Source organism: Capnocytophaga cynodegmi (assembly GCF_002302475.1).
Classification (GTDB): domain Bacteria; phylum Bacteroidota; class Bacteroidia; order Flavobacteriales; family Flavobacteriaceae; genus Capnocytophaga; species Capnocytophaga cynodegmi.
In genome coordinates, this window is the sequence record NZ_CP022378.1 from 858,186 (window position 1) to 1,088,871 (window position 230,686).

Sequence of the window (230,686 nt, forward strand, 5' to 3'; positions counted from 1 at the left end):
AACTTGGTGTTTTTGCTGAAATTCTTTGGGAATATTGATTTTATGTTGTTTTTTGCTCAAATCAATATCATAGATTTTAAAGCAATCTTTACAATCACCCTCTATAAAGTCAAATTTTTCAGTTTTTAAGGGTAAAGGTTCAAAAACAAGTTTGAAAGAGGCTTCTCCTGACTTTGGCATCCAAAAAAGAGAATCCAATACGATACCTTCACCTTTTTGGATTTTGTATTTTTTGTCTCCTGCTTTTAAATATGTATCTGATGCAATTCTAATCCAATAACCTGGAGTAAAAAATGCATCAACTTCAAGTAAGGTTTCTTTTTCGGAAAGACTCACCTTACGGATTTCTATTGTTTTAGTGTTGGCAAACCCAAAAGGAGGTAAATCTATCGTTTTGTTTTGTGCCTGTGTGTTTACAATGATACAAGTAAACAAAATGGTAAAAATTAAAGATAGTGATTTCATAAAATTAATGGTTTAGTTGATTGTCTATTGAACAATAATTATTTTTTGTTTTTATAAAACTTTGATACAAAGCCCAAAGATAGTTATTTTTTATTAATCAAATAGATATCGAAGCCTAAATTTTAGCTTTAAAGTTCAAAATTTGTTGTTTTTGGTTTATTATTGGTTTTCCCAAAGGCAAAAAAAGAAAAGCGATACACTATTTTCGTGCATCGCTTTTCTATAGTTATGGAAAAAACAACATTATTTCAATTCCTGAAAATTGCGTTTGATGAAATCGGTAAGTTCTTTTCCTTTCAGAAGTCCTTGCGAAAGTCGGGCTAAATCAAAGGCTTGTTTGATGAGGCTTTGTTTTTCGTTTTCGTCCGCTGTATTTAGTATCGAGGTTGCCAAAGGCGAATTGGTATTGACTACCAAATGATACATTTCGGGGAAATTCCCCATTCCGAACATTCCGCCACCGCCCGTAGCACTCATTTCTTTCATACGACGCATAAATTCAGGCTGATTGATGCTAAAAGGTGTGCTATCGCTGTCCAAATCTTCCAATTGCACCACAAAACCTTCACTCGGAATGCTTTTTTCAATGCTTTCTTTAAGTGATGTTTTTTCTTCTTCCGAAAATTTGGAAATTGTAGTATCCTCTTTTTGAATGAGTTTGGAAATCGGAGCCGAATCCACTCGAGCAAAAGTCAAGTTTTCGTTATCGTGTTCCAACTTCTGAATTAAATGCGATACAATGGGCGAATCCAAAAGCAACACTTGGTATCCTTTTTCTTTCGCCTGTTCAATAGCAGCGTGTTGCACCTCTTTATTTTGGGCGTAAAGCACCACCAATTTTCCGTCTTTGTCGGTTTGTTGGTCTTTTAAGGCTTCTTTAAGCTCCGAAAGGGTATAATATTGGTCATCTACCGTTGGATAAAGCACAAAATCCCCTGCTTTTTCGTAGAATTTCGGTTCAGAAAGCATTCCATACTCCAAAACAATCTTAATATCGTTCCATTTTGATTGAAAATCCTCACGATTTGTATTGAAAAGCGATTTTAATTTATCAGAAACCTTTCGAGTAATATAATTTGCGATTTTTTTAACGTTGCCATCGGCTTGTAAGTACGAACGTGACACGTTCAGCGGAATATCTGGCGAATCGATAACTCCTTTAAGCATTGTCAAAAACTCTGGAACAATTCCCTCCACATTATCCGTTACAAAAACCTGATTTTGATACAACTGAATGCGGTCTTTTTGAATTTGCATATCCATTGATAGTTTTGGGAAATACAAAATTCCCGTTAAATTGAACGGATAATCCACGTTGAGGTGAATGTGAAACAAGGGGTCGTCAAACTGCATCGGATAAAGTTCACGATAGAAGTTTTTATAGTCCTCGTCTTGCAAATCGGCAGGTTGTTTTGTCCACGCCGGATTTGGGTTATTTACAATATTGTCAACGGTTTGATATTCGGTTTTGTAATTTTCATCGGCATTTTCAGGACGAGGAAGCGGTTCTTGTTTGGTTCCGAATTTAATCGGAATTGGCATAAATTTGTTGTATTTACGCAACAATTCTTCGATGCGATATTCCTCCAAAAACTCGGTAGAATCTTCGGCGATGTATAAGATGATTTCCGTACCTCTTTCTGACTTTTCGGCAGGTTCAAGCGTGTATTCGGGAGAACCATCACACGTCCATTTTACGGCAGGAGCGTCAGTGTACGATTTGGTGATGATTTCCACTTGGTTTGCCACCATAAAAGCAGAGTAAAACCCAAGCCCGAAATGCCCAATTACACCTGCATCTTTGGCAGTATCTTTGTATTTTTCTAAAAATTCTTCTGCTCCTGAAAAAGCAATCTGATTGATGTACTTTTCCACCTCTTCGCCCGACATCCCAATACCTTGGTCGATGATATGTAAGGTTTTATTTTCCTTATCAATCTTCACTTCGATGATAGGATTTCCGTACTCCACTTTTGCTTCGCCAATTTGGGTTAAGTGTTTTAATTTCAGCGTAGCATCGGTAGCGTTAGAGATGAGTTCCCGAAGGAAAATTTCGTGGTCGCTGTATAAAAATTTCTTGATAAGTGGAAAAATATTTTCCACCGAAACATTAATATTTCCTTTCATTTCTTATGAGATAATTTAATGATTAAAAGATTAAAAAAGCTCAAAAAATCAAACGATTTTTGACTTACGAAAATTGCTTTGGCAAAAAAAATACCAATATCTTAAAAATGTCAATTTGTCAGTAATCATCAATATAAGTTTCTTTCAAAAAAGCAGAAAGAAGGTTGTTTTGTTTTCGTATTTACTTCACTTCTTTCTTTAGATTACGTGTATTTTTTGCATATTTAAAAATATTTTTTACATTTGCCCCGATGAAATTATTTAACAATACATATTGGTGGTGGCTTTCAAAATCTTGTTCAAGGTCTTGAAAGGTTACTTATTGTTTTGAATTCCATTAAGAAAATTAAACTTTTAATAATATAGGCTTTGACATTAATTTGTTGAAGCCATTTTTTTTTACACAAAAATTATGTTTGAAAGAAAAATACACTTAAAAACCATTGTAAAATCCGCGTTGGGAGATTTATTTACTCCTGTGGGAATTTATCTTAGGCTTCGTGACCAATTTCGAGATACAATTCTTTTAGAAAGTGCAGGAAAACAAGGAGAGGATAACAATTTTTCCTTCATTGCTATCAACGCTATTGCTGGAATTGAAATACGCAACTATAATGAAGCTGAAATAAAATTTCCAAATGAGAATGCTGAAAAAATAAGCCTTAAAGGCGAAAAACTAACCGATATATTACAAGGTTTTTCGAGTAGTTTTATATGTGAAAAACCCAATCACGACATCGGAAGAACAGCTCAGGGGCTTTTCGGTTACACGTCGTACGATGCTATTCCTTTCTTTGAAGGAATAAAGTTTAAGGAACAATCACAGGAAAATAAAATCCCGTTGCTTCGTTATCGTCTTTATCAATACGTCATCGCAATTAATCATCATAACGATGAACTTTTTATAATAGAAAATATCATAAAAGGTTTAAATTCAGAAGTTTCAATTATTGAAAACATTATTCATCAAAAGAATGCTCCTGTCTTTCCTTTTGAAAAAGTAGGTGAAGAAAAATCCAATTTAAGCGATACTGACTTTTTGGAAATGGTGGAAAAAGCACAAATGCATTGTAAAAGAGGTGATGTTTTTCAGTTGGTTTTGAGCAGAAGATTTCATCAGAAATTCCGTGGAGATGAATTCAATGTGTATCGAGCCTTACGTAATATCAATCCTTCTCCTTATTTATTTTTCTTTGATTATGGAGACTACAAACTCATTGGTTCAAGCCCTGAAAGTCAGATTATTATAAAAGATAAAAAAGCTATAATTCACCCAATTGCAGGTACTTTTAAACGAACTCACAGCATCGAAAACGACTTAAAAGCAGCTGAAAGGCTAAAACAAGACCCTAAAGAGAATGCCGAGCATATTATGTTGGTCGATTTGGCAAGAAATGACCTTAGCATATACGGAAAAAATGTAAGAGTTTCAAAACTCAAAGAAATTCACTTTTTCTCACACGTAATCCATATGGTAAGTGAAGTGGTCGCTGATGTTTCATCGGAGCAGAATCCTTACGAAATGATTTCCAGCACTTTCCCTCAAGGAACTCTCAGCGGAGCTCCCAAATTTCGGGCAATGGAACTCATCGACCAATATGAGAAAACATCTCGTTCTTACTACGCTGGGTGTATCGGTTTTGTAGGTTTCGATGGTAGCTGTAATCAGGCAATTATGATTCGTACTTTTTTGAGTAAAGAAAATACTCTTTTTTATCAGGCAGGAGCAGGAATTGTTTCAAAATCAATATCCTATAATGAACTTCAGGAAGTAAATAACAAACTTGAAGCTTTAAAAAAAGCCATTGAATTAGCACAGAAAATATATTAATCTCTTTAACTAGAAAAACGTATGAAAATCCTTGTTTTTGATAATTACGATAGTTTTACATATAATTTAGTTCAAATATTAGAACAAATTACTGATGGAGAAATAGATGTGGTTAGAAATGACCAAATTTCATTGGAAGAAATAGCAAAATACGACAAAATTATTCTCTCTCCAGGACCAGGCATTCCACAGGAAGCAGGTATTCTGTTGGATTTAATAAAAACTTACGCACCTACCAAACCCATCTTTGGCGTTTGCTTAGGGCAACAAGCAATTGCAGAAGCCTTTGGCGGAAGTCTCATAAATCTTTCAGAAACTTATCACGGAGTTGCAACAGAATCGCATCAAATTAAAGAACACGCCATTTTTAAAAATCTACCCCAAACTCTTGAAGTGGGCAGATATCACTCTTGGGCTGTAAATCCCGAGGATTTCCCCGATGAATTAGAAATTACCTCCGTAGATGACAAAGGAATGATAATGAGCTTAAAACATAAAATCTACAACCTACACGCTGTTCAGTATCACCCAGAGAGCATACTTACCCCTGAAGGCAAAGAAATATTAAAAAATTTTATGGAAATTTGATAATATAGCAATTTATGAAACAAATTTTAGGATATTTATTTAATCACCAAACACTTACCCGAGCTGAAGCAAAATCCATAATGCTTGAAATTTCTGAAAACAAATTCAATGAAAGTGAAGTTATGGCTTTCATCACCGTTTTTTTGATGCGAAACATCACAATTGATGAAATGGAAGGATTTCGTGAAGCTCTTCTAGAACTGGCCCGTCCTGTAGATTTACAAACTACTGATTTGATTGATATTGTAGGAACAGGAGGTGACGGAAAAGATACATTTAATATTTCAACGTTAGCAAGTTTTGTAGTGGCTGGAGCTGGGCAAAAGGTTGCTAAACAAGGAAATTACGGGGCCTCTTCTGTTAGTGGTTCTTCTAACGTATTGGAAAAAATTGGCTATCGCTTTAAGAACAACTCATCAGAATTACAAGAAGATTTAGAGAAAGCTAACATTTGTTTTCTACACGCTCCCCTTTTTCACCCAGCTCTAAAAAGCGTTTCCGCACTTCGTAAAAACTTAGGAATGAAGACTTTTTTCAACTTCTTAGGACCTTTGGTGAATCCTGCCAACGTTAATTTTTCCCTCATAGGTGTTGCGAATCTGGAAATAGCAAGGCTTTATCAGTATATCTTGCAAAGACAAAATATTTCTTTCACCATTGTAAATAGCCTTGACGGATATGATGAAATTTCATTAACGAATGAAACAAAAGTTATTAATAAAAATGGTGAGAAGATTTTTTCAGCCTCAGAACTTGGATTTGAAAACATATCACAAGAAAGCTTGTATTCAGGGGGAAGTCAAGAAGAATCTGCCAAAATTTTTATGAATATTTTGAACGGAAAAGGAACAAAAGAACAAAATTCTGTAGTGATAGCAAATGCAGCGATGGCTCTTTTTTCAACCGAAAAGTTTGGCTCGTATTCAAATTGTCTTGAAATAGCAAAAGAGAGTTTGGAAAGTAAAAAAGCTTTGAATGTTTTGAATGCTTTAATAAATTAAAATCAACTAAAAATGAATATTTTAGACAAAATAATTCAGCACAAAAAAGAGGAAGTTTCTATTTCGAAAAAGCGTATGTCAATTCAGGAATTAAAAAATTCGGAATTTTATGAAAGAGAGAGTTTCTCATTAAAACAAAGCATACAACAACGGACAGGAATTATAGCTGAATTTAAGCGAAAATCGCCCAGTAAAGGCATCATAAACAACGCTTCCAGTGTGCAAAATGTGTGTTTGGCATACGAAAAATTTGGAGCCAGTGGTATTTCAATTCTTACTGATAAAAACTTTTTTGGTGGCAATTCGGAGGATATTTTACAAGTCAGAAAAAGCATTAAACTGCCCATTCTTCGTAAAGATTTTATGATAGATGAATATCAATTTTATGAAGTTAAAGCAATGGGAGCTGATGTGGTTTTATTAATAGCTTCTTGTTTATCAGTTTCTCAAACACAGGAGTTTACACACATAGCCAAGGAATTAAATCTTGAAGTTTTACTTGAAATACACAACGAAGATGAATTAAAACATATAAATCAAAATATTGACATTGTTGGTATTAACAACAGAAATTTAAAAGATTTTAAGGTAGATTTGCAACATTCAGTCATTTTAAAAAATAGTTTACCAAAGGATAAACTTTCAGTTGCTGAGAGTGGCATCTATTCTGAAGAAGACTTTAAATTCCTCAGAAACAAAGGCTTCGATGCTTTTTTGATGGGAGAATATTTTATGAGAAATCAAAGTCCTGAAAAGGCATTCGAAAACTTTGTAAAGAACACAAAATGAGCTTAAAACTAAAGGTTTGCGGACTTACTCTCGAAAGCCAAATCGAAGATTTGATAGCCTTAAACATCGATTTTTTAGGATTTATTTTCTATGAAAAGTCTCCCAGATTTGCACTTAAAAAACTATCTTTAAACAAATTAAGGAATTTTGAGCATACAGGAAAAATCGGAGTTTTTGTTAATGAGAGTTTAGAAAAAGTTTTAGAAATTTCGGAAAAATCATCGCTTAACTTTGTACAGCTCCACGGCGATGAAACCCCAAATTTCGTAGAAAGTTTACGCAAGAAATTAAATCCTGAAATAAAAATCATAAAGGTTGTACGAGTTAATAGTGCAGGAATAAAAATTCCTGAAAATATTGATGAAATCGATTTTTTACTTTTTGACACGGATAGCAAGAATTACGGCGGAACAGGAAAAACTTTTCCTTGGCAATGGCTTGACAACATTGAAATCCCTTTACCTTTTTTCTTAAGCGGAGGAATTTCCTTAGGAAACATTAAAAACATAGAAAAAATAACTACAAAACCTTTTTCATTGGATATAAATTCTAAATTTGAAAGTGAAGCAGGAATAAAAGATTTAACAAAGATAAAGCAAATAAAACATTACATAGACAATTTCAACAAGCTAAAATAAATTGAACTTATGGACTTTAAAAACCCCGATAAATACGGCTATTACGGAGATTTTGGAGGAGCTTTTATCCCCGAAATGCTCCATCCGAATGTGGAAGAATTAGAAAATAAATATTTGGAAATTATTGAAAGTAAAGAATTTAATAAAGAGTTCAACCAACTTTTGAAAGATTATGTTGGTCGCGAAACACCACTGTATTTTGCTGAAAATCTTAGCAAAAAGTATCAAACTCAAATTTATCTTAAAAGAGAAGACCTCAACCATACAGGAGCTCATAAAATCAACAACGCTTTAGGACAAGCTCTTTTAGCAAAAAAACTGGGAAAAAATCGTATCATTGCCGAAACAGGGGCTGGGCAGCACGGAGTAGCAACAGCCACAGTTACAGCTCTTTTAGGATTAGAATGCATCGTTTATATGGGAGAAACAGACATAAAACGACAAGCATTAAATGTAGCACGAATGAAAATGCTTGGTGCAGAAGTTCGTGCCGTAACATCAGGCTCAAAAACACTAAAAGACGCTGTTAATGAAGCCCTTAGATATTGGATAAATAACCCAACATCAACACATTACATTATTGGAAGTGCCGTAGGTCCTCATCCTTTTCCAGATATGGTTGCTCGATTTCAATCGGTTATTTCACAAGAAATAAAACTTCAGTTGAAAGCCAAAATTGGTAGAGAAAATCCCGATTATATAATTGCCTGTGTAGGAGGTGGAAGCAATGCTGCTGGGTCATTCTATCATTTTGTAAATGAGCCAAATGTAAAAATTATTGCCGCTGAAGCCGCTGGGTTAGGTTTGGAGTCTGGCAAATCAGCTGCTACAACTCAGCTTGGTTCGTTGGGAATTTTACACGGAAGTCAAAGCCTTGTAATGCAAGATAATGATGGACAAGTAATTGAACCTCACTCAATTTCTGCTGGATTAGACTACCCAGGTATAGGTCCTTTTCATGCCAATCTCTTCAAACAAAAAAGAGCTGAATTTTTAAGCATTACCGATGAAGAAGCCTTAAAATCAGCATTCGAAATTACCCAAATGGAAGGAATCATTCCTGCTTTGGAAAGTTCACACGCACTTGCTGTTTTATCAAAAAAGAAATTTAAAAAAGATGATGTTGTGGTTATAACACTTAGCGGAAGAGGCGACAAGGATATCGAAATTTATTCTAAAAACATAGATTTTTAAATTATTAAAAATGAGAAAGTTAAATATATATTTCACAGCAGGAATTCCAAAGTTGGAAGACACAGCGAAGGTAGCAAAATTGATACAAGAAGCGGGAGCAGATATGATGGAAATTGGAATACCTTATTCCGACCCAGTTGCCGATGGAAATGTAATTCAAAATGCACACGCACTCGCTCTGCAAAACGGAATGAATATCAACACATTATTTAAAGTTTTGGAAGATATAAAGGAGTCGGTAAAAATCCCTAAAATATTAATGGGATATTTGAATTCTGTGATTCAATATGGTTTTGAAGATTTCTGCAGAAAATGCAAAGAAGTAGGCGTTTACGGGCTCATCTTACCAGATTTACCTCCAATTGAATTTGAAAGGAAGTACAAAAAAATTGTGGAAAAATACGGATTGAATTTCACATTTTTAGTAACTCCCGAAACATCAATTGAAAGAATAGAATATTTGGATTCAATTTCTTCAGGATTTTTGTATGCCGTTAGTAGTTCCTCTACAACAGGTAAGGTAGATAATAACTTAGAAAATAATCCCTACTTGAAAAAGTTAGCTGAGTTAAAACTTAAAAATCCTATTTTTGTAGGATTTGGCATTAAAAACAAAGCTGATTTCTCAAATGCTACTAAACATACACAAGGAGCAATAATTGGCACTTCTTTTGTGAAAATTCTATTGGAAAATTCAACAAATTGGGAAGAAAAAGCCGAAAGTTTTATAAAATCAATAAGAGAATAATTTTAGAAAAATATGGTTACTAAAGATTTTATCATCTTTTAAAGAATTTAATAAATTATCAACTAAAAAATTAATCGTGAGTTACTTAATAAAACCTAACAACTACAAACCTCTTTTGGACTTGCAACAAACCGAATTAGGTATTCAGAAAATCAAAGACTTTTTCCAAGTAAATTTATCATCTGAACTTCGTTTACGGCGAGTAACCGCTCCGCTATTTGTTCTGCAAGGTACAGGATTAAACGACGATTTAAGTGGGACCGAACGTGCCGTCAATTTTCCTATCAAAGATATGAACGAACAACGTGCTGAAGTGGTACATTCACTCGCCAAATGGAAACGCGTAATGCTTGCCGACTATAGAATTGAAAAAGGTTATGGAATTTATACCGATATGAATGCCATTCGTGCTGATGAAGAACTCGGAAACTTACATTCTCTTTATGTTGACCAGTGGGATTGGGAAATGGTAATTTCAGAACAACAACGTAATGTTACGTTTCTCAAGAATATCGTTCAACGCATCTACGCCACACTATTGCGGACAGAATATTTGGTTTGTGAGAGTTTTTCCAAAATAAAACCCATATTACCTCCAGAAATTCATTTTATCCATTCGGAAGAATTATTACAGCGTTACCCACAACTAACTCCTAAAGAACGAGAAGCCGCCATTGCTAAGGAATTCGGAGCTGTATTCATTATGGGTATTGGAGGAAAACTTTCCAATGGAGAAAAACACGACGGACGTGCACCCGACTATGATGATTGGACTACATCAACAGGGAATTATGCAGGTTTAAATGGTGATATTATACTTTGGAATCCTATATTGGAACTTCCTTTTGAAATTTCCTCAATGGGAATACGTGTAGACAAAGAAACTCTATTACGACAATTACAATTAGAAGGCAAAGAAGACCGACTGAATTTATATTTTCACAAGCGATTAATAAACAATACCTTACCTCTTTCCATTGGTGGAGGCATCGGGCAATCCAGATTGTGTATGTTTTTGCTACATAAAGCTCATATTGGTGAAATTCAAGCAAGTATATGGCCAGATGATATGCGTAAAGAATGTAACAAACACAATATCCCGCTGATATAAGTAAGTTTTTCAATCTCAAGTTAGATGGTTCTGTTTTTTTAATTCATAATAAATTTGTACCTTTGCCCCAAGTTCATACGAAGAACCTGAATGGGGTCGATCGGTTTTGACAGTAAGTCGAATTGAAATGTAAGCATACCGAGCTATGAAATTAATGCTCGTTAATCTCTATTTCAAACTTTTTAAATGGCGAGAATAACTACGCTCTTGCTGCCTAATCTGAAGTTTAGTAGGATTTCTGGCTAAGTCTCTACAAGGTAGGGAAGCGAGATGTCTCTGAAAAGCCCTTGTTGACGGCGGTTCGTACAGAGGCACCACGAAAGTCAACATTGAATCGGATGATGGTTTCCGCTGAAGATTTGGATTTTAGGGAACTAAGCGTGTTGTGGGCGGTTTTTGGTCAGCAACCCGACGAAAATCAAACAAAAACTAAGTATGTAGAAAGCCTTTGAATTGCTTATTTGGACGAGAGTTCGATTCTCTCCGACTCCACAGTATAGATTAAAAATCAAATACTTATCGTTTAGAAGGGACTAAAATAGAAACTTGTTTGTTTTAGTCTTTTTTATTTGTAAATGTTGCTTTTTTAGAAATATAAGAGACTAAAAACTACATTTATTAGTTGATATGTAAAAATAAGAACATTTAAACAAATAAACTGAGATAGAATTACCTATTTCAGTTTATATTAGACATTACAGAAAAGATTATTCCATTTGTTTTTTTAATATAATTAACTCAACTTGCTAGTTTTTAATAAAAAAGCAAGTTGAGTTACATTACATAAAGCCCACAGCTTTGATACGATTTCTTGATTATTCACGGGGGTAATGATTAATTATTAATTGTTAGTTGTAAATTGTTAGTTGTATTCATCTCCGAAATAGGGTAAACGCATCAAATTTATAATAAATTAATAATCAAATACTTGAATTTCAGCCTTTTTTTTGTAAAAGTAATTAAGGGCGTATTGATATTCAATTGTTTTTTATTGAGCACCCTATGAAAATAGGATTTCGTGCGTTTGACCTATCTCCTAAATTGAGTTTTAGTATGCTTTTTTAATTTGTTTTTTTAGATAATTGGACTATTATTAAAAATTTATCAATTAATATCTACTATTTATTGAATCATAAATCATCTTATAAATCTCTACAATTAAATTGATGACTATGAGAAAATAATTATAAAGGAATACGATACAAATAGATTGTAATATGTTTAGCAATATACTTTTAACAGGTGTTAACTGCTCTTTATGAGAATACAAAAAATCTTTAATAAGTTCATAATCGATATTGGTTAGTCTAATTTGTGAAATAAATATCGTAGTGAATAACATAACAATACAAGCCATTGCAATAACTATTGAAAATAAAATAATTGTAGTTGTTTTACTAGTAAATTTTTTGTAACGGTTTACATATTTTACTAACTCATCTGCTGAATCTTTATTGATTTTTTCTTTCCTTTTATTATAATTTTCAAGAAGAATAAAAATCACTGAAAATAATAATCCCGAAAAAATACTTATCGAACTTATAATGTTAGAAATTACTTCGTTACCAATATCAATTTTCAATAAGATAAATACTGCTGAAATACAAATAGGTATTATAAAATGAAATATTACCGAGATAATATTATTTTGACTTACCTTTATTTCAGAATATCCATCTTTTATCAGTTCAAAAGGGTTAAATTTTGATAACATCTTACTTATATTTTATTTCATCTTGAATTTGTTTCAACATACCATCAGTATATTTTTTAATTTTATCAAAATCAAAATGATTATTTTCCTGTTTCAATTCATCAGGTAGAAATATTGTAGGAGAGAATTTAGAAATATCTTTTATATTTACATTCGCTTTATGATTATTCTCATCTTTATAATAAGCCTTTATTTCATAGTTATTTTCATCATTTATATCTAAATCATCTAAATTAGCTCCTATTAATTGATTAGCTTTCTTATCGTTTCTCAATCTCTCCCAAAATCTAGTCACAGGCTCTTTAAATCCGGTTATTCTTACTTCAATTTTCAAATTTTCATATTCCGCAAAAATGGGATTTAATATTTCTCTTTTCCCTCTTGAAACTTTATTGTTGATAATAGCGAGTTGATATACTTTACTTTTTTTTAAATATTCTTCTTTTATTATTTTTGGGATAAAAGTAGTAACTATCAAAGTATAACCATAAGTTTTAAAAAGGTCTCTAAGTTTTCTTTTTACAAGTTCTGTAACAGTGTAATTTGTGTAACTTTGTACCATTAGGATTCCCGAATTATGATCATAAGGAGTCCATAGTTTTAAATAAAAAGGTAAAGAAGCAACCTGAGTTTCCGTAATTTCTCCAATAGGTTCATTGGCATTGTCTTGATTATAAATGGTTTGAACAGAACCAATAGCGCCTCCAAGTATATCACTATCAATAATATTAAATTTGCTACTAAATAGATTATTCCCATTTTGGGGAGATGTAATAGTTTTGTTTTTTTTAATATCTGACTGAAATTTTCCATCAAAAAGATTTCTAAAATCAGAAATAAATTTATGATAGGCTTCATCTTTATTCTTACCTATTTTATCTAATAATTCACTGAAATTCAGAAGTTGCTTATGTTTTGAGTTATAAGACTTTATGCCTATACTAAAAATTTCAAGTTGTAATCCTTGTGCCATATTTAATTATTATTTCTTTTCCTACAAATTTACAATTCCTTTTTTTCTCTACAATCCTGTAAAACTATTAATCATTTATAATTTACAATTATAAATGTTTTTTCTTCGTGATTTTTAATATTCTTGTAATTATTTTTATGATTTCAACAGCATCGTTATTTATGCTTTCATATTCAGTTTTATTGATATATTCAGTTGCAAATAACAATTCTAACCAATATAACACTTCGTTAATTTCCTTCTGAGCAATGGAAAGTTTATGAACAAAATCATTGGTAGATTCAGAATGCTCTGCCTCTCGTACCATTGCTCCTACACTCGTGCCACTTCTTAATAATTGTTTAGACAAAACAAATTCCTTCTTGCTATCTTGTAAATATTGATAAAGTTTTACAATACGAATAGCAAAAGCAAAACTTTTCTCTTTTATAATATTCTCTTTCATTTACAATTAACAATTAAACAACAAAAAGATACTCCTTCAACTCATCTACAATTTCATCTAACTGATTTTTAAAGGCTTTGTTAATTTTTTCGTAACCGCCTTCGTTTTTGAATGCTCCCATGTCAAAACTTTCGTGGTTAATGAATTGTTCTTTGACGAGATATTTTTCGATGCGGTCAAGCCATTTTTTTTTCAATTTTTGTGAATTGACGATGGACTTTGAGCCTCTTAAACGCATTTTCCAAGCGAACGGCATAATCCACCAAAACATTGCCCAACGCCAAAGTACGGACGATGCCGATAATATCCGTGGTGATGTCCACATTTTTGGCTTTGTTCCAAGCATGGTTGATTTCCCTGATGGAATAGCCCGCCTGTTCCATTTCCAATCGGAGGCTTTTCAGTTCGTTGCGTGTCAGCTCCTTTGGTCGGGTGCAGAGGATGTTGAGAGCGGCTATTCGGTTTTGATTTTCTGTGATAAAAGCTCTGAAGGCTTCGATGTAATCCTCGGGGCGTTGTTCCGTTCCGCCGTAGCCTTGGTAGCGTTCGGCAACTTGGTCGGTTTTATCGCTGATGATTTTGTAATGATTTGATTTTGATTTAGAATGAAACAAAAATTCAATCGCTTTTTTATGGTTTTGGATAAAGATTTTTACCTCATCAATGGGTTGTTCTTTCAGTTCTCGGATAAACTCTTGTGGTGTTGTTTTCTGTAAATTAAGAAAATAATCTTCATCTTGTTTTGTGATGTTTTTAGCTCGTCTTTGCAATCTTCCAATGAGCTGATTTACATATTTTTTCACAGAAGAAGTCTCGCCGTTGTGGTTAATTCCATCGATAATATCCTCAAAAGAGGCAGACGGATTGGCAGCTACGGGCGTCATTTTTGTAAAATATACAATGCTTTCAAAAACGCCCACAGGGTCGTAAATTTCAAAATTTTCTTTATTAATTTTCGGACAAAGACGTGTGGCTCTCCCTAACATTTGTTCAAATAAAATCCTTGATTTCACACGGCGTAAAAACACCAACGAGGTGATTTCAGGTACATCAATTCCTGTGGTGAGCAAATCCACCGTAACGGCAATGTTCGGATATCTTTCGTTCTTGAATTGCTTGATGGCTTCTGAAACGCGTTTCTTATCGCCGATACTTCCCGTGATTTTCTTCACCGCATCATTATCAATGCCTTGCTCAGCGTAAATTTCTTTCAGAATTTTTACGATGAGGTCGGCGTGTTGGTCATCTACGGCAAAAATCAGCGTTTTTCCTTGTCCTTCAGGGTCAAGGCCTTGGGCGATTTCGGTAAGTACCACTCGATTAAAATCTTCTACAATAACTTTTTTATTAAATTGTTCGATGTCAAAATTCAGTTCGTCTTCAATTTCTGAAAAATCGGTAATTTCGTTTTTTTCAGGGCCAAAAATTTGAATAATATCTCCTTTTTGGTAATGAATGCCTTCTTTTCGCAATTGCGTAATGATTTGATGCGGAAGATTATAATCCACTAAAAATCCGTCTAATACCGCCTCACGGTACGAGTATTCAAATACCAGTTTTCCGAAAATTTCAGTGGTATGGAGGGCAGGGGTAGCGGTAACGGCGATTTTCACGGCATCGAAATAGTCAATCACGCTTCGGTATTTGCTGATAAAATCGTCCTGATTGCGGAACTCCAATTCATCGTCTGCCATCTCTTTATCAAGGGTATAGCCTCGGTGGGCTTCGTCGATGATAATCAAATCATAATCGGAAACCGACGGGATATTTTCGCCTTCGTTGTACAAAATCCGTTTGACCATCGCCTGCACCGTACTCAAGTGAATTTTGGTTTCTCGCTCGATGGTTTTATTTTCCAATCCTTTGATATTGTGTAACAAATTATAGTCTTCTGGTAGATATATAAATTTAGAGTTCACAGTTATTTTTTGGTATAGGTCTATTTAAAGAAAAAACTTCTTATAATCTTATATTATAGGAAGTTTATAAATGCAAAAATACAAATTATTTGTATAAATTACTTTAAAAAGTATTATTTTAATACTTCTGATTGCATACAATAAACCTGTCTAAACTTTTACTTTTTAAAAGTTTAGACAGGTTTTAAATTTCATTGGAAATATTTGCAAGTTTTTAAGAATTTTGTACATTAGCCAAGTGAAATTTTTAAAATCAAGAATCTATGGGAGAGTTAACAACATTTATTCCTTTTGCTATTATCCTAATCATTGTTTTAGGAGCATTTTTTACAGTCAAGCAACAAACTGCCGTTTCAGTTGAGCGTTTTGGTAAATTTCAAAGTATTCGTCATTCGGGGTTGCAGATAAAAATTCCAATAATTGATAAAGTAGCTGCACGTATTAGTTTGAAAATTCAGCAGTTAGATGTTATTGTGGAAACAAAAACACTTGATGATGTTTTCGTGAAAATAAAAGTTTCAGTACAATATGTGGTAATTAAAGATAAAGTTTATGATGCCATTTACAGATTGGAATATCCTCACGATCAGATAACTAGTTACGTGTTCGATGTGGTACGTGCCGAAGTTCCAAAAATGCGTTTAGATGATGTTTTTGTTAAGAAAGATGATATCGCCATTGCTGTAAAACGTGAGGTGCAGGAAGCTATGGAAACATACGGGTATGATATCATAAAAACTTTGGTAACAGATATTGACCCCGATGCACAGGTAAAAGCCGCGATGAATAGGATTAATGCTGCTGAACGTGAGAAAGTTGCTGCTCAATATGAAGGAGATGCACAGCGTATTTTGATTGTAGAAAAGGCAAAAGCTGAAGCCGAAAGTAAACGTTTACAAGGGCAAGGTATCGCCGACCAACGCAGGGAAATTGCACGTGGATTGGTGGAAAGTGTTGATGTGCTTAACAAAGTGGGTATCAGTTCACAAGAAGCATCAGCATTGATTGTGGTTACACAACATTATGATACCTTACAGGCTGTAGGTCAGGAAACTAACAGCAATTTAATTCTGTTGCCAAATTCTCCACAGGCAGGAAGTGATATGCTTAATAATATGATTACTTCTTTTACTGCATCAAATCAGATTGCAGAAAAAATGAAAAATAAGGATAAGAACTCATAATACTCAAATTTAATAACAAGTAATTCAGCAAGAGAGAATTATCTTTCTTGCTGAATTATTTTTTTGATAGGTTTGTGAAATAAATATTAATTAATTACTTTTGTTTGCTCCAATTAAAATAGCTATGGCAAGAGTATTGAATATTTTTTACCTTTTGGTTTTATGTTTCACTTTTTTCAGTTTTTTTAATTTGTCTCACTACGATATTATACTTTCACTATTTGGAATTTTGGTCTTTATATCAGTATTTTATGCTCATTTTAAAGATTACCGAAAGCAAGTTCGCTGGGGTTTGGTACTAATGTTTATCATTCCGTTTTTTCTAATTTTTTTGAAGAAATAGAGTTACATTTGAATAATAACAATTAATTATAGAATAAGAATAAAAACAATGAATCATTTTACAGCAGAAGATTTTGAAAAATTATTGAAGGAGTGGATTACTGAACTCATTAATTTTGTTCCAGCATTAGTTGGAGCAATCGTCGCTTTTATTGCGGGTAGATATATAATTCGTTTTTTGTTAAATCTCACTAAAAAGTTAATGATAAGAAGAGAGGTTGATGTTACTTTACAAACCTTTCTTTTACAATTAATTAAATGGACTCTTCATATAGCATTGTTTTTAATAATTATTCAGATTATTGGGGTTCCTGCAACACAATTTTTTGCCATTTTAGCCAGTGCAGGTGTTGCTATTGGTTTGGCTTTACAAGGTTCCTTATCAAATTTTGCAGGAGGGATTATGATATTGATTTTTAAACCTTTTAAGGTAGGAGATAACATTGAAGCCAAAGGCGAAAGAGGTACTGTAAAGCGTATTGGGTTGGTTTCTACCACATTAAATAAGTTTAATAATGAGGAAGTTATCATCCCTAATGGTCCTCTTTTTGGAGATAGTATCATCAACTATACCCGTGAAGACAAAAGAAGGGTTAAGGTATTAGTCGGCATTGGATATAATTCTGACCTTCAGAAAGCTAAGGAAATTTTGTTGGATATCGCCAAAAGTGATAAACGTGCTTTTGAGGAACCTGCTCCGTCTGTTTTTGTTGAAGAATTGGCAGATAGTTCGGTAAACATTTCGGTACGTTTTTGGTGTAATAATGATGACTATTGGGATTGCTATTTCAATGCTATTGAGTCAGTTAAGACACGATTTGATGCCGAAGGTATTGAAATTCCTTTCCCACAAAGGGTTCTCAATATTGTTAGCGATACCAGCAAATCTTAAAAAAACGGAAATAAAATATATTTTTGACAGATATGAAAAAAATAGTTGTAACTGGCGGATTGGGATTTATCGGTTCGCATACAGTAGTAGAATTGCAAAACTCAGGTTTTGAAGTAGTTATTATTGATAATTTATCAAATTCATCGGAAGATGTACTTCCACGTATTGTAAACATCACGGGGAAAAAGCCAATTTTTGAAAAGTTCGATTTGCGTGATAAACAGGCAGTTATTGATTTTTTCCAAAGACATCACGATATTGCCGGAATGATTCACTTTGCAGCATCGAAAGCAGTTGGAGAAAGTGTGGAAAAGCCTTTGTTGTATTATGAAAATAACTTAACGACTTTGGTTTACCTTTTGCAAGAATTAAGCAAAAAAGAAAAAGCACATTTTATATTTAGTTCATCTTGTACGGTTTATGGTCAGGCTGATGAACTTCCGATTACAGAAAATGCACCTGTGAAAAAAGCGGAATCTCCTTATGGAAATACCAAACAAATCGGGGAAGAAATCATTGCTGATACTTGTAAGGTAACCCCTCATTTACAGGCAATTTCTTTACGATATTTTAATCCGATTGGGGCACACCCTTCTGCCGAAATTGGCGAATTGCCCATAGGAGTTCCACAAAATTTAGTGCCTTTCATTACTCAAACAGGTATCGGTTTGCGTGAAAAATTGTCTGTTTTTGGTGATGACTATCCAACTCCTGACGGAACTTGTATTCGTGATTATATTCACGTGGTGGATTTGGCAAAAGCTCACGTGGTGGCTTTGCAACGCTTGTTGGAAGGCAAAAACACTGAAAATTACGAAGTTTTCAACGTTGGAACAGGAACAGGAAGTAGCGTTTTGGAAGTAATCAATAGTTTTGAGCGAGTTTCAGGCGAGAAACTGAACTACCAAATCGTGGGCAGACGTGCGGGTGATATTACCGCTGCTTACGCAAATACGGATAAAGCCAATAACGTACTCGGCTGGAAATCAAAATCTACATTGGACGAAGCTATGGCTTCAGCTTGGAAATGGGAAAAGAAAGTTAGAGGAAAATGATAATCTTAATCAATTGAAAACTATATAATTATCAGATAAAATTATTGAAATTGATAATTTTTGTAGTGTTGTATGATGAAGATGATTATGTTGCAGATAGCGAGATTTTAGTAAAAACAAGAGCCAAAGACGAACGATTTTCTTTGGCTCTTGTTTTTTTAATTATATAACTTCAAATATTTTACCGGGTAATGGGCGAATTACATTCTTCATTTCAAGTTGAAATAGTAAATTAGAAGTTTGATAAACAGGAATTTGACATTCAAAAGCAATTATATCAAGTTGCTGTTTTCCGTTGTTTTTTAGGTAATTATGGATTTTTTCTTCTTCAAAAGAAAGTTCTATAAAAAGTTGTTGTTGTATAGGTTTTGATGTAGGTTTATCCCAATTCAGATGATATAACAAATCTTTGGCGGATGTTAAAATTCGAGCCTTTTCCACACGGATTAAATCATTACACCCCACGCTATAAGTATCTGTTGCTCTTCCAGGTACAGCAAAAACTTCACGATTGTAGGAGAAGGCAATATCTGCAGTTACCAGACTTCCTCCTTTGGCACCTGATTCAATAACAATGGTTGCTTCTGATAATCCTGCAATAATTCGGTTGCGACTGAGAAAATTTTTCCTGTCAAATTTACATTGAAATCCGAAATCTGTAATGAATCCGCCATATTCTTCTATTGCCTCACAATATTTACTATGCGCTTGTGGATAGACCATATTTAACCCGTGAGCCAAACAAGCAATGGTTTGTAGGTTTTGGTCGACAGCAGCTTTGTGAGCAGTAATATCAACACCATAGGCAAAACCACTGACAATCACAACGTCTAAAGAAGCTAAATCTTCTATTAGTTTTTCGCAAAAGGCTTTTCCATAAGGAGTTATATTTCGGGTTCCAACGATGCTTAAAATTCGTTTGTTTTTCAAATCAATATTACCACGTTGGTAGAAAAAAATAGGACCATCAACACACTGTTTTAATAAATCAGGATAGTCGTCGTCTGTGAAGCAACAAATTTTGATATTATTTTTCTGAGCGAGATTTAGTTCAGTTTCTGCTTCGTGTAAGTATTCTGATTTCAATAAATTTCGGGAAATTTTTTCTCCAATACCATCAATGTTTTCGAATGTACTTTTCTTTTGAGAAAAAATATTTTTCGCACTTCCGAAGTGAGTAATGAGTTTTTTGGCAGTGATGTCACCTATCAGAGGTGTTTTTTTTAAAGCTATTAGGTAGAGAAGTTCCTCTTCTTTCATCTTTATGGTAAAACGTGTTAGCTGTAAAATTAATAAATCAGACATCTTCTCCCAAAAAGAAAAGATGTCCGAAATAATATTAATCCAAAAAATGTCTTGACTTGTTATAAAACTATTTATTGGCAAAATAATGGTAAAACCACGGAATAGTTTCGATTCCTTTCAAGAAATTGAAAACTCCGAAATGTTCATTAGGTGAGTGAATAGCATCGCTATCCAAACCAAATCCCATTAGGATTGACTTGCTTCCTAATTCTTTTTCAAAAAGAGCTACAATTGGAATACTTCCTCCCGAACGCACAGGAATTGGGTCTTTCCCGAAACTCTGTTTATAAGCTCTTGCTGCAGCTTTATACCCTGCAGAATTTGTAGGGGTTACATAACCTTGTCCTCCGTGATGAGGTTTAACAGTTACTTTTACTCCTGCTGGAGCTATACTTTCAAAATGTTTTTTGAAAAGTTCTGTGATTTCTTCCCAATCTTGATTAGGGACTAAACGCATTGATATTTTTGCGAAAGCCTTGCTCGGAATCACAGTTTTTGCACCTTCTCCTGTGTAGCCACCCCAAATTCCATTAACATCTAAGGTTGGACGAATTGAGTTACGTTCATTGGTTGAGTACCCTACTTCTCCGTAAACATCTGCGATATCCAAGGCTTTTTTGTAATTTTCCAGTGAAAATGGAGCTTTTGCCATTTCGCTTCGTTCTTCTTGAGTAAGTTCTTCTACTTTGTCATAAAAACTAGGAACTGTAACTTTGTTGTTTTTATCGTGCAGAGAAGCTATCATTTTGGTTAACACATTGATAGGATTTGCTACTGCTCCTCCGTAAAGTCCTGAATGTAAATCACGATTAGGACCTGTAACTTCTACTTCAACGTAACTAATTCCACGAAGTCCCGTAGTTATGGAGGGCGTGTCGTTAGCAATCATTCCTGTGTCTGAAATTAAAATGATATCATTTTTAAGCTTTTCGTGATTTCTTTTCACAAACCAACCTAAGCTTTCTGAACCAACTTCCTCTTCGCCTTCAATCATAAACTTCACATTACAAGGTAGATTATTGGTTTTTACCATATACTCCAGAGCTTTTACGTGCATATACATTTGTCCCTTATCATCACAAGCTCCTCGTGCGAAGATAGCTCCTTGTGGGTGTTTCTCTGTGGTTTTTATAACGGGTTCGAATGGGTCGGAATGCCACAAATCAAGTGGGTCGGCAGGTTGCACGTCATAATGCCCATATACCAGTACAGTAGGTAATTTTGGGTCGATGATTTTTTCTCCGTAAACAATTGGATATCCAGGAGTTTCACAGATTTCAGTTACATCACAACCCGCTTCAAATAATGCTTTTTTTACTGCTTCAGCTGTATTTATAACATCTTGTGAATAAGCTGAATCGGCACTTATTGATGGAAGTTTTAGCAAGTCAATAAGTTCTGAAATGAACCTTTCTTTGTTTTCTTCGATATAATTTTTTACTGAATCCATAAAATTTGAGATGAAAATAATTTCCCAAAGGTAAAATAAAAATCAGATTAATCAAAGTTTTTTTGAAAAACTCACCAAATGAATGCAATAAAAAAAGCTCAAAACTTTGTAAAGTTTTGAGCTTTTTTATGAGTGATAAATTCGTATTATAATTTATAGCTTAATCCTAAACCTAATACTTCACGGATTTGGAATCCTTTAGCAGCATTATCATCATAGATAGCTTGGAACGTGAAGTTTGCTGATAAATATTTGTTGATTGCCATAGCCACATTTGCTGTGTAATCAATATCAACATTTTGAGGTTTTTCTAAATAGTTGCTATACAATGTCAAAATATTCTCCATTGAAACATTTTCCATCAAATTGAATTTTGCATAACCAGCCAATGAAAGACCCATTTCGTAACGGAAAGTTTTGTTGTCTTTCACTCCGTAGTAGTCTTTTTTATAGATTGCATTTCCTGGAGTCGTGAAATCTTTGTTAACAAAAACAAATTTTGATGTAAGTGGAGCGATATTTACTTTCAAGTTATCGCTTTTTTTCCATAACATACCTGGACCTACTTGAATGAAAGCAGGAGAGAAGAACTTGCTAATAAGGGTTCTGTCTGTTTTTCCGTAGTTGTATCCTTTATCAAATTGTGTTTTGAAATTGAATAAAAGTGAATAAAACCAAGTTTCAGAAGCTTGTTTTCCTAAAACTGAATTGAATTCCAAACGGTCTGTAGTTTTTCTAGTGTACTCATCACCTTTTAATTTTGTAATTCCGTAATCAACGAAAAGGTTGTTGTCCCAAGTCCAGCTATCTTTTTTGTAATTGAAAGCATAACTAACGGCTAAGTTTGCTGCAACGTTATTAGTTCCTCCACCTTGCCACTCATTGTTGAAAGCAGCTTGGCTGAACATTAACGATACATTCCCACCACGTGTCCAATTTGATGTGGGTTCTGTCATTTCTTGAGCAAAGCCGCTCAATGAAGATAAAAATAAAACTGATAATAAAATTTTTTTCATCTGTTAAAAATATTTAAATTAATTTTGTTTATTTACTTTTTTTGAAAATAGGCACTGTTGAACAAGCCTCTCCATACATTATGCTTTTTGCAACAGGTTGAATTTTTTGTAAAGCTGCAACATATGCACTTTCAGGAATTGATTTTTTTGAACATCCTTTAATTATTACAGGTTTTCCTTCGAAAATCGAAAAATCTATCTGAGAAATAATTTCTTGAAAAATAGAATTTTCTAAATCTTTCAGGTTTCCCTGAACTATTTTTTTGGCGTGAGGTTGCAATTTTGAAGTTACGAGTATGAAAGCCCACGCAGGAATTATCGCGTCGGCAGAGTTGTCAATTGCTACAAAACAATTCTTGTAATCAGTCCAAGGATGGTTTTCCAACTGCTCTCTGAAGTCTTTTTCTCTCAGGATAAGTCCTTCAAAAAGAAAATCTTTCAAGTCGAATAACACACGCTTTTCCGTTGGATAAAAGTCTTCCAAATCAAAAACTTCCAACGGACTTTTGGAAACTCTATTTATAATTTCGTCAGCCAAAAAAATAATATTTATAAAAATCCTAACTCTAACTTAGCCACTTCACTCATCATATCCTGATGCCAAGGCGGGTCGAATGTGATTTCTACTTCCACATCATTGATTTGGTCAATACTTTTGACTTTTTCCTGAACTTCCACAGGCAAGATTTCTGCTACAGGGCAGTTAGGTGTGGTGAGTGTCATCAGAATTTTCACATCAAAATTCTCATTTACAAACACGTCATAAATCAGTCCTAATTCATAGATGTCAACAGGAATTTCTGGGTCATAAATTGTTTTCAATGTTTCAACAATCTTTTCTCCTAAGGCTTCTGTATCAATGGTATTTGACATATCTTTTAAGATTCTTTTAGTTGATAAACAAGAGCATACTGCTTCATTTGCTCAATCATACTTACCAAACCATTGGCACGTGTGGGCGAAAGATGCTCTTTTAATCCTATTTGGTCAATAAAAGCAGTATTTGCCTTTACAATGTCTTCTGGTTTTTGGTTTGAAAAAACACGGATAAGCAATGCTACAATTCCTTTTGTGATAATAGCATCACCATCAGCTGTGTACACTACTTTTCCGTCCTGTAAGTTAGCAAATAACCAAACTTTGCTTTGGCAACCTTTGATTGTGTAATCATCAGTTTTATAAGTATCATCAATCAAAGGTAAGGATTTTCCAAGTTCAATCAGATACTCATATCGTTGCATCCAATCATCAAAGAAGGAAAATTCTTCTACAATTTCATTCTGAATTTGTTGAATTGACATATTAAAAATTTGTGGGCAAATGTAATAAAATTTTTTAAGTACGCAAAAAATTAACAAAAAACGTGAAATTCAAAAAATAAAAACCTAACCTTATCGTTTTTTGCTTATCAGTAATAACGTTAGGAAGCTTATTTTTGTTCTATCTTCGGTTGTTATTTTGTTGTGTCAAAAAATCAGTAAATTCGTTGGCTGTACTTCTGAAGGAAAAGTTCTCGTGTAATTTGTAGTAATTTTCAGGGTCAACCACATTGTAAAAGGCTTCTTTGGCTAAAGTCAGTTTATTGCTATCAAAACTTAAACATTCCATCATATCAGCAATTTGTTTTGAAGTAAAAGATGTCGTATTTTTCTGCATTCTGAAGAATTTTAGCTTATCATCATCAAATGATTGGTCTTCAAACATTTTTAAGAAAGAATGGAAATTATTGTTACTCATCATATTTCTCATTCCGTAAGCATTATTCCAGACATCATTCCATCTTCTGCCATAATATACTTCTTGTACATTAGTAAGGTCTATTTCCTCCAGAAGGAACAATCCTCTTTGAGAGAAAAAGTCCAATACCAAACGCGTGTTATTACGTGGAGCTATTGTAACACGATATATTAGCCTACGCCCGTACCAAATATTAAGTTCTTGATTTTTGGCGTACACATCAAAAAAACGAAACATTCCTGTACTGCTGGAAATCTCTTGTTCTCCCAAACTGATGGTAAAACGTCCCATCTCAGGTATGCGAATGAAAACTTCGGCGTAACCAGCATCATAATTCATTTCCCACCGATAGGCGTGGTTTTTATTTAGTTCGTGTTCGATGGCTATATCTCTTCGGTTTTCATTCTTCAACCAACGTCCTGCACTACCTATTTCCTGAGCATTTCCGAAAATAGTGGTAAACAAAAATAATAGAAGTAAACTTAATTTTTGCATAAAATTGTTCTTTTTGGTTTATTTAAGAGGTATCTAAATCTATGCCAAATCCTGTGATTTTATTATTTTTTTTACAAAAATCTTTTTCCTTATGTTTAACATTTTTGACAAAGATATATACTTGAAAGTGAATTAAAAAATAAAATAAGATGATATTTCAAAAAATATTTCTACCTTTGTGGTATTTTAAAAGAAGATTATGAATAATTATACTACAATGTGGAGTTCAGCCACACCAGGTTTCATTATTTTTTTGATAGACCAATCTGCCTCAATGCAAGAGGAGTTTACCGCAGATAAAAACAAAGCTGAATTTACAGCTTCTGTTATCAATGAAACAATTAATGATTTGATTCTGCAGTGTAGCAGTGGTAATATGGTAAAGGATCGTTTGTTTGTTTCTTTGATAGGCTACGGAGGCAAGGGAGGAACTTCAGTAGATGATATTCGTTCTGGTTACATAGGTTCTTTTGCTGAAAGTCCTTTGCGTTTTGAGGCTGTTAAAAAGAATATTCCTGATGGTGATGGTGGCTTTATAGAGATAGAGGAGGAGATTCCAATTTTTATTGAACCTACCAGTCCTGAAAATGGGCTTACTCCTATGGCAGAGGCATTTGAATTTGCAAAACAACTTGTTACTGCTTGGATAGAAAAGAAACCAAAGAATCCTGCTCCTGTAATTATCAATATTTCAGATGGCTTTCCTTTTACAGGCAAAGACGACGATGATGAGGATATTCGTAATACCACCAACAAGGCTTACGAGATAATGAGTATGCATATGGATGATGGTAATCCTCTGGTTTTCAATATTCATTTAGGAATAGGAAAAGAATGTCGATTTGAGGAAAGTTCATTGGAATTACCTGATGAAAATGCAAAATTTCTGTTCAGCATTTCAAGTAAAGTACCAAGAGCTTATAAAGAAGTAGGAAGAAGATATGATTTCGACATACGTCCTAATTCTCGAGGTTTTATTTCCAATGCAAGTGCAGATAGTTTTATCAAATTTATTAGCTTCGGTTCAAGCTCCAAATAATTCATACATTTCATAATGAAATTTACCATAAAAGGATTTGTAACTAATAAGCAATCAGAGCTTTATTCAGATTGTGCAGATAGTTATGCTTTTGATACGAAAAAGCATCGTTTTGCAATTTCTGATGGGGTATCAATTTCTTTTTTTTCCGAAATATGGTCGCAAATTTTGGTTGATAACTATGTGAAAGATAGTTGTGAAGTAAATTCGGAATTTATAAGTGAATGTCAGAAAGAATGGCAAGAAAAAATTGAAGAAATCGTTCACCTGCCAAATGTGAAATGGTTTGTAAAGACGAAGTATAGTAAAAAAGATTTTGCAGCAGCAACTTTTATTGGTTTGGAGTTTTTACAAGACGAAAAGAAGTGGATTGCACAATTCATAGGTGATAGTTTTTTATTTTTTGTTCCGAAGAATTGCTCTGATTTTCAGTATGTATTAAAATATCCCAGCAAAAGAGATTTCGTTTTTGATAACTACCCTGATTATTTGGCGAGTACTGAAAATAATCAGCGTGGAGAATTATATACTTCAGTTGAAGAAAAAATTAAAGAGGGAACTTTTTTCCTTATGACAGATGCTCTTTCGGAATGGTTCATCTCAGAAATGAAAAAAGACATCAAAAATGCTGTAGATTTATTGGTAAATATTGGAAATCAGGAAGATTTCTTGAAAATTATTCAAGAACAAAGAGATGAAAATTTGCTAAAAAATGATGACTCTACTGTTTTAATCATTGAAGTTGCAAATGATGAGCAGGAGGAATTCAGCTATTCTGTAGCTCATTTTACCAATCTGAAAAATAGAGATTTCAAAGAACAAAAAATTGATGAGCAAATTCCTAACAGGCAAAAAGAAAATCAAGAATTAAGTGTGTTTGATAAGTTTTAGACGATGGCTTTCAATATGCAAAATATAATCACTTCAGTTAAAAATCTGGAGAAGTTTCTTAAAGTTCCTGAATTACAGGGGGCTGTTGCTGTTAAAAAAGCAAACGGGCAACCCTTCTGTTATACGGGAGGCTTTAATATGGTTTTTAAATTGGAGCATCAAGGCAGAAAATGGGCTTTTCGGGTGTGGCATACTCCTTACGGAGAAAAAGAACGTTTTCAGGCAATTTCTAATTATCTGAATAGTAAAAAATTGCCTTATTTTGGAGAGTTTTTCTATGACCCAAAAGGATTGCTGGTAAATGGCGTTTTGCACGATACAATTCGGATGGAATGGGTTGATGGTCAGCTTCTTAAAGATTATATTAAAGAAAATCTTTATGATAAAGAGAAATTACTTGATTTTGCTGAAAAATTTCTGCAAATGGTGAAAACGCTTCACAGAAATAAAATTTCTCACGGCGATTTGCAGCACGGTAACATACTGATTGATAGCAATAATAATATTAGTTTGATTGATTATGACTCTGTTTGTGTGCCAGAGATGGAAGGGCAAGAAGAGGTTGTTTCAGGGCTTAAAGGATACCAACACCCATCACGTTTTGAGAGTAAAAAATCGTCTTTGGTAACGGATTATTTTTCCGAACTAATTATATATCTGTCAGTCTTAGCAATTATCGAAAATCCTGATTTGTGGGAAAAATACAGATTGGAAGAAAGTGAATATCTGCTTTTTTCGGAAAATGATTTCTTAAATCTGAAATCTTCTGAAATTTACAAAGATTTGCAGAATTTATCGCCAATAATTAAGGATTTGTTATTTGTTCTTGATGTTTATGTCAGAAATACAAACTATTTAACAATTCGCCCCATTGACGAATATTCTTTCTTAGAACTAAATCAGAAAGTTAAAAATGAGATTTTGTCATTCGAGTTGAATACTCCTCGACCGGTAATGATTCAGTTTTTAACCTCCAAAATTGTTGTGCTTGAGGGAGATGAAATTGAGCTAAATTGGAAAGTAAAAAATGCTTCAAAAGTATATCTTTTGGAAAATGAACAGGAAGTTAATGCGTTTAAAAATAATGATTTAGAAGCGATTTCGGAAAAAATAGTTCCTTTGCGTGGAGGCGTTCGTAAAAAAATGAGTAAAACCACTTTGTTCTCTCTCTATTGTATTCCAATTCAATATTTTGAGGGTCAGAAAGAAAATTCCCATAAGGCTATTGAAGTAGATGTATATCCAAGACCTGAAATAATTGATTTTGAGCCAAATAAATTTGATATAACATATGGGGAAACAGTTGATTTGGCTTGGGATATTAAAAACGCTATGAAAGTGTACATATGGTCTGGAGGTGTGTGTAACACTGTCAAAAATAGGGATGAAATCAAAATTAATTTGGCAAGAAATACCAAATATAAACTCGAAGCCATCGCTTTTGATAATGAAACAAAACTTGAAAAAGAAATTGAAATAGCGGTACATCATAAAGTTCAAATAATTGATTTTGAATTGATTTATGGTGATGTGTCAAAAGGAGAAACACCAATGAAGCTTCGTTGGAATGTTATGAATGCTTCTGAAGTTATTTTAAAATCGGATAAAGAGCCAGACCAAAATGTATCTACTGTGAAGGAAATAGCGATAAATCCAACCAAAAAAACAAAATATTGGATTGAAGCTAAAAATAAATGCTTTACCATAGAAAGTCACAAGATAAGTGTTGATAAACAGACTTCTATTGTTCAAAAAATGACAAATTTCTTTATTAAATAATTTATAAAGTTTTTTAGTTCTCTATCTTTCAAAAACTATTTACGAAAATTAAATTAAAAATGACAGAAAAAAAACATTACAAAGGTCTTTCAGATGCACAGGTGCTTGAAAGTCGTCAAAAATTTGGTAGTAATTCGCTTACTTCAGTGCAAGGAGAGCCTCTTTGGAAACAATTTTTAGAAAAACTTTCCGACCCTATCATAATTATTTTGCTTGTAGCTTTAGTTGCTTCTTTTGGGGTTTCGTGTTATGAATTTTTTGCGGGGGGTGAAGGTTTTCACGTATTTTTAGAACCTATAGGAATTCTGTTTGCTATTTTTTTAGCAACAGGTGTGGCTTTTTATTTTGAACTAAAAGCCAACAAGCAATTTGAAATTCTCAATAAAGTAAATGACGATATTTTATACAAAGTTATTCGTAATGATAATATTACGCAAGTTCTTAAGAATGATATTGTTGTAGGAGATGTTGTTGTTTTAGAAACAGGTGAAGAAGTCCCCGCTGATGGTGAACTTCTGGAAGCTATTTCTCTGCAAATCAATGAATCAACTCTCACAGGAGAACCCGTTGTACATAAAACGACAAATCCTGAGGAATTTGAATCGGAGGCTACGTATCCTTCCAATTACGTTTGTAGAGGCACTTCGGTTGTAGATGGACATTGCATTTTTGAGGTAAAACAAGTAGGAGATAATACAGAGTACGGAAAAGTTTTTGAGGGAGTTCAAATAGATAATTCAATAAAAACGCCTTTGAATGAGCAGCTTGACAGACTTGCTGGTATCATTACCAAGTTGAGTTATGGTATAGCACTTATGGTGATCGTTGGGCGATTATTGGTTTATTTCTCAAACTCATCAAACTTGCCAATTGATTGGATTAGTTTTGGAGGATATTTCCTTAATACTGTGATGATTGCTATTACTATCATTGTGGTAGCTGTCCCAGAAGGGTTGCCTATGAGTGTTACTTTAAGTTTGGCATATAGTATGCGTAGTATGATGGCTACCAATAATTTAGTTCGTAAAATGCACGCTTGCGAAACTATGGGAGCTACTACCGTTATTTGCACTGACAAAACAGGAACGCTTACTCAAAATCAAATGAAAATCTATGAAGTTTTCTTTCCCAATTTCAAAGAAATGGGAGACGATAAGCTTTCTCAACTTATAGCCGAGTCAATGGCAATAAATTCTACTGCTTATATTGATTTTTCAGAGAAAGAAAAACCACAAGTTTTGGGAAATCCTACCGAAGGAGCATTACTACTTTGGTTAAATAAACAAGGAAAAAATTATCTTCCTATTCGAGAAGAAGCAGAGATTATCAATCAGTTAACCTTTTCTACGGAACGTAAGTATATGGCAACTTTTGTGAAGTTACCCGAGGCTGGAAAAGGCATATTATACGTAAAAGGAGCTCCTGAAATTGTGATGAGCTTCTGTCATTCATCCAGTGGATTAAATTCTTCCGTTTCACAAAAGGATTTTGAAGAGCGATTGTTGCAATATCAGTCACAAGCAATGCGAACCATCGGTTTTGCTTACAAAGTTTTTGATGAAAAAACAACTGTTTTTGAAAACGGAAAATTAGCTGTGAACGATTTGCAATTCATCGGTATTTGTGCCATAAGTGACCCTGTAAGAGATGATGTGCCACAAGCAATAGAAGAGTGCTTAAATGCTGGAATTCAGGTGAAAATAGTAACGGGTGATACCTCAGGAACGGCTAAAGAAATTGCTCGACAAATAGGGCTTTGGGACGAAACTTGTTCCGATAAAAATATGCTTACAGGAGCTGAGTTTGCTGAGATGAATGATGAGGAATTAATAAAGAGATTAGGCGACTTACGAGTACTTTCAAGGGCTCGTCCGCTGGACAAAGCTCGTTTAGTTAATTTGCTACAACAGAAAAATGAAGTGGTAGCTGTAACAGGTGATGGAACCAATGACGCTCCTGCTCTCAAAGCGGCTCAGGTAGGGCTTTCAATGGGTGATGGAACTTCAGTGGCTAAGGAAGCCAGTGATATTACCATTTTGGATAATTCATTTACAAGTATCGGGAAGGCAGTTATGTGGGGGCGCTCTTTGTATTTGAATATCCAGCGATTTATTTTATTTCAATTGACAATCAATGTTGTAGCTTGTATTATAGTGCTTCTTGGAGCCTTTTTGGGAACAGAATCGCCACTTACGGTCACACAAATGCTCTGGGTAAACTTGATTATGGATACTTTTGCAGCATTGGCATTGGCGTCACTCCCACCAAGTAAAGAAGTGATGAATGACCTCCCAAGAAAGAGAAATACAAACATTGTAACTCCAGTAATGTCCCGAATTATTTTTGGAGTGGGAGGATTTTTTGTAGTATTGCTTTTTGGATTTGTGCAATATTTTAAACATACAGATATCCAATCACTTACACAATTTTCTATTTCGGATTATTTCCGATATTTTCTTGATTTTTCAAAAGTGCCTAATGGTCTTACGGCTTATGAGTTATCGTTGTTTTTCTCCATTTTTGTAATGCTTCAATTTTGGAATATGTTCAACGCTAAGGCTTATCGAACAGGAAAAAGTACTTTGAATCAAATGGGTAAAAGTCAAGGATTTATGTTAATTGCCTTGGTAATCGTTTTAGGTCAGATTTTTATTACTACTTTTGGAGGAGAAATGTTTAGCGTAACACCTTTGAAAACAATTGATTGGCTTATAATTATAGGAGGAACGAGCTTTGTACTTTGGTTAGGTGAAATAGGTCGTTTTCTCAATAAAGGAAAGAATTTATAAGTGAATAAATTGATGTTATTATAAATAAATGTTTAAAGAAGTCTTGAATTTTCAAGACTTTCTTTTTTATGAATTCAAATGGATTTTTTATAAATCGTGTATTCTTTATATAATTTATGATTGGGCAGACGTTCTATTTCACTACGCATTTTTAGGTTTTTCTCCATAATCAGGTGGCTGTCTATTTCTTGAAAACCAAGTGTCAGGGCAGAGGCAAACAATTTGGTCGCCAGCACGGCATCTAAGCCTTTGTTTTGCATTTCGGGGGCAATGGCACCCAGAAGCAACATCAATTTTTTTGATTTTCGGGAGGCTTGTAATATATGAAACCAACCTAATGGAAGTAAACGTCCTTTGGCTTTACGGACACCTTCGCTCAAATCGGGCATCGCAATTACAAAGGCGATGACTTTTCCGCTGAGGTCACAAATGATTTTTATAAGTTTGGGATTAAGCAGTGGTAAGAAGCGATTGGCAAACTCCTCGGTTTCTTTTTTTGTTACGGATGAAAATCCGTAAATATCTTTATACGAGTTGTTTATCAACTCAAAAACTCCTGCGATAAAGGGACGCTCCTGTCTGGTCCGGGTAAATTCGTGAACGTTGATATTTTGTCGGGCTTCTACACGTTGAGTGAATTTTTGGTAACGTTCCAGAACATTTTCTGTTAGCGGAACTTGATATTGACATAGTCTTACAAAAGATTCAAAACCAGCTTTTTCAATAAAAATCTTCATATACTCAAAACTACAATTGGTAATGAGCATCGTAGGCTCTGAAAATCCCTATTCTCATCTATTTCTGATAAAATATGTTGTTAATCAAATCTACACCGCACTGAACTGCAGCTATTTCAAGATTAGGCAAAGATAAATATTTCCTTTCAAAGAAAAATTTGAAAATGACATATTCAATGAAAAATAAAAATTATTTATTGTTTTTCAATAAATATTTATTATGTTCGCATCATAATTTTAAAATCAGATACAATGAAAAAGATTACATCTTCCGATTTTCAACTCATTAAATTAACTGTTTGGTTGATATTAGTGATATTTTCTTTTGATGCAATACGAATGTTGTTCGAATTCGTATCTCCTTTGATTTTTTCGAGAGAGAACAACACATCAAGCTGGGGTAGAAAATTGATTTTCTTCCAAGATCACCCAATTTATTACGGAATTATTGTTTTTTTTGAGTTAATTATTGCCTTTTCAAAAATTTATATGAGTTTGATAGCGGCTAAATCTGTCTCAAAATTAAATGTGAGCAACTCGTTTTTTAAAGAGAAATTAGCTGACAATTTTTTAAAAATCAGCAAAATAGCTATTTCTTTGAGTTGCTTCATATTTATTTTTCAAGCCATAAGTGATTTTATTTTTATTAACACCCCGTCATACCAAGAATTTAACCGTAGAACGGCATCGGATATGGGGATAATACTTCTTTTAGGGTCAACTATGTATGTACTTGCTTACATTTTTAAAAAAGGAACAGATTTACAAGAAGAAAACGATTTAACTATTTGATATTATGCGAAAAATATTTATTCTAAAAACTATTCTCGACTTGCTATTTATTTTATCAATTTTCGGGGTTTTGAGTTTTATTTCATTCTTTTTGGAAGAGACTATCAGAGTGAACGGTTATGATGTTACGGCTGACACATTATTCGCTAAAATTGTGCTTTGGCTTTGGTATATTGGTTATCTTTTGTTCATATATATTCTTTATCTTTTCAGAAAAACTGCATACTTATTTCTTCGAGTACGAATTTTTAACGAGAAAGTGGTTAAAAACTTGAATAAAATAGGAATTCTACTGATAATCATAACTATATGTACTGATATTTCTTTAATGATTTATAGCGTTATAGAACGCAAAAATATAGGATTCCGATTGGATACAAATCCTATGTTGTTTAAGATAGCTGTGGGCTTGTTATTTATGACTTTGAGTGAAGTGCTTAAAATAAGTACAAAAATGAAGGAAGAAAATGATTTAACTGTTTGATATTATGCCAATTATTGTAAATTTAGATGTAATGATGGCAAAGCGAAAAATATCGTTAAATGAGCTTTCGGAAAAAGTAGGTTTAACGCTTTCCAACCTTTCCATTTTGAAAACAGGAAAAGCCAAAGCCATCCGATTTAGCACCCTTGAAGCCATTTGTAAAGCACTTGACTGCCAACCTGCTGATATTTTGGAATATAAAGAAGAACTTTAAAAAACAAAGGGAATGTGATTAACTACATTCCCTTTGTTTTTCAATTTTCATTGTCAGGCTTCGACTTCGCTCAGTCTGACAAAATACTTGATGCCATATGCTTTCTTATCAATCCTTCAAATATTCTACTTTTAAATCGGTAATTTTTCCGTTGAAGTGTTCTAATTTTTTGAGTGGGAAAACTAAGGTTTGTATCCATTTTCGGGGTTTGTCCAAATGAGCATCATCTTTATGCGGAACAATTTCCAAAGTTTCGATAAGTTCATCATTTACGTATAACGAAGTCGATTTATTAGTTCCCTTAACAATGATTTTCAGTTTTTTGTTTGTCGGCAGAAAATAATTGAATTGATAATCGTATCCATCACGACTAAAACCTACTTTTCCACTTTTAGGGTCTGACAAATAGAAAGTTGCGTAATCAGAAGTAAATAAAGCAGTTCCTTTCGGATTGCTCTTGGCATTGATGTAGAAAGTTACTCGGTAATCATAGCCGATATCGGTTAGTTTTTGCCCCAATTCTTTACCTTTTTCAGGATTTTTGATTTCAAAAACTACACCTTTTTCATTTTTTTCAGGACGTCCTAATACGTTTACCGCAGGGGCTTCACTAAGTAAGAGACGTTTCTTGTTGAAGTCAGCAAAAGGGAGCGTTGTGTTTTTTCCGTTCCACATCTTTACAGAAAGCGTTTGCATTGCTGGAAATACTCGATGATAAACATCTTGCTGACTGATTCCGTTTCCGCAATGGTCATTCCAAACGGCAAACATTCCACCTTTAATTTGAGGATGATTTTCTTCAAAAACTTCTTTTCCGATGGTAGCTGGCGTCCAACTTTCATATAACTTTTTGATATTCAAGTAATCGTAATAATATCCTGCTTGTGGAACAATGTACACCAATCCATCAGGAATGCTAACCACATCATATCCCAAAGCAATCATATCGCGAGGTTCAGCATATCCGTTGTACCAGCAAAACATTAGCACATCTTCCACTTTTACAGGAGTTTTGCCCTTGGCGTGAGTCAAAGCTCCCCAAAGAGCTGCTTTTTTGCCAAAACTTTCGATATATTTGATATAATAGTCTGTGAAATAGCGAAATTTCTCTACTACTTCGGAGTCTTCATTATTGTATTCGTCTGTACCGATATGTACTAACAGATTTACAAAAACAGGATTTTCGCCTTCCAGATATTCTTTAAATAACTGATTAAGAAATTCATAAGTTTTCGGATTGAATAAATCCACATGGTCTTTGCCGTATTTATCACTTCCGATTTCGGGCAGATAATGAGCAAAAGCCAATGTGTGTGCAGGAGCATCAATTTCTGGAATGATGGTAACTCCCTGTTTTAGAGCATCTATTTGAAGTTCACGGAATTCATCTTTGGTGTAATGCCCATCTTTTGCAGCAAGATCAGGGAAAGAGGTGCTTTCCAACCGAAATGCAGAATAGGTTTTGTCCCAATCCTCATTGAAAAATTTCTTGAACCCATTGTCATTCAGGTGAATTTGAAAGGTATTCATCTTGTAGTAAGCCATCAATTTCACTACCGATTTGAGGTAATCAATGGTAAAGAATTTTCTGCCAACATCGAGCATAAAACCACGAAGAGGATATTGCGGATAGTCTATGATGGTTCCGCAAGGAAGGTCAAAAGATTGTTCGGAAAGTTGCAACAAAGTACGCGTAGCCCAATACAGCCCTTTGGTGGAATTTGCACTAACTTTTATCTGTTGCCCAATTTCGATTTGGTAGGCTTCTTCCCCTTTTTCTTTCAAAATATCTGAATGTATTTCAAAATGAATGTCTGATTTTGAGTTGTTTATTTTCAGATTTTTTCCAAACATCGTTTTGAAATCATCAGTAAAGGCTTGTGCCACTTCTGCCGATTTCATATCTGCTGAAATAGATGTTTTTTCGGAAATTGTGAAGTTTCCCTTTCCCTGTTGCCACTGGCTAAGTTCAGGAATTACAAAAGGTTTGGTGTTTTGTGCCGTGCTGATGCCAAAAAATAGACAAAAAGCAATAATCATAAAATGTTTCATATCAAGAAAAATGTTGGTTTCTTGGCAAAAATAGCGGAAAAGTAACAAAATAACAAGTTTTAAAGTTTGTTTAAATTTTATTAAGTAAAATTTAAACAAACTTTTAATATGAACATCTGACAATCATTTTTTTATGCTTATAAAATCACACTATACAAATTCCTGTAATATCTTTTTTAAACAGACGCTTAACTTTTTACTTCTAAATATTTTCCTCTTTCTTCAAAAAATGATATAATAATCGAATGCCCACACCAGTTGCACCTGCTTTAAAATAACGATAAGGAGCTGTAAGAAAGGCTGTTCCTGCAATATCTATATGCAACCAAGGATAGTTAGTAAAATGTTCCAAGAATTTTCCAGCGGAAGAAGCTCCACCTTCGGGTTTACCCAAATTTTTAATATCGGCAATAGGCGACTCTAAATCTTCTGCAAATTCATCCCAGAAAGGAAGTTCTGTCAATCTTTCAAATACCATTTCCCCAGATTGTTGCAAACTTTGCTTAATTTCTGTGGAAGCATTCCCCATAAAAGCACTTCCGTAATGACCTGTAACCCGAGCAGCTGCACCAGTCAGTGTTGCCAAATCAATCACTATTTTAGGATTCAAGTTCTGAGCGTACACCAAAGCATCTGCCAAAATAAGACGACCTTCCGCATCTGTATTTTTCACCTCTACGGTAGTGCCGTTCATCATTGTGAGCACATCATCAGATACAAAAGCGTTACTATTAATTCGGTTATCCGTTGCAGGGATTAATCCTATGACGTGAATAGGTAATTTATTTTGAGCCACAGCACAAAGTAATCCAACCACAGCAGCAGCTCCTGCCATATCCGATTTCATCGTATCCATATAGCTACCAGGCTTCACGTTATATCCTCCTGTATCATAAACAACTCCTTTTCCTACAAAAATATAAGGCTGTTGATTTTTAGCGTTTTGCGGTCTCCACGTCAGAATATTAAATGTTGGTGGCACATCACTTCCAGCATTAACACCAAGTAATCCTCCCATTCTGAGTTTCTTAATTTGTGATTTACTTAGCACATTAACGTCAAATCCGTAGTGATTTCCTAAAGTCTGAATTTCTTCTGAAAAACGAGTTGTTGTTAAAACAGATGGCGGCTCATTTACCAAATCACGAGCAATAGAAACCGTTTCCAACAAGCCAACAAGTTCATCTATCTTAGTTTCGTCAATTTCTGCGTAAATCTGAATATCTTTTTCCTTTTTATCTTCTTCTTTGGTTTTGTACTTCGTAAAATGATAATCTCCTAAAAGCATTCCTTCCAGAGTCGTCAAAGTAATCTGCTCTCCCACTGTTGAAATAAGATTTGCTGTGGAATAATCTTCTTTTTTTAACAAAGTAAGAATCTCATTTCCAAGAATTCTCGCTTTTTCATTGGTAACACTCTGTTTTTCTGAATTCTCCAAGAACAAAGCAATTATCAAAGGTTGTTCCGATGTTGGAATTGAAATAACAACATTTTTCTTCTTCTCAAAGTACTTTTCAAGATATGGATAAAGTGTAGCTGGCAGGCTGTTCAAACTTTCTGTAAGATATATCGTTACATCTACAGGTTGTTCTTCATTGATGTTTTTAAACGATTGAATTTTCATACTTTTTCTTTTTCAAAATTACAAAAAAAAGACGATGCATTACATCGTCTCATAATAAATTATTCTTTAACAACTTCTTCTTTTTCAGAAACATTCTCTTCTTCTGAAGTTTCTTCCAGATACCCTTTTTCAAGAAGTAGGTTGTACCATTGTATTACTTTTTTGATATCGCTTACATACACACGATTTTCATCATAATTAGGCAAAACATTGAAGAAATATTCTTCCAATGCAGTATCATCAGATTTATGAGAAATACTTGTTTTTCCGTTATTTTCTTTCTCCTTAATATTTTTAAATACCTCTCTTAGAGGAACTTCTGTTTCCAATGTATAGATAGCAATTTCCGAAAGCAAACTCACATTACTTCGTATTCCTACTGAAATACGTTTTCCGTCCAGCAACGATGTAGCTAAAAATCCTGTACGTGTTTGCGATTCCAAATGATATAATCCTGGTTTGCCCGAAATGGCTAAAATTTTGTTTAAATTCATTTTCTTATACTATAAAAATTAACTTCTTATTTCTTGTATATCAAACTTTTACGTTTATAATTCCTATCTTATCTCTTTTTCGCATCAGGGAAACGCATTCTGTAATCCACATTTACTTTCCCCTTACTAATGTCTGTAAGCTTTCCTTTCAACAATCGTTTTTTAAAAGCCGAAAGCTTGTCTGTGAATAAAATTCCCTCAATATGGTCGTATTCGTGTTGAATAATTCGTGCGGCAAGTCCATCAACCGTTAGCTCTTGAGGAACAAAATTTTCATCTAAATAACTAATTGTAAGTTGCTTATGTCGCAATACATCTTCCCTCACTCCAGGAATACTCAAACAACCTTCATTGAAGCTCCACTTATCTCCTGTTTCTTCAATAATTTTAGCATTTATGAATGTTTTTCTAAAACTTTTCAGAAATTCCTGTTCTTCTGCACTTAAATCCTCATCCTCTCCAAATGGTGATGCATCAATAACAAACAAACGAATCGGCAAACCAATTTGAGGAGCAGCCAACCCAACTCCGTGACTTGCTTCCATCGTCTCGAACATATTGGTTATCAATTCCTTCAAATTTGGATAATCTGCTGTAATATCTGTACCTACTTTTCTAAGTACAGCATCTCCATAAGCTACAATAGGTAGAACCATAATTTTTCAGTATTAAAGACTGCAAAAGTAATAAATAAAGTTGATATTTGTAATATTATATGCTCAAGTTTCCGATTAATCTGAGAGCTTATCAGTTTCATCTTCCTTGTTCTTAGCCTTTTTGATTACTCTATCTCCTTTTCTCAGTGTTTTACCTACCAAACTATAAGGTCCTACTATTATTTGTTCTCCTTTTTCAATTCCTGATAAAACTTCAATATTTGTATTATCCTGAATCCCAGTAGAAACGACTTTTAGTTCTGCTTTTCCATCTTTTAAGACAAAAACCGCTTCTTGCCGTTTTTCGGCTTCCTCTTTTGGCGTTTCAGGATTAATCTCTGACATTTTTTTAACAACTATGGCACTTATCGGCACCGCAAGTACATCTTTCTTAGTTTCGGTAAGGATATCCACTGTGGCTGTCATTCCTGGTCGGAAAGGCGAATAACCAGCTTTTTTATCCTTTAACAAATCCTGATAGGAACTTTCTTCAATACGAATTTTTACTTTAAAATTAGTAACTTGGTCAACACTCGTTGTTGCATTGGCTGTGTTTGCAATGTTAGTTACAGTTCCTTTGAAAACTTTCTTCAAATATGCATCAACCTCAACATTAACACTATCTCCTACACTCACTTTAACTATATCGTTCTCATTTACATCAACTTCCACTTCCATACGGCTCAAGTCAGCAACACGCATAATTTCCGTTCCAGTCATTTGCACTGTACCAACCACACGTTCTCCCAACTCCACGCCAAGCTTAGAAATGGTTCCATCAGTTGGTGAAAAGATAGTCGTTTTTCTCAAATTATCCCTTGACTCTGTTACACTTGCCATCGCACTTTGAACATTAAAACGAGCCGATTCTCTGTTCGCTTTTGCAATATCATAAGCAGATGTAGCTTTTTCCCAATCTGATTTTGAAATCACACCTTTTTCATATAAAACTTTGCTACGCTTGTAGCTTTCCTCGCTTTCTTTTAAAGTTGCTTCAGCTTGTTGTAATGAGGCTTTCACGGTCTCAAGCCCAGCAATACTTCTGTTCACAACAGATTCATACACATTGGGATTGACACGTACCAAAAGGTCTCCTTTTTTTACCATTTGTCCCTCAACTACAGGAAGTTCAATAATCTCACCTGAAACTTCGGAAGATAATTTAATTTCCAATTCTGGCTGAATTTTACCCGTTGCTGAAACCTTTTGCGTTAGTGTTTTCAATAAAACCTCCTGAGTTTCCACTTCTTTACCTTCTGGTTCTCCTCCAAACCATCCAGCTTTTTTGCCAACAATTAGCAATATTAAGCCCAAAACAATAGCTATTATTATGAATAAAGTCTTTCTTTTCATAGTTTTATCAACTTAAGGACAATTTTTATTAATATGAAAATCTCAAAATAATTATTCTCTATCTATTGATATTCAATCCATTAAAATAATATTGCAAAACTTTTATTTTAAATATATATTGATATTTTGCTCTAATACTTTCATTTTCAGCATTTTCATACTGATATTTCGCTTGATTAAAATCAAAAGTATTCATCAAGCCTACTGCGTGACGTTCGTTAGCATAGACGTACGATTGTTTCTTAGCCTGTAAGGTTTTCTCTGTAGCTTCAAATAATTTTTTAGCATTTGATGCATCTGTATAAGCCTGATATACATTCTTTTCTATAGTGAGTTCTGCCTGTTGCTTATTCCATTGACTTCTGAGTAAATTGATTTCTTGACGTTTGATGTTTCCTACTGTTGAAAAGCCGTTGAATACTGGAATTGTGAGAGATAGTCCCGCGTACATTCCTTTATTTTGGTCTATCTGTCTCCAAAAATTTTCAGGATAATTTTTCGACCAACGTGAGTTATATCCCCATTGTGCAGAAAGTCTTGGAGAGTACGCAGAACGAGCCAACTTCAAATTACTTTCTGCTAAATCCACATTTGCTTGAGCAATTTTCACATCTTGGGTGACTTCCTTCGCCCTTTCAAGAATTTCAGTTGGAGTTTTTGAAAGAATATCTGTTATAGGAATTTCGAGAGATGTGTCTGCGATTTCAAAATCCTGATAATTTTTCAGCAATAGCAACTGAGCCAATCCCATTTTTGAAATAAAAAGAGCATTTTCGGTAGCAATAATTTGTTGTTCCTGCGAAAAAAACTGCGATTCAGCCTCATATAAATCCCCTTTAGGCAAAGAACCCGCTTCGATTAAGTCCTGAGTTCTTTTCAAATTTTCTTTAGAAACTTCAAGCTGAATATTTAATTTTTTAATTTGTTCTTTGTTGGATAAAATTTCAAGATATGCATTGATTATCATCAAAATAATATCATCTTTCATTTTATCAAGTTTATACTGAGATGCTATCTTATTAAGCTCTGCAAGTTTTAATCTACGCCAATTCTGCAAACCAGCAAAAACCGTTACATCCATATTTACCCCTCCAGAAGCCGATTGAAAAAAAGCATTTTCATACTGGTTGGTAACAGGATTAATGTTCTTTCCCTCATTAAGATTGTAAGTGACATTCCCATTGAATGAAGGGAAAAAAGTACCTCTTGCCTGTAATTTATCAATATCAGTCGTTTTTAAATCAATTTCTGATTGTTTGATAGATATGTTATTTTGCAGGGCATATTCAATACAGTCTTCCAAAGTCCAAAGTTTTTGAGAATACATCGAAAAAGATGATATTAGTAAAAATATAAACAATAAATTCTTCATTTTCAATAATAAAAAAGTAAGAAACGATGATAAATAATTAAGATTTTTACCTCCCAAATCAAAATCTGTCTGCCAAGATATTAATTTTTTTCAGTATTGATTATATTTTTTGAAATTATTTTTAGGATTTTTTTGTAATAGACTATAAATCAAATAAAAAAAGAAGCCACCCTCACGGATAGCTTCTTCGAGTTTAATTTTAAAAATGTTTATTATGAAATCAAAATCTTTATTCGCTTTTTTCAGTGTTATCCACCAACACTTGACCACGATAGTACAATTTTCCTTCGTGCCAGTGAGCTCTGTGATATAAGTGATTTTCACCCGTTGTTGGGTCTTTTGCAATTTGAGGAACTACTGCCTTATCGTGTGTTCTTCTCTTATCTCTTCTTGTTCTTGACTGTCTTCTCTTAGGATGTGCCATTTCTTATTTTTCTTTATCAGTTATTATTATTTTTTTCAAACTTTCCCATCTCGGGTCTATATATTCACTTTCTTCAAGTTCTTCTTTAGGGGTTAACTCCTCTAATTTATCTAAAATATCGGAGTGTAATGTTCCTTTTTCAACCTCAGGATGAACACGCTTTACTGGTATTGAAAGCACAATAAGTTCATAAATGTATTGGGCTACATTAAGCAAATGTTCTCCGTGTGGCAAAATGAGTAGCTCATCATCTTCATCATTGTACTCCTCCCCAAATTTTACCACCAAAAAAAGTTCTCCCTCAACTTTCATATCAAAAGGCTCATTGGATAAATCACAATTAACATTCACAACTCCCTCATTTCTAAAATGCAACTCAAGTAAAGTGCTTTTTTTATCCAACTCAACAGTTACAACCTGATGAAGATTGTTCACATCATCATACCCAAATGAATCCAAGAACTTTTTATCAACCTCATAAACGAATTGATGTTTTCCTTGTTTCAACCCCGCAAAAGAGATATCATATTCCTTTAACTTCCTCATTTCCTACAAGTTTACAAAACCAAATCGTTTTTCAGCGAGTGCAAATATACAACTTTATTCTAAATATCAAATATTTTTAAAAGAAAATTACTATTTTTTGGATTTGACTTATTTGATAATTATTTCTCAATCCACTTGATGAGTTCTTGAACTAATACTTCTTGTTGGATAGGCATTGGGGGCTTTGTTGAAACAATATTTCCCTGTTTATCAATTATCATATACGTAGGAAAACTCTTAACTCCTAAACGACGTTCTAACATACTTTGTTGTTCATCAGGAAGATTGTAATGCACTACACTTTCGCCCGTCAGATTATATTGTTTTAAAATATTTTTCCAAGAATCTTCTGGGGAACGATTGGCAAAGTACATAAATACGACGTCTTTTCCTTTTAATTCTTCTTTTACTTTACCAATATACTTCATTTGTTCACGACAAGGTGCACACCAAGTGCCCCAAAAATCAATGTAAATCACTTTTCCCAGATAAGGTTCTGTTAGTTTTTTGAAAAGCTCATCGGCATTTTTAGCATCTTTTAAATGTTCAGTGCGTTTTAATGATTCTGAATATTTAACATCTTGACCTTGAACAGCATTGTATTTACTTTGTTCATCCTCTAAAATACTCAATATTTCACTACTTTTTATATTCGAAGCGAAAAATTCCCACTCTTTTTGCGTTAAAGAGCGACTTTCTCCTTCGTAAATGTTATACGCTCTTCCTGCATACATTATTTCCTTAACTTCTGGCGAGACTTTCAATGAATCCAAAGTTGAAAGCTCTCTTTTTAGCATTGGGATATACACAACTTCATCTTTTATTTTAGGAAATTGCTCAGTAAATAGCTTTTCATACGATTTTGTAAAAGCAAAAGCATTAAAATCATCAATATAAGGTTTAAATAAGGCAAAATGATTCGCAAACGTTGTCGAATCCGCTTTTTGCTGACGTAACTCAAATGTTTTCTGAGCCATTTCTTCTAATTTATGTGTTGCCGTGTACTCTTTCTCTGATAAATTAACCATTTTATGCTTATCGAAATACTTCATTACCTCCAAATTACCTATAAAATCTGGTTTTAGGAATACTTTTTCATTATAATAAGCTGTATAATCATTCAAAAAGGTATTTGATCGCATTAATGTTAATGGTTTCGGCATATTTTGAAATACAGAATCAGCAAGTGCCATATAATCAGCACTAAAATTACCCTCTTTACTTCTTTCTAAGTCAAATTTTCGTTGCATCATATCTCTTGCCATCACCGTAAGCTTAAATTTCTCAATAAAATACAGAGTTCTTTTAGAAATCACTTTATTTAATCTTACAAATTGCTTTATTTCCTTTAATTCATTTCTTAATGCCTCTCTACTTTTGCTTAGAAATACATCTGAAGGAAGGCTTCTATCAATATGAGGGAAAAAGTCTGATTTCGCAAAAGAAAAATAGCTTGTGAGTTCCCTATGAAGGCGTGCATTTTTACCCATTTGCCAAACAATAGCCTCTTTATTACCTCTAAAATCTTGATTTTTATAATCAATATATAAAAAATATTCTTCTCCAGGTTCAACTACATCAGGCAAATAAGTTCTCCCCCAATCCATCAAAATAAATGAAGTGTTCAATACTTCAAAAGTGATTGAAAAACAACCATTTTTATCAATATCAGCAAAAAACTCATCCTCTTCATCTGTAATTAAATTCGGAACAGTTATTTTAAAAGGCTTTTTATGAGGCATTTTCTGTAAAAACCCTCTAATCGTTACTTTTTCTTTTTTGTAATTGTTATCCAAAAACGAGTGTTTATCCTCTGTTAAATACGATTGAGGGCGATTTTCGTATTTTAAATCTATTTTTTGATTCCCATCAAGAAGCGTAAGTTCATTTTTGCATCTTCCTGTAAAAGAACACGTTATCGTTTCCTTTTTATCTTCTTGTGATAAAGTAATTTGATATGTATTTTCGTCTTTCTTACTATACTGATATGTCCAAGCTTCATTTTTATACACAACTATCTTGTCAAAGAAACCAATAACCCATTCATTGGTCGTAGGGTTGCACCACGTTCCGTAAAGATAGTTCGACTGAATCTTTTCCCCTATTTTATATATTTCATCATTGTTTTCAGTTCTGAATTTTATGTTATTATCAGAATGTGTAATATACACCATCTTGAAGGAATTATTATATTCAATCAAAGCACGATATTCCTTATCCAAGTATTTTCCTAACCAATGTATTTTCCAATCAGCATTATTCCAATGAAGTGTATCTTTAGTAATAGAAAGCTGTTTCCGAGGATTATTTTCCCTTGTCAAGATTCCTTTAATTACTTTTTTATAGTTTGAAGGTTTTAATAAAACAATATCAGGGTCAGCATTGTATTTTGTACACTCAAATTCTTTATTGCCAAAAACAAACTTTGCCTTATCTTGTTCTATTAAAGTTATACTTGCATCTAAAAATCTCCCATAAGCATTTAAAACTAATTCATACCTATTATCTTTTTGCTTTATACTTTCTATTGGAACAAGATTATAAAGCACTTCCACATAATTTTTACCTACGTGAATTCCATTCCAATCACCTTTCTTTTCCACTTGAAATTTCCAAAATCCGTGAAGATTTTCAGGAATTTCATTCAGAGATTGCGCTTTTATATTACATTGAAAAATGAAACATAAAAGCATTGTTTTAATTAAAAATAAGTGTTTCATAATTTAATTTTTTATTTTATTGATTAATTTAATCCTTAAATTCAGAAAAATTATTTTATTCCATTCGTTGTATATATCTTTTTAATCGTGAAATAAAATTAATAAATAACTTTTGACATTGTCCTATCTTAATTTATACTAAATGAGAATATCTTATTTGTTATTTTGAAATAAATGAGATGATTTTTGTATAAGTAGCTTATTTTTATTTATAATTAAGAAAGAGTTATTCAAATTTTATATTATCTTTTTTACTATTATAGTAATCTATTTTGGTTTCTTTGCTTATATTTCCTGAAATATCCTTATAAATAGCTTTTGAAGAGAATATCGAGTTTCCTTTAATATCGACTTTAATCGTGTCGCTTGTTATTTCATTTAATATAAATTCGCTATCTATCCCATTTAGGATTATTTTTTGATAAGACATTTCATTTTTAACATTATGATATTTATAATCTTCTCCACTAAAGTCATATACATCAAAATAAATTCTACTTTTATTTAAATTAAATGTTGTAGTTGTTTTATTTCTGTATTTTGAAAGTGTATTAACTCTAAGCCATACATTATCAAGGGATACTGATTCTAAAACAGGAGAATGAATGCCAATAAAATGTAAATTTTTCCAATTACCTCCTATATTTTTATCAATTTTAAGTGTTAATGTATCGTTATTTGAAGTAAATGATATGCTTTCTTTATTCAAACTATAATCAATAAATGCATACGAAGTATCTTTATATACAAATAAAATTTCACCAATGCTATCTAACATTCCTCTTTCTCCTGTTATTTTTAAATGTTTAAAGTCAGGAAGTTTTTTTATCTCTAACGAATCTTTCACATAGCTCCATCTATACTTTACAGAAGGTTTTTTTACTTCTTTCATTGATTTTATGATGAAAAATTCTATTATTGGAAATATAATAATTATTGAAAATACCAATAATAATAATTTATTACTTGTTTTCATTCTATTTTTAATTTAAATTGTTTTTAAAATTTTCGTAATGTTGTTGTAATTCATCAAGTTCAATTCCTAATACATAAAGCGTATTGAATAAAACAGGAAGTTCGTTTTGTAAAAATTCTTGTTGGCGATATTTTCGTGCTTGTTCTATTCCATTTTTTTCCACAAAATACCCAATTCCACGTTTGTCAATGATAATTCCATTATTTTTTAAGAACTCATAACTTCGGGCTATCGTATTCGGATTGACACTAACCTGTATTGCCAATTCACGAACACTTGGTATTTTAGTTTCGGGCTGCCATTCACCTAATAATATCTTTTGGCAAACAAAATCAACGATTTGAAGGTAAATGGCTTGACCATTATTTTTAATTTCCATAGTCATCGTACTTCTTTTTCTTTAAATTTAAAATAAGAAACCATATAAAATAGTAAAGGAAGTCCTACTACAAACAAATTACTCTTCAAAATATAAAAAGCATAAGATGCTTTATAATAAACTTCATAAGAACCGTATGAATCTATTGTTATTCTATCTGTAACAAAGAAAATATCTTCTCTGCCTAAAATACCTGTAAGATAAAGATTAAAGATTATAAATAAAAATATGCCTAATGAAACTGTTACAAGAGATTTTAGAAAAGCAAAACGCTTAAATGTAAGTATTGATGAATAGAAAAAAGATTGTGTCATAAAATAAGTAACAATAGATGCAACAATAAAGCCGTCTAACGAATCTTTATCAAAAACACTATAAGGTTCTATGCTAATATTATTTTTTTCTATCATAAAAATACCTATTTTATACATCAGAAAGAATAATAACGAATAAAATATCAGATGAAAAATAGTATATACGACAAATTTAACTAACCACTTTTGAAAAATACTTGCCGGAAGGCTTATTTCTGCAATAATTTTGTTTTTCTTTTCTACAAAACGAAATGCCAAATAAGAAGATAAGATTCCAATAATCAAAATCATAAAGGGATATATTGATATAAAATTTACTTCATAAAAAACTTCTTCTTTTACTCTTATAAAATAAGAATATGCCATAATAGCAGGCACTATTAAGGTTGTAGCAATGAAAATATAAGTCAAATTCTTTGCATTTTCACTTAATTCTTTCCTAAATAAGTTGAAAAATTGTTTCATATTTTCGTAGTATTAGAGTTAAACCAATCATTTACTTTTTTTGGATTTGAAATAACAGCTTTATAGAGCAATTCCAAATCTATTTTGCTCTCATTGTAACCATTATTAGGCAAAACAAGCATATCTCCGAAGAAACTTTCTTCCAAATAGAAGGCTTCTTCACGCTGATTTTTGTTGTGTGTTGCTTTAAATTCTAAACACTGAGAAATTTCTTGCATTGACTGATTGAAAAGCACATTTTTTTCATCTAAAACAATCACTCGGTCGATGAGGTTTTCCAAATCCTTCGCCTGATGCGTACTGATGACAAAACAACGCTCATCATTCATTATTTCTACCATAATTTTACGAAACTGCGTTTTTGCATTAATATCCAATCCGTTAGTAGGTTCGTCCATCAACACCAACGAAGTATTTGCTGCTAATGCAAAGCTAATCAGCACTTTTTTTCTTTGTCCGTAGCTCAACTTATGGAGTTTATCTTTTTCCGAAACTTCAAAAGCGTGTAAAAATTTCTGGAATTGCTCTAAGCTAAATTTCGGATAAAATACAGATAGGTTCTTCTGATATTTTTCAACCGAAGTGTCAGGCAAATAAACCTCATCAGGGATTACAAAAATTTCTTGTAAAAAGCTCGTTTTTCTCTCCTTTGGAACAAATCCTAAAACTTGAATTGTCCCTCGATTAGGGAAAAGCAACCCTGCGATGTTGTACAAAAACGTGGTTTTCCCTACTCCATTTTTCCCAAACAAACCACAGATTTGTCCTCGCTCAATATGCAAATTCAAATCTGTAAAGATGGTTTTCTTACGAAAAGAAAAATCTAAATTTTTAACCGTTATCATAAAAAAAGTGTTTTAGTGTATTACTTTACTATTACACCTCAAAAGTAATACAAAAAATCATACTTGCAAACTTTTGAGACAAAAAATAGTTTTTCTTCGCTTCCAACACCTCGAACAGAAAGATTATCAGCATATTATTTTCTACAAAGGTTAAAAAACAATTCAATAAATTTCATTTCAAATTTTAACTCATTTAACTTTTGTTTTGCATCGAACAAAAACATCAAACAACTAAAAACTAAATAGTTAAACAAAAACACGCAAACAATTTAAGATTAATTTTACGAAAAATTTAACTAAATACTTAATTATGAATGTTTTGGTTGTTACATTCCAAAAGAAAAAACTTATCAACAATGTGGGAAAAAGTGGTAGAATGTGGGATTTTTTTTCTACTTTTGTCCTGTGATTATTTAGAAATGTATTACAGTGGGAATTCTTATAGGCACATATGAATGTAAAATAGACGCAAAGGGACGGATAACACTTCCAGCTCCTCTCAAAAAACAATTGGGAGATTTGGAGGCGGGGTTCGTACTTAAGCGTTCTGATTTTCAAAGATGTATAGACTTTTATACAATGACCGAATGGAATTTGGAAATGCAAAAGGTAAATAGCCTAAACAGATACGTAAAAGAGAATAATGATTTCATCAGAAAGTTTATGTCGGGCGTAAAACTCATTGAAATAGACTCTGTTGGAAGAATGTTGATTCCGAAGGATTTACTGGAATACGCACAAATTGACAAAGAAATCGTTATGTCAGCATTAGGAAACCGAGTTGAAATTTGGGACAAAACAGCTTATGAAAAAGCCATTTATACAAGTCCAGAGGATTTCTCGGCATTGGCTGAAAAAGTTATGGGAGGCTTAGGAAATGATTAATACAGAAGGATATCACAAACCTGTATTACTTACAGAAAGTATTGATGGTCTGTCAATTAAGAAAGATGGAATCTACGTTGATGTTACTTTTGGAGGTGGCGGACATTCTCGTGAAATCTTAAATCAACTGGGTGAAAACGGACGATTGTACGCCTTTGACCAAGATGCCGATGCTGCTAACAATGTTATTGATGACGAGCGTTTTACACTTATAAATCAGAATTTCAGATACATAAAACGATTTTTGAAATTCTATGGAGTTAAAAAGGTTGATGGTGTTTTAGGAGATTTTGGAGTTTCATCACATCAGTTTGATGTTCCCGAGCGAGGATTTTCAACACGTTTTGACGGCGTTTTAGATATGCGAATGAACCAAAACGCAGCGATTTCGGCTCAAAACATACTGAACGAATATTCTGAAAACGAATTAGTTATTCTATTTTCAAAATATGGAGAGCTGAAAAATGCTAAAGCTATTGCCAAAGCCATTTTTACCGCTCGTGTAGAACAAAGGATAATTACTGGCAATCAATTACAGCAAATTCTAAGACCTTTCTTGCAGAAATTTAAAGAAAATAAAACTCTCGCTCAAATCTATCAAGCCATTCGCATTGAAGTTAATGAGGAAATACAAGTTTTGGAAGAATTCTTATTACAACTTCCTGATATTGTGAAAACAGGCGGACGTATTAGCCTCATCAGTTATCATTCATTAGAAGACCGATTGGTAAAACGTTTCATTCGTGACGGGCAATTTGAGGGAAGTCCTGAAAAAGATTTTTACGGCAATGTTGCTGTTCCTTTTAAGAAAGTAGGCGGATTGATCGTCCCGACAGATAGCGAAATTGCTGAGAATAGCCGTGCCAGAAGTGCTAAACTCCGAATTGCTGAAAGACAATAAAAAATGGGAAAAGCTACAAATGAAATAAAGAATATCCTCAGAGGAAAGTTTTTGGTAGAAGGCAAAGAAGCTACCAAGAATTGGACGTTCATTGCTTTTCTGTTTGTCTTGGGAGTAATTATGATTACAAGTTCTCATAATGCAGATAATAAAGTACATCAAATCGCAAAACTCAATGAAGAGGTAAATGAACTGAAAAGCCAGTTTGTAGATGTTCGCTCACAATTGCAAAAGGTAAAATTAGAGTCTTCATTACTTAACAAACTTAAAAGCAAAGGTTTAAAACAACCTGAAAAACCACCTCAAAAGATAAAAGTAATTATAAAAGAATAATATTTGAAATTTTAAATTAAACTTAATTCATACAAAAATGGCAACAAAGAATGACAAAAGGATATTATCTCGCACATACATTGTTGCGACTGCTATGCTTTTGTTAGCGATTGTCATTTCTGTAAAACTTGTAAAAATTCAGATTGAAGGTGATGAATATCGGGCAAAAGCAGATGAAACTACACTGCGAGAAGCTGAAATAATTCCTAATCAAGGAAATCTATATTCTGATGATGGGAGCTTACTTGCCACATCGGTAGTACGTTATGATATCCGATGGGACGGAATTGCTCCTTCAGAAAAAAACTTCAATACGCACATAAAACCTCTAAGTGATTCACTTTCAAAGATGTTTGGTAAATCAAGCTCGTACTATCAAAACTTACTCAAAAAAGAACGCAAACTAAAAAATCGCTACCTACTAATTGCACCACAATTGGGGTATAGCGATTATCTGCGTATTAAAAAATTTCCTCTTTTTGAGAAAGGTCCATATAAAGGAGGTCTTATTATTGATAAAAAAGTAAAACGCGAATATCCTTTAGGTGGAATCGCTCACCGAAGTATCGGTTACGAACGAACTGATGAAAACGGATACACTATTCGTGTGGGATTAGAAGGAGCCTATTCTAACTATCTCTTGGGTACAAAAGGGCGTCGTTTGGAACAAAAAATAGCCAAAGGACAATGGAAACTTGCTAGTGGTTTCAATATAATCGAGCCAAAAGATGGATACGATGTCGTTTCAACCATAAATATTAATATTCAAGACATTGCTCATCACGCTTTACTTGCTCAGTTGGAAAAATTTAAAGCAAAGCACGGCTGTGTGATAGTAATGGAAGTTAATTCAGGAGAAATAAAAGCTATTTCAAATCTAGAATTGAATTCAAAAACAAATACTTATTCAGAACGATATAATTACGCAATCGGAGAAGTTCACGAACCTGGTTCAATCTTTAAATTAATGTCGGTTGTCGCTGCTATCGAAGAGCGTGGCATTGACACTACATACGTGGTTGATATCAAAAACGGAAGAGCCAATTACTACAAAGAAACTGTTGATGATTCACAAAAAAGATTTACAGGAAAGATAAATATTGCCAAAGCCTTTGCCGTTTCGTCAAACGTTGGTATGACCGAGATGGTTCATCATTTGTTTTCTAAAAATCCAAAAGAATTTACGGACAAACTATCGCAAATGGGATTAGACCAACCTTTAGGATTACCCATCAAAGGTGAAAGAACTCCGTACATTCCAAAACCAAAGGATAAAAACTGGAGCGGTATTTCCCTCGAATGGATGGCTTTTGGCTATGGCTTACATTTAACTCCTTTGCAAACATTAGCTTTTTATAACGCAATTGCAAACAACGGAGTAATGGTGAAGCCTCGACTCATAAAAGAAGTGCGTGAATGGAATAAAACCATCGAAAAATTCAATGTGGAAATTATCAACGGAAAAATTTGTTCAAAAGAAACCGCACAAAAAGCAAAAGGATTACTCGCCAGCGTTGTAGAAAAACCATATGGAACTGCACATAAATTATATTCTTCCGACTTTTCAATGGCAGGAAAAACAGGGACTGCACGAAAAAACTATGGTAGCAACGACAAATCGAAATGGAGTTACATCTCCTCATTTGCAGGATTTTTCCCTGTTGAAAATCCAAAGTATTCGTGCATCGTGGTAATTCACGAACCTGACAGAAACGTGGGATACTACGGAGCTGATGTTTCAGGACCTGTATTTAAAAGTATCGCTCAGAAAATTTACACAAATTCACTGCTTATTGATACAATCGAAGATGTAGATAACGCTTCAGAGAAAACCAACACAAACTACAATCAATATTATACAAAAGCTCAAAAATATAAAACCATAATGCCCGATGTTATAGGAATGGCTGCAATGGATGCCGTTGCTTTACTCGAAAATATGGGACTAAAAGTTCGATTAGTCGGCGAAGGAAAAGTGACAAACCAGTCGATTACAAGTGGACAAAAAATAGGAGCGAACAAAAATATCGTTCTTACGTTAGAAAATAGCTAATCTAATGTATTTTCATTACGATGGCTAAAAGTTCTTTGACATAATGGGAATTTAAAGTGATGCAAGACAGATTATTTATCGTGTTGGCTTATAAGAAAATAGGCTAACACTATTCATTACACATATATAGAAATTAATTTTTAACTGCGGTTGGGTGATTTCTGACCGCAGTTTTTTAATTTCGAGTTTAAAAAGGAAAATTATGAATAAAAAACTAACAGAAAACACATCAAAAACAGCTGATATTGATGCATTACAACAATTTTGGAGAAATGATAAGAAGAAATTACCTCCTACCAATTGTATTCTATATGCTGATGGAAGCTTAATTATATTAGATTTCGTTATTTTTTACGACCCCAATACAAAAAAGAGTTCTGCCCAAGTTAGTCCGCTATGCGACACAAACATAAGTAACATTTTGAAGTATAATCATTGGGACAATTGGATTTCAGTAGATGTATGGAACGAATTAATCGTTGATGATAATCAAAAGTTTGTGAGTGGTGACGGAAGCTATGGTAATGAAGGCTTTATCGCTCGTGAAGATTCGGAAGGAAATCTGGTCTGGGCAATGTTTTTCGACCACACTAACCCAATAAAAGAATTAAAAATTGAAAATAATTGGCTCATTGGCATTACAGAACACAGCGAATCACAAATAGAAATCAATTTAAATAACTTAACAGACATAAAATATACCTTTTATAATAAAAAATAACAATTTATGACCCCAAAACAACTACAAAACATTGCAGAAATGGAGGAAATCCTCAATAAAATAGAAGATTTCACTCCGAAAGCGGAAGAATTTCTAAAACAATGGCAGAAATTACTTCCCGAAGTACAAAAACTTAACGCCTATTACGGAAGCGACCAATGGCGACAAGATTATGATGATGCCAACGCGGGTAAAATCCCCGAAGGAATGCCCCACGGAGTACTCTCGGAAGACCTCGCATACAATGCTTTGGGCGACCAATATTTCTTGGCAGTGGATTTCTTGAAATTGGTAACCAAAATCATCTCAAGAGAAGAGTAATATGAAAAAAATCCTATTACTTTCAGAAAATCACACCGATTATCATTTGGGATTTGAAGTACAATCGCCTGAACCGAAATTCTTTTCGTGGGACGCTACCTACGAGGAAGTTATCGCATCGCCTTTGGTGGAATGGGACAGCCCTTTTGATTTGGATTATGAGGTGTATGAGTATTACTATTTTAAATATCCGGTGCGGGTGGGCAATTTGCTATTTTCCAAATTTGAATTTCGCATACACAACACCCAACGTAGGGATATAGCTGTACGAGAATACTATGCCAATGGAGACACACAAGTAGAAGAATTTCATTTTTGGCAAGTGCATCAGCAATTAGAAAAACATTTGTCCCTCAATGAACACTACGAGGCTTACGAAAACCTCTATTCATTTTTTCAGAAAGACGAAATGACATTTCTTAGCGTTTATTACGGAGAACCTCAGCATCAATATGTGTTTTTTAATATTATCAACGCTCGTAAATATCCCGAATTAATCACTCCAATTGAAAATGAGGAGAATATACAACTTACCGATTGGGTGTTATTTCCGAAAGAATATATCGGAATAGAGACCAACTATCAAGAAAACGAAATCGTAAAACGCCGTCCATCTTTACTAACGGAAAGGTTTGGCGACCAAGCCGTATTGTGGAAAGATGAGGTGAATAAACAAATTGGGATAAGTGTGGGTGAATTTTGCAATATTTTTCCGCTATCGAATATTAAAAAAGTGGACATTGACCGAATGCTACCAGCCAAAGGCGGTGGTGCCGATACTTTGCGGGTGTATTACAAAAAAAGAAAATACCCAATAGCAATTCTCAGTACCAAAGAATATGATTTGGACAATTATTTGCCCCAATTGGAAAAATTTTTTGATATGCGTATTGAAGTGACAGGGTTTTATTATAATTGTTAATTGAAAATCAATAGGTAATTAAAAAACATCATCATATTTTTTTAAAATATAAACAGAAATTATCTATCAATCATAAAAAAATAAATAAGCAAAAACAAAAAATCATTCTACAAGCCAAGAAAATAGATTATCAAATTTAGAAAATCATTTAGCAAGACAAAAAAATGAATTATCAAGATGAAAAAATGGCTCAGCAACATTGCTAATCCATTTCTTGAGAAAAATTAAAAACTTTTTCATTGATTTTTAAAAAATTAAAATGAATTTATAGCATAAAGAATGTATTTATTTTAAAAACATTATATCCATCTTTATTTTATCGTATTACAATGAAAGAAAACCTATTGAAAATCTACGAATTGATGCGTGATAACGACATCAGTAGAGAAAATATTTATAGCAGATTTGGTGCGTGGCTGGGTGATGTCAATTTTATGTATCTGCCTTTTGCGTCCGCACCTGATGATGTGCCTGATAATTATGATTATAGAGAGGAAATCAAGCATCTTAATCACATTTTTAGTATTTTCGGATTTGGCGAAGTTGACTCACAGGACGTAGAAGCCATTGGGCGTGGCGAGGGATTTATGTTGTTGCATTTTCTGTTTAAAGTGCGTAAGAATATAGGATTAGCAAAGACTTACTATGTTTCGTTTTCGTTGATGCAAATCGGAGACGATTTTGTATATATCCATTGCGATGATGTAGATGCACACCGTATGACTTACCGCGAAATGATGTTGAACAGCCATTATTTCGACCCTGAAACCGCCAATGAAATGGAAAAATATCACTTTGACGAATTGCTAAAATTCAGCGAAGTGGCGTATGAAACCTTGCAAAAGCAAATACAGCCAACCGACCCCATTTCCGATGAAGAGGCATTTAATGAGTTGGTTGGGTTGCTTAATCACGATAACTATCTTTCCGAAAAAGATATTGCCGAACTGAAAACCGATTGGCAAAACATCCACCAAAATCGTGAAGCATTTGCTCAAAGACTCATCGATGAGGGCATTTGGTTTGAGGAAGATTTGGAATACCTTGATGATTATCAGACAGATTACTTGCTGTATTGGGCTTTTGTTGAGAAGTTAGATGTATTTAAAGATGATTGGAAGTTTAGCGTTAAGGAGTTGTGTCGGTTCATTTCGGAGAAAATCGGTCAGCCTTTTAAAATGACCTTCAAGGAAGTGGGCAACGACTGGGAAATCGTCTGTGACAGATTAGAAAACTTAACCGATTACACCTTGCTCGACCTTAGCAGTGGCAACGACGACTGCAATTTCATCATCGCCAAAAAGCAGGATAAACAGCGTATTTACACCCTTGCCGACCAAATTGGTTTGTCGATAGTTTAAGTGTTGGGACAAATAATTTTGAAAATAAACAAATGAACAAAACCACAAAACTTTCGATTTATTTTATCATCACAATGTCGGTGTACTTACTGATGGTTTTTATCACCATCCCTACACTGAACCGCCTTGCCAACGGATTGGATATTATTGATGTCCTCCCCTTTTACGATAGCGAATATGTGGTGCGTCTTTTGGAATATTTGGGAAGTGAGGGCAGACATTACTATCTGTACAAGCAATTACCTGTGGATATGATATACCCGCTACTTTATGCCTTTACTTACAGACAGATATTAAAGCATTTCATTGATAAATTAGATTTTAAAAGAGTAAGATGGGTGGTCTTTTTACCCATTTTGGCGGCAGTGTTTGACTACTTGGAAAATATCGGTATCGGCATATCGCTTTACCGCTTTCCGTCACTTTCAGATGCTGTTTTATCCGTATTGCCTTTTTTCAGTTTACTAAAAAATCTCTTTGTAGTACTGTATCTGTTAGCATTTTTCGGATTGGGAATTATGGTTTTAGTGAGAAGAAAGAAATTATGATAATTAAAAAACTCAATTTACTTTTTTTATATGTTTTTATCAATTTAGATAGCAAAACTTAAAAAAAATGTGTTAAAATTATATAACTTTGTCCATTAGTAAAGAATTTAACAATGAAACTATCAAACAACACTATTTTAATTACGGGCGGTTCATCAGGTATTGGTTGGGCATTAGCAGAGCGTTTTTATGAACTTGATAATAAGGTAATTATCACAGGAAGAGACCCTAAAAAAATGGCTCAAATCAAAAGCCAATACCCAAACATTGAAACTTTTGCACGAACGATTTTCGGCAGAAGAAATAGAAGAACATCGCTATTTTTTACGCAATCGTTTTGAAATTGGCGGTTTGCGAAAAGACACGGGCAAAGCCGAAATTATTTTTCATTTTGAAAAAGAATTTAGCGACCTTTGCCACCGAGAACAGAAACAAAAAATCAGTGAATATTTTTTGACCGCCCTTCGTGTTTTTGCCCAAAAACAAAAGAAAATCAATTATAATTTTGAGTTGATGTTGGCTGATTTTGAGCGAATTGTGAAGGATTGGCAAAAATGAATTGAATCAAAACAAACAAGGAAAAAATGTACAAGACATCATTTAAAATATCAAAAATGGATTGCCCTTGCGAAGTGCAAATGATAAAAATGAAGCTTGCAGAGTTGCAAAATATTCATTCAATGGAATTTAGCATAGATAATAGACTGTTAATTGTTTTTCATAGTGGTAACTATCAGCAGATTTTTCAGCACCTTAAAAGCCTACAATTAGACACTTCTCTGATTGATAGCAGTGCTGCAGATGATTACTCAAAAACAAATGACACCAATGAAAGAGTATTGCTCTGGCGTGTTTTATATATCAATTTTTTCTTTTTTATTTTAGAAATGGCAACAGGATTTTTATCTGGTTCTATGGGGCTTATCGCCGATAGTTTGGATATGCTTGCTGATAGCTTAGTGTATGGACTTGCTTTATTAGCTGTTGGTACGAGTATCATTTATAAAAAACGTATTGCAAAAATAGCAGGTTATTTTCAAATATTTCTTGCCATTATCGGACTTGTAGAAGTCATTAAGCGATTTATTGGCAGTGAATCCATTCCTCATTTTCAAACGATGGCTTTTGTTTCGTTGCTGGCACTTATTGGTAACGCTCTTTGCTTGTATTTATTGCAAAAGAACAAAAGCCAAGAAGCTCATATGCAAGCCAGTATGATTTTTACTTCTAATGATATCATTATCAATATAGGGGTGATTATTGCTAGTGGATTGGTTTATTTGACTAATTCTAAATCTCCTGACCTTATCATCGGAGCCATTGTATTTTGCATTGTTTGGCAAGGGGCAATAAAAATTTTAAAACTCTCAAAATAATGTAAATTAACTTTAATTAAAAAAGGAAATCATATGACAAACGGATTTAAAATCATCGGGATAGCGGTACGCACGACCAATGCTAGCGGACAAGCCGCAACAGATTTGGGCAAACTTTGGGGACAATTTATGAGCGACACCATTTCAAAAATCCCCAATACCATTTCCGAAGAAATTATCGCCATTTACACCGATTACGAAAGTGATTATCAAGGAGCTTATACCGCGATTATCGGAAAGAGAGTCAGTTCGTTAGACGAAATTCCAAACGGAATGATTGGGAGAGAATTTCCTGCTACAAAGTTTCAGAAATTCATTGCCAAAGGAGAAATGCCCAATGCCGTTATGCAGACTTGGAAAACCATTTGGGAACAAGATGAAGTGCTGAATCGTGCCTACCAGTACGATTTTGAAGTCTATGGCGAAAAATCCCAAAACGGCAGTGAGTCCGAAGTAGAGATTTTTATAAGCGTAAAATAAACAACTAAGAAATGAACACCTACCTTTCACTACTTAGAAAACTTGTAATCATTGGATTACAAAAAACAGCTTCGTTTGTTAATAAGAATTATTTAGATGATGGAATTAAAATTTTCAGTTACAGGAACCATTGTTGATTTTCCATATAGTCATACATTGAGGCAGAATTTTCAGATTTTTTTTGATCAAATTAAGCCACAATTATGTCATGAGAAACTGAATGATTGGACAATAGAGTTTCATATAAATCCAACTAATATTTATTGGCTTGAAACCAAAGAAGATGACAAGAATTTTCTTGGTATATATAAAAAAGGTTTTACCTACTCTAATGTAAAAGATAAGGTCTTTTCAGTTATCATACCAATTCCTAATAGTAATCAAATATCTTGGGGACTGCCAGAAGAAAGATATTTGCATAGACCTAAGGCGAATCCTAATAATTTTTTTCTTATTGAATGTAATATTAAAGAATTTACAAATTTAGAGGACTATTTTTTAGAATCTACTAAAAAGATAATTAATAGTTTTCTAAGCAAAGGTTTTACAATACAAGGAATTAAGTTGAGGTTGGTATTTAACTAAGTATAAGGAAAGAAACCATGAACACCTACATCGCACTACTCAGGGGCGTGATGCCCAGCGGGAAAAATAGCATTCCCAAAATGGCTTTTCTGAAAGAAATTTTGGAAAAAGGCGGCTTTGCGAATGTAAAAACTTATATTCAGAGTGGAAATATCGTCTTACAAACGGAGCTTTCCTCTGCGGAGGTGAGCAGGAAGGTACACGAACTCATCAAGGAAAACATTGGAGCAGAACTTCCTGTGATTGTAAAAACCGCTGATGAAATTGCACAAGTTTTAAGCGAAAATCCATTTACCGAAAATCACGACAGCAAACGCGTTTTCTTTACCCTTTTTAATGATGAATTATCGCTGCCATTGGCAAAGGAACTCAAAAAGCAGGATTTTGGCGAGGAAAAATTTGACTTTACCGAAAAAGCATTGTATATGTATTTACCCAAAGATGCCAGTCGTAGCAAACTCAGTAACAATTTTTTAGAAAAGAAACTTAACATCACCGCTACCACACGCAATTTGAATACACTAAGCAAGTTAGTGGGAATGGTGAAGGAAAATATATAAACAACTGAAACTATGAACCTAAAAGATGTATTACAAAACATAGAAATCATCTCCCTTTCGGGAGAAATCAATACCGAAGTAGGCAATTTGGTGCAAGATTCTCGGTTAGTTAAGCAAGGCGATGTTTTCGTTGCTATAAAAGGTACGGCATCAGACGGGCATCAATTCATTAGCAAAGCCATCGAAAAGGGAGCAAAAGTCATCGTTTGTGAGGAAATTCCGCAAGAAACTATTTCGGAAATCGTTTATGTAAAAGTAAAGGATAGCGTTTCTGCTTTGGCAACGATGGCGAGTAATTTTTATGGAAATCCGTCGGAAAAACTCAAGTTAGTAGGGATAACAGGTACAAACGGAAAAACCACTACCACGAGTTTGCTGTATCAGTTGTTTAGAAAAGTGGGCTACAAAGTGGGGCTTATTTCTACTATCGCCATTTATGTAGATGAGCAGAAGTACGACACCAAAAACACCACGCCCGACATTCTTACACTCAATAAGTATCTGAAAATGATGGCTGATGCAGGTTGTGAATATTGCTTTATGGAAGTGAGTTCGCACGGCGTGGAGCAACGACGCATCGAAGGCTTACAATTTGCAGGGGGCGTGTTTACGAATTTAACGCACGACCATTTGGACTATCACCAAACCTTTGCCAACTATCGTGATGCTAAAAAGAAATTTTTCGACCAATTGCCAAAAACGGCTTTTGCTCTTACCAATATCGACGACAAAAACGGCAGTGTGATGCTCCAAAACACCAAAGCTCAAAAGAAATCTTACGCTTTGAAATCGTTTGCAGATTATCGTTTGCAGATTTTGGAAAATCAGTTTTCGGGCTTGGTGGTAAAAATAGACGGACAGGAAGTTTGGACAAACCTCATCGGGCAGTTCAACGCTTATAATCTTTTGGCGGTTTATGCTGTCGCCGATTTGCTCGGAATCGAAAAAATTCAGAACCTAACCGCTTTGAGTACTTTGCAGTCAGTGGGTGGCAGGTTTCAGTATTTTGTTTCGAAAGATAAAATTACGACGATTGTGGATTATGCCCACACTCCCGATGCCTTGCAAAATGTGTTGGACACCATCAACAACATTCGCACCAAAAACGAACAACTCATCACAGTAGTGGGTTGCGGAGGCAATCGTGACAAAAGCAAACGCCCCGTAATGGCGGATATTTCCACGAAGGAAAGCACCCGAGTGATTTTTACCTCGGACAATCCGCGAGACGAAGACCCACAAACGATTTTGGAAGAAATGGAAGCAGGCGTATCAGCAGAGCATTACAAAAAGTTTGTTACCATAGCCGACCGCCGTCAGGCAATAAAAACCGCTTGTCAGTTTGCTAAATTGGGAGATATTATCCTCATTGCAGGAAAAGGACACGAAACCTATCAGGAAATCAAAGGCGAACGCACCCATTTTGATGATATGGAGGAAGTGAGACGATTTTTAAAATAGACAAAATATGAAACTAATCATAAACGAAAAATTATATCTCGAATTGGTACAATTATCTGATGCTGAAATCATTTTCAATACAATAGATACACAAAGAAAATATTTGGGCGAGTGGTTGCCTTTTGTTCAGTATATTAAGGAGGTTACTGATGAGGAATATTTCCTAAAATCAGCTTTGGAAACGATGGAACAGACCAAAGATTATGTGTTTTGTATCCGAAAAGAAGGCAATTTTGTCGGGCTTATCAGTTTTATCAAAACGGACAAACTCAATCAGAGAACTGAAATCGGTTATTGGATTTCAGAAACATACCAAAAACAAGGGATTGCAACCCAAGCCACTAAGCGAATGTGTGAATTTGCCTTTAAAGATTTGGGAATGAACCGCGTACAAATCCGTTGTGCTGTTGGGAATTTGCCAAGCAAAAATATTCCAAAGCGATTGGGATTTACCTTTGAGGGCATCGAACGGCAAGGCGAACGCGTTTCGGAAAATGTATTCCGAGATTTGGAAGTGTATAGTATTTTAAAATCGGAAATGGTAAAATAACTCAAATTGATTGGTAGAAATGATAAATAGTTTCAGAAAAATTAACTGAGTTTTTTTCTTAAAGAATAGTAACTTTGGAAAAATATAAATAATTGTAAATGAAATTTTTGTTTAAAATACTGCCTTCACTTTTAAAAATAGTGGCTTGCTTGTATATTTTTTATATTTTTCTGTTTGAAAAAGACTTGAGAAGAAGCAGTCCCATAAACTGGGAAACGTTAATGATGATAGGCATTATGATTTGGTTTGTTGATATCATCAGCGATTCTTGGAAAGAAATTAAATCACTTTGGCGGAAAAGAAAATAACGTTTTTCTCCGAATTTATCAAAAAACAATAAATAACAAACAAAATGAAACAAGAACTATATAAAAGCCTAACGAAAATCGAAGAAAGTATCGTTGGTGTTCGTCAGTTTACGATTCATAATTCGGCTTTCAAATCGAGTATTGAGGTGTATGATTATGCCTATCCGTTTGATTTTATCGAAGATATAGAGAAGTATCAAACTGAATGTAAACGAGAGGGTTATGAGAGTTTGTATCAGCTTGTTGCAGAATTTATGAAAAAGTGCAACATCACGCCTTTTGATGAATCGGAGTTAAATGAGAAAAAAAATCATACCTTTTTGCTGTTTTATTTTCTGGTCAAACCTTCCGAAGAAATAAAGAAAAAAGGGTTCAATGCCGAAGTGAGAACTTTTTTTGCCGTGCCTTTTACGGAAAATGGCGAGGAAGCATTCCAAATTTTGGTTTCAAAAAATCGTTTTAGTGGAATTGTTGAAGAAATGAAATACGCCGAGCCTCTTTCGGAAGACAATGATAAAGAACATTGGGCGATATTTGAAAAAGCTGTAGCAATAGTAGAGCGAGAACTAAACCTCGTTACGAATGCAGAACATATCGAACTCAGTAGTTTTGACGATGCGTTGAATGATTTTGTCGCTATTGCCAATATCAAAAAGCAGAAAACCTTTAAAAATCAGTGGAAAAAGCTAAAACAAAACCCTAAAAAGTATATCGACAAAATATTAAAAGCGGGGTTTTACGGCAATGCCAATCAGCAGCAAATCAATTATGAATTTCTCCTCAAGGAACATCTCGAAACTTATAATGACGACTTTCCTATTGAGATTGATGCCCTTACGAATTATATAGAAGAGCATTTGGGAGAAAAAATTCACATTACCGAAGAGGATATATTGTACCCCAAAAGTATTGCCGAGAAAATCGAAAAACAAACCGATTATACCCTTTTAAATGTAGAAAATCAGCTGGGCTATTATACTTTCTTTCTATGCCATAAAGAATATAAAGACTGGATTTTATCTCTGGCAAAACAACTAGATTTACCAATTGACGATGATTTTTAGCATTTTACATAAATACATCATATGTAAACATAACAAATAGTACAAAATCTTTAAAACCAACAATAATATGACAAAACAAAGAATAAAAATCGTAACCCTTATAATTCTCTTTATAGGATTATTACAATCTTGTACCGTGAATATGGAAATGACCTTTCACAAAGATGATGCTACAAGCATTCTTATGGAGTTTGACTCAAAAGAAATGATTGATATGATGCAATCAAAATCGGATTCTACAAGTAAAAAATCGAACCTTAACAAATTTTCCAAAGAATGGAAAAGCATCTACCAATTATCTGAGGAAGAAGGAAAACCTATCAGTAAAGATTCTATGGAAGTAGCGAAAAAGATTTTCTTGAAAGGCATTTTCGACCAAGAACAAGAAACTGGTTTTGCTATCAAAATGGAACGACTAACCAAAAAAGAATTAGAGGGATTTTCTGATTCCAAAAATGAAGAGGCAAAAATGGTTTCTCCGTTCGTAAAATCGGGAACAAACTGGGACGGAAAGAGATTAATCATTGATATGAAAGAAATCTCTTCAAAAAAAGAAGAAAAAGAACAGGAAAAAGATAAAAAAGAAGAAAAAATTGATGAACTATTTAGCTCAATAGAAAATATGCTAAAAATGATTGATGTTCAATTCAATACTACATTTAAGTTTGAAAACAAAATAAAATCAATTAAAGGAAAACATCAGAATTTCAAAAAAATTGACAATCATACGGTTCAAATAAGTATGAAACTCAATGAGGAATCTGACAAAAACAAAAAAAATGATGACAAAATCATCATTACAACTGAGTGATTTTTCAAAAAATCTCATCAATTAATTGCTCGAAGAAAAGACAAAACTTTTCTATATAGAAGCAAAAAATACAGAAATATTAATCCTGAATAGGAACCGATCCCTATTCTTTAATTACCAATAACTAAATGTTATATTATCTATTTGATTACTTAGAAAAAGAATACAATTTGGCGGGAGCAGGATTGTTTCAATACCTTTCGTTCCGTGCGGGGATTGCGGCGATTCTCTCACTTTTAATTGCTACAATCTTTGGAAAGAAAATTATCCATAAGCTGTACGCACTTCAGGTGGGAGAAATCATTCGTGATTTAGGTCTGCAAGGACAAAACGAAAAAGCAGGAACACCTACAATGGGAGGCGTGATTATCATCTTGGCAACGCTCGTACCGGTACTTCTGTTTGCTGAACTGGCAAACGTGTACATCATTTTACTTGTAGTTTCAATGATTTGGATGGGAATCATTGGGTTTGCAGACGATTACATCAAGGTTTTTAGAAAGAACAAAGACGGACTTAAAGGCAAATTCAAAGTTTTGGGACAAATAGGTCTCGGACTTTTTGTCGGAGCGATGCTTTATTTCAACCCTAATGTAACCGTGAAGAACGAAAGCACAAAAGCAAGTACAGTAACCGAAGTTCAAATTCAGCAAGAAGAAATAAAATCTACCAAAACCACTATTCCGTTTATGAAAAACAACGAATTTGACTATGCCGACCTGATTTCGTGGGCAGGTGAAGGAAGTAAAGACTGGGTTTGGGTGGTTTTTATTCCGATAGTTATTTTAATTGTGACGGCAGTCTCCAACGGAGCTAACCTCACCGACGGAATTGACGGACTGGCAGCAGGAAGTTCGGCAATCATTGTACTAACACTCGGGATTTTCGCTTGGGTATCGGGAAACATCATTTTTTCGCAGTACCTCAACATAATGTACATCCCCAATGTAGGAGAAATGACCATCTTCATCGCTGCATTTGCTGGGGCTCTCATCGGATTTTTGTGGTATAACACCTATCCTGCTCAGGTTTTTATGGGCGATACAGGCAGCCTGACCATTGGAGGCGTAATTGCTGTGATTGCCATTTCAGTTCGTAAGGAATTGCTCATTCCATTGCTGTGTGGTATCTTCCTGATTGAAAATCTATCGGTTATGATGCAAGTTTCTTACTTCAAATACACAAAAAAGAAGTACGGCGAGGGCAAACGCATCTTCCTGATGTCGCCTTTGCATCATCATTATCAAAAAAAGGGCTACCACGAAAGCAAAATTGTGATGCGATTCCTAATTGTGGGCATCATTCTGGCAATAATGTCCTTCGTAACCTTAAAAATTAGGTAATCGAAGTTCAGAAAGAAGTTCTTTATCGCTATAAAGAATAGAAAAAAGTCCGTAGAAAAGAGAAAACGAATGATAAATCTGCTAAAATATTCGTCTTTAACACATAAAATGTTTTCCGATGCGAAGAAAAGGGAAAATAGTATCTACAAAAAGTGTGAAGATAGCACTCAAATTGCAGGATTTTCCTCCCAAGACGAACTAATTATCATTGGGAAGAAGTATTACTATCACTTTAATGAGGTAAAACCCGAATATCAGAAGGAATTGCATAACATTTTCTCTTCCGAATGGAAAAATGAATTGTATTATGGCTTTGCTAAGTTTTACGCCAAGAGCATCAAGAGGGAAAAGAAGCTCTATATGTTGATGCTTTTGGGAATAAACACAGAAAAACTTTCAGAAGAGAACCTACAAAAGGCAAAAGACATCGGATTTGAGAAAAAAGGCAGCATTTTTTGCGAAGAAGATACAGGAAACTTCATCTATAAGTCAATTCACATTGCTGGAAAGTTCGCACCAAAGCAACAATGGAAAGAAAAGCTAAAAAATGAATTTCCGCTGAAGCAAAAATTTCATTTTACGATAGAAAAAGAATCAAAATTACCTAAAATAGGATTGTATATAAAAGCCATCGTGTTGTTGCCTTTTGCTTTATTGTCCGATTTGATAGCAATTACCTTATTATATGGAACAATTGGGCTTGTTTTTCTCATTCTGAAGCTAAAAAATCTTTTAAAGAAGGATTAAATCAACAAAAATATACATATACAACATAAAATTGAGCTTGTAGAATAGAAAATTAAGTCCGTAGGATACAAAATAGAGCTCGTACAGAACAAAATGAAGCCCGTACATAACAAAATGAATTCCGTACAATGCAAAATAAAGTCGGTACAATACAATATGAAGTGCGTACAGAGCAAAATGAAGCAAAAAACGATTAATAATTTTAATATAAAAGAAAAAATGAAACAAAAAATACTATTCATCATACTTTGTGCAAACATCTTTGCCTCGTGTGAGAACGTCAATCAATTGGTAAATAACATCAGTGACGAAATATCGGAAAGCTCTGAACGCATTGAGACAGAAATTTCTAAAAGTACAAACCAAATTAAAGACGAAGTTTTGAAAAACGTCAATTTGGAAGCCATCACCAACGAGTTACTGAACGTAAAGCATCTGGAAAGTATTGAAAATGTAGCTTTAAAGGTAGTTGAATATCAAAATATTGCCGAGAGAATTTCTCTTCTGCAAGAAAACATCACTGGAGGAGAGTTGGGAGCGTTGGAAATACTCGCAATCACGCAATTTACTAAAAATGCTCAGCAAGAACTTATGAAATTGAAGGAAGGAAATACCTCAATTGAAACCAAACAGAAGATAGATTCTCTTTTAATTAACTATGAAAATGTTTTAAACAACTATTCTCAGCAAAATATGAGGGGAAATAGTGAGTTTAATAATCGTTTTCAGGAAGATATGGAAGAAGATGAAGACTTTGATAACTAACTTAACAATCAATGTATGAAAAATGACATCGATTTATAGTTCAAAATACAAAAAATGAAAAAATTAGTAATTTTAGGAGGAGGCGAAAGCGGTGTTGGGGCTGCAATTCTTGGTAAAAAGAAGCATTGGGACGTGTTTCTGTCCGACAAAGGCAAGGTAGCAACCAAATATGCTGAGGTACTCAATCAACATACCATTCGATGGGAGGAAAATAAGCATACCGAAAGTGAAATCCTCTCGGCAGATTGTATCATAAAGAGTCCAGGAATTCCTGATACGGTAGAAATTATCAAAAAAGCAAAGGAAAAACATATCGAAATTATTTCTGAAATTGAATTTGCTTATCGCTATACCAAAGGGAAGATTATTGCCATCACAGGTAGCAACGGAAAGACCACCACAACCAGCCTAACGTATCACATTCTGAAAGAAAGCGGACTGAATGTGGGCATAGCAGGAAATATAGGGAAGAGTTTTGCTCAAATGGTAGCAGAAGATGATAAAGAATATTATGTTCTGGAAATCAGCAGTTTTCAACTGGACGGAATTACGAGTTTTAAGCCGCACATTGCCATTTTACTGAACATCACCCCCGACCATCTGGATAGGTATGATTACAAAATGGAGAATTATATCGCATCGAAATTCAGAATTACTGAAAATCAGACCGAAGATGATTATTTCATTTACGACATCGACGACCCAATCATAGCCCAATGGCTTGAAAAGAACGAAATAAAATCACAAAAAATCCCATTTTCAATAGAAAAAGAATTAAATAAAGGAATTTATAGTTTAAAAGACATAATACATATGAATATTGACAACCAGACATTTGAAATTGAAGTAAAAGAAATGAGTTTGAAAGGAAAACATAACGTTAAGAACTCTATGGCGGCTTCGGTATCTTCACGACTTCTTAAAGTTCGTAAGGAATCTATCCGCGAGAGCCTGAAAGGTTTTGTTGGTGAGCCACATCGTCTGGAATTTGTTAAAACAGTGGAAGGAATCACTTATATAAACGATTCAAAAGCGACCAATGTAAACTCTGTTTTCTTTGCTTTGGACACAATGAAAACGCCTGTGGTGTGGATTGTAGGCGGAGTGGACAAAGGAAACGATTATTCTCCCCTACTGCCTTACGTACACGAAAAAGTGAGAGCAATTGTTTGCTTAGGGAAAGATAATTCGCCCATCTTAAAATCTTTTGGAAACGTCATTGATAACATTGTAGAGACCCAAAGTATGGAAGAGGCTGTATTTCTTTCAAAACAATTTGCAAAAAACGGAGATACTGTGCTACTTTCACCTGCGTGTGCAAGTTTTGACTTGTTCAAAAACTATGAAGAACGAGGAAATGAGTTCAAAAAAGAAGTAGAAAAACTATAACAAATGCGAAACTGGTTAGCACGAAATATAAAGGGAGATAAAGTCACTTGGGCTATCATACTGATATTTACGTTATTCTCATTTTTGGCTGTTTATAGTGCCAGTACAAATTTGGTTTACGTTATCGGTAAGGGAACCACGTTCGGACACTTTTTAAGGCACGGACTCATTGTCTTTATTGGCTTTGTCATCATTTATGTAATTCATAAAGTTCCGTATCGTTTCTCTCGTCCAGTTTCAAAGTTAGGATTATTCCTTTCGGCTTTGTTTTTGATTTTTGCCGCTCTTAAAGGAACCACCATTGAAGGAGCCAATGCCAGTCGATGGATTCAAGTGCCTTTTGTGGGTATTTCATTTCAGCCTTCTACATTCGCTTTGGTTATGTTGATGACGTATGTAGCCTCGTATTTAGCTGAAAACTACGGCAAAAAGCCCACATTCTCGGAATCTTTTCTTCCTTTGTGGCTACCTGTGGCGATTATCCTTGGGCTTATCGTGCCCTCTAACCTTTCTACGGCTGTACTGGGAGCAGGTTCGGTAGGGATTTTAACCTTTATTGGGCGACATCCTCTGAAAAATATCTTTACAGCTCTGAGTATCGGTATAGCTCTTATGGCGATTTTCATTCTTACGGTGAAAGCATTTCCTGATAATTTTAAAAATACGCGGGTAAGCACTTGGGTAAGCCGTATTGAATCCTTTACAGCAGGAGAAGACGAGAAAGAAGGCTACCAAATTGAACGAGCTAAAATGGCTATTGCAAAGGGCGGACTAATGGGTGAAGGAGCTGGAAAAAGCACGATGAAAAACTTTCTACCACAGAGTTCTTCCGATTTTATTTATGCTATTATTACGGAGGAATATGGCTCGTTTGGGGCATTAGTCATAATGGCTCTTTATGTACTTTTACTTCTGCGGATTGTCATCATTTCTCAAAATGCAAGAACGATATTTGGGCAGTTATTAGTTTTGGGAGTAGGTTTTCCAATTATTCTACAAGCCCTTATAAATATGGGAGTTGCGGTAGAATTATTTCCCGTTACGGGACAGAACTTACCGCTTATTAGTAGTGGAGGAACTTCCATTTGGATGACGTGTTTGGCGTTAGGATTAATTCTTTCGGTAAGTACAAGCAAACGCAATAATAAACAACAAGCTATGGAAAAAGACAAAAACTTAGCCGAAGTTGAGGAGGAACTAGCTGAAGAAATTATGGAAGAAATCCAAAAGGCAGAAAAAAAGAAATTGGTAAAATAGTTTAAATTTTAATACTCAAACATTCAAACTATTATGAAAAGATTTATCATATCAGGTGGCGGTACAGGCGGACATATTTATCCTGCTATTGCTATTGCGAATGAAATAAAGCGTCGTTTGCCTGATGCCGAAATTCTGTTTGTGGGAGCTAAAAACCGAATGGAAATGCAAAAAGTGCCTCAGTCGGGGTATCCCATCAAAGGATTGTGGATTTCGGGTTTACAACGCAAACTAACGCTTGACAACTTGATGTTTCCGCTGAAACTTGTCAGTAGCTTGTGGAAGGCTCGGAAAATCATCAAGAAATTTCGTCCTGATGTGGTTATCGGAACAGGCGGATATGCCTCTGCCCCAACCCTTAAAGCGGCTCAATGGCTCGGCATTCCTACGATAATTCAAGAACAGAATTCCTATGCTGGAGTGACCAACAAATGGGTATGCCAAAAAGCGGAAAAAATATGTGTGGCTTATGAGGATATGGGAAAATTCTTCCCGAAAGAAAAAATAGTGAAAACGGGGAACCCTGTTCGGGCAGATTTGCTCAACATTTCCGAAAAAAGAAAAGAAGCTCAAACTTTTTTCTCTCTGAATCCAAATAAAAAAACGCTTTTGGTTTTGGGCGGAAGTTTAGGAGCAAGACGTATCAATCAGCTTATTGAAAGTAATTTACCTCTTTTTGAAAAACTTGATATCCAAGTACTTTGGCAGTGTGGGAAACTCTATTTTGAAGAATATAAAAAGTACGACTCTGAAAACATTAAAGTATTGCAATTCATTGACCGAATGGATTTTGCGTACGCCTCAGCAGATGTGATTATTTCCCGAGCAGGAGCAAGTTCCGTAAGTGAACTTTGCATTGTGGGCAAACCTGTGATTTTCATTCCGTCACCCAACGTAGCGGAAGACCATCAGACTAAAAATGCACAAGCAATAGCAAAAAAGCAAGGTTGTGTTTTAATCCGTGAAAGCGAGTTAGATAGCCAATTTAAAACAATATTTTCACAGCTAATTCTTAACGAAAATCAGCAGAAAAATCTCTCTGAAAACATCAAAAAATTAGCTCAACCCAACGCAACTAAGGACATCATAGATATTATTTTTAAATTATTCAAAGATTAAATGATTTAAAGATTGAAAAATTGAAATAATCAAAAAAATTGAAAAGAAATACAAAAAGAATAACTAATCATTTAATTTTTTAATCTTTCAATCTTTTAGAACCTTAAACAAAAACGCAATGAAAGTCAATTTCAATAACATACAAAACGTATATTTCATCGGGATTGGTGGAATCGGAATGTCGGCATTGGCTCGTTATTTCAAAGCCATCGGGAAGAATGTCTGCGGATATGACCGAACACCAACAGAAATTACCGATACACTTGAAAACGAAGGAATTAAAGTCCACTTTACGGAAGATGAAGCAAATATCCCATCAGATTTCAAGAACGTAGAAAATACTCTTGTGGTGTACACACCTGCCGTCCCGAAAATGCACGTTGAACTTGTTTTCTTCCAAAAGAATGGTTATCAAGTTTTTAAGCGTTCCGAAATTTTAGGAATGATTACTGAAAATAGTTTTTGTTTAGCGGTGGCAGGAACGCACGGAAAAACCACAACATCAAGCATTTTGGCTCATATTTTAGTGGAAAGTGGAGCTTCAGTAAGTGCTTTTTTAGGTGGAATTGCTGAAAATTTCAACAGCAATTTAGTTCTTAACGGAAGTAAATTTACCGTTGTTGAAGCCGACGAATTCGACCGCTCTTTTTTAAGGTTATCTCCTGATATTGCGTGTATTACTTCAATGGATGCCGACCATTTGGACATCTACGGAAGTAAAGAGGAATTTGAAAAAGGATTTCGTGATTTTGCCGACAAAATTAAATCTGATGAAAATCGGATTATATGTAACGAACTGAAAATAAACGGAAAAACATACGGATTGGAAGATAATTCTGATTTCAGCTTTCAAAATATTCGTATCGAAAATGGTTTGTATCACTTTGATTTCCATTATGCAAACAACGTTCTTAAAAATTATGTGTTTCCAAAACCGGGCAGACACAATTTGTCGAACGCTTTGGCGGCGGTGGCGATGGGTGTACAAGCGGGGTTTCCTGCTGAAAAATTATTGTCTGCATTGGCAACTTTTAAAGGAGTAAAACGTCGATTTTCATACATCATCAAAGAAAAGGATTTCGTTTTCATTGACGACTATGCACATCACCCATCGGAAATCAATGCACTTTTCCAAGCGGTGGACGAAATGTATCCAAAAATTGAAAAAACTATTGTTTTTCAGCCTCATTTGTTTACTCGAACTCGCGATTTTATGGACGAATTCGCAGAGAGTTTATCCAAATTTGACGATGTAGTATTGTTGGATATTTATCCTGCAAGAGAATTGCCCATTGAAGGAATCACGTCAGAAGTATTGTTAGAAAAAATTCAAAGTAAACGGAAAGTTTTGGTCTCAAAATCGGATTTAATTCCGTTACTAACCAAAAAACAGCCCAAGTTATTGCTTACTGTCGGAGCAGGTGACATCGGAGCTGAAGTTGAGAGAATTAAACAAAATTTCTCTTAGACAACTGGATTTCAATCATTTATTTAAGAAATGAAAAATACACTAAGAAAAATATTAAAGATAGTAACCATTATTTTGCTACCTGTTTCACTGCAGATTTTCGCGTCAAACAGAAATCAAACTCGGACTATCAAGGAAGTAAAGGTTGACCATCAAAGTTCGGATATGTACATCACAGATGAAACAGTTCGTAGAATGGTGCTTAATCCACAAAGTAAAACAGAAATAGGTTCCTTGAAAATCAACGAGATAGAAAAATTACTGGATAATCACGCAATGATTGAGAAATCAGAAGTTTTTTGCACAATTGATGGAATACTGAACGTGAAGATAAAACAACGTCAGCCCCTTGCAAGATTTTACGAGGAAGGAAAATTCTTTTATATGGATTCACAGGGTAAGAAAATGCCTCTTTCTGATTCATTTTCTGCAAGAGTGCCTCTTGTTACTGGAAATATTGATGAAAAACATTGGGAAAACACTTATAATTTAATAAAATTCATACAAAATGATGAATTTCTCACAAAAAATATCACAAAAATAAATATAAAACGAAATAGCGAATACGAATTTGATATGCGAATAGCTAGTTTCGTTGTGATTTGGGGAGATTTGGAAGAAATGGAACAAAAAAAGGCGAATCTAAAAGCTTTCTACAAACAAATGGAAAAAAGCAATACCTTAAATGTTTATAAAATTGTTAATTTAAAATATTCAAATCAGGTAGTTTGTACGAAATAATTGTTTATTTTTGCGTTTTTGGAGTTTTTATGTTACTGAAAAAGTTAATTTTTTCAGAAAAAGGTCAGAATTTAACAGATAAATTCACTTATCACCTGTAATTTAACATCTTAACACAAAAAAAATATGAAACATAATGATATGAAACATAAAAAATATTACGTTGGCTTGGACATCGGAACAACAAAAATTGTTGCGATGGTTGGAGTCAAGAATGAATATGGAAAAATTGAAATATTAGGCTACGGACAAGCTAAAAGTGAGGGAATAAACAAAGGTGTAGTTCATAATATAACAAAAACAACACAATCCATTCTTGAGGCAATTCGTGATGCAGAAGAAAAAACAGGATTACAGATTAAAGATGTTGTTGTAGGAATCGCAGGGCAACACATTTTAAGTCGTTCACATAGTGATTATATCATTCGTCCTGACGCAGAAAAACTCATCGACATTGAGGATATTGAACAACTCAAACAGCAAGTATATCGCATAGGCTTATCTCCTGGTCAAAAAATAATTCACGCATTACCACAGGAATACAAAGTTGACGACCAAGACGATATCAGAGAACCTATTGGAATGATTGGCTCCCGCTTAGATGCTTCATTTCATCTTGTTATTGGGCAGTTAAATTCCATCAAAAGCATTACGCGTTGTGTGCAACTTTCAGGGCTTACATTTACGAATCTTACGCTTGAGCCTCTTGCCTCTGCTAATGCTGTTCTTAGTGAAGAAGAAAAAGACGTAGGTGTTGCTTTGGTTGATATTGGTGGAGGAACAACTGATGTGGCAATTTTTAAAGATGGAATTATCAGACATACAGCGGTAATCCCGATGGGGGGAAATATTATCACTGAAGATATTAAGGAAGGATGTGGTATTTTGGGAAGGCAAGCTGAAATGCTAAAGGTAGAGTTCGGTTCGGCTTGGCCAGGAGAAAATCGTGATAACGAAATCGTTTCAATTCCTGGAATTAAAGGAAAAGAACCCAAAGAAATCACACTAAAAAATCTTTCAAAAATAATTCACGCTCGTGTTAGTGAAATTATCAATTTGGTTTTCAATACGATAAAAAGTTACGGACACGAAGAACACAAAAAGAAATTAATTGCAGGTATTGTGCTTACGGGTGGTGGAAGCCAATTAAAACACATCCAGCAATTGGTGGAATACATCACAGGAATGGACACTCGTATTGGTTATCCTAATGAACATTTAACGAATAATTCAAACGGAAAGGTAGTTTCTCCAATTTATGCAACCTCCATAGGACTGGTAATGAGTGCTATTGATTATGAAGCAGAAGAAATTATCCGACAGAAGTTAGAGGCTTTCAAAGAAGTTTCAACTCCCCAACCCGAAATTGAGCAACAAGAAATTCCTACTTCCCCAGATTTTGATATTTCTCAAGATGAAGATGCGGAAAATGAGAAAGAAATTAAGAAGAAAAAAGTAGGATTTTGGGAAGGAGTAGGCAAACGAATTAAAGATTTTTTAGATAGTAGCGACGAATAAATAATAAAACAAATAGTTATGAGTACAAATGATATGAACAACACAGGATTAAAATTTGACTTACCCAAAGGTAAAAGTAATATCATCAAAGTTATAGGCGTTGGCGGTGGCGGTTGTAATGCTGTAAATCATATGCACATTCAAGGAATAAAGGGAGTGGATTATGTAATCTGTAACACAGACGCTCAAGCCCTTGAAAATAGCCCAGTTACTAACAAAATCCAATTGGGAGTAACACTAACCGAAGGATTAGGTGCTGGTGCTGACCCTGAAATCGGCGAAAAAGCAGCTGAAGAAAGCTTGGAAGAAATCCGTAAGGTATTGGAAGGAAATACTCAAATGGTTTTTATCACAGCAGGAATGGGCGGTGGAACTGGAACTGGAGCAGCTCCCGTAATTGCCAAACAAGCAAAAGAAATGGGAATTTTGACCGTTGCTATTGTTACATCTCCTTTTACCTATGAAGGCTTAAAACGAAGCAAACAAGCACAAGCTGGAATTAAAAAACTAAGAGAATGCGTTGACTCTCTTATCGTTATAAACAATAATAAAATCTCCGAAATTTATGGTGATTTAGGCATCAGAGATAGTTATGCCAAAGCTGATGAAATCCTCTTAAAAGGAGCCAAAGGAATGGCAGAGGTAATCAGTAAACACTACATCGTAAACATCGACTTGAATGATGCTCGTACTGTACTTGGAGAAGGAGGAACAGCAATTATGGGATCAGCAATTGCTGATGGCGAAAACAGAGCTTTTGAAGCTATTTCAGGAGCGTTGAATTCTCCTTTACTAAATGACAACAAAATCACTGGAGCGAAAAATGCTTTATTGTTAATTGTATACGGAAGTAAACAAGCGACAACCAAAGAGATTGAAGAAATCAGCAATTACGTTCAGATGCAAGCAGGTGAAAATATGGCTGACCTAATTACTGGTATTGGTGAAGATGAATCATTGGGTGATGCTTTGTCAGTTACTGTAATTGCAACGGGATTTGATGCCAATCAACAACACGAAATAGTAAATGGCGAAACCAAAAAAGTAATTCACGTACTTGATGATACACAACCAGTTGTGCACGACCTAACTGAACGAAATACACCAGTTGTAAACACAAATGATTGGCAACCAGCTTATTCAACTCCTGTCGTTACACCTTCTCCAGAAAAGAAACCAACCTCTCAGGCTTCTCTTTCTGAGCTATTTAACATCTGGGTTGATTGTGAGGTACTTTCTCCCGAGCAATTTTTTACCATTGTTGAAAAACCTAAAGCTACGTTGAACAACACTTCACACATAGCAAAAGAAAGAGTTCAACCACAAAGAGTTATCAAACAAGAACCTATCAGAGAAGAAATTAAAAAAAATTCTGATGCTCCTGTTTTCTTCCATTTGAGTAGTGATATTAACGACGATTATGAAGAACCAAAACAAATCACTCCAACTATAAGCCAAAGTGGAGAAATTCGTCACTCATTGGAAGATTATATGGAATTGGAAAAAAACCTTAATGAGGCTAAACCATTCTCTTCCAATATTACAATAGAAGAAAACGGAAATGAGTTCATACTTTACAAAAAAGAAGAAACTGAACCCACGCCTTCAAACATTGACGAGCAGGGACAAATAAGTATGTTTCTAGATGAAGAGCCACAGGAAATTGACCCCATAAATAGCAGAATTTCAGACGTTATGGCTAAACGTTCGAATCGTTTGCAAAATTATAATCATATTTTTGGTTCTTCAAACAATTATTCTGAAAACAATCAGTCGAGAACTTCAATTAGTAAAGACAGCTCTGGCGAATACCAAATACGCAGAAATAATTCGTTCCTGCACGACAACGTAGATTAACAAATACCTCATAACAAATAAATTTTTAAATTTTTCTAAGCTTTCCAGTACAAGTAGTACTGGAAAGCTTATTTTATTACCACAACAAAATGAAAAACAATACGTTACCAAAATAAAATTAAATAACTTTTATTGATTCTTTCCTCAATAATCTTAAAAAAGATTACTATTTATTTTTTTATTTTTAAAAAAGCAGTAACTTTGGAGGATAATTTTTAATCTTTCTAAAAATAGAAAACTATGTTTAAAGAAAATAAGAAAGTTATGGCTGAAAACACATCATCAGGAAGCAGTAACAGAATTGTTGCTGAAACAAAATTTAAAGGAGATATAATTTCTAAAACTGATTTTAGAATTGATGGTGAAATTGAAGGAAACTTCCAGACAAGCGGAAAATTAGTTGTCGGAAAGACAGGGCTTATCAAAGGCGTTGTTATTTGTGAAAATGCAGATGTTGAAGGAAAAATTGAAGGAACCTTGCGCGTAAGTGGCGTACTGAGCTTGAAATCAACTTCAGTTATTGAAGGAGAGGTTTTTACAGAAAAATTATCAATTGAACCGGGAGCTATTTTCAATGTTTCGTGTACTATGAAGGATTCTAAACCTCATATTTCAAATGAAAAATTACAAATTGCCGACAAAGCAACTAAATAAGTGGATAAAATTCTCCCAAGCGGGACTTCAAATGGCTATTACTATAGCCATTTGTGTTTTTCTGGGCGATTGGTTGGACAGAAAATTCCCCAATCTTTATCCTCTTTTTACTGTGGTTCTCTCTCTTTTGGGAGTTTTTGTAGCTATTTATTCCGTAATCAGGCAGGTAATGAATATGTCTGACAAATCTTAACTATATGAACATTTTTTTTCGTTTTCTTCTTCTTATAATTGCTTTAAGTGCTCTGACGTATTTTTCGCTTGAAGCCATTGTCAATAAATATGAAATCTCATCATTTTTAGGAATTAGCCAGATTAGTTTGTTTCATTTCAGTCTGTCGGTATGTGTCATAAGTGTTATCTACACAATTCACTCATTTTTAAAAAAATACACTGCCTTTGCCTTTCTGGGAACGGCTTTGATACGTATGATAGCCATCATCATATTCATTTTTCCTTTAATAAAAAACACAGAAAAAACACCTATTTCTGATGCCTTGTTTGTAGTAATTCCTTACTTTATTTTCACAATTGTAGAAGCTATCTTCACGATAAAATTAATCAAACCGAAAGCAGAAAAGTAAATTTATCACGCTTAATTTTCTTTATATCCAAACCTTCTTAATTGCCTTGTATTGGAACGCCAATCTTTGTTTACCTTTACAAATATTTCAATATGAATTTGTTTACCAAAGAATTTCTCTAAATCTGCTCGAGCTTGTGTTCCCACTTTTTTGAGAGCTTCGCCTTTATGACCAATAATAATTCCTTTTTGGGTTTCGCGTTCCACCATAATCACTGAACGAATATGAATAATTTGCTCCGACTCTACAAAAGCCTCTGTTTCAACCTCAACCGCATACGGAATTTCTTTTTTATAATTTAATAGAATTTTTTCGCGTATGATTTCATTTACAAAAAATCGTTCTGGTTTGTCTGTTAACTGATCTTTTGGGAAGAATGGAGGTGACTCGGGCAATAATTCCACTATGCGATTGAAAACTTCTGCAGTTTGAAAGCCTTCCAAAGCCGAAATCGGAAAAATTTCTGCCTTTGGGACTTGTTCTTTCCAATAAGCGACCTGATTTTCTAACTCTTCTTGCGATGATTTGTCAATTTTGTTAATGAGAAGAAGAATTGGAACATTCATTTTATTTATTTTCGCGAAAAATGCTTCATCTTTGAGCTGCTTTTCCCCTACTTCCACCATATAAATAAGAATATCAGCATCTTCCAAAGCACTTTTCACGAAATCCATCATCGAATGTTGCAGTTCATACGCTGGTTTGATAATACCTGGAGTATCCGAAAATACAATCTGGAAATCGTCTCCACTAACAATTCCAAAAATACGATGCCTTGTTGTTTGTGCTTTTGACGTAATTATAGATAATCTCTCACCCACAAAGGCATTCATTAAAGTAGATTTTCCAACATTTGGATTTCCTATAATGTTCACAAAACCTGATTTATGCATAAAATAAAATATTTGAAAGCAAATTTAGCAAAAAAATAAACATAAAAAATGGTTTGCCGTTAAAAACAAACCATTTTAAACTTTAAAAATCACACATCTTATGATGGCTCTACACCTCCAACAAGAAAGTCTTGCCATTCTTTGAGTTCCTGCCATTTACCTTGATATGCCAACTCTGCCTGACGAGACCACGTACCAGGATTATGAATGATAAATCGGTCTCCTCCAATTGTAAGAATTTCTTTAAGTCTTTCCACAGACGTTTCTGAAAGTATCTTCCAAGTAGAAATTCCGTTTTCCTTAAATAATTCCTGAATTTTAGGACCTATTCCCTCAACAATTGTCAAATCATCTTCTTTTATTTTTTTGCCAAAAGCAAGTCTTGCTGCTTCCTCATTGAACAAAAATGCTGTTATTGGCGTTTTTTCTAATTCTTTAATTTGGCTTTGGAATCCGAAAATCTCATTTTCTTTGGATTTGAGCTTCTCCTCCAAATCAAATTGTATTTTCTGAAAATCAGAACGTTCTCTTTCAAAATCATTCAGCATATTTTTACGAAGCGACTCGCAATTATCAACTTTGGTTTGAAGCTCTAAAACTTGATTTTCTTTGTTTTTTAATTTTGCTTCCAACTCAGTTTTCATCTTACCGAAATCAGAGCGTTCCTTTTCAAAATCTTTCCGCATACTCTCACGGATTGATTCGCAATCATCTAATTTTTTACACACACAATTTCTGCCAAGTAAATAACCTAACAAAGCACAAATAAGTCCGACGATAATAGGTATAATCCAACACAACATATTTTTTGTAATTTAGTTATTAATAATTTATTTTGATTATTCTAAAGTGATTTCAACTCTCCGATTTTTAGCTTTTCCTTCTTGAGTTTTATTACTCGCAATAGGTTTGTCTGGTCCGTGAGAAATTACCTCAACAAGTGATTCAGGAAAGTGATTTTTAACCAAATACGATTTCACAAAAGCTGCTCTTTCTTCTCCCAAACGTAAATTTGAAGGTCGTTTCCCCACATTATCTGTATGCCCAATAACTTGCACACAAGCTCCTTCCACCTGCGAGATGTAGTCATTCAATTTCTGAATTTTCTTACGCTCCTCCATTGTAAGATTAATATGAGATTCGCCCGTTTCAAAATACAATCGGATAGGATTTTCGCGAATATCTTTGGCAAAAGCCTTAAAAGATTCCATCTTTTCAGATTGGCTTTCAGGAGTTAATTCCATTACCTGAAAAAGTGTTGCGATATCGATATATTCCAGATTATTTTCTTTTGTTTGTTCCTCCAACTTATCTGATATTTTGATTTGTTGAGAAGGAAAGCCTCTTTTTTCGAAGTACATTTTTACAGCGTTAGCCCTTGCCAAACCGATTGTGGGAAAAACAGAACGATTTGTTTCATCTGCAGAATACAAGCCAACAATTTCTAAAACTTTGAAATTATTCACTTTAAAATGCTCTTTTGATTGGTCAATTAAAGCATTTATTTCTGTATTTATGGGATTAATTTCGTAGGAATTTCTCGCAAACTTAAAATTATCCACGTGTTCTAACTTTAAGTAATCTGTCACAATTGAGAAGCCCAATGTTTTTTGTTTTTCTTTAGGAACTTCCTCTTTTACAATCTGTTCAGAAACATTATCCGTGTAACAAACTGCCTGACAACAAAAATGATACTGTAGATATGCACCAAAAACAATGGTCAGTAAAATACCAAGTAAGTAAAAAAGTTGTTTCATAATCTTTTTGTTAAAATATAGTCACAAAGTAACAAAAGATATACTAATAAAACAACCCAATTTTAACATAAAACTACTGAATAACAATATTTTAAGAAAATAATAAATTTAAAAACCTTGTTTATCAGTAAAGTACAGAAAATAAGCTAAAAATCAGTAGATAAACTTTAACATTACTTTATGTTATATTTCTGTTTTTCAGCACATAAACTCACGAGAAATACTAAAATATGATGATATCTTGAAGAGATTACCTACATTTCAAATAAAAAATCACACAGGTATTAATTATCTGTGTGATTTTTATTCTTATTAACCTATTAGTTTAGCGACATCTTTGGCAAAATAAGAAGCTATAATGTCTGCTCCTGCCCTCTTGATAGCGGTCACTTGTTCGAGCATTACTGCATCGTGATTAAGCCAACCTTTTTCGGCTGCGGCTTTAAGCATTGCGTATTCGCCCGAAACTTGATATACCGCCACAGGAACTTCCGACATATTTTTTACTTCCCGAACAATATCCAAATAGCATAATCCTGGCTTAACCATCACAATATCTGCACCTTCTTCAATATCCATTCGTGTTTCTCTAATGGCTTCCAAACGATTATGGTAATCCATTTGATACGTTTTTTTATCCTTTGGAATATCTTGAACGTCAACAGGAGCACTATCCAACGCATCACGGAAAGGACCATAAAAAGAAGACGCATATTTGGCACTATACGACATTATGCCAACATTCTGGAAATCATTGTCTTCCAGCATTTCACGAATGTTCAATATTCTTCCGTCCATCATATCGCTTGGTGCTACGAAATCGGCACCTGCTTGGGCGTGTGATAAACTCATTTGGCAAAGGGCATCTACGGTAGCATCATTGGCAATTTGCCCATTTTCGATAATTCCGTCGTGTCCGTAAACAGAATATGGGTCAAGTGCCACGTCGGTCATTACCAGCATTTGCGGAACAGCATTTTTCACCGCTTTGATGGCTCTTTGCATCAGTCCATTGGGATTTACAGCTTCTATTCCTTTGTTATCTTTCAAATTGTCAGGAACTTTCACAAACAATAGTACCGACTTCAAACCTAATTTCCAAAGTTCTTTTACTTCTTTTTCAAGCAAATCTAAACTATAACGATAATAATTTGGCATTGAAGCGATTTCTTCTTTTACACCTTTGCCTTCCACCACAAAAAGTGGCACCAAAAAATCATCAGGCGTAACGATAGTCTCACGAACCAAACTACGAATGGCTTCGGTGGTACGCAATCTTCTGTTTCTTCTTAATGGATACATATTTTTCTCAAAAAAATTAAAATATTCAAAAAATTAAACAATCTAAAAAAAGTATTTTTTAGTTTATTAACTTCTTGAAAGCAATTGCTTTATAATTATATGGAACAAGTTCTATCGCCTTATCGTATTGAAGTAATACAAGAGATTTATCTCCCTTAAATTCATACAACAGTCCCAAAAGAACATAGTACTCTCCTATTTGACTTTTTTGTGTATCATTCATTTTATTAATGTCAACTTCGTCTAATGTCTCTTGCATTTTCTTTATAAGCACTTCCACTTCTTTTTTGCTTTCAGAAGAAGCATCTTGTGTTGCTTTTTTGATGTAAAACGTCTTAAAATCACTCATTCCTTTCAGATAAATATCGCAATTATCAAGTGACTGTACAAGCATTTTTTTTCCTAATTGCCTTCCAAAAAGTCTTTCTCTTTCATAATCGGATAAGTTTGAATCAGGATAATTCAGTATTGCAAATTTACGTATATCAGCATACAGAATCTCATTTTCAGTGTATTGTTTCATTATTTTGGCTATACAATCCACCCATACTTGGGGAATTTGCTCTCCGTCTTTGCCTACAGATTCTTTTTCCAAGCAAGTACACCAATCCTTACTAAACATTATTTCCAATTCTGCCTGAGTCAATTGTTTTTGTGCACAACCAAGATAAATGGACAGTATCAATGTAACTAATACAATTTTTCTTTTCATTTTTATAAAGCTAAAAATTTGATTTTATTAATGCTTTGAAATAATACCAAATCAGTAAAAAAATAGACTTCCTAATAGCACAAAGGTATTAAAAAATTGTAAACTTTGTCCTTTTTAGGATTGTTTTTTTAATAATTTACCCTTTCTCAAGCTCAAAGATAGTAATTTCAGGACGAACATTCAACCGAATTTTCTGCGAATGCCCCAATCCACGATTGATATAGAGTGTCCTTCCATTAGATAGATTGAATTTCCCCGATGTGTAATTTTTATTTTTCACAGGGAGTATCGGTGGAGGAAGAAAAGGTGGTTTGCATTGCCCTCCGTGTGTATGCCCAGAAAGAATCCAGCCATCATAATCATTCCATACATCTAAGTCACACACATCAGGATTGTGACAAAGAACAACATTTGCTTTCGTAGGATTAAAATTTGAAAACGCTTTTTCTGCATTGGTTTGCTTTGCCCAATAGTCGTCAAGCCCTATAAAATTTAATCCCTCTATTTCTATGGAAAAATTTTTGAGTACAGAAATTCCTTCGTTTTCAATTATTTTCGTGATTTCATCGGCAACTTCAGGCTCACCCCAATCAGAACCGTAATCGTGATTTCCCAAAATGGCAATTGTACCGAACCTCCCCTGAACGCTTTGTTCGAATACTCCTTTGAGCTTGTCATACATTACCTCTTTCTGATGAAGTGTAACATAATCTCCTGTATATACCACAAAATCAGGATTATATTCTTTTGCTTTTTTTAGTGAATTTATTAGATAAGAATTATCTACCCGATTTCCTGTGTGAATATCACTTATTTGCATCAAGGTTTTCCCAACCAACGATTCAGGGAGATTTTTGATGGGCATTTTTACACGGACAAACTCCAACCAATGAGGTTCAATTCGCCAAGCGTATAACCCCGTCATAGCTGTAATTCCTACAATTCCCAAAAAACTTTTCTTTATAAAAATCCGTCTATTCACTTGCTGATTTTTTATTAAAAAACGAAAGAAAGCACAACAATTTTTATGCCATAATATATGAAATCCTTCAAAAATATAAAGTATGCTCAATCTTCTCTTTTTTTGATTTGGATAACATTTTTGACACTTTTCATATTCTTACAATTTTTCTTCAAAATAAAAATAGCTTGAAAAATCAAAATGACGTAAAAAAGGCGTATCAAAAATTAGAGCAAAAAGCTGAAATCCTCATATCTTTGCGAAAAATAGGAAAACTATGAATATTGAAAAACTATCACAAAAAATTAAGGAATTACGAAAAATGAAATGTCTTTCGCAAGAGGAATTAGCAACCCAAGCAGGAGTTTCTCTCCGAACCATTCAGCGTGTGGAAAAAGCAGAAAACACACCTTCAGGAGAAACTTTAAAACGTATACTAACCACTTTGGGCACTTCATACGAAACACTTATTGCTGAGACTATAAACGAAAAGCCCTTACGAACCCTACAAGGTGTAAAAGAGTATCTGCATATTTTTAGCGATAAACTGATAATCAATAGGTCTGTTATTCCTGAAAATATCACAAAAACTTACGAGAAATCTATTTCGTTTTTGTTTAAAACGCTAGGTGTTGTATTTATTGGAACATTATTATTTTCTATAATAGCCGTTGTACTTTTCTTTTTAGACAACACTGATTTGGCTATTTTTGCAACTGGTTTTGCAGCCATTTTTCTGATAGTGACTTTCCTCATAATGTGGTTTTCTTCGGGGACAGCTCCCTATATTGAACGTAAACATATTGTAGCAACAAAAATAGAGAACACGAAACTCGGAAATATTCATTTCATAATAACTTACCGAGACGGAAAACGTATAAAAGAAAGGTCAATTACTTTCGAAACTCGTGATTTAATGTATATTCAAGAAGGATTAATTTCTGAGAATCTTTTGGAAAATGATAAAGTAAGTCAAAATTACGATACTTTAATTATTATGTTCTCCATACCTATATTATCTTCCTTAACAAGATTTTCTGATAAATTTGATTTTCCTGTAGTTATTACCCTATGGAGTTTAACTGGTATCGTTTGTATAATAATCAAAGTCATAATAAAATCAATTCGAAATAATAAAAAATACGCCCAATCACTTTAATTTTTTAAAATACAAAACGCACCAAATAAATTGAGCTATTTGGTGCGTTTTTCACATTTATAAAATCGTTTTACTCCATCATATACGTAGCATCAATGAGTGTATTTTGCTGGCTTTTAGATTGTAAGGCATAGTTAAATCCTTTACGAACGCAAAATGCCCCAATTTCACCACTTTTACTCAAAGCAATAAATCCTACTTGCAGATGCTCCAATTCGGGGGTATTTTTATATAAATCATAAATGCGTTTGGTCACGATTTCACAAGCTTCTTGCGGAGATTTTCCGTGTCGCATCAGCTCTACCACCATCGCACTACCTGCCGTACGGATAACCGCTTCGCCCAAACCTGTTGCTGCGGCTGCTCCTACTTCATTGTCCAAGAACAGCCCTCCACCGATGATGGGTGAATCTCCCACTCTGCCCGCCATTTTCCAAGCCATTCCGCTGGTGGTACAGGCCCCTGAAAGATTTCCGTTTTCGTCCAATGCCAACATACTAATCGTGTCGTGATTTTCAATATTGATAATAGGCTTATATTGAGAGGTTTTTAGCCATTCTTCATAAGCCTTCTTTGACTTTTCAGTCAGTAAATCTTCTTCTTTAAATCCTTGTGAGAGAGCAAATTGCTTAGCTCCGTCACCCACGAGCATTACGTGAGGCGTTTTTTCCATTACCAAACGAGCCACCGAAATGGGGTGTTTGATATTTTTCAAACAAGCTACCGAACCCGCATTGTTTTGGCTGTCCATAATACAGGCATCGAGCGTCACGTTTCCTTCTCGGTCTGGATATCCGCCATAACCTACCGATGTTTCTTCGGGGTCGGCTTCGGCAGTCATCACGCCTTTTTCAACTGCATCTAAGGCACTTCCGCCCGAGGCGAGGATTTTCCAAGCAGCATCGTTGGCAGGTAATCCGTGATTCCAAGTACTGATAACCAAAGGTTTAACATTTACAGATTTGTCTTGTTCAGAAGTTTTTTCTGATGAATTTGACTTACAAGCCACTAATAATAAGGAAATTGTAAAAAAATAAAAGGTTTTCATTTTTATAAATTTTGGTGAATCATTTTTATGAAAAATTCTGTTTCTTTTCGGAAGATATCAATTGGGTAAGAATGGCTCATCTTGTTAATTAAATGAATTTCAATATTTTGATTTTCAGCAATATCATTGCGAAGTAATTCCAACGATTGCCAAGAAGGAAGCACTTCGTCCTGTAAGCCAATTACAATTTGCATATATTGGGTGTACGACCGATTGAAGCTGGTAGCTATAGGCATTTCATTGCGAAAAGTTAGTGCAGGATTGAAGAGTAAACAAGGTTTTTGCAAAGCTTGAGCCAAGTAGTAAGTCACTAATCCTCCGGCACTTGAACCAATTATAGCATCTACATCGTGATACGTTTCTTGTAATTTTTCAAACAGATTAGGTGTGCCTTTATAATCCAAAACAGGAGCATAAATCGTTGCGTATTGCTGTAAAACCACTCTTCGGTCGTCTTGCAAAAAGCTATCCAATCCGTGTAAATACAGTATTTTCATTTTTTATCCGTTTTTATCATCAGTTAAATAATGATACTTTTTCTAACTTTTTCTTATCCAATATTTTAATCTTTTTTACACGCGTTTCAATCCATTCATTTTTGCTGAATTCGGAAAGCATTCTGATAAGAGATTCTGTCGCTGAACCTATCATATTTCCAATTTCCTCCCGCGAAAGTTGAATATTGATATAACCTTGTTCATCAGTTCCAAAATTATCTTCTAAGAAAATTAGTGTATCCGCTAAACGCTGTTTCACAGTCTTTTGTGCCAAATCAACAATTGCGTTATCTGCTTTCTTTAATTCATCACACACATTACGAAACACTTCTACAGAAAATCCTGCGTTTGTAGCAAAAAAATTAAGCACCTCTTCCTTAGGGATAAAACAAACCTTCATATCTGTCAGAGCTACCGCACTCAGATTCACTGGATCACAAGCAATAACACTGCGTTGCCCCAAAATATCCCCCTTGCCAACAAAGCGAACAATTTGGCTTTTACCATTGGAACTCAACTTACTAAGTTTACAAATTCCCTCTTTAATACAATAAACACCTGCGAGTACGTTGCCTTCTTCAAAAATAGTTTTACCTTTTTTTATATTTGAAGCTGTCTTGCACTCAGAAATAACTCGAAGCTCTCCTTCACTGAGTGTTCTTAACATCTTTTGATGCCTGACAAAACAATGTTCACAATTTGTATCTGCTTGATTACCCATATGTTTTTGTATTTTATCGCAAAGATAAATTTTTTATGATAATTATCATATCTTTGCAAAGAAATAAAGCTTTGCTCAAATCAATTTTTTCATACGTACAAAGTGAACAAATACCCTAATTATGAATTGCTATCATTGTGGAAATGAATTTGATAACGAACCTCTTTCGGCTGATGACAAAATTTTTTGTTGCTTGGGTTGCAAAACGGTTTACGAAATTTTATCTGAAAATAATTTATCTTCATACTACGACATTGAACAAACACCTGGGGCTCGTCCTGAGGAATCTTTAGAGAAATATTCCTTTTTGGACAATCAAAAAATTGTAGAGAAATTACTTGAATTTAATGATGGAAGCGTTCAAATTGTAAATCTGTATATCCCTCATATTCATTGTAGTTCCTGTATTTGGGTACTTGAAAATTTGGACAGATTGCACTTAGGTGTGGGAGGCTCTGTGGTTAATTTTCCTCAAAAAACGGTTCGTATCACTTTCAATTCTGAAAAGATTTCTCTAAAAGAATTGGTACTTTTGTTAGCTCATATTGGTTATTCACCATACATCAGTTTGGAAGATTATCAAACTAAAAAAAATAATCCTAACCGACAGATTTACTACAAATTAGGAGTAGCAGCTTTTGCTTTCGGAAACGTGATGTTGCTTTCTTTTCCTGAATATTTTGAAACTGACGAATTTTGGATTGAACAATACAAGCCTTTCTTTCGCTGGATAATGCTCCTTTTGTCTCTTCCTGTGATGTTTTACTCGGCTTCAGATTATTTCATCTCGGCATATAAGGGCATCAGAAGTAGAATTCTGAATATCGATATTCCGTTGGCTCTAGGTATTTTAGCGATGTTCGTACGAAGTTGCTATGATATTTTTACTGACTCAGGGCAAGGTTTTTTTGACAGCCTTAACAGCTTGGTTTTCTTACTTTTAATTGGAAAATTCTTTCAGCAAAGAACTTATAGTTTTCTTTCTTTTGAAAGAGACTATAAAAGTTACTTTCCTATCGGAATTACCAAAATACTCCCAGATGGCACAGAGGAAAGCGTTCAAGTTTATGACATCAAACAAGGCGATAGGTTACTAATTAGAAATCAAGAACTTATCCCCGTAGATGCTATCTTAATTCGAGGGGAAGCCAACATCGATTATAGTTTTGTTACAGGGGAATCTAATCCTGTACAAAAAGTTAGTGGAGATAAACTTTTTGCAGGAGGAAAGCAAACGCAAGGAGCTATTGAAATTGAAGTACTTAAGGAGATTTCTCAAAGTTATCTAACTCAACTTTGGAGTAATGAAATTTTCAATAAAGATAAAGATGATAAATTTAAAACGTTAACAGACAAAGTCAGTAAGTATTTTACAATCATTATTTTAGGAATATCTTTTATCTCCTTATTTGTGTGGATTTATTTGGCATACAAAAATCTTGCTGAGCCTATAATGCCCTTAAATGTTTTTACTGCAGTCCTGATCATTGCTTGTCCGTGTGCGTTGGCTATTTCTGCTCCGTTTACTTTAGGGAATATGTTACGAATTTTCGGACAACGCAAATTATATCTGAAAAACAGCAAAGTCATTGAAAAAATGGCAAAAATTGACACCATTATTTTTGATAAAACGGGTACAATTACCACTGCTAACAAATCAGATTTAACTTATTCAGGAACAGAACTAACAACTGAAGAACAGATAATTATAAAAAAAATATTACGAAATTCCAATCACCCACTTAGTAGACAAATTTATGACCATTTGGCTGTTTCAGATACTTCAACTTTCATTGGTAGTTTCACTGAAATTGCTGGAAAAGGAATCGAAGCCAATGTAAACAATATTTCTGTTAAAATAGGTTCAGCAGGTTTTGTTGGAAAACAAACAGACAAAGATAATCTGAAAACAAGCGTACACATTTCGTTGAACGGAATTTACAAAGGTTGTTTTATATTTAGCAATTCCTATCGAAAGGGAATTTCGGACTTATTCAACTCTTTAGCAAACAGATATAAATTAGTAATTCTTTCAGGAGATAATGAAAGTGAACGAGATACATTAGAAAAATTACTTCCTCCCAATTCTACAATTCTATTCAACCAAAAACCAGATGACAAGTTAAATTACATCGAATTATTACAGAAAGAAGGCAGAAAAGTAATGATGATAGGCGATGGGCTGAACGATGCCGGAGCACTGAAACAGAGCGATGTAGGGATTGCTTTGTCCGAGAATGTGAATGTATTTTCTCCTGCTTGTGACGGAATTATGGATTCTACAAAAATTAGCGACTTGAAAGCTTTTCTAAAACTCTCTAAAAAATCAATACAGATTATTAAAGGAAGTTTCGTCCTTTCATTCATATACAATGTCATTGGAGTTTCATTTGCTGTATTAGGGCACTTATCTCCTTTGGTTGCTGCAATTCTGATGCCTTTAAGCTCAATTACTATTGTGCTTTTCACTACTCTAAACACAAATGTAGCAGCAAGAAAATTAAAATAATACTCATACAGAAACAAAAAAAGCAACTTTAATATCAAAGTTGCTTTTTTAAAATCTTGTAGCGGGAACAGGACTCGAACCTGTGACCTTCGGGTTATGAGCCCGACGAGCTACCTACTGCTCTATCCCGCGATTTCTGGGTGCAAATATACAACAATATTTTATACTACCAAAATTATTTGCAAAAAAATCTGTGAAACTACTCCACATACACGCGTTTTATCCTCCTAGAAAGCGATGTAATTAGCTCATAAGAAATAGTTTGCGCCGTTTCTGCAAGAATTTCAGCGGTGTGTTTTTCATCAAAAATAATTACTTCATCGCCCTCTTTACAATCAATTTCTGTAATATCAACCATTAACATATCCATACAAACATTCCCTATAATCGGCGCTTTTTTACCATTAATATACACAAAGCCAATACCTTTGCCGTAAATTCTGTTTAACCCATCGGCGTGACCCACTGAAATAGTAGCCGTTCGAGTAGGAACATCTGCTTGAAAACCAAAATTATAGCCCACATATCCTCCTTTGGGAATATCGTGAATCTGAGAAATCAAACTCTTTAAAATCGTTATCGGACGAAAATTAGACTGATATTCAGCGTCATTCCCAAAACCGTACATTCCAATTCCACTACGAACCATATCAAAATGCGCTTGAGGATAGTTCAAAATTCCAGAAGTGTTACAGTTATGAAATAGTACTTTATAGGAGAAATATTTTTTGATAACTTTCTGACAATCTATAAATTGACATATTTGCTCTTGCATACAATCTTCAGCATTTTTATCTTCTGAGGCAAACAAATGCGAATATGCTGTCCTTACCCTAATTTGCTTTTTGTTGGATAAAATTTGACAGACATTTTCAATTTGCTGAGGAAGAAATCCTAAACGATTCATTCCTGTATTACACTTAATATGAATGGGATAACCATCTAAATTACATTCTTTAGCAAAGGCAAGGAATGCTTCTAAAGTTCGATATGAATACAAAGTAGGTTCCAACTCATACGTTACAATTTCTTGAAAATGTGCCACTTGCGGATGAAGCACCAAAATAGGTTTTGTCACTCCAGATTTACGTAATTCAACCCCTTCTGAGGCATAAGCTACAGCAAAATAGTCCGCTAAATCTTTTTTTTCTAAATACTTGGCTATTTCACAATGATTATTTCCGTACGAAAAAGCCTTCACCACCGCCATAAACAGCGTATTTTCTTTTAATTTGCTTTTCAGAAACTTTACATTGTGCTGCAAATTATCCAAACGGATTTCTAAAGTGGTTTCTTGTACCGATGTATGTTCGTTTTGGGCTTCTTTCTCTATATTCATATACTAATTATTGTACTTAAAATCTTTTTTCTCCTATATGCCTACTGATTTTTCACTTTTTATTTGGCTGGAAGCTCTTTTTCAAAGATGAGTTCCAATACATAATCGGGAGTTTCAGGTATTTTTGGGAATTTTAGCAAGATTCCATCATTGTCTTGAATAAATTTAATTGATTTTTTGCCGTTATACTCAACAGCTTTGATAAGTTTATTACCCGAATAAGGCAAAAACAAGGCTTTGTCGGTCAAATCCAGCACGTGAACGTAAAGTGTTTTTCCTTTCTGAGTAGTTACACCCCAATGGCTGGGAGCTACCACACCTCCTCTTGTACCTTGAATGGTTGGTGCGTATGTTTTCATCCACTCCCCCATTTCTTTTAAGCGTTGAACAGCAACAGCAGGTATATTTCCGTTAGGTTCTGGACCTACATTCATCAATAAATTCGCATTTTTTCCTGCCGCCTTAACCAGATACTGAATCAAAGTTTTAGTGGACTTATAATTCTGGTCGATGATTTTATATCCCCACATTCCGTTCATTGTTTCACAGGTTTCTAACGGCAAACGGCTGATGTCTTGTCCTGACAATCCAGCTTTGTTCTCACCAGGAAGGTCTCGTTCAAATATCTGGATATCTTCTCCAGCAAACGGCATGATGTGATGATTATTCCCGATGAGACAAGCAGGTTGTAATTTGTGTATCAAGGTGTATTGCTCATCAAGGTTCCACGTTTTAGCAGTCATTCCGTCTGGATAAATGTCTTTGTCCCACATTCCGTCAAACCAAATGGCACCTATCTTTCCATAATTCGTCAAAAGTTCAGTAAGTTGATTGTTCATAAATGCGTGATAATCTTCCCACTTGCCTTGTTTAGTTCTTCCTGTGCCTTTGCCAGTACGCCCAAGCGGATAATAGTCCTCCCGACGCCAATCCAAGTGCGAATAATACAAATGCAGACGTATTCCCTGATTTTGGCACTCTTGAGCAATCTCCTTGATGATATCGCGTTTGAAGGGTGTGGCTTTCACAATGTTATAATCACAATGTTTGGTATCAAACATCGAAAATCCATCGTGATGGCGTGTAGTTATCGTAATATATTTCGCTCCTGAAGCCTTAATGGCTGCAACCCATTCGGCTGCGTTGAATTTTGAAGGATAGAATCCAGCAGCTAACTTTTCATACTCTTGCCAATGCAAGTTTTTGTTGTGCATAACCCATTCCCCGTCGGCAAGCATACTATAAATTCCCCAGTGAATAAAAATTCCGAACTTATCATCTTGAAACGCTTCTCTTGCTTTCAAATTCTCTGCCGATGGTTTGTAACCTTTTTGCCCCCATACAAACATACAACTCAATAAAATTGCGATGTTTATAAAGATTTTCTTTGTTGCCATATGCTTTGTTTTTGGTTAATCAATATAAAATATTTCTATCTTCATACAGAAGTATTCGTAGGAGCTGTAAAAGTAGTAACTTTAGCTAAAAATCACAAATCTGATAAATAATATCATAAAAAAATCCCTCTCAACATTATCATTGAAAGGGATTTTAACGAAATGGAAAAATTATTTTTTATCTTCGAAGATATGTTTTGCGTAATTTACCTTCATTACATCAAAAATGTTACGAATAGATGTGATACGCTCTTTAAATTGGTCATAATTTTTCTGTGCTACAGGTGTCCATTGTACTTCAGAAAGAGCTGTCATACGTGGTGCAACCATATATTCGGCTTGTTCTGGGCTGTGGATATATTCTGTCCAGAGATTTGCCTGTACTCCCAAGATAAGTTTAGCTTGTTCGGGGGTAAACTCAGTAGGTACGGGGTCGTATGAGTACGTTTTTTCGACAGTGGTAAGGCAACAGATACTCAAGTAAGGTTGTTTGGTTTCTGCATCGACTGCATCTTGGTAATGGTCGAAATAACAATACCCACCTGGCGTCATAATTGCTTTATGTCCAGCTTTTGCAGCGGCAATTCCGCCCTCTACACCTCTCCAGCTCATCACGGTAGCGTTAGGTGCTAAGCCTCCTTCCAAAATCTCGTCCCAACCGATAATTTGGCGTCCTTTTCCGTTCAAGAATTTCTCCACACGGCTGATGAAGTAGCTTTGTAACTTCTCTTCCTTGCTATGTTTTCTTCCATCGATGGCACTCGGTTCTGTATCGTCTTTCAAACCTAATTGTTTTATTACTTCCTGAGCTTGTGCTGATTCTTTCCATTCTTTTTTAGGAGCTTCATCGCCTCCGATGTGTATATATTCGCTTGGAAAGATATCAATCACTTCGGTAAGCACATCTTCTAAGAATTGGAAGGTTTCTTCCTTCGGTGCTAAGACCTGATCGAAGATTCCCCAGTACTCTGCTACCTTGTAAGGACCTGTTCCGTTACCAAGTTCAGGATATGCTGCCAATGCTGCCAACATATGCCCAGGCATATCAATTTCAGGAATGACTGTGATGTGTCGTTCAGCGGCATATCTCACAATTTCTTTGGCTTCTTCCTGTGTATAAAACCCTCCGTAACGTTTTCCATCACCTTTGAAAGTAGCTCCCTCGTAAGCTCCAGGGAAATTCTTCCCGATGGCAGTCTGTTCACGCCACGCTCCCACTTCGGTTAGCTTTGGATACTTCTTAATTTCCAATCGCCAACCTTGGTCTTCTGTTAAGTGCCAATGAAACTTATTCATTTTGTGCAAAGCCAAAAGGTCGATGTATTTTTTGATAAACTCCATTGGGAACATATGCCTTCCAACGTCCAGATGCATTCCACGATACGCAAATCGAGGGGCATCTTCAATCTTTACAGATGGAATAACATAATGTACCTCGTTATTTTCAGCAGTTACTTGCTTAATCATCTGACGAAGCGTTTGCAGTCCGTAGAAAACCCCTTGTGCATTGTTACCACTAACGGTTATTAGCTTTGAATTTCCATCAATTTTGTAACCTTCCTTCTCAGTTACTTTCTGGTCGATATGTAAGAAAATACCTTTCTCGAATTTCCCTTCTGTTCCAAAGGTAACATCAACACCTGTTTGCAATTTGATGTATTCTTTCAAGAACTCGGCTTCTTTTTGAAGCTCTTTGTCGAAATAAACCTTCGTCTTTCCATTTAGAAGAAAGCGTCCGTTTTGGATTTCCAACTTCTGCGGAAGCGGAACAACAGCATAATCAGTCGTTACATTTTGAGTTTCAGCATACGGATTCTTTTCCTCGCAAGAAACCAACGCAAAAGCCAATGCAATGGCTAATATACATCTTTTCATACGTATTAATTTATATTGTTAATTACTAATTCCATTATAGTTTGAAGCCATTTAGCTCTGTTTTATTATCATTACAGATATATAATTAATTAGGCTGATAAGTTGTTTGATTTGTTAGGTACAAATCTACAATTTTTTATTAGTTTGTGAGGTGTATTTCTTATAAAATATTTTTAATACAATAAAAGACGCTCTATGGAGCGTCTTTACTTTAAATTAGTTCCTCATAAACTTGCCAAGACTTTCCAATAATTGAGGTTGGTCTTCCAGTGCGATTTTGGCAATGCTATAAAATTCACGTACCCACTTCTCTAACTCGGCAAATGCAGCATCTTTGTTCTTGGTTGCCTGTTGGCTTTCCCCTTTTTCATTGGTATATTGCAAATAGGCTTGTCGTACTTCCGTTAGAGCTTTGAGTTGCTCGGCAATATGCTCATCGGTGATTTTAAGTCTCTTTAAAGGTGTACGAAGTTCCTCCTTTGCTTGTAATTGCTTATAAAAAGTATCAATATCTTCAAGCAATCCATTAATTCGGATACTCATAACGCCTTTAATTACCAGTACGGTAAGGACAGTGTCTTCATCTTTGAAGATGATTTTCGCCTTTTTGCGGTCGGTGGTGTACCTTTTTTTCAACTCCTCAAACTTTTTGCTGAATGTGTCGTATGCCATTTTCTCTTCGGCAGATTCGGTTTTGTTAGGAACAGATTTTGTCTAAAACAGCTAACAACTCGTACATCTGTGGCGTACCCTTACTGCGATTAAACCTTCCAAAGAAATACAAACTAAACCAAATAACTACCATAATTCCCATCATCATTAAATCCAAAAAACTACTTTCTTTTAGGATATAATGCGAATAAGCCGCAACGCAAAAGAAAAGAAAAACACTTGCCACAACAAAATGCAGAAACATAAATAATGTCCATAGTGTAGGGTCAGGACCAAATAAAGCACGGATAAGCGTACCTCCATTCTCCTGAGGCTCAAACTCCAAGTGAAGATGTGGAGAATAAAATTTACGCCGTTGTTTGTGCAGGTAAATCCAAAGATGTTTATCGGAAATGGTAAACTCGTAATCATTTTTCAATTCTGATTTTAAAAATTTTACCCTTTCAAGAAGTTCTTCGGGCGTTTTCGAACTTTCTCTACGAAAACGCGGTCGCAAAGGAATGCTCTTATCTAAATTTTCCATTAGTTGGTATTGTTATGGTTTAACTATAAAAAGTATGATGATGACTCTTAGGTAAGGCTTAGACTTCGCTCAGCCTGACAGAAAAACCGTTTGAATCACTTTTAAACATTGATTTATTTTTTCATCTTTTTTGAAAAAACATTATCCTTGGGATTAACTTAATCTTTAAAATGAGTTTCATTTTTCATATCCCCTTACAACATCAATCAAGCATTTCGTTATCCTTTCCAGCTCGGTTCTTCATATAGGAATATAAGAGATATGCAAGTAGAGCAAGTACTACAAAAGGAAGCAGGTTACCTATAAAAAGTCCGATTTCATAAGAACTATCTGGGGCTTCGGCAATTTGCTTTTTAATTTCCTCCAAATGCTGTTCTTGCTTTGGGTTTTGTAATAAAAGTATCATCGATTTTTGAATTTTGCTAACATTTGTTTGGTTTGTTGGGAAAGTACGAGTTTTCCTGAGATTTCGGCATTCTTCGGAAGCTCCTCGAGCCAATGTTCGGTGTGTTGCCAAGTGATACGTTTCATCTCGGAAAGCGCTACTGGATTGGATTGCAACAATTTTTCTAAGAAATATCCGATAGCTTCGTCCATTTCTTTGGTATTTTCAAACACCCTTGCGTAAAGTCCTTTTTGCTGAGCCCAATAGGCGTTCTTCCATTGGTCAGGAGCCATAAAAAGCTCATTAAGTGCGGCTTGTCCAGCCTTTCTTAGGATTACGGGAGCAATCACGAAAGGACCAATACCCAGTGAAAGCTCCGACAAGCGAATGGTGGCAGCCTCAACCGCGAACACATAGTCACACGCTGCGATAAGTCCTACCCCTCCGCCAACAGCTTTGCCTTGTACACGCCCGATGATGAGCTTTTTGCATTCGCGCATCGCCAAAAAAAGATTAGCGAAACCATTAAAAAACCGATTTCCCTCAGCTTCGGTTTCTATTGCTAATAATTCATCGAACGAAGCTCCTGCACAGAAAGCTCTGTCGCCTTCGCTTTTGAGCAAGATGATAGCAACTTCAGGATTGTTGGAAAGTACGTTTAGCTCTTGAGCAAGTCGCTCCAAAAGTTCCAACGGAAAAGAATTCGCATTGGGATGCCCAAACTCAATAGTGGCAACTTTATTTTCAATTTTAGTATATAAAGAGCCGTTTTGTCTGTCTGTTGTCATAATTTCATTTTTTTTCAAAAGTAGTAATATTTTTACAGATTATCGTGCTTTGATTTATTTTTTTAGATTTATCAATTAAAACTCACTACTGAAATGAACAAACCCCTTAATGAAAAATCCCCAAGAGAAAAATTTATTTTCCTTAGGGATTTTCACGATTTATGAATATTTGTCTAAACTATACAGGCTTTATCTCGTAATTTCATTTCGTTGATTGTTTCTTACCTTAGTAAAGCCTTACTAAAAAACGATTTATAAAGTTGTTGGACAAACAAAAGGACTAATTTTCAACTCTTCTGAAGCTTTTATGCCTTTAAATCCTCCTTGTATGTCAATCAAATTGTCGTATCCTCTTGCCTTAAGGATAGAAATAAACACCATAGATCTATAACCACTTGCACAATGCACAAAATATGTCTTGTCTTTATCTATTTCAGAAATGTAGTTGTTGATATAATCCAATGGTGTATTCTTTGCACCTATTACGTGTTCAGAAATATGTTCGTTGGGCTTACGTACATCCAAAATTTGTACATCGGGATTGTCCTTCATTCTTTGCACTAACTCTTTGGGTGTAATTGACTCTATGCGATTTATCTCTTTTCCTGCTTGTTTCCACGATTCAAATCCTCCTTCAAGAAAACCAATGCTATTATCATAACCTACACGTGCCAATCGGGTCACCACCTCTTCTTCTCTTCCTTGCTCTGCCACGATAAGAATTTCTTGCTTGATATCTGGAATCAATGCTCCCACCCACGGAGCAAAACTACCATCAATACCAATATTTATCGCATTAGGAATGTGTCCTGTGGCAAATACTTGAGGTGCACGTGTATCCAACACTAAAGCCCCTGTGAAGTTCGCTTCCTTTTCAAAATCGTTTGGAGACAACGCCCTGAGCCCTTTCTTCAACACCTGATCAATACTCTCATATCCTTTGATATTCATCAACACATTTTCAGGGAAATACTCAGGAGGAGGCATCAATCCGTGTAATACCTTTACGATAAACTCCTCTTTTGTCATTGGCTGAAGGGCATAATTCTTTTTCTTTTGATTTCCAAGTGTATCACTTGTTTCTTTGCTAATGTTCTTGCCACAAGCCGAACCTGAACCGTGTGCTGGGTAGATGATGATATCATCAGAAAGAGGAATTATCTTATTTTGAAGAGATTCGTACAGATGCCCAGCCAATTTCTCTTGAGTTAAATCTGCTACTACCTTCTGAGCCAAGTCAGGACGTCCCACATCACCTATAAAAAGAGTATCTCCAGTGAATAGGGCAACTTCTTTTCCTTTCTCATCAATAAGTAAATAACAAGTGCTTTCCATTGTGTGTCCTGGCGTGTGAATTACTTTAATGCGAACTTTCCCTACTTTCAAAATCTCGCCATCCTCTGCTACGTGAGCCTTAAAATGAGGCTTCGCCGTAGGTCCAAAAACGATAGTAGCCCCCGTTTTTTCCGCCAAATCAATATGCCCACTTACAAAATCTGCGTGAAAATGCGTCTCCAGTACGTATTTTATTTTTGCTTTGTCCTTTTCTGCTTTTTCAATGTAAGATTTTACCTCACGAAGTGGATCAATAACAACCGCTTCTCCATCACTTTCAATGTAATAAGCTCCTTGAGCTAAACAGCCCGTATAAATTTGTTCTACCTTCATAGTATTTGATTTTATATTATTTTTCTGTGCTTGAAGTGTGCATAATCCCAGCAAACTTAAAATTGTGCAAATAACTTTCTTTGCCATAAATTTTCTTTATTAATACCTATTAACATTCTTCTGAATTGTATTTACATTGAATATTCTCTATAGGAATAATTCTTTTATAAAAATATACACCCCCATAACTAATACAAACCATCCAAAAATAGATTTTAGACGAGTACCATCAATTTTTCTGGAAAGAAACACTCCTACAAAAATCCCCAAAACAGAAAGAAATGAAAAAATTAGAAGTAATTTCCAATCAATAATTTCGGAATAATTTTGTAAATCACCTATAAAGCCTAATATCGACTTTATTGCAATGATAAACAGAGACGTTCCTATGGCAAGTTTAATGGGCATTTTAGCAAAGAGTACCAAAGCAGGAATTACCAAGAATCCTCCACCAGCTCCAACAAGTCCCGTAAGCACTCCAACAACTATACCTTCTAACAAAATCATAGGATAATTATAACGAATTTCAGTATCTTCATTTTCTTGATATTTCTTTTTTGGACTAAGCATTGAAACTGATGCTAAAATCATCACGATTGCAAAAAGAACCATCAACCCCATTGATTTGGTAAAAACTAATGAATCTATTCTGAAAAGAACATCAGGTATTAGAGGTAATAAAAAAGCTCTACTGAAATAAACCGCTAAAACAGAAGGCAATCCAAAAATTAATACACTTCTAAAGTCAATCCTTCTCAAAAAAGCATTTTTAATTCCTCCTACAAAAGACGTAACTCCAACAATAAACAACGAATATGCTGTGGCTAAAACAGGCTCTACACCCATCAAATATACTAAAATAGGTAGAGTAAGAATAGAACCTCCACTACCTACCAATCCAAGAGAGATTCCTATCAAAATAGCTAAAACATACCCTATAATCTCTGCTTCCATACTTTTTGATGTTTTACGGGGCAAAAATAAATCACATATTTAAGTTTGACAGCAACCAAAGTTACACATCAACATTTTTCTAATTTTATTTGCAAAAAGTGATTTAATTTAAATTTTTATCATACCTTTGTGCCTCACTGGGGATGTAGCTCAGTTGGCTAGAGCGCTTGCATGGCATGCAAGAGGTCGTGGGTTCGAGCCCCATCTTCTCCACAAAACGGATTTTTTGGAATACGTATTCGGTTTTGGCTGGATACGTATTTATGTTAAAACATATTTCTTTCTAACAATTAAACTACCTTGAAATGAAGCGTATTTTCATCTGTTTTCTATTTTTATTAAGTGGATTCTTACTTGCTCAAGACACACAAAAGCCCAACATTATTTTTATTTTGGCAGATGATATGGGTTATGGCGATACTGAGCCTTATGGGCAAAAAATAATTAAAACTCCCAATATCAGTAAGCTTGCTAATGAGGGTATGACTTTTACCGATTTTTATGCCGGAAGCACAGTTTGTGCTCCATCAAGAGCTTCTCTTTTAACAGGGCAACATACTGGACAAACAAAAGTTAGAGGAAATGGCGAATTCCCGTTGGAAAAGAACAAAAAGATTTTCCCTGAACTCCTAAAAGAAGCTGGCTATCAAAACGCTATTTTTGGAAAATGGGGAATGGGCTTAGAAAAAGGAAAAACAACACCTGAAAAGCGTGGTTTTGACGCATTTGCAGGTTTTTTGCACCATATGTCAGCACACTTTCAAACACCTGATTCACTTGATTGCATTGAAAATGGTAAAATCGTTCAAAAACCCATAACAAAAGGAACATACGTTAATGATATTTTTGTAGATAAAACTCTGAATTTCATCAAAGACAATGCAAATAGAAATCCCTTTTTCATTTATCTGTCATTAACCGTTCCACACGCTGAATTATCTGTACCTGAACGTTATATGGTAAAGCAATTAGATGAAAACCAAAATAGCATTCACCCAAATGAAAAAGATTTTAAAGGAGGTTATTACGGGGCTCAAAAGTTTCCAAAAGCGGCATACGCGGCAATGGTAAACGTAATTGATGATTATGTAGGACAAATCTCTTCCTTAGTAGAAAAATTAGGCATTGAAAAAAATACAATAATCATTTTTGCCAGTGATAATGGCACTCACATTGAAGGAGGACGAACGATGGATGATGTTGTTTATTTCCAAAGCAGTGGGATTTACAGAGGTGTAAAACGTGATTTGTACGAAGGAGGAATACGTGAACCTTTCATCGTACAATGGAAAGGAACGGTACCAGCCAATACTAAAAGTAATTTTCAAGGTGGTTTTTGGGATATTTATCCTACTTTTGCTGAGGTTGCAGGGATTGATATTCCAAAAAATGACCCTATCAACGGAATTTCATTCGTAAATACATTAAAAGGAAATAAAAAACAGAAAAAACATAAGTTTTTGTACTGGGAATTTTATGAATTTGGCGGAAAACAAGCCCTTCGATATAAAAACTGGAAGGCTGTTAAAGTAAATGTTGACAAAGATAAAAATGCGCCCATTGAACTTTATGATTTAAGTAAAGACCCTTCTGAGAAAAACAACATAGCTAATAAATATCCTAAAATAGTGAAACGAGTAGAGAAATTTATGAAACAAGCTCGTAGCCAATCTGATATTTTTAAATATTCTTGGGAGAAAGAATGATTTTCTCAATTTTATAAACGTTTTATTTCACTAAAAAACTTAACACACTATGAAAATAAGTTGGGGAACGGGAATTGTGATTGCTTTTGTGGCTTTCATCGCATTTATAATGTACTTTGTTGTTAATATGACAATTAACAGGAAATATGACCACGATTTTGTTACTAATGATTACTACAAAAAAGAATTCTCGTATCAAAATATGATGGTTAAAGCCCAAAAAACAGAAAAAGAACAAATGACGGTTCAAATACAATCATCTTTAGAGGGAGTTACATTAATTTTCCCAAGTAAGATAACTGATGAAAATGTTGTGGGAAGTGTTTCTTTTTATCGCCCTTCCGACCGAAAAAGAGACTTCAAAATTCCTTTACAATTGAAAAATAAACAAATGTTAGTTCCAATAAATGTTTTATCTGAAGGACGTTGGAACGTAGAAGTGAATTATACTTTTAACAACAACGATTATATTTCTATCAAAAATATTACCATAAAATAATGTTTTACACTGCCTTCATATTAGGGCTGTTAGGAAGCTTTCATTGCGTAGGAATGTGTGGTCCTCTGACTTTAATACTTCCGCTTGAACATCGAAAACCTATCAAAAAAGCCTTTCAAATTACTTCTTATCACGTAGGGAAAGCTATGGCTTATGTGTCTTTAGGCTTAGTGTTCGGACTACTTGGGAAAGGGCTTTTCATCAGAGAATATCAGCAAATCTTTTCAATAATTGTAGGTTCATTAATGATTTTAGTCGTACTACTTTCTTTTATAAATGTAAAAATGAACCTTTTAACCAAACCAATTTATTTTTTGATAGGAAAAGTAAAATACGCTCTTTCACAACAACTTAAACGTAAGAATTCTTTATCAATTTTTTTTATTGGTTTTTTTAACGGATTTCTCCCCTGCGGATTGGTATATGTGGCTTTGTTCGGAGCTTTAGCTCAGACCGAATTGAGCCATTCAGCGATTTATATGTTTGCTTTTGCGTTAGGAACCGTTCCATTGATGACCGCTACCATTTATTTGGGAAATTTTTTGAGCCAAAAAACAAAAAAATATATCCAAAAAGCAATCCCTTTTGTTATCATTATCATTGGTGGATTATTTATACTTCGCGGACTTGCTTTAGGAATTCCGTACATTTCTCCTTCAAATATGAATTTGATGATTAAGGCAGATGCAGATTGCATTGTACCCACTCCTAAATAAAATTCTGAGAACTTTTTCCCTTCTCTGAAGATAAATTTGTTTCCATATTTTTCTCTCATTTTTTAAAATAATTATATTTTTGTAAAAATCAATCTGCTTCCTTCTTTTGAAGCATTTATTTCTGACAAACAGATTAGTAGCCTTTACGAATGAATTATTTAAAAAATGTAGTCGTTGATGTGTTGGAGAATTTTTCCGACGAAATTGAAAATCTAATTTTTGTAACCTCAGGAAAACGCCCAGCCCTTTTCCTGAAGAAGTATTTTGCAGAACTCAATCGCAAAACAAGCATTACTCCTGAATTTATTGGCATTTCTGAGCTTTTCAGTAGAATTTCAGGTGTTGAAAATATTGGAGAATTGCCTCTTTTGTTTGAATTTTATAATACTTACAAATCTACTTGCAAAAAAGAACCCGATGATTTTGAAGCGTTTATTGGCTGGGGACAAACACTTTTGAAAGATTTTAGCGAAATTGACCAATATTTGGTTCAACCTGAGAAAATTTTTCCTTATATACACGCTCTCAAAGAAGCTGAACATTGGTCGGGAGCTGATGAATTAACCGAAATGCAGAAAAAGCATCTCGAATTTTGGAACACATTAGGTGATTATTATTTTGCTCTTAACGAGAAACTTACATCTTTAAACAAAGGATATTCTGGATTCATTGCCAGAAAAGCAGTTGAAAAGTTGCCTCATTATATTCAAAATAATGGCAATAAAATTCATATCTTTGTGGGATTCAATGCTTTATCAAAAGCAGAGCAAAAAATAATCCATTCTATATTAATGGACTCAAAATCAGAAATTTATTGGGATATTGACGAATACTTTATAAAAGCGAAAGAACACGATGCAGGTTATTTTATCAGAAAATACATAAAAAACTGGAAATATTACGAAACAAATAAACCCAAATGGCTGATAAATAATTATTTACAAGAGAAAGAAATTTACATCACAGGAGTTCCAAAAAGCATCAATCAAGCCCACACAGTCTCTGAATTACTCAAAAATACATCCAACAACGAACTGGAAAAAACAGCTTTAATCATTGCTGATGAAAATCTGTTAATTCCTATGTTGCAATCTGTTAAGCCCAACACATCGGTTAACATAACGATGGGATATCCTTTGCAACAAACTCCTCTTAATGACCTCTTTACAAGTTATTTTAGATTACATCTATCAAAAAACTTCTACTATAAAGATATTTTAAACCTTATTTCACAACCTTTTTTACAAAGTATTTTTACAGAAGAGGCTGTAAATGAGATTTCAAACTTTATAAAAGAACGCAACTTAAACTACTTAACTCGGGAAAAAATTCTGGAAGCAACTCCTGATTCTCAAAAAAATTTTATTGAAATTCTATTTCCAGAAAAAGACAAAAATCTAATCAATAAACTGATTGACAATGCTTTATTCCTAATTCATTGTATAAAACAGAAAACTGACAATGAAGATGGAAAACATACTCTAACATTGGAGTTCTTATATCGTTTTTATCTGTTATTCAACCAATTAAAACAACTTCAAAATAAATTCGGATACATTGATTCTGTAAAGTCTTTGTACCATTTCTATATAGACGTTTTGCAAAAAAGTTCGCTGAATTTTGTTGGAGAACCACTTGAAGGACTGCAAGTTATGGGAGTTTTGGAAAGCCGAAGTTTGGATTTTGAAAACGTTATTATAACCTCAGTTAATGAAGGCGTTCTTCCTTTAGGAAAAAGCGATAATTCATTTATTCCGTATGATGTAAAATATTTTTTAGAGCTACCTACTCACAAAGAAAAAGATGCCGTTTACAGCTATAATTTCTATCGTATGTTACAGCGTTCCAGAAAGATACATTTAATTTACGATACAGAAATGAGCGGACTGAAAAGCAAAGAAAAAAGTCGTTTTATTTTGCAGTTATTAGCTGAGAGAATTCCCGCACACCGAATCACGCATCAAGTTAAAGCCCCTGAAGTGTATCCTGCTGCGGTTCCAAAAATTGTTATATCAAAAACGGATGCTATTTTAGAACGTCTCAAAGAACTTTCGGAAAAAGGCATATCTCCTTCTTCTTTAACAAATTACATTTTAAATCCGATTACTTTCTATCAGCAAAATATTCTTCAAATTTACGAAGAAAGAGATGTTGAAGAAACGGTGGAGGCACGTACCTTTGGAGATATTGTTCACGGAACTTTAGAGGATTTATACAAACCATATCTCAAGGAAATTTTAACAGAAAATCATTTCAAAGTAATGCGTCCTAAAATACGTCCGTTAATTGAAAAACATTTTCTGGAAAAATACAAAAATTCAGAATTCAGAAGTGGTAAAAACTTATTGATTTTCAATGTTATTTATGAATATGTAAACCGATTTCTTGACCTTGAAATTACTGAAATCCGCAAAGGAACTGAAATCATAGTTCAACATTTAGAACAGCGATTAAAAGTTCCTTTTGAAAGCAAAGCGTTACCTTTCCCCGTTTATCTTAAAGGAATTATCGACCGTGTTGATTTGCGAAATGGCGTTTTACACATTATTGATTACAAAACGGGAAAAGTAAACCAAAACGATGTTAGCATTTCCGATTGGGATTCTCTCATTACTGACTTTAAGTATAGTAAAGCCTTTCAGCTACTTACGTATGCTTACATATTCAAACAAAATTCTCAAAATCAAGAAAATATCATTGCTGGGAATTTCTCATTCAAAAATCTTAATCAAGGATTAATAAAATTTCATACCAAGCAAGATAAAATAATAGAATATGAAATAACATCACAAATTATTGAAATTTACAAGGAATACACCGAAAAATTATTGTTAGAGATTTTCAATGTGGATATTCCTTTTTCTGAAAAAAGTAGGTAGCCAACTTATCGTTTTCTTGTTTTCTCATATTTTAGTTTGTACTTTTGTTTTTCTGAAAAATTAAATTTTTGAATGAAATCATTTTTTTTAACTCTTTTTGCAATCATTTACTGTTCATTTGTTTCCGCACAAACTGATACACTTCATCAGGATTCGAATCTCCAATTTATTGACACAATTCGGCTTCCTGAAGTTGTAGTTTTTGGAAAAGAACGCAAGTTTATTAATGAAGAAGCTCGTAAACAATATTTGATTTTACGCAACCGAGTTAAGAAAGTGTATCCGTATGCCAAACTTGCTGCTGACCGCTTGGAAATTATGCAACAAACAATGGATACTATGCGTAATAAACGAGCCAAAAAGCTGTATACCAAACGAATGCAGAAATATATTGAAGATCGATTTACAGACGAACTCAAAAAGCTTTCGCGTTCGCAAGGTAGAATTTTGGTAAAACTCATACACAGACAAACGGGAAAAACTGCCTTTCAGTTAGTTAAAGATTTACGTAATGGTTGGAGTGCTTTTATGTATAATAGCACAGCTTGGCTGTACGACATTTCTCTGAAAACGGAATACAATCCCACTGAAAATAATGAGGATTTGTTAATAGAAGAAATCCTACTTCGTGCCTTTGCCAACGATGAATTAGAATACCAAGCACCTGCTTTTGAAATAGATTTCGGTAAAATCCTTGATGAAAGAAGAAAAAACAGAAAATAAAAATTCTTCTGAAACAAAATATTTTAAACTTCCCACAAAAGAGATTCTAAAATCTCTATTTTTATTTAAATTTCTTATTAACAAAGCCTCTCTTTTTATTATATTAGCAATATTCTCTATCTTTGCGAAACTTGCTTAAAACAATCATATAATACTTCAAATGAAAAAATTAATATTTTTCTCTTTTCTATTTTTTTCCTATTTAGGGATTTATTCACAAGTGTATGTTCCATTCCAGATTCGAAAACAAGAGAATTTAAAAGGCGGATTAAAAATGATTGGAAATCAAATACTTAACAGCAATCCAGCTAACAATGATTATAACAATGATTGGGGCATAAACGATGAACTAATGATGAGGTATGTCGACATTGATAATGACGATAATACTTTTAGTTCGAGTGCCGCTACGCTAACTTTTGATAATCCAACGTGTTCCAAAATAAGATATGCTGGTTTGTATTGGGGAGGTACAAACCTACGAAACGACCCTCAACGAGGAAATATCAAAATAAAAATTCCTTCTCAAACTAATTATATTGATATAGAAGCTGATACATTCATTTATGATGGGCATATTTCAAATCCACAATATGGCAGAGAAGCCTACATTTGTTACAAAGATATTACAAAATTGCTCTCTGATACAAATCCAACTGGTGAATATATCATAGCAAATGTAAGAGCAACCCGAACGAGAGATGCTTATGAAGTTAATGGTGGTGTATCGGCTGGTTGGTCGTTAGTTATCATCTATGAAGACCCTGATAAGAGCAGTAAAAATATCAGTACTTTTGATGGTTACGCAAGTATTTCAAAAGAACAAGAAGTTGATTTTTCTTTTTCAGGATTTAAAACTTTACCCGCACCACTGCCCGTAAATGCACGTTTTGGAGTGATGGCTCTTGAAGGAGATAAAGCCATTTCTGGAGATAAACTATCTATTTTGAAACCCGATGGCACGTATGAAGGTCTATTCAATTCTGTAAATCCAATCGACAATTTCTTCAATAGTTCAATAAGTGAAAATGAGAATTTGATAACGAATAGACGTCCCGCATCAACAAATACTTTGGGCTGGGATATTGATTTATTCTCCGTTCCAAACAAAAATAATTCGGTTGTGGAAAACGACCAAGAAACAGCTTCTTTTAAGGCACATTCTACCAAAGACCTATACAACATTTTTTTCAGTGCTTTTGAGGTAGAAGTTATCGAGCCGAAAATGAATTTGTTAAAAACCGCCGAAGATGCAGCAGGAAATATTCTGAATGACAAAACTGTTCCTCTTGGGTCGACAATTTACTACGGGCTCGAATTTCAAAATGTAGGAAATGATGACGCTATTGATTACCAAATCAAAGACCTTCTTCCAAGAAATGTTACTTTGGACACAAACATTCCCGTTGAAATTCCTACAGGAAGTGGCATTACATATTCTGTCAATGGAGGTGAAATTACCTTCAGAATTCCCAACGACTTAGTGAAAAAAGGTGGAAACAAATACAAAGTACGATTTGCCATAAAGTTAAGTCCTAATTGTTCTGATTTTATTGCTCCTTGTTCTGAAAAAATTCTAAACAAAGCAAAATCCATATACAAAGGAACTCTTAATCAATCTATTATCAATGATAACGGGAGCTTTTCCTCAATCGATAATTGTAATATTGGTGTTTTAGACGACACTATTTTTTACGCTGACTTAAGTCTCTGTACAATTACTGAAAATATTGAGCTACTTTGTGGAGAAAATATAACACTAACAGCTCCTTCTAATTTTGATGAATATGAATGGCAAGATAGTTCTGGAAACATAATTGGTTCAAATAAAGATATAATTATAAATAAATCAGGAAGATACACTCTTATAAAACGAACCAATAATTGTATTGACAGAAAAGAAATTTATATCATTTCAACAATACAACGTCAGGAAACAAATCCTCTTATCCCTTATGCAGATGTTACTTTTACTTGTTCAAAAACGCAAAAGACTTTCCCTCAAATATTTTTGTGCGGTTTAAACAACTCAAAATCAATTGATTTGAGTTCTATCGCAAATATCGCTTCAGTTCGTCTGGAAAAATATACTGGAACAAAAAAACTTGCGTTGAACGAAACTTGCCCACCCGATGACAATCAATGGCAAAACATATCAAATTCAAAAATATTTTCATTAACGGAGGAAGGAATTTATAGATTAAGTCTGGCTTTCCAAAATAATTGTGAAGCAACATATTATTTCCGTGTACACACATCACCCATTAATCCTACTATTTCAAAAGAAGATATTTACTGTAAAAATGGGAGAATTTCTGTTGAAAATTCAACTTCAGATTATGAGTACGCCATTGTACAAGAAAACTCAACTACCCAACCAACTTTTCAGGAATCACCTAATTTTCAAGTAAATGAAGCTGGAAATTATTCGATATTAATCCGAAAGAAAATAAGATTGGAGCAAGACTGCGTAATCAAAATTGACAATATTAATATCAAAAAGTTCGAGCAACAACTTCAAATCATTCAAATTCAGAACGAAAATTGCGAAAACCAAAATGATGGAAGCATTCGTTTCAAAATTTTTGATGGAAAAGCTTTCTATAAGGCCACATTAAAAAATAACCAAACCAACAAAATTGAAACATTAAGCAATATTGATGAAAATATTGAGATTTCTTTTACAAATCTTTCTCCAGCTGAATATACTCTAACTATAAATGATTCAGGAACTTGTGAAAATGTGTACAACTTCTCAATAAAAAAAGCTATTTCTTTAAAATTTAACACATCAAATGAGCTTTTATGTATCAATAATGTATCAACATCACAACTCACGATAGCTTTTGAAGATGATAACTTAAATCTTTCACAAGTTCGTTATAGTTTCAATAACGAAACGGCTAAGCTTCCTTTTGATAAAATTCAAGGGAAAATGGCTTTACTTTATCCTAAAAATTTACCTAATGGAAGTAATCGAATTTCAGTTTTTTACGGAGATTGTTCTTTCACACAAACAATTGATTTTCAAAACATAAATCCGATAAAAATTTCGCAAATCAAAAGTAGTTCTTTACCTTCTGCCATTAAAATTTCAGTGAGTGGAGGTAGTGGCAACTATTACTTTTACTTCAATGATATCTATCAATCCTCTGACACATATTACCCTCGTTCATTTGATGATGGTTACATAAATAGTGATGGTCAGGAAATTAAAAAAGTTCGAGTACGTGTTGAAGACTATTTGGGTTGCGTTGTTGAAACAGTTTTGGAAGAAGTTTTTCACGATATAAAAATTCCGAATTACTTCACTCCTGATGGAGATGGCATTAACGATTCTTGGCACATCAAAAATGCACAAGGTTATTCACGTATGATAATTGATATTTACGACCGAACAGGAAGAAAACTTAAAACATTAACCTCCAAAGATTCTTGGGACGGAACACTAAACGGGAAACCCCTACCAAGTGGTGACTATTGGTATCTTCTGCAATTTAATGAGGCTAAGGACAGACGCACATACACAGGGCATTTTACCCTTTACAGATAAAAAGCTCAATAAAAAACGCAAAATGAAATTCATTTTGCGTTTTTTTTTATTACTGAAATTCAACTTCTTCATCACTTTCAATGCCTAAGGCTTCGTATATATATTGAAATGTAGAAAGTAATTTCGGTTTTCCGTTTACGATAGCCACATCGTGTTCAAAATGAGCTGAAGGTTTCCCATCGGCAGTGAGTATTGTCCAACCATCTTTCAACTGCTTGATTCTGTGAGTTCCCATATTAATCATCGGCTCAATGGCAACTACCATTCCCTCTTTAAATTTCTTCCCACTTCCTTTTTTTCCATAATTAGGCATTTCAGGGTCTTCGTGCATTTTCCTTCCAAGACCGTGTCCTACCAATTCACGAACTACTCCATATCCGTGACTCTCACAATAATTCTGAATTGCATACCCTACATCTCCCACACGATTTCCTATTTTGAATTCACGAATGCCCAAATAAAGCGATTCCTTTGTTACTTGAAGTAGTTTTTTTATTTCAGAAGACACTTCCCCTACCTCAAAAGTATAGGCGTGGTCACCATAGAACCCGTTTTTCAAAGCTCCACAATCTACGGAAATTATATCTCCTTCTTGTAATGGTGTATTATTAGGAATTCCGTGAACTACTTGAGCATTTGGACTGACACACAAGGTATTCGGAAATTTATATAATCCTAAAAAGCCTGGTATAGCATCTTGGCTTCGAATGTATTCCTCAGCAATTTTATCCAACTGCAAAGTAGTTATTCCAGGTTTAATTTCCTTAGCTAGAATACCCAACGTTCGTGAAACGACTTGGGCAGATTCTTTCATTATTTCAATTTCTTCAGGTGTTTTTAGATGTATCATAACTGAAAATCAATATTATTTGAGATATTTACTTGCCTCCTTAATACTTAACAAAGCCATTTTAAATTCATACTTTTGGATAAATTTCTTAACCCATTCGGGATTTGTTTTGCTGTAATCACGTAATGCCCAACCGATAGCTTTATTAATAAAAAATTCATTTTGCGAAAGATTATTTACCAGAATTTTTTCAAGTAAATCCGTGTTTGTCTGCTCTTTACGAATCAATTGGTGGTCGATAGCAATACGGCGTAACCATTTATTAGAACTTAAACTCCATTTTAGTAATGTCTCATTAACCTCAGGAAAACGAAGTGCGATATTTCCAATAATTCTGTCAAGGCAGTCAATGGAATCCCACCACGATTTTCGTTCGGCAAGATTTTTTAATTTGGGAATATCAATTGGAGTTAAAATTCGTTTTTTTAAAACGAGATAATCCAATGCTACATATTGCATTTCACGATAATTACATAACCAACATTGATGGATAAATTCCCAATCAACTGAATTTTCTTTCTTAGCTTCTGCAAAAAAAGGCTGTGTTAATTTTTTTCGTAACGGCGATTGAATTCCGAAGAACAAAAATTTATTCTTCATATAAGCACTCATCATCAATGCTTTATGTTCATCTTTATTCTTTTCTAATATTTTAAAAATGGCATCAAAATTCACTTGGCGTATTAAATCACGTGAGGGCAAAATGATTTGCCCTCACATTAATAATTTATCAAAGTTAGGATTTTTTGAACACTTCTAAAAGCTGATTTGTTGAAGTATCGTGCTTTGAAACTTCGGCAGACTCAATATCTTTTAAAATAGTGTTTGCCAATTGTTTACCAAGTTCTACTCCCCATTGGTCGTAACTAAAAATATTCCAAATCACACCTTCTACAAAAATTTTATGTTCATACATCGCAATTAAAGCTCCTAAACTTTCAGGCGTAAGCTTATCAATCAAAAAAGTAGTTGTTGGTCGATTTCCTTCAAAAACCTTAAACGGAACTAAGGCTTCATTTACATTTTCTCCCATTTCTGCTCGAACTTCAGCTTCTGTTTTCCCTTTCAAAAGTGCCTCTGTTTGAGCAAAAAAGTTAGCCATCAATTTATTATGATGGTCAGTGTTTCCATACAAAGAATGTTTATAACCAATGAAATCCGTTGGAATTAATTTTGTTCCCTGATGAATTAGTTGAAAGAAAGCGTGTTGCGAATTTGTTCCGGGCTCACCCCAAATGATAGTTCCCGTTTGATAACCAACAGGCTTTCCATTGCGGTCAATTTGTTTACCGTTGCTTTCCATAATACCTTGTTGTAGATATGCAGAAAGACGATGCAAATACTGAGTATAAGGTATAATAGCCTGACTTTCTGCCCCGTAGAAATTATTATACCAAACACTTAACAAGGCTATAACAACAGGAATGTTATTTTTAAATTCAGATGTTCGGAAATGCTTATCCATTTGGTTAGCACCTTTCAAAAGCTTATCAAAATTATCATAACCTACTGATAAAGCGATGGATAAACCAACAGCACTCCATAGTGAGAAACGACCACCAACCCAGTCCCACATTGGGAATACATTTTCTGAGTCAATGCCAAATTCATCAATTTTTTTCAAATTGGTTGAAACCGCCACGAAATGCTTGGCAATATCCTTTTCAGTAGCTGACTTTAAGAACCAATCCTTGATAGTCAATGCATTAGTGAGTGTTTCCTGTGTAGTGAAAGTTTTAGAAACAATTACAAACAAAGTAGTTTCAGGATTTAAGTGCTTAATTGTTTCCATAACGTGGTCACCATCAACATTGCTTACAAAATGAATATTGAGATGATTTTTATAGAACTTCAAAGCCTCCGTAACCATTGCTGGTCCCAAGTCCGAACCTCCAATTCCTACATTTACCACATCTGTGAAAGGCTTACCTGTGAAACCTTTTCGTTTCCCTGAAATAACTTCTTCTGAAAATAACTTGATTTTCTGTTTAACCTCCTTAATTTCAGGAAGAACATTTTTCCCTTCAACAAAAATTGTACTTTTTTCATCAGCACGAAGAGCAGTATGTAACACGGCTCTGTTTTCCGTAGCATTGATAAGGTCGCCTGTGAAATATTTTTCAATAGCGCCTTTTAACTGAGTTTCCTCTGCCAATTGCAATAGCAAATTCATTGTTTTCTCATCAATTCTATTTTTAGAATAATCTACAAAAAAATCGTTCCATTTGATTGAAAACTTTTCAGCACGTTCAGGGTCTTTTTCAAAAAGTGTTTGTGTATGTACATTCTTTACACTTTCAAAATGTTTTTTTAATTCCGCCCAAACTTTTGTTTCTGTGGGATTTATATTTTTTAACATATATCAATAAATTTTAGTCATCAGTTTTAATAACTCAAAATAACAGAAAAAACCTTGCCAAAGCATAAAGCCTCAACAAAGTTTATTATTTACAATTTCTTATTTTTCAATATTTTAAAAATCAGTTTTCTACAACTGTGAAAGCACTTGCTCTTCTATTTTCATATTTGCTTCCTCATCTTGATTTTCTTCCTCCACAGGAATAGCTTTCAGAGCGTCCAGCTGTTGTTTTACCAAAGCGATATCCTGCAAGTACCTTTCCTTTAATTTTTCATCAATCGGAATGGACTCAGGCATTTTCTCTTTTAATGGGTCTACTTGCTTGCCATTCTTCCAGAAACGATAACAAACGTGAGGACCAGTGGCAAGTCCAGTGCTTCCAACTTTGCCAATTATATGCCCTTGCGGAACGTGCTGCCCTTTTTTAACCAGAATTTTGGACATATGCAAATATTGTGTTGTATACGTTGCATTATGTTTGATTTTCACATAATTACCATTTCCTCCATTGTATCCAGCTTCAATAACCGTTCCTGCGGCTGTAGCACGAATAGGCGTTCCGTGAGGGGCTGCGTAATCCGTACCAAAATGATTTTTCATACGATGCAACACAGGATGATAACGCATTCCAAAACGGGAAGTTATTCGGAATATTTCCAAAGGAGCTTTCAAGAACATTCGCTTCATTGTATTTCCTTTTTCATCATAAAACCCCTTCTTACCTGATATAGAATCCGTTACATAGTTAAAAGCATAATATGGTTTTCCTTTATGCTCAAAATAGGCAGCCTTTACGTTGGCAACTCCTGCATATATGGTATCATCTACATAACGTTCTTCGTATATAATTTTAAAATTATCACCCTCTTGCAGATGAAAGAAATCAATTGTGTAATCGAAAATCTGAGAAAGATTAAATGCCACATTGTAGCTCATCCCTACATCTAATGCCGACTCAATCAAACTATTTTTAATAAAACCCGCTTTCTCTCGTTCAACGATACTAATTTTGCGTTGTTCACTATAAGCATAAATGGAATCAGACATCTTTACAACGACATACTCTGTCAATGAAGGCTGATACACAAAACTATGGGGTTTTGATGGGTCTTTCTTATCAAAAAGTAAGGCGTATGTTTTCCCAGCTCTGAGTGCTCTGGAATCAAGAACCTCTTTCATTTTGGTTGATATTTCGTGTATCTTGGAAGCTCCTACATTATTCGAAGCCAATATTTTACCAAAAGTATCTCCTGACTTTACTGTGTCCTTAACTATATTGTATTCATCTAAATTAAAGCCAAACTCAAAAACAGGCTCTTTTTGAGGCTCTTCAGCAATAACCTCCTTCTGTTCCTCTTCTTTTTTCTCTCCCTTTAGCTTTGTTGTTAATCCATCACAACTCCAAAGGATGGGTGATGCTAAAAGTAAAAAAATACCTTTTTTTAAATCTTCTTTCAATAACATTTTTTTCAATATTTTAATTCTGTAAGTAATCTATACTTTTCTATAAAATCACTTACCACTATGATTCAATTCTAAAACTTGTCAAAAGTCGGAATAAAAAATGATAAAATCAAGTGTTTTAATACACTTATGTATTTTTACACTTGATTTTAAACCACTTAACTAAATTATTTTTTAAGTTCTGTTGGATACTTCAAACCATTGAATGCATCTAAATCGGCAACTAATGAACCCACCCGAAGACTTGCTTTTACCCTTACAGGAATTTTATTTTTATCATCTGTTATCCAAAGAGTTAGACTTTCTTGCTCTTTAAAAACACGTCCATCTTGTACCAAAGGTCTAAAAATCATCGTATTAACAGAACCAAATTTAGTTTTTATTTTTTCTTTTCCTAAATATCTCAATTTAAACTTGAATATTTCGTCATCATCAAAAATCATATCCATTTCTATTTCCTGTCCTTGTTTAATACTATCTATTTCAGGACGTTGGCGAAGAGAATAAAACCCAGAAATCACATCTTGAATTCCGATAGGCACACCAATTTCTACAGAGCCACCTGTTTCAATATTATCAATCTTCGCTCTTTGAGTAACGTGATTGAAGTACATTTTCAAATGTTTGGTATAACCTCCCTCATAGATGTCTCGCACAAAATGGCGGGGAGCACCATCTTTCACACCAAAATAACTTTCATAAGTATCATCTACTCTAAAAAATACTCTGGCCAATCCTGTTGTAGAACCTTTTCCCACCGCATGAAACACTTTTTCTCCTTCATAATTTACTTCTTTCAAATGTAAAGTGGCTTCACTGGTGTTAAATATTCCATATTTCACTTTGAATTTCAACCATTCACCTCCTTTAAAAGGTAATTCTTGTCCCTGCATTTTTGCAAAAGCTAAAAGAAAGAAAAAAATCATTATTCGCTTCATATATTTTTCAATTTATTACTTATCAGATTAATAAACCTTATTCTTACTAACACCATACAAGCATTATGCCAATTTTTAAATAAAAATAAAAAAAGCCCGATAAAACTATCGGACTTTTCCATTAACCAACCAAAACTTTAAATTATGAAAACTATTATTTGAAGTTTTACAATGAGCTACCACCCTCATTGCTCTGCAAAGGTACGAATAATTTTCATAATACAATAACTTATCTTCACTTTAACAAAAAATTATTATGTAATTGGCGTTTTCAGTAGCTTTTTTGCATAGAATTAAGGAATTTAAACTACAAATTTTAACGAATATTTTCAATAAGTTATTTGTTAAAATATTAATCTTTATGCACTCAAACAACAAAATAGCTTCTAAATCATCGATTTTTTTAACTATTTCCCTTGTTTTTCCTCGATCCACTTTCGTGCATTTACAAAAGCCTCTAACCAAGGTGAAACTTCATCGTGCCGGTTTTCGGGGTAATGTGCCCAATTCCATTGGAAAATAGAGCGTTCGATATGTGGCATCGTTACTAAATGACGTCCAGTTTTATCACAAAGCATTGCTGTATTATAATCTGAACCATTAGGATTCGCAGGATAACCTTCATAAGCATATTTTGCTACGATATTATACTCATTTTCAGCCATCGGTAAATGGAATTTTCCTTCTCCGTGCGAAATCCAAACGCCTAATGTTGTTCCTTCCAACGAAGAAAGCATCACGGAATTATTTTTCTGAACGGTTACTGAAGTAAATCCACTTTCGTGTTTTCCACTATCGTTGTGAATCATCTTTCCGTGTGTTTCGTGTTCAGGATTGATAACCTCTAATTCCATAAATAACTGACAACCATTACAAATTCCTACCGAAAGCGTATCTTCTCTTTTGAAGAAATTTTCCAAAGCCGTTTTTGCTTTTTCGTTATAGAGAAAAGCTCCTGCCCAACCTTTGGCACTTCCCAACACGTCCGAATTTGAAAATCCGCCCACAGCTCCGATGAATTGCACATCTTCCAATGTTTCTCTTCCTGAAATGAGGTCAGTCATATGTACATCTTTCACATCAAAACCTGCCAAATACATTGCATTTGCCATTTCACGTTCAGAGTTACTTCCTTTTTCACGAATTACAGCCGCTTTTGGTCGTCTCACACTCGAAAGTTTAGGTTTTTGACCTGTAAAATGCTTCGGAAATACAAAATTTAGCGGTTGTTCAGAATAATTTTGATATCTTTCTGTTGCTTTATCGTTTTTAGTTTGTTTTTTATCTAACAAATAAGAAGTTAAGAACCAAATATCACGTAATTCGGAAATATTAAATGTCAATTTTGTATCAAAATTCTTAACATTCAGGATATCAGAATTTGTTACCGTTCCAATTTTGAAAACTTCAATCCCTTCTGATTTCAGATAATTTTCTGCTTCTGTATCTGCCTGAAAAACAAGACCAATATTTTCATTAAATAATAATTTCGCTGTGTCTTCTTCTTTAAAAACTGAAAAATCAAAATCAGCTCCCAAATCATTTTCAGCAAAACACATTTCTAACAGAGTAGTAATGAGTCCACCGCTTCCTATATCGTGTCCCGCTTGTATTTTACCTTGATTCACAAGATATTGAATAGCACTGAATGCCTTTTTGAAATATTCAGCATCTTTAATAGTCGGAGCTTCTTTTCCAATTTTATTCAAAATTTGAGCAAACGAAGAACCTCCTAATTTGAATTTATCCTGTGAGAGATTGATATAATAAATCGCTCCGCCGTTTCGTTTTAAAACAGGCTCTACTACTTTGGTGATATCCTTGCAATTCGCAACAGATGAAATGATTACCGTACCAGGGGCAATCACATCTCCAACAGGATATTTTTGCTTCATTGAGAGTGAATCTTTTCCTGTTGGAATATTGATTCCCAATTCAATAGCAAAATCCGAACAGCCCTTTACAGCTTCGTACAGACGAGCATCTTCTCCCTTATTTTTACAAGCCCACATCCAATTAGCTGAAAGCGAAACTCCCTTGATTCCATTTTTAAGCGGAGCCCACACAATATTAGACAGAGCTTCTGCAACTGCATTTCGACTTCCTGCCACAGGGTCAATCAATGCTGTAAGAGGCGAATGCCCTATAGTTGTCGCAATCCCCTCTTTGCCTTGATAATCAAGAGCCATAACTCCCACATTATTAAGTGGTAACTGCAAAGCCCCTACACATTGTTGCTTCGCTACACGTCCGCCCACGCATCGGTCAACTTTATTAGTAAGCCAATCTTTACAAGCAACAGCTTCAAGTTGTAAAACTTGTTCTAAATATGACTTTATATTACTTTGATAGTACACTAAATCTTCATATCCTGTTTTGACAGAAGTGTCCTCCATTATGGTTTTTGGAGAACTTCCAAACATATCCAACAGATGAAAATCCAAAGGCTTTGTGTTTTTCTTTTTAGAAGTTATTGAAAAACGCTTATCAGAAGTTACCTCTCCTACCTCATACATTGGGCTTCGTTCACGTTCAGCTATGGTTTTTAATTTTTCAATATGTTTGTTTCCAATAACCAATCCCATACGTTCCTGCGATTCATTCCCGATGATTTCCTTATCAGAAAGCGTTGGGTCGCCCACAGGAAGTTTATCTAAATCAATTTTCCCGCCTGTTTCTTCAATAAGCTCAGAAAGGCAATTCAGATGTCCACCTGCCCCGTGGTCGTGAATGGAAACTATCGGATTTTCATCAGCCTCTACCATTGCTCGGATGGCGTTGGCAGCTCGTTTTTGCATTTCAGGATTAGAACGCTGAATTGCATTCAGTTCAATTCCAGAGCCAAAAGCCCCTGTATCAGCACTTGAAACAGCAGCCCCTCCCATACCAATGCGATAATTTTCTCCACCTAAAATTACGATTTTATCTCCTTCTTTTGGCTGATGTTTTATAGCTTGAGATTTCTTTCCATATCCTACACCACCAGCTAACATAATTACCTTATCGAATCCCAACTTCTTTGCATCTTCTTCGTGTTCAAAGGTTAAGAGCGAACCTGCGATGAGTGGCTGTCCGAATTTGTTTCCAAAATCAGAAGCTCCGTTTGAAGCTTTGATAAGAATATCCATCGGTGTTTGATACAACCACTTACGTTCGTCCATCGCCTTTTCCCACGGGCGATTTTCTTCCAATCGAGAATACGAAGTCATATACACCGCTGTTCCTGCAAGTGGCAATGAGCCTTGCCCTCCTGCCAAGCGGTCGCGAATTTCCCCACCAGAACCTGTCGCAGCTCCATTAAATGGTTCGACAGTTGTTGGAAAATTATGTGTTTCTGCTTTGAGCGAAATAACGGACTCAAATTTTTTAGTTTCAAAAAAGTCAGGTTTATCAGCAGTTTTGGGAGCAAATTGCTCTACCACAGGACCTTGAATGAAAGCAACATTATCTTTGTAAGCAGAAACAATTTCGTTGGGATTTGTTTCAGAAGTTTTCTTAATCAACTTGAAAAGAGAACTTGGTTTTTCTTCTCCATCAATGATAAAAGTTCCGTTAAAAATCTTATGACGACAATGTTCCGAATTAATTTGAGAAAACCCAAAAACTTCAGAATCAGTAAGTTTTCTACCTAATTTCTTTGATAAATTGTCGAGATATTCTACTTCCTCGACGCTTAATGATAAGCCTTCTTTTTGATTATATTCCTCAATATCATCAATTTCTAAAACAGGTTCGGGTGTAATATTTATGGTAAAAATATCTTGATACAGCCCATTGTATTTCTGAAATAGCATTGGGTCAAAATCAGTAAAATCCTCGGATACTTCGTTAAATTCTTCTATGCGAATAATTCCTTGAATATCCATATTTTGGGTAATTTCTACAGCGTTTGTACTCCAAGGGGTAATCATTGCTGCACGGGGACCTACAAAAAATCCTTTAAGAACTTCCTGCTCAATTTTCTTAGCTCCACCAAAAAGCCAATTTAGTTTAGAAATCGTTTGTTCGGATAAGTTTTCGGTAGTTTGCACCGCATATAAATTCTGCTTCGGATTTTTAAAGAAATGTATCATTTGATTTATGGATTTAAACGACAAATTTATATAAAAAAAGTGAAAAAGGAAAGAGAAATTGAATGCTATAATAATGTTCCAGTAATCACCATTTTACAAATGGCAAGATTTTTAGTAATCGTTATAAGATTTTACACAAAAAGGGAATATTTTCTAAAATACTCCCTTTTCTTACTATAAATTTCAAATAGAATACACCTTAGTTCAAGGCTTCAGCACCACCTACAATTTCCAAAATTTCACCCGTGATAGCTGCTTGTCGAGCCTTATTATAAGTCAACTTAAGCTGATTTTTAAGCTCGTTAGCATTGTCGGTTGCCTTGTGCATCGCCGTCATTCGAGCTCCGTGTTCTGAGGCCACCGAATCACGTAAAGCTTTGAAAATCTGCATTTTCAACGACTTTGGAATTAACTCTTTTACAATTTCTTCTTTTGAAGGCTCGTAAATGTAATCAATTGTTGTGTTCTCCTGTTTTTCTGTGACAGTTTGAATTGGTAAGAAAGTTTCTTCCATTACAATTTGAGTTGCTGCATTTTTGAAACTATTGTAAACCAGTACAATTTTATCAAACTGACCACTGGTGTATAGCTCCATCAGTTCTGAAGCTAACTCGGAAGCTCCTGCAAAATTCAGATTATCAAAGATATGTGTTTCGTGTCTGAAAACTTTATCCGTTTTCTTTAAAACATCATTTCCCTTTTTACCTATGGTATAAAACTTGACATTTAAATTTTTATATTTCTGAGCTTCAAGCTCTAATGCTTTTTTTGAAATATTGGAATTAAAAGCTCCACACAAACCTCTGTTTGAAGTAATTGGAACAATTAAAACATTGGCAACCCCCTCAGGACGTTCATTGTACACATTATCACTTCCTAAAGCGGAACTCAATTGCTCCAACAATTGTTTTAGTTTATAAGCATAGGGTTTCATCGCCAAAATAGCATCTTGGGCTTTTTTGAGTTTTGCTGCTGATACCATTTTCATCGCCCCCGTAATCTGCATCGTGGAACTTACCGATGAAATCCTGCTTCGTATTTCTTTTAAATTTGCCATTTTTCTATTCTCTGAAAATGCTGTAATTTATTTTCTATTTCAATGTTTAACAGAAGTAACATCATACCGAAAAATAGGTTTTCCTCCTTCACAATCTACCGATTTAGGTCGTGCAGGAATAGAGCAATCGCTTCCTATTCCCCATTTTTGATTAAATTCTCTTTGTTTTTGTGTGTATTTCGCTACTTTCTTTAAAAACGCCTCTACATCAATGTTTTTAGGATATGCTATATATCCCATTGGACCTCCACAAGCCTTGCTTCCTATAGGAGCAAAATCCCATTGAGAACCATCTTCACAACTTTCATTTGAAACTATCCGTGTAATTTCAAGAAACAAGTTATTAATAATTTGTTCCTCTTGTTCCTGTGTAATATCTTTATTTCCCACACAAGCCAATAAAAATAATACTCCAAATCCGAAAAAACAGAAAAAACTTTTCATAACTTAAAATTTAGATTACACAAAAGAACTTCTCAATTTTTTGTCAAAATTTTACACTTTTGGCAAAGAATTGAATCTTAATTTAGGATTATTTCACGTATTTCTCAGTAAGCTCCTTCGCTACTTTCTCCAAAGTTTCGGTGATTTTGTCATTGAATTGACCCGCTTTCAATTCATCTAGAACATCACGATGTTGCAAGTTCAAGAAATCCAGATATTCTTTTTCAAATTCTTTCACTTTATTTACAGGCACTTGACGCAACAAGTTTTTAGAACCTACATAGATAATCGCAATTTGATTTTCAACCGTGTATGGGTCGTTCTGGGATTGTTTTAGAATTTCTACGTTACGTTTACCTTTTTCGATAACGTTCATTGTAGCTGCGTCCAAATCCGAACCGAACTTAGCAAATGCTTCTAACTCACGGTATTGAGCTTGGTCAAGTTTCAATGTTCCCGCAACTTTTTTCATTGATTTAATCTGAGCCGAACCTCCTACACGCGATACCGAAATACCTACGTTAATCGCTGGACGCACCCCAGAGTTAAACAAATCAGACTCCAAGAAAATCTGTCCGTCAGTAATTGAAATTACGTTCGTTGGGATATATGCAGAAACGTCACCTGCCTGAGTTTCAATGATTGGCAAAGCAGTAAGCGACCCTCCTCCTTTTACCAAATGTTTAATACTCTCTGGCAAGTCATTCATTCCTTGTGCAATTTTATCATCAGCAATTACCTTTGCAGCTCTTTCCAACAAACGAGAATGCAAGTAGAAAACGTCCCCAGGGTAAGCCTCACGTCCTGGTGGTCTTCTAAGCAACAACGACACCTCGCGGTATGCCACCGCTTGTTTTGACAAATCATCATAAATAATCAATGCTGGACGACCTGTATCACGGAAATACTCCCCAATAGCCGCTCCTGCAAAAGGCGCATACACTTGCATTGGTGCTGGGTCAGAAGCATTTGCAGCTACAATCGTGGTATAAGCCAACGCTCCGTGATCTTCCAATGTTTTGGTAATAGCAGCCACTGTCGAAGCTTTTTGTCCGATAGCTACATATATACAATATACAGGTTTTCCTGCATCGTAAAATTCTTTTTGATTCAAAATGGTATCGATACAAACCGTAGTTTTCCCTGTTTGACGGTCACCAATCACCAACTCACGTTGCCCTCTTCCGATAGGAATCATCGCGTCTACGGATTTGATACCTGTTTGCAATGGCTCATTTACTGGCTGACGGAAGATAACCCCTGGTGCTTTACGCTCCAAAGGCATTTCGTACAATTGCCCTGTGATTGGTCCTTTCCCATCTATTGGATTTCCAAGCGTGTCCACTACACGACCTACAATACCATCACCTACCTTAATAGAAGCGATAAGCCCAGTTCTTTTCACTGTATCGCCTTCTTTAATATCTGTTGAAGGACCTAATAAAGTAATACCAACGTTGTCCTCCTCAAGGTTTAATACAATTCCTTTCAGTCCGTTATCAAACTTTACCAGCTCTCCATATTGTGCATTTGACAATCCGAAGATTCTGGCAATACCATCTCCTACTTGCAACACCGTACCTACCTCTTCCAAAGAAGCAGTTGCATCAAAATTAGCTAATTGTTCTTTTAAAATTGCTGAAATTTCAGCGGCTTTAATTTCTGCCATTTCTTAAAGTTATATCTTTTAATAGTAAAAAATCATTTTTAGTGATACAATCACATAATAAAACTAAACAAACAATTTCTCTTGAAAATCTTGTTTTAGTTTGTTTAATTTGTAAGCGACACTTGCATTATATTGAGTGTCCCCAATACGAAGAATAAATCCTCCAATAATACTTTCATCTACCTTATTTTCGATAGTGATATTTGCGTTTTGCGTCAGACTCTCAATTTTACGAAGCACCTCTACTTTCATATTACCAGTAAGAGGAATTGCTGTTGTTACAATTGCTGTTTGATTATTCTTATGCTCATTATACTGAATTACAAACTTTTGAGCAATTTGATTCAAAATAGGCAAACGTCTATTCTCTATCAACAACTTGAATAATCTGTGTACTTCAGGAGAAATATCTACAAAAACTTTCTCCAAAACATTTTTCTTAACAACAGTCTTCACAATAGGTGAATCCAAAAGGTTACCTAACTCCTTATTTGAACTTATAGTCCTGTGAATCAACTCCATATCGTGAAAAACCCTCTCAACAGAATTCTGCTGCAAGGCATATTCCAAAAGTGCTTTTGCATACCTGTTAGCTGCTCTAAATCCGTACATAGTCCATTAATTTAAAGTAGCTCCTTTTAAATACTCATCAATCAGGGCTGTTTGCTTTTTCTCGTCAGAAAGCTCAGCTTTCATTACTTTTTCAGCAATTTCAATAGAAAGAGAAGCCACTTGGCTCTTCAGTTGAGCTACAGCTACTTTTTTCTCTGCTTCAATAGTTTGCTTAGCTTGTTCGATTAATTTTTGTCCCTCTCTATGAGCTTCGTCTTTTGCCTCAGCGACAATTTTATCTTTCAATTCCTTTGCTTCTTTAAGCATTGCATCTCTTTCGGCACGTGCCTCAGCCAATAAGCGTTCGTTATCAGCTTTCAAGTTAGCCATTTGTTTTCGTGCCTCTTCTGCGGCATCTAATGCATTATTAATAGAATCCTCACGTTGCTTAACTGCAGAAAGAATTGGTTTCCAAGCAAATTTTGACAACAAGAAGAGCAAAATGATAAAAATCAAAGTTGCCCAAAACAAAAGACTTTCAGGATGTGTAAAGTTCATTATAAAAATATATTTATTTAGTAATTAGATTTCTTTTTTACATAAAAATCACCTTGCAACCAACCGCTGCAAGATGATTTTCAATTTTAACTACTTTGCGATTAATGCAACTACCACAGCAAAAAGGGCAACACCCTCGATAAGAGCGGCAGCAATAATCATAGCTGTTTGAATTTTTGAAGCTGCTTCTGGCTGACGAGCAATACCTTCCATAGCGGCTGCTCCAATTTTACCAATACCAAAACCTGCTGCCAAAGCTGCAATAGCAGCCCCAATTCCTCCTAAAGCTAAAGTCATAATAAAAAAATTAAGTGTTAATAAAAAATATAATATAAAATTATTTTCCGAAAATTAGTGATGTTCTTCCTCAACTGCCTGACCTATAAATAAAGCTGACAACAAAGTGAACACATAAGCCTGTAAAACCGCTACCAATAACTCTAAAACATTAATAAATAACGCAAACGCAACAGACACAGGTGACACTGCGAGTGTCTTAAATATAAAAATTAAAGATACTAAACTCAATATAATGATGTGTCCTGCTGTGATATTAGCGAACAAACGCACCATTAAGGCGAATGGCTTTGTAAACATTCCCAAAATCTCAACAGGAATCATTATAGGTAACAACCAAAATGGAACACCCGGCGTAGCAAAAATATGCTTCCAGTAATTCTTGTTACTACTGAATAATGTCACCAAAAATGTCACAACAGCTAAAAAGCCAGTAAACAAGATATCATTTGTCAATGTTCCAGCAAATGGAAAGAATGGAATTAATCCAAAGAGATTTCCGAACCAAATAAGGAAGAAAATAGTAAGCAAATAAGGCATATACCTAGTATAATTCTTCTCTCCTATCTGTGGGATAGCAATATCGTCACGCACAAAAAGGACTATAGGCTCCAAAAAAGCAGTGATTCCTTTCGGAGCTCTTTGATTTTTTTTGTAAGACCTTGCCATAGGAACAAAAACTGCCAACAACAACAACGAAACAATAATTAGTGAAAGTACGTTTTTCGTAATTGAAAAGTTCCACGGACGACTATTAGTTACGTGACCTGTTTCATCAAAATTAAGCGTTCCGTCAGCATTTGTATAAAAAATCTCCTCGTGAAAACGGGCAAACTTCATTCCGTCACGTTCTACTACAACTTTACCTTCATTATCGTGATGAAATTCACTTGACATAAAAGCCACCAAACCATTTTCCGTCCAGAGAATCACTGGAAGTGGCAATGAAACAGAAGATTCCCCTTCTCCATAAATGTGAAACTCGTGCGAATCGCTAATATGGTGCATAATCATTCCCACAGGGTCAAAAGCTTCTCTTTCCTTTGTTTCGGCAGAAAAAACTTGAAAAGGTAAAAAAAGTAATAAAGATAAAATGAAATGTTGAATTATGTTCCTAGTTATCATTATAGTTTTATAAAAATGCGATACAATATTTTCCTTAATTCGGCAAATTTACATTTTCAAATGGAATTAAGAAAGTTTTTAGAATATTTTTTTAGAACACTACGTGTTAATATTCTCAACAGATTGATTATCAGCAAAAAGAAAGCTACTAAAACAAAAAAATCATCTATTTAAAATTATTCTTAATCTATGATTTTATCGTATTCAGATTATTTCTCTGCTTCCAAAGCTTTTGTTTTTAGAGGATTTTCCAACAATAATTCATATTCAAGTCGATTTCTGAAAACATCAATCGCCATAAACACAGCCTGACGAAAAGAATCAGCATCGGCAATTCCTTTACCAGCAATTTCGTAAGCCGTTCCGTGATCAGGAGAAGTACGTACTTTACTAAGCCCAGCAGTATAATTCACTCCATTTCCGAAAGATAGGGTTTTGAAAGGAATTAAACCTTGATCGTGATAAGGTGCTATCACTGCATCGTAATTGAGGTAATTTTGTGTAGCGAAAAAACTATCCGCAGAAAATGGTCCAAAAACTAAAACACCTTCCTCAAATAATTTTCTTAATGCAGGACGGATAACCTCATCATCTTCAGAACCAATCACTCCTCCATCACCACAATGCGGATTGAGCCCCAAAACAGCAATTTTAGGACGTTGCAAACAGAAATCTTTCTTCAAAGATTCATTCATCAATCGTATTTTACTGAAAATAAGCTCTTCAGTAATATGTGAACTTACATCTTTCAGTGGAACGTGGTCAGTAAAAAGCCCCACTCGGAGTTCTTCACTCACCATAAACATCAAACTTTGTCCCTCAAGCTCCTTAGCCAAATAATCTGTATGCCCTGGAAAGTTAAATTCCTCTGACTGAATATTATTCTTATTAATGGGAGCCGTAACAAGCACGTCAATTTCTCCAGATTTAAGTGCTTCTGTAGCTTTTTTAAGAGAAATAAAAGCATATTTCCCTCCTTCTTCCGTTACTTTTCCAAAAGTTACATTCGGTGATTCTTTCCAGCAATTCAATACATTAAGTTTTCCCGATATAGCATTTTCAATTTTGTCAATTCCTTGAAAATTTGTATTTATATCGAAATATTTACGTTGATAGGAAACCGTTTTGTTTGAAGCAAAAATGATTGGTGTACACAACTCCAACATTTTTGAATCTTCAAAAGTTTTGAGAATTATTTCCAAACCCACTCCATTCATATCACCGATGGAGATTCCTACTTTTATCAAATTATCTTTCATAAAAAACACATTTTATCACATCTTTCTTAATTAATAATCAAAATATTGCGTAGAAAAATGTAGAATAAATAACACAAAAAGACACTATATTCCGCGTATTTTATATATTTGTGGAATACAAGGGAACAAAAATACAAAAAAATCCTAATTTTAAAAGGTTTAGAAACTTCAAATAAACAAAATTTTCTAACATATGGAAACATATCGCAGTAACGGAAAACTTTTACTTACAGGTGAGTATGCTGTTTTAGATGGTGCTTTAAGCCTCGCCTTGCCCACAAAACAAGGACAAACATTAAATATCACTTCACAAACAAATGGATTTACTTGGAGAAGTTACGACATTCATAACAAAATTTGGTTCGAAGCTCAAAACTTAGAAACAAATAACCACGAATTTACTCCAATTGCCAACACCTTGAAGAAAATTTTGAGCGTTGCTAGTGAAATGAATCCTTCTTTTACAGAAAAAATGAATAACTGCTTGGTTGAAACACAGCTGGAATTTGAGCGAGATTGGGGATTGGGTTCCTCTTCAACACTGATTAACAATATCGCTCAGTGGGCAGACGTTTGTCCGTTCGAGCTGTTATTCAGAAGTTTCGGAGGTAGCGGATACGATATCGCTTGTGCTAAGCATAATAGTCCCATTTTATACAAATTGGAATCAGGAAAACCCAAAACTTACCCCATAAACTTCAATCTTCCTTTTAATGATAAGCTATTTTTCATCCACTTAAACAGAAAACAAAATAGCAAAGAAGGTATTGCACACTACAAGATTATCAAAAAAGGAAAAGCCAAACTTTGTTCAGAACTTACTGAAATTACTGAAAAACTTTTACGATTTCCTTCCGAAAAAGATTTTTGTTCTCTATTGGAGCAACACGAAGAAATTTTAGCCAATTTTCTCGACATTCCAACAATTAAAAGCCTAGAATTTCCCTATTTCAAAGGAACAATAAAAAGTTTGGGAGCTTGGGGAGGTGATTTTGTTTTGGCAGTGGGCGAAGCATCATACGTAAAGGAATACTTTTCAGCTAAGGGCTTCTCAACAATTATCCCATACAATGAAATGATTTTAACTTCATAAAAAAATCCAGCTCGATTATTTTAATCGAACTGGATTTTATCTTTTACAAAGTTACGTTAACTACTAGTTATCGTTCAAAGCAGCTTTAACTTTTGATGTAGGAAGGAATATTTGGAAACCGATTACGAATCCTAAATCTCCTTGACCGCTTGTATTTCCTCCACCTACAACAGAATTGAATTTAAGAGCAGCATCCAAACTTACATTACGAGTAATAAAATACGCATAACCAGCACTTACACCCAAATCAACACCATTTGTTGTACTTCCTGAGCTTGAATTTCTTCCTCCAAAACCAAAGCTTCCTTCAGCAAAGAAACGTCCGTTTTTCAACAAATTCACATAGTCTTTACCTACATAGTAACGACCAAAAGCACCCAAATTCCAGTTTGTTTGTGTATCACTTGAACCTTTCGCTTTGAAAACTCCCAAACCTAGAAGCCCTCCTACAGCAAAATTGTCAGCTACAAAATATCCCGCTTGAGGATAAAGATTGATATTCAATCCATTAGTGAATTTCATATCAGCAACCTGACCTCCTACCATCCAGTTTCCTTTTTGGATTTGTGCATTTACGTTACTAAAAACAACTGCTCCTAAAACTAGAGCAACACCTAAAATAAATTTCTTCATTTGTTAATAATTTTAATTGTTTACATTGGCAAAGATATACATTTTTTTAAAAAAACCAAAATTTATTGAGAAAAATACGCTTTTTAGTTAACTTCTTTCATATAATATTTATCAAATGATATTTTTTATTTAGTAAATTCTTTCATCAATCTTTACAGAATATTTTCATATTTTTGTGGAGTCTGAGAATGTATAAAATAAGAAATGATGAAGTGGTATTTACCAGCCCTATTGCTTTTTTTACTCTTAGTAAATTCGGTTGTCTTTGCACAAGAGAGCTATCTTCCTTTTATCTCTCCCGTACACAATTTCTCACAGAAAGAATACAATGCAGGAACTCAAAACTGGGGAATTTCTCAAGATAAATACGGAATTATATATATTGCTAACAATCAAGGACTTTTAACCTTTGACGGCAACTTATGGGAATTACATTTATTACCGAATAAAAGAATCGTTCGGTCAGTTTTTATAGATGAAAATCGGATTTATGTAGGGTCATTCGAAGAATTTGGATATTTTGAACGAAGTAAAAAAAACGAACTGATTTACAAATCTTTAAAAAACAAAATCCCCAATTATAAGTTTCAAAATGATGAAATATGGCGAATCTTTAAACACCAAAACAACATTTATTATCAAACATTTTCTTCATATTTTGTTTTTGATGGGCAAAATGTAAAAAATTTCAATCCCAACCCCGCCCCTTTTGGATTATATTCTTCTGAAAAAAACATCTATATGCAAGGAATTGACGATGATTTTTACCAACTAACCAACAAGAATGAATTAATTCCTATAATAAGACAAACTTCTATCAATAATGACCTGATAATTAACATTGTTCCGCATAAAGAAAACCTCATTTTAGTTACTATTCAAAGTGGTTTATTCATTTATAATTTAGAAAGTAAAACTATCGAACCTTTCAAAACAGACTTCGATTCAAAATTAAAAAAAAGTTCACTAAACAGAGCTTTAAAAACTGATAACTCACTAATTTTAGGAAGTTTAAATGACGGAGTTTTTGCCATAGATATTGAAAATGGTAAAGGATTGTGGCACATAAACAAATCGAACGGACTCCAAAACAACACGATTTTAGGTTTATTTGAAGATAAACAGAAAAATATCTGGATTGCTTTAGATAATGGAATTTCATATGTAGATACTCAATCCAAGTTATCTTATTTCAATTTGAAATCGGATATTGATTTGGTGGAAGATATGACTTCCTTTCAGGGAAATTTCTATATGGCTTCAAACAAAGGCATTTACTTCATTAAGGATAACGAAGTAAAAAAAATACCCAATTTTGACGAACAAGTTTGGTTTGTAAAAAATATTGACAATCAACTTTTTATAGGACACAACAAAGGAAGTGCGAACATTACAAACAACACAATACAACCTATTGAAAATGTTGGAGTTGGAGGTACTGACCTAAAAAAGGGAATCATACACGGAAAGGAGGTTTTGATTGGGTCTTCCTACACTTTTCTTTCAGTTTACAAAAAAAATCCTGAAGGAAAATGGCTTTTTTCTCATAACATTGAAGATTTCTCAGACCTCATACAAAGCATCGAAATAGATTATGCTGGTAACATTTGGGCAAACCACACATACAAAGGAATTTATAAAATTGAATTAAACGAAGACCTGACGAAAATAAAAAGCAAAAAACTTTATAAAAATCTGGGGAATGATAAAAACCTTCAAACACTTAAATTACTAAAATTCAGAGGAAAACCCATTTTTACAGATACACAACAATTTTACCAATACAACGAGGAAAGCCAAGAAATGATTCCTTATAATTCGTTAAACGAAAGTCTCCCAAATTTAACAAAAACTCAAAAAATAATCCCCATAAACGACAATCTTTTTTGGTTTATCACAAATAAAGATTATTTTTTAGTTTCTTACAAATCAACACATTATAAAATAGAAGACAAAATTAGCTTTAAAAATATTATAAATCCTTCCAATGAAGAACGAGCAACTATTTTTGTAAATAAGCAAGGTGAATCCTTTTTTTGCCTAAATGAAAGTATTGCCAAGTATTCACCAAAAAACACAAAAGTGAAATATCCTTACAAACTATCCCTAAAATCTTTAAGCAATTACAACAGAAAATCTGATGACTTTTCTTTGGAAAACATTGGTGAGAATTTATCTATTGATTATCAAAGGAATAATCTAATTTTCGATTTTCAATTTCCAAATTTCTCAAAAGAAACTCTAAAATTAATGTACCGATTGGAAAATTATGACAAACGATGGAATTTAGCTACCCCAAACTTTACCGTTGATTATCAGAATCTCCCACAAGGAGAATACGTTTTAAACGCCAAAATTATAGATGAATTGGGAAATGATATAAGCCATCTAAAAGTTCCCTTCAAAATCACAACACCTTGGTATAAATCCGTTTTGGCTTTCATTATCTATTTTTGCATAGGTATAGGACTCCTCGTTTATATAATCTTTCTGTATTTTAAATTCAAATTGAGGAAACGAGAGCGACTATTTACAAGAGAAAAAGCTAAAAAAGAACAGATTTTAAAACAGCAAGAACAAGAAATAACTCAACTACGCAATGAAAAATTAGAAGCTGAGCTAATACATAAGAGTAAAATTATTGCTGGAACTACAATGATGAACATCAAGCACGACAACTTTCTGGAGAATCTGATTGTGGATTTGAATGAATTTATGAAAAAACATAAGATTTCTCCATCACAAAGCCGTCCTATTATCCAACATATCCGTGAAAATATTTCCACTGAAGGTAATTGGCAAATATTTCAAGAAAATTTCGATATGATTCACAAAAATTTCTTCAAAAACCTGAAGAAAAAATATCCGAATTTAACTTCATCAGATTTAAAACTTTGCGTACTAATACGTTTAAATTATTCCACAAAGGAAATAGCTGTCATACAAGGAATTTCAATACGAGGAATAGAAACAGCTCGTTATCGTCTGCGTAAAAAGTTGAATTTATCGGAAGAAGATAGTTTAACTAATTTTCTTATTACTTTTGAATAATTAAAACTAATATCTTTTCAGCTTCTTCAAATAAATTATTGTAAATAAAACAATTAAATAAAAATGTAGTACTTTTGACGTAATACAAAAAAAGAAGACTTTCAAATGAAGTATTTAAAAAGAGGTGAATACTTTTGGATTCTTCACATTTATAATGAACTTTGTTGTGCAGTTAACTTCATTTAAACATAACTTTATGGAATCAAAAACATTTTTTCTGATGCTTTCGTTTTGGTTCTCCCTCTTACCTATCTTCGCTCAAGAACAGATAACGGTAAGTGGTGTTGTTCGTGAGAAACAAACGAATCTGCCCATACTAGGGGCTAATGTCGTTGTTAAAGGTACCAGTAAAGGTATAACAACTGACTTTGAAGGAAACTACGTTCTGAGCAATGTTCCTCGTAATGGAGTTTTGATATTCAGTTATATAGGAATGCAAACACAAGAAATTGCCATTAATGGTCGTTCGCAAATTGATGTGCTACTTGTTGAAGATGTTGAACAACTTAAGGAGGTGATTGTCATTGGGTACGGAACAGCTCAAAAACGAGATTTAACAGGTTCAATTGTAAGTATTAAAGCCGATGAAATCTCAGACAGACCCTCTACCAATCCATTAGCTTCTGTACAAGGAAAAATAGCTGGTGTACAAGTTGTTAATACAGGACGTGCGGGACAAGATCCAGAGATTCGCATACGAGGAACAAACTCTATCAACGGCTACACTCCGCTTTATGTTGTAGATGGATTATTTACAGATAATATAAACTATCTTAATCCATCTGATATTGAATCTATGGAAGTTCTGAAGGACCCTTCTTCATTAGCTATTTTTGGGGTTCGAGGGGCTAATGGTGTTATTATCATCACAACCAAAAAAGCTAAAAAAGGACAGACTGAGGTAAATATCAACTCTTCACTGGGGTTGAAAACTATTAATGATTATATCCAAATGGTAGATGGTGCAGAATTCAAGGAATTATATGCTGAACAGTTACTTAACCAAAAAGCTGCTCCGTTTGATTTTTCTCGTTGGTCTGCGAACACCAACTGGCAGGACGAAATCTTTCAAAAAGCTTGGATTTCAAATCACAATTTCAGCATTTCAGGCTCTAGTGAAAGGAATAAATTTTACTTAGGAGCTGGTTATTTGAAGGAAGAAGGCTCTATAAAATATGAAGAACTTTCACGTATCACACTCAATCTGAATAGCGAATACAATCTCACAGATTTTCTTCGAGTAGGTTTTCATATAAATGGAGCTAAAAGCCTTCCGCCTGATGCAAAAGGAGTTTCTGGAGCCCTAAGAGCTGCCCCTATTGCTCCTGTGTATGATACTTCGAGTGGGCTTTTGCATACATTACCCGACTTTCAACGAGCTCAAGTGTGGAACCCTTTAATTGATATCAAAACCAAAGCAAATCACAACAAAGCTGTAAATCATAGAGTTGCTGGAAATATATATGGAGAGGTGGACTTTCTGAAAGATTTTTCATTCAAAACAACTTTATCGATGGACTATCGAGTTGGTGAAAATAGATTTTTCAATCCTATTGTTTGGGTATATAATCCTGATATTTCGGATAAAGAACGTCTTTCGGATTATGAATCTATCTCACAATCCAAAGCAACCACAACAACAGCTCAATCCGATTATATTCTAACTTACAAGAAGCAATCAAAGGGACATAACCTTACAGCAATTGCGGGAATAACTACAAATTACATCGAACACTCTTCTCTTTCAGGTGAACGTAGTCAGCATTTTAATGATATTATTTTCTCAATTCCTGACAATGATAACAAATGGTGGATATCATCAATAGATAAAACTCGTTCTGAAAATGGTTCTTCTCAATACAAACGCTTCACAATGTCGTACTTGTTCCGAGCTTTGTACAATTACGATAATCGTTATTTACTAAATGCTTCTTTCCGCCGTGATGGGGCTTCTGTTTTCCGAAAATCAGGGAATACTTGGGATAATTTCTATTCGGTAGGAGCTGGTTGGGTGATTAGTCAGGAAAATTTTATGAAAAACCAAAAAGTAGTTGATTATCTTAAAGTTAAAGGCTCTTGGGGTGTATTAGGAAGTCAAAACACAGGAGGTTACAACTATCCTACTCATCCGATACTTATCAACTCAGGAAGTGCTGTTTTTGGCGATAGAATCATCACAGGATATGCTCCAAAATACTTAGTTCAAAATTTAGGATGGGAGAAAACACACGCTTGGGAAGTTGGGTTAGAAATACGTTTACTAAACAACCAGCTCACGTTAGAACCTACTTACTACAACAAAAACACCAAAGATTTAATTGTACTTTTATCGGGAATTGCTGGAGCGAATAACGCTTTGGAAAACTTGGGTGAAGTACAGAACAAGGGTTGGGAAATTTCAGCAACTTGGAGCAGAAAGAAAGAAAATTCTGACTTTAGCTACTCTATTTCAGGAAACTTTACAACTATTGAGAATAAAGTAATCTCTTTAGGAAGAGGTCCTGATGATGCCATCTATGCAGGGTCTTATGATGTAGCTCGTTCCTTAGAGGGATACCCTATTGGGCATTTCTTCGGATACAAAGTTGCAGGGGTTTATCAAAATTATCAGGATATTGCAACCTCACCTGTAAACAAACTTCAAACTGTAGCTCCTGGGGATTTAAAATTTGTTGACACCAATAGCGATGGAGAAATCACTCCTGCAGACCGTGAAATGATTGGAAATCCAACTCCTGACTTCACATACGGAATTAATTTGAATGCAGAATACAAAAATTTCGATTTCGGTATGGAATTTATGGGAGTTTACGGAAATGAAATCTACCGAGGTTGGGGTGAAGTTGGCTATGCAACTTTGAACTATATGAGCAAACGTATGGGAAGATGGCGTGGTGAAGGCACTTCAAACTGGGAACCTATCATAGATCCATCCAGAGCCATCAACCGAATGAATTCAAATTATTTCATCGAAGATGGAAGTTTTTTTAGAATCCGAAATATACAATTAGGATACACCCTTCCTACTAAATATTCGGAACGTTTTAAACTGAAAAAATTCCGCATTTTTGCGAATATTCAAAACCTAAAAACGTGGAGTAAAAATACAGGATACACCCCCGAAATAGGAGGTTCAGCATTGGCTTTTGGCATTGACACAAGCACATATCCAATGCCAATGATTATGACTTACGGAATCAACATAACTTTCTAAAAACAAAAAAATGAAAAGATATATTTCATCAATAACAGCAATGCTTTTAACAGCAATTCTATCTATTGGATGTTCCAATCTGCTAGATCAAGAACCTCAGGGAGAATGGATTGATGGAGATCAAAAAGCAGGTTCGTACGAAGCTGACATCTTTACAATTTATGGAAAATTGCGAGGATACAACCTTACAGCAGGATTACCTCCTTTGGCAATACACGGCTTTCGTTCAGAAGATGCTGAAAAAGGTTCAACAGCTTCTGATGGTGCCGAACAAGCAAGAATGTTTGACGATTTTGAATATGTAGCCACTAACGGAATGATTTCAAGTTATTATACAGCAAATTACGAAGTTATACACCTAACAAATACAGTAATTGATAAAATCAAAAATGCTAATCAATCGTCTCTCACCGATGGAGATAAAATCAATAAAGCTGAAGCCCATTTTTTCAGAGCCTTTGCCTATTTTAACTTGGTACGTGCTTTTGGTGAAGTTCCGCTGATTGATTTTGCCGTAAAAAACGCAGAAGAAGCTAATAAACCCAAAGCTAAAATTTCTGACATTTACAAATTAATTGACACTGATTTAACAATCGCAGAAGAATTTTTACCTAAAAATTGGGCGTCCGTATACATAGGAAGACTCACTTGGGGAGCTGCACGTGCTCTTCACGCTAAAACGTATTTGATGCGTAATGATTGGCAAAATACGTACACTGCTGCTTCGGATATTATAAATTCAGGAATTTATAATTTAAATACTGCTTACAATCAGATTTTCAGGGAAGAAGGAGAAAATAACAGCGGTTCCATTTTTGAAATTCAATGTACTGCTAACGCTACACATCCCGGCTCCAACGAAGTCGGAAGTCAATTCGCTCAAGTGCAAGGAGTTCGTGGAGCTGGTGAATGGAATTTGGGATGGGGCTGGCACACTCCTACGCAACTATTAGCAGATGCTTTTGAAGCAGAAGACCCGCGAAAGAATGAAACATTGCTCTACTTCACCAAAACAGGAGAGAATCAAAATGACATACCTGCAAATAGTCCTTACAATGAAAAGCCCATTGCCAATGCTGCAGTAGTAAACAAATATTATAACAAAAAAGCTTACACAAATCCTTCTCTAAGAGCTCAGTATACTAAAAGTGGTTTTTGGTATAATATCCGACTGATTCGTTATGCCGATGTGGTTCTTATGGCAGCTGAATCTGCAAATGAATTAGGAAATTCAGGACAAGCTGTCATTTATCTGGAACAAATAAGAGCAAGGGCAAGAGCTGGAAATAATTCTATACTACCTGAGATAACAACCACCAATCAAGTGGAATTACGTAATGCCATTCGGCACGAGCGTCGTGTGGAACTCGGTATGGAATTTGACAGATTTTATGACTTGGTACGCTGGGGCATTGCTCAGGAAGTACTTCACGCTGCTGGAAAAACGAACTATCAACCTAAACACGAGTATCTGCCTCTGCCTCAGAAAGAAGTTGACCGTTCCAACGGCGTTCTAATTCAGAATCCTAATTACTAATCTACAAAAATAAAAAGAAATGAAAACGTTTACATATCTCATTGTTTTTATGGTTGCCTTAACTATGCAATCCTGCTTTCAGGATTTAGAGCAAAACCCTGAATTCAATTATCCACAACAACCACCTCCTCCTGCTTATAGCTCTCAAAAATTAGCTCTTTCCTTTGAGAATGAAGCAAAAGATGGAAGTAATTACAAAATACAAACGCAAGTAATGGGTAAAGGAACTTTTACCGATGGAAAAAAAGGGAAAGCTTTTCAGGGAGCTGACGATGCCTATATCCTTATAACTCCCAATCCTGCTGCATATCCTGGAGATATAAGTGTACGCGACACAATTGCTAATCTGAGAAACTTTACGGTCGCTTTTTGGATGAAAACCAATCAACCTGAAGCTGCTACTGGAATTTTTTCCATTTCAAACACAAAAAAATTCTGGGGGAACTTAGATATCTTTATGGAGAAATCGAAGGAAGATGAGGCTTTTTTTAAAATGCATCTTTACAATGGAGCTGTAGAGAAATGGGTTGGAAATGCAAAAATAGCTGGTGCTGTAGGTGATTGGGTACATTTAGCCTTTCGTTATGACGCTAAAAAAGAATCTCTTGATATTTTCAAAAACGGAGAAATGGTTATTAATCAGGATTTTTCAAACTTTGGAGAAATCGTGTTCGACGATATGGGGCAATTAGTTATCGGCACCTTACAATTTCAAACTAACCCCAGTTTAACCTCTGCCACCGAATCACAAAGCTGGGCAAGAAATTACTTAGGTTTATTAGATGAATTTCATTTCTATAATAAAGCTATTTCTGATAGCGAAATTAAAGAGTTGGCTAACAAAAAATAATTGTTTTTATGAAATTCTATATATCAATCTTACTTTTAATGTTTACTTCAAAATCATTCTTCGCACAAAATGATAGCTTTTCCAAAGAGATTTTTGTCAGCAAAACAAAAGATTCTTTGAGATATAGGCTATTAACACCTGACAAAGTAGAAAAAGGGAAAAAATATCCATTAGTGTTGTTTTTGCACGGAGCGGGAGAGCGAGGAACGGACAATGAAAGTCAACTTCGCAATGGAGGAACACTCTTCTCCAATCCTTCGAATCGGGAAAAGTTCCCTTCGTTTGTGTTGTTTCCTCAATGCCCTCCTGATTTTTATTGGCCTATTGACAAACGACCTGCTGAAGGATTTATGGATAAAAACCCTTTCGAAAAAAATGCTCCCATATCAACTCAATTGAAATTGGTAGATGAATTACTCACAAATTTCATAAAAAACAACCCGATAGATGAAAATCGTATTTATATTATGGGGCTTTCTATGGGAGGTATGGGTACATTTGATTTTGTGTGTCGTTTTCCCAATCGTTTTGCTGCTGCAATTCCCATCTGCGGCGGTGTAAACACATCGTGGCTTAAGGAATTTAGAGGGAAAACGAAATTTCGGATTTATCACGGAGATATAGACTCTGTGGTTTCGATTGAATTTTCTCGCGAAGCTTACAAAGCTCTAAAAGAAAGTGGCAATGATGTAGAATACATTGAGTTTTATGGTGTTGGACACAATAGTTGGCTTCCTGCTTTCAATATGCCTGATTTCTTACCTTGGCTATATCAAATAAAAAAATAAGCATATGAATTTCAAAAAATATATGTTAATTGGCGGGTGTTTCCTTTTGGGAATTGTGGGTTGTAACGATAAAAAAAATAGTACTTCCAAAACAATCAATTCCTCTCAAAGTGAAAAAAACCGACCGATGGAGTTTGCCTCTGACGAAGCCTTTCTTGATTTCATACAAAAAGCTCATTTTAACTATATGTGGGAAGGAGCGGAAGAAAATTCGGGATTGGCTTGTGAACGTATCCATATTGATGGCAACTATCCTATGAGTGACCAACACATCATTACCACAGGAGGTAGCGGATTTGGCATTGCAGGACTTGTGGTAGGAATGGAACGAGGATTTATCACTCGTGAAGATGGGTTAAAACGCCTTACAAAAATTGTTTCTTTTTTAGAAAAGGCTGATAGATTTCACGGCATTTGGTCTCATTGGATTGATGGAAGAACTGGAAAAACCAAACCTTTTGGCACGAAAGATAATGGTGGCGATTTAGTAGAAAGTGCTTTTCTGATACAAGGTTTACTTTGCGTAAGACAATATTTTAAAGATGGTAGTAATGAATCCGAAAAACAGTTAGCTCACCGAATTGATAAGCTCTGGAGAGAAATGAACTGGACGTGGTATTTAAACGGAAAAGATGTTTTGTACTGGCATTGGAGTCCACAATATGAATGGCAAATGAATTTCCCTCTTGAAGGGTACAACGAATGTTTAATAACTTATATATTAGCAGCTTCATCTCCCACTCATTCTATTCCTGCTTCAGCTTACCATAATGGCTGGGCACGAGGAGGAAGCATCAAAACGGATAAAACTACCTACAATCTTCCTCTAATCCTTAAACACAATGGAGCAGAAAACTACGGAGGACCTCTTTTCTGGGCTCACTATTCCTATATTGGATTGAATCCCAAAGGGCTAACCGACGACTATGCAAGTTATTGGGAATTAAATAAAAATCATTCACTGATTAATTACAATTATTGTGTAGAAAATCCTAAAGACTACAAAGGTTATGGAAAAAATTGCTGGGGGCTTACAGCAAGTTACTCTATTGACGGATACGCTGGTCACACCCCAATGATTAATGATAGAGCAGTAATCACACCAACAGCAGCCCTATCAAGCTTTCCGTATACTCCCAACGAATCTGTGTCGGCTTTAAAACATTTCTATTTTGGTTTAGGAGATAAAATATGGGGCAAATATGGCTTCTATGATGCTTTTAGTGAACAACACAACTGGTATCCGCAACGTTATCTGGCTATTGACCAACTAACAATTGCTCCAATGATTGAAAATTATCGTACAGGACTTTTATGGAAGTTATTTATGAGTTGCCCTGAAGTACAAGAAGGATTAAAGAAACTAGGTTTCAGAGTTTCCTCAATATAATTTTCATACCTTTGCTCTTGTTTTCTTTTTAAAAAATACAATGTAATTATGGCAAAATTGAAATTCATAAGTATTATCGCTTTAGCTTTAAGTTTATTTAAATGTGGCAGAACACCATCATCGAGCTCAAATTGGAATAGTTTCAGTGGAGACAAAAACATTGAACGTAAAGTTGATTCAGTTCTAAATTTGATGACTTTGGAAGAAAAAATTGGACAAATGTCTCAATTTTCGGCTAACTGGTCGGTTACTGGTCCTGTGATGCCCGATGATTTTCAACCTTATTTAGAAAAAGGATTAGTCGGAAGTATTTTCAATGCTGTCACAGTTGAGGGAATTCGGAAAATGCAAGAAATTGCTGTTGAAAAAACACGTTTGGGCATTCCTATCTTATTTGCTTATGACGTCATTCACGGATACAAAACTATCTTCCCTATGCCAATGGGAGAAGCCTGTTCTTGGAATCTGGAATTAATGAAAAGAACAGCTCAAATCGCCGCAGAAGAAGCTGCCGCCGATGGTTTGCACTGGACGTTTGCTCCAATGGTAGACATTAGTCGCGATCCTCGCTGGGGACGTGTAATGGAAGGTGCTGGTGAGGACCCTTTCTTAGGAAGTGCTATTGCCAAAGCTCGTGTTGAAGGTTTCCAAGGCGGAACTGACTGGCGTTCACTCAAGGAGACCAACACTGTACTAGCGTGTGCAAAGCATTTTGCAGCTTATGGTGCAGCCGAATCAGGGAGGGATTATAACACTGCTGAACTCTCCGAGCATACGCTACGCAATATCTATTTCCCCCCTTATGAAGCGGCTAAAGAAGCTAATGTAGCAACCTATATGGCTTCATTCAATGATGTAAATGGGATACCAGCAACTGCCAATAAATGGTTGATGAGCAACATACTACGTGGAGAATGGAATTTCAAAGGTTTTGTAGTCTCTGATTACACAGGAATTAATGAACTTGTACCACACGGAGTTGCTGAAAATGACAAACACGCTGCCCAGTTAGCAGTCAATGCAGGTACTGAAATGGATATGACGGGCTCTACTTACATAAAATATCTCAAACAATTAGTAGAAGAAGGAAAAGTTTCTGAAAAAACCATTGATGACGCCACTCGAAGAATTCTGGAGATGAAATTTTTGCTCGGATTGTTTGAAGACCCATACCGATATTTAGATGAAAATCGAGCTAAAAATACTATCCAAAAACCTGAATTTATGCAAACTGCTCGGAAAGCAGTAGCTGAGTCGGCAGTACTACTAAAAAATGACAATAATTTGCTTCCTATCAGAAAAGATTCTCCTAAAAAAGTAGCTCTCATTGGTGCTATGATGAAAGATTCTATCAATCTCAATGGAGAATGGCAAGGTAGAGGCGACAGAAATCAATCCGTATCTCTTTTTAAAGGTCTTCAGGAGGTGTTTCGCAATAGTTCCGTGCAATTTTCTTATGCACAAGGCTGTACACTTACCGAAGCCACCTCAAAAAGTGTGAATGAAGCAGTAAATATTGCTAAAAATTCAGACTTAATTTTAGTGGCTTTAGGTGAAGATTTCAATTGGTCGGGAGAAGCTGCTTCGCTGACTGACATACGATTACACACCGCACAAAGGGAATTACTAAAGGTTCTGAAACAAGTTGGAAAACCCATAGCTTTGGTTATTTTTAGCGGTCGCCCACTCGATTTGAGCTGGGAAAGCGAAAATATTGATGCTATTTTACAAGCTTGGTTCCCAGGAACGCAAGGCGGATACGGAATTGCAGATGTTATCGCGGGAGACTACAATCCATCAGGGCGACTGGTAATGTCTTTCCCTCGAAACATAGGGCAAATCCCTGTCTATTACAACCAAAAAAACACAGGACGACCTGTAAACTTTGACAATCCTCAGGGAGATTACCGCTCTAAATACGAGGACTCACCTATTACCGCTCTGTATCCATTCGGTTATGGACTTAGTTACACAACTTTCTCTATTTCAGATGTAAAATTAGATAAAACAGTTATGGAACGTGGCGGAAAAATTACAATAACAGCTAAAATCAGCAATACAGGAAACACTGACGGAGAGCTGGTTACTCAATTGTATATCCGAGATTTGGTGGGAAGCGTAACACGACCTGTTAAGGAACTGAAAGGCTTTCAGAAAACAGCTCTAAAAGCAAGAGAATCCAAACAGATTCAATTTAGCCTTACTGAAAAAGACTTGGAATTCTACGGGATTGATATGACAAGAAAAGCCGAAAGAGGGAAATTCAAACTGTGGGTAGCTCAACATTCAGCTGACAATGCTAATGAATTGGAATTTGAACTAAAGTAAAAACTTTTCATTCTCCCCTTAATATTCATATCTTTGTCGCAAAAAGAAATTTTGATGAATCGTTCAAAAATTGTCCTAATTACGGGAGCTACTTCAGGGATTGGGAAGGAAACCGCTTTGTTACTTACTCAAAAGGGTTTTGTAGTTTATGGCACAGCCCGAAATGTCGAAGGCAAAAATCTGCCTTTCAAATTGCTACCAATGGATGTACGTAGCCAAGAAAGCATCTCACAAACTGTGAAAGCCATTCTTGCAGAAACTGGAAAGATAGATATTCTTATTAACAACGCTGGTGTGGGCATTACGGGGGCTGTGGAAGAAATCCCTATGGAGGAGCTTCAGAATGTTTTTGCCACCAATTTTTATGGAGCCATTGCACTGATGCAATCCGTCCTGCCATCAATGCGGGAACAAAAAGGCGGACTTATCATCAATATTACGTCCATTGCGGGATATATGGGATTGCCTTTTCGAGGTGCATACTCCGCAAGTAAGGGTGCTTTAATGCTAATGTCAGAAGCCTTGCGAATGGAAGTGAAAAACTTCGGAATTGAGGTAACTACCATTGCTCCAGGCGACTATGCCACCGATATTGCTTCACGCAGATATCACGCTCCTGTAAAAGAAAATTCAGCGTATGCGGAAAACTATCAAAAGTCATTGGATTTGATGAATCAACACGTAGATTCGGGAGGTAATCCTACTGAAATGGCGGAGAAAATCTTTCAAATCATCAATACCCCAAAACCCAGCGTACATTACAAACAGGGAAGTTTTCTACAGAAATTCTCAATCGTTCTGAAGCGAATATTACCAAGCAAAGTATATGAAAAAATGTTGATGAATCACTACAAATTGTAGATTATTTCTGAAGGTTTTTAGTAAAAAACATTAATAACAAGTATCTGAAAAGTCAATAATTCATTTTAAATGGTATGAATTTATTGACTTTTCTTATGTTTCCACTCCAATATCAACAAGATAATCAGCCAAGTAAAGTAATTCCTTTTTAAAATCGTCCTACATTAACTTTAGGTACAAACCAAATGAATATTTTAGAAATGATTTTCTTTTTTCTCGGTAAAAGAAATATATTTGCAGAACTATTCATCATTTGAATAGAATTTTTAAATAATTTGAATATTTGTAAAATTCAATGCATTGGCTAAGTGAAGTTTTTATATTCCAAAAAGCTGTATTGTTTCCACTTACCGATGCACTTAGTTATGTATCACTTAATTAGTATTTTATTATGAAATTTTTTATTGACACAGCTAACCTAAACCAAATCCGTGAAGCACAAGATTTAGGAGTTCTGGACGGAGTAACTACCAATCCATCACTTATGGCAAAAGAGGGAATTACTGGTACGAATAACATCTTAAAACACTATGTAGATATTTGCAACATTGTGGACGGAGATGTTTCTGCCGAAGTAATCGCTACAGACTTTGACGGCATTGTAAAAGAAGGTGAGATGTTAGCCTCATTACACGAACAAATTGTAGTGAAAGTTCCGATGATAAAAGATGGAATTAAAGCCATTAAGTATTTCTCGGACAAAGGCATACGAACCAATTGTACACTAGTGTTTTCTGCAGGTCAGGCACTATTGGCTGCCAAGGCTGGAGCTACATATGTTTCTCCTTTCATCGGAAGATTAGACGATATTTCAACCGATGGGCTAACCCTTATCGAGGATATCCGACTAATTTATGATAATTATAGTTTTGAAACTGAAATTTTAGCTGCTTCTGTTCGCCATACAATGCATATTATGCAATGTGCCAAAATAGGTGCGGATGTGATTACAGCTCCTCTATCAGCTATCTTAGGCTTACTCAAACATCCTTTGACCGACAGTGGCTTAGCTCAATTTTTAGCAGATTATAAAAAAGGAAATTAACTAACAATGAACGATTTTAAGAGTTATACTATATAAAATTGTTCATTAAATTAATTGTAAATTATTAATTATAACATATGAATTGGCAAACTGTAAAAGAATACGAAGATATTACCTACAAAAAATGTAACGGCGTAGCACGAATCGCTTTTAACCGACCAGAAGTGCGTAACGCTTTCCGCCCGAAAACCACTTCTGAGCTTTACGACGCTTTCTATCACGTGTACGAAGATGCAAGTGTAGGCGTGGTAATCCTCACTGGGGAAGGTCCCAGCCCCAAAGATGGCGGACACGCATTTTGTAGCGGTGGCGACCAAAAGGCTCGTGGGCATCAAGGTTATGTGGGCGAAGACGGCAGACACCGACTCAACATATTAGAAGTACAACGACTTATCCGATTTATGCCCAAAGTGGTCATCGCGGCGGTAAACGGATGGGCAGTAGGTGGCGGACACTCGCTTCACGTAGTGTGCGACCTTACCTTAGCCAGTAAAGAACACGCCATTTTCAAACAAACCGATGCCGATGTCACCAGCTTTGACGGAGGCTATGGCTCGGCATATTTGGCAAAAATGGTAGGACAGAAAAAAGCTCGTGAGATTTTCTTTTTAGGGAGAAATTACTCCGCACAAGAGGCTTTTGAAATGGGAATGGTCAATAAAGTAGTACCTCACGCTCGTTTGGAAGAGGAAGCGTATGAATGGGCTCAGGAAATCCTTGCTAAGTCGCCAACTTCTATCCGTATGCTGAAATTCGCGATGAACCTCACCGACGACGGAATGGTAGGGCAACAAGTTTTCGCCGGCGAAGCCACTCGTCTTGCCTATATGACCGACGAAGCCAAAGAAGGACGCAACGCCTTTTTAGAAAAACGAAAACCTGACTTCGGGGAAAATCAGTGGATTAGTTAAGATTAAAATAATAGAATATATGACTAAACATCAACTTTTTGTACAACTTGCAAAACCTGATGATAACGGGAAAAGTCGTTGGGTTTACGTTACTGAATTTGTAAATGAATATAAAGCTCTACAATTGGGTAATGGTGGGAGTTGGTGTAGAGCGAGTTCTAGTTTAGCCAGAAAATATATTGTAGAATTTAATAAAGACCAAACTCAAGGTAATTCTATTGACGCGATAAGATTAAATGGTTTTAATCCGAATACCTCTTTTAATCAAAATATTCGGCAAGACATAAAAGATTTTTATAAAAATCAAAATTGTGTGATGCTTGGTATTAATGGAAATTCTGAAAATACAAAAATTGAGATTGATCATAAAGATGGGCGCAAAAATAATGAGAGAGTTTCAGACATAAAAACTCAGAAGATTGAAGACTTTCAACCGCTTAGTAAAGCTGCAAATGATGCAAAAAGACAAATTTGCAAAAGATGTAAAGAAACTAATAAGCGCTGGAGTGCCAAAAATATCAAGGGTAATCCCTATGAGTTTTATGATGGAGATGAAAACTATACCGAAGAGCTAGGTTGTATAGGTTGTTACCAATATGACCCAGTAGAGTACAGAAAAGAAAGCATCAAGAAAATTAGTAGAGAAGCATCTGAATATATTGCAAAAAAATTATTGGGAGAATAGCAATGAATTACATAGGCTCAAAATACAAACTTTCGGAATTTATCAAACAAGGAGTGTATTCAGTTGTTGGAAAAGATTTATCCAATAAGGTTTTTTGTGACTTGTTCGCTGGAACTGGTATTGTGGGGCGAGTTTTCAAAAAAGAAGTAAAACAAGTTATTAGCAACGATATAGAATATTATAGTTATGTTTTAAATAAAAATTATATTGAAAATCATAAGCCATTAGATTTTTTATCTCACATCTTTGAATTGAATTATTTAAAGGGAATAGAAGGTTTTATTTTTGAAGAATATTCTGAAAACGGAAGAGCAAATCGACAATATTTCAAATCTGAAAACGGAAAAAGAATAGACGCAATCCGACAAAAAATAGAAAGTTGGAAAAATAATAATGAAATTTCTAATGAATTGTATTTTTTCCTTTTAGCCTCTCTTTTGGAAAGTGCTGATAAGGTAGCGAATACGGCTTCTGTCTATGGTGCATTTCTAAAACACATCAAAAAATCGGCACAAAAAGATTTACATATTGAACCTGCGATTTTTATAGAAAATGAAAATGAACATCTTGTATTTAATAAAAATGCAAATATTCTCATAAAAGAAATTGAGGGAGACATTTTGTACCTTGACCCTCCTTATAATACTCGGGAATATGGGGCTAATTATCATTTGTTGAATACAATTGCAAAATATGATTGTTTTCAGCCAAAAGGTAAAACGGGACTTAGAGATTATCAAAAATCAAGTTTTTGTAAAAAGAATGAAGTGGTACAAGCTTTCGAGAACTTGATAAAAAATGCCCATTTTAAATATATTTTCCTGAGTTATAATAATGAAGGGTTAATGCCTCCTGATGTTGTTAGAGAGATTATGAAAAAATATGGAAGATATGATTTATTTTCTACCGATTACCAAAGATTTAGAGCTGATAAAGAAGAAAATAGAAACCATAAATCCGATAAAACCACCGAGTACTTACATATTTTAGAAAAATAAATTTGTAATCATAATCAGAAAACAAACTATTACAATTAGAAACTAACCAGCAATCAACAGAAATGAACCAACAACCTCAAAAAACCAATCAGCAACCAACAGAAATGGATTATCAACCTTGCTAAGTCATTTCTGCAACTTGATTTATAATTTCTGACACTTGACAACTCATTTATGAAGCTCGATATATTATTTCTACACCTTGCTAATCGAAAAAATAGAGTAGATATACAAAAAAATAAAATAGTACCAACCATAAAAACATAAAAGACGAGTTACTTAACTCGTCTTTTATGTTTATTTTCAGTTGTAATATGTATTTCTTAAACCCAACCTTTTTATTTTTCTTCAGATGGAGGAACTCTCTCTGAAGTAGGTTTTTCTTGAGTAAGATTTTCTATCTTATTGGCTTTCTTTTCTTCTGCAATGGTTTTCAAATGCTTCACTTTCTTATACCACTGAGGAATTTTAGGCAAATCATCACCCAGCAAATATCCCCAAGGATTAAGTGAGGGAACATTATCAAAAATAACTTTAAGAATAGCAATAATAGGAATTGCTAAAAACATACCCCCTATTCCTGCGAGGCTTCCTCCCACTAAAATTCCAATAATGGAAGCAAAAGCATTGATTTCAACCTTTGAACTCACCACTAAAGGCACCAAAATATTATTATCAATAATCTGAACTACCACCGAAACGATAACTACTCCAAATATTAAACTCAAATCAGGTGAGCCAGAAAGTGTTGCCAAAATGGTGATTGCACAAGCCAGCAAATTACCCAGATATGGGATAAGCCCCAAAATACCTGTAATTACCCCCAGAAGGATTGCATTTTGTACCCCAACAATGGAAAGCCCAATCGCCGTTAAAGCAGCAATACTTAACACTTGCAAACATATCCCTATCAAATAACTCTGAACTGCTGTTTTGATGTTGAAAAGTATGTTTTTCAGACGTTGTTGGTCGCCTTCACCTATCAGTTTAGAAAGAAACGTAATCAAATGATTTTGGTAGAGTAAAAACAAAAACGCATAAATAGGAATCATCGCCATACTAAATAAAACATCTGAAAAAGAAGTGACAAGCATCGCTGCCGAACTTGTCAGAGCTGACTTAGTTTCTTCCCGAACCATATCAATATGTTGCGATTGGTCTACTTTACTAATTCCAAAAAAATCAGTCACAAACCTCTGCAAACGAGCCCAATGCGTTTCAATATTCTTAACTATAGTTTCAGTATCACTGGCAATGCCTCCAATTTCTACAGAAATAAATGTTGCTATCCCCAATATCAACACCACAAAAAGGAAAATAGTCAATAATGAAGAAATGGTGTTCGGAAATCGACATTTTTTATTGAAAAATCGATTTATGGGACGTAGCAGTATAGCAAAAAGCAACGCCATAACCAAAGGAACGATAATATCTCTACCCAAATAAAAGATAAAGAAAATAAGTACGATTCCAAGTAATGTAAATGCCAAACGAGCATAAAAAGGAAATGTAATAGTGTTTTTCATAACTTGTTCTGTGATTTTTAAAATCTCTATTAACTTTTATAATCTAAAAAATGGAGCAATCTAAACTTTCTCAATCCAAAAATTTAAATTGCTCCAATAACCTTAAAACAGAATTTTCTTGTAACTTACTACCCAAGAAAACTATTTTACATAGCTGCTTTATAAAGTTCTGCTACTCTGTTCCAATCAATTACATTAAAGAAATTAGACACATAATCCCCTCTCTTATTTTGATATTTTAAGTAGTAAGCGTGTTCCCAAACATCCATTCCTAAGATAGGCTGACCTGAAATTTCCAAACCTGGCATCAACGGATTATCCTGATTAGCAGTGCTTCCTACTTGTAACTTACCATCTTTTACAACTAACCAAGCCCAACCAGAACCAAATCGTTTTGCTCCAGCTTCTGAAAATTGCTTTTTAAAATTATCAAAACTACCAAAATCACGATTGATTGCTTCAGCCAAAGCTCCTGTTGGTTGTCCTCCACCTTTAGGTGAAATTACATCAAAGTACAAATTATGATTGTAATATCCTCCCGCATTGTTGCGAAGTGCTGAATTACTCATATCCAAACCTTTCAACACTTGCTCAATAGTTTGTGTAGCTTGTGCCTTACCTTCCACTGCTTTATTAAGATTGTTTAGATAACCTACATAGTGTTTTGAAAAATGAACGAACATCGTTTGTGCATCAATGTAAGAATCTACTGCGTTGTAGTCGTATTTCAGAGAAACGATTTTGAAAGCACCTTCATTGGCTTTTACATCAGTAGGTTTTCCATATTCTGATGATTTAGAACACGACTTGGCACACGATTCTTTCTTTGTACACGATTTTTCTTTCTTTTTTACCTGAGCATTAAGCTCTCCTGATGAAAATACAGCACCTGAAAGAGCCAATGCTGTCATAGGAATCAATTTTCTTAGTTTCATAATGATATTTTTTTCAAAAGTAATTAAAAATATATAATGTGAAATGTTTTTAACATTTTTTTACGTTACTAACTATTTGATGTGGTATAATTCCGCCATTTTTCTATGCAGCACGTCATATCGTCAGGTAGATTTGAATCGAACCTCAAAAATTCGCCCGTAGTAGGATGTTCAAAACCTAATGTCTTAGCGTGGAGGGCTTGACGTGGCAATACATCAAAACAATTCTCAACAAATTGCTTATACTTCGCAAAGGTTGTTCCCTTGAGAATTTTATTCCCTCCATAACGTTCATCATTGAAAAGAGTATGCCCGATATGCTTCATATGAACCCGAATTTGATGCGTTCTTCCCGTTTCTAACTTACACGAAATCAGAGTTACGTATCCAAATCGTTCCAAAACTTTGTAATGTGTGATGGCTTCTTTACCGTAATTCCCTTCAGGAAAAACGTCCATTTGAAGTCTGTCTTTTAAGTGCCTCCCTATATGCCCTTCTATCGTTCCCTCATCTTGCTCCACATTTCCCCAAACTAAAGCAATATACTCACGTTCAGACGTTTTATTGAAGAATTGTTGTGCCAAATGAAGCATCGCTTCCTCTGTTTTGGCTATAACAAGTAACCCACTGGTATCCTTGTCAATACGATGTACCAAACCAGGTCGATTACTGCTATTATTGGGCAGATTTTCAAAATGATATATCAGTGCATTAATGAGTGTTCCGCTATAGTTGCCGTGACCAGGGTGAACTACCATACCAGCTGGTTTGTTTACTACCAACAATTGGTCATCTTCATAAACAATATCAATAGGAATGTTTTCAGGAGTTAGTAAATACTCGTGGGGTGGGTGGGCAAACATTACCTTTACCTCATCGTTGGCTTTTACGCGATGATTCGATTTTACTGCAACTCCATTAACAAATATATTTCCTTGTTTTGCAGCCTGTTGCACCTTGTTGCGAGTAGCATTTTCGACAAAATTCATCAAAAATTTATCCACACGCAGCGGTTCTTGTCCCTTCCCTGCTTTAAAACTGTAATGCTCGTAAAGTTCCTCTTCTTTTTCTAAATCTTCATCAAATTCTTGCATCTTATTCCAAATCTTCTACAGGGATAACAATCTCTTTTGTGTTGGGAATTGAGTCAGGAACTCCCATATTTTCCAGTCCATTTCCGCAAATCAAATCAATTTTTGAAGTTTTCATCAATTGTTCTCCTGGTTCGATTTTTTTTCCTTTGTGCGAAAGCTCAAGAACCATATCTTTTCCTATATCATCAACATAGGTAATCGTGCCCACATCAAGTCCAACAGATTTTAAAGTTGCTTCGGCACTACGACGCGTAATTTGAATTATCTTTGGAACGCTTACTTTTCGATACCCCGAAGGATTAATCGTTAAGTAAATTTTTCTGTTTTCCTTAACGTGCTCTGTGGGTTCTGGACTTTGGCTAATAACTGAAAAAGCTGGAAATTTTGGGTCATAATTTGTTGAGTCAAGCACCTCATAACGCAAATTATTTTCTTTCAAAATAAATTCTACTTCAGTTAGTGTTTTCTTTGTTAAGTCTGGAACCACGACATATTCTCCGTGATTTGTCCATACTTTCAAGAATTTCAATACCAGAAATGCTAAAATCACAAGAGCCAAAACAGCTAAGGACAAATGGAAAAATATGTTTTTTATTTTCGGATTTTTTACAATATTTTTTAACATAAATATTTAATTTAGGCAGAAAGTTGCACAAAAATAGACATTATCTGCGTGATTTGTTATCTTCCATCAATCTGAAAGCAACCGATTGAACCAACGATAAGCAGAAGCTGAAAAGCAACGCACCAAAAAATCCGCTTACCTCAAAACCATTTACTAGTTCTGCAGCCAACAAAATAATTATTGCATTGATAACGAACAAAAAAAATCCTAACGTAATGATTGTGATAGGAATAGAGATAATTTGTAAGACAGGCTTCACCAAAACATTTAAAATGGATAATACAAAAGCCACCAAAATAGCAGAAAAATAGTCTGAAATCTTCGCAATAGGAAGTACATTCCCTAGTAGAAAGACAATAACAGCTGTAACAAGCAAACTTACTATATACTTCATAATCAATATTTTATATTTAAGAATTAAAAAAACTCAAAGTTCTTGCCAAAAATTCGGTTGGGTTCTGAGCGTGAAGCCAATGTCCTGATTTTGAAATCATTTCAATTTTTGCATTTGGAAAATGAGCTTTTATAAGTGACTCATCTTCAGGCATTACATATTCTGAAAACTCACCTTTAAGAAACAATGTTTTTCCTGCAAAAGTATTGTTTTTTGGCAATTCTACACCGATTTCAGATTCATTCTCCATCAAAGCATTCAAATTCATTCGTAATCCTAACTTTTCACGTGTTTCCCAATACAAATTTTTTAACAGAAACTGACGAACAGAAGCCTCACTAACATACAAAGCTAATTGATTATCAGCCTCCGAACGAGATTTAACATTCTCAAAATCAATAGACAATAATCCTTTCAAAATTTCTCTATGATGTGGCGGATAATATTTCGGAGCAATATCAGCTACCACCAATGAGCGAACCATCTTTGGATTTTCAGTAGCAAAAAGCATTGCTGTTTTTCCTCCCATCGAATGTCCTATCAAATCAAACTCAGTGATGGATTTCGATTGTGCGTAACGCTTTAAATCTTCCGCCAAAATAGAATAGTTAAATTCCTCAGAATGAAAACTATGACCGTGATTTCGTTGGTCAATCAAATGTACTTCAAATCCTTTTTCTGCATATTTGAGCCCTAAAGTTTTCCAATTATCGGACATTCCTAAAAATCCGTGCAAAATAAAAAGAGGTTTACCCTGACCAATAATCTGTGAATGTAATATTTCCATTAACAAACTACCAAAATTATATTATTTTTCAAACTCTGCAAAGATAGGAAATAATTAACAATCAGCAATTAACATTGAAAAAAAATATTTTGTGTTGTTTTTATAATAAATTCTATCTAAAAAAATCGACTTTGGAACGATTTTGGCTATGAAAATATTATAAAATTAACTACCTCTTATGAAACAATTAATATTTTTTATCATTGGAACATTTTTATTAATTTCTTGTCAAGACGCATCAAATAAAAATAAAGATAGCGAAGAGATTTATTTACCTCAATCCAACGGACAAATAAATTCACTTGCTGTAGTGATTGACAATACCTTATGGAAAGGTACTGTGGGAGATACCATTCGCAAATATTTTGCCTCGCCAGTAGAAGGTCTTTCAACAGAGGAACCTATTTTTTCATTACATCAAATTCCTCCAGAAATATTTACAAACAACACTCGAAACAGCAGAAATATCTTAATTATAGAAAAAGATTCCATTAATAATGTGGTGATAAAAGAAAATCTTTTCGCTAAACCGCAGCGAATTGGTGTCATTCGAGGAAAAGCAAACCGTGATATTACCTGCGAAATACAAGAACATTTTTCAAAAATCGTAAGAGAATTTAAAGAAAATGACATCAGAGAAAACCAACTTCGCTTCCAAAAAGCTTTAAACAAAGAAAGGGACATTGAAGAAAAATTAGGTTTAAAACTAATGATGCCATCTGTTTATAAAATCGTAAAAAAAGAAAATAATTTCTTCTGGATAGAACGACAAATAAAAGGAGGAACAGCAAATATTATCATTTACGAAATGCCTCCTAATAGCATTCCTGAAGGAGATATCCGTTCGGAAGCAATTGTTAAAATGCGAGATTCTATCGGAAAACGCTATATACCTGGGCGAGAAGAAGGAATGTATATGATTTCAGAATCTGCCTTTGCTCCAAGTATTTATAACACTACGATTAAAGACCGCAAAGCCATTGAAAGTAAAGGATTATGGGAAGTTAAGAACTTCTTACTAGGCGGACCTTACGTGAATTACATTATTGAGGACCAACCTAATAATCGTTTGGTAGTTATTGAAGGATTTGTTTCGGCTCCTATGACTGATAAAAGAGATTATTTATTTGAATTAGAATCTATTATAAAATCTATTACATTTGTAAAGTAATTATTGGTGGTTAAATTAAAAATGGGAATCGTGATTTCTTGATTCCCATTTTTTTATTTTCTGAATTTTAGTTCGGTATCATTCTTACATAACGGATGTACCCTTTTCCATCGACTTTACTTTTCACACTTTCGGAAGTGAGTTCAAACTCCACATCTGTTGCGTGATACTTTTGGTCTTCCACTGCGGTTTCAAAACGAATTTTATATCCTTTGTTGATTTTATCATCTTCAATTTCAATAACTTTAACTGCTCTTTCTCCTCCGCTGATGGTAGCTCCTGTAATAGCGTCAATGGTTTGTCGTTTACCATAGAATTTCCACCATTCAATCAAATCACTATACCACTCAGGGTCATCACCCAGCACTTGTAATGTTTTTTCATATTTACCTTGCGGATTAATCAACGACACTACAATGTAAGCTCCCTCTCCCTCATAATTTGTAAGCTGAATCATACATTTGTATTTGGTGGTAGGCTGCTGTTTTGTGAAAGAAAAACCAACAAAAATAACCACTAAAATCCATATAAAATATCTGATTTTCATATATTTCTATCTTAAAAAATTAATATCCTTATCCTTTAGAGCTTCATTTTCTTTAGCTAAATCGTACACAGTTTCTTCAAAATCTGTTGTAATGGTTTTATTAGCTCCTTTTTCCAACAAAAATTTGATGTGATCCAAGTTCTTAGCCGTCATTGCAGCCTTGTGTAATGGGGTGAGTCCATCTTGGTTTTTTACATTGATATCAACATTTACGGAGGCTACTTTTTGTAATAAATTTAGATCTGCCTTATCAACTGCCAAATGATATATGTTATTTCCTTTTTCCTGATTTTGAGCAAAATTCAATCCTTTTTCTGCTAAAATATTCCATTTTTCATCAAACTTTTTAATGTCTCTTGGTGTATAACTCTCTAACAGATAATATACTAATGTATTTCCTTTAGCATCTTTTACGTTTATATCTGCTCCTTTTTTGATTAAATAGGAAACAACATCGGAAGTATTTCTGGCAACAGCCAAAGTTAAAGCAGAATGCTCCTGATTATTAGTTGTGTTGATATTAGACGATTTATTCTCCAAAAGAGAAACAACCTCAAGTGAATTTCTGGATGAAGCATTAATTAGAGGAGTATTCCCTTCTTTATCTAACTGATTTACAGAATTTCCTTTGTCAAGAAAATAATTTAGAACAGCGATGTCTTTATGACGAGATGAAAGCGTAAAAAGAGGCGTTAATCCTTCCTTATCTTTTTGATTGGGACTTACTCCTAAGCTCTCAATATATTTGAAAAATTCCAAATCATTGGTTTTCATTCTTGAGCCTTCTGCTGCTGCAAACATCAGGTTTTGTCCTTTATTATTTAGTGTTTTAGGGTTGAATCCTTTTTTAATCAATTGATTGATTATCTTTTGATTACCATTTCTTGAAGCATAAAACAGCGCATCATCGCCATTGTTATCAATACTTTTAAGCGATAATCCTTTTTTTATAAAATACTGAGCTTCTTTCAAATCTTTCATATGAGGAATTGCTAAAAGTAATGCATTAGCTCCATTTTCATTTTTTTCGTTAATATTCGCTCCTTTATTTATCAGAATATCATACAGTTCAGTATTTATATTTCCACGTACAGCAGCAAAAAGAAGAGGTGTGTACATATGGGAATCTTTCACATTAACATCTGCACCTTTTTGTAGTAAGTAATTGATTAAAGGTAAGTTATTCTGAAATGCTGCCCAAAACAAGTAAGTGCGTTTATCGTGAGTAAGTTTATCAACTTCATTTCCTTCCAGAGAAAGTAAAAAAAGTATAGTTTCATAAGGAGCTCCATTATTAATTGCCAATGAAACAGCATCATATGCTCTCTCATTCAACTCCGTAGGATTATTCCCTTCTGTTATTTTTTGCTTTACTTGTTCAACGGTAGGTTTTGTTTTCCAATAATCATTACTCAAAAAAATATTTTTCTGTGCCGATAATAACCCAGTCACAAAAAAACAAAAAAAGAAGATAATTCTTTTCATCACCATTCAATTTAAAAATTAATGGTGCAAATATAGTTATTTAGATTAAATATAAATATAAATTTTGTTTTTATCTATAGCGTAAGAAGATTTAAACACTACATTTCAGAAAATTTCTCTGCAAAAGCTGTGACATTATCCCAATTGGTATATTCTATTTCTGCATCAGAATTTGTAGGACCTTTAGTAATTACCATAATAAGTTTTATAATCAACTTGTCAAAAAAACCATAAATCTTATAGTTAATTTTACCCGCAAAAACCTCAACTGTAGTTGGTTTCCACTTTATTTTATCCAAAAATTTAACTACATAAGGATTTGTATGTGCTTGTCTTTTTTCCTCTTTTCTGGCTACTAAATTTACTGAAATAAAGGCAGATTTTTTAGCATTGAGCAATTCGTAATTTTGATTTATCAAATTTATAACATCCTGATTATGTTTTCCATACCGAATACTTGACGCCAGAATTATTTTGTCAAAATCCTTCAAATTATCTCGAAAATCAGCAATAGAAACTAATTTTACATCTTGTTTTTTTGAGAGCAAAACACCATTGATATGGTCACATATTTTCTTTGTTTGCCCATCTACAGAAGCATATATTATTACTGATTTTTCCATAATGTAATCTTACTTTTATCGTTTTTCCCATCTATGAATCCACGTTGCAAGTGCATAAACCCACGCATCATCATCATTCAAACACGGAATCATTTTAAACTCTTCTCCTCCATTTTCCAAAAATTCTTTTCCAGCCTCCATTTCGATTTCCTCAAGAGTTTCAATACAATCTGCCACAAAAGCTGGAGTTATGACCGCCAACTTTCTCACTCCACTACGGGCAAGTTCCACAACTCTATCAGAAGTGAAGGGCTCCAACCACTTATCAATTCCTAAACGAGATTGAAAAGCTTGTGAATATTGGCTTCTGGTTAATTGCAAACGCTCCACTAACTGACGTGTAGTTTCGAAACAATGTGTTCTATAACAACGTTCCGCTTCATCTGATTTTGGGTCACAGCAATATTTCCCTTCAGTAATTTTTTTGTGATTATCTGTTTTTACTGTTTTCCATAAATGCCGCTCAGGCACACCGTGATAAGAAAAAAGCAAGTGGTCAAAGTTATAGCCATTTAAGTGTGTTTTTGTCACTTTTGCAAGTGCATCAACATACTCAGAGCGATTGTAAAACGCTGGAAATTTAGTTAATGCCATTTCCTTGAATTTCGTTTTGATGAGTTTTTCTGTTAGTACCTCCACAGTTTCAGTAGTTGCCATAGCGTATTGTGGATACATTGGTAACAAAAGAACCTCAGTAACTCCTTTCTCCCTAAGTTGCTGTAAACCAAACTCTATACTTGGATTTCCGTAACGCATAGCAATCTGCACAGGCACAGAAACTTGCCTCTGTAACTTCGCTACCAATCTTTCTGTTATAACAATTAGAGGAGAGCCTTCCTCCCACCATATTTTTTTGTAGGCTTTCGCCGATTTTTTAGGTCTTACCCTCAAAATAATTCCACGAACAAGAAGTACCCTCAAAAGATATGGAAGATCAATCACCCTACTATCCATCAAAAATTCATCCAAATATCGCCTTACATCAGATACCTTAGTTGAATCAGGAGAACCTAAATTAACCAACAAAACTCCTTTTGACATATAATTTCCCTATTTTATAAATATGAGGTGCAAATGTAAAGAAATTTTAATAACTTTTCACTTCCAAATACAGAAAAAAATTATACCAAAATTGATATTACTTATTCATTTTTAATTCAGAATAATAAAATTATCTTTGCCCTTCGGTTTCAGAAGTACTTTTCGATTATTAAGAAACTGAATAACAATATCTTAAATATTAAAAAATAGAAATAAAATGATTACAGCGAATAGCCTATGTGTTGAATTTGGAGGCACCACACTCTTCTCCGATGTTTCTTTCGCCATCAATCCTAATGACCGAATTGCTCTAATGGGGAAAAATGGTGCAGGAAAATCTACTTTACTTAAAATTTTGGCTGGTGAACGCGAAGCTACACGAGGAAATGTTAGTATGCCTAAAGATTTTACAATCGCATATTTGCCACAACATCTGATTATGGACGATAATTGCACTGTTTTTGAACAAGTTGCAAAAGCCTTTACCGCAATTCAATCAATGGAAAAACGCATTGATGAAATTAATCAAGAACTTACTATTCGCACTGATTATGAATCTGATGAATATATGAAACTAATAGAGGAAGTTTCATCTTTGAGTGAGAAATTTTATGGCATAGAAGATACTAATTTTCAAGAAAAAATCGAAAAAACTCTGCTTGGTTTGGGCTTCACTCGTAACGATTTCCACCGACAAACAAATGAATTTAGTGGCGGTTGGCGAATGCGCATCGAATTAGGAAAATTGCTTCTTCAAAATCCTGATTTACTACTTCTTGACGAGCCTACGAACCATCTTGATATTAACTCCATCGAATGGTTTGAGGATTTTTTGATTAATTCTGCTAAGGCTGTGGTACTTATCTCTCACGACAGAGCTTTCGTAAATAACGTAACCAATCGTACCATTGAAGTGACAATGGGTCGAATTTACGATTACAAAGCAAAGTATTCTCATTATCTTGAATTGCGGAAAGAACGCCGAGCTCAGCAACAAAAACAATATGAAGAACAACAAAAAATGATTGCCGAGACCAAAGAATTTATCGAACGTTTTAAAGGTACTTATTCCAAAACATTACAAGTACAATCGAGAGTAAAAATGCTTGAAAAACTGCAAATTATAGAAGTTGACCAAGAAGATACCTCGGCTTTGAAATTAAAATTCCCGCCTTCTCCTCGTTCAGGAAATTACCCTGTCATCGCTGAAGATTTGGAAAAAACTTATGGGGAAAAACAAATTTTTTCAAATGTAAATTTCACCATCAAACGAGGCGAAAAAGTAGCTTTTGTTGGACGAAATGGAGAAGGAAAATCAACGCTTGTAAAATGTATTATGCGAGAAATTGACTACAATGGGACATTGTCATTGGGTCATAACGTGCAAATTGGCTATTTCGCTCAAAATCAAGCGTCTTTGCTAAACGGAGAACTATCTGTATTTCAAACTATTGACGATATTGCTATCGGAGACATACGCACCAAAATTCGTGACATTTTAGGAGCTTTTATGTTTAACAAGGAAGAAAGTGAAAAGAAAGTAAAAGTGCTTTCTGGTGGCGAACGAACTCGTCTTGCAATGATAAAACTTTTGCTTGAACCTGTGAATTTACTCATTTTAGACGAGCCTACAAATCACCTTGATATGCGAACAAAAGACATCTTAAAACAAGCCCTTTTGGACTTTGACGGAACACTCATTGTGGTTTCACACGACCGCGATTTTCTGGACGGACTTGTAACAAAAGTGTACGAATTTGGAGGAGGGAAAGTAACTGAACATCTGGAAGATATTTATGGCTTCTTACAGAAAAAGAAAATGGAAAATTTACGAGAAATAGAAAAATAAAACTATTGTTTGAAAATAAGAAAACATCTGTAAATCAATTCTATTTACAGATGTTTTTCATTTTTAATTTTATCAGAGAAATGATTTCTTATTTCCCTAAAAAGGGATATCATCTATGTTTTGACTTGGAAAATTAGGAGGTATATCCCCAAAAGCATCTCGTGCTGATGGAAGCTTGGAAACATCAAAATCATCATTCATTTTCGAACCTATTTCTTGCGTAAAAGATTGGAATCCAGAATTATCAAACTCATCTAAATTATCAAATTTACCAAACTGACCCAAGAATTTCAAACGAATATTATCCAATCCACCATTTCGGTGTTTAGCAACAATAAACTCTCCTTGATTTTCAGTTGAAGACTGAGCTTCATCGTCCCATTCCATAATCTTATAATATTCAGGACGATATATAAACGACACAATATCAGCATCTTGCTCAATAGCTCCCGATTCCCGCAAATCTGATAATTGAGGACGCTTATGTCCAGGACGTGACTCAACATTACGCGACAACTGCGAAAGAGCAATAACAGGAACATCTAACTCCTTTGCTAAAGCTTTAAGATTTCGAGAGATAGTCGAAATTTCTTGCTCACGATTTCCTACACCCTTTGTTCCTCCAGCTGTCATAAGTTGAAGATAATCAATGATTATCAACTTTATGCCATATTGAGAGGAAAGCCGTCGTGCTTTTGCCCTTAGGTCAAATATTGAAATTGAAGGTGTGTCATCAATGTAAAGCGGTGCTTTTTCAAGGTCTTTGACTCTGGTACTAAGCACGTGCCATTCGTGAGGCTCTAATTTCCCTGTACGTAATTTTTCGGAAGAAAGTCCTGTTTCGGAAGAAATCAAACGTGTAATCAATTGAACTGAAGACATTTCCAAAGAGAAAAAAGCAACTGGAATTCCCTGCCCAACTGCAATATTTCGTGCCATAGAAAGCGTTAAAGCCGTTTTCCCCATACCAGGACGTGCGGCAATAATGATAAGGTCACTCGCTTGCCAACCTGATGTAAGTTGGTCAAGTTTTGTAAATCCAGAAGGAACACCACTAAAACCATCGGTTTTATTGGAAAGGTCTTGAATTTTATTCAAAGCCTTGATAACCAAATCTCCAGCTGATTCACTCGAACGTTTCAGGTTTCCTTGTGTAACTTCATAAAGTTTTGATTCGGCAGAGTCCAATAGGTCAAAAACATCTTTGGTTTCATCATAAGCATCTTCAATCACTTCCGATGAAATTTGAATCAATCGGCGTTGAATGAACTTCTGCATAATGATACGTGCGTGAAACTCAATATGTGCCGATGAAGATACGCGTTGCGTAAGTTGAATCAGGTAGAATTCACCCCCAACAGCTTCCAAATTTCCATTTTTGCGAAGCTGCTCCATAACTGTTAATAAGTCAATTGGTTGTGATTGTTGAAAAAGTTCAAAAATGGCTTGATAAATAAGCTGATGTTGTTTTCGATAAAAAACTTCAGGGCTGAGAACGTCAATAACATCATCAACTCCTTTTTTATCAATCATCATTGCACCAAGCACAACTTGCTCTATATTAATATCTTGAGGAGGAATTTTCCCTCGCTCCAGATTAATCATAGTAGGGCTTATTACATTTTCAGTTTGTAAAGATGGATATGTTTGAGTTTCTTTCATAGTGCGAAATTAGGAAAAAAAATGGTTTCTTGAAAAAGATATGTGAACACCCATTGTTAACAAATTGTTTATAACCTGTTTATAACTAACACAAAAACAATCCAAACACTGATTATCAGAACTCAGAAAAAAGTAATTTCAGTGATAAGTTCTCTTAACAATGTTTTCTTTGTTCAGAAAATTATTCTTTCAAAATTGTACGTAGTGCTTTTCGTACAATATATTGTGTATTTTTTGTTGGGTTTTCTTTTTCCCAACGTTCGCAAAGTTGTGTCACAAAATCAGGACGGGTTTTGGAAGCATCATTGAGCCAATTACCTACACTATCCTGCACATATTTTGAAGAATCGGACTTTAGTTTTTCCAAGATGGACAAAGCCAATTCAGGTTTTTCTTTCAATTCATCAATATGCGGACACCAAACTCCCCTCGGACGAGTGGATTCTGTACAAAAACGGCGAATATTCTCATTTTCACTTTCAGTCCAATCCGTCAAAAACTTTATCGAAAAATCAAGATTGTCGTTAATATCTTTACGAAGTGCCATCCACGCAACTTCTCGAACGCCAAAATGCGTATCGGCAATCAAAGGTTTTAATTGTATAAATTTATCTTTCAGAGAAATATTTTCATTTAGTGCTAAAAAATAGGTTGCATAACAGCGTACAGAATCTGAAATATGCGACTTGAGTTTTTGAAATAATATCTCATAATCGCTTGAACTCATATATTCTTTATAAAGCACTGAACTAACGACTCTTATGCTATTCATCGCTGAAGCTTTCTTCTGCTGTTTCAACAATGAAGTAATTTGAAGTATAATTTCTTCAGAAACGCTCATTTCAGGAAATACAGAACCAACCAAAACACTATGGTCAATTGCTAACCACTCCGTTAGATTTACCGTTTCGATATATCCTAAATTCAGTAATTTTAAGACTTCTGTAGGAATATTTTCAATTTTAATTGCTCCTTTTCTATGTAAAATCTCAGGGTTTATGCTCATTTTATTTTCTTATTTCTGAATTTGTTCTTACAAAACTTAATTTCCAAAAAAATGGCTACCTTATTTAGATAGCCATTTTTTTAGTTCTATTGTTTATACACTCCCATATTCAGATATTTGTCCATTCGTTTTTCAACGAGTTTCTCTGACGGAAGTTTTTTCAACTCTTCGTATGTTTCTAAAATCACTTTTCTGACAGTTAGGAAAGTAGTTTCTCTATCACGATGAGCTCCACCAAGTGGTTCTTTGATAATCTCATCAATTAGTTTTAACTTCTTCATATCAGGAGCCGTAAGTTTAAGAGCTTCAGCTGCTTCTTTTTTATATTCCCAACTTCTCCAAAGGATAGATGAACACGATTCTGGAGAAATAACTGAGTACCAAGTATTTTCAAGCATATACACACGATCGCCAATACCTATTCCCAAAGCTCCTCCCGAAGCTCCTTCCCCGATGATAAATACAATAACTGGAACTTTCAAACGAGACATTTCCAATATGTTACGAGCAATAGCTTCTCCCTGACCGCGTTCTTCAGCTTCAATTCCTGGAAAAGCTCCTGGTGTGTCCACGAAACAAACGATGGGAATTCCGAACTTCTCTGCAGATTTCATCAAACGTAAAGCCTTGCGATAACCCTCAGGATTTGCCATACCAAAATTACGATACTGTCGCATTTTTGTATTCACTCCTTTTTGTTGTCCAATAAAAAGAAAACTTTGGTCTTCAATCTTGCCGAAGCCTCCTATCATTGCTTTATCGTCTTTTACAGTTCTGTCGCCGTGTAATTCCAAAAATGTATCTCCACAAAGGGCTCTAATATAGTCAAGTGTGTAAGGTCTGTCCAAGTGACGTGAAATTTGAACACGCTGCCAAGCCGTTAAATTACTGTAGATTTCTTTCTTAGTTTGGTTAAGTTTTTTTTCAATCTTTTTACAAGCATCGGTCATATCCACATCGCTCTCATCACCAATAAGAGCACACTTCTGCATTTGTTCCTCCAATTCTTTGATTGGTAATTCAAAATCTAAATATTCCATAAGGTCGTTTATTTTGACTTATATTTGAGCAAAAGTACGAAATTTTACAATTGAAAATATCTTTACCTCAAATATTTTGTATTATCTTAGCATCAATAATAAAAATCTCACATCAACAAGAAACAACAAATCATTAATTAACAAATCATTACAAACCCAAATTCAATTACTATTGTATTTCAGTGATATTACTTATTTACCTATGTTTTCTCTTTTCATAACTTCACATTGCTTAAAATAAAACTTTTTCCTATTACTAATTTCAATTTTACTTAAAAAAAAGTATATTTGCCCTTAAATTAAGTCTAAATTAAAATCCTTATGAACAAGGCTTCTGTTAAAGACAAGCTTACCATTTCTCATCTTAAAAAAGGAGAAAAGGGAATCATAAAACATATTGACATTGAGAATATTCCGTTAAAGCTAATTGAATTAGGATGCTTTGTTGGTAGCGAAGTTGAAGTTATCGAAAAAGCTCCTTTTGGTAATCCAATCTACGTTAATATGAACAATTCCTACCTTTCTATCCGCAAAGAAATGGCTTCATTAATTGAAATCGACAAAATATGACCAAGAGAGAAATAAAAGTAGCACTTATCGGAAACCCAAATACAGGAAAGACTTCTATTTTTAATGCACTTACGGGATTAAACCAAAAAGTAGGAAACTACCCAGGAATTACAGTCGAAAAAAAAATCGGACATTGCAAACTCACTGACAATGTTAAAGCCGAAGTTATTGATTTGCCAGGCACTTACAGCCTTAATGCCAATTCAATGGACGAACGCGTAGCGGTAGATATCCTTCTAAATAAGAACGAAACACTTCACCCTGATGTAGTTGCCGTTATCGCTGATATTGAAAACCTAAAGCAAAACTTGCTGATATTTACACAGATAAAAGACCTTAACATACCCACTATTCTGGTTGTAAATATGGCAGACCAAATGAAGCGAAAAGGCATCAGCATTGATGTTCCTGCTCTGGAAAGAGAACTCAAAACCAGAGTAATACTTACCAGTACACGCACACGAAACGGCTTGGACGAACTCAAAAGCGTTCTCGCCAACTGTGCTGACCTACCCACGCATTCTTTTTTAGACATCAACCGATTAGATGCTCCGTATTTCCATAATTTAACCACGCTGTTTCCTAAAGAAAACGCATACAAACTCTGGTTAATAATATCACACAATACGGATTTCATCGAAAGCCATAAAGAAATTGACCTCGCTGGTTTAAGAAATACCAAAAGCGAAAGCCAGATCAAGCAGATGAAGCAGCGAGAAACCATCTTGAGGTATCAGCAAATAAACGAAATATTAAAAAAAACATATTCGATAGACCTTTCACAGGCGAAAACACTACGAGCAAAGTTAGACAAAGTGCTTATTCACAAAGTTTTTGGATACATTATTTTTGCGTTGGTGCTTTTGCTCGTGTTTCAGGCTGTGTACGACTGGAGCAGTTATCCAATGGATTGGATAGAAGAGAACTTGGAGAAATTTACAAAATGGACATCCAAAAAACTTCCTGAGGGAGCATTAACGGAATTATTAACCGAAGGAATTCTACCAGGAATAACGGGAATTTTGATTTTTATTCCCCAAATCGCTATTCTTTTCTTCTTCATCTCTCTGCTTGAAGAAAGTGGATATATGAGTCGGGTTGTATTTTTGATGGACAACATTATGAAGCGTTTCGGGCTTAATGGTAAGAGTGTTGTTCCACTAATATCAGGTGCAGCGTGTGCAATTCCTGCCGTGATGATTGCACGAAACATCGAAAGTTGGAAAGAACGCCTCATCACAATTTTAGTAACTCCGTTTATGACGTGTTCTGCCCGACTGCCCGTTTATCTGATTATCATTGCTTTGGTAATTCCTGATGGCGAGTTTCTGTTCATAAGTTACAAGGCTCTTACATTATTTGCATTGTACGTTTTGGGATTTGTTGCAGCATTGCTTTCCGCTTTTGTGCTTGACAAACTTCTGAAAATAAAGAAAGGAAAAAGTTTTTTCATTGCCGAGATGCCTAACTATAAAGTTCCGCTATGGCGAAACGTAGCTATCACTGTGTATGACAAAACGAAAAGCTTTGTGCTGGGTGCGGGGAAAATCATCTTAGCTATCTCTATAATTCTGTGGTTTTTAGCTTCACACGGAATGGGAGAAAAATACAACAATATCGAAAACGAAGCGACAATTTTAGCCCAACAACAGCAATGGGACGAAACCCAAACAGCTCATTTTATTGAATCCTCACAGCTGGAATATTCCTACTTAGGCTACATCGGAAAAGCAATTGAACCCATTTTCAAGCCATTGGGCTATGATTGGAAGATAAGCATTGGCGTTCTTTCGTCCTTTGCTGCACGTGAGGTTTTCATCAGCACACTGGCTTCAATTTATAGTTTAGGCGGTGATTTGGATACAGAAAAAGAAGAAGGCGAACGCACTATTTTAGAGAAATTACGAAGCGAAACCCGCACAGACGGAACACCCGTATATACCTTTGCTACTGGCATCTCGCTACTTTTGTTCTACGCCTTTGCTATGCAATGCCTCAGCACTATGGCGGTGGTACGTCGTGAAACCAACAGCTGGAAATGGACTGCCCTACAATGGTGCTTTATGACAGGTGTTGCCTACCTGAGCGCTATGTTAGCGTATCAATTTTTATAACGAATTTTCTTTACAGAAAAAGACAACTTCAGATACAACAAACCCACACTTTGCGAACAGACGTAGCGTGTGGTTTTTGTTTCTTGAGGCAACCGAAAATTTTTCTGACGTGATAAATTAAAACAGATATACTGATAACTAAGAAAACTTTGACGTCAAACTAAAATAAGTTTGCCTGTAAACTTAAAACACTTTGACGTCAAAGTTATTTCAGTTTGACGTCACAATATTTTCAGCAAACAGCGTAGTTTTTTTATCTAAATAGCTACCCAAAAACAGAAATACTTTCTATCTGAAAAAATATTGCCAACTCCTGAAATAAACACAAAGGTCACTTTTTTAATTTGCTTTTTGTTATCTTTGCAAACGCATAGTTTATAGCGTTACTGGCTGTATTCTAATTTATTTCCACTTACATAAACAAAGAAAAAGATTACCTATGTAAGTTATAAAAACTTCGACTTCGTTTAGCCTAACGATAACTCGTAGTTAATTTTAGAACTCTCTACATTAAGAAATGAAAACCAAAGAAATACTTATAAAAGGAGCTAAGCTTCATAATTTAAAAGACATTACGGTTGGCATTCCGCGTAATCAATTGGTAGTGATTACGGGCTTATCGGGTTCGGGAAAGTCCAGCTTGGCGTTCGACACACTTTATGCCGAGGGGCAACGCCGTTACGTGGAAAGCCTTTCGTCTTACGCACGTCAGTTTTTAGGAAGACTCGACAAACCCAAAGTGGATAACATCGTGGGAATTGCTCCCGCTATAGCTATTGAACAGAAAGTCAATACTTCTAATCCGCGTTCTACCGTAGGAACGTCCACAGAAATCTATGACTATTTAAAATTACTCTTCGCTCGTATCGGAAAAACGTACTCGCCCATTTCTGGCAAAGAAGTGAAAAAACATTCTGTTACTGATGTAGTTGATGCCGTTTTGAACTATCCTGAGCGAACAAAATTACTGCTTTTAGCTCCCGTGCATATTGCCGAAGGTAGGAAAACGCCCCAAGTGCTTCAAATTTTATTACAGCAGGGTTATGCACGTATTCAGCATAAAGGCGAAATTATTCGCATTGACGAAGCCGACCTAAACAGCATAAGTTCTGATTTTCTGCTTGTTATTGACAGAATTATTGTACAACACGACGAAGATTTTACACATCGATTAGCAGATGCCGTTGATACTGCTTTCTTTGAAGGAAAAGGCGAATGCATCATCGAAGAGGTTGAAAGTCAGAACAAACAAACGTTCAGCAACCGATTTGAATTGGACGGCATTGAGTTTTTTGAACCCAATGTTCATTTGTTTAGCTTCAACAATCCGTACGGAGCTTGTCCCAAGTGCGACGGATATGGCGATACCATTGGGCTTGATGAAGAGTTAATCATTCCGAACACTGCCCTTTCCGTGTACGATAATTGCATCTTTCCGTGGCGAGGCGAAACGATGAGTTGGTATCGCGATCAGCTGGTTTTGAATGCTTACAAGTTCGATTTTCCCATTCACAAGCCGTGGTTTGAACTCACCAAAGAGCAAAAACAATTAGTTTGGAAAGGCAATAAATTTTTTACCGGACTGACAGATTTTTTCAAAGAACTTGAAGAAAAAAGTTATAAAATACAAAATCGAGTACTACTTGCACGTTATCGCGGAAAAACCAAATGTAACGAATGCGACGGGAAACGCCTACGCAAAGAGGCTGATTACGTAAAGATTAACGGCAAAAGTATTTCAGATTTAGTTGATATTTCCATAGAAGAATTACAAACTTTCTTTAAAGAGTTGAAACTTTCTGACTACGAAAGAAGCATAGCCAAACGCCTACTTGTGGAGATTGAAAATCGATTGCAATTCCTTTCAGACGTAGGATTGAATTATCTGACCCTCAATCGTAAGTCAAACACGCTTTCGGGCGGAGAAAGCCAACGTATCAATTTGGCAACTTCATTAGGAAGCAGTTTGGTAGGCTCGATGTATATTTTGGACGAACCCAGTATCGGTTTGCACCCGAAAGACACTGAAAAGCTCATCGGAGTACTCAAATCATTACGTGATTTGGGCAACACCGTGATTGTAGTTGAGCACGATGAAGACATTATGAAAGCTGCCGATTACATCATCGATATTGGTCCTGAAGCTGGAACGCACGGCGGTGAGGTAGTTGCACAAGGCACTTATGATGAAATTCTTACGGCAGATTCGCTAACGGGTAAGTACCTCAGCAAACGAATGCAAATCGAACTTCCGAAAGAAAGACGTACCTCTCCGCATTACATCACTCTTATAGGTTGTCGTGAAAATAACTTAAAAAACATAGATGTTACACTTCCGTTGGATATGCTTACGGTAGTTACGGGCGTTTCTGGAAGCGGAAAATCGACACTTATCAAGCGAATTTTATATCCTGCGATGCTTAAAGAGTTGGACATCAACAGCGACAAGGCAGGACAGTTCTCAAAACTTGACGGAAAGTACAAGCACATTCAGTCTGTGGAGTTCGTTGACCAAAACCCGATAGGCAAGTCCTCACGCTCAAACCCAATAACTTATATAAAAGCCTACGACGATATTCGGAATTTGTATGCCTCACAAAAACTTTCAAAGTTGCGTAACTTTCAGCCAAAACACTTTTCATTCAATGTAGATGGTGGGCGTTGTGAGGTTTGTAAAGGCGAAGGCGAAGTTACCATCGAGATGCAATTTATGGCTGATGTACATCTTCCTTGCGAGGCTTGTGGCGGGAAACGTTTCAAAAAAGAAGTGTTGGAAGTAACTTTTGAAGGTAAGTCCATCGACGATTTGCTAAACACCACTATTGATGATGCCGTTGCGTTTTTTGAGCAACACAAGCAACCAAAAATCAGCTCGAAACTAAAACCACTTCAAGATGTTGGGCTGGGTTATGTTACACTTGGGCAATCGTCTTCCACGTTGTCGGGTGGAGAGGCACAACGCATTAAGTTGGCTTCTTTCTTGGCGAAGTCCGAAAGTAAAGAAAAAGTACTATTCATATTTGACGAACCTACCACAGGATTGCATTTTCACGATATTCGCAAGTTATTAGTTTCCTTTCAGGCACTTATAGAAAAAGGGCATTCCATTATCGTGATTGAGCATAACTTAGAGATGATAAAATCAGCCGATTACGTAATTGACTTAGGACTGGACGGAGGCGACAAGGGCGGAACCATCATCGCACAAGGCACTCCTGAAGAAATTATCCGAAACAAACAGAGCTACACAGCTCAATACTTGAGAGAAGTGGTGAAATAATAAAATAAAGCTGTCCGTAATGGACAGCTTTTTATTAACCCGTAAGAAGACTATATTAGTAGTAAACTATTTCTCTTTCGTACATAAGTTTTGGAAAACTATTCACGTAATCAATTCGTTGTATCCAATTTCCGTACGCATCGAATTGATATTCATAATCTGTTTCTTCTATGAAACGTCCATCATTGTCATACTCTCTCATCTGTGTAGGATTGCCGTAAGCGTCATATTTGGTTACTCTCTTTCTGAATAGTTTGTTGTCTTTATAAGTGTGTAACTCAGTTACTAAACTTTTTTTATCGTAAATATACTTCCAAGTAACTTCAGGTACATCTTCTTTTGAATACTGAGAAAGCTCTTCCACATTCCCCAACTTATCATATTTGTAAAGAAACTTACGGACTTCTGAAGGGCGTTTTGGAACTTGATAAACTGCTTCCACTTCACGCCCCCTATCATCGTTACTGTAAACCCAAGACTCTACCAACTCCCCTCTGGAATTATAGCAATGGTAAGCCGTTTTGTGACCTTTCTCATCGTATATGTAAACATACTTATTTTTGATATAGCCACGTTCGCCATAAACATCACGAGAAAGCCTTTTATTTTTATCATTGTACTTGTAAATGATTTTATTCTGAAGATTTCCGTGTTTGTTGTACATATTACTTTCAACTTTGTAACCTCTGTCATCAAATGTAGAAAGTATATCTCCTTTCCAGAATTCAGGTTTGCTCGTTTTCTTTATAATACCAAAAGAATCAAGCACGTGATAAGGGGTTAATTTATAAGTTTTTACCTTTCCTCTTAATTGATAATCCTCCAACCTGCTCAATGGCTTTTCAGGAACTCCAACTTGTGCATATCCAACACAGAACATAAAGCACAACAACGCCCCTAGTAGTAACATTTTCCCTCTCATATTGTAGTAATTTTGAATTATTTGCACTAAATCTCATCTCTGAAACAAAATTACTACTATTTAACGGAATAATAAAATCAAAAAAAGTAAACAAATTTCAACAAAAACTTATTAAAATCAATATTTTAATAGCAGAAAAGTTAAATCACAACAAATCATCTCATCTTTTTAACACATAGATAAGACATTTAAAAATTTATTTTTTTAAAAAAAATTATAAAAAAGATATACTTAAAATGAGTATTTTAGAAATTAAAAATCTGAATATCAACAATATGAATACATCAAAATTTTTCTAAATCTGAAATTTAACGTAGGTTATTGGTTTATTCTGCTCCAAATAGAATTTCTCATAGAAAGTCTGAATTTCAGTCACCTCCGAAGGAACACCATCACTATTATAGATATTGTGGTTTGCATACAATACATTGTAACCCAATCCGTGCAACAACCCAAGTGTGTAACCGTGCATAAATTCACTATCTGTTTTTAGATGTATGTATCCGTCTGTGGCAAGAATATTTTTATATCGATTCAAAAATTCCGTATTTGTTAGCCGATGTTTGGTACGTTTGTATTTTATTTGTGGGTCAGGGAATGTAATCCAAATTTCACTAACCTCTCCTTGTGCAAAACAATGTTCAATAAGCTCAATTTGAGTACGCAGAAACGTCACGTTATCAATATTTTCTTCGATAGCCGTTTTTGCACCACGCCAGAATCGTGCTCCTTTTATGTCAATCCCTATGAAATTTTTGTTTGGATATCTTTTTGCCAATCCCACGGAGTATTCTCCCTTTCCACAACCTAACTCTAACACGATTGGATTGTTATTCTTGAAATATAGCTCATTCCACTTCCCTTTAAATGGAAATTGTTCTGATAACAACTCGTCTCGTTTAGGCTGCAATACGTTTGTAAAAGTCTCGTTTTCTTTAAATCGTTTTAATTTATTTTTACTTCCCACAGTTCAATTTTTGGGCAAAAATACAAAAAAATGAATCACTCTGTTGCTCTAATCTTTCGTTCGGACAAAACACAATTCTCAAATTACTAAAAACGAGTCAAAAACTGGAAAATCTTTATCTTAATTCTTGTATTATATTGATAGTTTTCTCAACCAATTGTTGTAATTTCGTATACTCTTCATTCCGAATAATTTCCTTTGATATCAACTTGGACCCCATACCCACACAGGTTACACCCGCATCAAACCACGTTTTTAAATTTTCCTTGTCTGGAGAAACACCTCCCGTAGGCATAATGCTTGTCCAAGGTTGAGGTCCTCTTATTGCTTTCACAAAAGATGGTCCATAAGTTCCTCCAGGGAATAATTTAACAATCTCACATCCCAATTCCTCTGCTCTGGCAATTTCCTGTAAAGAACCGCATCCAGCTGACCAGAGAACCTTTCTTCGGTTGCAAACCAAAGCAATATCCTCACGTAACACAGGAGTAACCACAAAGTTTGCTCCTAAAGACATATACAAACTCGCTTGAGCAGCATCGGTAACTGAGCCCACTCCCATAATCATCTGTGGAATTTCTATTGCCGCATATTTTGATAATTCGGAAAATATTTCGTGAGCAAAATCGCCCCTAGCGGTAAACTCTAGTAATCTGGCTCCTCCATCGTAACAAGCCTTAATCACTTTTTTACTTTTTTCTACATCATCACAAAAAAACAATGGAACAAGTCCTATTTGCTGCATTGCTTTCACTACTTCTATCCTTGTAAATCGTGCCATAATTCATACTTTTTTAACGTGCTACTCTTCCAGAGGCATCTCCTCCCATTAACTTTTCTACTTCTGCAATGGTTACCAAATTGGCATCACCTTTTATTGTATGTTTTAAACAAGAAGCCGCTACGGCAAAATCCAAAGCTTTTTGATTATCATTAGGATAGGTAATAAGACCATAAATTAAACCTCCCATAAATGAGTCTCCACCTCCCACACGGTCAACAATATGTGTGATTTGATATTGGCGACTCTCATACATTTTTTCTCCATCGTACAAAACTCCAGCCCACGTGTTATGTGATGCAGACAACGAACCGCGAAGTGTTGTGATAACTTTTTGAGCTTTAGGAAATTTTTCCATCATTTGTTGGCAAACGGACAAAAAGGCTTCTGCTTTTACATTATGCCCTTCGGTTTGTACATTTATCCCTTGAGGTTTAATCCCGAAATGCATTTCAGCATCCTCCTCATTTCCCAAAATAATATCGCAATGAGATGCAAGTTCTGTCATAATAGCCTCACGTTGTCTTTCATTACAATATTTCCAAAGTTTTGCACGATAGTTCAAGTCTGTTGAAATGGTAATTCCCTTTGAACTTGCTACTTCCACAGCTTCCAAACAAGCTTCAGCAGCTCCTTTTGAAATGGCAGGTGTAATTCCCGTCCAATGAAACCAATGAGCTCCTTCAAAAACGGCGTTCCAATCAATCATCCCAGATTGTATGTTTGCCATTGATGAATTAGCTCTGTCATACACAACTTTTGAGCCTCGTGAAACCGCCCCTGTTTCTAAGAAATAAATACCTAAACGGTCTCCTCCCCAAACAATTTTATCTACTCCTACTCCTCTTTTTCGCATCTCCATCATAGCACACTGCCCTATATCATTTTGTGGCAATCGAGTTACAAAATCAACAGGAATACCATAATTTGCCAATGACACAGCTACGTTGGATTCACCTCCTCCGTACACCACGTCAAAGTTATTTGCTTGAGAAAACCTCAAAAACCCTTGTGGAGAAAGTCTTAACATTATTTCTCCAAATGTGATTACTTTTTTCATTTTTATTCAAATTTATATTTATCAATTTCATTTTACAACTCCAAAAAGCTTGGGCAAGTACATCGCCAATTCTGGAACGTATGTTACAACAAACAAAACCATAATCATTATCACCAAAAAAGGCAGAAGAGGCTTAATTACTTTCGTTATTTCAATATGTGCTACTCCACTCCCTACAAAAAGAAGCGTTCCCACAGGAGGAGTACACAACCCTATACACAGATTGAGTACCATTACAATCCCAAAGTGGACAGGATGAACTCCAAAAGAGGTTACTATTGGCAAAAAAATAGGTGTGAAAATCAAAATCGCAGGTGTTATGTCCATAAATATCCCTACGACCAACAAAATAATATTGATTATCAGTAAAATAACTATTGGATTATCTACTCCACCCAGTAAATGTTCGGAAATCAGCTCAGGAACGTTGTTAAATGCAAACAACCACGATAAAGCCATCGAAGTACAAATCAAAAACATCACAATGGCAGTAGTTTTTGCACTGGAAAGAATAATTCTTGGTAAGTCTTTCAAATGAATTTGACGGTAGAAAAAACTCAGTAACAATGCATAAACAACCGCTATTACAGCCCCTTCTGTCGCTGTAAAAATCCCCATAACAATTCCACCAACCACAATAAAAATAAGTAACAGACTCAAAAAAGAACGAGAGAATGTTTCAAATAATCTCTTTAAGCGGACAGGCTCTCCACTCGGAAATTTGTTTTTTATGGCGAAATAACCTGCCACTAACATTAGTCCCACTCCTAATAACATTCCCGGAATATATCCAGCTAAAAAAAGTGCTTCTATTGAGGCTGCTCCGCCACTTGCCAGAGCAAATACTATAAGAACATTGCTTGGAGGAATGATAAGCCCTACTGTTGAGGAAGTTATGTTTACAGAAGCACTGAATGATTTTTTGTATCCTTCTTTGGTCATTCTATGATTCAAAATTCCACCAATTGCAGAGGCAGACGCCACAGCTGAACCTGATACCGCCCCAAAAAACATCGCTGACAAAATATTTACATACAACAATCCTCCAGGAAAACTCCCCACCAATGATTTTGAAAAATCAACCAACCTGTTAGCTATCCCGCCCTGATTCATAATATCACCAGCAAGAATAAAAAAAGGAATAGCCAAAAGAGCAAAACTATCTACTCCCATAGTCATACGTTGCATTATGGTAGTGACCGACGGTAAAAATGGAAGATGAAATAACATTGTAAGTGTTGTAGCAATCCCCACGCTGTACGCCACTGGAATTTTTAAAAACAACAAAATAAAAAGTGCTACAAAAAGAAAAACAATTCCAAGTAATTCCATAATCTAATACGTTTTGGCTTAAAAAAACTATAGTTTTTCCTACTTATTTTCTTTATACAAACACCGAAGATGATATATGCAATAAAAAATTATAATGAATCCACTCAAAGGCACCACACTATAAATATATCCAATAGGAATGTTCAATGTGGCAGATACTTGTCCCAATTTCAGCGTAATGTACATCAAATTTACTCCTCCAACAACCATTATTACCAAAGCAAATAACAAAATCATTACCTCAATGGCAAAATTCATTGCTCGTTTTTTAGTATCATTCAATTTATTGAAAAAATAATCAATTGCCATTTCTCCTTTGTAACTACGAACGTAAGCCGTACCAAGAATTGCAAGCCAAATCAAGAGGTAACGAGCCAATTCTTCCGTAAAAGCGTGAGGCTTTCCAATGCTGTATCGAGAGAAAACCTGCCAAAACACGTCTATAACAAGAATAGCAAACAGAAATACCAATAATACCTCCAAAATGTAATTTATTGTTTTATAGAGCTTTTCCATTTATTTCAATTATTCAATTTCTTCAATCATCTTTAACCTTTTTTCATCTTTAAAAAATTCGGTTTTTAGAACTTCTGTTTTCGCACGAAATAAGTCCTTATTTGGGGTAAAAAATTCCACTCCTGATTTCTTCAAAATCTCTATACTTTGAATTTCAGCTTCTTCCCAAAATCTTTTCTGTTTCTGAGCTGATAACTTTGCTGCTTCAAAAACCCACTTTTTTTCCTGAAGTGTGAGTTTTTCTAATGATTTTGTTCCTATTACAACCACATCTGGAAGGTAATTATGCTCATCTAAACAGTAGTATTTGCATACCTCAAAATGCATTGAAGTAACAAATGAAGGAGCATTATTTTCAGCACCATCAACTACACCTTGTTGTAAAGCAGTGTAAAGTTCACCAAAAGCCATAGGTGTGGGAGCTGCCCCTAAAGATTGTACTAAAGATACTGAAATTTTGTCTCCCATAACCCTAATTTTCATTCCTTCAAGGTCTTTCGGTTCCTTAATGGGTTTCTTTTTTGTATAAAAACTACGGCTCCCCGCATCGTAAAAACACAAACCTCTTAGCCACGAAGTTGTTCCCTTTTCCAACAATTCTTCTCCTATTTTTCCTTCCAAAACATTAAAAAAATGCTCTTTATCTCTGAATAAATAAGGAATGCCCAAAACGAGGTATTCTGGAACAAAGTTAGAAATTGCCGAAGCACTTACTTTAGTCATTGAAACGCTCCCTATCTGAAGTAATTCCAATACCTCTCTTTCCGTACCTAAGTTCCCATTAGCATAGATATCGATAGACATTTTACCTCCTGATAGGTTTTCCAAATGCTCTTTAAAAGCCTCAACACCTTTATGTACAGGATGCGATGTAGGCAAATTATGAGCAAAGGTCAAAACCTTGACATCAGTTTCTTTCTTACAGGCAATTACCAAGAAAAGAAAGATTACTGATAGTATCTCACATATTCTTTGTTGGCATTTGCTCTTTTTCAAAACCAAAATATTTTTTCGCATTGTAATAACATATATTCTCCACAACTTTTCCGAAAAAGTCAATATCATTTGGCAATTCGCCCCGCGATATTAAATTTCCGAAGAAATTACATAGTATTCTCCTGAAATACTCGTGTCTTGGAAATGAAAGCAAACTTCGGCTATCGGTAATCATTCCTACGAAATGACTCAATAAACTCATATTGGCAAGTGTAGTTAACTGGCTTGTAATTCCCTCTTTTTGATCAAGATACCACCAAGCCGCCCCCCATTGCATTTTACTAGGTATATTATACCCATTAAAATTTCCCATCATTGTCGCAAAAACCTCATTATGAGATGGATTCAAATTATAAGTAATGGTTTTTGCCAACTTATTTTCAGCATCTAACTTTCCAAACAAATCTGACATAAAGGAAGCGTAGTTAAAATCGCCAACAGAATCACACCCCACATCGCTTCCTACCGCTTTTAGCAATCTTTGATTATTGTTTCTAATCGCTCCTAAATGATACTGTTGTACCCAGCCTTTTTCGTAATATTTTCTACCTAAATACAAGAATAAGAAGCTTTTGTACTTGCATATCTCTTTATGAGAAAGTTTTTCTTCTTCTTTCTTTTTCTTGAAAATGATGTTGATTTCTTCTTCTTTGAAATTCTCTAAAGAAAATGCCTCGCCCAAACCAAAATCAGACAAACGGCATCCTCTTTCAGTGAAAAAATCAATTCGTTGGTCAATTGCCTTTTGAAAGTCTTGCAAATCGTTTATTTCAAATCCAACAACCAAAGAAAGCTTGTGTAAATATTCCTCAAAATCAACGCTTTCAATACGAAAAAGATTATCTGAGCGAAAAGCTGGATACACTTTCAAATTTTGTGATTTTTTTGAAATATTTTGATGATGTTGTAAATCATCAACAGGATCATCGGTGGTATAAATAACCTCAACATTTTTTTCTTGTAAGAGCTGCATTGGTGTTTTGCCTTGCAGTAGTGTACTTGCTAACTCATAGATATATTCTGCCGTATTAGGCTGAAGTAATTGCTTGATTCCGAAGTATCTTAAAAGTTCCAAATGCGTCCAATGGAACAAAGGGTTCCCAACTGTAAAAGGCACAGTTTTCGCCCATTGTTTAAACTTCTCTTTGTCAGGAGCATTTCCAGTAATGAACTTTTCGTCCACACCATTGGCTCGCATCGCCCTCCATTTGTAATGATCACCCAAAAGCCAGGCTTGGGTAATATTTTCAAACGGAATATTTTCAGATAATTGCATTGGAGAAAGATGATTGTGATAATCTATAATCGGCATTTTTTCTGCATAATCGTAGTACAAACGCTTTGCTAAAGGCGTTTCTAACAGAAAATCTTCTGTTATGAAGGTACTTGCATTTATGAAATTCATAACTGTAAACTTTTTGAAATTCCCATTGCCAAACCTCTTAACTCTGCCAGACCTCTCAAACGCCCTATTGCAGAATATCCAGGGTTGGTTTTCTTTCTCAAATCATCTAACATTTGATGCCCGTGGTCAGGACGCATCGGAATTTGGAAATCCGAGTAATTTTGTTCTTTTCTCCGTTTTTCTTCTGTAAGAATTTCTTTAACAACAGAATACATATCCACATCTCCTTCCAAGTGATTCGCTTCATAGAAGCTACCTTGCTCATCTCGTTTCGTACTTCGCAAGTGTATGAAATGAATACAATTAGCAAAACGTTGCAACATCTTTGTTAAATCATTCTGAGGAATTACTCCTAAAGAACCAGTGCAAAACGTTATTCCGTTACATCTGTTAGGAACTTTTTCAAACAAATAAGCATAATCGCTTTCAGTACTTACCACCCTTGGGAGTCCCAATATAGGGTAAGGAGGATCGTCTGGATGAATACACATCAAAACGTTATTTTCTTCTGCTGTTGGGATAATTTCTTTAAGAAAATATACTAAATGCTCTCTAAGTTTTTGAGCGTTTATATGTTTGTAGTCATCAAGCACTTGCTGAAATTGAGCTAATTTATAGCCTTCCTCAGCTCCAGGTAATCCAGCTATGATGTTTTGGGTTAAAGAAATCTTCTCTTCTTCGGAGAGTTTTTCGAAATAATCCTTTGCTTGTTTGATTCTTTCTGAAGAATATTCGCTTTTTGCTTCTGACCGTTTCAGAATGAACAAATCAAAAGCGGCAAAAGCAATTGCATCAAACCGAAGTGCTTTCGACCCATCTTCCACTTCATAATTCAAATCTGTGCGTGTCCAATCAAGAACGGGCATAAAATTATAACACACGATTTTTATACCGCAACTCGCTAAATTACGAATACTTTGCTTGTAGTTCTCGATATAAGTTTTATAATTCCCTGTTTGCTTTTTTATATCCTCGTGAACAGGAACGCTTTCCACAACCAACCAACGCAAACCAGTTTCTTCAATGTCTTTTTTTCTTTTTTCTATTTCCTCAATCAACCAGACTTCTCCATTAGGAATATGATGTAAGGCTGTCACTATTCCTGTAGCTCCCGCTTGTTTTATGTCCGATAGGCTCACAGGGTCCTGTGGTCCGTACCAACGCCAAGTTTCTACCATTGTTTATAGTTTAAAGATTAATTTTTTATACTCCGCTATATGCACTAAATCCTCCATCTATGGGAATTACTACTCCTGTGATGAATTTTGCCCAGTCTGAAAACAAATAGATAACTGTTCCAGAAAGCTCATTTGGTTCTCCATAGCGCCCCATTGGTGTATTAGTTATGATTTTATTTCCTCGCGAGGTTACTTGACCAGTTTTTTCATCAATTAGCAAAAAACGATTTTGTTTTGTAAGCAAAAAACCAGGCGCAATGGCATTAACCCTGATACCTGTTTTAGCAAAATGCACCGCCAACCACTGTGTGAAGTTATTTATTGCTGCTTTGGCTGCCGAATATGCCGGAATTTTAGTCAGAGGAGTATACGAATTCATTGATGAAATATTAACAATCGCTCCGCTACCTTTATTTAGCATATCTTTAGCGAAAACCATTGTGGGCAATAAAGTCCCTTGAAAATTAAGTGCAAACACTCTGTCAAAACCTTCTATCTGTAATCCGAAGAATGTTTCTTCCAATCGGTTGAGATGCTCTTCAGTAATGAATTCTGCTTGAGTGGTTGCGGACGCAGCATTGCCACCCGCTCCATTGAGCAGATAGTCAATTGTACCTAATCTACTATGAATTGCTTCCAAAGTTTCTTCCAACGATGTTTTACTTAACACATCTGTGCAAATTCCGATACTTTCAACATTATACTTTGTTTTGATTTCATTAGCCACACACTCAGCAACTTCACGATTTATATCAAGAATAGCCGTCTTTACCCCCTGTGCTGCCAAGTCTTTAGCGATAGTTGAGCAAAGCACACCTCCGCCACCTGTAATAACGGCAACCTTACCCGATATATTCAAATTGAGTTTATCTTCCATAATACAACTTGATTTTAAGTTCTTTCCTGAGTGCTAAAGTATTCCAAAACAAATGATTATTCTATTACAAATGTTACTAAAAAAGGGAATTACGTTACCAATACCATAGAAAATGGTTTCAAAAACGAGAAACATTATATAGTAATATATTTCAGAATAACACAATGAATTATTTATCAGTATTTTGTGAATAGTTTTACAAAAAAAATTATACTTTTGCCTGAAACAAAAAAGAATAAACACAGAAAATAATCCGTATGAATTTCAAATTCAAAAAAACTATAAAACTTATTATAACATTTTTATTTTTAACTCAATCATTTTTAGTTATGTCACAAAATACCAATCCGCTACTTTGTGACCCCAAAGAGGGAACTTGTAGCATACCTCAAACAGAAAATAGAGTTGTAAATTCTCAACTCCCAAAAACAGAAAAATTAATAACAGTTACCTATTACACCGACCCAATATGTTCTTCCTGTTGGGGTATTGAGCCTCAGATTCGAAGACTTAAATTGGAATATGGCGACACCATCACATTTAATTATCACACTGGCGGACTTTTGCCTGATTGGAGTTATAATAGCGGAGGTATTAGCAAACCATCGGATGTGGCTCATCATTGGGATGAAGTGAGTTTGTACTATGATATGCCAATAGATGGTGATATTTGGTTAGAAAATCCTTTGAATTCTTCTTATCCTCCATCAATAGCGTTTAAAGCTGCTCAGATGCAAGATAAAGACAGAGCTATTTCTTTTTTACGAGAATTAAGAGAAATGGTTTTTCTTCAGAAGAAAAATATTACTCAATGGGAGCATATTGCAAAAGCTGCTGCTGTCGCAAAACTTGATGTTGAGCAATTAAAGAAAGATACTGAGAATAAAGCAAAGGAACTTTTCGAAAATGACCTGAAATTAGGAAAAGATTTAGGCATTCGTGGTTTTCCTACAATGATTTTCACGGATAATCAGGGAAACAGAGAGGTTGTTTATGGAGCAAAACCTTACGCTAATTTTGAAAGAGCTATTCTGAAACTCAATCCAAATGTAGTAAAAAAAGAATACAAAAAAGATTGGCAAACACTTTTTGACTACTATCCAACCTTAACTGCTCGAGAATTTTCAGAACTATCAACAATGCCACGAAACGATAGTGAGAACTATCTTAATCAGCTTGTAGAGCAAGGATTTTTAGAGAAATATACCACTAAAAATGGTTCCATCTGGGAGAAAAATAATTATTCTAAAAAATACGTTTGACTTCATAAAAATCAAACGTATTTTTTTATAAAATTTTTGTTTGTCAATCAATTTGCAAAAAATAAATTATTAATCCTCACTGATATCAATTTAATTTTCAACATAATAACTAAAATAAATTTGTTAATTTATACGATATTTATTCAATAATAGTAAAAAATATTGTAACTTGCTTTCCAAATTCGAACCTCTTTTAGTAAAAGTATCAAATCTTGAGCTTCAATCTTCAAATATTAAAAATTGCTAATTTATTGAGATTTATTATCTTCTGTTGGTACTTTTCTGCTCAAGCTCAAAATAATATCTATGTACAGCAACTAAGCACTGAACAAGGACTGAGTCAAAACACGGTAATGGCAATCAGTCAGGATAGTCTTGGTTTTATGTGGGTTGGCACACGTGATGGGCTTAATGAATATAGCGGAAATAAAATAAAAATATATAAACACATTTTAGGCGACACTCTAAGCATTGCTGGTAATCATATCAATGACATTACCAATGGAAAAAAGGGCGATATATGGGTAGCTCACAATAAAGGAATAAGTTTGTTATGCCGAAAAAAAGGTTCTTTTACTAACTACAAAATAGGAGAGTCTGATAACAGAGAAATTCGTTCTATTTCGGTAATTGATGAAGAAGTTTGGGCTTGTGGCTGGACAGGAATTTACAAATACGACGCAGAAAAAAATCGTTTTACAAAACCTGAAATAGTGATTACTGATGTCAATCTGGCTGATATTCCTGTAGCAAAGGTAGTAAAGTCACCTTTCAGAAACGAATACTGGATAGCAAGTGCAACTAAGGGACTTTTTAAGTATGACCCTATCAGTAAAAACGGCATACAAATTAAGGGCAATTCCAGAGATGTAACACTAGGCGAAAATGAACGTATCGAAGATATTCTATTTCACCCAAACGGAAAAATTTATATTGCAACCTACAACAACGGAATCTATCAACTTGATTCTAATGGCATTCCTGAAAAACACTGGTCATTCTCAAGTGAAGAAAAACTGATTGCTTTTGGTAGTATCCGCACTCTGGTTTTAAATACAGACGGAAACATTTGGGTTGGTGGATTTCAAGGAGTGAGATTACTTGACCCCAAAACAGGAGTTGTACAAGAGGTAAATACTTTCCATAATACACACTTAATTGATAGTCCTTCTGTTCGTTCACTATATATTGACAAAAACAGCTCTCTTTGGATAGGTACATACCACGACGGATTGCTATTGAGTGATGAATATCTCTCACGTTTTACACCTCACCCTCTAAACACTCAAAATCACAAAAATTCACATAATATTGCCAGTGCTTTCGCGTATAAAAAAGGAAACTTAATTGTAGCTACTGAAAACGGATATCTTATAGAATATGACAAAAATTACAATACAATAAGAACAAATCGCATAGAAAATGGAGCTGTTATCAAATCTCTTTTTTACGACTATGCAACTGATATTCTATGGATAGGTACATTACGCAAAGGACTTTACAAAGAGCATAATAACAAAATAACAGCCGTAGGTTTGGCAAATCTTGGTGTTATAAATAATATTTTAAAAGAATCAGATGACAAATTGTGGATTCTCTCTGATAAAAGTGGCGGCTTGAATCTCTTTGATAGCAAGACAAATCAGCTAACAGACTTCCCCATTGCAAAGAAACTTCATCCTTTCATCGGTAAAAACTTCGGAAAACATCTTTTAAAAATAAACAATACAACCTACTTACTTTCAACAATAGGCAAAGGATTGATTCTCTTTGAAAACTCAATTGGAGGAAAAATTGAGCAAAAAATCGAACAAGTTGATGATGTGAACCACGTTTTAGCAATCGGAGAAAAATATTTTGTGAGTACTGACGGATTTGGCGTTTTTGTACTTGACAAACACTTGGAAGTTATAGAAAATTACACCACTAAGGACGGTTTACTGAACAATACCATTTTCAGTACAATGGCTTCTGGCAAGGACTTATGGGTGAACAGTATCAATGGAGTTTCGCAATTTGCTGATGGAGTTTTTTTAAATTATCACATACGAAATGGTTTTCCTATTTCTGAAATCAATCAAGGGGCTACATTCTGCATTCATTCAAACCCGATTGTTTTTGCTGTAGGCGGGAAAGACCTCTGGGTTTCGTTTGAACCTCAAAAAGTTTCTAAAAATCAGCACAGACCTAAAGTATATTTGTCTGAAATAAAAGTAAACAATCAGCCCATTAGCTCTATTTCAAAATTGGAGAATATTTCAGTGATACATCCTGAAGAAATAGAATTAGCTCATAACCAAACGGCTCTTACTCTTGAGTTTACGAGCTTGAATTACTTGATGCCTGAAAACAATCGCTTTAAATACATTCTTGAAGGATTTGATATCGACTGGCGTTATTCTTCTGAAAAAGGAATTGTAGAATATAGTAAAATTCCCAAAGGTTCCTACATTTTCAAGATACAAGCCAGTAACAATGATGGAGTTTGGGGTGAGCAACTCAGTTTTCCTATTGTGGTAAAACCTCCTTTTTGGCTTACTTTTCCTGCATTTATAATATATTTTTTGGTAATATTCATCATCGTTTGGTACATTCGAAGAAATATGCTACGCCGAATTGTGCTTAATCATCGTATTCGTTTAAAAGAAATTGAAAAGAAACGAGTAGAAGAAATGCATTCTATGAAAGTGAAGTATTTTACGGATGTAAGCCACGAAATACTAACTCCTTTAACACTGATTTTAAGTCCAGTAGAGGAAATTTTGGAAGAAACCGAGCTTCAACCCAAAGTAAGGAAAAGGATATCGAACATACAATATCAAGGAAAAAATCTATTACACTTAGTCAATCAGTTACTTACTATCAATCGGATTGAATCTAACCAAGAAAAGCTCAATGAGGTTCCTATCCTATTAAAAAATTTTCTTGAAAATGTTAGTAGTTCTTTTCATTCACTCGCTTCCCAAAATGGCATCAATTGGCAGATAAATATGCGAGAAGTGACTGAAAAACCTTTACTAATCGATAAAGAAAAAATTGAAAAAATACTTTTGAACTTGTTATCAAACGCCATAAAATATACTCCAAAAGACGGAAATGTTTCTCTTTTAGTAAAAACCATCGAAAACGAAAATGGCAATTATAACCTACATATTAAGGTGGAAGATTCAGGTATAGGAATTGAAAAAGAATCACTACCTCTTATCTTCAACCGTTTTTATAAGAATGATAACAAAAAAATTCCAGGTAGTGGTATTGGACTTTCTCTGGTTAAAACAATCGTAAAAGACTTGATGAAAGGACAAATTGAAGTGGAAAGTACATTAGAGAAAGGAAGTATATTTACAGTTACTATTCCCAACATAAAAGCTGATATTTCTGGTTCTGAAAGATTGCTTCATAACGAAGCTTTCGTTTTACCTATGGAATTGACCTCCCAACTGGAGAGCAGCGAAGAAACCATATTTGTATCTGAAAAAACTGATAAAAAAAATACCATTCTGATTGTTGAGGACAATATCACACTACTTAACTCACTTTCAGAGAGATTGTCAAATAACTTCAATGTGCTGAGTGTAACATCTGCCGAAGAAGCTCTTGAGACTCTGCAAGAAGAAGATATTGATATCGTGATTTCAGACATTATGCTCCCAGGCAAAAGCGGAAAAGAACTTTGTGCTGAAATAAAGTCAAACATCGTAACAAGCCACATTGCAGTAATCCTAATCACAGCGATACAGCAACAAGAGGTAAAAATGGAGAGCCTTGAGCTTGGAGCAGATAATTACCTTACCAAGCCATTTTCTCACAGAGAATTACAACTACGCATCAGCAATATTTTGCGGCGACAAAAAAATCTACGTCAGCTATACAAACGAGACGCTCTACCCGAAAAAGCAGAAAATCGATTCAATAAATTTGATGATGATTTATTACACCGAATTAATTCATACATCGAAAAAAATTTATCAAACCCAGAGTATTCAATTGAGAATTTGAGTGAAGACGTTGCTTTAAGTCGTGTGCATTTATATCGGAAAATGAAAAAATTATTGGATATTTCTCCTTCAAAATATATGCGAGATTTTCGTCTAAAAAAAGCCGCTGAAATACTCTCAAAAGAGGACGTTCGAGTTGTAGAACTTGCTGACCAAGTGGGCTTTCAGGATGCAAATTATTTCTTGAAATGCTTTAAGGAAAAGTACGGAATTTCTCCCAAAGAATTCTCAAAAAAAGGAAAATAAATTTATTCAAAAACCCCCCATAAAAATTGGAAAGGAGCAGAAAAATTAACTTCAAAATCTGTATTTTTTACATTAATAAAATTACCTTCCCCAGCGATTTTTACAAATTTTTTGTTTTTAACTTCTCCCAAGGGCAATTTAAAAGTAGCTATATTTTGAGATGTGTTCTCCCTGAATAACAGCACGTACGTTTTATTCTTGGTATAACTTACAAATCCTGTAAAATGATAGCCATTGGGCATTTCTCCCAACGGATGAATAACACCCTTTTGCATTTCGCTTCGTTCTTTTTTCCAAAGATTTATCAATTTGACAACAGAAAAGGCTTCGTTGGGTAAGCCAGTAGCTTCCATCCACGCTAAGGGTTGCCCCATCATAGTTATAGCAAACTGATAATCAAATGGAATATCGTAAGGTTTAAGCAAATCGTCTGTTGGATATTTATGCTTATTTCTCCATTTATTAAGCCATTCTATCTGGAAACGCTGTATAGGAACATACTTAGCCAGTGTCCATACATTACGTAAAGTAAGATGCGGATAGTAATTTCCCCAATCTGTATAACGGTTTTCTAAAAATATATTCCCTAAATGGTTGAAAAAAAAATATCCTCCGCGTTTTCCTGCAGTAACATCAATATTAAATTGCAAATTATCAGCCTGTTTTTGAGCTATGTGAAACATTTTCTTTACGTTGTTTTCAGACTTTTTATTACCAATTCGTAACCCATCAATTTTTATCCACGAAACTCCGTGTTGTTGATGTAGCCCCAGCATAATATCTTTATCACGTTCCCAATTGGCATAGTCATCACTTTTTGAAGGGTTGAACCAAAGTCCCAGCCCAATTCCCAGCGATTTGGCTTTATGTGTTATCTTTGTCAAACCATTGGGAAATCGTGACGAATTTACCTCCCAATCAGATTTTTCCCAGCTATCCCAAAGTTTTGAATTTGTTTTTGTTGCAGAATTGCTTGATAATCCTCTTTGCCAACCATCATCAATTTGATAGTGTGTAACACCAAGTTGGGCTGCTACTTCTAACTCATTCAAAATGAATTTCTCATTTATTCGGCTATCACGATTCCTATCCCCCCAAGTATTCATTGTGAAAGTGTTATCTTTTTCGGGAATATACTTATGGGTGTTTAATTCATATTTTTTATATGCGTCCAAGGCTACGGACTCGCTTCCTGCATACATCACTGAAAAAACTCGGTAAGCCTCCTGCCATTCAGAATCATTTTCAGAAGTTACAATGCCTGGCGAATGTACCTTTATACCAGAAAAATCAGTGCTAAAATCAAATCCCATATATGCGGACTGTGCTTCTTGCAAAGGAGACATCTTCACAACCAAATGAATATCCGAAGTATGATTGTCCTGAGCAATAAGTACAGAACCCTTGTAATACTGCGGTTTTCGATATGGCAATTCCTCACGAATATTAACTATGTTACTATGATGATCGGTAGCCTCCTGAAAACTAACAACTTTCGTTGTAAAGTGAGGATTTGAAAAAGGCATAGTAAAATAGAAAGGAACATTTGTACTAAGCAAATGAGCATCTTCTATCAATTCCCTATTGGAAATATCCAATGATTCAAACAGAGAGCCATTTCCCTTTACCTGCAATGACCATTCAACTCCAGAAGAATTATCATAAACTCGCAGACTTCTCTTAATTTCATAATTCGCATAAACAGTATGCAAATCAAGTTGATAATATCCTGATATTCTATCGGTTGCCTCAACGTAATAAGATTTTTGAGAATACGAAATTGGAACTTGTTGCGCTGTTCGGTCTGGAATCGGAAAGGGAAATGTATCTGTCATTGAGCGAGATAGCGGTTTTGCTTTAGTGAGCCATAAAACGCCTTCCTTCCACTTGTAGGTTTGCTCACTCATTCCGTCACTAACAATCAGTGTTTCTGAGTTTTTCCACTGAAAAACATTCGATTGAGACCAACTATGATGAATAGCTCCCACACAAATAAACAACCCAATGACAAATAATTTCCGCAACATTATTTCTTACTTTTTTTACGAGATTTTCTCGTTTTCTTTTTTTCAATCACAAATTCATCTATAAGTGTATTAGCCTCACTCATAGCTTTGTATGTGATTTTACTGTTAGTAATTTCAATATATTGATAAGAACTTACCTTTGAATATGAAACGTCCATCCAACTCTGTTCATCAAGGTCATAGTACTTGTCGCCAACCACAGTCACTGTAAAAACAGGTTGTGAAGGTTTTTCTTTTGTACCCGTTCGGTTTTCTAATCCTCCTCTTGCATACGTGTGGTCGTGTCCTTGTAGTACGAGTCCTATTTTATCCTTATATTTTTCTATCACAGGCAACCAATTCTCCAATAGTCCTTTATTGATGCGTTTTTTAGCCCCCGAAAAAACAGGATGATGTGCAACGATAACGACCCAATCTTGCTCGGTTTCGGACAAAATTTGTTCCAACCATTTGCCTTGCTCGTGGAGTTTTTCGTTAGAATTCATTACAATGAATCGCACAAAACCATAATCTAAATAGTATTGTCCTGCATCCCAAGAGTATGGGTAAGGAAATGTTGATGTCCAGTAATTTGAGAGTTTTATTTTTTTACCCTCAAGATTTTTCAAATATTCGTGATTACCAGGTGCAGCAATTACAGGGATTGTGGCATTAATATCTGCTGTAGAAGTATGCCATTCTGCCCATTCATAATCATTATTAGCGTGATTTATCATATCTCCTACATACACTGCGAGTTGTGCTTGTCCAAATTTTCGGAAGGCTTCTTTATAAATTCGTTTAGCGTGTTTGTAAATCCCGTTTTGAGTATCCCCAAAGTAAAGTAATTTGAGCTTATCAGTATGATTTTCGTGAACATAGGTGTTCCACGCACTCCAATGCGGTGATTTTCCTACACGATAGCGATAAATTTTACCTGACTCTAAACCAGAAATAATTGCTTTATGGTAGTGCATTGGATAATCCTTATATTGCACAACCTCATACGAAGCCGTTATTCGCTTACGATTTGCCTTAGGAAAGGAATAATCATCACCCTTAACAAGTTCCAAAGTACCTTCTTTTATCAAAGTATCTGTACGCCAAATTACAGCAATTTCATCATTATTGGAAGCCCTCGGAACAAGTGTTATCCTATCTGGGAGTACAGTAGGGCGATGATCTAATAACGGATTTTCTGGCACAGAAGACTCCTTATCCCAACGTGCTTGTAACTCAGGAGATACCTGTGAAAAAGTGTTCTGAAAGAACAATAAAAGCAAAAATGCTATGAGACTATTATTTTTCATTTATTTCATATTTAGTTTGTTATAAAATCATCTTACAGAGTTATCTGGATTTTTTACCCAGCCTTTTGTCCAATCTTCACTTCCATTTTTTATAGCTCCTACGTAGGTTGCTGAAGTGAAAAATGTATCCAATGAAGCAGGATTAAACTCACTTGTTTGTTCAACATCTGGAACAAAATCAGCTACTCCAATTCCCGCAATAGCTTTCAGTGTATATATTTTGTCCTTAAAATTTACCACATTATTATAGAAAGGATTTGTTTCAATATTTCCATTTTCTATATTGAAAGTTCCTGCAAATTTTTGAGCATCTCCTCTAAAGGCATCTGTTTCTACATCAAATATGTACGAATATGCAAAAACAGCAGAACCCTTCAAATCCGTTATATTAACATCATCACCAGCACGTAAACCTCTTCTGGGGAAATTAGCTATGATGGCATTGTATACTTTCGGAGCAGCTTTTGCTCTCATTCTCATTCCGTTCGTTTTATCGGTATCCTTACCCGCTCCTAGTAGCGTTACATTGGCAATTACAGGAGACGCCTCTTCACGAATAACAAAATCATCATTCTCATCAAATCGTGCGGAATTTACAGAAATTGCAAACTGTATTTTCCCTTCATATTTTTCTCCCAAACGATACGACCCACCACGGCAATCAGTTGCCACCAAATACTTAAGCTGAGCATTCCCATCTGTTATCATAAACCCCTCTCCTTCAGAATTAAACACTTGTATATGATTAATTTGAGTTTTAGAACCTACATCTGACAAACGGAAAACTCGATCGCCTCCATATTCCAAACGAAGGTAACTTATCTTACCATTATCTGATTTTGCTCCTGCACCAATAAGTGCAAACCTACCCCAATCTCCTGCTGAAGCCTTTGAAGCATCTGAAAGAACTTTAGAGCTTGTGATAACAACTGGATTTGTTTCAGTACCTGAAATTCTTGTAGTACCTGAAACGTTGATTGATACCTTTTCCTTAGCTTCAGCATTCATATAAACTTGTACACCCTCCTCTATTTCCAATGAAGAATCAACCTCAAAAGTTAATGACGTGGGAATAAAATAGTTTCGCCCCTTAATGAGTTTGACACTTTTTCCAGAAGGGACAATACCTTCCACACCAACTTTCAAACTAAAAAGAGAAGTTGAACCTATGGTAATTTTGTCGTATAAAGCAACTTTGGTTACTACAAGAACTTCAGGACTTTCAACATCATTCTGATTTACCAGAGTAAAGCCGTATTTCACTTCTGCTCCTTCCTCCTGTCCAGCCGAAATAGGTTCAGTAGTGTATATAAACTCGGAAGCTGTGGCGTGTACTGGGAATTCTTTCAAAAATCCTCCATTTTTCTTAACTATAACTGACTTTGCACCTCCATCTCCATTGAGAGTAAGTTTTATTTCAGTTTTTTCTCCAGGAGCCAAATCAACCATCTCTGAACTTTTCAATGAAAGTAAAGGTGTTTTATACTCTGGATTGTCTTTTTTACAAGAAAGAGCTACAAATAGCATTCCAATTACGGTTGCTACGCACACAAAAAATTGTTTTTTACATCGTAACATAATATTTATATTTTTAGATTATTTTCTTAGAGTACCATCGTAGTTTTTAAACCACTCCCCTCCTTTAGTCCAATCTTTTGAAGGTTCCACGGCCCCTATGTAAGGAGCATCAACAAACCAACTTCCCAGAGAAGTAGGATTAAATATGGTAGGAGCTACTCCTACAAAATTATCTCGCGTTATTCCTGGCACAGACTTTTCTGATAAGTTATACTTTCCACTCTCAAAAAAGAATGTTTTAGCTTCTTGCTCCCAATTTATTGCATTATTAAAGGAATGAATGTGATCAATTTTTGTAGTTACTCCCAATCTTTCTAGCGGAAGATCTTCCACACGCACTCCATCACTCGGAAATTCAGTAATTATGGAATTGTGAAATAATCCCTCCGCACCTCGTCGGATACGAACGCCTCGACGAGTGCCAAATTCAAGCCCTCCAGAACCATTTCCTATTAAAGTGACATTACTTACTTTGAAAGTGGTACGAGGCTGTTTATCAAAAATAGAATTATCATTACGGAACTCTATAGAACGAGCTTGATTCCAATAATTTACGGGATTTAGTGTCGCTTTTATATTAGTTTGAAAAATCCAAAACTGACCATTGCCTTGCCAACCTTCATCTGCCCATATTCCATATCCTCCGTGCTGTATACCAGCTATATAACGTAAGGAAACTCGCCCACCTCGCAATCGGAAAGCATTATTGTAGGAATCAAAAGATTGGACGTACTCTATCGTCGTTTTACTCCCCACTCCATTGAGTTGTAAAGAATGTAATCCTCCTTTTCCTGTATACTCTATCCGTACAAATTTAAGTGTACCAGAATTATCATCAGGATTGTTCCCTCCGTAACGAAAACCATCAAGTAATACAGTGGTTGCAGCGTTAGTAGGTGCTGAGCCATTGATATATATTCCGCCCCAATCTTCCCGAGATGCCGTGCCTGATAAAACCTTATCGCTGGTAAACACAATGGGTTGAAGTCTTGTACCTGAAGCTGTAATTTTTCCTCCTCTCATAATCACCAACTGGCTGTACTTATCACTATTAAAAGTTCTGAAATACACAGTAGTACCTTCGTTAATAGTTAGGTTTGCTCCATCATCAACACTTACTACTCCATTGATTAGCCACTTTTGGTCGTTGGTAAGTACCATATTTTTGTTGATTCTTCCTGAAATTTTTTTAAATACCTGTCCTCCGATTGAAAAATCAGCAATTTCAAAGGGTTGAGCAACTCTTATAATAACTGTAGGCGTTACGAAACTATGCCCTTGTTTATCTTCTAGCTTAAAAGATATTGTAACCTCTTCTCCTAAATTGGCTGTTGCAGGAACATCGTATTCATATTCATAATTGTAAGTAAATGAATTTTCTGGATTTTCTGTTGCAACAACCTTTCCCGAAACAAGGACTTCTATTTTACTTATTCCAGCGGGAGCTTCAGCTACAACATTCAAAAACACCTTCTCTGAAGGTTCTCGTGCAATAACTTCACCAGAATAGTTTTCTATTTCAATTGTTGAAGCAGAAAGTTCAATTACTTTTTCTCTCTCACAAGAAACTACTGCGATAACAGAAAGTATAACGAATATCATTGTCTTAAGTTTCATCTTTCTAAATTTTAAAGTTTTCTATTTCTATAACCTGAAATTTATCCCAAACCTTGATGACCAACCAAAATAAGCAATCCTTGAAATTTGACTTGAATTCCCCTGATAACGAATTGACAGAGAATTGGTTAAATTAACAAACTCGGCATAAATACTTATCTTCTTACTGATTCGTTGTGATAAGTTAACATCAAGTTGAAATCTTTCATCTTGAATAATATCATCGTTTTCGGTACTTGCTACCGAATGAATGTATGAACCATTATAATTCAAACTCGCTTTACAGGAGAATCCTTTGTAATCCCAAGAAAGAGAGGCATTTCCCGTATGAAGTGCTTGACCAGGCAAACGCATATCAGTCCTGTCCTGTGTATTGGCTTTGCTTCCCGTATAAGTGTAGTTTAGATAGGCACTCAAACCTTTAAATATGCTCGGAAGAAAATCCAATTTTTGCATCAAGTTGAATTCGAAACCATATACAATAGCTTTTTCTCCGTTTTGTTCCTGTCGGAACTCAAAACCTGCAGTTTGTGGAAAGCCAGGATAATCTTCTAATAAAGACGGAACGATGCGTGAAAATTGAAAACGACTTATATTCTTGTAAAACAATCCGGCCGAGATAACTCCACCTCCCTTATTGTATTTTTCAAACATAAAATCAATATTATCTGAAAGTGAAGGTTTTAATTCTGGATTTCCAATAAAAAGCCTTGCCATATCAGCATCATAGTTCACAAAAGGAACAATGTCAACGAAATTCGGCTTCGCATATGATTGTGTGTAAGCAGCACGGATATTGGTAAACTCTGTTAACCCATATTTCAATTGTAGGTTAGGCAAAAGAAAACCATATTTTGTACCTCCACTTATAGGAGTTGCAATTACCGTTGTTCCAGTACGTTTCACATCAAAAGCGTGATAGAGAACATCGTTATATTCATACCTCAACCCTGCAATAATGAGTAAATCTTTCAGCTGAATTCGGTTCATAATGTAACTTGCATTTACATTTTCTTCTGCTTCGTAAGTATCATTTTTTGATAAACGCTCAGCATCCCAAGAATCATCCCCTTCAATTAGCAATTTGCGATAAGTTTGCATATAATTCTCAAACTTATTTTTGTCTATTCTTGGTCCAAATTCATATCTATTATTTAAGAAATTTGTTGGTTCTTTATCACTTGCAACGTGGGCAAATGCTTCTTTCAAATTTAGTACTTTATTGGGGTCAAAAAATGAGAAAACGTGATTATCACGGAATTTATTGTTTGTTACTTTACGTGCCTTCCCACCAAACTTTATATTTCCGCTGTAACCTTTGAGAATGTAATCTTTACTAATATTAAATTTTCCGACCAAATTAGAAGCCTTAGTGTACTCACTGTCTTCTTCATAACGTCTGAAATCGTTCATTAAAAGCGGATTTTTAATATTATAAGGGCGTTCGGGACGTAGTTGTGGAACTTCATCCATTATGCCTCGTTCATTATCTGCTATGATAGCTATTCCATCACGAGAAAAATCGCCTCGTGTACTTGAATACTCTCTTTTAGATGTGGTATAGAAAGCTCCCCAATCCACCATCCAACCGTTCAAATTATGATTCCCTTCCAGATTGAAATTATGATTTTTCTTGATTTCTTTCCAAATATTGATATCTCTTCGGATTCTACCATCAAGTAAGCTATCGTGTGAAATCCATTGGGAAGTACTTCGGTCCAAGTCAAAACGCATACGATTACGCACATCGTCATCTTCCCTGTAATTGTACATATAATTGAAAATAATCTCGTGATTTTTCACTTTATAATCAATTGTAGTTGTGGTTCCTACACGAGTACGTTTGTTTTCTGTTTTCCGAAAATGATAATACTCTGGCATAATCAAACCCTCGTTTACCATTTTTACTTTCTTTTTGACACCTGACCAAGTGGCATCCATTCTATCTTCAGAATTGTTATTACTATAATAACTTCCACTGAGTAAAATTCCTAACCGACTATTACTGTGATTGTCATTTACTAAAAACCGTCGGCTAATTTGCATCTTCCCAATTGAATTGAGCTTACCTGAAAGGTCATTAAACCCCTTTCCTAAATCTCCTTTTAATTGCAATTTGATGGAACGTGCTGTGGGAGTTCGCAGATTGATATTTCCGCCTATTGCATCACCATCCATATCCGAAGTTAGCGTTTTGGTAACCTCAATTGCTCCTAATTGGTCGGCTGGAATGAGGTCAAGCCCCTCCGTTCTTGAACCACTTTGTTGAACAGATGACAATTGCTCTCCATTAATACTGATGTTAGTAAAATGCTGTGGTGTACCTCTGATAGAAACAGAAGCTCCTTCTCCTTTGTCTCTAGCGATATTGATTCCAGGTAAACGTTGTAATGACTCAGCAACATTCTTATCGGGGAATTTCCCTATAAGGTCAGCAGAAACGACATTCTTTATGTTATGAGCAACCCGTTGTTGATTAAGAGCTTTCTGTTGTCCTTCAAAACTGCCAACTACGACCACTTCTCCCAGATTAAGATTACTAGGTTTTAGACGTATCTGTAGGTCAACTTCCTTGTCCGAAGGCATTTTTATCACTTTTTGTTGTGTTTCGTACCCTAAACAAGACAATGTGATGTTTGTTTCCCCTTTTTTCAAATTCCCCAAACGGAACTTTCCTTCCAAATCAGTGGCTGTCCCATTAAAATTTGTAGCATCATAAACGCTAACTCCTGGCAAAGGCTCGTTGGTAGCATCATCAACTACTCGTCCTTTTATCTCATAAGTTTGTGCGTTGACTGCCAAAATACTTATTAACGTTAGTAATGTCAGAAAGATATTTTTCATTGCTTTTTTATTTTTATTCTTCTTTGAGTTTTATCACCGCTAAGTTAGTCTAACTTTATTAAATACAAACATAACTTATGTTACTAAAAATAGAATTTGCGTTACATTTTTCTACAATTATTTCACTAAGTTAATACCCTACTCCTCTGACACGAATCCCACTAACGACAGGCTCTCCTTTTATCGGCTGAAATTTAATTGACAAGCCATTATCTTTTGTCACTTTTGTTTTGAATACAAGTCGGTAAGGAACGTTTAATCCGTAATTTGCTCCTAAATCTAAATTCTCCTCAATTAAAGATTCATTTGCGAAAATACTAAATATACGTTTATTAGGCTGACGCGTTACTTCTTTGTCTTCATCTGCAAAACGCCGAGACTTGGGAACATACTCAACCATTAAAACTTCTACCTCATAAACTCCTTCAGGTACATCTGCTTTAAACTCTGACATACCCACACGAATCGCCTGATAAAGAGGGTCTTCTTCATCTACTGCAAGAATATCTTCTTTTGTCCCTATCTTGTCCCCAACATAAAGTTGTTTACCTCCAATAAAACCAAAACTACCTTCAGAATATTCTTTTTCAGGAAGCCAGTACTGCCCCGTTCGCGAATCGATGAAAGCATAATTTGCCCCCAAGTTCATCGCAATATCTATTTCTTTACTAGTTTTAAATTGATAAGGAATTAATTTCGTTTGAATTGATTTATTTTGAACATTTTTACTATTTTCTTGTAAGGAAAACACATATTTCCCTTCTGGTAGAGATAAATCCCACACTGCCATTCCATTTCTTGTTTGGCTTACTGAGTGGAATTGATTATTAATTAAGAGAGAAAGCTTCTCACGATTTGAAAATGCATACATACGAACTGGAACAAGTGTATCTGAAGGCGATGTAGCTATATGCTTCCAATCTGTTCGGAAAGGATAGCCAAATGTTGCAACTGGTTTTTCAGATAGAAGTGCTTGCATTAAAAAGTAGGCGTCTTTTGGCTTACGATTGTGTGTAACCAAACCTTTGTTATTCATATGCGAAGTGGCATCTACACGGCGTTCTGAGCTAAAATCTACTAAATTCCAGATTGCTCCACCAGAAATATAAGGACGTGCAATGATTTGAGAGGTCAAAGATTGTATAAAACGGACTTGTTCTTCCATTGTAAAGTCAAATTTTTCAGGTTTTTCGGAATAAAGACGCACATCTGAACCAGCACCATATTCACTAATGAAATGAATTCTGTTAGGATATTTTTTGTGTTGTTCGTCCATATATTTACCAAAATCCTCATACTTATCGTAATACCAACCGTGGTACAAATTCCATCCTGCAATCATAGGAATGTCTCCAATTCCCGATTCATCATAAAGCGGATAATTGTGCATCGCAATTGCAGTGTAACGATATGGGTCTGTTTGTCTAGTTAAGTTTTCCAAACGTTGTGTTAGTTCAAGTGTGGCTTTATTACGTATAGGAATTTCTTGTTCTGGTTTAAAACGATGTGCCCAATAAATTTCATTCATATATGCCCATATAAATATTGAAGGATGATTATAATGCTGTTTAATCATTTCTTTGAGCATATTCTCAGCGTTTTGATTATGTTCTTCACTCACATTTACTTCGTTTACTAACGGGATTTCTTCCCATACAACAAAGCCTAATTGGTCTGAATTATCGAGGATTTCAGTCGCTTGTGGATAATGCGCATTTCGAAGGAAGTTAGCTCCCATCTCCTTTAACAGCTGCATATCTTGCCGATGTATATCATTACTCAACGCATTTCCGTACGGGATTCTGTCCTGATGGCGATTCGCTCCAATTAATTTTACGTTTTTCCCATTAAGAAAAAATCCTTTGTTCGCATCGAAACTGAACCACCTAAAGCCCAAAGGTTGTGTTAAATTATCAAGAGTTTTTCCTTTTTCTTTCAAACCACTTTCTACGTAATAAACCACTGGTTTTTCAGTACTCCACAATTCAAAATTTTCTACATTTTTAAATGTGACTTTAAAAATCATATCCGAAGAAGCCCCAATAGTTACGTTGCTTCTTTTTTCTGCCAAAACGGAATCTGTATCTTTCTTAATAGAGGTTTCGAGCGATAGTTTTACTTTTTGATTACTTTTGTTTTGTAGATGATATTCAATGGTAACTTCTGCCTTTTTTTCGGAAACTTTAGGTGTTGAAATATAAATCCCTGGACCTCCGTAATCGGACATACTGAAGTGTTTATTTCCCGTAGTTATTAAATGAACGGGACGATAAATACCACCAAAAAATGTAAAATCCGCTGACAAAGGAGGAATATTCTTATCGAAACTATTATCGACCTTAACAGAAATATATTGCTCTCCCGATAGATTCAAAAAAGGTGTCAGTTCCACATTAAAAGAGCTATAACCACCCATGTGTTTTCCTGCAAATTTCCCATTTACAAAAACTTCTGTAACCTGATTAGAACCCTCGAATTGTAGGAAATATTGCCTCTCAGCCTCAGGGACTAATCGAAAAGACTTTTTGTACCAAGCAATTCCCCTGTAATAGCCTCTTTTACCATCAGCAAGAACGTCCTTATCATTCCACGTGTGAGGTAACTGAACTGATTGCCACTTAAAACTATCTGCATTAGGAAGAATGGCATCCCCTACACTATCCTTCTGGAATAGCCAACCTGAATCAAAACTAACTTTTGAACGTCCAACAGAACGAACTTGAGCCTCTAATGTGAATTTGTAACTAAACAAAATCACCATCACCATACAGACGTACCTTTTCATAAATTTATTTTTTGGCTAAATTACTCCTATACAAATAATAAATCTATCTCAAATGTTACGAAAAAGAGGAATTGGGTTACCTTCTCTTTTTACATCAGCTAGAAAACTAACTTATATCCGTAAATCAACAATATAATCATTTATAAATAATATTTTTTCTGAAAAATTCATCAATCATAAAGAATAATTCTGTATTTTCGTGGCAACGAAATTTCATCAATTGAATTTTCCTCAAAAAATATAGTAAGATGATTATCAAAAAAATTAATGGAAAAGAACCCTCTTTTGGAGAAGATTGTTTTATTGCTGAAAATGCAACAATCACAGGAGATGTTTCTATAGGCAATCAATGTACCATTTGGTATAATGCTGTGATTCGGGGCGATGTAAATAGTATTCGAATTGGAAATAAAGTAAATGTACAAGACGCTGCTGTTATTCACGCAACTTATGAAAAACATTCCACAGAAATAGCCGATAATGTATCAATTGGACATAATGCGATTATTCACGGCTGTACTATTCACAGCAATGTGTTAATTGGAATGGGAAGTATCGTAATGGATGGTTGCATTGTTGAAAGTGATAGTATCATTGCGGCTGGTGCTGTAGTTACTGAACATACTCATATTGAGTCTGGAAGTATTTATGCTGGTGTCCCTGCCAAGAAAATAAAGAATTTATCAGAAGAGCAAAAACAATCTATACGAAAAACAGCTGATAATTACGTAAAATACGCCTCGTGGATTGAAGATTAGATGAAATTTTACAATTTATATAATCCAAAAAAAAAGCTTCACATTTCTGTAAAGCCTTTTTCTTTGTGGTCCCAGCTGGGCTCGAACCAGCGACCACCTGATTATGAGTCAGGTGCTCTAACCAACTGAGCTATGAGACCCTGTCATTTTCTGACGAGTGCAAAATTACAACTATTTTTCTTTCATACAAAATTTTTCAAGAAAATAAATTGAAATTTCAAAAAGAATGAAACATCATCGAGCATTAATACATTAATTATTAGAAAGTTATTATTTATTTTTATTTATCATTTCCATAAAAAATTGTAATGCCCTTGTTTCATTGTAGTACAAATTTTTCTTATCATAAAATGCTACGTGGCCACCATACTTTGGCATTTCCAGATAAAAATGAGGCATTTTTTCAGCTATTTCATTAGGAAAACAGCTTTGGGAAAGAAACGAATCATTTTGGGCATTTAGCAACAATGTTGGCGTTTTAATCTGATGCAAAACAAAAAGTGAGCTACATTTTTGATAATAATCATCTGCGTCAACAAAACCATTTGACTGTGAAGTATATAAATCGTCAAAATCCTTTAAAGTCTTAACCAAATCTACTTCGGAAATAGCTAATTCGTTTGGGAACTTTATGGACTTCATTTTAGCTTTTTGCTTCAATGTTACCAAAAATCGTTGAGCATAAATCCAATTTCTTTTCTTGTGTAATTTTTCAGAAGCTCCCTTTAAATCACAAGGTGTAGAAACTGCAACAATTGCTTTTACTTCCTTTGGAACCAAGTGTTTCCCCGCATACAATAAACTAATATTTCCACCCATACTAAACCCTTTTATAACGATTTCAGTGTAACCCAACTGAATTACTTTTTGCACAACTTCCTCCAAATCTGTCGATTTTCCAGAGTGATAAGACGAAAACAAACGATTATCCTCACCGCTACATCCTCTAAAATTCATCGCACAAACATCAAATCCGTTCTGGTTGAATAATTTTGCAGTACCCAGAACATAAGGTCGCTGAGCAGACCCCTCCAATCCGTGTAAAATAATAATGCAACGATTCGTTTTTTGCTCAGAATAACTCCAATCCATATCCAAAAAATCTCCATCGGGCAATTCCAATCGTTGCCTTACTTGAACTACTCCCAATACTTTTCTAACCTTTCCAGAATAAATTGTAGAAAAATCAGTTTGACGAAATAAAAAAGGTGGTTTATACTCAGATTGAATAACTGGCATTTTCATTTGATTTTACATCTTGCAAAAATAATAAAAGTATTTAGGTTTTATCTTAAAAAAGCCGTACTTTCGCCAGAGCAATAAATATTATAAATAATGAAAAAAATAATACTTCCTTTTCTTTTGTTAGCCATTGGCTGTCAAACACCTAAAGAAATAACTTTTGAAGAAAGTGATATTAATATCATTCCAAAACCTAAAAACATCTCTTTATCAAATGGTTATTTTGAATTCACTTCAAAAACAACCTTTGTCGCCGCCGATACATTACAAAATGTAGCAAGGTTGATAACCGAAAAATTTAAAAACGCTTCTGGTTGGGATTTAAAAATAACAAACGAACCCCAAAAAAGTAATTTTGTTGTTCTGGAAGCTGATACCTCCCTCCCAAATGAAAGTTACACATTTAATTCTGATAATGAGAAAATAACCATAAAAGCCTCTGACCGCAACGGATTTATTTACGCTTTACAAACCTTACGGCAACTACTTCCGAAAGAGATAGAAAGTTCAAACATTGTTAAAACAGATTGGATTATACCCTCTGTTAATATCCAAGACCAACCCCAGTATCCTTGGCGTGGTTTGATGCTTGACGTGGCACGTCATTTCTTTCCTAAAGAATATATTCTGAAAACTATCGACCGAATGGCAATGTTGAAACTCAATACATTTCATTTTCATTTGATTGATAATGAGGGTTGGCGTATTGAAATAAAAAAATATCCTAAACTTACTGAGGTTGGAGCGTGGCGAGTAGACCAAGAAGAAAAACATTGGAATGCACGAAGCACAAATTCCCCCGAAACAAAGGGAACTTATGGTGGTTTCTACACGCAAGAAGACATTAAAGAGATTGTATCTTACGCCTCAGAAAGAGGTATTACCATAATCCCAGAGATTGAAATGCCCGCTCACGTGATGAGTGCCATTACAGCTTATCCTGAGCTATCGTGTCATAAACGTCCAATCGGTGTTCCATCAGGAGGCGTTTGGCCAATTACAGATATCTATTGTGCAGGACAAGATGAAACTTTTACCTTTTTAGAGAATGTTCTTACAGAGGTAATGGATTTGTTTCCAAGTAAATATATCCACATCGGGGGCGACGAGGCAACTCATACGGAATGGGAAAAATGTCCAAAATGCCTACAACGAATGAAGGAACATAAATTAAAAAATGCTCACGAATTGCAAAGTTACTTCATAAAACGAATAGATAATTTCTTGGTTGCAAACGGCAGAAGATTAGTCGGTTGGGACGAAATTATCGAAGGAGGTTTACCGCCGCAAGCCATTGTGATGAATTGGAGAGGAATTGATATTGGCAAAAAAGCCATCGAACAAGGTCATCAAGTTGTTCTGACAAGTGATTGTTATATAGACCAATATCAGGGTTCTCCTGACAATGAGCCACTTGCTATTGGTGGATATTTGCCTTTAAGTAAAATCTACAATTATTCATTACACAAAGATGAGTTAACACAAGAACAACAAAAGCAAATTCTTGGAAGCCAAGCGAATTTATGGGCGGAATACATTCCAAACGAAAAACATTCTGAATATATGATTTTTCCACGACTTTTAGCTCTTGCGGAAATAGTTTGGACGCCTCAAGAAATGAAAAACTGGAACAATTTTATGAATAGAGTTCAGAAATTACTTCCCCGATTGGAATTAATGAATATCAACTATTCAAAATCAATGTATCAAGTATCTTCTAAAATTGAAAATCAAGATAATAAAGTTATTATTACGCTACATAGTGAATTGCCAGAAGCCGACATCCGTTACTCTTTAAATGGAGATTTATCCAAAGCCCAGAAATACACACAACCCATTGAAATAAAAGAAACTATAACTATAAAATCAGCTGTTTTCTTTAACGAAAAACCCAATGAGGTGGTTTATTCGGACACCTTTGTTTTTCATAAAGCAATTGGAAAAAAGGCTGCATACAATCCCGTGTATCATAAAAGCTACCAAGGACAAGGGAACGAAACGCTTACTAATATCGTTCGAGGAACAAAAAACTTCCACGACAAACAATGGTTGGCATGGTTAGTTGATGATGCTTCTGTTATAATTGATTTAGAAGAAGATACGGAAATTGAAAAAGTCATAGTAGGAGCGATGGAAAACCAAGGTTCGGGAATTTACTTTCCAACAAAAATAGACCTTTTAGTATCTGTTGATGGTAAAAATTACACAAAAATTGGAGAAGTTAGCCACCCACATACGTCAAATGGGTACGCCATTTTAAAAGATTTTAAGTTTGATTTTGAAAAACAGAAAGCTCGATTTGTGAAATTAGAAATACAAAACTTAGGACACCCACCCAAAGGAGGTGACTCTTGGATGTTTATTGATGAAATTCAAATTTTCTGATAAAAAAAATAGGCTATCTGATAATAAATTAGATAGCCTATTTTTCTTTTACAAGAATGTTTTAAACTTTCTTAACATATTGTGTTATAATCACAATTTGTTGCCCATCAACTTTTCCTTCAATATATTGTGGATTTTCACGATCCAAAGAAATTTTACGAACCACTGTTCCTTGTTTGGCAACCATACTTGAACCTTTTACCTTCAAATCTTTTATCAAAACTACATTATCACCTGCTTGTAAAATTGCTCCGTTGCTGTCCCTGTGGATAATTTTCTCACTTTCATCTAAATGATCATCTGAAGCTTTTGCAAAAGCGAGTTCTTCATCGTCCAAGTACATCATATTTAGCAAATCCAACGACCACCCTTCGCTTTTCAACCGATTGAGCATTCGCCACGCCATCACCTTTACAGCCCGATGTTCACTCCACATACTATCATTTAAGCAACGCCAATGATTGCTATCCAAATCTGTAGCACCTTCAATTTGTGAAACACAGGTTTTACAAGCCAACAAACTGCCATCTAATCCACCCGTACTGGTAGGAGGCACTTCATAAATTTCTAAATTATTTGTTGCACCACATAATTCACAACAATTTCCGCTTCGTTTTTGTAATTCTTGAAGTAAATTCATTTGAAAATTTTATTAACTTTGCAAAGTTACATTTTTCTAAATTTTTTCACAAAAATCTATATGAAAAATAATTCTGCAGTTATTTCAATATTTTCATTGATTATCTTTGCGTTCTCTACATATTACTTTTCAAACGTGTGTTCGATATTTGAACATTTGTTAAATGACATTGTAATTAACGACTCTCTTAAAATAAGTATCGTTACGACATTAAGCTGTTTCACAATTAGTTTGTTACCTTCCTTAGTTATCTATTTTTCTGACAATCGTGATATTTTAACAAAATTAAATTTTAGAGAAAGTTTCCAAAACGAACTCCCATTTACTTTTTTAACCTTGTTGATTCTTTTCGCCATTTTTTTATTTTTACAGCAAAAGAACGCCTATCGTGGTATAAATCTTATTTTCATTTTTAATATTTTTTTCTACTATTTTTTAGGATTTCAACAACTTTTTAAACACACAAACTTAGGATTTCTACCTATTACAATTATTGTTTCTATTATTTCTATGTTACCTAATTGGTTTATGCTGAAACAACTTCAATATTTTCCAATCTTTGGAATAACACTTTTGGAAAATTTCATAGCTTTTTTGATTGTTGGGTGGATTTATATTGAATGGAAATACAATTTATGGTTATTGTGTTTTCTTTCTGTTATGACAGATTTCTTCTTCGTTATCAGTGATTTTGAATCCGTAACAAGTACCGAGCAACCATTTTTTAAAAATCCCTTTTTTTATAAGATTTTGACGTACATTTTGGTAATTATTTTTACCTTTGCGTACAAGAAAATGAAAAAAGTATCTTTTACAATCTATAATTCCAATATTTGGAAAAAAACACACATAAAATAATGAGAAAAAAATACATACTCTTTGTTCTGTTCATTACCCTATTTTCAGTAGGTTGCTCTGATTCAAAATTAGTTACCATTGGGAAAGCTCCCAAATTCTCGTTCACTAATCAGAATAACCAAACCATTTCTAACAAAGATTACGAAGGAAAAGTCTACGTCGTAGATTTCTTCTTTACAACTTGCCCAACTATTTGTCCGATAATGACTTCAAGTATGGTAAAAGTTCAAAATGCCTTTGAGGGGAAAAACATTGGTTTTGCTTCATTTTCAATTAATCCAGAAAATGACACGCCTGAAGTGCTGAGAGAATATGCCCAACAACACGGAATAACAAGCCCTAACTGGCATTTACTCACAGGCGACGAAGAAGCAATTTATGATTTAGCGAACAACGGATTCAACCTCCACGCACAAAATAATGCCAAAGGAATTGACGGATTTGAACATTCTGGACTTTTTGCATTGATTGACCAAAAGGGAAATATTGTTTCACGTAAAGACGCAGATGGGAATCCAATAATCTACTACGACGGATTAGAGGATTCACAAATTGAAATGTTAATAGAAGACATCAAGCTACTTATTGGCACACCTTAATTTTAGGAGTTACTTTGTTTGTGTCTTCCGTTAATAAAATGGATGAATCTTACACTTTCTTTTTGCTTAGGTAACCTTTTAGCATTTTTCTAATTCCTGCTTCTTTTTGAAAGACTACAAAAATATACAATAGCAACAGAAAAGTTCCCACATACATATTTCTGTCAAAAACATAGAATGTAAAAAATGAGGCCAATACGCTAAAAATTAAATAAAATAGGATTTTATTTATATTGTAAGGAATTGGATACTTTCTCTGACCTACAAAATATGATACTAACATCATAACCAGATAGGTGGCCAATGTAGCCAAAGCTGCTCCCTTATAGCTTATTACAGGAATGAGCAAAAAGTTTAACAAAATAGTGATAACCATTCCTAATATAGAAATATACGCCCCAAACTGAGTTCTGTCAGTTACCTTGTACCAAACCGAAAGGCTATGATATATACCCAAACAAAGATTTGCCAACAAAACAACTGGAACAACCCATAACGCTTCCCAATATGCTGGGTTATTTATCAAAATAAGCTTAAAAATATCTGTGAAAACCGTAATAAAAAGCAAGATAAACGCTCCGAAAATAGTAAAATATTCAGTCACTAAAGCATACGTTTGTGGTGCATCTTTATTTTGAGCGTTACTAAAAAAGAAAGGCTCAACTCCTAATTTATAAGCTGTTACAAATAGCGTCATAAAAACTCCCATTTTATAACAAGCCGAATAAATTCCGATGGTATTGTCAGCAGTTTCAACAGGAAGCAACATTCGTAAAAACACACGGTCAAAGCCTTCATTCACGGCAAAAGCAATCCCAGCAATTAACACGGGAAAAGCGTATCGGAACATTTTTTTCCATAAAACGAATGAAAAACCCAATCGAATTTTGAAATAAATTGGTAACAACACAACAAGCGTTAGCAAACTTGCCATTATATTGGAAATAAATATATAATACACCTGATTTTCAAAATAAAAGAAATCCCAAAAAGCATTATCTTTTAATTTTGGCAATAAAAGAAAGAAAAACAAATTCAGTAAAAGATTCACTGTTACATTTCCAATTTTTATAATAACATATGTAAGTGATTTACCTTCGTTTCGGAGTTGTGCAAAGGGAATAACAACCAATGCATCAAGCGTTAAAATGATAATACAAAAGGTAATTAAATTCACATCATATTGTAGCCATTCCGATATGAAATTTCGAGCAAATAACGCTACAACAAAAAAAGACAACGAACTGACAAACAAAGAAGTAAGAGCTGTAGATTGTACTTTGCGTTTATCCTCTTCTTTATTCATAAAACGAAAAAAAGCAGTTTCCATTCCATAGGAAAGCAGCACGTTACCCAAAATGAGATATACAAACAAACCCGAATAAATTCCAAAATCTGCGGTAGAATTTAATTCTTGAACGTATAAACGAGTAAGAATCAAGGATATTACACGTGGAAGTACAGTTGCTAATCCGTATATAAAAGTATGTTTGAATAATTTTTGTAGTTTGCTCATTTCTTTGTGATATAACGCACCGCAAAACTACACAAAATAGGATAAAAACATCTTGCTTCTTGACAAAAAAAATGTACCTTTGTGCTTTATTTATTTTCTATGGAAATCATAAAAATACACGACAAATCATTTGAACCTTACATTGAAGCTGAACAAATTCAGCAAATTATTCAGCGAATGGCTTCGGAAGTGGCTAAGGATATGGAAGATACCTGTCCGCTATTTGTTTCGGTACTTAATGGAGCTTTTATGTTTGCTTCCGATTTTGTTCGGCATTATAAAGCGGATTGCGAGATTACTTTCGTGAAATTAGCTTCTTACCAAGGAATGCAATCTACCGAAAAAGTGGTGGAGCTTATCGGATTGGATATTCCTGTGGAAGGGCGTGATGTGGTGGTATTGGAAGATATTATCGACACGGGTAACACTCTGGAGGAAATTTATCGCATTTTCCACGACAAAAAAGTAAAATCATTGCGCATTGCTACACTTTTCTTTAAACCAGATGCTTACAAGAAAGATTTAAAAATAGATTACGTAGGGCAACCTATTCCGAATCGATTTATCGTTGGTTATGGGCTTGATTATGACGAATTAGGAAGAAATTTACCTCAAATATATCAATTAAATAATTCAATAACGATGACAAACTTAGTTTTATTCGGGAAACCAGGAGCTGGGAAAGGTACACAAGCTGCTTTTTTGAAAGATAAATACAATTTAGTACACATTTCAACAGGGGATTTATTCCGATTTAACATTAAAAACGAAACCAAATTAGGAAAATTGGCTCAATCATATATGGACAAAGGTGATTTGGTTCCTGATGAAGTTACTATCCAGATGCTACAACAAGAAATAGAGAACAATCCTAAAGCTGAAGGTTTTATATTTGATGGTTTTCCAAGAACTATTGCTCAAGCTGAGGCTTTAGATGATTTTTTAGCTTCAAAAGGAATGAAAATTCACGGAACATTAGCCTTAGAAGCCGACGATGAAATTCTGATACAACGCCTTTTGGAAAGAGGAAAAGTAAGCGGACGCACCGATGACCAAGATGAAAGCAAAATCAGAAATCGATTCGTGGAATACAACGAAAAAACTGCTCCACTTATCGAATTTTATAAAAAACAAGGAAAATATCACGGCATTGATGGTATTGGCACAATTGAAGAAATTACAACACGTTTGTCTAACGCTATCGATAATCTAAAATAAGTATTACAAAACATTAAGAAAAACCCAAACTTTTGATAGGAGATTTCTTCTTCAAAGGTTTGGGATTGTCTATTTTCTATAAATATTATGACTGAAGGGAATTTCACGGATTATGTAAAAGTATTTGTCGCCTCAGGAAATGGCGGAAAAGGTTCTATGCACTTGCATCGGGAGAAGTTTGTTGCTAAAGGCGGACCTGATGGCGGAGATGGCGGAAGAGGTGGACACATTATTGTTCGTGGAAATAAAAACCTATGGACACTCATTCACTTCAAGTTTCAGAAACATTTCAGAGCGGGGCACGGTGAAAGTGGCGGAGCAAGTCGTAGTACAGGAGCTGATGGGAAAGATGTTTATCTTGAGGTCCCTTTAGGCACAATCGTAAAGAATGCCTTAACTGATGAGGTTCTGTTTGAAATTACAGAAGACAAACAGGAGGTCATTGCGTTACGCGGAGGAAAAGGAGGCTTAGGGAATTGGCATTTCAGAAGTGCTACTAATCAAACTCCAAGATATGCACAGCCTGGCATTCCTGGTGAGGAAATGGAACTTTTGTTAGAATTGAAAATTCTTGCCGATGTAGGATTTGTAGGTTTTCCTAATGCGGGAAAATCAACATTGTTATCGGTTATAACTTCCGCCAAACCGAAAATTGGTGATTATCCTTTCACAACATTAAAACCTAATTTGGGAATTGTAGAATATCGTGATTTTCAATCTTTTGTTGTAGCAGATATTCCTGGTATTATTGAAGGGGCTGCAGAAGGAAAAGGGTTAGGACATTATTTCCTACGACATATCGAGCGAAATTCGACGCTTCTTTTCCTCATTCCTGCTGACAGCAAAGATATTGTAGAAGAATACCATATATTGCTAAAAGAACTGAAAGAATATAATCCAGAACTACTTAATAAAGATAGACTTATCGCTATTTCAAAATCAGATATGCTTGACGAAGAACTTACTTCTGACATTGAAAAAGAAATCAAACCTGCTCTAAAAGGAATTCCTTTTTTGTTTATCTCATCTGTTTCAGGAAAAGGTATTTCTCAACTAAAAGATACTCTTTGGAAAATGATTAATGAGTAGGAAATATTCACAAATATTTATTTTTTCTAATTTTAAAATGAGTAACTCATAGCAATAAATGTCCTTGATTGTCTATTTACCTAAAAACAAAATGCACAAGTATCTGAAAATACATTTATCCTACCTCCAAAGAAATATTTACAATAAAAAGAGTAAATAAGATTGAACTATAAAACACTAAAAAAGCACTAAGGTATCTCAGATAAACTCTGAAAAGTGTTCGAAATACTATATCAGAATAGTTAGGAATATTAAAAAAACAATATGCTTTGGAGACTCTTTGCGAAAAGAATAAACAAATTCTATCTTATGATTATTAATAAACATCATAAAATCCAGAAAATATTTTTTCCCCTTCTAATTTTTATATGTAGCTGTCAAGATAAAAAGCTTCAAGATAAAACTGAGGATCAATTAAAGAATTGGAATATGCCTTCAAATGTTGAAGTTATAGTTGATGAAAAAACAACAACATTCAACATTCATCATCTATCAAATGCAAAGTACTTTGATTTAAATTCTTATTTTATAGTTAGCTCAATGTTGAATAAGAGATTCGAAAATGAGATAAAGAAAGACACAATAATTTACAATCATTTTTATGGTTTGTCTGGAGACAAAGTAGAAATTGCCTTCAGTAGAAAAGAAATATTAGAAAATAACAGGATTTTTGAATCTGTTACAGTTCAGAATTTCATAGAGTACTCTTTAAGAAATATTCGGAGTGAAACGCTATTAGCGATGAACCTGAAAATAAATCATTTGAAGAATAAATATGAATGGTATGATTCAGCTGATAATTTTTGGGACATGCTAATTTCTTATGCAAATAACTGTGGAATCAAAGAACCAATTGATAAAAAAGCTGTTTTAAGCTTTGTCATATTCGTATATATGAATTATGATCCTGAAAAGGAAAATCCAATAACTTCAGAAGTTCAACCATTCTTAAATTACTTTTATAGGTATTGTGGATATGATTTAGAATGGCTGAGTTATGATTTTGAGAAATTTATGTTGGCTATCAATAGAAAACTACATAGTTGATTGTATACAAACATAGAAAGACTACTTGTAAACTTGAGAAAAGTCTTTATAGGAAAAAAACTTACATCAATATTCAAATCAATACTTTGATTATCATAAAGAAAAAAAAATTAGGACATTACTTTCTTTTTTACAACAAGGCAAATGTTTCAAATATTTTTAATCAACAAACAAAAAAGCACCTACATTTCTGTAAGTGCTTGATTTTCTTTGCTCCCCCTACTGGACTTGAACCAGTGACCCTCTGATTAACAGTCAGATGCTCTAACCAACTGAGCTAAGGAGGAATATTACCTTCTGTTTTGCGTTTGCAAATGTACAACTATTTTTTGTTTTCACAATACTTTTACCAAAAAAATAAATATTAATTTTTGTTAAAGTTTATAATGAACTATAAATCAGCACACATAGCCATCTACTTTTCTTTATTTTTTCTATTTTCATAGAATGTAATAAAGGCTTGTGTAGCACCTTGACTCTCTATGATGAAGTCCTTATTAACTTTCCCCATTTCTTCTTGCTTCTCAGGAATTGAAATTAACAAGTCCATAATCTGTTTAAATTCTTCTTCGCTCGTGACAGACACAACTCCTCCTCTACCAACTAAAGCCTTAGCCTCATTGAATTTCTCATAGTTTTTCCCTATCACCACAGGAATACCAAAAACAGCTGGTTCCAACACATTGTGCAACCCATTTTTACCCATTCCGCCTCCCACATACGCAATATCCGAATAGCTGTACACTTTTGTTAAAATACCAATCGTATCAATAATGAACACATCAAAATCAGATAAATTCTTACCTTGCCTTTCCGAAAAAAACACTATCTTTTTAGATATTTTCTGTTTAAAAAAATGTATTTTTTCTGGGGTGATATTATGTGGTGCAATGATAAATTTAATATTTCCAGTTGAGTTATTTACATAACTGAGATAAATTTCCTCGTCTTCTTCCCACGAACTTCCAAAAACTACACAAATTGAATCATTCTTAAATGTTTCAATAAAATCCAAGGAATTGTCTCTATCCAAAATTTCCAAAACTCTATCAAAACGTGTATCACCACTTACCATTACATTTTCAAAACCAATAGATTGCAGCAATAATTTTGATTTTTCATTTTGAACAAAGAAATGACTAAAACATCGTAAACAATCTCTCATCATTCCTCCGTATGATTTAAAAAATATTTGATTTTCACGAAAATTACCTGATATTAAATACGTTGGAATTTGATTTTTTTTCAACTCAGAAAGATAATGATACCAAAAATCGTACTTAACAAAAATGGCTGTCTTAGGACGAACAACTTCAATAAAACGTCTCGCATTTTCGGGAGTATCCAAAGGAAGATAAACAACTACATCAACTTCTTTACTATTTTTACGAATTTCATATCCCGAAGGAGAAAAAAATGTAACAATAATCTTATTTTTCTTCCTCAATTCTTTCATAACTGGCAATCCTTGTTCAAACTCCCCCAAAGAAGCCGTATGAAACCAAATGTATTGCTCATTTGCATCTATTTTTTCCTTAAGATAGAAGAAGACATCTTTGCGTCCCTCAACAAAAAGTTTGAGTTTTTTATTGAATAATGCCAAAAATTTAAGTACAAAACCTACAACACGAATTGAGGCAGTATATACGATTTTCATCTAAAAATTATTTTTTGCGAAAATACATATTTATTCAAATTACTTCCTTATTTTTGTGGGATATTTTTTGTAAAAGCAAAAATGATGCGTTTTTGCAAAAATTCTTCTAAATAAGTAGATTAAGTATGAAAAAAATACAAATGGTTGACTTGAATGGTCAATATCAAGAAATTAAAGAACAGGTTCAGGATGCTTTCAATGAAATTTTAGAAAGTACTGCTTTCATCAACGGGCCACAAGTTCACGCTTTTCAGAAAGAGTTAGAAACATATTTGGGCGTGAAACACGTAATTCCGTGTGCCAACGGAACCGATGCTTTACAAATTGCTATGATGGGGCTTGGATTAAAACCTGGAGATGAGGTAATTACTGCTGATTTTACTTTTGCAGCAACCGTTGAGGTAATTGCTTTACTGAATCTTACACCTGTTCTGGTTGATGTTTATGATGATACTTTCAATATTAATATCGAAGCCATAAAGAAAGCTATTACTCCAAAGACAAAAGCCATCGTTCCTGTGCATTTATTTGGACAACCCGCTAATATGGAAGCTATTATGCAAATAGCAAAAGAGCATAACTTATTTGTAATTGAAGATAATGCACAAGCCATTGGAGCTGATTTCACGTGGTCGGACGGAAAAAAACAGAAAGTAGGAACTATCGGACACGTAGGGGCTACTTCATTCTTTCCTTCAAAAAATTTAGGTTGTTATGGAGATGGGGGAGCAATTTTTACCAATGATGATGACCTTGCTCACACCATTCGAGGAATTGTAAATCACGGAATGTACGTACGTTACCATCACGATGTGGTGGGAGTTAATTCCCGATTGGATTCGCTACAAGCAGCGGTACTTCGCGCAAAACTTCCATACCTCAACACCTACAACAAAAAACGCCAAGAAGCAGCACAAAAATACACAAATGCCTTAAAAAACACCCCAAATGTAACAACTCCTTTTACGGCAGAAGGTTACAACCACGTTTATCACCAATACACCCTACGAATCACCAATGGAAAACGTGATGAACTGGCAAAAATTTTATCTGAAAACAATATCCCTTTCGGAATTTATTATCCAATTCCGCTACACTTACAGAAAGCTTATGCTGACAAACGTTACAAGGAAGCAGATTTTTCAGTTACAAATCAATTGGTAAATGAAGTTATCTCTTTGCCTATGCACACCGAGCTTGATGATGAGCAAATCAATTTCATTACCAAAATAATCAATTCCTTTTTTAATTAAACTGATAAAAATATAAAATTTCTAGATATTTAATTTTTTAGATTAACTTATGAGTAAAACACAAATGCCTTGGCAAGAGCGTCCTGAAGGATGCAAAGATGTTATGTGGCGATACAGCCAAAATCCAATCATTGGGCGATATCATATCCCAACTTCCAATAGTATTTTTAATAGTGCCGTAGTTCCTTTTGGAGACGGATTTGCAGGAGTTTTCCGTTGTGATAACAAAGCGGTACAAATGAATATTTTTGCAGGTTTTAGTAAAGATGGAATCAATTGGGAAATCAATCACGAGCCCATTGTAATGAAAGCAGGAAATACACAAATGATTGATTCTGATTACAAATACGACCCTCGCGTTACGTGGATTGAAGACCGCTATTGGGTTACTTGGTGTAACGGCTATCACGGACCTACTATCGGGATTGCCTACACATACGATTTTAAGGAGTTTTTCCAATGCGAAAATGCGTTTTTGCCTTTCAACCGAAATGGAGTACTGTTCCCAGAAAAAATCGATGGTAAATACGCAATGCTTTCACGACCAAGTGATAATGGACATACACCATTCGGAGATATATATATCAGCTACAGCCCTGATATGAAATATTGGGGTGAACATCGTTGTGTGATGAAAGTAACTCCGTTTGAAGATAGTGCTTGGCAGTGTTTAAAAATCGGTGCTGGTGCAGTGCCTATACTTACCGATGAAGGTTGGTTGATGTTTTATCACGGAGTAATCAGAACGGCTAACGGATATCGCTACTCAATGGGAGCTGCTATTTTGGATAAAAACGACCCAAGTAAGGTTAAATATCGTACACAGCCTTATCTATTGGCTCCTGCTGAAATTTACGAATTAACAGGCGATGTACCGAATGTTGTATTTCCTTGTGCAGCGTTGCATTCTATTGAAGAAGATAAAGTAGCTGTTTACTATGGGGCTGCCGATACGGTAGTTGGTGTAGCTTTCGGTCGTATTTCAGAAATTATTGAATTTACTAAAAACAATAGTTTGTAAAAATCAAATAGAAAATAAAAAAGCCAACCTTAAGGGTTGGCTTTTTTTATTATGAGTTTAACTTGAAATTAATTGGATAAGAGAATGTTACTGATGTTGGTTTTCCACGTTGTTTACCTGGAATAAGTTTTGGCAACTTCTCTATAATTCTACGAGCTTCTGCTTCCAGCATTTTATCTGGTCCACGAACTCCTATGATAGTTATACTTCCATCTTTATTAATACGGAAGTGAACATTCACCCTTCCTTGAATTCCCATCTCTGCTGCAGCTTGTGGGTAAGTGAAGTTCTTTTGTACGTGTTTGTCCAAATTCTGTTTAAAGCAATCAAACTGTTTGTCTTTTGCCACGTCTTTACAATTTTCGAACATCGGTTTGTCCTCAATAATTGTAAAAGGAACGTCAACCTCTTCTGGTTCTTCAACAACCTCTTGAATTTGAGAAACTTCGATAACTTCATCTTTCTTAACCTCAGTGTCTTGAATGATAGTTTCTTCTATTTCTTTCTCATTTTCAACGATTTCTACCTCTTGTACTACTGCAGGTGGTGGAGGTGGTGGAGGTGGTGGCGTAATATTTTCCAACACGATTTCTTCTTGTTCTTCATCAAGTAACTTGTCAACATCTGTTTTTCGATCGTCAACAACTTGCTTGTCATAAGATTTCAACTCAAATCCTGCATAGGATAAAGCTGAAACCAATGCAAAACCGATAGCAAAAAATAGTCCACTATTTTTGGTTAAATCTGCTTTTGGGTTCTTTTTAGGTTGCATAACTTAAATCTTTTTAAAAGGTTACTAAACATTTCTTTAACATTAATTAAAAGCTTTTTTATTAATGATTGTCACAAAAACCAAAGCAACAATTGTGCCAAAGGAGTTGAAAAAAACGTCGTATATATCTCCGCTTCTTGTAGTTGTTATTGTTTTTTGCAACAACTCTATACTAATTCCTAATAAAAAAGCAAACAATGCCGAAATAATATAAATATAAGGTATTTTTTTAACACACTTACATTCATTTTTTAATGTTAAAAAAAACAAAACCGTAAATACAAAATAAAAAGTAAAATGTGCTATTTTATCTATGTATGGGATACGGGGTAAATTAGGGGTGCTATCTCCAGGCATTAGGCTCAAGGTTACCACAACAATGAACCATATTCCTAATAAGATTGTGAACTTTCGTTTTTTAAGCACCTATCAAATCTGTATATTCTTCGGCAGAAAGCAATGCATCTATCTCAGAAGCATCACTAAACTTTATTTTAATCATCCAACCTTCGCCATAAGGGTCTGAATTTACTTTCTCAGGCTCTTGCTCCAAAACATCGTTAAAAGCAATGATTTCCCCACTTAATGGCAAAAACAAATCAGAAACCGTTTTTACAGCCTCAACAGTTCCAAAAACTTCTTCTTTATCAAGAGTTTCTCCTTCTGTTTCAACCTCAACATAAACAATATCACCCAATTCTTTTTGAGCGAAATCGGTAATCCCAACTACTGCTAGGTCTCCTTCGATACGAACCCACTCGTGGTCTTTCGTGTACTTTAATTCTGATGGTATATTCATAACTTTTTTAATTTTTTAAATGGACTTCAAAAGTATAATTTTTTTTTGAAAGAACAAAATTATTATTCTTTTAAATTTCTGATAATTAAATTTTATGCGGAAAATAAAAAAACTCAAGACTGGTTTGGTTCCCAGCCCTGAGTTTTTATTTTAGTAAACATCATCTTGACTATCTGAATAGTGTGAAGTTTCCTATGAATTCACGTCCATCAGTATCTCCATTGAGTTTAACTAAGTACCAATAATCTCCCGTAGGCAAATCACGTGTATTGTATTTTCCGTCCCAAGATTCTTCCTGACGTAATGTTGCTATCAGCCTACCATATCTGTCGTAAATTAGGACTTCAATATTTGGATAACTTCTCGTGTTTTCAGGTTTCCAACGGTCGTTATTTCCATCGTTATTTGGTGTGAAATAATTTGGTATGTAGATATCAAAGAATTCTTTTTCGATGGTTATAGTTTGTGAGCAGCCTAAATCATCAATTACCATTACTGTAACTTGTTTGATGATACGTCCGTTTGCATCTACACGTCCTGGGTCACTTGATGAAATGTAATACTCATCACTGCTACTCATTTTTCCGTTAAAGTAATACGTGTATGGAGCTTTTCCTCCGTTTGCTTGTACTTTGACCTGATTCATTTTTCTTGGATCAGATTTGTCTTGCAACGTTAATGGTGAAAAATCTTCTACATCGAAGTACTCACTTAACGGAATTGTATAACTACAAGTGTTATAGAAAATAGTTATAAACTGGTCACTTCCTGATGGTAAGTTTCGAATAATTGCTACGCTTCCGTTAAACTCTGTAAATCGTCTTGCATCTGCAATATTTGTGCTATTCAAAGCATAGAACGTATTGCTTTGATTCAAAATTGCATTATCAAAGATAACTTGAAGATAGTTTGAAGGTATACTCGTTGTACACTCGTATTTAACCTCAAGTTTGTTTGTAGGTTTAAGGTTTGGAGCAGCTCCTACTGTGATGGTTTCAGTTTTTGTACAAACACCACCCAAATCAACGTAAGTAAGTACGTAATTACCAGGAGCCAATCCTGTTTTGGTAATAACTTGACCTGCAGTTATTCCGTTTGCAACGTCAACCTGTTGTCCTTGCGGATTTGTTAGTATATAACTGTACGTTGGTTTACCACCTTTTATCTCAAAACGTATTTGACCATCATTATCTCCATAACAAGTTTCAGAAACGGTACTTGCATCTATGTAGAGAGGATCTGGATTAACAAATCTAAATCTCTCTGTAACAACACAACCAAGAACATTATCTCTCACCATCACTGTATAACTTCCTGCTGGTAAAGAAGTGAATTTCTGAGTTGCCACATCAAAGTTTCCTGCCTGAGGTGTAATCGTATAGGTGTAACTTGATGAACCGCCTGTTACTTGCATAGTTATAGTCGCATCATCTGCTCCACTACAAGTTATTTCTGTGGTGCTTGTTACAACCGATAGTGGTACGTAATTAGGCATCGTTACTGAAACCTCTCCGTTACATCCATTAGGGTGAGAAACCGTAATTGTATGTACTCCTGCCGGAACATTATCAAAGATATTACTTCTTTGTTGTGTTCCTCCATCTAATGTGTAAGTTACTTGAGTTGCATACGTAGGATTTACCGAAACAACGATACGATTATTAATCACATTATCATTTGAACATTGTGGCGTTGCTTCTGCTTTTAGTTGCAAGTCAATTCCTGCTTCAATTTTCGGGATTATTACGTAAGCCTTACATCCATTAGCATCTTTTACAAAGATTGTATGGTTTTCTCCTGCTGGTAAGTTATCGTAGAACAACTTGCCTTGCACCCAATTTGCTGTATCAGAATTTTCATTGAATGCAGTATAGTATGGAGGCGTTCCTCCTGTGATGATTATTGTTGCAGTTCCATCACGGCTACCTAAGCAAGTTTCGTGCGTTACTGACACTAACTTCACATCTATCTTACTTGCTGGAGCTATTATAAACTCCTGTTCAAGTGTACAACCATTTTCATCTTGTGCTATAACTACATATGTTCCTGGTTTGAACTTCTGACTTCTGATGTACTCAGCTGTTACCACTCGGTCTAATCGTGGAGAAATCGCATATGTTATCGCTCCCGTTCCGCCTGCGGCTTGAACATCAATAGTACCATCTTCTTCTCCAAAGCAAGTTTCATTCGTACTTGTTGCAGTTGTGAATACCAATGCAGGTGCTTCATTAATAACTATAGGAACCGCTGTTGTGAATTCACAATCTAAACTTGTTACTTTAACATTGTATGTTCCTTTCGCTAAACCTCCAAAGATACCATCTGTATTTTTGATTTGTGGTGTAAATGACGCACCTGTAGCATCTAATAACTCATAGTTATAATTACCTAAACCTCCGTAAGCCTCTGCTTTAATTGTAGCGGAACTATCACCATTACATTTCACATAAGCTAAAGATGTATCAATATTCAATCCTAATGGTTGAACACGATGTATCTCAATTGTATTTGAAGGTCCTGACTTACAACCATTGCCATCTACCGCTGTGAAAACATATGTTCCTGGTTTAGCCAAGTAAACTCCTGCTGTACCAGACGGTGTGATACTTCCTACAGATGATGGGTCGACAGTAAACACATAACCTGTTCCTGAGCCTCCTGTTCCTATCAAGGTAATTTCCGCATCTTGTTTACAAGTTATATTTCTGGAAATAATTGCTTCTACCTTAACTGGAGCTGGTTCAGTTATCGTAATGAAATCTGAATCCTTATCACAATTCCAACCATCAACTACCCTTACAGCATATTCTCCTGCTCCTAATCCTGTGAATGTAGGGCTATCTTGAGCTCCTGATTCAACAACTCCAGACGCAGTTCTTGTCAATAAGATGTATTTATAGTTACCACTTCCTGCATTTGCTGGTGTAACTGTTGCCGTAATACTTGCCGATTTATCTCCAAAGCAGGTCAATCGTGTTACGTTTGGAACCGCAGTTACATTTATCGGTGTAGGTGCTACAATATTAATATCTGCTGATATTTCACAACCTCCTTTATCTTTTGCCCAAACTTTGTAATTACCTGCGTCTAAATTAGCAAATGTTGATGTAGTAGCATACGCCCCATAAGTTGGGTGAGCTGCTCCATTTTTCTCCAAACGATATTGGTAATCGCCCCAACCTCCTTTGGCTTCAACTACTAACACTGCATCATTACCATTACAAGTAAGTGGATTTGCAAGGGTTGATGTTACTACCAACGCTGTTGGATTTGCTATTTGCACAATTGGCGATGTAATTTCACAGAAAGGTGTCGCATTCTGTTTGATTTTCACCACATAATCTCCCGCTGGTAATCCTGTGATAGTAGTTACCACTGGTACTCCAAACACTGGTGAATTAACAGTTCCGTTTTTAGCTGGGGTTAAAGGTGTTAATGTTATAGCATTAAGTACCTCCCAAGTGAAGCTTCCTATGTAATCCACCGTTTCGAGCTTAATCTCTGCATCTGCATTTCCTGAACAAGAAATTTGTTTTCCAAGTGTTGCAGATACTTTCATCTGGTCGTACGCATTCACAATATGCGTTACAATAGTATAACATCCTGTTTGTGTATCAATTACCTTGAACTCATATTGTCCTGGGGCTGATAAATTGAAGATCGCTTCAGATGTTCCTGCTGGTAACGTATGGCTTGTTGGGTTAATCGTTGCACCTGCCACAGATGTTGTTCCTTCAATTCGATAACCTGTAGCACCTGCTCCTGTTATCTTAATTTTCACCTCTTCAGGATTTGCACAAGTAAGTGCCTTCTTATCAATTGCCACATTAGTTATTTTTGGCAACGGATTTAAAACAACTGGTGCGGTCGCATCACATCCATTAGCATCTTTTACTGTGATTGTGATGTTTTGGATAGCACCCGTATCAGCAATACTGAATTCTCCTGTGGTATTATCAAAATTAACTCCATCAATGCTATAACGATATGGAGCTGTTCCTCCATTAACTGTGGCTTTTATAACAGCTTGTTGAGGCACGTTCGATGTAGCATCACAAGCAAACTCAGTGGTTACAGCTGCTGTAAGAGTTAGTAACGCTGGTTCTGTAATGGTTATCGTTTCCGTTTGGACACAACCTCTCGCTGATGAAACCACCACCACGTAAGCTCCTTGTTTCAAATCTTTGAAAGTATGCGATGATGGCGTAACTTTCACAGTTTCTTGTTTTGTAACGAAACCTGCCACAGTACTTGTTACCTCAATCCTGTAATCCAATTGTGTTTGTGTGTTATCCAAACTTATCACAAACGAACCATCTGTTCCTCCGTTACAACTCACATTCGTTTGCGTATGTGTAAATGCAACCGGAATAGTAGCTGTAAGCTCAAATCTAGCATCCACTGTCGGACAACCTGTTGCATTATCAGTAATTCTCACGTTGTAAGTTCCTACTTCATTCAAGTTAGTAAATACAGGGTTATTATTTTGTGATACAGACGTACCTGATGGAGCCGTTACCACATAGGTAATATTTCCTGAATTTCCTCCTTGATGTTTTATTGTAACATTTGCTCCTGTGTGAGGATTAGCATCACACGTAATTTCTTTATCTATAGTTACGTTCGGGTTTGTAATAGGCTCATAAAGTGTTACTGGCGTATTTGTAACAGCATTACAATTCCAAGTATCTGTAACTCTAACGGTATAATCTCCTGCCGACAAATTAGCAAATGTAGCAGAATTTGTTGCGTCTCCTGGAACAGGAGCTCCCAAATTTACTCCATTTCTTATCAATTGGAAGCTGTAATTTTTACCTTCACCTCCCGAAGCAGTTACTTTAATAACTCCTGAACCTGCCACACAATTCTGTGTTTCGACACTAAGTACAGGTACTATAGGTGTAGGATTTGATAACACAATATTTGGTATCTTATACTCACAACCTTGTTTATCTGTAATTGTCACCTCGTATGTATTTGCAGATAAGTTAGCAAACACAGGATTCGTAGTTTGCCCTACTGAATTTGGATCAGGAGTGATGCTATATTTGTAATCGCCCCAGCCTCCTGTTACGTTTATTACTTCAATAACACCATCATTTCCTGTACAAGTAATTTGCTTTGATGTATGATTTGCTGTTAAGGCAACATCTGGTTCGGTAATAGTGAACACATATTCCTTAGAACACTCTGGATGTGCAGCTTGTGTTACGCGTAATGTATGTGTTCCTGCTCCAATATTCGCTGTTATAGTTCCTGAACCCATTCTATTACCTGTTACAGAAGGTGTACCTAACACCACCCAGTTGTACTGACCTGTGTATGTGGCATCGTGAATATTAAATACAGCACTTCCTGATTCACCTTTACATCTTGCAGGTGTAATTGTTGGCTCGTCAATGACAAACGTTTTTGGATCTCTTATAGTGTGGACCACTGAAAGCATACAGCCTGTTTCTTTATGACGCACCCAGAAGGTATATGTTCCCGCTGCAAGATTTGTAAATGTCCTTGATGGTTGCCAAATGGTTGTAGCATCAGGAGTTGTAGCACTTTGTGCATATTCAAATTTTAACGTATTATTCTCAACCGATGTTACTAAAACATCAATCGTTTCACCTACTTTACAAGAGATATTCTGAGTTATGTTGATTGAAATACCTGTCAATGCATCAAACTTATTGATGGTAGCTGTTGGCGTAACTGTTGTACAGCCATTTGCATCTCTAACCTCAACAGTGACTATTCCTCCGTTGTAATCATTTGTTATCAATTCTGTTCCGTTCACTCTTGTTCCATTATAAATGATAGTGAAGCTGTACGGAGGCGTTCCTCCTGTCACTTTAGACGGGTCAATAGTAACTTTTGCACTATTAGGATTGTTTCCTGATGTACAAGCAAACTGGTCTACTTTTATGAAATCTGCTGCTACATTTATTGGTGTTGGTTGTGCTACTGTTACTGTGGTTTCTGTATGACAGCCATTTGTAGAAGTAGCTCTAACAACATACGTTACACCTCCTGCAAGATTTTCAAATCCTTTGATTGTTGGATTATAAACTGAAGCTGTTGCCCCTCCTGAAAGTGTGTATGTAACTGTTGGTGCTCCTGTAGCAATTTCATTAATTAAGATTTTTCCGTCAGAAACTCCGTTACAAGTCGCAGAAACTGTACTTGCTGTAAAGGCTGGATACACTGGGGCAGCAACTGTTACAGTGAATGTTAGTGGCGGACAAGTAGCTGCACTTGCATCTTTATCCCATAGCTTAATGATATAAGTTCCTGCTGCCGAAACTGTGTAATTATACGTTGCTGTAGGCAAATCTTGTCGTGAAACATTACCCGCACCAGTGACTTCATACTGGTATGTTCCTGAACCCTCACTAGCATTGATTTCAATCTCAGCATTTTGTCCACAACCTAATAATTTAGTTTGTTTTACCTCTCCTTTAATTTTAGTAAGCAAAGTAACTTCTCGACTTTCAGACTCACAACCTGTAACTCTGTCAATAAGTCTTACTTTATACTGCTGACCACCTACAAGGTTTGTAAATTTAGGGTCTTTTTGCCAAGCACTCCAAGCACCTGTACCTTGCTGTATAGCAAACTCGTAATTTCTACCTACTACAGGCGTATATTCTGCTGTTATAGACAATGGTTCTTCACAACTATCAGGTTTTGCTGTAACTACAGGAGCAGATTTTTCAACAGGCATCGTTACCTCTCCTAAATCTTTTCTACAACCGTGCTGATCAATCATTGTTACCCTTACAGTAATTGATGGTGCTGTTGTACTAACATTTGCTACAGGTACTTCAACAACAGTATTATTTGTTGTAATTGGTCTTGTAAAGGCAACACTTGTAAGCTCAAAGGTATAAGTGCCTCCTCCTCCGTGTGGATTTTTGATTTCGATAAGCCCTGGCAAAGCACAAGTGACGTCACGTTTTACCTCTGGAGTTCCTTGCAAGTCTGCCTGTTTGTACATTTGTACATCAAGACTTGCCCATACACAACCTGTATCAGGGTTTTTCTCGGTAATCTCCATATAGTATGTGCCTATTGGCAAGTTTGGAACATTGAGCGATACCGAATTACCTGCTGTAGGCATAGTCTCTCCTACACCAAAAGTAATAGTAGTTGTGCCACTTTTTACAACCCAATCAAACTGCGTTGCAGTTGTGGTTGATGTAGCTGTTCTGCTAATAACAAAGTCAATAGAACCTGTATTGGCATCAAAACAAATTGGTTTTACATTACCAACCACTTTTACTGGTGGAATATAGCCCTCATAAATGTTGTGTTCATTTTGCTGTATACATCCTCGACTATCTTTTACATAGAATACATAACTTCTTCCTGGTGTAAGACCTGTAAACTCATATTTATTTGGTTGCCCAGTTACATTTGATGATTGCCAATTTGGAGATGGTCCTGCAGGGTCATCCATAGTAAATGTGTACGGTTCCACCCCTCCAGAGGCTGTTACTTCAACAGTAAATCCTCCTGGTGTACAGCTTCCTGCAAACTTCGTTTTCAAATCGGTTGCCACTGCTAACTCACTTAGTGGATATGGTACTGTATATTGTGGCAGTGCTTGTAAACAAATAATATTGTTGGCTGTATTAATAACACGCAATGAAGGTGTAAAGCTCTCTCCCACTTTTTTACCCGTAATGGTTGTAACTACATTAGTAATTTGTGTCCAATTCGTTCCATCTGTACTATACTCAATTTTGTAACCTAATGCTGTATAAGCATCAATTAAGGCTTGAGCTATTGTTAAATCTAACTCAACTGGCATTCCTGCTGTGATACAACCAGTAGTTTTCAACGTTATTGTTGCTGTCAATGCTGGTTTTTCAGTTAGTGTAACTGTTTTAGTATGAACACAACTGTATCTGTCTGTAACCTCTACAATGTATGTACCCACAGCCACATCTGAAAATTCATATGATGTGTTGATATAATTTTGTACTGCAGGTACTACTGGCACTGTAGGCGTTGTTTGGTTGTACAAGTTCAACGTATATGGAGCATCCCCCACAATATTGGTAAGCTCAATACTTCCTTTATAGCCGTGGCAATTAGGTTGTTTCGCCGTTGCTGTAAAGCCTACCTCTGGAGCCTGTCCAATAGTTACTGTTTTGGAATACACACATTCCGCTGATTTTACGTACACGTCATAAGTTCCTGCAACAACTATGCTTTGGCTATATGGACTTGCACTTGAAGTATAAGTAGGAACTGTTCCAGCTTGAACCACTGCAAATTCATATGTTCCACTACCTCCTGTGGCTGTAACTTCTATTCTTCCGTTGTTACAATTTTTAGGAGTTTCTTTAGTGGTGACTATCAACGCTGGGTGTATCTGTACGTTTTGTGTAGCTTGACACCCAAAAGCATCTTCTACACGAATGATATGTCCTGCACCTGCTGAGGAAGGCAATCCTGTAAATGTATATGTCAAAGGAGTTGCTGCAGAAGGCGTTTGCCAAGCTCCGTTGTTGATACTGAAGCGATAATCTCCGTTTCCGTCAGTAACAGTCACTACAATCTCAGCGTCATTATTGCCTGAGTAACAAGCCGTAGCTGTCGCTGTGAAAGCTATTCTTTTTGGTGCATCAACATTTATTCTTACATCTTTCTCACAACCATTTTTATCTATTACCTTAAATGTTTGTGAACCAACTGATACTTGTGTAAATACATTTGTATTTTGAGGAGGTAATGAACCATAAACATACGTGTAAGGTGCTGTACCACCGCTCACTTCTAAACTAACGGTTGCTTTCTCTCCATTGCTACATTTTGCAGGTATGGTGATTGTTGGTGTAACTACCAAAGCATCAGGTTGAGTTATTGTTTCTGTAAAGGTTAGCGAACAAGTATCAAGATTTAAGGTAATGGTATGAACTCCGACAGCTAAATTTGCTGGAGTTTGCAATGTAGCTGAATTTCCGTTCTGTGTAGCTCCACCATCAATAGTGTATGTGTAACCAGCTCCAAAATTTTCCACATTTAAGGTAATTTGACCATCACCTACTCCATTACAAGTTGCTGGTTTAACATTAATTACATTAGCTCTAAATTCTTTACCAGGTTCAACAACCACTGTAGTTGTCATTGTGTAACCACAATCCTCAGCTCCTTGAACAGGATTTTTCTCCTTATATTGAATTGTTATTTGATGTGTTCCTACAGCAATATTATTAAACACTCCTGTTTGATTGCTTTCTGTACCAAGTGTGTATGTATAATCATACGTATTTGGTGTAGCAGTTATGGTGAAGTTTCCTGTACCATCACAATTGTATGTAATAGATGGGGTAGCATTTACCGTTGGTGGGGTAGGTCTCTGTGGAACTACAATCGTTTGTTGTACTTGACATCCGTTGGCATCTGTTACAATAATGTTGTGAGTACCAACCCCCAACTTAATGGTTCTTGCACCAGTACGATAATTAGTTCCTCCTTGATTATCATTATAGAAAGGAGTTCCTCCTGTTACGGTGTATTCAACCTCTGCCTTATCTTCAACTGGATTGCAACTTATCAACTTTTTAATAGTATGACTAATCGTTAACGGAGCATCTGGCTGAATAATATTTACTTTTTCAGCAACCTCACAGTTTTTAGCATCGCGAACAACAATGGTGTACTCACCAGCAGCCAAATTATTAAACTCATTTTGTGTTCCCCTATCTACTGCATTAACAAAATATCTGTAAGGAGGTGTTCCACCTGTAGTGGTTATAACTATAGAACCTGTATTCTCTCCGTGACATTTTACATCTACTTTAGTAAATGTTATCTTAGGATTTTCTGGTGCTATTAATTCTTTTTGAACAAAAGCATAACAGTTTTTGCTATCTTTGACCTCAATAGTATAAATTCCTGCCTCTTCTGTTTCAAATACAATTTCTGTACCTATTACAGCTGTCTCTGCTACTACTATATCGGTACCTTTTTTAACTGTGTACCTGTAAGGCGGGTAACCCCCTGCAACTGAAGCTTTTATTCTTCCTTTGTTTGCTGGAGCTACATCACAAGTAATCTCTTTTTCAACTGTAGCATTATTTATCTTAAGTTCTGGCTCAATAGTCTCATTCAATGTACCCTCACAACCATATTTATCAACAACCTTGATAGTATACGCGCCTGGTTGCAAGTTTGCAAAAGAGTATGTCGCATCATTCGTAGTTGCTCTTACTGTGCCATTGATTGAATATGTAAACGGAGGTGTACCTGAAGTTACTACTACGTCTATTCTTGCTGGAGTAGACCCCTTCACGCAGTATTCTGATGTATTAGCAGCTGTCACTGTAAGCGTTGGTGCCTGAACCACGTTAAATGTTACAGCTACAGAACAATTATTCGCATCTGTTACTGTAAGTTCGTGAGCTCCTACCTGATTTAGCACAAATTCAGGAGAATTTTGTGTAAGAATAACTCCATCTGGTTGTTTTACTTGATACTTCAAAGCTCCAATTCCGCCTGTAGCTGAAATGTTTACACTTACTGAAGCAGGACTACAGCCTAATGTTAAATCTGGTATAGGTTGTACTTGTATTTGTGAAGGATTATTAACTGTGAAAGTACGAGACACCTCACAATGAGTAGTATTCTCTCCATAACGGAAAATAACATTATGAGTTCCTCCAGAAATATTATTCCAAACAAATGGATTAACTGTTTCTTTTACGAAAGCACCTCCATCTTTAGATACCCAATACCCAGAGGCATCTGTATTCTTAAGTGTAATTTGATATGTTCCATTGTTTGCATCATTACAAAGGATATCCATTACTCTCTCAGTATTTTCTATTACACCAAATTCTTTACCTGACTCAATGATTACAGTTAATTCTTCATCAAAAGAGCAAATTCTTGGTAATTGGTAAAGGTAAATGTCATCAATAACCACATCGTTACCATTAGTTTCCAAATTTCCTGAACGAATTACAGCGTACAATTTAGTACTAGTTCCTTGATAATTAAGAGAAAGAGAATACTTTCTCCAATCATTCGGACTGGTACTTTTTGGAGGTGAACCTATATGTTGACTAATAACTGGATTTCTCAATAAGATATCCGCCTCACTAGTATAAAGTTCTATCGTTAAATCAGGATCATACGCATTAGGATTTGATCCTCTTGCATTAATAAGGTTGAAAGCTGCTATTGAAAATTGAATAGGTTGATTAGGCATTACATCATTCATTTCTCGCTGGTAAAGAATACCTCCTTCTGTTCCTAAAACATCACCAACATTGACAAACAACATTCTACCCTTTGGATGTCCTGTATGGTCATTAGGACGATGCCAAGCACCTATATTAGGATCTAATCGGTCTGTAACAATATACTCACCATCATTCATATTCAAGTCTTGATGATATCCGAAAGCTTCTGGATACCCTAGCCCATTGAGAATTCGCAACGTTCCTCCAACTTCTTGAAAATCTGAGGCATATTTTCCTCCATCAAAGTTTCTGTCTCTAGTCTGAGGCTCAAAGAAGTATTTTCCGTTGATATAAGGAGTTTTGAATTTACCTGCTCCTATCCCAAAATCTTCAGTAAATAACTCGTGACGAATTGGTGTGGATGGATCAGCGTATTTGACTTTAATTTTGTAGGTGCCTGGTCGCAAATTTGGAAAAGTTGAAGTAGTCGTAGTAACTCCTCCTATCTCGTATGTATAGGAGTACGTTCCCTGATTACTACTGATACTTATGTTTCCTGTACCATCACAATTGTAGGTTACATTGTGTGTGAATACGGGATTCACAGGTCTTGGGTCTACCACAACTTGTGTTCTGAATTCACAATCCACCTCATCACGTACAACAATGGTATATGTACCTGGCAACAACCATTTTTCTTTTTCAGTTCCCCAAGTAACACCTCCATCAAAGCTATACTGGTAATTACCAGTACCCCCCCTAACGTTGGTTATACGAACTCGAGCTTTATCTACATTATCCCCCGTACCACAACCTATTAATTCAGAAACACCTGCAGAGGCAATTACTCTTCCGGTAGCAGCAGGAGGCAATGTTATTGTACGTGAAACAGTGCAATCAACTGAACCATTACCATAAATTAATGTTGGTGTATAAGTTTCCTCAGGTGTTAAACCGACAAATTTTGTCCCTAATTGGCTTGTAAGTCCTCCATCAATACTATATTTTATTTGATAGTTTTCAGGATTTGTTACGTTCGTAAATTCGATAGTTCCTTTAGCACCACAATCAGTCAATTTATCTACAATGGTAAATGTAGGCGGCGTGGCAGCTCTTACAGCCTCTGATGTAACCTCTACTTCACAGTTATTAGCATCTAATACTTTTATTGTATAAGTTCCTGGATTGGATACAACAAACTCGTAAAATGCTCCTGTGTAGTTATAAACGTAGGTGTTACCACCATCAATGCTATAAGCGTAACTTCTACCAGGAGTACCATCCCAAGCATCAACACGTACAATTCCCTCACCATTACACATCAAATGACTTTTAACTGTCACTCTGGCTTGTAATGGAGGTATTTTCCCAATTCGCTTAGTTTCTTCAAGTTTACAATCAGGAGTTTTTACTTCAATATGGTATTCTCCATCATCTAAACCATCAAATGTAACATCTGAAACGTCTGTTGCAGGGAGTGTTTTCACAACAGCCCCAGAAGCATTGCCTTTTCTGATTGTATATGTATATTGAGGGTATGCATCTATTACCTGAACTCGTAACGTACCTTTGGTATTTTCACAAGCCAAAGGAGTTGTATCTACAGAAAGTTTTGGTGTCTTTTGTACAATAGAGGCTGGTGCTTCGAATATACAAGGCTGGTATGTAGCACCAGAAACCAATTTTTGTCGTATCAATACAGTGTACGAATCAGGAGATGTAATATTATCAAACGTATTACTATTTTGATAGTTACGAACAATAGTTCCATTACTGCCTCGCAATGCATACTCATATCCATTGGCTGGATGTGTTACAATAATTTTCGCTTGAGTATCACAAATAATATCCCTTACCTGCAAAGTAGGAGTAAGCAATGTTTTTGTTACTTTAAAATAAAAAACTGCAACACAACCTCCATCATAAGTAATTTCTACACGATAATCCCCTGGATCTGAAACATTATAATTTCTACCTGTATGTACTTGCGACCACGAACATCCATAGTTATCTCTAACGGGACATTCCACAGGATGTGTTATTGGCACTGTACAATTTTCATTTCTTTTTTCCCATTTGTAACTCAAAGCCTCAGTAACGTTCAAAGTTAAAAGTTTTGAAGCGGATGTTCCACAAAGGTATATCTGAGGATAATCTGTATTGTCATTTCCACATTTGAAAACCTCTGAAGCAAACGGATTAATAGGATTCGTTTTGAGTGCATTGTCGTGAAGCTCCACAGTAATTTCTTCAACCATATCAGCACAACCTGCTTTTTTCTTAAGTACACGATATGTACCTGATGAAGTTACTGTTAGTTTTTGATTATTTCCTCCGATAGGAGCCCCATCTTTTGTCCAAGTGTAAGTGTCGAAATTAGCTCCTGCTACTAAATCAAGAGTTTTCTCACAAAGGGTTCGTTTGGTTTTACTTACACAGGTCCCTAAATTTGCAATGAAATTAGAAGGTCCTTGCAGATTTCCTTCACAATCCTTGTGCGAGGCGACACTTTCTGCCGTAAATCCATCTTTGGAATTATTTTGAACTCCAAAATATTTGGCGTGAACAATATTTGATATTTCGTTAGAACAAGCATCACGTAAATCATCACAATGTGGTGGCACTTGTACCTCGAAACTTATTTTATGCCAATCTTTTTGTCCTTTTTTAATTATGCTTGAAGGAACTTTAAATTTTATTTCGTGTGTTGCTGCATTATATTCATAGTCTGTTGGTTGTGTAGCTGATGATTTCCAAGATAATTTCACTGATGACGCTACATTGTTATAAAGCAAATTCTTAGGAAGTTTATCTGTAATTACTAAATCTTTAGCATCGTCATTTCCAGAATTTCGGAATTGTATTTCATAACGTAGTTTGTCACCTAATTCTACCATTCCTCCTGTAACATCGGAATTGGAAGTGACCTTGAACACTCTCTTTTCTAAATCAATTACTGGAGCGATTACCTCAACATTGAACGCCATCATAAAAGGATAGTAGGCATCATTTGCTGTTGAAGGTGATATTGTTGCAGAAGAAGAGTTATTTCTAATAAGAGAATTTCTTGGATTAGGTACTTGTAAAATTCCAGCATCAAATCCTAACAAATTCGTACTCGCTGGACGGCGATCCAAATTTGCACCATTAACATCAGTTATTTGACTATTAAAGAAGTTTGCTCCCCTTGAGCTTCTCCTACCTGGTGCATCTATCAAAACTCCAGCTGGACTTGAAGGACTTTTAATTCTCAGAGCATCACCCTGTATGCCTAATTCTCCCTCCAACGCTGCAAAAGCAAATTTCGCATTCACATTTCCTGAAGGTATAGTCTGAAAACCTGTTATGGGAATATCTATATCAGGGTTGCCATTATTCAAAACAGAAAAACCATCAAACAAAGTGATATGTCTACTTGATAAGGTTTGGTCTTCATAAATAACGATAAGAGTCCAACCTGCTGCATAACCAACTCCAGTATCTTCTTTTCCTTTTGGAGCCATTATATTAGCTACCATATACTCTCCATCAAAAGCACCGTTTCTGTTATTAGCCTCTATCTGTAAATACTGAGTTACATCTGCCACATAAACATACCCACGTTGATGAGAGCTACTATCAGTCCAATTATTAGAACTTAATGTATGTCCCCCATTATAGACTTCTATTCCTGTTAAATCAACATAAGGTCTACTAGGTGTTTTGAACTTCACTTGACCAAATTTACTTTTCTCCAATCTTGGATTTCTCTGAGTATTTATCAAGCCATTAGTATAAGTAGACGCCCAATATAGGTAAGCTTTTTTCACCTTCAAACAAGATGTACGTGGATTAGGACTTTTAATACTTGCTGCACTTGAATTAAATGTACTTGGGTCATTATCAATATTGATATAATCCAAGTTTATATAAGCATTATGCCCGTGGTTACCTCTGTAAGGTAAATTCGGATTAGTATGTCCATACCCACGGTCACTAACATTTAAAATAGAGTTACCTATTAGTAACATATCCCCTTTCACCGTCTCTTGATAGCGATGTGGTACAAAAGGAATGTGATTTTGAGCTGATAGTTTCTCTATGTTACACACTGTTAATAGTGCAACGTATAAGATAAAAACTGCCTTTTTCATAAACGTTGATTTATTTTTAGTTTTTGTATCTACTTCCATTTTATTAAAATATAAGTATCTGTGATTATCTTGTTATAGTAAATTCTTCTAAAATAAGTCCTTTGAATGATTGTCAAATTACTTAACAACTCTTAATATCCAAATACTTATATCTGAAAACTCACGTCGTTTTAGCATTTGACTCATTATCAAACCTGCATCTTCTTTTGAATCATACGGCTGATTGAAGTACACGTAGGTCATACCATTTTGAGGGTGCAGAAAAGCACTTGCTGTAAGCCCCATTGCTCTCACTTCTTTCAAACGTTGATACGCTCCTTTTGGATTTCTGAACACTCCCACAACAACATAGTAACCATCAGCAATTTTTCCTCCAGCAATTTTATGTTCTTGCACGTTAATTCGTTCTTGTAATGACTTCACAGGGTCTTTAGGTTGTTCTACTATTGGTTTAGCCTCCTCTTTTGGCTTTTCGGCTACGGCTTCTTTTGAAACCTCTGGCTTAACCTCTTCTATTGCTTTCTTTCTATCCAAATCAGCTTCCTTAGCTTTTCTGGCTTCTTCTAATTTTCTGACTTTCTCGTGTCTTTTTCCTCCATACTGATACACCAAACTAACTTCATATGTTCCACCAAGATTGCTGACGTAAGAACCTATTCCTTGCTCATATCCAAAACCAGCGCTAAAATGAGAGGTGACATTAAATCCTAACCCTCCAAATACTCCATATTTTTGGTCATAACCTCCATAAACCCATCCTATCAAAGGCATATCCAGTGTTATGTTACCTCCAAATTGAAAATTTTCAGAACTTCTTCTGGCTCTGGCCATTACCGAAAAAGTAGCTTCTTCCAATATACCAGAACCACTCATCATTGTATTTCGATACATTAAATGCCCAACAAAAGATTTTGCATTAAACGGAACTGCCATCTCACCAGCTGAAATGGCATAATCTATCAAATTTTCAGCTACAACTCCAAAATGCATTCTTCCGAAGTTGATATCAAAACCTGGTTGAACATTAAAAATCCCTGTATTTGATACATTTTCAAAAATTGGGTCACCAGGGTTATTTATTATAACATCTCCTTTGGAAATACCTGTCATTCCGAACATTGCATTGATACCCAATCGAAGATAATTTTCATCAGAAATTTCAATTTGATGTATGTAATTTCCTAAAACTCCATAATTTGTGAACACTCCTGCTTTTTTCTGAAAAATCATTCCGTGAAACATCTCTTGGTCAGACCATTTCCTTCCGTAAGTTGCCATATAGGTTTTAAAATTATTTTTAAAATTCATCCACTGATTCCTATGGTACAACGAAACGTGCGATTCCCTCTCTCCAAAAATCGGAAACGCAGGATTCATCAAAAAAGAATTAAATTTCACAGCTGAGTGACCAGGCATTTCATAAGGTAAATAGTGGTATCCCCCTTTCTGAGCCACCGCAAATTGCAGAAAAAAAGTAAAAATGATTAATATGATAGTACTTCTTTTTGTCATAATTCCACCTTTATTATCTAAATAAAGTAATAAGTTATTTGTGTTCATTATTTAATTACGGTAATAACTCCTTGTTTTTCAACTTTCCCGTTTACTTCAATTACATACATATACAGAACTGCCCTTTTCCCCATATCCTTAGAGGTATTGGTATTCGGCCACCTATTGTCGTAATTTGTTCCATCGAAAGCCACTTTCCCTTCTTGAGAATATATCCTTACCCTCACATAACTTTTATTTAGATACTCATTTGGAATCTCCCAAAAATCATTAAATCCATCTCCATTCGGTGTTACAACATTCGGTATTTCATTAATTTCATACAAATCTTTTATTTCAAATGAAACTACCACTGGCTCACAAGTACCTCCAATTGTAGTTGTTAGAGTATAAACTCCAACTTCTGTGATTACAACTTTATCACCAAAGGTTTGCTTATCAGGGGTACTCCAATAATATTGATAATCGCTACTACTATTCAAAACACCTATCTCAAGTCCTTTTGTTGCAGAAAAAGAAGACTTATCAGGAACCTCCATATTATTGTCAAGTCGAACAATTTTTATGTTTTCAGCCTTGAAGTAATTTACTGAAACTGTCGCTGACTTTTTGGTACAAACTCCATTTGATATTTCTATGTAGTAATTTCCTGCTTCTGTGGCGTCATAATTGGCTTCTACAGCTCCTTCAATTTTGCTTCCCTCTTTATACCATTGATAAGAATACGCAGCTGAAGAAACCGAAGAAGATAAAGTTGTTTTTCCTCCAGGACATATTATAGGTGTATTGTTAGGACTTTCAGACTGAATAACTACATCAGGAACGGAAGCAAAAGAAACTCTTAACTTATTAGATTCCGTAATTGAAGACTTATAGGTAGCTTGTATTGAATATTCTCCTATTGACCCATCATTCATTACCAATAAATTTTTGTAATCGGTTTGTCCCGAGATTGGTGTTCCATCTTTTAACCATTGATAAGTGAAGTCACCAAAGTCAGCACTATTGAAAGGTAATGGGTCTTCTCCTACCAAAATACCCTCCAATTTCTGTAATTCCAATGCAGTTTCGGTAGCTGTGCCATCGCAATTCGCTGACTGATTCTGCGTTTTAAATCCTATGGTTGGTTTCAAACTTTTTACCTCTATGTAATATTGTGTAGGAGTTACACGTTTCTCATTGGCACAAGTTGTTCCACCATTAACCAGTTCAGCATAATAACTTCCTGGTTGTGTAATGGTTAAAGAAAGTCCGTTCTCTCCAGATATTTCTTGTCCATTTCGGAACCATTTTATTGTAGGATTTGTCATCGTGTGAGAAATAGTCAGAGTGTAAGATTTTCCCTCAACATAAATTTCCTTAGGTCTCATTTCTCTTGACCAACCCGCTGTAACATCATCTTTAATTGCCACTATGGAATTGGAAACTGCAGGGCATCCAACTTCGCCTTGTTTCATTATAGAAACGTGATATGTTCCAGTTTGTGAAATTTCATATTCGTATTTGCCTACTTCCTTAAGTACTTCTACACCATCTTTATACCAAGTATAGGTAGCTGAAGCATCGGCAGGGTCAGCAGTTAATTTTACGGAACCAGTACAAAATTCGATACTTCTGCGTCCTTCATTTAGTTTAACCGCACTTGCATCAATAAGTTGAATAGATAATTCATTAGAACGAGGAATTGAGTTATAGCCTGCGGCAGAAACCTGTAGTGAATACACGCCATTTTTCGAAGTACTATCTAAAAATATTTCATTACTAGCCGCACCATCAACTGCTTCTGAACCTTTATACCATTGGTAACTAAATACATTGTACGTTGAAGGTTCCATAACCACCTCTCCTGAGCTTGTTACAGCTACAATTTTTTCAATCGCTAGTGAGGTTTTATCATACAAACAAGCCTGATAAGAAGCTGATTTGTATTTAATTTCCACTTTAAAACTTGTTGGACTTTTTAATATTACTTTTTCAGAAACTACTGAACCGGCACAAGTCCCTCCTTGTGTTACCTTAACTTGATATTCCCCTGGTTGAGAGGCTATATAATTCTGCGAAGTGGCACCCGAAATCTCCGCCCCATTTAAAAGCCACTGGAACGAAGGGCTTTCAGCTGTAGTTTCTGCTTTAAGTTGTTTTGTGGCCCCTGGCAACATCAAATCACCATCTGTTACGGTTGCTGAAACTTTAAAATCTTCTTTAAGTTTTATTTCAATAACATTAGTGCGTTCCTCACAATCCTGTCCTGGAACTGCTACACCTAAATAATACCTACCCGCAACGTCTCCTGTTGTTGGTATCGTATAACTATCAAGTCCTACTCCTTCTGCCACCACTACATCATTACGATACCATTTATAAGTGTAGGAATTGTTTTTGCTACTTGCATTAAGTGTAACTGATTGCCCTTTGCAAATATTCACATCTGACGGAGTTGAAGAAATAGTCATTCCCATATTACCAGCCACTGTTACTTCCACATTATTAGAGCGAGAATTGGAAGACCCTGAACAGAAATTACCATAATCAACAGTGACGTGATATGTACCCGCTTCTGAAACAGTATAAGAAGGGCCTGTAACACCAGGTATCAAGGTATTATTTTTGTACCATTTGTATGCTTTTTCAGTTTTTTTATCTACTGATATTTCCTTAGAATGCCCAGGACAAAGTGCTAACTTTGATTCGTCATTATTAAGCTTCAAACGTGTAGTAACGTTCAGGTAGTATGCCGAGAAAGCATTACTGACCAATGAACTTGAAGGAGCAGTACTGCTAACTCTAATTTTATAGCCGTTGCCGTGTACTGTAGTAGGTAATTGTATGTTTGTAGAAAGTTCAAAGAGTGTATTCTGCCCTGTAATTGTTTTTAAAATTGTGGGATTGGAAAAATCGCCATTAGCATCAGACAACTCAATAATATATTGATTATTTGCAGGAGGAAGCGGAGGAGCCCACTTAAAGGACAAACTGAAATTATTATACGTTGATGAAACACAAGCGTCACTGAAATTCAAAGAAATAGACTCTACCCTACCTGATTGAGAATATAAAAAATTTGTAGATAAAAATATAAATAAAACTAAAATACTATGAAAAAAACGAGTCTTCATTATGCAAAATCTTTACTAAACAATTCCAAATGCACCCCTTTTTATGAAGCACATTTAACAAGACAAAAGTACAAAATTTAATCGAATCCAAAACCTAACATCCCCCATAGACTCTTAAAATCACAAGTTTTAACTTACTTTCTTCTATTTACAAAAAACACATCACACTAAACAAAATAAAAATAAAAACAAAACAATGTTGTAAAAAAGAATAAAAATAGATTTTTATTCCAAATTTACAGAATACATAAGAAAAAATTTCTTTGTGTAATTTTTAAACATTATAATCTAAAGATATTGTTAATTATGAATTTTTTAAGATTTTGGAAATAAATTTTCGCAAAGTTTTCAACATTTATTGTTGATAACTTCAGCCAAAAATAAACACTTCTTTTAAGTGTTCTGTTTAGTAGCAATCCATTCGGATTTGCCCTCTATTCTGAAAGTAACTCAATGTCTTCCCTAAATATTCCTTACAGATTTTTTCAAGAATAATAATTACTCCTCTTTGCATTGCCACAGAACCACAAATCATCACAACACCA

188 protein-coding genes, 4 tRNA genes and 1 other RNA gene (2 of these 193 only partly in view) are annotated in these 230,686 nt (G+C 35.0%); 89 read left to right on the forward strand and 104 right to left on the reverse strand.

Going from position 1 to position 230,686, the window contains the following annotated elements:
• Both CGC48_RS03945 and htpG read right to left on the reverse strand, forming a co-directional pair.
• A protein-coding gene (locus CGC48_RS03945) for a TlpA family protein disulfide reductase (protein ID WP_098028535.1) crosses the window boundary here: on the reverse strand, nt 1–465 show its start. It extends 1,608 nt beyond the left edge of the window; the window shows 465 of its 2,073 coding nt (coding positions 1–465); the start codon lies at nt 463–465; its stop codon lies off the left edge, out of view.
• Between the two features lie 243 nt (nt 466–708).
• Nucleotides 709–2,592, reverse strand: a complete 1,884-nt coding sequence (htpG, locus tag CGC48_RS03950; protein ID WP_098028536.1) for a molecular chaperone HtpG — start codon at nt 2,590–2,592, stop codon at nt 709–711.
• 412 nt (nt 2,593–3,004) lie between these two features.
• Here htpG and CGC48_RS03955 point away from each other — a divergent pair, with 412 nt between their 5' ends.
• From CGC48_RS03955 to ssrA, 9 genes are all read left to right on the forward strand, one after another.
• Nucleotides 3,005–4,423: an anthranilate synthase component I family protein gene (locus tag CGC48_RS03955; RefSeq protein WP_098028537.1), complete on the forward strand. Its 1,419-nt coding sequence runs from the start codon at nt 3,005–3,007 to the stop codon at nt 4,421–4,423.
• Nucleotides 4,424–4,444: 21 nt separating this feature from the next.
• The gene (locus CGC48_RS03960) at nt 4,445–5,011 is read left to right on the forward strand and encodes an anthranilate synthase component II (protein WP_098028538.1); all 567 of its coding nucleotides are present in this window, start codon (nt 4,445–4,447) and stop codon (nt 5,009–5,011) included.
• Between the two features lie 14 nt (nt 5,012–5,025).
• Nucleotides 5,026–6,012, forward strand: a complete 987-nt coding sequence (gene trpD, locus CGC48_RS03965) for an anthranilate phosphoribosyltransferase (protein WP_098028539.1) — start codon at nt 5,026–5,028, stop codon at nt 6,010–6,012.
• Nucleotides 6,013–6,024: 12 nt separating this feature from the next.
• On the forward strand, nt 6,025–6,801 hold the full coding sequence (gene trpC / locus CGC48_RS03970; RefSeq protein ID WP_098028540.1) for an indole-3-glycerol phosphate synthase TrpC: 777 nt from the start codon (nt 6,025–6,027) through the stop codon (nt 6,799–6,801).
• The gene (locus CGC48_RS03975) at nt 6,798–7,439 is read left to right on the forward strand and encodes a phosphoribosylanthranilate isomerase (RefSeq protein WP_098028541.1); all 642 of its coding nucleotides are present in this window, start codon (nt 6,798–6,800) and stop codon (nt 7,437–7,439) included. Before trpC ends, CGC48_RS03975 begins: the two co-directional genes overlap by 4 nt.
• A 9-nt stretch (nt 7,440–7,448) precedes the next feature.
• A complete protein-coding gene (trpB, locus tag CGC48_RS03980) occupies nt 7,449–8,633 on the forward strand; it encodes a tryptophan synthase subunit beta (protein ID WP_098028542.1) in 1,185 nt (394 codons plus the stop codon).
• A gap of 10 nt (nt 8,634–8,643) precedes the next feature.
• The gene (trpA, locus tag CGC48_RS03985) at nt 8,644–9,381 is read left to right on the forward strand and encodes a tryptophan synthase subunit alpha (protein WP_098028543.1); all 738 of its coding nucleotides are present in this window, start codon (nt 8,644–8,646) and stop codon (nt 9,379–9,381) included.
• 76 nt (nt 9,382–9,457) lie between these two features.
• Nucleotides 9,458–10,492: an aspartate--ammonia ligase gene (gene asnA, locus CGC48_RS03990; protein WP_098028544.1), complete on the forward strand. Its 1,035-nt coding sequence runs from the start codon at nt 9,458–9,460 to the stop codon at nt 10,490–10,492.
• Nucleotides 10,493–10,584: 92 nt separating this feature from the next.
• Nucleotides 10,585–10,987: a transfer-messenger RNA gene (gene ssrA / locus CGC48_RS03995) on the forward strand.
• A gap of 613 nt (nt 10,988–11,600) precedes the next feature.
• Here ssrA and CGC48_RS04000 read toward each other — a convergent pair.
• The 5 genes from CGC48_RS04000 to hsdR all read right to left on the reverse strand — a co-directional run bounded on the left by CGC48_RS04000 (nt 11,601) and on the right by hsdR (nt 15,543).
• A complete protein-coding gene (locus CGC48_RS04000) occupies nt 11,601–12,206 on the reverse strand; it encodes a hypothetical protein (RefSeq protein WP_098028545.1) in 606 nt (201 codons plus the stop codon).
• A gap of 1 nt (nt 12,207) precedes the next feature.
• Nucleotides 12,208–13,179: a hypothetical protein gene (locus CGC48_RS04005; RefSeq protein WP_098028546.1), complete on the reverse strand. Its 972-nt coding sequence runs from the start codon at nt 13,177–13,179 to the stop codon at nt 12,208–12,210.
• 88 nt (nt 13,180–13,267) lie between these two features.
• Nucleotides 13,268–13,624: a four helix bundle protein gene (locus CGC48_RS04010; RefSeq protein ID WP_098028547.1), complete on the reverse strand. Its 357-nt coding sequence runs from the start codon at nt 13,622–13,624 to the stop codon at nt 13,268–13,270.
• A gap of 13 nt (nt 13,625–13,637) precedes the next feature.
• Complete coding sequence (locus tag CGC48_RS11905) at nt 13,638–13,820, reverse strand: type I restriction-modification enzyme R subunit C-terminal domain-containing protein (RefSeq protein ID WP_262482370.1); 183 nt, start codon at nt 13,818–13,820, stop codon at nt 13,638–13,640.
• Nucleotides 13,801–15,543, reverse strand: coding sequence for a type I restriction-modification system endonuclease (gene hsdR / locus CGC48_RS04015; protein ID WP_262482371.1), 1,743 nt, complete (start codon nt 15,541–15,543; stop codon nt 13,801–13,803). The genes CGC48_RS11905 and hsdR overlap by 20 nt, the downstream gene beginning before the upstream one ends.
• 263 nt (nt 15,544–15,806) lie before the next feature.
• Here hsdR and CGC48_RS04020 point away from each other — a divergent pair, with 263 nt between their 5' ends.
• The 3 genes from CGC48_RS04020 to galE all read left to right on the forward strand — a co-directional run bounded on the left by CGC48_RS04020 (nt 15,807) and on the right by galE (nt 19,016).
• Nucleotides 15,807–16,727 carry an SPFH domain-containing protein gene (locus tag CGC48_RS04020; RefSeq protein WP_018280286.1) on the forward strand — a complete coding sequence of 307 codons (921 nt, stop codon included), beginning with the start codon at nt 15,807–15,809 and terminating at the stop codon, nt 16,725–16,727.
• A gap of 391 nt (nt 16,728–17,118) precedes the next feature.
• Nucleotides 17,119–17,961: a mechanosensitive ion channel family protein gene (locus CGC48_RS04030; protein WP_098028549.1), complete on the forward strand. Its 843-nt coding sequence runs from the start codon at nt 17,119–17,121 to the stop codon at nt 17,959–17,961.
• 32 nt (nt 17,962–17,993) lie between these two features.
• Nucleotides 17,994–19,016 carry a UDP-glucose 4-epimerase GalE gene (galE, locus tag CGC48_RS04035; protein ID WP_018280283.1) on the forward strand — a complete coding sequence of 341 codons (1,023 nt, stop codon included), beginning with the start codon at nt 17,994–17,996 and terminating at the stop codon, nt 19,014–19,016.
• 162 nt (nt 19,017–19,178) lie between these two features.
• Here the strand turns inward: galE and dprA are convergent, their stop codons facing one another.
• From dprA to CGC48_RS04070, 7 genes are all read right to left on the reverse strand, one after another.
• Entirely contained in the window at nt 19,179–20,321 is a 1,143-nt protein-coding gene (dprA, locus tag CGC48_RS04040) for a DNA-processing protein DprA (RefSeq protein ID WP_232780542.1), read from the reverse strand.
• Nucleotides 20,322–20,388: 67 nt separating this feature from the next.
• Nucleotides 20,389–21,771, reverse strand: a complete 1,383-nt coding sequence (locus CGC48_RS04045; RefSeq protein WP_098028551.1) for a dipeptidase — start codon at nt 21,769–21,771, stop codon at nt 20,389–20,391.
• Nucleotides 21,772–21,917: 146 nt separating this feature from the next.
• A complete protein-coding gene (locus tag CGC48_RS04050) occupies nt 21,918–22,787 on the reverse strand; it encodes a DUF3078 domain-containing protein (RefSeq protein ID WP_098028552.1) in 870 nt (289 codons plus the stop codon).
• A gap of 28 nt (nt 22,788–22,815) precedes the next feature.
• The gene (locus CGC48_RS04055; RefSeq protein ID WP_098028553.1) at nt 22,816–23,325 is read right to left on the reverse strand and encodes a DUF2480 family protein; all 510 of its coding nucleotides are present in this window, start codon (nt 23,323–23,325) and stop codon (nt 22,816–22,818) included.
• A gap of 11 nt (nt 23,326–23,336) precedes the next feature.
• The gene (locus CGC48_RS04060) at nt 23,337–23,660 is read right to left on the reverse strand and encodes a DUF59 domain-containing protein (RefSeq protein WP_018280278.1); all 324 of its coding nucleotides are present in this window, start codon (nt 23,658–23,660) and stop codon (nt 23,337–23,339) included.
• Nucleotides 23,661–23,665: 5 nt separating this feature from the next.
• Nucleotides 23,666–24,088 carry a SufE family protein gene (locus tag CGC48_RS04065; protein ID WP_098028554.1) on the reverse strand — a complete coding sequence of 141 codons (423 nt, stop codon included), beginning with the start codon at nt 24,086–24,088 and terminating at the stop codon, nt 23,666–23,668.
• A gap of 139 nt (nt 24,089–24,227) precedes the next feature.
• On the reverse strand, nt 24,228–25,019 hold the full coding sequence (locus tag CGC48_RS04070; protein WP_098028555.1) for a DUF4476 domain-containing protein: 792 nt from the start codon (nt 25,017–25,019) through the stop codon (nt 24,228–24,230).
• A 199-nt stretch (nt 25,020–25,218) separates the two neighbouring features.
• Between CGC48_RS04070 and CGC48_RS04075 the strand changes: the two genes are divergently transcribed.
• The 4 genes from CGC48_RS04075 to CGC48_RS04090 are packed head-to-tail and all read left to right on the forward strand — an operon-like array spanning nt 25,219 to nt 31,517.
• Complete coding sequence (locus CGC48_RS04075) at nt 25,219–26,058, forward strand: hypothetical protein (RefSeq protein WP_098028556.1); 840 nt, start codon at nt 25,219–25,221, stop codon at nt 26,056–26,058.
• A 15-nt stretch (nt 26,059–26,073) separates the two neighbouring features.
• Nucleotides 26,074–26,949: a PP2C family serine/threonine-protein phosphatase gene (locus CGC48_RS04080; RefSeq protein ID WP_098028557.1), complete on the forward strand. Its 876-nt coding sequence runs from the start codon at nt 26,074–26,076 to the stop codon at nt 26,947–26,949.
• Between the two features lie 15 nt (nt 26,950–26,964).
• Nucleotides 26,965–28,728, forward strand: coding sequence for a protein kinase domain-containing protein (locus CGC48_RS04085; protein ID WP_157909863.1), 1,764 nt, complete (start codon nt 26,965–26,967; stop codon nt 28,726–28,728).
• Between the two features lie 59 nt (nt 28,729–28,787).
• Nucleotides 28,788–31,517, forward strand: coding sequence for a calcium-translocating P-type ATPase, PMCA-type (locus tag CGC48_RS04090; protein ID WP_098028559.1), 2,730 nt, complete (start codon nt 28,788–28,790; stop codon nt 31,515–31,517).
• Between the two features lie 74 nt (nt 31,518–31,591).
• Here the strand turns inward: CGC48_RS04090 and CGC48_RS04095 are convergent, their stop codons facing one another.
• Nucleotides 31,592–32,254, reverse strand: a complete 663-nt coding sequence (locus CGC48_RS04095; protein WP_198537153.1) for a hypothetical protein — start codon at nt 32,252–32,254, stop codon at nt 31,592–31,594.
• Between the two features lie 252 nt (nt 32,255–32,506).
• Between CGC48_RS04095 and CGC48_RS04100 the strand changes: the two genes are divergently transcribed.
• Genes CGC48_RS04100 through CGC48_RS04110 form a run of 3 tightly spaced genes read left to right on the forward strand, consistent with a single transcriptional unit; the run spans nt 32,507 to nt 33,744 of the window.
• Nucleotides 32,507–33,046, forward strand: coding sequence for a DUF2975 domain-containing protein (locus CGC48_RS04100; protein ID WP_098028560.1), 540 nt, complete (start codon nt 32,507–32,509; stop codon nt 33,044–33,046).
• 4 nt (nt 33,047–33,050) lie between these two features.
• The gene (locus CGC48_RS04105) at nt 33,051–33,530 is read left to right on the forward strand and encodes a DUF2975 domain-containing protein (RefSeq protein WP_013998107.1); all 480 of its coding nucleotides are present in this window, start codon (nt 33,051–33,053) and stop codon (nt 33,528–33,530) included.
• 4 nt (nt 33,531–33,534) lie between these two features.
• A complete protein-coding gene (locus CGC48_RS04110; RefSeq protein ID WP_018280269.1) occupies nt 33,535–33,744 on the forward strand; it encodes a helix-turn-helix domain-containing protein in 210 nt (69 codons plus the stop codon).
• 108 nt (nt 33,745–33,852) lie between these two features.
• Here CGC48_RS04110 and CGC48_RS04115 read toward each other — a convergent pair whose 3' ends face one another.
• The 13 genes from CGC48_RS04115 to CGC48_RS04175 all read right to left on the reverse strand — a co-directional run bounded on the left by CGC48_RS04115 (nt 33,853) and on the right by CGC48_RS04175 (nt 47,964).
• Nucleotides 33,853–35,796: a family 20 glycosylhydrolase gene (locus CGC48_RS04115; protein WP_098029752.1), complete on the reverse strand. Its 1,944-nt coding sequence runs from the start codon at nt 35,794–35,796 to the stop codon at nt 33,853–33,855.
• Nucleotides 35,797–35,998: 202 nt separating this feature from the next.
• Nucleotides 35,999–37,420: a leucyl aminopeptidase family protein gene (locus tag CGC48_RS04120; protein ID WP_098028561.1), complete on the reverse strand. Its 1,422-nt coding sequence runs from the start codon at nt 37,418–37,420 to the stop codon at nt 35,999–36,001.
• 59 nt (nt 37,421–37,479) lie between these two features.
• The gene (locus CGC48_RS04125) at nt 37,480–37,914 is read right to left on the reverse strand and encodes a DUF5606 family protein (RefSeq protein WP_018280288.1); all 435 of its coding nucleotides are present in this window, start codon (nt 37,912–37,914) and stop codon (nt 37,480–37,482) included.
• Between the two features lie 68 nt (nt 37,915–37,982).
• Nucleotides 37,983–38,570 (reverse strand): peptide deformylase, encoded by a 588-nt coding sequence (def, locus tag CGC48_RS04130; RefSeq protein WP_098028562.1) that lies wholly within the window; start codon nt 38,568–38,570, stop codon nt 37,983–37,985.
• 75 nt (nt 38,571–38,645) lie between these two features.
• Nucleotides 38,646–39,923: an efflux RND transporter periplasmic adaptor subunit gene (locus CGC48_RS04135; RefSeq protein ID WP_098028563.1), complete on the reverse strand. Its 1,278-nt coding sequence runs from the start codon at nt 39,921–39,923 to the stop codon at nt 38,646–38,648.
• Between the two features lie 58 nt (nt 39,924–39,981).
• Nucleotides 39,982–41,295 (reverse strand): TolC family protein, encoded by a 1,314-nt coding sequence (locus tag CGC48_RS04140; protein WP_098028564.1) that lies wholly within the window; start codon nt 41,293–41,295, stop codon nt 39,982–39,984.
• 229 nt (nt 41,296–41,524) lie between these two features.
• A complete protein-coding gene (gene rpmF, locus CGC48_RS04145) occupies nt 41,525–41,719 on the reverse strand; it encodes a 50S ribosomal protein L32 (RefSeq protein ID WP_018280292.1) in 195 nt (64 codons plus the stop codon).
• A 3-nt stretch (nt 41,720–41,722) separates the two neighbouring features.
• Nucleotides 41,723–42,265 (reverse strand): YceD family protein, encoded by a 543-nt coding sequence (locus CGC48_RS04150; RefSeq protein ID WP_098028565.1) that lies wholly within the window; start codon nt 42,263–42,265, stop codon nt 41,723–41,725.
• 119 nt (nt 42,266–42,384) lie between these two features.
• Nucleotides 42,385–44,985, reverse strand: a complete 2,601-nt coding sequence (locus tag CGC48_RS04155) for a TlpA family protein disulfide reductase (protein ID WP_098028566.1) — start codon at nt 44,983–44,985, stop codon at nt 42,385–42,387.
• 226 nt (nt 44,986–45,211) lie between these two features.
• A complete protein-coding gene (locus CGC48_RS04160) occupies nt 45,212–45,961 on the reverse strand; it encodes a hypothetical protein (protein ID WP_157909864.1) in 750 nt (249 codons plus the stop codon).
• 7 nt (nt 45,962–45,968) lie between these two features.
• Entirely contained in the window at nt 45,969–46,340 is a 372-nt protein-coding gene (locus CGC48_RS04165) for a GntR family transcriptional regulator (protein ID WP_232780543.1), read from the reverse strand.
• A 2-nt stretch (nt 46,341–46,342) separates the two neighbouring features.
• Entirely contained in the window at nt 46,343–47,119 is a 777-nt protein-coding gene (locus CGC48_RS04170; RefSeq protein WP_098028569.1) for a hypothetical protein, read from the reverse strand.
• Entirely contained in the window at nt 47,116–47,964 is an 849-nt protein-coding gene (locus CGC48_RS04175; protein WP_098028570.1) for an ABC transporter ATP-binding protein, read from the reverse strand. Before CGC48_RS04175 ends, CGC48_RS04170 begins: the two co-directional genes overlap by 4 nt.
• Nucleotides 47,965–48,393: 429 nt before the next feature.
• On the opposite strand from CGC48_RS04175, the gene mraZ reads away from it, so the two are divergent.
• The 32 genes from mraZ to CGC48_RS04340 all read left to right on the forward strand — a co-directional run bounded on the left by mraZ (nt 48,394) and on the right by CGC48_RS04340 (nt 76,646).
• On the forward strand, nt 48,394–48,849 hold the full coding sequence (mraZ, locus tag CGC48_RS04180) for a division/cell wall cluster transcriptional repressor MraZ (RefSeq protein ID WP_041995938.1): 456 nt from the start codon (nt 48,394–48,396) through the stop codon (nt 48,847–48,849).
• Nucleotides 48,842–49,750, forward strand: a complete 909-nt coding sequence (gene rsmH, locus CGC48_RS04185) for a 16S rRNA (cytosine(1402)-N(4))-methyltransferase RsmH (protein ID WP_098028571.1) — start codon at nt 48,842–48,844, stop codon at nt 49,748–49,750. The genes mraZ and rsmH overlap by 8 nt, the downstream gene beginning before the upstream one ends.
• A 3-nt stretch (nt 49,751–49,753) precedes the next feature.
• Nucleotides 49,754–50,083, forward strand: a complete 330-nt coding sequence (locus tag CGC48_RS04190) for an FtsL-like putative cell division protein (protein ID WP_098028572.1) — start codon at nt 49,754–49,756, stop codon at nt 50,081–50,083.
• Between the two features lie 37 nt (nt 50,084–50,120).
• Entirely contained in the window at nt 50,121–52,136 is a 2,016-nt protein-coding gene (locus tag CGC48_RS04195) for a penicillin-binding protein (RefSeq protein ID WP_098028573.1), read from the forward strand.
• 202 nt (nt 52,137–52,338) lie between these two features.
• Nucleotides 52,339–52,857 (forward strand): hypothetical protein, encoded by a 519-nt coding sequence (locus tag CGC48_RS04200; protein WP_098028574.1) that lies wholly within the window; start codon nt 52,339–52,341, stop codon nt 52,855–52,857.
• A gap of 6 nt (nt 52,858–52,863) precedes the next feature.
• Nucleotides 52,864–53,178 carry a DUF4298 domain-containing protein gene (locus CGC48_RS04205; protein WP_098028575.1) on the forward strand — a complete coding sequence of 105 codons (315 nt, stop codon included), beginning with the start codon at nt 52,864–52,866 and terminating at the stop codon, nt 53,176–53,178.
• Nucleotide 53,179: 1 nt separating this feature from the next.
• Nucleotides 53,180–54,100, forward strand: coding sequence for a hypothetical protein (locus CGC48_RS04210; protein ID WP_098028576.1), 921 nt, complete (start codon nt 53,180–53,182; stop codon nt 54,098–54,100).
• A gap of 329 nt (nt 54,101–54,429) precedes the next feature.
• Nucleotides 54,430–55,461, forward strand: coding sequence for a hypothetical protein (locus CGC48_RS04215; RefSeq protein ID WP_098028577.1), 1,032 nt, complete (start codon nt 54,430–54,432; stop codon nt 55,459–55,461).
• A 32-nt stretch (nt 55,462–55,493) separates the two neighbouring features.
• Complete coding sequence (locus tag CGC48_RS04220) at nt 55,494–56,009, forward strand: hypothetical protein (protein ID WP_098028578.1); 516 nt, start codon at nt 55,494–55,496, stop codon at nt 56,007–56,009.
• A 113-nt stretch (nt 56,010–56,122) separates the two neighbouring features.
• Nucleotides 56,123–56,350: an SDR family NAD(P)-dependent oxidoreductase gene (locus tag CGC48_RS04225; RefSeq protein ID WP_232022187.1), complete on the forward strand. Its 228-nt coding sequence runs from the start codon at nt 56,123–56,125 to the stop codon at nt 56,348–56,350.
• Complete coding sequence (locus CGC48_RS04230; protein WP_095917179.1) at nt 56,286–56,567, forward strand: hypothetical protein; 282 nt, start codon at nt 56,286–56,288, stop codon at nt 56,565–56,567. Before CGC48_RS04225 ends, CGC48_RS04230 begins: the two co-directional genes overlap by 65 nt.
• Nucleotides 56,568–56,593: 26 nt before the next feature.
• A complete protein-coding gene (locus CGC48_RS04235; RefSeq protein WP_098028579.1) occupies nt 56,594–57,385 on the forward strand; it encodes a cation transporter in 792 nt (263 codons plus the stop codon).
• Nucleotides 57,386–57,418: 33 nt separating this feature from the next.
• On the forward strand, nt 57,419–57,865 hold the full coding sequence (locus tag CGC48_RS04240; protein WP_098028580.1) for a GyrI-like domain-containing protein: 447 nt from the start codon (nt 57,419–57,421) through the stop codon (nt 57,863–57,865).
• Between the two features lie 96 nt (nt 57,866–57,961).
• On the forward strand, nt 57,962–58,450 hold the full coding sequence (gene imm9 / locus CGC48_RS04245) for an Imm9 family immunity protein (RefSeq protein ID WP_098028581.1): 489 nt from the start codon (nt 57,962–57,964) through the stop codon (nt 58,448–58,450).
• Nucleotides 58,451–58,467: 17 nt separating this feature from the next.
• Complete coding sequence (locus CGC48_RS04250) at nt 58,468–59,010, forward strand: DUF1697 domain-containing protein (protein ID WP_098028582.1); 543 nt, start codon at nt 58,468–58,470, stop codon at nt 59,008–59,010.
• Nucleotides 59,011–59,022: 12 nt separating this feature from the next.
• Nucleotides 59,023–60,471, forward strand: coding sequence for a UDP-N-acetylmuramoyl-L-alanyl-D-glutamate--2,6-diaminopimelate ligase (locus tag CGC48_RS04255; RefSeq protein WP_098028583.1), 1,449 nt, complete (start codon nt 59,023–59,025; stop codon nt 60,469–60,471).
• 7 nt (nt 60,472–60,478) lie between these two features.
• Nucleotides 60,479–61,021: a GNAT family N-acetyltransferase gene (locus CGC48_RS04260; RefSeq protein ID WP_098028584.1), complete on the forward strand. Its 543-nt coding sequence runs from the start codon at nt 60,479–60,481 to the stop codon at nt 61,019–61,021.
• Nucleotides 61,022–61,373: 352 nt separating this feature from the next.
• The gene (locus CGC48_RS04270) at nt 61,374–62,393 is read left to right on the forward strand and encodes a DUF7821 domain-containing protein (protein ID WP_098028586.1); all 1,020 of its coding nucleotides are present in this window, start codon (nt 61,374–61,376) and stop codon (nt 62,391–62,393) included.
• A gap of 67 nt (nt 62,394–62,460) precedes the next feature.
• Nucleotides 62,461–63,204: a hypothetical protein gene (locus CGC48_RS04275; RefSeq protein ID WP_157909865.1), complete on the forward strand. Its 744-nt coding sequence runs from the start codon at nt 62,461–62,463 to the stop codon at nt 63,202–63,204.
• Nucleotides 63,205–63,332: 128 nt separating this feature from the next.
• A complete protein-coding gene (gene mraY, locus CGC48_RS04280) occupies nt 63,333–64,547 on the forward strand; it encodes a phospho-N-acetylmuramoyl-pentapeptide-transferase (RefSeq protein WP_098028588.1) in 1,215 nt (404 codons plus the stop codon).
• 69 nt (nt 64,548–64,616) lie between these two features.
• Nucleotides 64,617–65,294 carry a hypothetical protein gene (locus CGC48_RS04285; protein ID WP_232780544.1) on the forward strand — a complete coding sequence of 226 codons (678 nt, stop codon included), beginning with the start codon at nt 64,617–64,619 and terminating at the stop codon, nt 65,292–65,294.
• A 219-nt stretch (nt 65,295–65,513) separates the two neighbouring features.
• Entirely contained in the window at nt 65,514–66,059 is a 546-nt protein-coding gene (locus CGC48_RS04290) for a hypothetical protein (protein WP_232780545.1), read from the forward strand.
• A gap of 54 nt (nt 66,060–66,113) precedes the next feature.
• Nucleotides 66,114–67,448 (forward strand): UDP-N-acetylmuramoyl-L-alanine--D-glutamate ligase, encoded by a 1,335-nt coding sequence (gene murD, locus CGC48_RS04295; RefSeq protein ID WP_098028591.1) that lies wholly within the window; start codon nt 66,114–66,116, stop codon nt 67,446–67,448.
• Between the two features lie 3 nt (nt 67,449–67,451).
• Nucleotides 67,452–68,705, forward strand: coding sequence for an FtsW/RodA/SpoVE family cell cycle protein (locus CGC48_RS04300; RefSeq protein WP_013998221.1), 1,254 nt, complete (start codon nt 67,452–67,454; stop codon nt 68,703–68,705).
• Nucleotides 68,706–68,738: 33 nt separating this feature from the next.
• Nucleotides 68,739–69,824 (forward strand): undecaprenyldiphospho-muramoylpentapeptide beta-N-acetylglucosaminyltransferase, encoded by a 1,086-nt coding sequence (gene murG / locus CGC48_RS04305; protein ID WP_098028592.1) that lies wholly within the window; start codon nt 68,739–68,741, stop codon nt 69,822–69,824.
• 118 nt (nt 69,825–69,942) lie between these two features.
• Nucleotides 69,943–71,292 carry a UDP-N-acetylmuramate--L-alanine ligase gene (gene murC, locus CGC48_RS04310; RefSeq protein ID WP_098028593.1) on the forward strand — a complete coding sequence of 450 codons (1,350 nt, stop codon included), beginning with the start codon at nt 69,943–69,945 and terminating at the stop codon, nt 71,290–71,292.
• 30 nt (nt 71,293–71,322) lie between these two features.
• Entirely contained in the window at nt 71,323–72,033 is a 711-nt protein-coding gene (locus CGC48_RS04315) for a cell division protein FtsQ/DivIB (RefSeq protein WP_098028594.1), read from the forward strand.
• Nucleotides 72,034–72,174: 141 nt separating this feature from the next.
• Entirely contained in the window at nt 72,175–73,551 is a 1,377-nt protein-coding gene (gene ftsA / locus CGC48_RS04320) for a cell division protein FtsA (RefSeq protein ID WP_098029753.1), read from the forward strand.
• Between the two features lie 18 nt (nt 73,552–73,569).
• Nucleotides 73,570–75,408, forward strand: coding sequence for a cell division protein FtsZ (gene ftsZ, locus CGC48_RS04325; RefSeq protein ID WP_098028595.1), 1,839 nt, complete (start codon nt 73,570–73,572; stop codon nt 75,406–75,408).
• Nucleotides 75,409–75,648: 240 nt separating this feature from the next.
• On the forward strand, nt 75,649–76,062 hold the full coding sequence (locus CGC48_RS04330; protein WP_018280337.1) for a bactofilin family protein: 414 nt from the start codon (nt 75,649–75,651) through the stop codon (nt 76,060–76,062).
• The gene (locus CGC48_RS04335) at nt 76,025–76,255 is read left to right on the forward strand and encodes an AtpZ/AtpI family protein (protein ID WP_098028596.1); all 231 of its coding nucleotides are present in this window, start codon (nt 76,025–76,027) and stop codon (nt 76,253–76,255) included. Before CGC48_RS04330 ends, CGC48_RS04335 begins: the two co-directional genes overlap by 38 nt.
• 4 nt (nt 76,256–76,259) lie before the next feature.
• Entirely contained in the window at nt 76,260–76,646 is a 387-nt protein-coding gene (locus tag CGC48_RS04340) for a hypothetical protein (RefSeq protein ID WP_098028597.1), read from the forward strand.
• An 11-nt stretch (nt 76,647–76,657) separates the two neighbouring features.
• Here CGC48_RS04340 and era read toward each other — a convergent pair whose 3' ends face one another.
• From era to CGC48_RS04370, 6 genes are all read right to left on the reverse strand, one after another.
• On the reverse strand, nt 76,658–77,539 hold the full coding sequence (gene era, locus CGC48_RS04345; RefSeq protein ID WP_098028598.1) for a GTPase Era: 882 nt from the start codon (nt 77,537–77,539) through the stop codon (nt 76,658–76,660).
• Between the two features lie 98 nt (nt 77,540–77,637).
• A complete protein-coding gene (locus CGC48_RS04350; protein WP_098028599.1) occupies nt 77,638–78,342 on the reverse strand; it encodes a hypothetical protein in 705 nt (234 codons plus the stop codon).
• Between the two features lie 36 nt (nt 78,343–78,378).
• The gene (locus tag CGC48_RS04355) at nt 78,379–79,296 is read right to left on the reverse strand and encodes an OmpA family protein (RefSeq protein ID WP_098028600.1); all 918 of its coding nucleotides are present in this window, start codon (nt 79,294–79,296) and stop codon (nt 78,379–78,381) included.
• A 312-nt stretch (nt 79,297–79,608) separates the two neighbouring features.
• Entirely contained in the window at nt 79,609–80,598 is a 990-nt protein-coding gene (gene hemB / locus CGC48_RS04360; RefSeq protein WP_098028601.1) for a porphobilinogen synthase, read from the reverse strand.
• Nucleotides 80,599–80,656: 58 nt separating this feature from the next.
• The gene (locus CGC48_RS04365; RefSeq protein WP_098028602.1) at nt 80,657–81,310 is read right to left on the reverse strand and encodes a hypothetical protein; all 654 of its coding nucleotides are present in this window, start codon (nt 81,308–81,310) and stop codon (nt 80,657–80,659) included.
• Between the two features lie 136 nt (nt 81,311–81,446).
• Complete coding sequence (locus CGC48_RS04370; protein ID WP_198537154.1) at nt 81,447–82,292, reverse strand: metallophosphoesterase; 846 nt, start codon at nt 82,290–82,292, stop codon at nt 81,447–81,449.
• Nucleotides 82,293–82,548: 256 nt separating this feature from the next.
• On the opposite strand from CGC48_RS04370, the gene CGC48_RS04375 reads away from it, so the two are divergent.
• On the forward strand, nt 82,549–83,430 hold the full coding sequence (locus CGC48_RS04375; protein ID WP_098028603.1) for a helix-turn-helix domain-containing protein: 882 nt from the start codon (nt 82,549–82,551) through the stop codon (nt 83,428–83,430).
• 70 nt (nt 83,431–83,500) lie between these two features.
• On the opposite strand, the gene CGC48_RS04380 is transcribed toward CGC48_RS04375, so the two are convergent.
• From CGC48_RS04380 to CGC48_RS04390, 3 genes are read right to left on the reverse strand one after another with little or no spacing between them, the layout of a single operon-like run.
• On the reverse strand, nt 83,501–84,478 hold the full coding sequence (locus tag CGC48_RS04380) for a N(4)-(beta-N-acetylglucosaminyl)-L-asparaginase (RefSeq protein WP_098028604.1): 978 nt from the start codon (nt 84,476–84,478) through the stop codon (nt 83,501–83,503).
• Nucleotides 84,479–84,480: 2 nt separating this feature from the next.
• Nucleotides 84,481–84,975, reverse strand: coding sequence for a YqiA/YcfP family alpha/beta fold hydrolase (locus CGC48_RS04385; protein ID WP_098028605.1), 495 nt, complete (start codon nt 84,973–84,975; stop codon nt 84,481–84,483).
• A 19-nt stretch (nt 84,976–84,994) separates the two neighbouring features.
• On the reverse strand, nt 84,995–85,642 hold the full coding sequence (locus tag CGC48_RS04390) for a Crp/Fnr family transcriptional regulator (RefSeq protein ID WP_098029755.1): 648 nt from the start codon (nt 85,640–85,642) through the stop codon (nt 84,995–84,997).
• A 175-nt stretch (nt 85,643–85,817) separates the two neighbouring features.
• Between CGC48_RS04390 and CGC48_RS04395 the strand changes: the two genes are divergently transcribed.
• Nucleotides 85,818–88,205, forward strand: coding sequence for a heavy metal translocating P-type ATPase (locus tag CGC48_RS04395; RefSeq protein WP_098028606.1), 2,388 nt, complete (start codon nt 85,818–85,820; stop codon nt 88,203–88,205).
• A gap of 59 nt (nt 88,206–88,264) precedes the next feature.
• On the opposite strand, the gene CGC48_RS04400 is transcribed toward CGC48_RS04395, so the two are convergent.
• The 10 genes from CGC48_RS04400 to CGC48_RS04445 form a co-directional block, all read right to left on the reverse strand.
• A tRNA-Met gene (locus tag CGC48_RS04400) sits at nt 88,265–88,337 on the reverse strand.
• A 67-nt stretch (nt 88,338–88,404) separates the two neighbouring features.
• Nucleotides 88,405–89,544 carry an alanine racemase gene (gene alr, locus CGC48_RS04405; protein WP_098028607.1) on the reverse strand — a complete coding sequence of 380 codons (1,140 nt, stop codon included), beginning with the start codon at nt 89,542–89,544 and terminating at the stop codon, nt 88,405–88,407.
• A 59-nt stretch (nt 89,545–89,603) separates the two neighbouring features.
• Nucleotides 89,604–90,941 carry an alpha-L-fucosidase gene (locus tag CGC48_RS04410; RefSeq protein WP_098028608.1) on the reverse strand — a complete coding sequence of 446 codons (1,338 nt, stop codon included), beginning with the start codon at nt 90,939–90,941 and terminating at the stop codon, nt 89,604–89,606.
• Nucleotides 90,942–91,112: 171 nt separating this feature from the next.
• Complete coding sequence (locus tag CGC48_RS04415) at nt 91,113–92,816, reverse strand: beta-N-acetylhexosaminidase (protein WP_232780546.1); 1,704 nt, start codon at nt 92,814–92,816, stop codon at nt 91,113–91,115.
• 216 nt (nt 92,817–93,032) lie between these two features.
• Nucleotides 93,033–93,488 (reverse strand): hypothetical protein, encoded by a 456-nt coding sequence (locus CGC48_RS04420; protein WP_198537155.1) that lies wholly within the window; start codon nt 93,486–93,488, stop codon nt 93,033–93,035.
• Nucleotides 93,489–93,513: 25 nt separating this feature from the next.
• On the reverse strand, nt 93,514–94,011 hold the full coding sequence (locus tag CGC48_RS04425; RefSeq protein WP_098028609.1) for a hypothetical protein: 498 nt from the start codon (nt 94,009–94,011) through the stop codon (nt 93,514–93,516).
• Between the two features lie 202 nt (nt 94,012–94,213).
• Nucleotides 94,214–94,417 carry a hypothetical protein gene (locus CGC48_RS04430; RefSeq protein WP_013997218.1) on the reverse strand — a complete coding sequence of 68 codons (204 nt, stop codon included), beginning with the start codon at nt 94,415–94,417 and terminating at the stop codon, nt 94,214–94,216.
• Complete coding sequence (locus CGC48_RS04435; protein ID WP_098028610.1) at nt 94,414–95,184, reverse strand: enoyl-CoA hydratase/isomerase family protein; 771 nt, start codon at nt 95,182–95,184, stop codon at nt 94,414–94,416. Before CGC48_RS04435 ends, CGC48_RS04430 begins: the two co-directional genes overlap by 4 nt.
• A 252-nt stretch (nt 95,185–95,436) precedes the next feature.
• On the reverse strand, nt 95,437–96,852 hold the full coding sequence (locus CGC48_RS04440) for an MBL fold metallo-hydrolase (RefSeq protein ID WP_098029757.1): 1,416 nt from the start codon (nt 96,850–96,852) through the stop codon (nt 95,437–95,439).
• Nucleotides 96,853–96,999: 147 nt separating this feature from the next.
• Nucleotides 97,000–97,806 (reverse strand): sulfite exporter TauE/SafE family protein, encoded by an 807-nt coding sequence (locus CGC48_RS04445; RefSeq protein WP_098028611.1) that lies wholly within the window; start codon nt 97,804–97,806, stop codon nt 97,000–97,002.
• Nucleotides 97,807–97,945: 139 nt separating this feature from the next.
• Between CGC48_RS04445 and CGC48_RS04450 the strand changes: the two genes are divergently transcribed.
• From CGC48_RS04450 to CGC48_RS04480, 7 genes are all read left to right on the forward strand, one after another.
• Nucleotides 97,946–98,019 (forward strand) — tRNA-Ala (locus tag CGC48_RS04450).
• 92 nt (nt 98,020–98,111) lie between these two features.
• Nucleotides 98,112–99,512 carry an arylsulfatase gene (locus CGC48_RS04455; protein ID WP_098028612.1) on the forward strand — a complete coding sequence of 467 codons (1,401 nt, stop codon included), beginning with the start codon at nt 98,112–98,114 and terminating at the stop codon, nt 99,510–99,512.
• Between the two features lie 49 nt (nt 99,513–99,561).
• Complete coding sequence (locus CGC48_RS04460; protein ID WP_098028613.1) at nt 99,562–100,011, forward strand: FixH family protein; 450 nt, start codon at nt 99,562–99,564, stop codon at nt 100,009–100,011.
• Complete coding sequence (locus CGC48_RS04465; protein WP_098028614.1) at nt 100,011–100,727, forward strand: sulfite exporter TauE/SafE family protein; 717 nt, start codon at nt 100,011–100,013, stop codon at nt 100,725–100,727. The genes CGC48_RS04460 and CGC48_RS04465 overlap by 1 nt, the downstream gene beginning before the upstream one ends.
• A gap of 149 nt (nt 100,728–100,876) precedes the next feature.
• On the forward strand, nt 100,877–103,606 hold the full coding sequence (locus CGC48_RS04470; RefSeq protein WP_098028615.1) for a PD-(D/E)XK nuclease family protein: 2,730 nt from the start codon (nt 100,877–100,879) through the stop codon (nt 103,604–103,606).
• A gap of 72 nt (nt 103,607–103,678) precedes the next feature.
• On the forward strand, nt 103,679–104,329 hold the full coding sequence (locus CGC48_RS04475; RefSeq protein ID WP_098028616.1) for a DUF4294 domain-containing protein: 651 nt from the start codon (nt 103,679–103,681) through the stop codon (nt 104,327–104,329).
• Between the two features lie 160 nt (nt 104,330–104,489).
• Nucleotides 104,490–107,882, forward strand: coding sequence for a T9SS type B sorting domain-containing protein (locus tag CGC48_RS04480; RefSeq protein ID WP_098028617.1), 3,393 nt, complete (start codon nt 104,490–104,492; stop codon nt 107,880–107,882).
• Nucleotides 107,883–107,931: 49 nt separating this feature from the next.
• On the opposite strand, the gene map is transcribed toward CGC48_RS04480, so the two are convergent.
• From map to pdxA, 14 genes are all read right to left on the reverse strand, one after another.
• Entirely contained in the window at nt 107,932–108,732 is an 801-nt protein-coding gene (gene map, locus CGC48_RS04485) for a type I methionyl aminopeptidase (RefSeq protein ID WP_098028618.1), read from the reverse strand.
• A 15-nt stretch (nt 108,733–108,747) separates the two neighbouring features.
• Complete coding sequence (locus CGC48_RS04490) at nt 108,748–109,434, reverse strand: DNA alkylation repair protein (protein WP_232780547.1); 687 nt, start codon at nt 109,432–109,434, stop codon at nt 108,748–108,750.
• Between the two features lie 34 nt (nt 109,435–109,468).
• Nucleotides 109,469–111,091, reverse strand: coding sequence for a glucose-6-phosphate isomerase (gene pgi, locus CGC48_RS04495; protein ID WP_098028620.1), 1,623 nt, complete (start codon nt 111,089–111,091; stop codon nt 109,469–109,471).
• A 129-nt stretch (nt 111,092–111,220) separates the two neighbouring features.
• On the reverse strand, nt 111,221–112,555 hold the full coding sequence (locus tag CGC48_RS04500) for a M23 family metallopeptidase (RefSeq protein WP_098028621.1): 1,335 nt from the start codon (nt 112,553–112,555) through the stop codon (nt 111,221–111,223).
• 167 nt (nt 112,556–112,722) lie between these two features.
• The gene (locus CGC48_RS04505) at nt 112,723–113,493 is read right to left on the reverse strand and encodes a DUF3108 domain-containing protein (RefSeq protein ID WP_232780548.1); all 771 of its coding nucleotides are present in this window, start codon (nt 113,491–113,493) and stop codon (nt 112,723–112,725) included.
• Between the two features lie 407 nt (nt 113,494–113,900).
• On the reverse strand, nt 113,901–117,566 hold the full coding sequence (gene purL, locus CGC48_RS04510) for a phosphoribosylformylglycinamidine synthase (RefSeq protein WP_098028623.1): 3,666 nt from the start codon (nt 117,564–117,566) through the stop codon (nt 113,901–113,903).
• A 199-nt stretch (nt 117,567–117,765) separates the two neighbouring features.
• Nucleotides 117,766–118,623, reverse strand: coding sequence for an ATP synthase F1 subunit gamma (gene atpG, locus CGC48_RS04520; protein ID WP_098028625.1), 858 nt, complete (start codon nt 118,621–118,623; stop codon nt 117,766–117,768).
• Between the two features lie 39 nt (nt 118,624–118,662).
• On the reverse strand, nt 118,663–119,067 hold the full coding sequence (locus tag CGC48_RS04525; protein ID WP_018280215.1) for a hypothetical protein: 405 nt from the start codon (nt 119,065–119,067) through the stop codon (nt 118,663–118,665).
• Between the two features lie 88 nt (nt 119,068–119,155).
• Nucleotides 119,156–120,736 carry a F0F1 ATP synthase subunit alpha gene (gene atpA, locus CGC48_RS04530; protein WP_018280214.1) on the reverse strand — a complete coding sequence of 527 codons (1,581 nt, stop codon included), beginning with the start codon at nt 120,734–120,736 and terminating at the stop codon, nt 119,156–119,158.
• A 63-nt stretch (nt 120,737–120,799) separates the two neighbouring features.
• Nucleotides 120,800–121,348, reverse strand: a complete 549-nt coding sequence (atpH, locus tag CGC48_RS04535) for an ATP synthase F1 subunit delta (protein ID WP_098028626.1) — start codon at nt 121,346–121,348, stop codon at nt 120,800–120,802.
• Between the two features lie 6 nt (nt 121,349–121,354).
• Nucleotides 121,355–121,846, reverse strand: coding sequence for a F0F1 ATP synthase subunit B (locus CGC48_RS04540; protein WP_098028627.1), 492 nt, complete (start codon nt 121,844–121,846; stop codon nt 121,355–121,357).
• A 90-nt stretch (nt 121,847–121,936) separates the two neighbouring features.
• Nucleotides 121,937–122,143, reverse strand: coding sequence for an ATP synthase F0 subunit C (atpE, locus tag CGC48_RS04545; RefSeq protein ID WP_018280211.1), 207 nt, complete (start codon nt 122,141–122,143; stop codon nt 121,937–121,939).
• A gap of 54 nt (nt 122,144–122,197) precedes the next feature.
• On the reverse strand, nt 122,198–123,268 hold the full coding sequence (gene atpB, locus CGC48_RS04550) for a F0F1 ATP synthase subunit A (protein ID WP_098028628.1): 1,071 nt from the start codon (nt 123,266–123,268) through the stop codon (nt 122,198–122,200).
• 209 nt (nt 123,269–123,477) lie between these two features.
• Nucleotides 123,478–124,527 (reverse strand): 4-hydroxythreonine-4-phosphate dehydrogenase PdxA, encoded by a 1,050-nt coding sequence (pdxA, locus tag CGC48_RS04555; protein WP_098028629.1) that lies wholly within the window; start codon nt 124,525–124,527, stop codon nt 123,478–123,480.
• A gap of 193 nt (nt 124,528–124,720) precedes the next feature.
• Here pdxA and CGC48_RS04560 point away from each other — a divergent pair, with 193 nt between their 5' ends.
• Complete coding sequence (locus tag CGC48_RS04560) at nt 124,721–125,620, forward strand: GYDIA family GHMP kinase (protein WP_098028630.1); 900 nt, start codon at nt 124,721–124,723, stop codon at nt 125,618–125,620.
• A 63-nt stretch (nt 125,621–125,683) separates the two neighbouring features.
• Here the strand turns inward: CGC48_RS04560 and CGC48_RS04565 are convergent, their stop codons facing one another.
• Nucleotides 125,684–126,253, reverse strand: coding sequence for a hypothetical protein (locus CGC48_RS04565; protein ID WP_098028631.1), 570 nt, complete (start codon nt 126,251–126,253; stop codon nt 125,684–125,686).
• A 204-nt stretch (nt 126,254–126,457) separates the two neighbouring features.
• Between CGC48_RS04565 and CGC48_RS04570 the strand changes: the two genes are divergently transcribed.
• The 12 genes from CGC48_RS04570 to CGC48_RS04625 all read left to right on the forward strand — a co-directional run bounded on the left by CGC48_RS04570 (nt 126,458) and on the right by CGC48_RS04625 (nt 143,911).
• Nucleotides 126,458–129,304, forward strand: coding sequence for a helix-turn-helix and ligand-binding sensor domain-containing protein (locus CGC48_RS04570; protein ID WP_232780549.1), 2,847 nt, complete (start codon nt 126,458–126,460; stop codon nt 129,302–129,304).
• 196 nt (nt 129,305–129,500) lie between these two features.
• Nucleotides 129,501–132,518: a SusC/RagA family TonB-linked outer membrane protein gene (locus CGC48_RS04575; protein ID WP_098028633.1), complete on the forward strand. Its 3,018-nt coding sequence runs from the start codon at nt 129,501–129,503 to the stop codon at nt 132,516–132,518.
• A 10-nt stretch (nt 132,519–132,528) separates the two neighbouring features.
• On the forward strand, nt 132,529–134,055 hold the full coding sequence (locus tag CGC48_RS04580; protein WP_098028634.1) for a RagB/SusD family nutrient uptake outer membrane protein: 1,527 nt from the start codon (nt 132,529–132,531) through the stop codon (nt 134,053–134,055).
• Between the two features lie 19 nt (nt 134,056–134,074).
• Nucleotides 134,075–134,905: a LamG domain-containing protein gene (locus CGC48_RS04585; RefSeq protein WP_232780550.1), complete on the forward strand. Its 831-nt coding sequence runs from the start codon at nt 134,075–134,077 to the stop codon at nt 134,903–134,905.
• 8 nt (nt 134,906–134,913) lie between these two features.
• Complete coding sequence (locus tag CGC48_RS04590) at nt 134,914–135,693, forward strand: carboxylesterase family protein (protein WP_098028635.1); 780 nt, start codon at nt 134,914–134,916, stop codon at nt 135,691–135,693.
• A 4-nt stretch (nt 135,694–135,697) separates the two neighbouring features.
• A complete protein-coding gene (locus CGC48_RS04595) occupies nt 135,698–137,083 on the forward strand; it encodes a glucoamylase family protein (protein WP_098028636.1) in 1,386 nt (461 codons plus the stop codon).
• Between the two features lie 48 nt (nt 137,084–137,131).
• A complete protein-coding gene (bglX, locus tag CGC48_RS04600) occupies nt 137,132–139,411 on the forward strand; it encodes a beta-glucosidase BglX (protein ID WP_098028637.1) in 2,280 nt (759 codons plus the stop codon).
• A 54-nt stretch (nt 139,412–139,465) separates the two neighbouring features.
• The gene (locus CGC48_RS04605; RefSeq protein WP_098029759.1) at nt 139,466–140,272 is read left to right on the forward strand and encodes an SDR family oxidoreductase; all 807 of its coding nucleotides are present in this window, start codon (nt 139,466–139,468) and stop codon (nt 140,270–140,272) included.
• A 391-nt stretch (nt 140,273–140,663) separates the two neighbouring features.
• Nucleotides 140,664–141,317 carry a fructose-6-phosphate aldolase gene (gene fsa, locus CGC48_RS04610; protein WP_098028638.1) on the forward strand — a complete coding sequence of 218 codons (654 nt, stop codon included), beginning with the start codon at nt 140,664–140,666 and terminating at the stop codon, nt 141,315–141,317.
• 77 nt (nt 141,318–141,394) lie between these two features.
• Nucleotides 141,395–142,228, forward strand: coding sequence for a 1,4-dihydroxy-2-naphthoyl-CoA synthase (locus tag CGC48_RS04615; RefSeq protein WP_042344173.1), 834 nt, complete (start codon nt 141,395–141,397; stop codon nt 142,226–142,228).
• A 19-nt stretch (nt 142,229–142,247) separates the two neighbouring features.
• On the forward strand, nt 142,248–142,913 hold the full coding sequence (locus CGC48_RS04620; RefSeq protein ID WP_098028639.1) for a restriction endonuclease: 666 nt from the start codon (nt 142,248–142,250) through the stop codon (nt 142,911–142,913).
• A 2-nt stretch (nt 142,914–142,915) separates the two neighbouring features.
• Nucleotides 142,916–143,911, forward strand: coding sequence for a DNA adenine methylase (locus CGC48_RS04625; RefSeq protein WP_018280189.1), 996 nt, complete (start codon nt 142,916–142,918; stop codon nt 143,909–143,911).
• A 338-nt stretch (nt 143,912–144,249) separates the two neighbouring features.
• Here CGC48_RS04625 and CGC48_RS04630 read toward each other — a convergent pair whose 3' ends face one another.
• The 6 genes from CGC48_RS04630 to CGC48_RS04655 all read right to left on the reverse strand — a co-directional run bounded on the left by CGC48_RS04630 (nt 144,250) and on the right by CGC48_RS04655 (nt 149,272).
• Entirely contained in the window at nt 144,250–145,437 is a 1,188-nt protein-coding gene (locus CGC48_RS04630) for an AI-2E family transporter (RefSeq protein ID WP_098028640.1), read from the reverse strand.
• Between the two features lie 146 nt (nt 145,438–145,583).
• Entirely contained in the window at nt 145,584–146,372 is a 789-nt protein-coding gene (locus CGC48_RS04635) for a superoxide dismutase (protein WP_098028641.1), read from the reverse strand.
• Between the two features lie 68 nt (nt 146,373–146,440).
• The gene (locus CGC48_RS04640; RefSeq protein WP_098028642.1) at nt 146,441–147,466 is read right to left on the reverse strand and encodes an RluA family pseudouridine synthase; all 1,026 of its coding nucleotides are present in this window, start codon (nt 147,464–147,466) and stop codon (nt 146,441–146,443) included.
• A gap of 1 nt (nt 147,467) precedes the next feature.
• Complete coding sequence (locus tag CGC48_RS04645) at nt 147,468–148,091, reverse strand: PASTA domain-containing protein (RefSeq protein WP_098028643.1); 624 nt, start codon at nt 148,089–148,091, stop codon at nt 147,468–147,470.
• Nucleotides 148,092–148,131: 40 nt separating this feature from the next.
• Entirely contained in the window at nt 148,132–148,485 is a 354-nt protein-coding gene (locus tag CGC48_RS04650) for a phage holin family protein (protein ID WP_098028644.1), read from the reverse strand.
• A 16-nt stretch (nt 148,486–148,501) separates the two neighbouring features.
• On the reverse strand, nt 148,502–149,272 hold the full coding sequence (locus tag CGC48_RS04655) for an alpha/beta fold hydrolase (protein ID WP_098028645.1): 771 nt from the start codon (nt 149,270–149,272) through the stop codon (nt 148,502–148,504).
• A gap of 178 nt (nt 149,273–149,450) precedes the next feature.
• On the opposite strand from CGC48_RS04655, the gene CGC48_RS04660 reads away from it, so the two are divergent.
• A complete protein-coding gene (locus tag CGC48_RS04660) occupies nt 149,451–150,443 on the forward strand; it encodes a DUF4837 family protein (RefSeq protein ID WP_098028646.1) in 993 nt (330 codons plus the stop codon).
• 67 nt (nt 150,444–150,510) lie between these two features.
• Here CGC48_RS04660 and CGC48_RS04665 read toward each other — a convergent pair whose 3' ends face one another.
• The 4 genes from CGC48_RS04665 to hemH form a co-directional block, all read right to left on the reverse strand.
• On the reverse strand, nt 150,511–150,990 hold the full coding sequence (locus CGC48_RS04665; protein ID WP_098028647.1) for a DUF2271 domain-containing protein: 480 nt from the start codon (nt 150,988–150,990) through the stop codon (nt 150,511–150,513).
• A 6-nt stretch (nt 150,991–150,996) separates the two neighbouring features.
• Complete coding sequence (locus CGC48_RS04670; protein WP_232780551.1) at nt 150,997–152,475, reverse strand: ankyrin repeat domain-containing protein; 1,479 nt, start codon at nt 152,473–152,475, stop codon at nt 150,997–150,999.
• 98 nt (nt 152,476–152,573) lie between these two features.
• Complete coding sequence (gene hemG / locus CGC48_RS04675; RefSeq protein ID WP_098028649.1) at nt 152,574–153,098, reverse strand: menaquinone-dependent protoporphyrinogen IX dehydrogenase; 525 nt, start codon at nt 153,096–153,098, stop codon at nt 152,574–152,576.
• A gap of 15 nt (nt 153,099–153,113) precedes the next feature.
• Nucleotides 153,114–154,139 (reverse strand): ferrochelatase, encoded by a 1,026-nt coding sequence (gene hemH / locus CGC48_RS04680; protein ID WP_098028650.1) that lies wholly within the window; start codon nt 154,137–154,139, stop codon nt 153,114–153,116.
• Between the two features lie 217 nt (nt 154,140–154,356).
• On the opposite strand from hemH, the gene CGC48_RS04685 reads away from it, so the two are divergent.
• Nucleotides 154,357–155,988: an ABC-F family ATP-binding cassette domain-containing protein gene (locus CGC48_RS04685; protein WP_098028651.1), complete on the forward strand. Its 1,632-nt coding sequence runs from the start codon at nt 154,357–154,359 to the stop codon at nt 155,986–155,988.
• A 96-nt stretch (nt 155,989–156,084) separates the two neighbouring features.
• Here the strand turns inward: CGC48_RS04685 and dnaB are convergent, their stop codons facing one another.
• The 3 genes from dnaB to CGC48_RS04700 all read right to left on the reverse strand — a co-directional run bounded on the left by dnaB (nt 156,085) and on the right by CGC48_RS04700 (nt 159,696).
• A complete protein-coding gene (gene dnaB / locus CGC48_RS04690; RefSeq protein ID WP_018280176.1) occupies nt 156,085–157,650 on the reverse strand; it encodes a replicative DNA helicase in 1,566 nt (521 codons plus the stop codon).
• A gap of 181 nt (nt 157,651–157,831) precedes the next feature.
• The gene (locus CGC48_RS04695) at nt 157,832–158,650 is read right to left on the reverse strand and encodes a DNA alkylation repair protein (protein ID WP_098029760.1); all 819 of its coding nucleotides are present in this window, start codon (nt 158,648–158,650) and stop codon (nt 157,832–157,834) included.
• A gap of 92 nt (nt 158,651–158,742) precedes the next feature.
• Nucleotides 158,743–159,696: an acetyl-CoA carboxylase carboxyltransferase subunit alpha gene (locus CGC48_RS04700; RefSeq protein WP_018280174.1), complete on the reverse strand. Its 954-nt coding sequence runs from the start codon at nt 159,694–159,696 to the stop codon at nt 158,743–158,745.
• Between the two features lie 321 nt (nt 159,697–160,017).
• Between CGC48_RS04700 and CGC48_RS04705 the strand changes: the two genes are divergently transcribed.
• The 3 genes from CGC48_RS04705 to uvrA all read left to right on the forward strand — a co-directional run bounded on the left by CGC48_RS04705 (nt 160,018) and on the right by uvrA (nt 165,660).
• Complete coding sequence (locus tag CGC48_RS04705) at nt 160,018–160,266, forward strand: FeoA family protein (RefSeq protein WP_041990583.1); 249 nt, start codon at nt 160,018–160,020, stop codon at nt 160,264–160,266.
• Nucleotides 160,263–162,380 carry a ferrous iron transport protein B gene (gene feoB, locus CGC48_RS04710; RefSeq protein WP_098028652.1) on the forward strand — a complete coding sequence of 706 codons (2,118 nt, stop codon included), beginning with the start codon at nt 160,263–160,265 and terminating at the stop codon, nt 162,378–162,380. Before CGC48_RS04705 ends, feoB begins: the two co-directional genes overlap by 4 nt.
• 517 nt (nt 162,381–162,897) lie before the next feature.
• Nucleotides 162,898–165,660, forward strand: coding sequence for an excinuclease ABC subunit UvrA (gene uvrA / locus CGC48_RS04715; RefSeq protein ID WP_098028653.1), 2,763 nt, complete (start codon nt 162,898–162,900; stop codon nt 165,658–165,660).
• A 55-nt stretch (nt 165,661–165,715) separates the two neighbouring features.
• On the opposite strand, the gene CGC48_RS04720 is transcribed toward uvrA, so the two are convergent.
• The 10 genes from CGC48_RS04720 to CGC48_RS04765 all read right to left on the reverse strand — a co-directional run bounded on the left by CGC48_RS04720 (nt 165,716) and on the right by CGC48_RS04765 (nt 175,694).
• Nucleotides 165,716–166,582, reverse strand: a complete 867-nt coding sequence (locus CGC48_RS04720; RefSeq protein WP_098028654.1) for a sugar-binding protein — start codon at nt 166,580–166,582, stop codon at nt 165,716–165,718.
• Between the two features lie 295 nt (nt 166,583–166,877).
• Entirely contained in the window at nt 166,878–167,549 is a 672-nt protein-coding gene (gene trmB, locus CGC48_RS04725; protein ID WP_098028655.1) for a tRNA (guanosine(46)-N7)-methyltransferase TrmB, read from the reverse strand.
• Nucleotides 167,550–167,664: 115 nt separating this feature from the next.
• On the reverse strand, nt 167,665–168,330 hold the full coding sequence (locus tag CGC48_RS04730; protein ID WP_098028656.1) for a bifunctional 4-hydroxy-2-oxoglutarate aldolase/2-dehydro-3-deoxy-phosphogluconate aldolase: 666 nt from the start codon (nt 168,328–168,330) through the stop codon (nt 167,665–167,667).
• 13 nt (nt 168,331–168,343) lie between these two features.
• Nucleotides 168,344–169,390, reverse strand: a complete 1,047-nt coding sequence (locus CGC48_RS04735; protein ID WP_098028657.1) for a sugar kinase — start codon at nt 169,388–169,390, stop codon at nt 168,344–168,346.
• A 27-nt stretch (nt 169,391–169,417) separates the two neighbouring features.
• Entirely contained in the window at nt 169,418–170,722 is a 1,305-nt protein-coding gene (locus tag CGC48_RS04740; RefSeq protein WP_098028658.1) for a TRAP transporter large permease, read from the reverse strand.
• 39 nt (nt 170,723–170,761) lie between these two features.
• The gene (locus CGC48_RS04745; RefSeq protein ID WP_098028659.1) at nt 170,762–171,238 is read right to left on the reverse strand and encodes a TRAP transporter small permease; all 477 of its coding nucleotides are present in this window, start codon (nt 171,236–171,238) and stop codon (nt 170,762–170,764) included.
• A 9-nt stretch (nt 171,239–171,247) separates the two neighbouring features.
• The gene (locus tag CGC48_RS04750) at nt 171,248–172,234 is read right to left on the reverse strand and encodes a TRAP transporter substrate-binding protein (RefSeq protein WP_232780552.1); all 987 of its coding nucleotides are present in this window, start codon (nt 172,232–172,234) and stop codon (nt 171,248–171,250) included.
• Nucleotides 172,200–173,639: a glucuronate isomerase gene (gene uxaC / locus CGC48_RS04755; RefSeq protein WP_098028661.1), complete on the reverse strand. Its 1,440-nt coding sequence runs from the start codon at nt 173,637–173,639 to the stop codon at nt 172,200–172,202. The genes CGC48_RS04750 and uxaC overlap by 35 nt, the downstream gene beginning before the upstream one ends.
• Nucleotides 173,636–174,817, reverse strand: a complete 1,182-nt coding sequence (gene uxuA / locus CGC48_RS04760; protein ID WP_098028662.1) for a mannonate dehydratase — start codon at nt 174,815–174,817, stop codon at nt 173,636–173,638. The genes uxaC and uxuA overlap by 4 nt, the downstream gene beginning before the upstream one ends.
• Before the next feature lie 25 nt (nt 174,818–174,842).
• On the reverse strand, nt 174,843–175,694 hold the full coding sequence (locus tag CGC48_RS04765; RefSeq protein ID WP_098028663.1) for an SDR family oxidoreductase: 852 nt from the start codon (nt 175,692–175,694) through the stop codon (nt 174,843–174,845).
• Nucleotides 175,695–176,023: 329 nt separating this feature from the next.
• Here CGC48_RS04765 and CGC48_RS04770 point away from each other — a divergent pair, with 329 nt between their 5' ends.
• Both CGC48_RS04770 and CGC48_RS04775 read left to right on the forward strand, forming a co-directional pair.
• Entirely contained in the window at nt 176,024–176,956 is a 933-nt protein-coding gene (locus CGC48_RS04770) for a DsbA family protein (protein ID WP_098028664.1), read from the forward strand.
• Nucleotides 176,957–177,207: 251 nt separating this feature from the next.
• Nucleotides 177,208–181,200, forward strand: a complete 3,993-nt coding sequence (locus CGC48_RS04775) for a hybrid sensor histidine kinase/response regulator transcription factor (protein ID WP_232780553.1) — start codon at nt 177,208–177,210, stop codon at nt 181,198–181,200.
• 2 nt (nt 181,201–181,202) lie between these two features.
• Here the strand turns inward: CGC48_RS04775 and CGC48_RS04780 are convergent, their stop codons facing one another.
• The 6 genes from CGC48_RS04780 to CGC48_RS04805 all read right to left on the reverse strand — a co-directional run bounded on the left by CGC48_RS04780 (nt 181,203) and on the right by CGC48_RS04805 (nt 193,340).
• A complete protein-coding gene (locus CGC48_RS04780) occupies nt 181,203–183,227 on the reverse strand; it encodes an alpha-galactosidase (RefSeq protein ID WP_232780554.1) in 2,025 nt (674 codons plus the stop codon).
• Nucleotides 183,227–184,516: a purple acid phosphatase family protein gene (locus CGC48_RS04785; protein WP_098028667.1), complete on the reverse strand. Its 1,290-nt coding sequence runs from the start codon at nt 184,514–184,516 to the stop codon at nt 183,227–183,229. The genes CGC48_RS04780 and CGC48_RS04785 overlap by 1 nt, the downstream gene beginning before the upstream one ends.
• A gap of 27 nt (nt 184,517–184,543) precedes the next feature.
• The gene (locus CGC48_RS04790; protein ID WP_232780556.1) at nt 184,544–186,094 is read right to left on the reverse strand and encodes a hypothetical protein; all 1,551 of its coding nucleotides are present in this window, start codon (nt 186,092–186,094) and stop codon (nt 184,544–184,546) included.
• An 18-nt stretch (nt 186,095–186,112) separates the two neighbouring features.
• Nucleotides 186,113–187,711, reverse strand: coding sequence for a hypothetical protein (locus tag CGC48_RS04795; RefSeq protein ID WP_232780558.1), 1,599 nt, complete (start codon nt 187,709–187,711; stop codon nt 186,113–186,115).
• Nucleotides 187,712–187,738: 27 nt separating this feature from the next.
• Nucleotides 187,739–190,555, reverse strand: coding sequence for a TonB-dependent receptor (locus CGC48_RS04800; protein ID WP_232780559.1), 2,817 nt, complete (start codon nt 190,553–190,555; stop codon nt 187,739–187,741).
• Nucleotides 190,556–190,685: 130 nt separating this feature from the next.
• The gene (locus CGC48_RS04805) at nt 190,686–193,340 is read right to left on the reverse strand and encodes a glycoside hydrolase family 2 TIM barrel-domain containing protein (RefSeq protein WP_232780560.1); all 2,655 of its coding nucleotides are present in this window, start codon (nt 193,338–193,340) and stop codon (nt 190,686–190,688) included.
• Between the two features lie 248 nt (nt 193,341–193,588).
• On the opposite strand from CGC48_RS04805, the gene CGC48_RS04810 reads away from it, so the two are divergent.
• Complete coding sequence (locus CGC48_RS04810) at nt 193,589–194,098, forward strand: gamma carbonic anhydrase family protein (RefSeq protein ID WP_098028672.1); 510 nt, start codon at nt 193,589–193,591, stop codon at nt 194,096–194,098.
• A gap of 66 nt (nt 194,099–194,164) precedes the next feature.
• On the opposite strand, the gene CGC48_RS04815 is transcribed toward CGC48_RS04810, so the two are convergent.
• Together CGC48_RS04815 and CGC48_RS04820 are read right to left on the reverse strand one after the other, a co-directional pair.
• Nucleotides 194,165–194,238, reverse strand: a tRNA-Ile gene (locus CGC48_RS04815).
• Between the two features lie 130 nt (nt 194,239–194,368).
• Entirely contained in the window at nt 194,369–195,337 is a 969-nt protein-coding gene (locus CGC48_RS04820) for a YheT family hydrolase (RefSeq protein WP_198537156.1), read from the reverse strand.
• Nucleotides 195,338–195,433: 96 nt separating this feature from the next.
• Here CGC48_RS04820 and CGC48_RS04825 point away from each other — a divergent pair, with 96 nt between their 5' ends.
• Nucleotides 195,434–197,725: a glycoside hydrolase family 20 protein gene (locus tag CGC48_RS04825; protein ID WP_098028674.1), complete on the forward strand. Its 2,292-nt coding sequence runs from the start codon at nt 195,434–195,436 to the stop codon at nt 197,723–197,725.
• A 61-nt stretch (nt 197,726–197,786) separates the two neighbouring features.
• Here the strand turns inward: CGC48_RS04825 and CGC48_RS04830 are convergent, their stop codons facing one another.
• Nucleotides 197,787–198,365 (reverse strand): PhnA domain-containing protein, encoded by a 579-nt coding sequence (locus tag CGC48_RS04830; protein WP_098028675.1) that lies wholly within the window; start codon nt 198,363–198,365, stop codon nt 197,787–197,789.
• A 60-nt stretch (nt 198,366–198,425) separates the two neighbouring features.
• On the opposite strand from CGC48_RS04830, the gene CGC48_RS04835 reads away from it, so the two are divergent.
• Both CGC48_RS04835 and CGC48_RS04840 read left to right on the forward strand, forming a co-directional pair.
• Entirely contained in the window at nt 198,426–199,223 is a 798-nt protein-coding gene (locus CGC48_RS04835; protein ID WP_157909866.1) for a hypothetical protein, read from the forward strand.
• Nucleotides 199,223–199,822: an SCO family protein gene (locus tag CGC48_RS04840; protein ID WP_098028677.1), complete on the forward strand. Its 600-nt coding sequence runs from the start codon at nt 199,223–199,225 to the stop codon at nt 199,820–199,822. Before CGC48_RS04835 ends, CGC48_RS04840 begins: the two co-directional genes overlap by 1 nt.
• Nucleotides 199,823–199,871: 49 nt before the next feature.
• Here the strand turns inward: CGC48_RS04840 and CGC48_RS04845 are convergent, their stop codons facing one another.
• Nucleotides 199,872–201,338, reverse strand: a complete 1,467-nt coding sequence (locus CGC48_RS04845) for a lipopolysaccharide biosynthesis protein (protein ID WP_098028678.1) — start codon at nt 201,336–201,338, stop codon at nt 199,872–199,874.
• 99 nt (nt 201,339–201,437) lie between these two features.
• Here CGC48_RS04845 and CGC48_RS04850 point away from each other — a divergent pair, with 99 nt between their 5' ends.
• The 3 genes from CGC48_RS04850 to CGC48_RS04860 all read left to right on the forward strand — a co-directional run bounded on the left by CGC48_RS04850 (nt 201,438) and on the right by CGC48_RS04860 (nt 204,692).
• Nucleotides 201,438–202,556, forward strand: coding sequence for an adenylate kinase (locus CGC48_RS04850; protein WP_018279796.1), 1,119 nt, complete (start codon nt 201,438–201,440; stop codon nt 202,554–202,556).
• An 87-nt stretch (nt 202,557–202,643) separates the two neighbouring features.
• The gene (gene obgE / locus CGC48_RS04855; protein WP_098028679.1) at nt 202,644–203,645 is read left to right on the forward strand and encodes a GTPase ObgE; all 1,002 of its coding nucleotides are present in this window, start codon (nt 202,644–202,646) and stop codon (nt 203,643–203,645) included.
• Between the two features lie 264 nt (nt 203,646–203,909).
• The gene (locus CGC48_RS04860; RefSeq protein ID WP_157909867.1) at nt 203,910–204,692 is read left to right on the forward strand and encodes a hypothetical protein; all 783 of its coding nucleotides are present in this window, start codon (nt 203,910–203,912) and stop codon (nt 204,690–204,692) included.
• A gap of 213 nt (nt 204,693–204,905) precedes the next feature.
• Here CGC48_RS04860 and CGC48_RS04865 read toward each other — a convergent pair.
• Both CGC48_RS04865 and CGC48_RS04870 read right to left on the reverse strand, forming a co-directional pair.
• A tRNA-Asn gene (locus CGC48_RS04865) sits at nt 204,906–204,979 on the reverse strand.
• Nucleotides 204,980–205,107: 128 nt separating this feature from the next.
• Complete coding sequence (locus CGC48_RS04870) at nt 205,108–206,349, reverse strand: 3-deoxy-D-manno-octulosonic acid transferase (RefSeq protein WP_098028681.1); 1,242 nt, start codon at nt 206,347–206,349, stop codon at nt 205,108–205,110.
• Nucleotides 206,350–206,474: 125 nt separating this feature from the next.
• On the opposite strand from CGC48_RS04870, the gene CGC48_RS04875 reads away from it, so the two are divergent.
• Both CGC48_RS04875 and CGC48_RS04880 read left to right on the forward strand, forming a co-directional pair.
• Nucleotides 206,475–207,602: a DegT/DnrJ/EryC1/StrS family aminotransferase gene (locus CGC48_RS04875; protein WP_098028682.1), complete on the forward strand. Its 1,128-nt coding sequence runs from the start codon at nt 206,475–206,477 to the stop codon at nt 207,600–207,602.
• Between the two features lie 49 nt (nt 207,603–207,651).
• On the forward strand, nt 207,652–208,623 hold the full coding sequence (locus tag CGC48_RS04880; RefSeq protein WP_041990641.1) for a glycoside hydrolase family 130 protein: 972 nt from the start codon (nt 207,652–207,654) through the stop codon (nt 208,621–208,623).
• A gap of 49 nt (nt 208,624–208,672) precedes the next feature.
• Here CGC48_RS04880 and CGC48_RS04885 read toward each other — a convergent pair whose 3' ends face one another.
• The 7 genes from CGC48_RS04885 to CGC48_RS04915 form a co-directional block, all read right to left on the reverse strand.
• Nucleotides 208,673–209,395, reverse strand: coding sequence for an energy transducer TonB (locus CGC48_RS04885; RefSeq protein ID WP_018279801.1), 723 nt, complete (start codon nt 209,393–209,395; stop codon nt 208,673–208,675).
• 42 nt (nt 209,396–209,437) lie between these two features.
• The gene (locus CGC48_RS04890) at nt 209,438–209,821 is read right to left on the reverse strand and encodes a VanZ family protein (RefSeq protein WP_098028683.1); all 384 of its coding nucleotides are present in this window, start codon (nt 209,819–209,821) and stop codon (nt 209,438–209,440) included.
• Entirely contained in the window at nt 209,814–210,194 is a 381-nt protein-coding gene (gcvH, locus tag CGC48_RS04895) for a glycine cleavage system protein GcvH (RefSeq protein ID WP_098028684.1), read from the reverse strand. The genes CGC48_RS04890 and gcvH overlap by 8 nt, the downstream gene beginning before the upstream one ends.
• A 169-nt stretch (nt 210,195–210,363) precedes the next feature.
• Nucleotides 210,364–225,552 (reverse strand): T9SS type B sorting domain-containing protein, encoded by a 15,189-nt coding sequence (locus CGC48_RS04900; RefSeq protein WP_098028685.1) that lies wholly within the window; start codon nt 225,550–225,552, stop codon nt 210,364–210,366.
• A gap of 78 nt (nt 225,553–225,630) precedes the next feature.
• Nucleotides 225,631–227,073 (reverse strand): PorP/SprF family type IX secretion system membrane protein, encoded by a 1,443-nt coding sequence (locus CGC48_RS04905; RefSeq protein WP_098028686.1) that lies wholly within the window; start codon nt 227,071–227,073, stop codon nt 225,631–225,633.
• Nucleotides 227,073–230,045, reverse strand: coding sequence for a T9SS type B sorting domain-containing protein (locus CGC48_RS04910; RefSeq protein ID WP_157909868.1), 2,973 nt, complete (start codon nt 230,043–230,045; stop codon nt 227,073–227,075). Before CGC48_RS04910 ends, CGC48_RS04905 begins: the two co-directional genes overlap by 1 nt.
• Nucleotides 230,046–230,547: 502 nt before the next feature.
• Nucleotides 230,548–230,686, reverse strand: partial view of a PepSY domain-containing protein gene (locus CGC48_RS04915; protein ID WP_098028688.1) — the 3' end only. It continues 2,054 nt past the right edge of the window; only the last 139 of its 2,193 coding nucleotides appear in the window; its start codon lies beyond the right edge, outside the window; its stop codon occupies nt 230,548–230,550.

Excerpts from the sequence above, each read along its gene's own strand:
- htpG (WP_098028536.1), bottom strand. The coding sequence starts at position 2,592 with ATGAAAGGAAATATTAATGTTTCGGTGGAAAATATTTTTCCACTTATC.
- CGC48_RS03955 (WP_098028537.1), top strand. The coding sequence starts at position 3,005 with ATGTTTGAAAGAAAAATACACTTAAAAACCATTGTAAAATCCGCGTTG.
- CGC48_RS03960 (WP_098028538.1), top strand. The coding sequence starts at position 4,445 with ATGAAAATCCTTGTTTTTGATAATTACGATAGTTTTACATATAATTTA.
- trpD (WP_098028539.1), top strand. The coding sequence starts at position 5,026 with ATGAAACAAATTTTAGGATATTTATTTAATCACCAAACACTTACCCGA.
- trpC (WP_098028540.1), top strand. The coding sequence starts at position 6,025 with ATGAATATTTTAGACAAAATAATTCAGCACAAAAAAGAGGAAGTTTCT.
- CGC48_RS03975 (WP_098028541.1), top strand. The coding sequence starts at position 6,798 with ATGAGCTTAAAACTAAAGGTTTGCGGACTTACTCTCGAAAGCCAAATC.
- trpB (WP_098028542.1), top strand. The coding sequence starts at position 7,449 with ATGGACTTTAAAAACCCCGATAAATACGGCTATTACGGAGATTTTGGA.
- trpA (WP_098028543.1), top strand. The coding sequence starts at position 8,644 with ATGAGAAAGTTAAATATATATTTCACAGCAGGAATTCCAAAGTTGGAA.
- CGC48_RS04000 (WP_098028545.1), bottom strand. The coding sequence starts at position 12,206 with ATGTTATCAAAATTTAACCCTTTTGAACTGATAAAAGATGGATATTCT.
- CGC48_RS04005 (WP_098028546.1), bottom strand. The coding sequence starts at position 13,179 with ATGGCACAAGGATTACAACTTGAAATTTTTAGTATAGGCATAAAGTCT.
- CGC48_RS04010 (WP_098028547.1), bottom strand. The coding sequence starts at position 13,624 with ATGAAAGAGAATATTATAAAAGAGAAAAGTTTTGCTTTTGCTATTCGT.
- CGC48_RS04020 (WP_018280286.1), top strand. The coding sequence starts at position 15,807 with ATGGGAGAGTTAACAACATTTATTCCTTTTGCTATTATCCTAATCATT.
- CGC48_RS04030 (WP_098028549.1), top strand. The coding sequence starts at position 17,119 with ATGAATCATTTTACAGCAGAAGATTTTGAAAAATTATTGAAGGAGTGG.
- galE (WP_018280283.1), top strand. The coding sequence starts at position 17,994 with ATGAAAAAAATAGTTGTAACTGGCGGATTGGGATTTATCGGTTCGCAT.
- dprA (WP_232780542.1), bottom strand. The coding sequence starts at position 20,321 with ATGTCTGATTTATTAATTTTACAGCTAACACGTTTTACCATAAAGATG.
- CGC48_RS04045 (WP_098028551.1), bottom strand. The coding sequence starts at position 21,771 with ATGGATTCAGTAAAAAATTATATCGAAGAAAACAAAGAAAGGTTCATT.
- CGC48_RS04050 (WP_098028552.1), bottom strand. The coding sequence starts at position 22,787 with ATGAAAAAAATTTTATTATCAGTTTTATTTTTATCTTCATTGAGCGGC.
- CGC48_RS04060 (WP_018280278.1), bottom strand. The coding sequence starts at position 23,660 with ATGTCAAATACCATTGATACAGAAGCCTTAGGAGAAAAGATTGTTGAA.
- CGC48_RS04065 (WP_098028554.1), bottom strand. The coding sequence starts at position 24,088 with ATGTCAATTCAACAAATTCAGAATGAAATTGTAGAAGAATTTTCCTTC.
- CGC48_RS04070 (WP_098028555.1), bottom strand. The coding sequence starts at position 25,019 with ATGCAAAAATTAAGTTTACTTCTATTATTTTTGTTTACCACTATTTTC.
- CGC48_RS04075 (WP_098028556.1), top strand. The coding sequence starts at position 25,219 with ATGAATAATTATACTACAATGTGGAGTTCAGCCACACCAGGTTTCATT.
- CGC48_RS04080 (WP_098028557.1), top strand. The coding sequence starts at position 26,074 with ATGAAATTTACCATAAAAGGATTTGTAACTAATAAGCAATCAGAGCTT.
- CGC48_RS04085 (WP_157909863.1), top strand. The coding sequence starts at position 26,965 with ATGCAAAATATAATCACTTCAGTTAAAAATCTGGAGAAGTTTCTTAAA.
- CGC48_RS04090 (WP_098028559.1), top strand. The coding sequence starts at position 28,788 with ATGACAGAAAAAAAACATTACAAAGGTCTTTCAGATGCACAGGTGCTT.
- CGC48_RS04095 (WP_198537153.1), bottom strand. The coding sequence starts at position 32,254 with ATGAAGATTTTTATTGAAAAAGCTGGTTTTGAATCTTTTGTAAGACTA.
- CGC48_RS04100 (WP_098028560.1), top strand. The coding sequence starts at position 32,507 with ATGAAAAAGATTACATCTTCCGATTTTCAACTCATTAAATTAACTGTT.
- CGC48_RS04105 (WP_013998107.1), top strand. The coding sequence starts at position 33,051 with ATGCGAAAAATATTTATTCTAAAAACTATTCTCGACTTGCTATTTATT.
- CGC48_RS04110 (WP_018280269.1), top strand. The coding sequence starts at position 33,535 with ATGCCAATTATTGTAAATTTAGATGTAATGATGGCAAAGCGAAAAATA.
- CGC48_RS04115 (WP_098029752.1), bottom strand. The coding sequence starts at position 35,796 with ATGAAACATTTTATGATTATTGCTTTTTGTCTATTTTTTGGCATCAGC.
- CGC48_RS04120 (WP_098028561.1), bottom strand. The coding sequence starts at position 37,420 with ATGAAAATTCAATCGTTTAAAAACATCAATGAAGAACAACCTGTAGAT.
- CGC48_RS04125 (WP_018280288.1), bottom strand. The coding sequence starts at position 37,914 with ATGAATTTAAACAAAATTTTAGCCATTTCGGGCAAACCAGGATTATAT.
- def (WP_098028562.1), bottom strand. The coding sequence starts at position 38,570 with ATGGTTCTACCTATTGTAGCTTATGGAGATGCTGTACTTAGAAAAGTA.
- CGC48_RS04135 (WP_098028563.1), bottom strand. The coding sequence starts at position 39,923 with ATGAAAAGAAAGACTTTATTCATAATAATAGCTATTGTTTTGGGCTTA.
- CGC48_RS04140 (WP_098028564.1), bottom strand. The coding sequence starts at position 41,295 with ATGAAGAATTTATTGTTTATATTTTTACTAATATCATCTTTTTCGATG.
- rpmF (WP_018280292.1), bottom strand. The coding sequence starts at position 41,719 with ATGGCACATCCTAAGAGAAGACAGTCAAGAACAAGAAGAGATAAGAGA.
- CGC48_RS04150 (WP_098028565.1), bottom strand. The coding sequence starts at position 42,265 with ATGAGGAAGTTAAAGGAATATGATATCTCTTTTGCGGGGTTGAAACAA.
- CGC48_RS04155 (WP_098028566.1), bottom strand. The coding sequence starts at position 44,985 with ATGAAACACTTATTTTTAATTAAAACAATGCTTTTATGTTTCATTTTT.
- CGC48_RS04160 (WP_157909864.1), bottom strand. The coding sequence starts at position 45,961 with ATGAAAACAAGTAATAAATTATTATTATTGGTATTTTCAATAATTATT.
- CGC48_RS04165 (WP_232780543.1), bottom strand. The coding sequence starts at position 46,340 with ATGGAAATTAAAAATAATGGTCAAGCCATTTACCTTCAAATCGTTGAT.
- CGC48_RS04170 (WP_098028569.1), bottom strand. The coding sequence starts at position 47,119 with ATGAAACAATTTTTCAACTTATTTAGGAAAGAATTAAGTGAAAATGCA.
- CGC48_RS04175 (WP_098028570.1), bottom strand. The coding sequence starts at position 47,964 with ATGATAACGGTTAAAAATTTAGATTTTTCTTTTCGTAAGAAAACCATC.
- rsmH (WP_098028571.1), top strand. The coding sequence starts at position 48,842 with ATGATTAATACAGAAGGATATCACAAACCTGTATTACTTACAGAAAGT.
- CGC48_RS04190 (WP_098028572.1), top strand. The coding sequence starts at position 49,754 with ATGGGAAAAGCTACAAATGAAATAAAGAATATCCTCAGAGGAAAGTTT.
- CGC48_RS04195 (WP_098028573.1), top strand. The coding sequence starts at position 50,121 with ATGGCAACAAAGAATGACAAAAGGATATTATCTCGCACATACATTGTT.
- CGC48_RS04200 (WP_098028574.1), top strand. The coding sequence starts at position 52,339 with ATGAATAAAAAACTAACAGAAAACACATCAAAAACAGCTGATATTGAT.
- CGC48_RS04205 (WP_098028575.1), top strand. The coding sequence starts at position 52,864 with ATGACCCCAAAACAACTACAAAACATTGCAGAAATGGAGGAAATCCTC.
- CGC48_RS04210 (WP_098028576.1), top strand. The coding sequence starts at position 53,180 with ATGAAAAAAATCCTATTACTTTCAGAAAATCACACCGATTATCATTTG.
- CGC48_RS04215 (WP_098028577.1), top strand. The coding sequence starts at position 54,430 with ATGAAAGAAAACCTATTGAAAATCTACGAATTGATGCGTGATAACGAC.
- CGC48_RS04220 (WP_098028578.1), top strand. The coding sequence starts at position 55,494 with ATGAACAAAACCACAAAACTTTCGATTTATTTTATCATCACAATGTCG.
- CGC48_RS04225 (WP_232022187.1), top strand. The coding sequence starts at position 56,123 with ATGAAACTATCAAACAACACTATTTTAATTACGGGCGGTTCATCAGGT.
- CGC48_RS04235 (WP_098028579.1), top strand. The coding sequence starts at position 56,594 with ATGTACAAGACATCATTTAAAATATCAAAAATGGATTGCCCTTGCGAA.
- CGC48_RS04240 (WP_098028580.1), top strand. The coding sequence starts at position 57,419 with ATGACAAACGGATTTAAAATCATCGGGATAGCGGTACGCACGACCAAT.
- imm9 (WP_098028581.1), top strand. The coding sequence starts at position 57,962 with ATGATGGAATTAAAATTTTCAGTTACAGGAACCATTGTTGATTTTCCA.
- CGC48_RS04250 (WP_098028582.1), top strand. The coding sequence starts at position 58,468 with ATGAACACCTACATCGCACTACTCAGGGGCGTGATGCCCAGCGGGAAA.
- CGC48_RS04255 (WP_098028583.1), top strand. The coding sequence starts at position 59,023 with ATGAACCTAAAAGATGTATTACAAAACATAGAAATCATCTCCCTTTCG.
- CGC48_RS04260 (WP_098028584.1), top strand. The coding sequence starts at position 60,479 with ATGAAACTAATCATAAACGAAAAATTATATCTCGAATTGGTACAATTA.
- CGC48_RS04270 (WP_098028586.1), top strand. The coding sequence starts at position 61,374 with ATGAAACAAGAACTATATAAAAGCCTAACGAAAATCGAAGAAAGTATC.
- CGC48_RS04275 (WP_157909865.1), top strand. The coding sequence starts at position 62,461 with ATGACAAAACAAAGAATAAAAATCGTAACCCTTATAATTCTCTTTATA.
- mraY (WP_098028588.1), top strand. The coding sequence starts at position 63,333 with ATGTTATATTATCTATTTGATTACTTAGAAAAAGAATACAATTTGGCG.
- CGC48_RS04285 (WP_232780544.1), top strand. The coding sequence starts at position 64,617 with ATGATAAATCTGCTAAAATATTCGTCTTTAACACATAAAATGTTTTCC.
- CGC48_RS04290 (WP_232780545.1), top strand. The coding sequence starts at position 65,514 with ATGAAACAAAAAATACTATTCATCATACTTTGTGCAAACATCTTTGCC.
- murD (WP_098028591.1), top strand. The coding sequence starts at position 66,114 with ATGAAAAAATTAGTAATTTTAGGAGGAGGCGAAAGCGGTGTTGGGGCT.
- CGC48_RS04300 (WP_013998221.1), top strand. The coding sequence starts at position 67,452 with ATGCGAAACTGGTTAGCACGAAATATAAAGGGAGATAAAGTCACTTGG.
- murG (WP_098028592.1), top strand. The coding sequence starts at position 68,739 with ATGAAAAGATTTATCATATCAGGTGGCGGTACAGGCGGACATATTTAT.
- murC (WP_098028593.1), top strand. The coding sequence starts at position 69,943 with ATGAAAGTCAATTTCAATAACATACAAAACGTATATTTCATCGGGATT.
- CGC48_RS04315 (WP_098028594.1), top strand. The coding sequence starts at position 71,323 with ATGAAAAATACACTAAGAAAAATATTAAAGATAGTAACCATTATTTTG.
- ftsA (WP_098029753.1), top strand. The coding sequence starts at position 72,175 with ATGAAACATAAAAAATATTACGTTGGCTTGGACATCGGAACAACAAAA.
- ftsZ (WP_098028595.1), top strand. The coding sequence starts at position 73,570 with ATGAGTACAAATGATATGAACAACACAGGATTAAAATTTGACTTACCC.
- CGC48_RS04330 (WP_018280337.1), top strand. The coding sequence starts at position 75,649 with ATGTTTAAAGAAAATAAGAAAGTTATGGCTGAAAACACATCATCAGGA.
- CGC48_RS04335 (WP_098028596.1), top strand. The coding sequence starts at position 76,025 with ATGAAAAATTACAAATTGCCGACAAAGCAACTAAATAAGTGGATAAAA.
- CGC48_RS04340 (WP_098028597.1), top strand. The coding sequence starts at position 76,260 with ATGAACATTTTTTTTCGTTTTCTTCTTCTTATAATTGCTTTAAGTGCT.
- era (WP_098028598.1), bottom strand. The coding sequence starts at position 77,539 with ATGCATAAATCAGGTTTTGTGAACATTATAGGAAATCCAAATGTTGGA.
- CGC48_RS04350 (WP_098028599.1), bottom strand. The coding sequence starts at position 78,342 with ATGTTGTGTTGGATTATACCTATTATCGTCGGACTTATTTGTGCTTTG.
- CGC48_RS04355 (WP_098028600.1), bottom strand. The coding sequence starts at position 79,296 with ATGAAACAACTTTTTTACTTACTTGGTATTTTACTGACCATTGTTTTT.
- hemB (WP_098028601.1), bottom strand. The coding sequence starts at position 80,598 with ATGTATCCATTAAGAAGAAACAGAAGATTGCGTACCACCGAAGCCATT.
- CGC48_RS04365 (WP_098028602.1), bottom strand. The coding sequence starts at position 81,310 with ATGAAAAGAAAAATTGTATTAGTTACATTGATACTGTCCATTTATCTT.
- CGC48_RS04375 (WP_098028603.1), top strand. The coding sequence starts at position 82,549 with ATGAATATTGAAAAACTATCACAAAAAATTAAGGAATTACGAAAAATG.
- CGC48_RS04380 (WP_098028604.1), bottom strand. The coding sequence starts at position 84,478 with ATGAAAACCTTTTATTTTTTTACAATTTCCTTATTATTAGTGGCTTGT.
- CGC48_RS04385 (WP_098028605.1), bottom strand. The coding sequence starts at position 84,975 with ATGAAAATACTGTATTTACACGGATTGGATAGCTTTTTGCAAGACGAC.
- CGC48_RS04390 (WP_098029755.1), bottom strand. The coding sequence starts at position 85,642 with ATGTTAAGAACACTCAGTGAAGGAGAGCTTCGAGTTATTTCTGAGTGC.
- CGC48_RS04395 (WP_098028606.1), top strand. The coding sequence starts at position 85,818 with ATGAATTGCTATCATTGTGGAAATGAATTTGATAACGAACCTCTTTCG.
- alr (WP_098028607.1), bottom strand. The coding sequence starts at position 89,544 with ATGAATATAGAGAAAGAAGCCCAAAACGAACATACATCGGTACAAGAA.
- CGC48_RS04410 (WP_098028608.1), bottom strand. The coding sequence starts at position 90,941 with ATGGCAACAAAGAAAATCTTTATAAACATCGCAATTTTATTGAGTTGT.
- CGC48_RS04415 (WP_232780546.1), bottom strand. The coding sequence starts at position 92,816 with ATGAAAAGATGTATATTAGCCATTGCATTGGCTTTTGCGTTGGTTTCT.
- CGC48_RS04420 (WP_198537155.1), bottom strand. The coding sequence starts at position 93,488 with ATGGCATACGACACATTCAGCAAAAAGTTTGAGGAGTTGAAAAAAAGG.
- CGC48_RS04425 (WP_098028609.1), bottom strand. The coding sequence starts at position 94,011 with ATGGAAAATTTAGATAAGAGCATTCCTTTGCGACCGCGTTTTCGTAGA.
- CGC48_RS04430 (WP_013997218.1), bottom strand. The coding sequence starts at position 94,417 with ATGATACTTTTATTACAAAACCCAAAGCAAGAACAGCATTTGGAGGAA.
- CGC48_RS04435 (WP_098028610.1), bottom strand. The coding sequence starts at position 95,184 with ATGACAACAGACAGACAAAACGGCTCTTTATATACTAAAATTGAAAAT.
- CGC48_RS04440 (WP_098029757.1), bottom strand. The coding sequence starts at position 96,852 with ATGAAGGTAGAACAAATTTATACGGGCTGTTTAGCTCAAGGAGCTTAT.
- CGC48_RS04445 (WP_098028611.1), bottom strand. The coding sequence starts at position 97,806 with ATGGAAGCAGAGATTATAGGGTATGTTTTAGCTATTTTGATAGGAATC.
- CGC48_RS04455 (WP_098028612.1), top strand. The coding sequence starts at position 98,112 with ATGAAGCGTATTTTCATCTGTTTTCTATTTTTATTAAGTGGATTCTTA.
- CGC48_RS04460 (WP_098028613.1), top strand. The coding sequence starts at position 99,562 with ATGAAAATAAGTTGGGGAACGGGAATTGTGATTGCTTTTGTGGCTTTC.
- CGC48_RS04465 (WP_098028614.1), top strand. The coding sequence starts at position 100,011 with ATGTTTTACACTGCCTTCATATTAGGGCTGTTAGGAAGCTTTCATTGC.
- CGC48_RS04470 (WP_098028615.1), top strand. The coding sequence starts at position 100,877 with ATGAATTATTTAAAAAATGTAGTCGTTGATGTGTTGGAGAATTTTTCC.
- CGC48_RS04475 (WP_098028616.1), top strand. The coding sequence starts at position 103,679 with ATGAAATCATTTTTTTTAACTCTTTTTGCAATCATTTACTGTTCATTT.
- CGC48_RS04480 (WP_098028617.1), top strand. The coding sequence starts at position 104,490 with ATGAAAAAATTAATATTTTTCTCTTTTCTATTTTTTTCCTATTTAGGG.
- map (WP_098028618.1), bottom strand. The coding sequence starts at position 108,732 with ATGATACATCTAAAAACACCTGAAGAAATTGAAATAATGAAAGAATCT.
- pgi (WP_098028620.1), bottom strand. The coding sequence starts at position 111,091 with ATGTTAAAAAATATAAATCCCACAGAAACAAAAGTTTGGGCGGAATTA.
- CGC48_RS04500 (WP_098028621.1), bottom strand. The coding sequence starts at position 112,555 with ATGTTATTGAAAGAAGATTTAAAAAAAGGTATTTTTTTACTTTTAGCA.
- CGC48_RS04505 (WP_232780548.1), bottom strand. The coding sequence starts at position 113,493 with ATGAAGCGAATAATGATTTTTTTCTTTCTTTTAGCTTTTGCAAAAATG.
- purL (WP_098028623.1), bottom strand. The coding sequence starts at position 117,566 with ATGATACATTTCTTTAAAAATCCGAAGCAGAATTTATATGCGGTGCAA.
- atpG (WP_098028625.1), bottom strand. The coding sequence starts at position 118,623 with ATGGCAAATTTAAAAGAAATACGAAGCAGGATTTCATCGGTAAGTTCC.
- CGC48_RS04525 (WP_018280215.1), bottom strand. The coding sequence starts at position 119,067 with ATGAAAAGTTTTTTCTGTTTTTTCGGATTTGGAGTATTATTTTTATTG.
- atpA (WP_018280214.1), bottom strand. The coding sequence starts at position 120,736 with ATGGCAGAAATTAAAGCCGCTGAAATTTCAGCAATTTTAAAAGAACAA.
- atpH (WP_098028626.1), bottom strand. The coding sequence starts at position 121,348 with ATGTACGGATTTAGAGCAGCTAACAGGTATGCAAAAGCACTTTTGGAA.
- CGC48_RS04540 (WP_098028627.1), bottom strand. The coding sequence starts at position 121,846 with ATGAACTTTACACATCCTGAAAGTCTTTTGTTTTGGGCAACTTTGATT.
- atpE (WP_018280211.1), bottom strand. The coding sequence starts at position 122,143 with ATGACTTTAGCTTTAGGAGGAATTGGGGCTGCTATTGCAGCTTTGGCA.
- atpB (WP_098028628.1), bottom strand. The coding sequence starts at position 123,268 with ATGATAACTAGGAACATAATTCAACATTTCATTTTATCTTTATTACTT.
- pdxA (WP_098028629.1), bottom strand. The coding sequence starts at position 124,527 with ATGAAAGATAATTTGATAAAAGTAGGAATCTCCATCGGTGATATGAAT.
- CGC48_RS04560 (WP_098028630.1), top strand. The coding sequence starts at position 124,721 with ATGGAAACATATCGCAGTAACGGAAAACTTTTACTTACAGGTGAGTAT.
- CGC48_RS04565 (WP_098028631.1), bottom strand. The coding sequence starts at position 126,253 with ATGAAGAAATTTATTTTAGGTGTTGCTCTAGTTTTAGGAGCAGTTGTT.
- CGC48_RS04570 (WP_232780549.1), top strand. The coding sequence starts at position 126,458 with ATGATGAAGTGGTATTTACCAGCCCTATTGCTTTTTTTACTCTTAGTA.
- CGC48_RS04575 (WP_098028633.1), top strand. The coding sequence starts at position 129,501 with ATGGAATCAAAAACATTTTTTCTGATGCTTTCGTTTTGGTTCTCCCTC.
- CGC48_RS04580 (WP_098028634.1), top strand. The coding sequence starts at position 132,529 with ATGAAAAGATATATTTCATCAATAACAGCAATGCTTTTAACAGCAATT.
- CGC48_RS04585 (WP_232780550.1), top strand. The coding sequence starts at position 134,075 with ATGAAAACGTTTACATATCTCATTGTTTTTATGGTTGCCTTAACTATG.
- CGC48_RS04590 (WP_098028635.1), top strand. The coding sequence starts at position 134,914 with ATGAAATTCTATATATCAATCTTACTTTTAATGTTTACTTCAAAATCA.
- CGC48_RS04595 (WP_098028636.1), top strand. The coding sequence starts at position 135,698 with ATGAATTTCAAAAAATATATGTTAATTGGCGGGTGTTTCCTTTTGGGA.
- bglX (WP_098028637.1), top strand. The coding sequence starts at position 137,132 with ATGGCAAAATTGAAATTCATAAGTATTATCGCTTTAGCTTTAAGTTTA.
- CGC48_RS04605 (WP_098029759.1), top strand. The coding sequence starts at position 139,466 with ATGAATCGTTCAAAAATTGTCCTAATTACGGGAGCTACTTCAGGGATT.
- fsa (WP_098028638.1), top strand. The coding sequence starts at position 140,664 with ATGAAATTTTTTATTGACACAGCTAACCTAAACCAAATCCGTGAAGCA.
- CGC48_RS04615 (WP_042344173.1), top strand. The coding sequence starts at position 141,395 with ATGAATTGGCAAACTGTAAAAGAATACGAAGATATTACCTACAAAAAA.
- CGC48_RS04620 (WP_098028639.1), top strand. The coding sequence starts at position 142,248 with ATGACTAAACATCAACTTTTTGTACAACTTGCAAAACCTGATGATAAC.
- CGC48_RS04625 (WP_018280189.1), top strand. The coding sequence starts at position 142,916 with ATGAATTACATAGGCTCAAAATACAAACTTTCGGAATTTATCAAACAA.
- CGC48_RS04630 (WP_098028640.1), bottom strand. The coding sequence starts at position 145,437 with ATGAAAAACACTATTACATTTCCTTTTTATGCTCGTTTGGCATTTACA.
- CGC48_RS04635 (WP_098028641.1), bottom strand. The coding sequence starts at position 146,372 with ATGAAACTAAGAAAATTGATTCCTATGACAGCATTGGCTCTTTCAGGT.
- CGC48_RS04640 (WP_098028642.1), bottom strand. The coding sequence starts at position 147,466 with ATGCAAGAATTTGATGAAGATTTAGAAAAAGAAGAGGAACTTTACGAG.
- CGC48_RS04645 (WP_098028643.1), bottom strand. The coding sequence starts at position 148,091 with ATGTTAAAAAATATTGTAAAAAATCCGAAAATAAAAAACATATTTTTC.
- CGC48_RS04650 (WP_098028644.1), bottom strand. The coding sequence starts at position 148,485 with ATGAAGTATATAGTAAGTTTGCTTGTTACAGCTGTTATTGTCTTTCTA.
- CGC48_RS04655 (WP_098028645.1), bottom strand. The coding sequence starts at position 149,272 with ATGGAAATATTACATTCACAGATTATTGGTCAGGGTAAACCTCTTTTT.
- CGC48_RS04660 (WP_098028646.1), top strand. The coding sequence starts at position 149,451 with ATGAAACAATTAATATTTTTTATCATTGGAACATTTTTATTAATTTCT.
- CGC48_RS04665 (WP_098028647.1), bottom strand. The coding sequence starts at position 150,990 with ATGAAAATCAGATATTTTATATGGATTTTAGTGGTTATTTTTGTTGGT.
- CGC48_RS04670 (WP_232780551.1), bottom strand. The coding sequence starts at position 152,475 with ATGAAAAGAATTATCTTCTTTTTTTGTTTTTTTGTGACTGGGTTATTA.
- hemG (WP_098028649.1), bottom strand. The coding sequence starts at position 153,098 with ATGGAAAAATCAGTAATAATATATGCTTCTGTAGATGGGCAAACAAAG.
- hemH (WP_098028650.1), bottom strand. The coding sequence starts at position 154,139 with ATGTCAAAAGGAGTTTTGTTGGTTAATTTAGGTTCTCCTGATTCAACT.
- CGC48_RS04685 (WP_098028651.1), top strand. The coding sequence starts at position 154,357 with ATGATTACAGCGAATAGCCTATGTGTTGAATTTGGAGGCACCACACTC.
- dnaB (WP_018280176.1), bottom strand. The coding sequence starts at position 157,650 with ATGAAAGAAACTCAAACATATCCATCTTTACAAACTGAAAATGTAATA.
- CGC48_RS04700 (WP_018280174.1), bottom strand. The coding sequence starts at position 159,696 with ATGGAATATTTAGATTTTGAATTACCAATCAAAGAATTGGAGGAACAA.
- CGC48_RS04705 (WP_041990583.1), top strand. The coding sequence starts at position 160,018 with ATGAACAAGGCTTCTGTTAAAGACAAGCTTACCATTTCTCATCTTAAA.
- feoB (WP_098028652.1), top strand. The coding sequence starts at position 160,263 with ATGACCAAGAGAGAAATAAAAGTAGCACTTATCGGAAACCCAAATACA.
- uvrA (WP_098028653.1), top strand. The coding sequence starts at position 162,898 with ATGAAAACCAAAGAAATACTTATAAAAGGAGCTAAGCTTCATAATTTA.
- CGC48_RS04720 (WP_098028654.1), bottom strand. The coding sequence starts at position 166,582 with ATGAGAGGGAAAATGTTACTACTAGGGGCGTTGTTGTGCTTTATGTTC.
- CGC48_RS04730 (WP_098028656.1), bottom strand. The coding sequence starts at position 168,330 with ATGGCACGATTTACAAGGATAGAAGTAGTGAAAGCAATGCAGCAAATA.
- CGC48_RS04735 (WP_098028657.1), bottom strand. The coding sequence starts at position 169,390 with ATGAAAAAAGTAATCACATTTGGAGAAATAATGTTAAGACTTTCTCCA.
- CGC48_RS04740 (WP_098028658.1), bottom strand. The coding sequence starts at position 170,722 with ATGGAATTACTTGGAATTGTTTTTCTTTTTGTAGCACTTTTTATTTTG.
- CGC48_RS04745 (WP_098028659.1), bottom strand. The coding sequence starts at position 171,238 with ATGGAAAAGCTCTATAAAACAATAAATTACATTTTGGAGGTATTATTG.
- uxaC (WP_098028661.1), bottom strand. The coding sequence starts at position 173,639 with ATGAATTTCATAAATGCAAGTACCTTCATAACAGAAGATTTTCTGTTA.
- uxuA (WP_098028662.1), bottom strand. The coding sequence starts at position 174,817 with ATGGTAGAAACTTGGCGTTGGTACGGACCACAGGACCCTGTGAGCCTA.
- CGC48_RS04765 (WP_098028663.1), bottom strand. The coding sequence starts at position 175,694 with ATGGAAGATAAACTCAATTTGAATATATCGGGTAAGGTTGCCGTTATT.
- CGC48_RS04770 (WP_098028664.1), top strand. The coding sequence starts at position 176,024 with ATGTCACAAAATACCAATCCGCTACTTTGTGACCCCAAAGAGGGAACT.
- CGC48_RS04780 (WP_232780554.1), bottom strand. The coding sequence starts at position 183,227 with ATGTTGCGGAAATTATTTGTCATTGGGTTGTTTATTTGTGTGGGAGCT.
- CGC48_RS04785 (WP_098028667.1), bottom strand. The coding sequence starts at position 184,516 with ATGAAAAATAATAGTCTCATAGCATTTTTGCTTTTATTGTTCTTTCAG.
- CGC48_RS04790 (WP_232780556.1), bottom strand. The coding sequence starts at position 186,094 with ATGTTACGATGTAAAAAACAATTTTTTGTGTGCGTAGCAACCGTAATT.
- CGC48_RS04795 (WP_232780558.1), bottom strand. The coding sequence starts at position 187,711 with ATGAAACTTAAGACAATGATATTCGTTATACTTTCTGTTATCGCAGTA.
- CGC48_RS04800 (WP_232780559.1), bottom strand. The coding sequence starts at position 190,555 with ATGAAAAATATCTTTCTGACATTACTAACGTTAATAAGTATTTTGGCA.
- CGC48_RS04805 (WP_232780560.1), bottom strand. The coding sequence starts at position 193,340 with ATGAAAAGGTACGTCTGTATGGTGATGGTGATTTTGTTTAGTTACAAA.
- CGC48_RS04810 (WP_098028672.1), top strand. The coding sequence starts at position 193,589 with ATGATTATCAAAAAAATTAATGGAAAAGAACCCTCTTTTGGAGAAGAT.
- CGC48_RS04820 (WP_198537156.1), bottom strand. The coding sequence starts at position 195,337 with ATGCCAGTTATTCAATCTGAGTATAAACCACCTTTTTTATTTCGTCAA.
- CGC48_RS04825 (WP_098028674.1), top strand. The coding sequence starts at position 195,434 with ATGAAAAAAATAATACTTCCTTTTCTTTTGTTAGCCATTGGCTGTCAA.
- CGC48_RS04830 (WP_098028675.1), bottom strand. The coding sequence starts at position 198,365 with ATGAATTTACTTCAAGAATTACAAAAACGAAGCGGAAATTGTTGTGAA.
- CGC48_RS04835 (WP_157909866.1), top strand. The coding sequence starts at position 198,426 with ATGAAAAATAATTCTGCAGTTATTTCAATATTTTCATTGATTATCTTT.
- CGC48_RS04840 (WP_098028677.1), top strand. The coding sequence starts at position 199,223 with ATGAGAAAAAAATACATACTCTTTGTTCTGTTCATTACCCTATTTTCA.
- CGC48_RS04845 (WP_098028678.1), bottom strand. The coding sequence starts at position 201,338 with ATGAGCAAACTACAAAAATTATTCAAACATACTTTTATATACGGATTA.
- CGC48_RS04850 (WP_018279796.1), top strand. The coding sequence starts at position 201,438 with ATGGAAATCATAAAAATACACGACAAATCATTTGAACCTTACATTGAA.
- obgE (WP_098028679.1), top strand. The coding sequence starts at position 202,644 with ATGACTGAAGGGAATTTCACGGATTATGTAAAAGTATTTGTCGCCTCA.
- CGC48_RS04860 (WP_157909867.1), top strand. The coding sequence starts at position 203,910 with ATGCTTTGGAGACTCTTTGCGAAAAGAATAAACAAATTCTATCTTATG.
- CGC48_RS04870 (WP_098028681.1), bottom strand. The coding sequence starts at position 206,349 with ATGAAAATCGTATATACTGCCTCAATTCGTGTTGTAGGTTTTGTACTT.
- CGC48_RS04875 (WP_098028682.1), top strand. The coding sequence starts at position 206,475 with ATGAAAAAAATACAAATGGTTGACTTGAATGGTCAATATCAAGAAATT.
- CGC48_RS04880 (WP_041990641.1), top strand. The coding sequence starts at position 207,652 with ATGAGTAAAACACAAATGCCTTGGCAAGAGCGTCCTGAAGGATGCAAA.
- CGC48_RS04885 (WP_018279801.1), bottom strand. The coding sequence starts at position 209,395 with ATGCAACCTAAAAAGAACCCAAAAGCAGATTTAACCAAAAATAGTGGA.
- gcvH (WP_098028684.1), bottom strand. The coding sequence starts at position 210,194 with ATGAATATACCATCAGAATTAAAGTACACGAAAGACCACGAGTGGGTT.
- CGC48_RS04900 (WP_098028685.1), bottom strand. The coding sequence starts at position 225,552 with ATGGAAGTAGATACAAAAACTAAAAATAAATCAACGTTTATGAAAAAG.
- CGC48_RS04905 (WP_098028686.1), bottom strand. The coding sequence starts at position 227,073 with ATGAACACAAATAACTTATTACTTTATTTAGATAATAAAGGTGGAATT.